This is a genomic window from Staphylococcus equorum, assembly GCF_029024965.1.
Classification (GTDB): domain Bacteria; phylum Bacillota; class Bacilli; order Staphylococcales; family Staphylococcaceae; genus Staphylococcus; species Staphylococcus equorum.
Genome location: NZ_CP118982.1, coordinates 2364529 through 2595214 on the forward strand (window position 1 = coordinate 2364529; position 230686 = coordinate 2595214).

The 230686-nt window shown below is 35.1% G+C and carries 189 protein-coding genes, 10 tRNA genes, 13 rRNA genes, 1 other RNA gene, 1 pseudogene, 2 riboswitches and 1 other annotated feature (1 of these 217 cut by a window edge); of the genes and pseudogenes, 52 read left to right on the top strand and 162 right to left on the bottom strand.

Annotated elements, in window-relative coordinates; all coding sequences use genetic code 11:
* Positions 1-34: 34 nt before the first annotated feature.
* The 6 genes from PYW44_RS11565 to PYW44_RS11590 form a co-directional block, all read right to left on the bottom strand.
* Positions 35-811, bottom strand: a complete 777-nt coding sequence (locus PYW44_RS11565) for a 3-hydroxybutyrate dehydrogenase (RefSeq protein WP_069802437.1) — start codon at positions 809-811, stop codon at positions 35-37.
* 9 nt (positions 812-820) lie between these two features.
* Positions 821-1468 carry a 3-oxoacid CoA-transferase subunit B gene (locus tag PYW44_RS11570; protein WP_069802436.1) on the bottom strand — a complete coding sequence of 216 codons (648 nt, stop codon included), beginning with the start codon at positions 1466-1468 and terminating at the stop codon, positions 821-823.
* Positions 1461-2165, bottom strand: coding sequence for a CoA transferase subunit A (locus PYW44_RS11575; protein WP_069802434.1), 705 nt, complete (start codon positions 2163-2165; stop codon positions 1461-1463). The genes PYW44_RS11570 and PYW44_RS11575 overlap by 8 nt, the downstream gene beginning before the upstream one ends.
* Positions 2166-2353: 188 nt before the next feature.
* Positions 2354-2860, bottom strand: a complete 507-nt coding sequence (locus tag PYW44_RS11580) for a GNAT family N-acetyltransferase (RefSeq protein WP_056935259.1) — start codon at positions 2858-2860, stop codon at positions 2354-2356.
* A gap of 25 nt (positions 2861-2885) precedes the next feature.
* A complete protein-coding gene (locus tag PYW44_RS11585) occupies positions 2886-3458 on the bottom strand; it encodes a GNAT family N-acetyltransferase (RefSeq protein ID WP_069802432.1) in 573 nt (190 codons plus the stop codon).
* 71 nt (positions 3459-3529) lie between these two features.
* Entirely contained in the window at positions 3530-6424 is a 2895-nt protein-coding gene (locus PYW44_RS11590; RefSeq protein WP_069813580.1) for a bifunctional glycosyltransferase/CDP-glycerol:glycerophosphate glycerophosphotransferase, read from the bottom strand.
* Positions 6425-6846: 422 nt separating this feature from the next.
* Between PYW44_RS11590 and PYW44_RS11595 the strand changes: the two genes are divergently transcribed.
* Positions 6847-7290: a hypothetical protein gene (locus tag PYW44_RS11595; protein ID WP_002508560.1), complete on the top strand. Its 444-nt coding sequence runs from the start codon at positions 6847-6849 to the stop codon at positions 7288-7290.
* Between the two features lie 219 nt (positions 7291-7509).
* Here PYW44_RS11595 and PYW44_RS11600 read toward each other — a convergent pair whose 3' ends face one another.
* Positions 7510-8700 (bottom strand): glycine C-acetyltransferase, encoded by a 1191-nt coding sequence (locus PYW44_RS11600; RefSeq protein ID WP_115076065.1) that lies wholly within the window; start codon positions 8698-8700, stop codon positions 7510-7512.
* Positions 8701-8892: 192 nt separating this feature from the next.
* Between PYW44_RS11600 and PYW44_RS11605 the strand changes: the two genes are divergently transcribed.
* Positions 8893-10074 (top strand): M20 family metallopeptidase, encoded by a 1182-nt coding sequence (locus tag PYW44_RS11605; protein ID WP_037539624.1) that lies wholly within the window; start codon positions 8893-8895, stop codon positions 10072-10074.
* Positions 10075-10598: 524 nt separating this feature from the next.
* On the opposite strand, the gene tuf is transcribed toward PYW44_RS11605, so the two are convergent.
* From tuf to PYW44_RS11745, 28 genes are all read right to left on the bottom strand, one after another.
* The gene (gene tuf, locus PYW44_RS11610) at positions 10599-11786 is read right to left on the bottom strand and encodes an elongation factor Tu (protein ID WP_002508563.1); all 1188 of its coding nucleotides are present in this window, start codon (positions 11784-11786) and stop codon (positions 10599-10601) included.
* A gap of 222 nt (positions 11787-12008) precedes the next feature.
* Positions 12009-14099, bottom strand: coding sequence for an elongation factor G (gene fusA, locus PYW44_RS11615; RefSeq protein ID WP_002511359.1), 2091 nt, complete (start codon positions 14097-14099; stop codon positions 12009-12011).
* Positions 14100-14218: 119 nt separating this feature from the next.
* On the bottom strand, positions 14219-14689 hold the full coding sequence (rpsG, locus tag PYW44_RS11620; RefSeq protein WP_002508565.1) for a 30S ribosomal protein S7: 471 nt from the start codon (positions 14687-14689) through the stop codon (positions 14219-14221).
* Between the two features lie 70 nt (positions 14690-14759).
* Positions 14760-15173: a 30S ribosomal protein S12 gene (rpsL, locus tag PYW44_RS11625; protein WP_002508566.1), complete on the bottom strand. Its 414-nt coding sequence runs from the start codon at positions 15171-15173 to the stop codon at positions 14760-14762.
* Between the two features lie 95 nt (positions 15174-15268).
* On the bottom strand, positions 15269-15523 hold the full coding sequence (locus PYW44_RS11630) for a ribosomal L7Ae/L30e/S12e/Gadd45 family protein (RefSeq protein ID WP_002508567.1): 255 nt from the start codon (positions 15521-15523) through the stop codon (positions 15269-15271).
* Positions 15524-15682: 159 nt separating this feature from the next.
* Positions 15683-19279, bottom strand: a complete 3597-nt coding sequence (rpoC, locus tag PYW44_RS11635) for a DNA-directed RNA polymerase subunit beta' (RefSeq protein WP_162129936.1) — start codon at positions 19277-19279, stop codon at positions 15683-15685.
* A 168-nt stretch (positions 19280-19447) separates the two neighbouring features.
* Positions 19448-22999: a DNA-directed RNA polymerase subunit beta gene (rpoB, locus tag PYW44_RS11640; RefSeq protein ID WP_002508569.1), complete on the bottom strand. Its 3552-nt coding sequence runs from the start codon at positions 22997-22999 to the stop codon at positions 19448-19450.
* 199 nt (positions 23000-23198) lie between these two features.
* A complete protein-coding gene (locus tag PYW44_RS11645; RefSeq protein ID WP_002511358.1) occupies positions 23199-23807 on the bottom strand; it encodes a class I SAM-dependent methyltransferase in 609 nt (202 codons plus the stop codon).
* Positions 23808-24066: 259 nt separating this feature from the next.
* Positions 24067-24435, bottom strand: a complete 369-nt coding sequence (gene rplL / locus PYW44_RS11650; protein ID WP_002508571.1) for a 50S ribosomal protein L7/L12 — start codon at positions 24433-24435, stop codon at positions 24067-24069.
* Positions 24436-24475: 40 nt separating this feature from the next.
* Positions 24476-24985 carry a 50S ribosomal protein L10 gene (rplJ, locus tag PYW44_RS11655; protein ID WP_002508572.1) on the bottom strand — a complete coding sequence of 170 codons (510 nt, stop codon included), beginning with the start codon at positions 24983-24985 and terminating at the stop codon, positions 24476-24478.
* Positions 24986-25047: 62 nt separating this feature from the next.
* Positions 25048-25195: a sequence feature (ribosomal protein L10 leader region), on the bottom strand.
* A gap of 85 nt (positions 25196-25280) precedes the next feature.
* Positions 25281-25976, bottom strand: coding sequence for a 50S ribosomal protein L1 (gene rplA, locus PYW44_RS11660; RefSeq protein WP_002508573.1), 696 nt, complete (start codon positions 25974-25976; stop codon positions 25281-25283).
* A gap of 231 nt (positions 25977-26207) precedes the next feature.
* Positions 26208-26630 carry a 50S ribosomal protein L11 gene (rplK, locus tag PYW44_RS11665; protein WP_002508574.1) on the bottom strand — a complete coding sequence of 141 codons (423 nt, stop codon included), beginning with the start codon at positions 26628-26630 and terminating at the stop codon, positions 26208-26210.
* Between the two features lie 332 nt (positions 26631-26962).
* Positions 26963-27511, bottom strand: coding sequence for a transcription termination/antitermination protein NusG (gene nusG, locus PYW44_RS11670; protein ID WP_002508575.1), 549 nt, complete (start codon positions 27509-27511; stop codon positions 26963-26965).
* 14 nt (positions 27512-27525) lie between these two features.
* A complete protein-coding gene (gene secE, locus PYW44_RS11675; RefSeq protein WP_002484168.1) occupies positions 27526-27705 on the bottom strand; it encodes a preprotein translocase subunit SecE in 180 nt (59 codons plus the stop codon).
* 130 nt (positions 27706-27835) lie between these two features.
* On the bottom strand, positions 27836-27979 hold the full coding sequence (gene rpmG, locus PYW44_RS11680; protein WP_002508576.1) for a 50S ribosomal protein L33: 144 nt from the start codon (positions 27977-27979) through the stop codon (positions 27836-27838).
* Positions 27980-28116: 137 nt separating this feature from the next.
* Positions 28117-28686 (bottom strand): sigma-70 family RNA polymerase sigma factor, encoded by a 570-nt coding sequence (locus PYW44_RS11685; protein ID WP_069802617.1) that lies wholly within the window; start codon positions 28684-28686, stop codon positions 28117-28119.
* A 71-nt stretch (positions 28687-28757) separates the two neighbouring features.
* Positions 28758-29282, bottom strand: a complete 525-nt coding sequence (locus PYW44_RS11690; RefSeq protein WP_002508578.1) for an NYN domain-containing protein — start codon at positions 29280-29282, stop codon at positions 28758-28760.
* Entirely contained in the window at positions 29279-30028 is a 750-nt protein-coding gene (rlmB, locus tag PYW44_RS11695; RefSeq protein ID WP_002508579.1) for a 23S rRNA (guanosine(2251)-2'-O)-methyltransferase RlmB, read from the bottom strand. The genes PYW44_RS11690 and rlmB overlap by 4 nt, the downstream gene beginning before the upstream one ends.
* A 7-nt stretch (positions 30029-30035) precedes the next feature.
* Positions 30036-30422: a Mini-ribonuclease 3 gene (locus PYW44_RS11700; RefSeq protein WP_002508580.1), complete on the bottom strand. Its 387-nt coding sequence runs from the start codon at positions 30420-30422 to the stop codon at positions 30036-30038.
* A gap of 1 nt (position 30423) precedes the next feature.
* The gene (cysS, locus tag PYW44_RS11705; protein ID WP_002508581.1) at positions 30424-31824 is read right to left on the bottom strand and encodes a cysteine--tRNA ligase; all 1401 of its coding nucleotides are present in this window, start codon (positions 31822-31824) and stop codon (positions 30424-30426) included.
* On the bottom strand, positions 31808-32449 hold the full coding sequence (cysE, locus tag PYW44_RS11710) for a serine O-acetyltransferase (protein ID WP_031266086.1): 642 nt from the start codon (positions 32447-32449) through the stop codon (positions 31808-31810). The genes cysS and cysE overlap by 17 nt, the downstream gene beginning before the upstream one ends.
* Before the next feature lie 346 nt (positions 32450-32795).
* The gene (gene gltX / locus PYW44_RS11715) at positions 32796-34253 is read right to left on the bottom strand and encodes a glutamate--tRNA ligase (protein WP_069802619.1); all 1458 of its coding nucleotides are present in this window, start codon (positions 34251-34253) and stop codon (positions 32796-32798) included.
* 448 nt (positions 34254-34701) lie between these two features.
* Positions 34702-35760 (bottom strand): PIN/TRAM domain-containing protein, encoded by a 1059-nt coding sequence (locus PYW44_RS11720; protein WP_021339719.1) that lies wholly within the window; start codon positions 35758-35760, stop codon positions 34702-34704.
* Positions 35761-35833: 73 nt separating this feature from the next.
* Complete coding sequence (gene radA / locus PYW44_RS11725) at positions 35834-37210, bottom strand: DNA repair protein RadA (protein WP_002508585.1); 1377 nt, start codon at positions 37208-37210, stop codon at positions 35834-35836.
* A 344-nt stretch (positions 37211-37554) separates the two neighbouring features.
* Complete coding sequence (locus PYW44_RS11730; protein WP_002511351.1) at positions 37555-40017, bottom strand: ATP-dependent Clp protease ATP-binding subunit; 2463 nt, start codon at positions 40015-40017, stop codon at positions 37555-37557.
* 11 nt (positions 40018-40028) lie between these two features.
* On the bottom strand, positions 40029-41039 hold the full coding sequence (locus PYW44_RS11735) for a protein arginine kinase (protein WP_021339720.1): 1011 nt from the start codon (positions 41037-41039) through the stop codon (positions 40029-40031).
* Positions 41032-41583, bottom strand: coding sequence for a UvrB/UvrC motif-containing protein (locus tag PYW44_RS11740; RefSeq protein ID WP_002511349.1), 552 nt, complete (start codon positions 41581-41583; stop codon positions 41032-41034). The genes PYW44_RS11735 and PYW44_RS11740 overlap by 8 nt, the downstream gene beginning before the upstream one ends.
* Before the next feature lie 16 nt (positions 41584-41599).
* Entirely contained in the window at positions 41600-42061 is a 462-nt protein-coding gene (locus PYW44_RS11745; RefSeq protein ID WP_021339721.1) for a CtsR family transcriptional regulator, read from the bottom strand.
* 155 nt (positions 42062-42216) lie between these two features.
* Here PYW44_RS11745 and PYW44_RS11750 point away from each other — a divergent pair, with 155 nt between their 5' ends.
* Positions 42217-43431, top strand: a complete 1215-nt coding sequence (locus PYW44_RS11750; protein ID WP_002508590.1) for a NupC/NupG family nucleoside CNT transporter — start codon at positions 42217-42219, stop codon at positions 43429-43431.
* A 50-nt stretch (positions 43432-43481) separates the two neighbouring features.
* On the opposite strand, the gene pdxT is transcribed toward PYW44_RS11750, so the two are convergent.
* Positions 43482-44057, bottom strand: coding sequence for a pyridoxal 5'-phosphate synthase glutaminase subunit PdxT (pdxT, locus tag PYW44_RS11755; protein ID WP_021340031.1), 576 nt, complete (start codon positions 44055-44057; stop codon positions 43482-43484).
* A gap of 1 nt (position 44058) precedes the next feature.
* The gene (pdxS, locus tag PYW44_RS11760; protein ID WP_002511346.1) at positions 44059-44946 is read right to left on the bottom strand and encodes a pyridoxal 5'-phosphate synthase lyase subunit PdxS; all 888 of its coding nucleotides are present in this window, start codon (positions 44944-44946) and stop codon (positions 44059-44061) included.
* A gap of 100 nt (positions 44947-45046) precedes the next feature.
* On the opposite strand from pdxS, the gene pdxR reads away from it, so the two are divergent.
* On the top strand, positions 45047-46432 hold the full coding sequence (pdxR, locus tag PYW44_RS11765; protein ID WP_021340032.1) for a MocR-like pyridoxine biosynthesis transcription factor PdxR: 1386 nt from the start codon (positions 45047-45049) through the stop codon (positions 46430-46432).
* A gap of 647 nt (positions 46433-47079) precedes the next feature.
* Here pdxR and rrf (PYW44_RS11770) read toward each other — a convergent pair.
* The 70 genes and pseudogenes from rrf (PYW44_RS11770) to gltB all read right to left on the bottom strand — a co-directional run bounded on the left by rrf (PYW44_RS11770) (position 47080) and on the right by gltB (position 121693).
* Positions 47080-47194 (bottom strand): 5S ribosomal RNA (gene rrf, locus PYW44_RS11770).
* A gap of 81 nt (positions 47195-47275) precedes the next feature.
* Positions 47276-50199 (bottom strand): 23S ribosomal RNA (locus tag PYW44_RS11775).
* A 192-nt stretch (positions 50200-50391) separates the two neighbouring features.
* Positions 50392-50468 (bottom strand) — tRNA-Ile (locus PYW44_RS11780).
* Positions 50469-50571: 103 nt separating this feature from the next.
* Positions 50572-52124: ribosomal RNA gene (locus PYW44_RS11785) — 16S ribosomal RNA — on the bottom strand.
* A 250-nt stretch (positions 52125-52374) separates the two neighbouring features.
* Positions 52375-52489 (bottom strand): 5S ribosomal RNA (rrf, locus tag PYW44_RS11790).
* Positions 52490-52570: 81 nt separating this feature from the next.
* Positions 52571-55494, bottom strand: a 23S ribosomal RNA gene (locus PYW44_RS11795).
* A 288-nt stretch (positions 55495-55782) separates the two neighbouring features.
* Positions 55783-57335 (bottom strand): 16S ribosomal RNA (locus tag PYW44_RS11800).
* A 139-nt stretch (positions 57336-57474) separates the two neighbouring features.
* A tRNA-Ala gene (locus PYW44_RS11805) sits at positions 57475-57550 on the bottom strand.
* Positions 57551-57567: 17 nt separating this feature from the next.
* Positions 57568-57641 (bottom strand) — tRNA-Pro (locus tag PYW44_RS11810).
* Positions 57642-57673: 32 nt separating this feature from the next.
* Positions 57674-57750 (bottom strand) — tRNA-Arg (locus tag PYW44_RS11815).
* 14 nt (positions 57751-57764) lie between these two features.
* Positions 57765-57853 (bottom strand) — tRNA-Leu (locus PYW44_RS11820).
* A gap of 8 nt (positions 57854-57861) precedes the next feature.
* Positions 57862-57936, bottom strand: a tRNA-Gly gene (locus PYW44_RS11825).
* A 13-nt stretch (positions 57937-57949) separates the two neighbouring features.
* A tRNA-Lys gene (locus tag PYW44_RS11830) sits at positions 57950-58022 on the bottom strand.
* 6 nt (positions 58023-58028) lie between these two features.
* Positions 58029-58104 (bottom strand) — tRNA-Thr (locus tag PYW44_RS11835).
* A 13-nt stretch (positions 58105-58117) separates the two neighbouring features.
* A tRNA-Val gene (locus PYW44_RS11840) sits at positions 58118-58190 on the bottom strand.
* Between the two features lie 18 nt (positions 58191-58208).
* Positions 58209-58323 (bottom strand): 5S ribosomal RNA (gene rrf, locus PYW44_RS11845).
* Together the 16S, 23S and 5S rRNA genes with 9 tRNA genes alongside form the textbook arrangement of a ribosomal RNA operon.
* A 522-nt stretch (positions 58324-58845) precedes the next feature.
* On the bottom strand, positions 58846-60333 hold the full coding sequence (lysS, locus tag PYW44_RS11850; RefSeq protein ID WP_002508760.1) for a lysine--tRNA ligase: 1488 nt from the start codon (positions 60331-60333) through the stop codon (positions 58846-58848).
* A 264-nt stretch (positions 60334-60597) separates the two neighbouring features.
* Positions 60598-61080 (bottom strand): 2-amino-4-hydroxy-6-hydroxymethyldihydropteridine diphosphokinase, encoded by a 483-nt coding sequence (folK, locus tag PYW44_RS11855; RefSeq protein ID WP_002508759.1) that lies wholly within the window; start codon positions 61078-61080, stop codon positions 60598-60600.
* A complete protein-coding gene (gene folB / locus PYW44_RS11860) occupies positions 61080-61445 on the bottom strand; it encodes a dihydroneopterin aldolase (protein ID WP_021339905.1) in 366 nt (121 codons plus the stop codon). Before folB ends, folK begins: the two co-directional genes overlap by 1 nt.
* A complete protein-coding gene (gene folP, locus PYW44_RS11865) occupies positions 61423-62292 on the bottom strand; it encodes a dihydropteroate synthase (protein WP_115076066.1) in 870 nt (289 codons plus the stop codon). Before folP ends, folB begins: the two co-directional genes overlap by 23 nt.
* A gap of 218 nt (positions 62293-62510) precedes the next feature.
* Positions 62511-63443: a cysteine synthase A gene (gene cysK, locus PYW44_RS11870; protein WP_002512523.1), complete on the bottom strand. Its 933-nt coding sequence runs from the start codon at positions 63441-63443 to the stop codon at positions 62511-62513.
* Positions 63444-63598: 155 nt separating this feature from the next.
* The gene (gene hslO, locus PYW44_RS11875; RefSeq protein WP_002512524.1) at positions 63599-64480 is read right to left on the bottom strand and encodes an Hsp33 family molecular chaperone HslO; all 882 of its coding nucleotides are present in this window, start codon (positions 64478-64480) and stop codon (positions 63599-63601) included.
* Positions 64481-64698: 218 nt separating this feature from the next.
* Complete coding sequence (gene ftsH, locus PYW44_RS11880; RefSeq protein ID WP_002508754.1) at positions 64699-66786, bottom strand: ATP-dependent zinc metalloprotease FtsH; 2088 nt, start codon at positions 66784-66786, stop codon at positions 64699-64701.
* A gap of 296 nt (positions 66787-67082) precedes the next feature.
* Positions 67083-67622 (bottom strand): annotated as a pseudogene (hpt, locus tag PYW44_RS11885) (hypoxanthine phosphoribosyltransferase).
* Between the two features lie 4 nt (positions 67623-67626).
* Positions 67627-68916: a tRNA lysidine(34) synthetase TilS gene (gene tilS / locus PYW44_RS11890; protein WP_115076067.1), complete on the bottom strand. Its 1290-nt coding sequence runs from the start codon at positions 68914-68916 to the stop codon at positions 67627-67629.
* Between the two features lie 211 nt (positions 68917-69127).
* Positions 69128-69526 carry a S1 domain-containing RNA-binding protein gene (locus tag PYW44_RS11895; RefSeq protein ID WP_002508751.1) on the bottom strand — a complete coding sequence of 133 codons (399 nt, stop codon included), beginning with the start codon at positions 69524-69526 and terminating at the stop codon, positions 69128-69130.
* 99 nt (positions 69527-69625) lie between these two features.
* Positions 69626-70024: a septum formation initiator family protein gene (locus PYW44_RS11900; protein ID WP_002508750.1), complete on the bottom strand. Its 399-nt coding sequence runs from the start codon at positions 70022-70024 to the stop codon at positions 69626-69628.
* Positions 70025-70042: 18 nt separating this feature from the next.
* Positions 70043-70306, bottom strand: coding sequence for an RNA-binding S4 domain-containing protein (locus PYW44_RS11905; RefSeq protein WP_002508749.1), 264 nt, complete (start codon positions 70304-70306; stop codon positions 70043-70045).
* Entirely contained in the window at positions 70303-71496 is a 1194-nt protein-coding gene (locus PYW44_RS11910; RefSeq protein ID WP_002512528.1) for a MazG nucleotide pyrophosphohydrolase domain-containing protein, read from the bottom strand. The genes PYW44_RS11905 and PYW44_RS11910 overlap by 4 nt, the downstream gene beginning before the upstream one ends.
* Positions 71496-73043: a polysaccharide biosynthesis protein gene (locus tag PYW44_RS11915; protein ID WP_069802560.1), complete on the bottom strand. Its 1548-nt coding sequence runs from the start codon at positions 73041-73043 to the stop codon at positions 71496-71498. The genes PYW44_RS11910 and PYW44_RS11915 overlap by 1 nt, the downstream gene beginning before the upstream one ends.
* A complete protein-coding gene (gene mfd / locus PYW44_RS11920; RefSeq protein ID WP_002512530.1) occupies positions 73033-76545 on the bottom strand; it encodes a transcription-repair coupling factor in 3513 nt (1170 codons plus the stop codon). Before mfd ends, PYW44_RS11915 begins: the two co-directional genes overlap by 11 nt.
* The gene (pth, locus tag PYW44_RS11925) at positions 76542-77114 is read right to left on the bottom strand and encodes an aminoacyl-tRNA hydrolase (protein WP_002508745.1); all 573 of its coding nucleotides are present in this window, start codon (positions 77112-77114) and stop codon (positions 76542-76544) included. The genes mfd and pth overlap by 4 nt, the downstream gene beginning before the upstream one ends.
* 207 nt (positions 77115-77321) lie before the next feature.
* Positions 77322-77969 carry a 50S ribosomal protein L25/general stress protein Ctc gene (locus tag PYW44_RS11930; protein ID WP_002508744.1) on the bottom strand — a complete coding sequence of 216 codons (648 nt, stop codon included), beginning with the start codon at positions 77967-77969 and terminating at the stop codon, positions 77322-77324.
* Between the two features lie 128 nt (positions 77970-78097).
* Entirely contained in the window at positions 78098-79063 is a 966-nt protein-coding gene (locus tag PYW44_RS11935; protein WP_002508743.1) for a ribose-phosphate diphosphokinase, read from the bottom strand.
* Between the two features lie 153 nt (positions 79064-79216).
* Positions 79217-80572 carry a bifunctional UDP-N-acetylglucosamine diphosphorylase/glucosamine-1-phosphate N-acetyltransferase GlmU gene (gene glmU / locus PYW44_RS11940; RefSeq protein WP_021339906.1) on the bottom strand — a complete coding sequence of 452 codons (1356 nt, stop codon included), beginning with the start codon at positions 80570-80572 and terminating at the stop codon, positions 79217-79219.
* Between the two features lie 481 nt (positions 80573-81053).
* The gene (gene spoVG, locus PYW44_RS11945) at positions 81054-81362 is read right to left on the bottom strand and encodes a septation regulator SpoVG (RefSeq protein WP_002508741.1); all 309 of its coding nucleotides are present in this window, start codon (positions 81360-81362) and stop codon (positions 81054-81056) included.
* Between the two features lie 65 nt (positions 81363-81427).
* Positions 81428-81802 carry a RidA family protein gene (locus tag PYW44_RS11950; RefSeq protein WP_002508740.1) on the bottom strand — a complete coding sequence of 125 codons (375 nt, stop codon included), beginning with the start codon at positions 81800-81802 and terminating at the stop codon, positions 81428-81430.
* Positions 81803-81820: 18 nt separating this feature from the next.
* Positions 81821-82645, bottom strand: a complete 825-nt coding sequence (gene purR, locus PYW44_RS11955; protein ID WP_002508739.1) for a pur operon repressor — start codon at positions 82643-82645, stop codon at positions 81821-81823.
* An 18-nt stretch (positions 82646-82663) separates the two neighbouring features.
* Complete coding sequence (ispE, locus tag PYW44_RS11960; protein ID WP_002512532.1) at positions 82664-83512, bottom strand: 4-(cytidine 5'-diphospho)-2-C-methyl-D-erythritol kinase; 849 nt, start codon at positions 83510-83512, stop codon at positions 82664-82666.
* A gap of 345 nt (positions 83513-83857) precedes the next feature.
* Positions 83858-84121: a biofilm formation stimulator Veg gene (veg, locus tag PYW44_RS11965; RefSeq protein WP_002508737.1), complete on the bottom strand. Its 264-nt coding sequence runs from the start codon at positions 84119-84121 to the stop codon at positions 83858-83860.
* A 99-nt stretch (positions 84122-84220) separates the two neighbouring features.
* Entirely contained in the window at positions 84221-85111 is an 891-nt protein-coding gene (gene rsmA / locus PYW44_RS11970) for a 16S rRNA (adenine(1518)-N(6)/adenine(1519)-N(6))-dimethyltransferase RsmA (protein ID WP_021339907.1), read from the bottom strand.
* A gap of 3 nt (positions 85112-85114) precedes the next feature.
* Positions 85115-85663 (bottom strand): ribonuclease M5, encoded by a 549-nt coding sequence (gene rnmV, locus PYW44_RS11975; protein WP_002508735.1) that lies wholly within the window; start codon positions 85661-85663, stop codon positions 85115-85117.
* Between the two features lie 138 nt (positions 85664-85801).
* A complete protein-coding gene (locus PYW44_RS11980; RefSeq protein ID WP_002508734.1) occupies positions 85802-86575 on the bottom strand; it encodes a TatD family hydrolase in 774 nt (257 codons plus the stop codon).
* Positions 86576-86600: 25 nt separating this feature from the next.
* Positions 86601-88586 carry a methionine--tRNA ligase gene (metG, locus tag PYW44_RS11985; protein WP_021339908.1) on the bottom strand — a complete coding sequence of 662 codons (1986 nt, stop codon included), beginning with the start codon at positions 88584-88586 and terminating at the stop codon, positions 86601-86603.
* Positions 88587-88915: 329 nt separating this feature from the next.
* Positions 88916-89758, bottom strand: coding sequence for a 16S rRNA (cytidine(1402)-2'-O)-methyltransferase (gene rsmI, locus PYW44_RS11990; protein WP_002508732.1), 843 nt, complete (start codon positions 89756-89758; stop codon positions 88916-88918).
* A gap of 3 nt (positions 89759-89761) precedes the next feature.
* Complete coding sequence (locus PYW44_RS11995; RefSeq protein WP_002508731.1) at positions 89762-90010, bottom strand: GIY-YIG nuclease family protein; 249 nt, start codon at positions 90008-90010, stop codon at positions 89762-89764.
* Positions 90003-90728, bottom strand: a complete 726-nt coding sequence (locus tag PYW44_RS12000) for a tRNA1(Val) (adenine(37)-N6)-methyltransferase (RefSeq protein WP_002512535.1) — start codon at positions 90726-90728, stop codon at positions 90003-90005. The genes PYW44_RS11995 and PYW44_RS12000 overlap by 8 nt, the downstream gene beginning before the upstream one ends.
* A gap of 120 nt (positions 90729-90848) precedes the next feature.
* A complete protein-coding gene (yabA, locus tag PYW44_RS12005) occupies positions 90849-91190 on the bottom strand; it encodes a DNA replication initiation control protein YabA (protein WP_002508729.1) in 342 nt (113 codons plus the stop codon).
* Positions 91191-91205: 15 nt separating this feature from the next.
* Positions 91206-92009: a PSP1 domain-containing protein gene (locus PYW44_RS12010; RefSeq protein ID WP_002512536.1), complete on the bottom strand. Its 804-nt coding sequence runs from the start codon at positions 92007-92009 to the stop codon at positions 91206-91208.
* A 2-nt stretch (positions 92010-92011) separates the two neighbouring features.
* Positions 92012-92938, bottom strand: coding sequence for a DNA polymerase III subunit delta' C-terminal domain-containing protein (locus PYW44_RS12015; RefSeq protein WP_021339910.1), 927 nt, complete (start codon positions 92936-92938; stop codon positions 92012-92014).
* Positions 92939-93074: 136 nt separating this feature from the next.
* Positions 93075-93404, bottom strand: a complete 330-nt coding sequence (locus PYW44_RS12020; protein ID WP_002508726.1) for a cyclic-di-AMP receptor — start codon at positions 93402-93404, stop codon at positions 93075-93077.
* Between the two features lie 26 nt (positions 93405-93430).
* Complete coding sequence (tmk, locus tag PYW44_RS12025) at positions 93431-94048, bottom strand: dTMP kinase (RefSeq protein ID WP_021339911.1); 618 nt, start codon at positions 94046-94048, stop codon at positions 93431-93433.
* A gap of 1 nt (position 94049) precedes the next feature.
* Complete coding sequence (locus PYW44_RS12030) at positions 94050-95393, bottom strand: Orn/Lys/Arg family decarboxylase (protein WP_115076068.1); 1344 nt, start codon at positions 95391-95393, stop codon at positions 94050-94052.
* A 446-nt stretch (positions 95394-95839) separates the two neighbouring features.
* Positions 95840-95954: ribosomal RNA gene (rrf, locus tag PYW44_RS12035) — 5S ribosomal RNA — on the bottom strand.
* A gap of 81 nt (positions 95955-96035) precedes the next feature.
* A 23S ribosomal RNA gene (locus tag PYW44_RS12040) occupies positions 96036-98959 on the bottom strand.
* Between the two features lie 288 nt (positions 98960-99247).
* Positions 99248-100800 (bottom strand): 16S ribosomal RNA (locus tag PYW44_RS12045).
* A gap of 1232 nt (positions 100801-102032) precedes the next feature.
* Positions 102033-102147 (bottom strand): 5S ribosomal RNA (gene rrf / locus PYW44_RS12050).
* Between the two features lie 81 nt (positions 102148-102228).
* A 23S ribosomal RNA gene (locus PYW44_RS12055) occupies positions 102229-105152 on the bottom strand.
* Positions 105153-105440: 288 nt separating this feature from the next.
* Positions 105441-106993 (bottom strand): 16S ribosomal RNA (locus PYW44_RS12060).
* A gap of 531 nt (positions 106994-107524) precedes the next feature.
* Positions 107525-108121, bottom strand: a complete 597-nt coding sequence (gene recR / locus PYW44_RS12065) for a recombination mediator RecR (RefSeq protein WP_002505985.1) — start codon at positions 108119-108121, stop codon at positions 107525-107527.
* A 4-nt stretch (positions 108122-108125) separates the two neighbouring features.
* Positions 108126-108443 carry a YbaB/EbfC family nucleoid-associated protein gene (locus PYW44_RS12070; protein ID WP_002484224.1) on the bottom strand — a complete coding sequence of 106 codons (318 nt, stop codon included), beginning with the start codon at positions 108441-108443 and terminating at the stop codon, positions 108126-108128.
* A gap of 86 nt (positions 108444-108529) precedes the next feature.
* A complete protein-coding gene (dnaX, locus tag PYW44_RS12075; RefSeq protein WP_002512048.1) occupies positions 108530-110248 on the bottom strand; it encodes a DNA polymerase III subunit gamma/tau in 1719 nt (572 codons plus the stop codon).
* A 59-nt stretch (positions 110249-110307) separates the two neighbouring features.
* Positions 110308-110838 (bottom strand): GNAT family N-acetyltransferase, encoded by a 531-nt coding sequence (locus tag PYW44_RS12080; RefSeq protein ID WP_002512047.1) that lies wholly within the window; start codon positions 110836-110838, stop codon positions 110308-110310.
* A 191-nt stretch (positions 110839-111029) separates the two neighbouring features.
* An RNA gene (gene ffs, locus PYW44_RS12085) (signal recognition particle sRNA large type) lies at positions 111030-111299 on the bottom strand.
* A gap of 109 nt (positions 111300-111408) precedes the next feature.
* On the bottom strand, positions 111409-112134 hold the full coding sequence (gene treR / locus PYW44_RS12090; RefSeq protein ID WP_002505988.1) for a trehalose operon repressor: 726 nt from the start codon (positions 112132-112134) through the stop codon (positions 111409-111411).
* A 28-nt stretch (positions 112135-112162) separates the two neighbouring features.
* Positions 112163-113797 carry an alpha,alpha-phosphotrehalase gene (treC, locus tag PYW44_RS12095; RefSeq protein ID WP_002512045.1) on the bottom strand — a complete coding sequence of 545 codons (1635 nt, stop codon included), beginning with the start codon at positions 113795-113797 and terminating at the stop codon, positions 112163-112165.
* 91 nt (positions 113798-113888) lie between these two features.
* Entirely contained in the window at positions 113889-115316 is a 1428-nt protein-coding gene (treP, locus tag PYW44_RS12100; RefSeq protein ID WP_002505990.1) for a PTS system trehalose-specific EIIBC component, read from the bottom strand.
* A gap of 241 nt (positions 115317-115557) precedes the next feature.
* Positions 115558-115650 (bottom strand) — tRNA-Ser (locus PYW44_RS12105).
* A gap of 60 nt (positions 115651-115710) precedes the next feature.
* Positions 115711-117174 (bottom strand): glutamate synthase subunit beta, encoded by a 1464-nt coding sequence (locus PYW44_RS12110; RefSeq protein ID WP_002505991.1) that lies wholly within the window; start codon positions 117172-117174, stop codon positions 115711-115713.
* 19 nt (positions 117175-117193) lie between these two features.
* The gene (gltB, locus tag PYW44_RS12115; RefSeq protein WP_046465648.1) at positions 117194-121693 is read right to left on the bottom strand and encodes a glutamate synthase large subunit; all 4500 of its coding nucleotides are present in this window, start codon (positions 121691-121693) and stop codon (positions 117194-117196) included.
* 137 nt (positions 121694-121830) lie between these two features.
* Here gltB and gltC point away from each other — a divergent pair, with 137 nt between their 5' ends.
* The 3 genes from gltC (at position 121831) to PYW44_RS12130 (ending at position 124707) form a co-directional block, all read left to right on the top strand.
* Positions 121831-122718 (top strand): glutamate biosynthesis transcriptional regulator GltC, encoded by an 888-nt coding sequence (gene gltC, locus PYW44_RS12120; protein ID WP_002505993.1) that lies wholly within the window; start codon positions 121831-121833, stop codon positions 122716-122718.
* A gap of 94 nt (positions 122719-122812) precedes the next feature.
* Complete coding sequence (locus PYW44_RS12125; RefSeq protein ID WP_002505994.1) at positions 122813-123925, top strand: YibE/F family protein; 1113 nt, start codon at positions 122813-122815, stop codon at positions 123923-123925.
* A complete protein-coding gene (locus tag PYW44_RS12130) occupies positions 123922-124707 on the top strand; it encodes a YibE/F family protein (protein ID WP_002512042.1) in 786 nt (261 codons plus the stop codon). The genes PYW44_RS12125 and PYW44_RS12130 overlap by 4 nt, the downstream gene beginning before the upstream one ends.
* Positions 124708-124778: 71 nt before the next feature.
* On the opposite strand, the gene PYW44_RS12135 is transcribed toward PYW44_RS12130, so the two are convergent.
* A complete protein-coding gene (locus PYW44_RS12135; RefSeq protein WP_002512041.1) occupies positions 124779-126023 on the bottom strand; it encodes an ammonium transporter in 1245 nt (414 codons plus the stop codon).
* A 109-nt stretch (positions 126024-126132) separates the two neighbouring features.
* The gene (locus PYW44_RS12140; RefSeq protein ID WP_002512040.1) at positions 126133-126984 is read right to left on the bottom strand and encodes a GNAT family N-acetyltransferase; all 852 of its coding nucleotides are present in this window, start codon (positions 126982-126984) and stop codon (positions 126133-126135) included.
* 206 nt (positions 126985-127190) lie between these two features.
* Between PYW44_RS12140 and PYW44_RS12145 the strand changes: the two genes are divergently transcribed.
* Positions 127191-127460 (top strand): hypothetical protein, encoded by a 270-nt coding sequence (locus PYW44_RS12145; protein WP_002505998.1) that lies wholly within the window; start codon positions 127191-127193, stop codon positions 127458-127460.
* 141 nt (positions 127461-127601) lie between these two features.
* Here the strand turns inward: PYW44_RS12145 and PYW44_RS12150 are convergent, their stop codons facing one another.
* Both PYW44_RS12150 and PYW44_RS12155 read right to left on the bottom strand, forming a co-directional pair.
* Positions 127602-128573 (bottom strand): LysM peptidoglycan-binding domain-containing protein, encoded by a 972-nt coding sequence (locus PYW44_RS12150; RefSeq protein WP_002512038.1) that lies wholly within the window; start codon positions 128571-128573, stop codon positions 127602-127604.
* Positions 128574-128733: 160 nt separating this feature from the next.
* Entirely contained in the window at positions 128734-129519 is a 786-nt protein-coding gene (locus PYW44_RS12155; protein WP_115075877.1) for an arylamine N-acetyltransferase family protein, read from the bottom strand.
* Positions 129520-129999: 480 nt separating this feature from the next.
* Here PYW44_RS12155 and ilvD point away from each other — a divergent pair, with 480 nt between their 5' ends.
* Positions 130000-131700 carry a dihydroxy-acid dehydratase gene (gene ilvD, locus PYW44_RS12160; RefSeq protein WP_002512036.1) on the top strand — a complete coding sequence of 567 codons (1701 nt, stop codon included), beginning with the start codon at positions 130000-130002 and terminating at the stop codon, positions 131698-131700.
* Positions 131701-132366: 666 nt separating this feature from the next.
* Here ilvD and PYW44_RS12165 read toward each other — a convergent pair.
* A complete protein-coding gene (locus tag PYW44_RS12165; protein ID WP_172457956.1) occupies positions 132367-133698 on the bottom strand; it encodes a sodium-dependent transporter in 1332 nt (443 codons plus the stop codon).
* A 297-nt stretch (positions 133699-133995) separates the two neighbouring features.
* On the opposite strand from PYW44_RS12165, the gene brnQ reads away from it, so the two are divergent.
* Both brnQ and PYW44_RS12175 read left to right on the top strand, forming a co-directional pair.
* Complete coding sequence (gene brnQ, locus PYW44_RS12170; protein ID WP_021339667.1) at positions 133996-135300, top strand: branched-chain amino acid transport system II carrier protein; 1305 nt, start codon at positions 133996-133998, stop codon at positions 135298-135300.
* A 166-nt stretch (positions 135301-135466) separates the two neighbouring features.
* Positions 135467-135838 carry an iron chaperone gene (locus PYW44_RS12175; RefSeq protein WP_002512033.1) on the top strand — a complete coding sequence of 124 codons (372 nt, stop codon included), beginning with the start codon at positions 135467-135469 and terminating at the stop codon, positions 135836-135838.
* Positions 135839-136017: 179 nt separating this feature from the next.
* Here the strand turns inward: PYW44_RS12175 and PYW44_RS12180 are convergent, their stop codons facing one another.
* Complete coding sequence (locus PYW44_RS12180) at positions 136018-136755, bottom strand: alpha/beta hydrolase (RefSeq protein WP_021339666.1); 738 nt, start codon at positions 136753-136755, stop codon at positions 136018-136020.
* Positions 136756-136939: 184 nt separating this feature from the next.
* The gene (locus PYW44_RS12185; protein WP_002506006.1) at positions 136940-137473 is read right to left on the bottom strand and encodes a hypothetical protein; all 534 of its coding nucleotides are present in this window, start codon (positions 137471-137473) and stop codon (positions 136940-136942) included.
* Positions 137474-137915: 442 nt separating this feature from the next.
* Here PYW44_RS12185 and PYW44_RS12190 point away from each other — a divergent pair, with 442 nt between their 5' ends.
* Complete coding sequence (locus PYW44_RS12190; protein WP_226957282.1) at positions 137916-138518, top strand: poly-gamma-glutamate hydrolase family protein; 603 nt, start codon at positions 137916-137918, stop codon at positions 138516-138518.
* Positions 138519-138613: 95 nt separating this feature from the next.
* On the opposite strand, the gene PYW44_RS12195 is transcribed toward PYW44_RS12190, so the two are convergent.
* On the bottom strand, positions 138614-139828 hold the full coding sequence (locus PYW44_RS12195) for a CynX/NimT family MFS transporter (RefSeq protein ID WP_021339665.1): 1215 nt from the start codon (positions 139826-139828) through the stop codon (positions 138614-138616).
* Between the two features lie 368 nt (positions 139829-140196).
* On the opposite strand from PYW44_RS12195, the gene PYW44_RS12200 reads away from it, so the two are divergent.
* Entirely contained in the window at positions 140197-140790 is a 594-nt protein-coding gene (locus tag PYW44_RS12200; RefSeq protein WP_021339664.1) for a histidine phosphatase family protein, read from the top strand.
* 365 nt (positions 140791-141155) lie between these two features.
* Positions 141156-141875 (top strand): immunodominant staphylococcal antigen IsaB family protein, encoded by a 720-nt coding sequence (isaB, locus tag PYW44_RS12205; RefSeq protein ID WP_021339663.1) that lies wholly within the window; start codon positions 141156-141158, stop codon positions 141873-141875.
* Positions 141876-142175: 300 nt separating this feature from the next.
* Here isaB and PYW44_RS12210 read toward each other — a convergent pair whose 3' ends face one another.
* The 3 genes from PYW44_RS12210 to PYW44_RS12220 all read right to left on the bottom strand — a co-directional run bounded on the left by PYW44_RS12210 (position 142176) and on the right by PYW44_RS12220 (position 145174).
* Positions 142176-143651, bottom strand: a complete 1476-nt coding sequence (locus tag PYW44_RS12210; RefSeq protein WP_021339662.1) for a Mur ligase family protein — start codon at positions 143649-143651, stop codon at positions 142176-142178.
* Positions 143652-143796: 145 nt separating this feature from the next.
* Positions 143797-144615 (bottom strand): anti-sigma factor, encoded by an 819-nt coding sequence (locus tag PYW44_RS12215; protein ID WP_002506012.1) that lies wholly within the window; start codon positions 144613-144615, stop codon positions 143797-143799.
* Positions 144605-145174 (bottom strand): RNA polymerase sigma factor, encoded by a 570-nt coding sequence (locus PYW44_RS12220; RefSeq protein WP_002506013.1) that lies wholly within the window; start codon positions 145172-145174, stop codon positions 144605-144607. The genes PYW44_RS12215 and PYW44_RS12220 overlap by 11 nt, the downstream gene beginning before the upstream one ends.
* Positions 145175-145516: 342 nt before the next feature.
* On the opposite strand from PYW44_RS12220, the gene PYW44_RS12225 reads away from it, so the two are divergent.
* Positions 145517-145765 carry a hypothetical protein gene (locus tag PYW44_RS12225; RefSeq protein ID WP_002506014.1) on the top strand — a complete coding sequence of 83 codons (249 nt, stop codon included), beginning with the start codon at positions 145517-145519 and terminating at the stop codon, positions 145763-145765.
* 315 nt (positions 145766-146080) lie between these two features.
* On the opposite strand, the gene PYW44_RS12230 is transcribed toward PYW44_RS12225, so the two are convergent.
* Positions 146081-146971, bottom strand: coding sequence for a LysR family transcriptional regulator (locus PYW44_RS12230; protein ID WP_021339661.1), 891 nt, complete (start codon positions 146969-146971; stop codon positions 146081-146083).
* Positions 146972-147086: 115 nt separating this feature from the next.
* Here PYW44_RS12230 and PYW44_RS12235 point away from each other — a divergent pair, with 115 nt between their 5' ends.
* Positions 147087-148250: an MFS transporter gene (locus tag PYW44_RS12235; protein ID WP_021339660.1), complete on the top strand. Its 1164-nt coding sequence runs from the start codon at positions 147087-147089 to the stop codon at positions 148248-148250.
* A 116-nt stretch (positions 148251-148366) separates the two neighbouring features.
* Here PYW44_RS12235 and cspD read toward each other — a convergent pair whose 3' ends face one another.
* The 5 genes from cspD to PYW44_RS12260 all read right to left on the bottom strand — a co-directional run bounded on the left by cspD (position 148367) and on the right by PYW44_RS12260 (position 150111).
* Positions 148367-148567 (bottom strand): cold-shock protein CspD, encoded by a 201-nt coding sequence (gene cspD, locus PYW44_RS12240; RefSeq protein ID WP_002506017.1) that lies wholly within the window; start codon positions 148565-148567, stop codon positions 148367-148369.
* A 369-nt stretch (positions 148568-148936) separates the two neighbouring features.
* Positions 148937-149095, bottom strand: coding sequence for an Rv0909 family putative TA system antitoxin (locus tag PYW44_RS12245; RefSeq protein WP_021339658.1), 159 nt, complete (start codon positions 149093-149095; stop codon positions 148937-148939).
* Between the two features lie 70 nt (positions 149096-149165).
* The gene (locus tag PYW44_RS12250) at positions 149166-149549 is read right to left on the bottom strand and encodes a phosphate-starvation-inducible PsiE family protein (protein WP_230456613.1); all 384 of its coding nucleotides are present in this window, start codon (positions 149547-149549) and stop codon (positions 149166-149168) included.
* 132 nt (positions 149550-149681) lie between these two features.
* Positions 149682-149882 carry a hypothetical protein gene (locus PYW44_RS12255; protein WP_002512023.1) on the bottom strand — a complete coding sequence of 67 codons (201 nt, stop codon included), beginning with the start codon at positions 149880-149882 and terminating at the stop codon, positions 149682-149684.
* 34 nt (positions 149883-149916) lie between these two features.
* A complete protein-coding gene (locus tag PYW44_RS12260; protein WP_021339657.1) occupies positions 149917-150111 on the bottom strand; it encodes a hypothetical protein in 195 nt (64 codons plus the stop codon).
* A gap of 144 nt (positions 150112-150255) precedes the next feature.
* Between PYW44_RS12260 and PYW44_RS12265 the strand changes: the two genes are divergently transcribed.
* The 5 genes from PYW44_RS12265 (at position 150256) to PYW44_RS12285 (ending at position 152479) form a co-directional block, all read left to right on the top strand.
* Positions 150256-150594, top strand: a complete 339-nt coding sequence (locus PYW44_RS12265) for a hypothetical protein (protein ID WP_021339656.1) — start codon at positions 150256-150258, stop codon at positions 150592-150594.
* A 41-nt stretch (positions 150595-150635) separates the two neighbouring features.
* Positions 150636-150806 carry a hypothetical protein gene (locus tag PYW44_RS12270; RefSeq protein WP_021339655.1) on the top strand — a complete coding sequence of 57 codons (171 nt, stop codon included), beginning with the start codon at positions 150636-150638 and terminating at the stop codon, positions 150804-150806.
* 85 nt (positions 150807-150891) lie between these two features.
* The gene (locus tag PYW44_RS12275; RefSeq protein ID WP_021339654.1) at positions 150892-151095 is read left to right on the top strand and encodes a hypothetical protein; all 204 of its coding nucleotides are present in this window, start codon (positions 150892-150894) and stop codon (positions 151093-151095) included.
* A 272-nt stretch (positions 151096-151367) separates the two neighbouring features.
* On the top strand, positions 151368-151508 hold the full coding sequence (locus PYW44_RS12280; protein ID WP_021339652.1) for a hypothetical protein: 141 nt from the start codon (positions 151368-151370) through the stop codon (positions 151506-151508).
* 242 nt (positions 151509-151750) lie between these two features.
* Positions 151751-152479: a halocin C8 precursor-like protein gene (locus PYW44_RS12285; protein WP_046465651.1), complete on the top strand. Its 729-nt coding sequence runs from the start codon at positions 151751-151753 to the stop codon at positions 152477-152479.
* 169 nt (positions 152480-152648) lie between these two features.
* Here PYW44_RS12285 and PYW44_RS12290 read toward each other — a convergent pair whose 3' ends face one another.
* The 5 genes from PYW44_RS12290 to xpt form a co-directional block, all read right to left on the bottom strand.
* Positions 152649-153209 (bottom strand): DMT family transporter, encoded by a 561-nt coding sequence (locus PYW44_RS12290; protein WP_236593596.1) that lies wholly within the window; start codon positions 153207-153209, stop codon positions 152649-152651.
* Positions 153210-153340: 131 nt separating this feature from the next.
* The gene (gene guaA / locus PYW44_RS12295) at positions 153341-154882 is read right to left on the bottom strand and encodes a glutamine-hydrolyzing GMP synthase (RefSeq protein ID WP_021339649.1); all 1542 of its coding nucleotides are present in this window, start codon (positions 154880-154882) and stop codon (positions 153341-153343) included.
* A gap of 21 nt (positions 154883-154903) precedes the next feature.
* Positions 154904-156370: an IMP dehydrogenase gene (guaB, locus tag PYW44_RS12300; protein WP_002506046.1), complete on the bottom strand. Its 1467-nt coding sequence runs from the start codon at positions 156368-156370 to the stop codon at positions 154904-154906.
* Between the two features lie 35 nt (positions 156371-156405).
* A complete protein-coding gene (gene pbuX, locus PYW44_RS12305) occupies positions 156406-157674 on the bottom strand; it encodes a xanthine permease PbuX (RefSeq protein ID WP_002506047.1) in 1269 nt (422 codons plus the stop codon).
* Positions 157671-158252: a xanthine phosphoribosyltransferase gene (gene xpt / locus PYW44_RS12310; protein WP_002506048.1), complete on the bottom strand. Its 582-nt coding sequence runs from the start codon at positions 158250-158252 to the stop codon at positions 157671-157673. The genes pbuX and xpt overlap by 4 nt, the downstream gene beginning before the upstream one ends.
* 248 nt (positions 158253-158500) lie before the next feature.
* Positions 158501-158603, bottom strand: a riboswitch (purine riboswitch).
* A gap of 227 nt (positions 158604-158830) precedes the next feature.
* Here xpt and PYW44_RS12315 point away from each other — a divergent pair.
* From PYW44_RS12315 to PYW44_RS12330, 4 genes are all read left to right on the top strand, one after another.
* The gene (locus PYW44_RS12315; protein ID WP_002506050.1) at positions 158831-159244 is read left to right on the top strand and encodes a general stress protein; all 414 of its coding nucleotides are present in this window, start codon (positions 158831-158833) and stop codon (positions 159242-159244) included.
* Between the two features lie 248 nt (positions 159245-159492).
* The gene (locus tag PYW44_RS12320; protein WP_021339647.1) at positions 159493-160155 is read left to right on the top strand and encodes a hypothetical protein; all 663 of its coding nucleotides are present in this window, start codon (positions 159493-159495) and stop codon (positions 160153-160155) included.
* A gap of 125 nt (positions 160156-160280) precedes the next feature.
* Entirely contained in the window at positions 160281-161336 is a 1056-nt protein-coding gene (locus PYW44_RS12325) for a hypothetical protein (RefSeq protein ID WP_021339646.1), read from the top strand.
* Positions 161337-161614: 278 nt separating this feature from the next.
* Positions 161615-162994 (top strand): L-cystine transporter, encoded by a 1380-nt coding sequence (locus tag PYW44_RS12330; RefSeq protein ID WP_002511994.1) that lies wholly within the window; start codon positions 161615-161617, stop codon positions 162992-162994.
* Positions 162995-163114: 120 nt separating this feature from the next.
* Here the strand turns inward: PYW44_RS12330 and PYW44_RS12335 are convergent, their stop codons facing one another.
* The gene (locus PYW44_RS12335) at positions 163115-163690 is read right to left on the bottom strand and encodes a hypothetical protein (protein WP_031266072.1); all 576 of its coding nucleotides are present in this window, start codon (positions 163688-163690) and stop codon (positions 163115-163117) included.
* Positions 163691-163765: 75 nt separating this feature from the next.
* Positions 163766-164521: an oxygen-insensitive NADPH nitroreductase gene (gene nfsA, locus PYW44_RS12340; RefSeq protein ID WP_021339643.1), complete on the bottom strand. Its 756-nt coding sequence runs from the start codon at positions 164519-164521 to the stop codon at positions 163766-163768.
* Between the two features lie 166 nt (positions 164522-164687).
* Between nfsA and PYW44_RS12345 the strand changes: the two genes are divergently transcribed.
* The 10 genes from PYW44_RS12345 (at position 164688) to PYW44_RS12390 (ending at position 175361) form a co-directional block, all read left to right on the top strand.
* Complete coding sequence (locus tag PYW44_RS12345; RefSeq protein ID WP_021339642.1) at positions 164688-165467, top strand: 2-keto-4-pentenoate hydratase; 780 nt, start codon at positions 164688-164690, stop codon at positions 165465-165467.
* Positions 165468-165823: 356 nt separating this feature from the next.
* Positions 165824-167815 (top strand): catalase, encoded by a 1992-nt coding sequence (locus PYW44_RS12350; RefSeq protein WP_021339640.1) that lies wholly within the window; start codon positions 165824-165826, stop codon positions 167813-167815.
* A gap of 417 nt (positions 167816-168232) precedes the next feature.
* Complete coding sequence (locus PYW44_RS12355) at positions 168233-168586, top strand: helix-turn-helix domain-containing protein (protein ID WP_021339639.1); 354 nt, start codon at positions 168233-168235, stop codon at positions 168584-168586.
* 152 nt (positions 168587-168738) lie between these two features.
* On the top strand, positions 168739-169671 hold the full coding sequence (locus tag PYW44_RS12360; protein ID WP_002511990.1) for a LytTR family transcriptional regulator DNA-binding domain-containing protein: 933 nt from the start codon (positions 168739-168741) through the stop codon (positions 169669-169671).
* 95 nt (positions 169672-169766) lie between these two features.
* Positions 169767-170615, top strand: a complete 849-nt coding sequence (locus PYW44_RS12365; protein ID WP_021339638.1) for an ABC transporter ATP-binding protein — start codon at positions 169767-169769, stop codon at positions 170613-170615.
* Position 170616: 1 nt separating this feature from the next.
* Positions 170617-171324, top strand: coding sequence for an ABC transporter permease (locus PYW44_RS12370; RefSeq protein ID WP_021339637.1), 708 nt, complete (start codon positions 170617-170619; stop codon positions 171322-171324).
* Between the two features lie 381 nt (positions 171325-171705).
* Positions 171706-172275, top strand: a complete 570-nt coding sequence (gene ahpC / locus PYW44_RS12375) for an alkyl hydroperoxide reductase subunit C (RefSeq protein WP_002506062.1) — start codon at positions 171706-171708, stop codon at positions 172273-172275.
* Between the two features lie 16 nt (positions 172276-172291).
* Positions 172292-173815 (top strand): alkyl hydroperoxide reductase subunit F, encoded by a 1524-nt coding sequence (gene ahpF / locus PYW44_RS12380; protein WP_002511987.1) that lies wholly within the window; start codon positions 172292-172294, stop codon positions 173813-173815.
* A gap of 347 nt (positions 173816-174162) precedes the next feature.
* Positions 174163-174780: an NDxxF motif lipoprotein gene (locus PYW44_RS12385; protein ID WP_021339636.1), complete on the top strand. Its 618-nt coding sequence runs from the start codon at positions 174163-174165 to the stop codon at positions 174778-174780.
* A gap of 365 nt (positions 174781-175145) precedes the next feature.
* The gene (locus PYW44_RS12390) at positions 175146-175361 is read left to right on the top strand and encodes a hypothetical protein (RefSeq protein WP_002511986.1); all 216 of its coding nucleotides are present in this window, start codon (positions 175146-175148) and stop codon (positions 175359-175361) included.
* 41 nt (positions 175362-175402) lie between these two features.
* Here the strand turns inward: PYW44_RS12390 and PYW44_RS12395 are convergent, their stop codons facing one another.
* On the bottom strand, positions 175403-175981 hold the full coding sequence (locus PYW44_RS12395) for a histidine phosphatase family protein (protein WP_021339635.1): 579 nt from the start codon (positions 175979-175981) through the stop codon (positions 175403-175405).
* 147 nt (positions 175982-176128) lie between these two features.
* Here PYW44_RS12395 and PYW44_RS12400 point away from each other — a divergent pair, with 147 nt between their 5' ends.
* Positions 176129-176494, top strand: coding sequence for a magnetosome magnetite crystal formation protein family (locus tag PYW44_RS12400; RefSeq protein ID WP_002511984.1), 366 nt, complete (start codon positions 176129-176131; stop codon positions 176492-176494).
* Between the two features lie 94 nt (positions 176495-176588).
* Here the strand turns inward: PYW44_RS12400 and PYW44_RS12405 are convergent, their stop codons facing one another.
* The 3 genes from PYW44_RS12405 to PYW44_RS12415 form a co-directional block, all read right to left on the bottom strand.
* A complete protein-coding gene (locus PYW44_RS12405) occupies positions 176589-177215 on the bottom strand; it encodes a LysE family translocator (RefSeq protein ID WP_002506068.1) in 627 nt (208 codons plus the stop codon).
* A gap of 123 nt (positions 177216-177338) precedes the next feature.
* Entirely contained in the window at positions 177339-177653 is a 315-nt protein-coding gene (locus PYW44_RS12410) for a DMT family transporter (RefSeq protein WP_002511983.1), read from the bottom strand.
* Positions 177653-177979: a DMT family transporter gene (locus PYW44_RS12415; protein WP_002506070.1), complete on the bottom strand. Its 327-nt coding sequence runs from the start codon at positions 177977-177979 to the stop codon at positions 177653-177655. The genes PYW44_RS12410 and PYW44_RS12415 overlap by 1 nt, the downstream gene beginning before the upstream one ends.
* 51 nt (positions 177980-178030) lie before the next feature.
* A riboswitch (guanidine-I (ykkC/yxkD leader) is annotated at positions 178031-178128 on the bottom strand.
* Positions 178129-178428: 300 nt separating this feature from the next.
* Here PYW44_RS12415 and PYW44_RS12420 point away from each other — a divergent pair.
* On the top strand, positions 178429-178653 hold the full coding sequence (locus PYW44_RS12420; protein ID WP_021339634.1) for a hypothetical protein: 225 nt from the start codon (positions 178429-178431) through the stop codon (positions 178651-178653).
* Between the two features lie 206 nt (positions 178654-178859).
* Positions 178860-179036 carry a hypothetical protein gene (locus PYW44_RS12425; RefSeq protein WP_002506072.1) on the top strand — a complete coding sequence of 59 codons (177 nt, stop codon included), beginning with the start codon at positions 178860-178862 and terminating at the stop codon, positions 179034-179036.
* Between the two features lie 70 nt (positions 179037-179106).
* Here the strand turns inward: PYW44_RS12425 and merA are convergent, their stop codons facing one another.
* Both merA and hypR read right to left on the bottom strand, forming a co-directional pair.
* Positions 179107-180429 (bottom strand): hypothiocyanous acid reductase MerA, encoded by a 1323-nt coding sequence (merA, locus tag PYW44_RS12430; protein WP_021339633.1) that lies wholly within the window; start codon positions 180427-180429, stop codon positions 179107-179109.
* The gene (gene hypR, locus PYW44_RS12435; protein WP_002511981.1) at positions 180416-180850 is read right to left on the bottom strand and encodes a redox-sensitive transcriptional regulator HypR; all 435 of its coding nucleotides are present in this window, start codon (positions 180848-180850) and stop codon (positions 180416-180418) included. The genes merA and hypR overlap by 14 nt, the downstream gene beginning before the upstream one ends.
* A 193-nt stretch (positions 180851-181043) precedes the next feature.
* Between hypR and PYW44_RS12440 the strand changes: the two genes are divergently transcribed.
* Entirely contained in the window at positions 181044-181418 is a 375-nt protein-coding gene (locus PYW44_RS12440; protein ID WP_021339632.1) for a VOC family protein, read from the top strand.
* A 229-nt stretch (positions 181419-181647) separates the two neighbouring features.
* Positions 181648-182394, top strand: a complete 747-nt coding sequence (locus tag PYW44_RS12445) for a poly-gamma-glutamate hydrolase family protein (RefSeq protein ID WP_021339631.1) — start codon at positions 181648-181650, stop codon at positions 182392-182394.
* A gap of 70 nt (positions 182395-182464) precedes the next feature.
* Here the strand turns inward: PYW44_RS12445 and PYW44_RS12450 are convergent, their stop codons facing one another.
* From PYW44_RS12450 to rpsF, 12 genes are all read right to left on the bottom strand, one after another.
* Positions 182465-183730, bottom strand: coding sequence for a BglG family transcription antiterminator (locus tag PYW44_RS12450; protein ID WP_021339630.1), 1266 nt, complete (start codon positions 183728-183730; stop codon positions 182465-182467).
* Positions 183699-184325 carry a BglG family transcription antiterminator gene (locus PYW44_RS12455; RefSeq protein WP_233640656.1) on the bottom strand — a complete coding sequence of 209 codons (627 nt, stop codon included), beginning with the start codon at positions 184323-184325 and terminating at the stop codon, positions 183699-183701. Before PYW44_RS12455 ends, PYW44_RS12450 begins: the two co-directional genes overlap by 32 nt.
* 83 nt (positions 184326-184408) lie before the next feature.
* Positions 184409-185788 carry a glycoside hydrolase family 1 protein gene (locus PYW44_RS12460; RefSeq protein ID WP_069802607.1) on the bottom strand — a complete coding sequence of 460 codons (1380 nt, stop codon included), beginning with the start codon at positions 185786-185788 and terminating at the stop codon, positions 184409-184411.
* Between the two features lie 12 nt (positions 185789-185800).
* Positions 185801-186115: a PTS sugar transporter subunit IIA gene (locus tag PYW44_RS12465; protein ID WP_002506079.1), complete on the bottom strand. Its 315-nt coding sequence runs from the start codon at positions 186113-186115 to the stop codon at positions 185801-185803.
* Positions 186116-186121: 6 nt separating this feature from the next.
* Positions 186122-187417 carry a PTS cellobiose transporter subunit IIC gene (gene celB, locus PYW44_RS12470; protein ID WP_031266071.1) on the bottom strand — a complete coding sequence of 432 codons (1296 nt, stop codon included), beginning with the start codon at positions 187415-187417 and terminating at the stop codon, positions 186122-186124.
* A gap of 9 nt (positions 187418-187426) precedes the next feature.
* Positions 187427-187741, bottom strand: coding sequence for a PTS sugar transporter subunit IIB (locus tag PYW44_RS12475; RefSeq protein ID WP_002506081.1), 315 nt, complete (start codon positions 187739-187741; stop codon positions 187427-187429).
* A 215-nt stretch (positions 187742-187956) separates the two neighbouring features.
* Entirely contained in the window at positions 187957-188196 is a 240-nt protein-coding gene (locus tag PYW44_RS12480) for a hypothetical protein (RefSeq protein WP_002506082.1), read from the bottom strand.
* Positions 188197-188711: 515 nt separating this feature from the next.
* A complete protein-coding gene (locus tag PYW44_RS12485; protein ID WP_021339625.1) occupies positions 188712-190013 on the bottom strand; it encodes a peptidoglycan recognition protein family protein in 1302 nt (433 codons plus the stop codon).
* A 216-nt stretch (positions 190014-190229) separates the two neighbouring features.
* Positions 190230-190418, bottom strand: a complete 189-nt coding sequence (locus tag PYW44_RS12490) for a hypothetical protein (protein ID WP_021339624.1) — start codon at positions 190416-190418, stop codon at positions 190230-190232.
* Positions 190419-190713: 295 nt separating this feature from the next.
* A complete protein-coding gene (gene rpsR, locus PYW44_RS12495) occupies positions 190714-190956 on the bottom strand; it encodes a 30S ribosomal protein S18 (protein ID WP_002506086.1) in 243 nt (80 codons plus the stop codon).
* 51 nt (positions 190957-191007) lie between these two features.
* Complete coding sequence (ssb, locus tag PYW44_RS12500; RefSeq protein ID WP_002506087.1) at positions 191008-191541, bottom strand: single-stranded DNA-binding protein; 534 nt, start codon at positions 191539-191541, stop codon at positions 191008-191010.
* 19 nt (positions 191542-191560) lie between these two features.
* Entirely contained in the window at positions 191561-191866 is a 306-nt protein-coding gene (gene rpsF, locus PYW44_RS12505; RefSeq protein WP_002511967.1) for a 30S ribosomal protein S6, read from the bottom strand.
* A 402-nt stretch (positions 191867-192268) separates the two neighbouring features.
* Here rpsF and PYW44_RS12510 point away from each other — a divergent pair, with 402 nt between their 5' ends.
* Positions 192269-193063 carry a GH25 family lysozyme gene (locus tag PYW44_RS12510; protein ID WP_021339623.1) on the top strand — a complete coding sequence of 265 codons (795 nt, stop codon included), beginning with the start codon at positions 192269-192271 and terminating at the stop codon, positions 193061-193063.
* 981 nt (positions 193064-194044) lie between these two features.
* On the opposite strand, the gene ychF is transcribed toward PYW44_RS12510, so the two are convergent.
* The 6 genes from ychF to PYW44_RS12540 form a co-directional block, all read right to left on the bottom strand.
* Entirely contained in the window at positions 194045-195142 is a 1098-nt protein-coding gene (ychF, locus tag PYW44_RS12515) for a redox-regulated ATPase YchF (RefSeq protein ID WP_002506090.1), read from the bottom strand.
* On the bottom strand, positions 195142-195357 hold the full coding sequence (locus PYW44_RS12520) for a DUF951 domain-containing protein (RefSeq protein WP_002506091.1): 216 nt from the start codon (positions 195355-195357) through the stop codon (positions 195142-195144). The genes ychF and PYW44_RS12520 overlap by 1 nt, the downstream gene beginning before the upstream one ends.
* Positions 195358-195378: 21 nt before the next feature.
* On the bottom strand, positions 195379-196263 hold the full coding sequence (locus tag PYW44_RS12525; RefSeq protein ID WP_021339622.1) for a mechanosensitive ion channel family protein: 885 nt from the start codon (positions 196261-196263) through the stop codon (positions 195379-195381).
* A 1303-nt stretch (positions 196264-197566) separates the two neighbouring features.
* Positions 197567-197935 (bottom strand): Na-translocating system protein MpsC family protein, encoded by a 369-nt coding sequence (locus PYW44_RS12530; RefSeq protein ID WP_002506093.1) that lies wholly within the window; start codon positions 197933-197935, stop codon positions 197567-197569.
* Positions 197936-198137: 202 nt separating this feature from the next.
* Positions 198138-200765, bottom strand: a complete 2628-nt coding sequence (locus PYW44_RS12535; protein WP_021339621.1) for a DUF2309 domain-containing protein — start codon at positions 200763-200765, stop codon at positions 198138-198140.
* A gap of 1 nt (position 200766) precedes the next feature.
* Positions 200767-202296: an NADH dehydrogenase subunit 5 gene (locus PYW44_RS12540; RefSeq protein ID WP_002506095.1), complete on the bottom strand. Its 1530-nt coding sequence runs from the start codon at positions 202294-202296 to the stop codon at positions 200767-200769.
* 541 nt (positions 202297-202837) lie between these two features.
* Here PYW44_RS12540 and PYW44_RS12545 point away from each other — a divergent pair.
* The 6 genes from PYW44_RS12545 (at position 202838) to PYW44_RS12570 (ending at position 209580) form a co-directional block, all read left to right on the top strand.
* Positions 202838-203722: an AraC family transcriptional regulator gene (locus tag PYW44_RS12545; RefSeq protein ID WP_002506096.1), complete on the top strand. Its 885-nt coding sequence runs from the start codon at positions 202838-202840 to the stop codon at positions 203720-203722.
* A gap of 160 nt (positions 203723-203882) precedes the next feature.
* Positions 203883-205181, top strand: coding sequence for an alpha-glucosidase/alpha-galactosidase (gene melA, locus PYW44_RS12550; RefSeq protein WP_002506097.1), 1299 nt, complete (start codon positions 203883-203885; stop codon positions 205179-205181).
* Positions 205182-205378: 197 nt separating this feature from the next.
* On the top strand, positions 205379-206749 hold the full coding sequence (gene melB / locus PYW44_RS12555) for a melibiose:sodium transporter MelB (RefSeq protein WP_021339620.1): 1371 nt from the start codon (positions 205379-205381) through the stop codon (positions 206747-206749).
* Positions 206750-206872: 123 nt separating this feature from the next.
* Entirely contained in the window at positions 206873-207139 is a 267-nt protein-coding gene (locus tag PYW44_RS12560; RefSeq protein WP_021339619.1) for an FmdB family zinc ribbon protein, read from the top strand.
* Positions 207140-207461: 322 nt separating this feature from the next.
* Positions 207462-208280: an oxidoreductase gene (locus PYW44_RS12565; protein ID WP_002506100.1), complete on the top strand. Its 819-nt coding sequence runs from the start codon at positions 207462-207464 to the stop codon at positions 208278-208280.
* 22 nt (positions 208281-208302) lie between these two features.
* The gene (locus tag PYW44_RS12570) at positions 208303-209580 is read left to right on the top strand and encodes a condensation domain-containing protein (protein WP_002511957.1); all 1278 of its coding nucleotides are present in this window, start codon (positions 208303-208305) and stop codon (positions 209578-209580) included.
* 572 nt (positions 209581-210152) lie between these two features.
* Here PYW44_RS12570 and PYW44_RS12575 read toward each other — a convergent pair.
* Both PYW44_RS12575 and PYW44_RS12580 read right to left on the bottom strand, forming a co-directional pair.
* Positions 210153-217601 (bottom strand): non-ribosomal peptide synthetase, encoded by a 7449-nt coding sequence (locus PYW44_RS12575; RefSeq protein WP_081288841.1) that lies wholly within the window; start codon positions 217599-217601, stop codon positions 210153-210155.
* A 198-nt stretch (positions 217602-217799) separates the two neighbouring features.
* On the bottom strand, positions 217800-218477 hold the full coding sequence (locus PYW44_RS12580) for a 4'-phosphopantetheinyl transferase family protein (RefSeq protein WP_021339914.1): 678 nt from the start codon (positions 218475-218477) through the stop codon (positions 217800-217802).
* Between the two features lie 277 nt (positions 218478-218754).
* Here PYW44_RS12580 and PYW44_RS12585 point away from each other — a divergent pair, with 277 nt between their 5' ends.
* Positions 218755-218958 (top strand): TM2 domain-containing protein, encoded by a 204-nt coding sequence (locus PYW44_RS12585; RefSeq protein ID WP_021339915.1) that lies wholly within the window; start codon positions 218755-218757, stop codon positions 218956-218958.
* A gap of 124 nt (positions 218959-219082) precedes the next feature.
* On the opposite strand, the gene PYW44_RS12590 is transcribed toward PYW44_RS12585, so the two are convergent.
* On the bottom strand, positions 219083-219787 hold the full coding sequence (locus PYW44_RS12590; protein WP_021339916.1) for a ferredoxin reductase domain-containing protein: 705 nt from the start codon (positions 219785-219787) through the stop codon (positions 219083-219085).
* Positions 219788-220152: 365 nt separating this feature from the next.
* On the opposite strand from PYW44_RS12590, the gene PYW44_RS12595 reads away from it, so the two are divergent.
* Positions 220153-222195, top strand: a complete 2043-nt coding sequence (locus PYW44_RS12595) for a heavy metal translocating P-type ATPase (RefSeq protein ID WP_002506106.1) — start codon at positions 220153-220155, stop codon at positions 222193-222195.
* Positions 222196-222213: 18 nt separating this feature from the next.
* Complete coding sequence (locus tag PYW44_RS12600; RefSeq protein ID WP_021339918.1) at positions 222214-222759, top strand: DUF1541 domain-containing protein; 546 nt, start codon at positions 222214-222216, stop codon at positions 222757-222759.
* Between the two features lie 198 nt (positions 222760-222957).
* On the opposite strand, the gene mbcS is transcribed toward PYW44_RS12600, so the two are convergent.
* Positions 222958-224535, bottom strand: coding sequence for an acyl-CoA synthetase MbcS (gene mbcS, locus PYW44_RS12605; protein WP_002506108.1), 1578 nt, complete (start codon positions 224533-224535; stop codon positions 222958-222960).
* Positions 224536-225122: 587 nt separating this feature from the next.
* Here mbcS and PYW44_RS12610 point away from each other — a divergent pair.
* Positions 225123-226544 carry an MDR family MFS transporter gene (locus PYW44_RS12610; RefSeq protein ID WP_021339919.1) on the top strand — a complete coding sequence of 474 codons (1422 nt, stop codon included), beginning with the start codon at positions 225123-225125 and terminating at the stop codon, positions 226542-226544.
* A 261-nt stretch (positions 226545-226805) separates the two neighbouring features.
* Here the strand turns inward: PYW44_RS12610 and PYW44_RS12615 are convergent, their stop codons facing one another.
* Both PYW44_RS12615 and PYW44_RS12620 read right to left on the bottom strand, forming a co-directional pair.
* Complete coding sequence (locus PYW44_RS12615) at positions 226806-228002, bottom strand: amidohydrolase (RefSeq protein ID WP_021339920.1); 1197 nt, start codon at positions 228000-228002, stop codon at positions 226806-226808.
* A gap of 157 nt (positions 228003-228159) precedes the next feature.
* Positions 228160-229341, bottom strand: coding sequence for an MFS transporter (locus PYW44_RS12620; RefSeq protein WP_021339921.1), 1182 nt, complete (start codon positions 229339-229341; stop codon positions 228160-228162).
* A 121-nt stretch (positions 229342-229462) separates the two neighbouring features.
* Here PYW44_RS12620 and PYW44_RS12625 point away from each other — a divergent pair, with 121 nt between their 5' ends.
* Positions 229463-229843, top strand: a complete 381-nt coding sequence (locus PYW44_RS12625; RefSeq protein WP_002506113.1) for a winged helix-turn-helix transcriptional regulator — start codon at positions 229463-229465, stop codon at positions 229841-229843.
* Positions 229844-230122: 279 nt separating this feature from the next.
* Here PYW44_RS12625 and PYW44_RS12630 read toward each other — a convergent pair whose 3' ends face one another.
* Positions 230123-230686 carry the 3' portion of an ABC transporter ATP-binding protein gene (locus tag PYW44_RS12630; protein ID WP_002506114.1) on the bottom strand. It continues 246 nt past the right edge of the window, so only the last 564 of its 810 coding nucleotides appear in the window; its start codon lies off the right edge, out of view; the stop codon is at positions 230123-230125.

Here is a 230686-nt window from a genome sequence, read left to right on the forward strand (position 1 = left end):
TGAATTAAGATTAAATATTTTTTATATTTTTTGTTTATTGAACAGTATAACCACCATCTATTAAAACAGCCTGCCCGGTGACACTTTTAGCGCTGTCGCTACACAAGAATAATGCATATTCTGCGATATCTTTAATATCTAATAAACGTTTTTGTGGAATCAACGGATATAATACGTCTTCTAACACTTGCTCTACCTCGACGCCTCTATCTTTAGCTAAATCTGCCATTTGATTACGTACGAGTGGGGTATCTATGTAGCCAGGACAAATCGCATTGACTGTAATGCCTTCCGACGCCGTTTCCAAAGCTGAGACTTTTGTTAAACCGATAATGCCATGTTTAGCGCTGTTATACGCTGCTTTTCCAGCAAAACCAATCACGCCATTAATTGAAGCCATATTTAAAATACGACCAAATTGTTGTTCTTTCATAATCGGCAATGCATATTTTGTACCAATAAAACTGCCAGTTAACATGATATCAATCATTTGTCTGAACTTGTCAGTTGGGAATGATTCGATACTTTCAACATGTTGTAAGCCTGCGTTATTAAATAAAATGTCTAAACGACCATACTTTGCTACAGTTACATCTATCATATTCTTAACTGCCGCTTCATCAGTGACATCCACTTGAACTGGCATGCAATCGTAACCTTGGTCTTTCAAATCATGTGTTTCCTGAGCTAATTTTTCATTGTTTAAATCAGCTAACACGACTTTAGCGCCATTTTCTAAAAATACTCTAGCAATCCCTAAACCGATGCCACTTGCTGCACCTGTAATAATGACTACTTTATCTTTGACCATTCTACCCACCTACTTCAAATGATTTTCAAATTGCGCTTCTGTATTGGCTTCAACTTCTTCCAAAGTGACACCATCTTGTAATTCAACAAGCTTCATCATTCCGTTTTCAAATTGAAATACTGCTAAATCTGTAATTAATGTGTTGACGACGCCAGCACCTGTGAGTGGTAATTCACATTGTGCTTTAATCTTCGACTCACCATGTTTATTCATGTGATCCATAATTACGACGACCTTTTGTGCGCCGACGACTAAATCCATCGCGCCACCCATACCTTTGACTAATTTACCTGGAATCATGTAATTGGCTAAATCTCCTGTTTGTGAGACTTCCATGCCCCCAAGGATTGCTAAGTCGATATGTCCGCCACGAATCATAGCGAAGGATTCCGCATTATCAAAATACGACGCACCTTTCGCAGCAGTCACCGTTTCTTTACCTGCATTGATTAAGTCTGGATCCACTTCGACGTCTGTTGGATAAGGTCCGATACCTAGCAAACCATTTTCAGATTGGAAAAAGACATTCTCTACATGGTCATTAATTTCATTGGCCACAAGTGTAGGCATACCGATACCTAAATTAATTACCATATCGCTTTTAATCTCTTGTGCAGCACGTTGAATAATCTTCTTACGTTGTAATTGTTTATCCATGATTAGACTCCTTCACTGTGCGTTTCTCAATGCGTTTTTCAAAATGCTCTCCTAAATAAATATAGTCTACGTAAACGCCTGACATATGTACTTCATCCGGATCAATTTCTCCAATTTCAACTAATTCTTCAACTTCAACGACAGTCGTTGTGGCAGCCATCGCACATAAGGGATTAAAATTACGTGCAGTTTTTTCAAAAACTAAGTTGCCAAAGGTATCTGCTTTTTGCGCTTTTACAATACCAAAATCACCTTTAATCGCACGTTCCATGACATACGTTTCACCATCAAATTCACGCGTTTCTTTACCTTCAGCGATTAACGTACCTACACCTGTTTTCGTATAAAAAGCAGGTATACCTGCGCCACCTGAGCGTAATTTCTCAGCTAATGTACCTTGTGGTGTTAATTCTACATCTAATTCACCATTAATTAATTGTTGTTCAAATATTTTATTTTCACCCACGTAGGAACTAATCATTTTATCAATTTGTTTGTTCTCTAATAAACGGCCTAAGCCAAAATCATCTACACCACAGTTATTACTTACTACTGTTAAAGCTTTTGTACCCTTCGTACGGATTGCTTCGATAGCATGTTCTGGTATGCCACATAACCCAAAGCCACCAGCAAGTACAATCATGCCATCCTCTAGTCCATCGAATGCTGTATGTATATCATTAATTACTTTCGACATAAATAAACCTCATTTCTATCTATTGTTTTAACACCTAGTACTAAAAACGATTATACTTGAAACTTCTAGTGAAGTCTTTTATTTATGTTTGCGGTTACATTAATTGTTAATTTAAAGCTTATAGTATTATAAATCAAAAAAAGTTGTCAGCACGTCGGCTGACAACTTTAAATCCCACATTTTTATTATTATGCTATCTCAATCTGGAAACGGCGTATGACTGTACCATCATCCAACGTGGATGGTTCGATTTCTTCGCCACCGTTATGCTTAATTACTGCTACAGAAACTTCATTATCTTGATCACAAGTAATTAAAGCTTCTTGAACACCAATTCTTGATAAGTAGTCTAAAGATTTCTTCAACAACTTGTTGCCAAAACCTTTGCCACGGTATTTTTTGCGAATGCCGTAGCCAACATGGCCGCCGACTTTTTTCAGTCTATCGTTTAAGTTATGACGAATATTGGCAGCACCGATGATTTCATCATCATCTATTAAAAACAATGTCGTATTATCTACAGTTTGATCGTGTGATTTGTTATCTGCTAATTCGTGAACTATTTCTTCAAAATTACTATATTTTGTAATATTTGTAATCTCGGGTACTACCTTTTCATCATGATCAATCCATTCTCTCATATAATCACAATATAATGCTTCGTCACCCATTGTTAATTCTCTAAATTCAACCATGTTGACACTCCTTCCTTTTAAGTTATTACTCATCTATGATTTCGTTGTGTGTATTTAAATAGTACACATAATGATCTGTCCATTCGCCATTCTCAAATATGAAACCTTTACGCACACATTCAAATTGAAAGCCTACTTTTTCAATCAAACCGATTGAAGGCATATTATCTATATTGATATGTGCTTCAAGTCTGTGAAAATGCAGTGTATCTCGTGCTTGCTTAACTAATTCTGTCACTGCTTCATAAGCAAAGCCTTGATTCCAATACTGATTGTGAATAAAATAACCAATTTCAGCCCACTGAAAATTGTCGCGGCTCAAGTTCTTAATATCAAGCATGCCTAAATGATTCATCTCTTTATCAAAAATCCCAAAGATATATAAATCATCTGCTTCAATAGCTTGTTGTTGCCTTACAATAAGCGCTGCAAACCACGGTTCAGTCGATTCTGACATGTCTACTTGACCTTTATCATATTTAAATTGAGACGGCTTGCGGTTTACAAAACCACGCAACCATGTTTCGTAATCATTTTCTTCCAACGGTCTAATGATAAGGCGTTGTGTAGTAAAATGCAACCCTAAATTTTTCGTCATCTAAAATCCCCTTCATACCGCCATCTGTTATCTAAACTATAACATTTTTCACCATGAAAGCGTATCTTTCACTACGCTTTATACCTTAGTGCTTGTTCCGATATTAGCTCTATAGTGCGTTGTCTATTATTTTGATCATGATATTTGAAAAACATCGCACTTCTTCTTAAGTAAAACTTGCTCATTTTGAAGTTATTTTTTCTAACTTTAACAACTTCTTTTACTAATGAAGTTACATCATAAGTTACAGGACCAAACCCATTTTGTACATAGTTGAAATAGCCAGGAGTATACACTGAATATGTATAGATTTCATCAATATCAAATTGATAATAAATGATTGGTTTTCTTAAATAAGCAATATCAAATGCGATAGACGATACATCTGTTATTAACAAGTTAGTGTTGCTAATAATATCTTTATAACTAAAGTGATTAGGGATGTTGATATATGTAATATGCTTAAAAAATTTCGAAAATCGGTCTTGCATTCTCGGATGTAAGCACAAATTAATTTTATTGTTTTTATGTTTGGCTATTTGTTGAATCTTAGGATGAGTTAAAAATGCATAAATGGATTTATAAAAATGACTTGCTACGAATTGTTTATCACTTACTTCAAGTAGATGAGGTCTCCAAGTAGGCATGACGGTTATCACTTGCTCAGTACTTTTTTTATTGTGACTTAATAAATCGAACCTAGATAATCCTGAAAGTATCACTTCTTGTTCACTAAAACCGTATTTTTCTATAATTTCTCTTTTCTCTGCTTCAGCACTTGTAATAAAATAATCTATTGGTTTGTTCCGTTTATGTAATAACGTAGATAAGTCATTTTGAATGACACCATGTTGTAAAAATATGAATTCAAAGTCTAAAAGCTCTCTGATAAATTTCCCATTGATGCCACCAAACGGATTAAACAGATATGCTTCTGAGTGTGATGTAAAAAGTTTGTTTGTTTTAAACATGAGTATATGGTGTCTTTTACTATTAAATGCAACAATCTTATCTCCATATTTTTCACGTAACTTTACAAAGTCTGGGCTAGAAGGATAAATAAGAAAATATGCTTTAACGTCAGGTTTGTTTTTTACCACAAAATCAAATAATGCTTCTGCGTTATCACCTGCCTTATCTAATCTATCGACGAATAACCATACTTTGTCATTGCTTCTTTTTTTATTAATAATGCCTATAATTTTATATATAGCTGACTTTCTCGTTTTTTTATTTTTTAGTAAGCCAAGTATATTTTTCCATATAATAAACCGCTTCTTTTTGATATGGAGAATCTTCTTATTATCTTCAATTCTTAACGTTCTATTAGCATATTGTTTAAATGGAATCCTCGTATTACTAAAATTCGTATGCCTTGTTTTACTGACTTGGTTAATCTTTTCTAAGCTGCTATGATTCACAAGATATTTTAATTCTATCTGCTTAATATCGTCATTTAAACTTATATCAAATCTGTAAAATTTATTATAACTGATGTTTTTATTCAAAAATTTTTGTGATGTTATTATCGATTCTTGAACAGGTCGAACAATTTCTTCTTTATTAATTATTGCTACTGGTATAACATCAATATTCATATTAATATTTGGTAAGCTATATCCGCATTTTAATAGTTTGTTTTTTTCATAAAGATATTCTGTCTTTAAATACATATCACTCACATTTTTAATAAAAATCTGGTTTGAATATATTTTATATTCTCCGTTTTCATGCTTTATATTTAAATTTGTCCCTTCATATTTCACTGATAAAATAGCGATTTGATACACAGCATTAATTTGCTTTAGATGCGCATTAGAGATTACGTCATCATCCATTCGTTTAAGTAACTGAATGATTTGGTTTGTATATTTTTCTAGTTGTTTACTGTTCAGGGTTGAAAGCGTAATATTTTGATAACTTAATCTATATTGTAAATCATATAAAATCATCATTTGTACGTACTTAGGAATATTATTGTCACGGTTGTCATTGATTAAGTAATTATGAAATTTTTCGATGGTTGGACTATAAAACGTTGGGTTAGATAATGCTTTATCTATAGCTGATGATTCGTCTCTTCTTTTTCTATACCAATAACAACCTTGCGTGTAACTCATTAAACCAATTTTAAAAGTTTGTTTAATGACATTGTAAACAAATTTAGCATCTTCACCATATTTTAATGAAGTATCAAAAGTTACACCTTTAATAGCTGACGTTCTAAAAAATACAGAAGCAACATTCATTTGAATATGATCATAATCTTGTTTTAAATCTACGACTTTATTTACTTTATTTTCATATTTAAAATTTAAGGGATGTTCTCCAACAATATTGTCAAAAAACCTTAACCTTGTAGAAATAACATTAAGCGTAGGATTCATCTCAAAATAATTATATACATGCTTTAAAGTTGTAAGTCCCCATTTGTCATCCGAATCCAGAAAGTTTACATATTTACCTCTTACATACTTTAACCCTGTATTTCTAGCGATAGAAACCCCTTCATTTTGTTTACTTGTATAATAAATGTTATTAGGATATCTATTTCTATATTTAGTTAATATAGCCTCTGAATTATCCGTCGATCCATCATTCACAAGAATAATCTGTATATCCTCTAAATTCATATTTTGTTTAATAATACTTTCTAATGTTTCTTCAATGTATTGCTCTGTATTATATACAGGTATTACAATACTCATTTTAAAATCATATCTTTCATATATAAGTTCATTTAAACTTATAATTTGAAAATCTTCAGTTTCAAATATAGCCAAGTCACTTAAATTTTTATATTTCAGTACGAGGTCAATACCATGACTGTTTTCAATATCAGCTTGTATCATAGATTTTATATGATAAGCTATAATAATTTTTTTATATTCATCTCTACAATGTGTTACGATTTCATCAACTTCATTCATTGATGAAAAACTACCATAAACCACTAATTTCTTCATATTTTAGCCGCTCCTGAAAATTCGACAATTGCTCCAATGTTTGATAAATGCACTTTAACAATTTATCATTAAGCAGAGCACAGTCTAATACAATATATTATAATTATATTAATAATAATATGTGTGGAGGTAAATATAAATTTATTAATATTTTTGTCTAAAAATCGACTCATTAATGCTAAAAGTATAGTTTTATTAATTATATTGAGAGTGATTCTTAAAAATTAATATTTAAAAGTACTTTCTTGTTATTAGAAAGACCATTAATCCATAGTGTAAAAATACTATTTTATGGGTATATAAGTAAGTGAAAGCATTGGATGAATTATATTGTGCTTAGCCATTTAGAATTACCTCTAGTAAAAAACACATCTCTTAACTATAAGATGACATGGGTTTGGTATCTTAAGGAGGTTGTTACTATGACTCATAATAGATCTAAAAAATTATTTTTGTTGTTTGGTGTACTGGCATGGTTATCAGTAATGATTTTATTCATTCTACCAATATTAGCGCCCTATCAAAATTTTATTGAATCTGATACTGGTTTGGCGCTCGGTTGGATTATTGTACTACTTGCCTTTATCACTCTATTTTATGTGGCTATTGTCATACTAGATATATATAGCCCTATCGCAACACAAGTATTACAATTTGTACTGTTAACAGTAGTGATTATTTGTGCAGTACCGTCTATCACTGCGTTTATTCTGGCATCATTCGTTGTAGATATTAGTATAGTTGAAATATTTATTCCAATTGTACTTGTTATATTAGCAAGTATGCTTCATATCTTATGGTTCACAATTCCATTTATCCAAAATAAACAAACACGTAAACGTTTAAAGTCTAAAGCAGGACTTTAAACAACAGTGAAAACCCTGCTCATTTTCACATAATTATGTTTAATAGCCATGTTACTAAAAAGTAGCATGGCTATTTTAGTTATTCACTATTTCTTCCCTTTTCTGGTCATAAAAAAACGGGAGTGAAAAAGAAATCAAAATTTGATTTCATCTTCCAACTCCCATAATGGTTGAGTCTGAAACAGGTGTTGATACGTCAGACTCAAGTTTAAATCCTTACTATTTAATTGTTCCTAGTTCTTTGCCTACTTTTTCATAAGCAGCTAGTGCTTGGTCTAACATTTCTTTCGTATGCGCAGCTGTTGGCATGTTACGCACACGTCCTGTACCTTTAGGAACTGTTGGGAAGACGATTGACTTCACATAGATGCCTTCGTCTTTCAAACGGCTACTGAATGCTTGTGTTTCCTTCTCATCGCCAATAATAACAGGTGTGATTGGTGTTTCTGAGTTACCAATATTAAATCCTAGATCTTTTAATCCAGCTTTTAAATAATTACCATTATCCCAAAGTTTATCGTGTAATTCTGTAGATGCCATTAATTTTTTCACTGATTCAGTGATTGCTTTCGTATCTCCAGGCGCTAATGATGTAGAGAATAAAAATGGTCTTGATTGTACTTTTAACCAATCAATTAATGATTGTGTTCCAGCTACATAACCACCTACAACACCAATCGCTTTTGATAACGTACCCATTTGGAAATCAATCTTGTCCTGTAAGCCAAAATGTTTTACTGTGCCTGCACCTTTACCCATCACGCCTGAACCATGTGCGTCATCAACATAAGTAATTAAGCCAAATTCTTCGGCGATTTCAACGATTTCTGGCAATTTCGCAACATCACCGTCCATGCTGAATACACCATCAGTAATGTACATAACTTTATTATATTGACCTGACTCCACTGCTTCTTTTGCTTTTGCGCGTAAGTCTTCCATATCTGAGTGGTTTACACGAATAATTTTCGCTTTAGATAAACGACAGCCATCTATAATAGATGCGTGATTTAATTCATCTGAAAGTATCGCATCATGTTTATTCATAACAGCAGAAATTGCTGCCATATTACAGTTGAAACCTGATTGATACGCTACTGCTGCTTCTGTCCCTTTAAATTCAGCTAATTTTGCTTCTAATTCATCATGTAAATCTAATGTACCATTAATCGAACGTACTGCACCTGCACCAACACCATGTGTATCAATTGCATCTTTCGCAGCTTGCTTTAAATCTTCATCTGTTGCTAGTCCTAAATAATTGTTCGAAGATAAGTTAACGTAATTCTTTTCCTTGATATTAATTTCAGGCCCATTCGCACCTTCAATTGTATCTATTTCATTGTATAAACCGTTATCCTTTAAATACTGAATATTTTCATCTAAAAAGCCATGTAGTGATTGTACCACTGCAAGCCCCCCTTTGGATTGTCTTTGCGTTTAAGTTAATCATAACCTATTTTTAAAATACATGAAAGTAGAATAATAATTAAAAAGAGAGCGTTTTCTAAAATTGAATTTGTCCGTTAATAATTGGTGGTACAGTTAAGTTATTTTAAATGGTATACTGGATAAAAAATGACTAAGGAAGAAGGGTTGAAGTTGTTTGATTGGTTTCAACTAGCGCAAGAAAAAGAAAGTAAAATGATACAAGTACGTCGTTACTTACATCAATATCCCGAATTATCGTTCGAAGAATACCATACTCATGATTATATTCAAAATCAATTGAGTCAATTGTCATGTGAAATACGTACACCCGTAGGTCGCAATGGTATCGTTGCGACTTTTAAAGGTCGTGGCGACGGTCCCACTGTAGCATTACGTGCAGACTTCGATGCACTACCTATAGATGAACTTACAGAAGTCGATTACAAATCTAAAAATCCTGGTGCCATGCACGCATGTGGTCATGATGGTCACACCGCAACTTTATTAGGCGTGGCTGAAATTATAGAGCATCATCTACAATTTTTAAATGGTAACGTGGTGCTCATCTTCCAATATGGCGAAGAAGTAATGCCAGGTGGCTCTCAAGAAATGATAGACGATGGTTGTTTACAAGACGTAGACAAAATATACGCTAACCATTTATGGAGCGGTTATCCTACAGGTACGATTTATTCACGTGCTGGTGCAATGATGGCTTCACCAGATGAATTCAACATTACAATTCAAGGTAAAGGCGGACATGGTGCCAAACCACACGAAACCATTGATCCTGTAGTTATCATGGCTGAATTTATTATGAGTGCACAAAAAATCGTTTCAAGAACGATTGACCCTGTCAAACAGGCAGTGATAAGTTTTGGTATGGTCCAAGCAGGATCTGCAGATAATATCATTCCTGACACTGCATTTTGTAAAGGTACTGTACGTACATTCGATACAGAAGTCCAAACTCATGTTATGACTAAAATGGATAAACTCTTACAAGGTCTTGCTGTGGCAAACGACATCACATATACAATGGATTACATTAAGGGCTATCTACCTGTCCACAACAATCCAAATAGCTATGAAGTTGTTAAAAAAGCAGCAAACGATATTAACTTAAGATTCAACGAGTCAGAATTAATGATGATTGGTGAAGACTTCTCTCATTACTTAAAAGTCCGTCCAGGTGCTTTATTCCTAACAGGATGCGGTAATCCAGAAAAAGATACAACACACCCACATCACAGTCCAAACTTCAATATTGATGAAAAAGCAATGAAATACACCGTTAGCCAATTCCTCAAAATTCTAGAACTCGAAAATGTGATTGTTAAAACCACTTCGTAATTTTATTACGTTAGTGATTTTTATGCATAAAGACTTACTTTCCAATTCATTTGGATTAGTAAGTCTTACGCATATGCTTCAGCATATGTGATCCACTACAACAGCTCAGACGTTCTATTATTACTTATATGAAATATTGACCATGTAATAACTTTTCTATCTACCTATATAAACAAGCACAATGTCGTTTTGACATTGTGCTTGTTTGTTTTCATTATTATTTTTATTTTCGTTAATTCAATTATACTATTTGCTTAAAACAGCAGTTATTTACGCAAATACCTGCGGGAAGACTACAAGATGAAGACTACAAGCTAGGGCGATGTCCGCGTAAATAATGATAAAAAAGTGCTAAAGACAATTATATTAAGAAGCCCTAATCCATTTCGGGTTTCTGTGGTTTACAATAGCTTTGCTATTGCATTAAGAAGCCCTAATCACTTGTTGTGATAAGGGCTTCTATATAAAAAAGAGCCTCCATAAAGGAGACTCCTAAAATATCTATCAAAGATAGAAATTATTTATTATTTAATAATTGAAGTTACAACGCCTGATCCAACAGTACGTCCACCTTCACGGATAGAGAAACGAGTACCATCTTCGATAGCGATTGGTGAAATCAATTCAACTTGCATTTCAACGTTATCGCCAGGCATAACCATTTCAGTACCTTCTGGTAAAGTAACAACGCCTGTTACGTCAGTAGTACGGAAATAGAATTGCGGACGGTAGTTAGTGAAGAATGGAGTATGACGTCCACCTTCTTCTTTTGATAAAACATAAACGTCTGCTTTGAAGTTAGTATGCGGTGTAATAGTACCAGGCGCAGCTAAAACTTGTCCACGAGAGATGTCATCACGTGATACACCACGTAATAAAGCACCAATGTTGTCGCCAGCTTCAGCGTAGTCTAGTAATTTACGGAACATTTCAACACCTGTAACAGTTGTCTTAGTTGATTCCTCTTGCATACCGATGATTTCAATTTCAGCACCGACTTTGATTTGACCACGTTCAACACGGCCTGTAGCAACAGTACCACGACCAGTGATTGAGAATACGTCCTCAACTGGCATCATGAATGGTTTGTCAGAATCACGTTCTGGTGTTGGGATAAATTCATCAACAGCGTCCATTAATTCTAAGATTTTGTTTTCATATTCTTCAACGCCTTCAAGCGCTTTTAATGCTGAACCAGCGATTACAGGAACGTCGTCGCCAGGGAAGTCATATTCGCTTAATAAGTCACGAACTTCCATTTCAACTAATTCTAATAATTCTTCATCGTCAACCATGTCAACTTTGTTTAAGAATACAACTAATGCTGGAACACCAACGTTACGTGATAACAAGATATGTTCACGAGTTTGAGGCATTGGACCATCAGCAGCAGATACTACTAAGATACCGCCGTCCATTTGAGCAGCACCAGTGATCATGTTTTTCACATAGTCAGCGTGACCTGGGCAGTCAACGTGAGCATAGTGACGAGAATTAGTTTGGTACTCGATATGAGAAGTATTAATTGTAATACCACGTTCTTTTTCTTCTGGAGCGTTATCAATCATGTCATATGATTGAGCTACAGTGTCACCATTTTTTGCCATTACAGTTGCAATTGCAGCTGTTAAAGTAGTTTTACCATGGTCAACGTGTCCGATAGTACCAATATTGGCATGGGTTTTTGAGCGGTCAAATTTTTCTTTAGCCATTATAAAATCTCTCCTATTCGTTAGAAAATTAATTTTTAAAATTTATCTCTCATGACAGTTACTCACTGTCACGAGAAGAATATTTGTTACTTGTAATAAAGGACTATATAGTACCTTTATAATGCATTTCAGCTAAAAAATCAATTGATAAAACTGTAAGCTACATAATTAAGCATTACATGTAATTAACAGATAGACTGTTATCTTACAAAATAAATTTAATTACTCAGCTGAATTACCACTGTTTTTCTTGATAATTGCTTCAGCAACTGATTTTGGAACTTCTGCATAGTGGTCAAAGTACATAGTATACGTACCGCGACCTTGAGTGTTAGAACGTAATGATGTTGCATAACCGAACATTTCTGAAAGTGGTACAAAAGCGTTAACAACTTGTGCATTACCACGAGGTTCCATACCATCAACACGTCCACGACGAGATGTTACGTCACCCATGATGTCACCCATGTACTCTTCAGGCATTTCGATTGTTACTTTCATCATTGGTTCTAAGATAACTGGATCACATTTTTTAGCAGCTTCTTTAAGCGCTAATGATGCAGCAATTTTGAAGGCCATTTCTGATGAATCGACATCATGGTATGAACCGTCATATAATTTAGCTTTAACATCAATTAAAGGATAACCAGCTAATACACCGTTTTCCATTGAATCTTTAAGTCCTGCTTCAACTGATGGAATGTATTCACGAGGAACTACACCACCAACGATAGCGTTTTCGAATTCAAAACCGCCACCAGTTTCGTTAGGCGCGAATTCAATCTTAACGTCACCATATTGACCACGACCACCAGATTGACGAGCGAATTTACCTTGAACTTGAGCTGATTGCTTAAATGTTTCACGGTATGAAACCATTGGAGCACCAACGTTACATTCAACGTTAAATTCTTTCTTCATACGGTCTACTAAGATATCTAAGTGAAGTTCACCCATACCACCAATGATAACTTGTCCAGTTTCATCGTCTGTGTGTGCATGGAATGTTGGATCTTCTTCTTGTAACTTAACTAAAGCTGTAGTCATCTTGTCTTGGTCAGCTTTAGATTTTGGTTCAACAGATAAGTGAATAACAGGTTCTGGGAAATCCATAGATTCCAAGATAATGTCATTCTTCTCACCACATAAAGTATCACCAGTAGCAGTATCTTTAAGACCTACCGCAGCAGCGATATCTCCTGAGTATACTGTGTTAAGCTCTTGACGAGAGTTAGCGTGCATTTGTAGTAAACGACCTACACGTTCACGTTTGCTCTTTGTAGAATTCTTAACGTATGAACCAGATGAAAGCGTTCCTGAATAAACACGGAAGAATGTTAACTTACCAACATAAGGGTCAGTCATTACTTTGAACGCTAAAGCAGCGAACTCAGCATCGTCATCAGCTTTTGCGATAACTTCTTCTTCTGGGTCATCAGCACGATGTCCAACAATTGGTTTAACGTCTAATGGTGATGGTAAGTAATCAATTACTGCGTCAAGCAATAACTGAACACCTTTGTTTTTGAACGCTGTACCAACAAGAACTGGATAAAATTCAATATCATTTGTTGCTTGACGGATAGCGTCTTTTAATTCAGCGACAGTGATTGCTTCGTCAGCTAAATATTTTTCCATTAATTCATCATTACTTTCAGCAACTGCTTCAATTAATGCTGAACGAGCTTCGTCAGCTCTTTCTTTATGATCCTCAGGAATTTCAATTTCTTCAATATCAGTTCCTTCGTTATTGTTATATTTGAAACATTTCATTTCAACTAAGTCAATGATTGCTTCAAATTGATCTTCAGCACCAATTGGTAATTGAATTGGTTGTGCATTAGCTTGTAAACGGTCATGAATAGTGCTAACTGCATATTCAAAGTTAGCGCCCATTTTGTCCATTTTGTTTACGAAGACAATACGAGGTACACTGTAATTTGTTGCTTGACGCCAAACTGTTTCAGTTTGAGGCTCAACACCTGATTGTGCATCAAGTACTGTTACTGCGCCATCAAGTACACGTAAAGAACGTTCAACTTCAACAGTGAAGTCTACGTGTCCTGGTGTATCGATGATATTTACACGGTGGTCATCCCATTGTGCTGTTGTTGCAGCAGATGTGATTGTGATACCACGATCTTGCTCCTGTTCCATCCAGTCCATTTGTGAAGCTCCTTCATGAGTTTCACCAATTTTGTGGATACGTCCAGTATAGTAAAGAATACGTTCTGTCGTAGTTGTTTTACCAGCATCGATGTGGGCCATGATACCGATATTACGAGTTCTGTCTAAACTAAAATCTCTAGCCATGTATTTTTCTCCTTCCAGTATAACTGCGAATAAATACTATAAATATGGCGATGCCCTAAGCATGCGCCTTCGATAGTAAACTATCAATGTGGAACATGCTCAGGGATAAAGCTACTATCCTACCAACGATAGTGAGCGAAGGCTTTGTTAGCTTCAGCCATTTTGTGAGTGTCTTCACGTTTCTTAACTGCGCCACCTGTATTGTTGGCTGCATCTAAGATTTCGTTAGCTAAACGCTCTTCCATAGTTTTTTCACCACGGTGACGCGAATAATTAACTAACCAACGAAGTCCTAAAGTCGTACGACGTTCTGGACGAACTTCAACTGGTACTTGATAGTTAGAACCACCTACACGGCGAGCTTTAACTTCTAATACTGGCATGATATTGTCGATAGCTTCATCGAATACTTCAACAGCTTCACGACCACTACGTTCTTGAACTAAGTCGAAAGCAGAATAAAGAATTCTTTGAGCTGTCCCACGTTTACCATCTAACATGATTTTGTTGATCAATTTTGTAACTAATTTAGAGTTGTGGATTGGATCCGGTAATACGTCTCTTTTTGGTACTGATCCTTTACGAGGCATAATGTAAATCCTCCCTTCCTATTATAGTATATTTTTAAAATTTATTGCGAAAATTTACGGAATCTTAAACTTATTTTTTAGGTTTTTTAGCTCCGTATTTTGAACGGCTCTTTCTACGTCCATCTACGCCTGAAGTATCAAGCGCACCACGTACAACGTGATAACGTACACCAGGTAAATCTTTTACACGTCCACCACGTACAAGTACAACACTGTGTTCTTGTAAGTTATGTCCGATACCAGGGATATACGCATTAATTTCGATACTGTTTGACAAACGTACACGGGCATATTTACGTAACGCGGAGTTAGGTTTTTTAGGAGCCATAGTACCTACACGAGTACAAACACCACGTTTTTGTGGAGAGTTTAAACTAGTGTATTTTTTCTTTTTGCTGTTAAAGTTTCTGTTCAAAGCTGGTGAACCGTATGTTTTCGATTTGCTTTGTCTAGGTTTACGTACCAATTGATTAATAGTTGGCATTGAATGTTTCCTCCTCTCATCATTTATAATCCCACACATCCAGGTGGTTCATTTCAAGGGCAAATAAAATTTAGTAAGAATAATTCTTACTAATCTCATTTTAATAACGCAACAATTGTTGCATTAACGTTAATACCTACATATTCTCCTAAAGCTTGCTTGCTTTTGAAAAATGAAACAGGTATTTGTTTATGATTGATTTGACTTAACACGCGAGTCAGTAAATGAACTTCAACGTCTTCAGCAATAATCAATGATGTAACTTGGTTCTTATCCAAAGCCTTAAGCGTTTGTTTAAGCCCAATAACATGATGTTGTTTGTTAAAGCGTGCAACTTTTTCATTAGACATTAAAATATCCTCCAAAGTTCTGCTTGCATCAACCTTAATAATAATAACATCTTAGCTACTGTTGAGTCAACTTTAAATACGATAAATTCTTCAAAAAACATAAAAAACAAGTGATCGAAATATAATATCTCGATCACCTTGTTTATTCAGTAAAAAGAATTATATCTTAGTTGTCTCTGATTCTTCTGAAACTGTTGCATTTGGTGCAACTGTGTCGTATTTAACGTCTCTGTAACGTCTCATACCAGTACCAGCTGGAATTAATTTACCGATGATAACATTCTCTTTAAGACCAAGTAAGTTATCGCGTTTACCTTTAATTGCAGCATCTGTAAGTACACGTGTTGTTTCTTGGAACGAAGCTGCTGATAAGAAGCTTTCTGTTTCAAGAGACGCTTTCGTAATACCTAGTAAGACTGGTTTAGCTGTTGCTGGACGTTTACGTTCTTTAAATGCGTCACGGTTTGCATCAGTAAAGCTGTGAATATCTACTAATGAACCTGGAAGTAACTTAGTATCTCCAGCTTCGATAATGCGTACTTTACGTAGCATTTGTCTAACCATAACTTCAACGTGTTTATCATCAATTTCTACACCTTGCATACGGTAAACTTTTTGAACTTCTTTTAATAGATAGCTTTCTGTTGCATTTAAACCTGATACAGATAAATAGTTCTTAGGCTCGATTGAACCTTCAGTTAGAACTTCACCACGTTCAACGCTTTGACCAACCTCAACTTTCAATCTTGAAGTACCTGAAGCTAAATATGATTTAGATTCGTTCGCACCTTTAATAACGATTTCTTGTTGACGGTCTTTCGCAATCTTGATGTCATCAACGACACCTTCGATTTCTGTAATCACGGCTTGACCTTTAGGATTACGTGCTTCGAAGATCTCTTGAATACGTGGAAGACCTTGCGTGATATCACTACCTGCTACACCACCTGTATGGAATGTACGCATTGTAAGCTGTGTACCTGGTTCACCAATTGATTGTGCAGCAATTGTACCAACTGCTTCACCAACTTCAACTTTTTCACCAGTAGCAAGGTTTTTACCGTAACATTTTTCACAAACACCGTGACGTGTATTACATGTAAATGCTGAACGTATATACATTGATTCAATACCAGCGTCTGTAATTTGTTTAGCAATGTCTGCAGTTACTAATTGATCTGGTTTTACAATTACTTCATCAGTCTCTGGATGACGGACAGTTTCTTTAGAATAACGTCCTTCGATACGTTCGATGAATGGTTCGATCATTTCTGTACCTTCTTTGATATCAGAAACAAGTAGACCACGGTCAGTGCCACAATCTTCATCACGAACAATAACATCTTGAGCAACGTCAACAAGACGACGAGTAAGGTAACCTGAATCGGCTGTTTTAAGTGCTGTATCGGCAAGACCTTTACGCGCACCATGGGTAGAGATAAAGTACTCTAACACTGTTAAACCTTCACGGAATGAAGAAGTGATTGGTAATTCAATAATCTTACCTGATGGTGCAGCCATAAGTCCACGCATACCTGCTAACTGTGTAAAGTTAGATGCGTTACCACGGGCACCAGAGTCACTCATCATAAAGATTGGGTTTGTTTTATCAAGTGAGCCCATTAATTTTTGCTGAATTTGGTCTTTAGCGTCAGTCCAAATTTCAACAACAGCGTTATAACGTTCAAATTCAGTGATTAAACCACGATTAAATTGTTTCGTAATTCTCTCAACTAATTTTTCGTGTTCATCTAAAATTTCTTGTTTATCTGGTAATACTACGATATCAGATACACCAACAGTGATACCTGCTTTAGTTGAGAATTTGAATCCTAAGTCTTTCATTCTGTCTAACATCATAGAAGTATCTGTGATGCTGAAACGATTGAAGACTTCTGCAATAATATTTCCTAAGAAATTCTTATTGAAAGGTTCAATTAATTCTTGGTTATCGAAGTATTCTTTTAATCCGCCTTCTCCTAATTCAGTAGCTGATACGAAATATCTAGCTGGTGTTTTATTTTCTAAATTAGTTTGTGTTGGTTCGTTAATATATGCAAATGAATCCGGAATGATTTCATTGAATATAACTTTACCAACTGAAGTTAACAAGATTTTTTTGTTTTGTTCTTCAGTAAATGTTGGATTATTAAATGATTTAGCATGTACACCAATACGTGAATGTAAGTGTACGTAGCCATTCGCATAAGCTTTTAACACTTCATTTGTATCATTGAAAATCGCACCAGTATTCACTGATTCTTTACGCTCTAAAGTTAAGTAATAGTTACCTAGCACCATATCTTGTGAAGGTGTTACAACTGGTTTACCATCTTTAGGGTTTAAGATATTTTGTGCTGCAAGCATTAACATACGTGCTTCTGCTTGAGCTTCTTTAGATAATGGTACGTGAACTGCCATTTGGTCACCATCAAAGTCAGCGTTGTAAGCTGTTGTAGCAAGTGGATGCAGACGAATTGCACGGCCTTCAACTAATGTAGGTTCAAATGCTTGAATACCTAATCTGTGAAGTGTTGGTGCACGGTTTAAAAGTACTGGGTGTTCTTTGATAACATCTTCCAATACGTCCCAAACTTCATCATCCATGCGTTCAATCTTACTTTTCGCATTTTTAATGTTTGTAGCAATTTCACGTTGAACTAATTCTTTCATGATGAAAGGTTTGAACAATTCTAATGCCATCTCTTTAGGTAGTCCACATTGATACATTTTCAAGCTAGGTCCAACTGCAATAACTGAACGACCTGAATAGTCAACACGCTTACCTAATAAGTTTTGACGGAAACGTCCTTGTTTACCTTTTAACATATGAGAAAGAGATTTTAATGGGCGGTTACCTGGTCCAGTAACTGGACGGCCACGACGACCATTATCGATAAGTGCATCAACAGCTTCTTGTAACATACGTTTTTCGTTTTGGACGATGATGCCTGGAGCACCTAAGTCTAATAAACGTTTCAAACGGTTGTTACGGTTGATAACACGACGATACAAATCATTAAGATCACTTGTAGCAAAACGTCCACCATCTAATTGAACCATTGGTCTGATTTCTGGTGGGATAATTGGAAGTACGTCTAACACCATCCATGCTGGATTATTACCAGAATGTCTGAATGATTCAACTACTTCTAAACGTTTAATTGCACGTGTAAGTCTTTGACCTGTTGCTGATTCTAACTCATCTCTTAGTTGTTTAAGTTCAGCGTCTAAGTCGATTTCTTGTAGTAATTCTTTGATACCTTCAGCACCCATTTTGGCGTTGAATTTACCTGGGAATTTATCATAGTACTCTCTGAATTCTGCTTCAGATAATAATGTCTTTTGCTCTAAACCAGTTGGACCTGGGTTAACAACAACATAAGAAGCGAAGTAAATAACTTCTTCTAACGCTCTTGGCGACATATCTAATAAAAGACCCATACGACTTGGAATACCTTTGAAGTACCAAATGTGTGATACAGGCGCAGCTAATTCAATATGGCCCATTCTTTCACGGCGCACTTTTGACTTAGTTACTTCTACTCCACATCTGTCACAAACCATACCTTTATAACGTACACGTTTGTATTTACCACAACTACATTCCCAGTCTTTCGAAGGTCCAAATATTCTCTCACAGAATAGACCATCTTTTTCTGGTTTTAAAGTACGATAGTTAATTGTTTCTGGCTTTTTAACCTCACCAAAAGACCATGAACGGATTTTTTCGGGTGAAGCAAGTCCTATTTTCATATAATGGAAATTATTTACATCAATCAAGGAGCCTACCTCCTTCAATTTAGATTAGCTGTGCAAATTGATTGATTGCTCTATATCAATAATGGAATAACCAAGATTAAGGCAAATACGAACATGTATTGTACCTTAACTTGGTGTATTCTTTTATAAACTTAAATGCAATTAGTCTGTAATTTCTTTCTGTGATTGTGGCGCTTCTTTTTGTTGAAGATCCACTTTACGTTCAACGACATCATCATCTTCATTGTCTTGCATGTCAATTTCATTGTCATGCTCGTCCATAATCTTAACGTCTAACCCTAAACTTTGTAATTCTTTCATCAATACTCTGAATGATTCAGGAACACCTGGTTTAGTGATGTTTTCACCTTTAACAATAGATTCATATGTTTTCACACGACCTACTGTATCATCGGATTTGTAAGTTAAGATTTCTTGAAGTGTATATGCAGCACCGTATGCTTCAAGTGCCCATACTTCCATCTCACCGAAACGTTGTCCACCAAATTGTGCTTTACCACCAAGTGGTTGTTGCGTAACAAGTGAGTAAGGTCCTGTTGAACGTGCGTGTAATTTATCGTCAACCATGTGAGCAAGTTTCAGCATGTACATTACACCAACTGAAATTCTGTTATCAAATGGTTCACCTGTACGTCCGTCATATAATACCGTCTTACCGTCACGAGCCATACCAGCTTCTTCAATTGTTGACCATACATCATCATCACTCGCACCATCAAATACTGGTGAAGCAACGTGAATACCTAAGTTTTTAGCAGCCATACCTAAGTGTAGCTCTAATACTTGTCCGATATTCATACGTGATGGAACACCAAGTGGGTTCAACATGATATCGATTGGCGTGCCGTCTGGTAAATAAGGCATATCTTCTTCAGGAACAAGTTTAGAAATTACACCCTTGTTACCATGTCGACCACACATTTTGTCACCAACGTGTATTTTACGTTTTTGAACGATATACACACGAACTAATTGGTTAACACCTGGAGATAATGTGTCGTCTCCTTCTTCACGGTTAAAGACTTTAACATCTAGAACAATACCACCTGCACCATGAGGTACGCGTAATGATGTATCGCGAACTTCACGTGCTTTTTCACCGAAGATTGCATGTAGTAAACGTTCTTCTGCAGTTAATTCTGTTACACCTTTAGGCGTTACTTTACCGACTAAGATGTCACCATCATTAACTTCAGCACCTACGTATACAATACCGCGGTCATCTAAGTTTTTAAGTGCACTATCTGAAACGTTAGGAATATCACGAGTGATTTCTTCAGGTCCTAGTTTTGTATCACGTGCTTCAGATTCATACTCTTCAATATGAATAGAAGTGTATACGTCATCTTTAACTAGACGTTCACTCATGATTACAGCATCCTCGTAGTTATAACCGTCCCAAGTCATGAAACCAACAACTAAGTTTCTACCTAATGCCATTTCACCAAGTTCCATTGAAGGACCGTCAGCTAAAATTTCGCCTTTAGTCACTACATCGCCAGTAGCAATGATAGGTCTTTGGTTATAACATGTACCAGTATTTGAACGTTTGAATTTAGCTAATGGATAGCGATCTAATTCGCCTTCATATTCTTGACCATCTTCTTCAATAAGTCGACGTACAAGAATTTCATTAGATTCAACGTGTTCAACACGGCCTTTATGTTTTGCAACAATTGCTGCACCAGAGTCACGTGCTGCCACGTGCTCCATACCAGTTCCTACGAATGGTGATTCAGGATTCATCAATGGCACTGCTTGACGTTGCATGTTTGCACCCATCAATGCACGGTTAGAGTCATCGTTTTCTAAGAAAGGAATACATGCTGTCGCAGCAGAAACAACTTGTTTAGGTGAAACATCCATGTAGTCCATTTTTTCTTTAGCCATAACTGTGTTATTACCACGGAAACGACAAACAACTTCGTCTTCTACGAAACGACCATTTTCATCTAATACAGAGTTTGCTTGAGCTACTACATAGCTGTCTTCTTCGTCAGCTGTTAAGTAGTCAATTTGGTCTGTGATTGAATGTGTTTCAAGATCTACTTTACGGTAAGGTGTTTCAATGAAACCAAATTCATTCACACGCGCATAACTAGATAGTGAGTTGATAAGTCCGATATTCGGACCCTCTGGTGTTTCGATTGGACACATACGACCATAGTGAGAATAGTGAACGTCACGTACTTCCATTTGAGCACGTTCACGTGTTAAACCGCCGGGTCCTAATGCTGATAAACGACGTTTATGTGTTAACTCGGCTAATGGGTTAGCTTGGTCCATGAATTGTGATAATTGAGAGCTACCAAAGAATTCTTTAATAGATGCAATAACAGGACGAATATTGATTAATTGTTGAGGCGTAACAGAATCAGTGTCTTGGATAGACATTCTTTCACGTACAACACGTTCCATTCTTGATAAACCAATACGGAATTGATTTTGTAATAGTTCCCCTACTGAACGTAGACGACGATTACCTAAATGGTCAATATCATCTGTAAATCCAATACCACTTAACAAGTTAAAGAAGTATGACATTGATGCAATAATATCTGCTGGTGTAATACATTTCACTTCTGAATCAGGGAAAGCATTACCAATCACTGTAGTTGTACGTCCTTCTTCATCGTTCGGAACGTATACTTTGATTGATTGAATCTCAACAGGTTCATCAATAACAGTACCTTCTAATTCAAAGACTTCACTGTTTGCATTTGCTTCTAGTACATCCATAACCTCATCTAAGTTACGACGATCTAAGACTGTACCTTCTTCAGCTACAATTTCACCTGTTTCAGTATTAACAATTGGTTCAGCTAATTTCTGATTGAATAAACGGTGTTTCAAATGAAGTTTTTTATTCGCTTTGTAACGACCTACACTAGCTAAGTCATAACGTTTCGGATCAAAGAAACGAGAATATAATAAGCTCTTAGCATTTTCAACTGTAGGCGGTTCGCCAGGGCGTAAGCGCTCATAAATTTCTAATAATGCTTGATCAGTATTTTCAGTACCATCTTTTTCTAAAGTATTACGTAAGTACTCGTTTTCACCTAAAAGATCAACAATTTCTTGATCAGTTGAGAAACCTAAAGCACGTAATAATACTGTTAATGGTAATTTTCTTGTTCTATCAATACGTACATAAACAACATCTTTCGCATCAGTTTCATATTCTAACCATGCACCACGGTTAGGAATGATTGTTGCATCGAAGTTTGTACGACCATTTTTATCTAGTTTTTCATTGAAGTATACGGATGGTGAACGAACTAATTGTGAAACGATTACACGTTCAGCACCATTTATTACGAATGTACCTGTATCTGTCATTAATGGGAAATCGCCCATAAATACTTCTTGCTCTTTCACTTCTCCAGTTTCTTTGATGATTAGACGTACTTTTACACGTAGAGGTGCAGAATACGTTGTATCACGGTTTTTTGATTCTTCTAAATCATATTTCGGTTCTCCGAGTCTATAATCTACAAACTCTAAAGAAAGATTGCCTGTGAAATCTTCAATCGGAGAAATGTCTCTAAACATTTCTAATAAACCTTCTTCTAAGAACCACTCGTAAGACTCAGTCTGAATCTCAATTAAATTCGGTAATTCTAATACCTCTGAAATTCTCGCATAGTTTCTACGTTTACGATGTCTTCCATATTGGACAAATTGACCTGCCAAACAGATTCACCCCTCAAAAATTGCGTGTTTACTTTTACTAAATGAGCCAATATAATGAGATAAAAAGAAAACGGTAGCATACCAAATGACACCATTTTCCATTTTACCTCATATACATTGTTCATTTACACGTAAAAGTACACACTTATTGAACATAAATTTTTACATTCTATTACTATATCAGATTGATACTTTTAAATCAAGCTTTCGTGCTTCTTAAAATGTAGTAACCTTTGTCTTTTGCTAAGACTTCTACATTGTTAAAAGTGTCTTGCATTTTTTGCTTTGCTGATGGCATGCCTTGTTTTTTTTGAATTACGACATACAGCGCGCCATCTTGCTTTAATACCTTATATGCGTCTTCTAAAATGCTGTGAACGACTTTTTTTCCTGCTCTAATCGGTGGATTAGTCAGCATAAAATCATAAGCGCCGACTTCTACCTGCGATAAACCATCACTTTCTTTGATTTCCACGTTTTCTATACGGTTCTTTTTTCTGTTTTTTCTTGATAATGATAGTGCACGCTGATTAACATCAACCATCGTCACTTCATGATGCGGGGAAGTTTTTGCAATCATTAAACCGATAGGGCCATAACCACAACCAACATCCAAGATGCGTTTAGTAGGGCCAGGAGGATATGCTTTCAAAAAAGTTTTTACTAATAAATCTGATCCAAAGTCAATCTTTCCTTTTGAAAAGACGCCTGAATCTGTTACTAGCTCTAATTTACAGTTATCGTAGGAGTACGTAAAAAGCAACTCATCACTTTCTACTTCAGGATTTTCATCATAATAATGACTCATGACTACACCTCTTTTAATCTAATTCTTCTTAGATTAATACTATACCCATGTTATATGTCACATTGTGGTCGAACCACAGTAACGACCATAGATATAGATCAAATAAGATAAAACCCCGTTATACTAATAACGGGGTTTTCATTTCTCAAAGATTTCAGATAAAATACATTTCACTTAAAATCAGCGTACCGAAGTAGCGATGCATTAAGCTGCTTGTATCATCTTCACTATATAATTATTAACTGTTAGACAGCAAAAATTATTTGATTTCTACTGTAGCGCCAGCTTCTTCTAAAGTTGCTTTAAGTTCTTCAGCGTCTTCTTTAGCTAGTCCTTCTTTGATTACTTTAGGAGCATCGTCAACTAAACCTTTAGCGTCTTTTAATCCAAGACCAGTTGCTTCTTTAACAGCTTTAACAACTTTGATTTTAGATGATCCAGCTGATGTTAATTCAACGTTGAATTCAGTTTGTTCAGCTTCAGCGTCTCCGCCACCTGCTGCGCCTGCTGCTGCTACTGGAGCTGCTGCAGTTACACCAAATTCTTCTTCAATTGCTTTTACTAAGTCGTTTAATTCTAAAACTGACATTTCTTTGATTGCTTCAATGATTTGTTCTTGATTAGCCATTTTAATATTCCTCCATTAATTGTTATTAGTTTATGCGCAATTATTCAGCGCTTTCTTCTTTTCCTTCTTGTTCTTCTCCAATTGCTTTAACCGCATAAGCGAAGTTGCGTACTGGAGCTTGTAATACTGATAAAAGCATAGAAACAAGACCGTCGTGTGATGGTAATGTACCAACAGTGTTAACTTGCTCTGCTGAGATAACATTGCCTTCCATAACACCTGTTTTAACTTCTAATGCTTTATGTTCTTTAGCGAATCCCGCGATTACTTTCGCTGGAGCAACTACATCTTCAGTTGAAGTTGCGATTGCTGTAGGACCTACTAAGAATTCGTTTAACCCGTCAATACCAGCTTGTTCAGCTGCACGGCGAACCATAGTGTTTTTGTAAACTTTATACTCAACACCAGCTTCACGTAATTGCGAACGTAATTCAGTTACTTCAGCAACGCTTAGACCACGATAGTCAACGATAACTGTAGATACTGAGTTTTTAAGTTGTTCTGCAATGATATCAACTTGTTGTTGTTTTGCATCGATGATAGCAGACATTTAGACACCTCCATAGATTTAGTTTGGTGCTTTTTATCTTGAGTTATTGTCCTTATAAACATTACTCAATAAAAAAAGCACTTTCTACCCGTGGCAAAAAGTGCTTGAAAGATCTAAATTCTTCACGTTCAAGTCAATTTTAGCCTCGGCAGGATATAATTTTAAGTTATCACTAACTCCTACTGTCTTAGGTAAAATAATACATTAACCAATATAACTGGTTTCATGTGTTATGTCAATATTTATTTAAGGCTGAAAGCAAGACTTTCAGCCTTAAAATATTTTATGTTAAAAATTATAGTTTAAAGCCTGATGTGTCAACTTTAACTCCAGGACCCATTGTTGTTGTTACAGCAACAGATTTGAAGTAAGTACCTTTAGCTGATGCAGGTTTTAATTTAGTTAAAACGTCTTGTAAAGTTCTGAAGTTTTCAACTAATTTTTCAGTATCAAATGATGTTTTACCAATTGATGCATGAACGATACCTGATTTTTCAGCACGGTATTCAACTTTACCAGCTTTGATTTCTTCAACTGCTTTAGTAACATCCATAGTTACTGTTCCAGTTTTAGGGTTTGGCATTAAACCTTTAGGTCCTAATACGCGACCAAGTTTACCAACTTCGCCCATCATGTCTGGTGTAGCTACTACTACGTCGAAATCAAACCAACCTTGTTGGATTTTTTCTACGTATTCACCTTCACCAACGAAATCAGCACCTGCTGCTTCTGCTTCAGCTGCTTTTTCGCCTTTTGCGAATACTAATACACTTTGTGATTTACCAGTACCGTTTGGAAGCACTACTGCTCCACGGATTTGTTGATCATTTTTACGTGTATCAATACCTAAACGGAATGCTACTTCAACTGATGCGTCAAAGTTAGCAATGCTTGTTTCTTTAGCTAATGCAATCGCTTCTTCAACACTGTAGTGTTTTTCACGATCAATTTTGCTAGCTACTTCTTGATATCTTTTGCTTTTTTTAGCCATTTCATGTTCCTCCTTCAGTGGTTTTAGCGGAATTCCCTCCCACATTTACTTGTTTTCACAAGTTAAGAGCAGATAACAGAGAGGTTTAATTGTATTTTATCGTTGGAATGAACTTCCTTAATAAATGACATTTATTCCTCATATTACGACAATATTGAATGCTGTCATCATGTTTGTCTTTTCTGTCATCTGCTTCTATCGTCAATCTATGTTTTCATTACTAATTTTTAATTATTGAACTGTAATACCCATACTACGAGCAGTACCTTCGATAATACGCATAGCTGCTTCTTCGTCTGCAGCGTTTAAATCTTGCATTTTTTGGTTTGCAATTTCACGTACTTGATCTTTAGTTACTGTTGCTACTTTGTTTTTATTAGGTTCGCCTGAACCTTTTTCAACGCCAGCAGCTTTTTTAAGTAGTACTGGAGCCGGTGGTGTTTTTGTAATAAATGTAAATGAACGATCTTCATAAACACTAATTTCTACCGGTATGATTAAACCTACGTCTTCTTGTGTACGTGCGTTGAATTCCTTACAGAATCCCATAATATTCACACCTGCTTGACCTAATGCCGGACCAACTGGTGGTGCTGGATTTGCTTTACCTGCAGGAATTTGTAATTTAACTACTTTTTCTACTTTTTTAGCCACGATGTGCACCTCCTTGATATCGTGATGTGGTCACAGGACTCAATTTTGTCCTCCCACTCTTCTACATTTCGTGACGAAATGAACGCTCTATGAGCGCGACCACAGTATTATACCATTAACCCGTTTGATAACGCAATGGTAAAGTGTAACTTTTTTAAACAATATCTTATCACTTTAGTGATTAGATATTGTTATGCATGAGCTTTAGCTCAGGTAATCCTCAAAACTTTCATCACTTTAGTGATTAGAGGTTCTTAATGCATGTAAAGTGGCTCTTCTCGCTTTAGCGAGATTAGTGCCACTTATGCAAGTGCCTTAGCACTTGTAATCATTTACAGTTTTTCAACTTGATCAAATTCTACTTCTACTGGTGTTTCTCTACCAAACATGTCTACGAGAACAGTAAGTTTGAATTTATCAGCCTCAATTTCTTGAACTTCGCCAACTTGATTAGCGAATGGACCTGATTTAACTCTCACTTGTTCACCTAAATCTAATTGAACATCAATTGTTTTCTCTTTCATGCCCATTTGTTTAAGGATGAAACGTGCTTCATCTGGAAGCAATGGGTTAGGTTTAGATCCAGAACCAGCTGAACCAACAAATCCTGTTACGCCAGGTGTATTTCTCACAATATACCATGACTCATCTGTCATCACTAATTCAACTAATACATAACCAGGAAATGTTTTTTTAGTTAATGTTTTGGCTTTACCATCTTTAACTTGTGTTTCTTCCTCTTCCGGTATAACTACTCTGAATATTTTTTCTGTCATATTCATAGATTCAACACGTTTTTCTAAATTCTTTTTAACTTTATTCTCATAACCAGAATAAGTATGCACAGCATACCAACGCTTTGCGTCAACTTCTTCAGACATGTCGTCACTCCTATCTATTTAATTAACTCTATAATTCTACCAATTCCTAAGTCTAAGGCATAGAAGAACACTAAGAAAAATACTACTGTAGCTACAACAATGACTGTGTACTTAAATAATTCTTCTTTCGTTGGCCAACTTGTCTTTTCCATTTCTGACTTTACGCCTTGGAAGAAATTTTCTTTTTTAGCCATTAACAAGACCTCCGTATTATTTCGTTATTCCTTATTTGCTTATTCCATATAACAAATCAAGCAAATACAATACTCTCAACTTAGTTGGAAAGATATATTCACTCAACTGATTACTTAATATGTCATCTTATTATTTTGATTCCTTGTGCATCGTATGTGCATTACATCTCGGACAATGTTTTTTTAATGTCATTCTAGATGTAAGGTTACTTTGTTTCGGAACATTATAATTTCTACTGCCACAGACTTCACAATTCAGTGGTACTTTTTTCATTAGACTTCACCTTACTCATTATAATACCAATCTACTATACAGAACTTCTGAGTCAATTGTCAATTGTCAGCAATCCACTCAAACATGCTATTTTCGTGATACTGGCACTACATACAACTTGGTTTCAATACATATTTTCATTTTTCCAAACAACGTCTTATCTTTATTTTACAACGATGTATGGCATTGTAAACTACTTTGGTGTTTAAATTTAAAATTTGTGCAATTTCCTGTGGTTTATAGTCTATTAAAATATAACTTATAATACGTTGTTCTAAATCGGTTAGTCTTTTCAAGCACTGCTTTAATTGCGAAGATATTTCCCGTGCAATGATGTATCTGTCTATAGGTTGTTCAGATTTTGAATTATTATAAGTAACTATAAATTCATTCACAAGCACTTCTTGACGGCGTTGTGTATACATTTTTTTGCGTATATAATCATTTTTTACATTTTTTATGACGCAATTGACATAATGTTCTAAAGGCGTCACTTCTGTAAAATCAAAACGGCTTAATACACTATACAATTCCAAAAGTACTTCTTGGCATAAATCTTCTTTGTCACTCGGGTGAACTGAAAAATGATTTAATCTTTTATTAATCAATGGTGTCATTTCATCAATAATTTGTTCCACATCAATTTCATTTTGTAATCGATTCTTCGAATAAGTTGTACATTCTTTGTTGTGAATTCTATCAAACATGTCCGTAATCCTTTCCTTAAAGTAAGCATAGGATACAGAGTTTGCTATAAAAAAATCAAGGTGCAAAATAGTTATTTGTGATTGTCTCCACGTCTTAATTTTTCAAATTCTTTAAGAATCTCATGAGAGAGCTCTATTCGTGTTCGTGGCTTTTGTTCGTTGAAGCCATCGAGCTCTTTAGATACAGATACTTCGTTCTCTCTTAAGTCTCTCCACATCTCTCTTGAAGATATACGATAAGCTCCCGCACCGAATATCGCATGTTGTTCACTCATATCACTTGTGACAACCGTAATATGTCTAGTATGTTTCTCGTATAAATCATAGACATAACGTTCTATATAACTGTCTGCCGTTTCTTTTTCTTTTGTGAATATCGTTTTAACCCCGTGGTACATATATTCTGTAGGTGGGCCGGATTGTTCATAAGCATCAAAAACGCAGACAACTTCATCAGCTATTACAGCATTGTAATTCGCTATAGCTGTAAGTAATTGATCACGTGCTTCCTCGAGATTGTCTTTTGCTATTCGACTTAAGTCCTGCGATTGCCCTATCATATTATAACCATCAATGATTAAGTAACGATCCTTCATCTCTTATCTCCAATCTGATGACGTTTGCGGTAAACCTCATACATCATCAGACTTGCTGCTACTGACGCATTTAAACTATTAACATGACCAACCATAGGAATATTGATATAGAAGTCACATTTATCTTTTACTAAACGGCTCATACCTTGTCCTTCGCTTCCAATCACAATCGCTAAAGGCATAGCTGCATCCATTTCTCTATAATCCGTTGAATTCTCCGCTTCAGTACCAACAACCCAATAACCATTGTCTTTTAAAGTATCAATCGTATTAGCTAAGTTCGTCACACGAATAACAGGTATGTGCTCTATTGCACCTGTAGAGGCTTTAGCTACCGTTTGTGTTAGTGCAACTGAACGTCTCTTTGGAATGATAACTGCATCCACACCTGAGGCATCAGCCGTTCTTAAAATCGATCCTAAATTATGCGGATCTTCTAAACCATCTAGTATAAGTACTGTAGATAATTTGTCTTGTGCTTTTTGCGTAACTAAAAATTCATCGAAATCTGCATATTCATATGGTGCAATATATGCTGCAATCCCTTGATGAGGTGACTCTGACAATCCGTCTATTTTAGATTTCGGCACTGTTTGTACAATGATTTTTTGGCTATTTGCTTTTTTTAAAATTTCATTTATTTGACCTTTTTTGATAGTATCTTGAATTAAAATCTTATTAATTGTATGTCCTGAGACAATCGCTTCTTTAACTGCATGGCGACCGACTATAACTATCTCTTCCACAGTACCACTACCTTTCATCTACATTTTTTACGATACATTCTAACAATGATGTTAAACGTTCATGTTCTTTTTCTAGATATAAAAAACCAATGACGGCTTCTAATCCTGAACTTTTACGATATGTTTGTATATCTGTATTCTTCGCTTTTGTATAACTTTTAGCATTTCTACCGCGACGCACAATATCTTGTTCACTTTCAGTAAACCAATTGTTTTCCATTAAAAACTCAAGTGTCTCTGCCTGACTCTTAGCAGACACATAGCGTTTTGCTTCTTGATGTAATCGGTTAGGTTTAGCTTTTAATTTCAACACGATATATTCTCTCACGTGTTGATCTAAAACAGCATCGCCCATATATGCCAACGTCAAAGGATTCAATAATTTGTTATCCATATTAGCCACGTTTAAATCTCACACCCTGCGCTGTATCTTCTAAAATAATATTTTGTGCTTTTAAGTCATCACGAATTTCGTCTGCACGCGCAAAGTCTTTATTTTGTCTCGCCTTGTTTCTTTCTTCTATTAACGCTTCGACTTGTTCATCTAAAAGCATGTCGCTCTCTTTACCTTTAAGTGGCACACCAAGTACGTCGCTGAAAATTTCATATACTTGTTTAAAGCGTTCAATTACTGTTGTAGAAGTTGTGTTTTCTAAGATGTATTTATTAGCTAGTTTTGCTAAATCATACCATGCAGTAATTGCGTTGGCTGTATTAAAATCATCATTCATTACTGTTTCAAATTGTTTTAAAATATCATCAATTGCTTCTACATATGCAGATTGATCTTCAATATTTGTCGCAATCGCTTCACGTTCTTCAATCGCTTGATAACTGTTACGTACACGCTCTAACCCACTCTTAGCTGCTTCAACAAGTTCAACATTATAATTAATTGGACTTCTATAATGTACACTAATCATAAAGAAACGTAATACATCAGGGTCAATTTGTTTTATAATATCGTGAACAAGCACGAAATTACCTAACGACTTACTCATTTTTTCATTGTCAATATTGATAAATCCATTATGCATCCAATAGTTAGCAAACGGTGCATGGTTATGTGCTTCTGATTGTGCAATTTCATTCTCATGGTGAGGGAATTGTAAATCTGTGCCACCCGCATGAATATCAATTGTTGCCCCTAGTTCATGATATGCCATTACAGAACATTCAATGTGCCAGCCTGGTCTACCTTTACCAAATGGACTATCCCAGCTTATTTCTTCTGGTTTTGCTTGTTTCCATAATGTGAAATCCAAAGCGTCTTCTTTTTGTTCACCTTGTTCTATACGAGCGCCTACCTTCAAATCATTCAATGATTGATGACTTAATTTACCGTAGTCTTCAAATTTACGTGTTCTGAAGTATACATCGCCACCACTTTCATAAGCATTGCCTTGATCTACTAGTTCTTTAATAAACTTAATAATATCATCCATATGGTTCATGACACGTGGATTAGATGTTGCTTTTTTAACGTTTAGTGCACCTACATCTTCGTAAAAGGCATCGATATAACGATCCGCTATCGTTTCTACAGATTCACCTAATTCTTTAGAACGCTTGATTAATTTATCGTCAACGTCAGTAAAGTTCGACACATATACCACTTCGTATCCTTGATATTCAAAATATCTTCTAACTACATCGTAATTAATTGCAGGTCTTGCATTACCAATATGAATATAATTATATACTGTTGGTCCACAAACATACATTTTAACCTTACCTGGTTCAATAGGCTCAAACGTCTCTTTTTGACGTGTTAACGTATTATATAATGTAATCATCTTGTATCTCTCCATTTCTTGTTTTCTCAAGTTGTTTTTCTAATTCTTTCAATTGTTCATAAACAGGATCTGGTAAGTTACGGTGATCGAACGTTTTACCAATGCGTCTACCATCTTGCTTAACGATATGACCCGGTATACCTACGACTGTTGAATAACTTGGTACAGAATTTAACACAACTGAGTTTGCTCCTATGTTCACATTCGAATCAATTTTAATATCACCTAGTACTTTGGCGCCCGCAGCTATTAATACATTGTCCCCTATATCAGGGTGACGTTTACCTCGTTCTTTACCAGTACCGCCTAATGTAACACCTTGATAAATCGTGACATTATTTCCTATATTACATGTTTCTCCAATAACAACACCCATACCGTGGTCAATAAATAAACGTTTGCCTATTTTAGCCCCAGGATGTATTTCAATACCTGTGAAAAAGCGTGCAACTTGCGAAATTAATCTTGCTAATATATATTTCTTCTTTTTATATAATTCATGCGCAATCAAATGACTCCACACTGCATGTATACCTGCATAAGAAGTGACAACTTCCAATGTAGTGCGCGCAGCTGGGTCTTGTTCAAACACCATGTTTACATCATCTTTTATTCTTTTCAATATCTTAAACAAGGTTGCTACCTCCTTATTAAAAAAAGCACCTCTAACTGACTTGTTAGAGGTGCTTTGCACGGTTCCACTCTTATTTTTAAATATAAGTTGATTACCTTAACCATAAGTATGGTTAAAAATATAAAACAACTTATCTTCACTCATTAAAGTTTATTTAGTTCATTAACACAAAGGTGCATTCAGCAATTTCAGTGGTGTGCTCACAGCAACCGCACACTCTCTTGACACATTTCATCGCTTACTAATCCTAAGGCCATTTCAATTTTAATAATAGGTGGTTCGATGTAATTTTTCAAGTATTTTCACCTTGAGACAATATCATCGCACGCAACCCTCTTTATTTAACGTAGTTTTTCAAACGTAGTAACACTTTTTCTTTACCTAATACTTCAATTGTATTTGGTAATTCTGGTCCATGCATTTGGCCTGTTACAGCAACACGAATTGGCATGAATAGTTGTTTACCTTTAATACCAGTTTCTTTTTGAACTTCTTTGATTGTTTTTTTAATTTCTGCCGCTTCAAATGGTTCAAGTGCTTCTAACTTTCCATATAAGTGGTTCATTAGTTCTGGTACTTGTTCACCTTCGATGATTTCTTGTTCATCGTCACCTAAAATTTGTTCGTCACGGAAGAATAGCTCAGATAAAGGAACGATTTCTCCAGCATAACTCATTTCTTTTTGATAAAGCGCAACAAGTTTACGACCCCATTCCAAATCTGCTTCGTTTGGATTTTCAGGTAGTAATTCTGCTTTGATAAGGTGTGGTAAAGCTAATTCGAATACTGTTTCAGTATCTTTTTGTTTCATATATTGGTTATTCACCCATGCTAATTTTTGCTTGTCGAAAAATGCAGGTGATTTAGATAAACGTTTTTCATCGAAGATTTTAATGAATTCTTCTTTAGAATAAACTTCTTCTTCGCCTTCTGGTGACCAGCCTAACAATGTAATAAAGTTAAATAATGCTTCCGGTAAATAACCTAAATCACGATATTGTTCGATGAATTGTAGGATTTGTCCGTCACGTTTACTTAATTTTTTACGTTCTTCATTAACGATAAGTGACATATGCGCAAATCTAGGCGCTTCCCAATCAAACGTTTCATAAATCATTAATTGTTTTGGTGTATTAGAAATATGATCATCGCCGCGAATAACATCTGAAATTTCCATGTAGTGATCATCAATAGCTACTGCAAAATTGTACGTAGGTACACCATCTTTTTTAACAATAACCCAGTCACCCATATTATCTGAATCAAATGAAATTTCACCTTTAACCATATCTTCAAAAGTGAACGTTGTGTCTTTAGGAACACGGAAACGAATGGCAGGTTGACGACCTTCTGCTTCGAATTGTTGACGCTCTTCTTCAGTTAAGTGTGCATGTTTCCCACCATAACGTGGCATTTCTCCACGTTTGATTTGTTGTTCACGCTCAGCTTCAAGTTCTTCTTCAGTCATATAACATTTATACGCTTTGTCTTCATCTAATAATTGCTGAATAAGCGGATTATAGATCTCGCCACGTTCTGATTGGCGATAAGGGCCATAACCTTTATCTTTATCGACAGATTCGTCCCAATCGATGCCTAACCATTTTAAATTATCAAATTGTGAAGATTCGCCATCAGTTAGATTACGTTTACTGTCCGTATCTTCTATACGAATTACAAAATCTCCATCATAATGTTTAGCAAATAAATAGTTGAATAATGCAGTTCTTGCATTACCGATATGCAAATAACCTGTTGGACTTGGGGCATATCTAACTCTTACACGATCACTCATTATGTTCACTCCCGTTTTTAATATTAATTAGTAATGTTTTTATAGCGCTTTATGTTTCATCACTTGTTACACTCATACACACATCAAAAAAGCTGAACGTGTATCAACTTAACTTTATGTCGTTAACAATAATAATGACGCTCAACCATTAATAAGTTTGTTATTCTACGCTTATTAATAATACCATAGCTTATAATTTTTAAAAGTATCACTATCCAAAAAACTGTGTACTTTCACACACATGCTACACACTCGTCATTCCTTTTATAGTAATACAATTTCGCTATCTATTGTAGCACTTTAAAGCTTAATATGAAATCACTGTGCTTAAATCCAAAGTGATCAGCACACAATTTTTATAAAAATTATATTCAACTATCAAAAAAAGGTTTCATGTGAAACTGTAACAATTTTAGCTACATTTCATATAAAACCTTTAGTAATTTATTTAATTAATCTTTTTTGCAAAAATAATTCTTCCTGATGACGTTTGTAATAAACTGATTACTTCTAAATCAATATACTCACCGATATGTTTCTTGGCATTATCTACAACAACCATTGTTCCATCATCTAAGTATCCAACTGCTTGTCCTGATTCTTTACCCATTTTAGTAAGTAATAAGTTAAAACGGTCACCTTGATGTACTGAAGGTTTAATCGCTTCGGATAAATCATTAACATTTAACGCTTGAATACCTTGCACATGACACACTTTATTGAGGTTGAAATCAGTAGTGATAATATGTGCTCTGTAGTGCTGTGCTAACTTAATTAACATTGCATCGATGTCACTATGAGACTTCGTCGGATGAATAATACGCGTAGGATGATTAGTATCATATAGTGAATTCAAAATATCTAACCCTCGTTGACCCTTTTCACGTTTCACACTGTCATTTGCATCAGCAACAACTTGCAATTCATTGATGACACCTTGTGGTATGAGTATTTCACCATCAATAAAACCACACTCTATAATATCTAAAATGCGACCATCTATAATAGCACTTGTATCAATAATTTTTGGCACTGCATTACGTGCGTTAATAGACATCGAGCGCGCCATATTTTCCGGGAAGAACAATAACATTTCATCACGTTTGCGTAAGCCAAATTGAAAACCGAAATAACCTAAAATAATTGTAACAATGATTGGCACAAAATGATTCAACACATTATTACCTATAATTTGAAAAATAAATGATATCATAACAGAAATAACTAAACCGATCATCAGTCCAATTGTAGCAAACAAAATTTCTACAGCACTTTGACGCATTATAGTTTGTTCTAATTCTTTCAACGATAATGTCGCTTTTTTAATAAACCAACCAAAAATTAAAAAGAAAATAACAATACCAAGTAGTCCATTGAAATAGTTATTAGTTAATAACATATAATCACTTAATCCAGTATCCACAGCAATTTCTGGAATAAGATATACGCCTAAACTAGCGCCTAAAATAACATAACACAAAATAACAATGATTCTTATCATGTTCAAGTTCTAACACCCCTTTCTCTATAAAGTTATACAGATTAAATGTTTTCTCATCTGTAGATTTTGGGAATTTACTTTATTGTTTTGTCAAAGCGTATTTTAAGGCTTCGTGAACACTTTTCACGCCAATGACCTTAATATCACTAGGGAATTGCCAGCCGCCAATATTGGATTCTGGAATAATAATACGTTTAAATCCGAGTTTCTCTGCTTCCTGTACACGTTGCTCTATACGAGATACGCGTCTCACTTCTCCAGTCAGTCCAACTTCTCCTATAAAGCAATCTAAACCATCTACTGTTAGATCTTTAAAGCTTGAAGCAGTTGCCACAATGATACCTAAATCAACAGCAGGTTCTGTTAATCTTACACCACCTGCAACTTTAATATACGCATCTTGTTGTTGCAGTAAATAATTTTCTTTTTTCTCCAAGACTGCCATCAACAGACTCAAACGATTGTGATCAATACCCGTTGCCATCCGTCTAGGATTATTAAATGTCGTTGGCGTAACAAGAGCTTGAACTTCTATGAGTAAGGGTCTCGTGCCTTCCATTGTAGAGACGATAGTCGAGCCAGGCACATTTGTCGAACGTTCTTCTAAAAACATCTCGGATGGGTTTTTAACACCTTTCAATCCGCTTTGTTTCATTTCAAAAATACCCATTTCATTTGTAGAACCAAAACGGTTTTTCACCGCTCTCAAAATACGATATGCATGGTGTTCGTCACCTTCGAAATAAAGTACTGTATCTACCATGTGTTCTAATAAACGTGGACCAGCAATTTGACCTTCTTTTGTTACATGTCCCACAATAAATGTTGCAATATTCATTTGTTTAGCAATGTTCATTAAGCTTTGTGTACTTTCTCTTACTTGAGACACTGAGCCTGGTGCTGAACTAATTTCCGGATGGAATATCGTTTGGATTGAGTCAACTACAAGTAAATCCGGTTTTAATTGTTTTACTGTTTCGTGAATGACTTCTAAATCAGTTTCTGCAAATACATTAAGTTCGCTTGAATCTTCATCCAATCTTTCAGCTCTTAGCTTAGTTTGATTTAATGATTCCTCACCTGTTATGTATAAGACGTTATGCGATTGTGATAGTGCCGCACATATTTGTAATAGTAATGTTGATTTCCCTATACCAGGGTCTCCACCAATCAATACGAGCGAACCATTAACGATACCTCCGCCGAGCACACGATTAAATTCGTCTGACTTGGTTTTAACACGTGGTGTCGTTTCTTGTTTAATTTCATTTAACTTCTGTACTTTTGAAACGTTGTCGCGATCACGACTGCGCACGCCATGTTTTGGACTTGCCGCCTTTTGCTCAACAATTTCTTCCATTTGGTTCCAGCCACCACAATTTGGACATTTGCCCATCCATTTTGCGGACTGATAACCACATGCCATACATTCAAAAACAACTTTCTTCTTGGCCACTATTGCACCTCCATCTTTCATTGAACAAATCTATTTTATACCTCAACCTGTTTAAAAACAAATTTTAATCTTATTTAACTCACTGCGGTCTTTACGATTAGTCTTTTCAATTACATTTGCTCATACCTGTCTCTAACTTCACTTACATTAAAGCTGTTTTTATAAAATACCATGCATAGATATATACTACCAATAATATTATAAATTTATCGAATGAAAATGATATCCTAGTTTTTAAAGAATGATTTAAATTTTCTATTATTAAATAAAAAGCGCCTCTCAAAGGCGAACTAACACATTTGAGAGGCGCTATAATCTAAAAAGCTCACTTTTAGTGATTAAACTTATGATTCTGTTGTTTCTTTATCTTTCTTTTTTTCTTTTCTATCTTGAATATTATATTTAAATTCTTTGCCATCATGATCAATTTCGACTTTTTTACCTTCAATTTGATTACCGTCTAAAATTAATTCACTTAGGTTATCTTCTACTGTTTTTTGAATTGCACGAATTAATGGTCTAGCACCATACTCTGGATCGTAGCCTTCTTCAGCAATTTTTTCTTTTGCGGCATCTGTAACTTCGATGTTGATATCTTGTTCAGATAGACGACCTGTTAGTTTGTTAATCATCATTGTTACAATTTCTTTCAATTCTTCTTTAGAAAGTTTGTGGAATACAATAGTATCATCAACACGGTTTAAGAATTCTGGACGGAAAGCATTTTTCAATTCTTTCATCATTGTGTTACGAATTGTTTCGTAATCTTGGCCTTCTGATGCGCCACCGAAACCTGCAAAGCGTTGATCTTGTAATTCTTGTGCACCAACGTTTGATGTCATAATAATTACTGTATTACGGAAATCTACACGACGTCCTTTTGTATCAGTAAGATGTCCATCATCAAGCACTTGTAACAAGATGTTAAATACATCTGGATGTGCTTTTTCAATTTCATCAAATAAGATAACTGAATAAGGTTTACGTCTTACTTTTTCAGTCAATTGACCACCATCATCATGTCCTACATAACCTGGAGGCGCCCCAACTAAACGACTGACTGCATGTTTCTCCATAAATTCACTCATATCCACACGAATCATTGCGTCATCTTCACCAAACATAGACTCTGCTAAAGCACGAGCTAATTCAGTTTTACCTACACCTGTAGGACCTAAGAAGATAAAGCTACCGATAGGACGTTTAGGATCTTTCAATCCAGCTCTCGCACGTCTAACTGCTTTACTGATAGACGTTACAGCAGCTTTTTGTCCAATAACTCTGTTATGAAGTGTATCTTCTAAGTTTAATAAACGATCTGATTCAGTTTCATTAATTTTCGTTAATGGAATACCAGTCCAGCCAGCGATAACTTCTCCGATATCTTCTTCTGATAAAGAAGTATTGTCGCCATTTTGTGCGTTCTTCCAATTATTATTAGCTTCTTCGTATTGTTTTTCTAATTTCGTTTGTTTATCACGAAGATTTGCTGCATTTTCAAATTCTTGTGAATGTACTGCAGCATCTTTTTCATTTTTAACTTGCTCAATTTCTTGTTCTAATTCTTTCAAGTTCGGTGGTGTAGTATGACTTCTAAGTCTAACTTTAGAACTTGCTTCATCAATTAAGTCGATTGCTTTATCAGGTAAGAAACGATCTGAAACATAACGGTGACTTAAAGTAGCTGCTGAAATTACCGCTTCATCAGAAATGTTAATACGGTGATGTGCTTCATAACGATCACGTAATCCTTTTAAGATTTCAATTGTATCTTCAACTGTTGGTTCATCGACTTGAACTGGTTGGAAACGACGTTCAAGCGCCGCATCTTTTTCAATGTTTTTACGGTATTCATCTAATGTCGTTGCGCCGATACATTGTAGTTCTCCTCGTGCAAGTGCAGGTTTCAAGATGTTTGATGCATCAATAGCCCCTTCCGCACCGCCTGCGCCAACTAATGTGTGTAATTCATCGATGAATAGTATAACGTCACCTGCTTGATGAATTTCTTCCATTACTTTTTTCAAACGCTCTTCAAATTCGCCTCGATATTTCGTGCCAGCTACAACTGTTCCCATATCAAGTGACATTACGCGTTTGCCTTTAAGTGTCTCAGGCACTTCATTTTTAATAATCGATTGAGCCAGGCCTTCTGCAATTGCAGTTTTACCTACACCTGGTTCACCAATCAGTACTGGGTTATTTTTAGTACGACGACTTAAAACTTCAATTACTCTTGTAATTTCTTTGTCTCTACCAATAACTGGATCTAGTGTGCCATCTTTTGCAATAACAGTTAAGTCACGTGCAAGGCTATCTAAGGTTGGTGTGTTATTAGATTTATTAGCTTGTGCATTTTTATTACTTAACTCTGGACTACCTAATGCTTTAACAACTTGTGCACGTGCTTTAGTTATATTTAAGTCTAAGTTTGCAAATACACGTGCTGCTACACCTTCATTTTCTCTAATTAAACCAAGTAAAATGTGTTCTGTTCCCACGAAATTATGGTGTAATTTTCTCGCTTCATCCATTGATAATTCAATGACTTTTTTCGCACGAGGTGTGTAGTGTAAAGCGCCCATTTGTTCTTGACCATGGCCGATTAATTTTTCTACTTCTTCTACTACTTTTTCTTCAGTAATTTCAAATGATTCTAATACTTTAGCTGCAATACCTTCAGGCTCTTTCATCAACCCTAAAAGTAAATGTTCTGTTCCAATATTTGAATGATTTAAGCGAATTGCTTCTTCTTGAGCATGTGCTAATACACGCTGTGCACGTTCTGTCAGTCTACCAAATAGCATAGCATGACCTCCTAATTTATATGTTCTCTTAATATATCTGCTCTTTTTTCATTTACTACTCTGTCATCTTCATCATCTAATAAGAATGGCGATTGTATTGCTACCATTAACTCATTAAATTTGAAGTTTTCTAGTTCAATATAGCCTAAATCAATACCGAGTTTCACTTCACTTAATCTCAGTGATGCTTCCTCCATAGATATCAGTCTACTATATTTTAATATTCCTAACGAACGATATACTCGGTCCAATGTTTCAATGTGATTGTGACGGTTCATACGTTCGCGAATTTGCATTTCTTCATTAATGATTTGTTGTACAACTTCAGTTAAACTTTCGATGATTTCTTCTTCCGTTTTTCCTAAAGTCAGTTGATTTGAAATTTGATAAATATGGCCATAAACTTGCGAACTTTCACCAAATATTCCTCTTATCGTAAAACCAAATCTGTTAATCGTTTGAGCGATGCGATTCATACGCTTCATAATTGTTAAACCAGGTAAATGAAGCATCACGCTCGCACGCATGCCAGTTCCAATGTTTGTCGGACAAGTTGTTAAATAACCTAATGTTTCATCAAAACTTACATCCAACTCACTATCAAGTGTATCATCTATAGTAGAAGCATTCTCGTACAATGTTTGCAGTGATAAATCATTTCCCATAGCTTGAATTCGAATATGATCTTCTTCATTCACCATGATACTCAATGATTCATCATCGTTGAGCAACACTGCTGAGGCAGGTTGTCTGATTAATTCAGGACTTATGAGATGTTTCGCAACAAGTTTATACTTGCTTTGCTGATCCATAGTATCTAAGCGTTGCATAAACAAGTCAGGAAGCGCATCCTGTACCTCATTAATCACTCTATAACCATCCTGCTCTGACGGAAACATTAATGGATGGACATGATTTTCTAAGTTTCTAGCCAATCGGATTCTTGAAGACATCACGACAGGGCTTTCTTCTTTATCGCGCATCCATTCACTCATGTATGCACTAATATCATTATCACTCATCATGTTTCACCTCGCCATCGTCTTTCAATGCTTTAATTTCATCCCGAACAATTGCAGCTTCTTCAAAATTCTGATCTTCAATAAGCTGATTTAAATATGAATTTTTTTCTTCAATTTGTTTTTTTAGTGCTAATTTTCTATGCGAAGATCGAGGTGTTTTTCCTGTATGTTCTATTTGACCACCCTGCACACGACGCACAATGTCGACAATGTCATCTTTAAAAGTTGCATAGCAGTTTGCACAACCAAATTTACCAACATGTGCAATATCTTTTAACGTCATATGACAAGTAGGACATCTTTTTTCTTCTTTAAAAGCAATTTCATCAAAATCAATACCATGTTTAGCTGCTAAGTGCTGTAAAATTTGTTTTACCACAAATGCGCCTTCAATATCATCTTGGGATTGTAACTGTTGATTTTGTGTCCAAGGATTGCCACCCTGAGCACATGTCGAACAAACCCATTTTTCATTTACACCGTCTTGTCCTTTTACTGCTAATTTAACTTCTGCTTCGTTTAAATGACAATTTTCGCATAGCACGACTAAACACCTCGCTTTAGTAATAATTTATTACAGGTAATAAACGTTTAATAATATTAGCCCGTATAATATCTCTCGATAATACATCCATTTTTAATGTTTCTCTATCAATGACAGCATAAATCATTTTTGCTTCACGTTCATTGATATATTTTTTATCTAATAAACCATCTATAATGTAATATGCTTGTTGCTGAGAAATGGATGGTCCTATTAATTGAAGTAAGTGATTAATGTAACCTGTTTCATCTTTATTTTCAATTTTGGTGATTCGGATGTACCCACCGCCACCCCTTTTACTTTCAATTTCATAACCATGTTCATTTGTAAAACGTGTTTTAATTACATAATTCAGTTGAGAAGGCACGCAGTCAAAGCGCTGTGCAATATTTGTACGTTGAAGTTCTACAACGTCTTTATTGGTGTCTTCAAATAATTTCTTAATGTACTGTTCTATGATGTCAGACATATTGTGCATGATTATCACCTCTTTTGACCTTCTTTGACTATATTATATGACCAACTTTGACCTTTTTCAACCAATATGATTAAAAAATATTAGTTTAAGGATGTAAGTGCTCTCACTTTTATTGTATTATAGGTAGTAAGAAAAAAATAAAAGGGATGAAAAATATGCATATTATCATCGGTTTAATTGGGATTGTAGTATTTCTTGGGTTAGCCTTTCTTTTCAGCTCCGACAGAAAAAATGTTCGCTGGCAATATGTTGGGTTATTACTTGTAATACAACTTATCATGGCGTTTATTTTGTTAAAAACACAATTTGGGATTACAGTCATTAGTGGTATTTCAGCAGGCTTTAATTACTTATTAGCACAAGCAGCAGAAGGTGTAAATTTCGTATTTGGTGGATTTGAATACATAGATCCAGAGAATCCTCCATTCTTCTTTAACGTATTATTACCAATTGTTTTCATATCAGCATTAATTGGTATTTTACAATATACTCGTATTTTACCTGTAATTATTAATGTCTTAGGTTTAGTTATATCTAAAATTAATGGTATGGGTCGTTTAGAATCATATAACGCTGTTGCAGCAGCAATTTTGGGACAATCAGAAGTATTTATTTCGTTGAAAAAGGAACTTGCTCATATTCCAAGTCAACGTCTTTATACTTTAACTGCTTCAGCAATGTCTACCGTGTCTGCATCTATTATCGGTGCTTACTTCGCGTTAATTGAACCACGTTTTGTTGTTACAGCAGTCGTGTTAAACCTCTTCGGTGGTTTCATTATTGCTTCTATCATCAACCCTTACAAAGTTGATCCAAAAGAAGATAAATTAATTCTTGAAGAAAGTGAAACAAATAAGCAATCCTTCTTCGAAATGTTAGGGGAATACATTTTAGATGGGTTTAAAGTAGCAGTCATCGTAGGCGCAATGTTAATTGGTTATATTGCTATTATTGCTTTACTAAATGGCTTAGTTAGTGCCATTTTCACTGGTATTTCAGGTGGTAGTATTACTTGGGACTTCCAAACACTAATCGGTTTCGTATTTGCACCATTCGCATTCTTAGTAGGTGTGCCATGGAATGAAGCTGTACAAGCTGGTTCTATTATGGCAACGAAATTATTATCAAATGAATTTGTAGCAATGCAAAGTCTAAGTGAAGTTAAAAACATGAGTGAACACGCAAAAGGTGTTATCTCAGTATTCGTAGTATCATTCGCAAACTTTAGTTCTATCGGTATTATCTCTGGCGCAATCAAATCGCTTAACAACGAAAAAGGCGATGTAGTAGCACGATTCGGTATAAAATTATTATTCGGTGCTACTTTAGTTTCATTTATTTCTGCAGCCATTGCAGGGTTCTTTATTTAAAATTTAATATAAAAAAGAGCGATAAGGTATCAACACCTTATCGCTCTTTTTTATACTTTTTCAATTACGGTCGGTTTAACAATCGCTTCAATGAAGTATTGTGTGACTCTATAATCATCCGTTAATTCAGGATGAAATGAAACTCCTAAATAACAGCCTTGTTGAACAGCTACAATTTTGTCACCCTCTGTGCTAAGTACACTAGCCTCACCATGCACACTTTCTATATGAGGAGCTCTAATAAATACACCTTCAATATCTTTGGCAATTCCTTTCACATCTAACTCACTTTCAAAGCTATCAACTTGTCGGCCAAAAGAATTCCTTTGAACAGTAATATTCAGTTTATCTAAATAACCTTCTTCGCCAACAATATTCGCTGCTAAGATAATTAAGCCAGCGCAAGTACCAAACATAGGTAATGTGGATTGTTGCAAAACATCTTTGAATCCATATAGATTCATTAAGCGTCGTAAGGTAGTAGATTCTCCGCCTGGTATAATCAATCCATCAATGTCATCCAACTGTTCGATACGCTTAACTGCTACACCTTCATGACCACTTAGTGCAATATGACGTATATGTTCTCTCACAGCGCCTTGTAAGGCTAAAACACCAATTTTCATATTACCATCCACGCTCTTGCATACGCTCTTCTAATGATAACTCATTGATATCTAAGCCTTTCATTGCTGTGCCTAATTCTTTAGCTAGACGTCCAATTAGTTCGTAGTCTTGGTAATGTGTAGTTGCTTGTACAATTGCTTTAGCAAATTTTTCTGGATCTTCTGATTTAAAAATACCAGATCCTACAAATACTCCGTCTGCACCTAATTCCATCATTAAAGCAGCATCTTGAGGCGTTGCTACACCACCAGCTGCAAAATTAACTACTGGTAATTTACCATTTTCTTTAATAGATTTTAAAATTTCGTATGGTGCACCAATATTTTTAGCCTCAGTCATAATCTCATCGTCATGCATAACTGTTAAACGACTCACTTCTGAATTGACCTGACGCATATGTCTAACTGCTTCTACGATGTTCCCAGTACCTGGCTCACCTTTAGTACGTAACATTGCAGCACCTTCACCAACACGGCGTGCAGCTTCACCTAAGTTACGGCAACCACATACAAATGGTACAGTGAATGTATCTTTACGTAAATGATACTCTTCATCAGCTGGTGTTAATACTTCAGATTCATCGATATAGTCAACACCCATAGATTCTAATACACGAGCTTCAGTTATATGACCAATACGTCCTTTAGCCATAACTGGTATAGAAACAGCATTCATAACTTCTTCTACAATTTTAGGATTAGCCATACGTGCCACGCCACCTGCAGCTCTAATGTCAGAAGGCACGCGCTCTAATGCCATTACTGCAACAGCACCTGCATCCTCAGCTATCTTAGCTTGTTCAGCATTTACAACGTCCATAATGACGCCGCCCTTTTGCATTTCCGCCATTCCTCTTTTAACTCTTTCAGATCCAATTACTTTAGACATATTTACTTAACCCCTTTACTTAGTTGATTAAATTCATTTTAAAAGATAAACTGGTATTTAAAAAGGGACAATTATAGATTAATTTAGGAGGTCAGTTGTAATGACAAAAGAGCATTTATACATCAATCTATACGAGAATCTAAAAAAACAAATCATTGAAGGCCAATATAAATCAGGAGATAAATTTCCTTCAAAACGCGCGTTAGGGCAACATTTATCTGTAAGCAATACAACAATCGAACATGCTTATCAAATCCTATCAGATGAGGGGTACATATTCGCCAAGCCACGATCAGGCTATTTTGTATCTGACGTTGAAACTTTACCAATTATTACCAGAGAAATACATGCATCAAACACACATCATGAACAAAATAACGACAATCAAACTCAACAAACATATGAATTTGCCTTTAACTTATCAGAAATAGATGCAGAATACTTTCCTATGCAACAATTCAGAAAATATGCGCGCGATGCTTTTGAAGATAGCCAATTAAACTTACTACAACATGCAAATCCCAAAGGAGAATGGACATTACGCCAAGAAATAGCGCATTATTTATTTAATAGTAGAGGCGTAGCATGTCATCCAGAACAAATCATTATTGGTTCTTCTACAGAACAACTTATTAATTTAGTGACTGATATATTGAATAAAGGCCGCTTTTTAATTGAAAATCCTAGCTATCCACCCATCAAACAAGTTTTAGACAAAAAACAAATTACTTATCTTCAAGTACCTGTGAACAATACAGGAATTGAACTAGAATATTTCAACGAATCTAATAATAATATTGCTTATGTTACACCTTCTCATCAGTTCCCTACCGGCTATGTGATGAATTTAAAAAAGCGTACTCAACTTATTCATTGGGCACAGCAATTTGAAAATAGATACATTATTGAAGATGATTATGATTCGGAATTCCGTTACTTTGGAAAGCCTATTCCTGCATTACAAAGTTTAGATACAAAAGATAAAGTCATATATATTAGTACATTCTCAAAATCTTTATTCCCAAGTTGCAGAGTTGCCTACCTAGTATTACCTAAAAAATTGTTAAAATTATATAATACACTAGAAAATAAAGAAGGTAATACAGTGCCTTCACATATACAAAAAATGGTGGCAAGCTTCATGCAGTCAGGTAGTTTTGAGAGACATTTAAATAAAATGAGAAATGTTTATAGAGACAAACTTAAATTTATATTAGATGCACTCAAACCCTATGAAGAACAATTAGAAATTGATGGTACATTAGCAGGCATGCACTTTACACTAACTGTAAAAAATGGCTTGACTATGACGCAATGTTTAAAAAATGCAGAAGAAAACAAATTGAAAATTATTCCTTTTAGTAAATATGATAAATCACAACAATCTGTAAAATTCATTTTAGGTTTTGGTGGTATACCTTTTTCACAACTAGAAGGACATACCAATGCACTAATTCGTTCTCTGACAATTTTAAAGCATGACTAATATCTAAAGCACTATTTTCTTGCCAGCAAGATTAGTAGTGCTTATGCAAGTAAAGTATCATTTTTTAATTTATAAAGAACCACTTTTTCGCTTGCGAAATTAGTAGTTCTTATACAAGAGCACCAGCTTTTGTAATCCTTAAATTAAACTCATCTCTATCGGACCATCCTCTCTTTTTTGCGCATAAAAAAAGAGACCTCTCGGTCTCGGCTCATCGCATCCTATAATGCTGCCTGTAAAGCCCCACTTCTCAATTTATTGAGTCTAGTGAGACTTACAAATGAGTTAAAACTCATTTGTCTCTTTACCTACTCTTGCGAAACGTAAGTCGGCTACCATCGACGCTAAGAAGCTTTAAAGCACTACTTTCTTGCCTGCAAGATTAGTAGTGCTTATGCAAGAGCCACAGCTCTTGTAAACACTTAATATTTCCCTTACTCACTTACCGCTTGTAAGCTCGTCTCGTCTTTCGCTCAGTTCGTCAGCTTCTAAAGAACTACTTCTCAAAATCATTGGGATTAGTAGTTCTTACACATGAGCTTCAGCTTATGTGCTCATGGCTTAAACAAGCTATTTTTGGAAGTTAAGCTCCTTTTGCGCACAAAAAAAGAGACCTCTCGGTCTCGGCTCATCGCATCCTAAATGCTGCCTGGCAACGTCCTACTCTTGCGGAACGTAAGTCCGACTACCATCGGCGCTAAGGAGCTTAACTACTGTGTTCGGCACGGGAACAGGTGTGACCTCCTTGCCATTGTCACCAGACAATGAACTGTATAAAAAATTATACATTCAAAACTAGATAGTAAGTAAAATTTGATAATGCCAAACAAAACACTTTTAAATTTGATTAAGTCTTCGATCGATTAGTATTCGTCAGCTCCACATATCGCTATGCTTCCACCTCGAACCTATTAACCTCATCATCTTTGAGGGATCTTATAACCGAAGTTGGGAAATCTCATCTTGAGGGGGGCTTCATGCTTAGATGCTTTCAGCACTTATCCCGTCCATACATAGCTACCCAGCGATGCCGTTGGCACGACAACTGGTACACCAGAGGTATGTCCATCCCGGTCCTCTCGTACTAAGGACAGCTCCTCTCAAATTTCCTGCGCCCACGACGGATAGGGACCGAACTGTCTCACGACGTTCTGAACCCAGCTCGCGTACCGCTTTAATGGGCGAACAGCCCAACCCTTGGGACCGACTACAGCCCCAGGATGCGATGAGCCGACATCGAGGTGCCAAACCTCCCCGTCGATGTGAACTCTTGGGGGAGATAAGCCTGTTATCCCCGGGGTAGCTTTTATCCGTTGAGCGATGGCCCTTCCATGCGGAACCACCGGATCACTAAGTCCGTCTTTCGACCCTGCTCGACTTGTAAGTCTCGCAGTCAAGCTTCCTTATGCCTTTACACTCTATGAATGATTTCCAACCATTCTGAGGAAACCTTTGAGCGCCTCCGTTACTCTTTAGGAGGCGACCGCCCCAGTCAAACTGTCCATCTGACACTGTCTCCCACCATGATAAATGGTGCGGGTTAGAAATCCAACACAGCAAGGGTAGTATCCCACCAACGCCTCGACGTAAGCTGGCGCTCACGTTTCAAAGGCTCCTACCTATCCTGTACAAGTTGTACCGAATTTCAATATCAGACTACAGTAAAGCTCCACGGGGTCTTTCCGTCCTGTCGCGGGTAACCTGCATCTTCACAGGTACTATGATTTCACCGAGTCTCTCGTTGAGACAGTGCCCAAATCGTTACGCCTTTCGTGCGGGTCGGAACTTACCCGACAAGGAATTTCGCTACCTTAGGACCGTTATAGTTACGGCCGCCGTTTACTGGGGCTTCGATTCGTAGCTTCGCCGAAGCTAACCACTCCTCTTAACCTTCCAGCACCGGGCAGGCGTCAGCCCCTATACATCACCTTACGGTTTAGCAGAGACCTGTGTTTTTGATAAACAGTCGCTTGGGCCTATTCACTGCGGCTCTCCTGGGCGTTAACCCTAAAGAGCACCCCTTCTCCCGAAGTTACGGGGTCATTTTGCCGAGTTCCTTAACGAGAGTTCGCTCGCTCACCTTAGAATTCTCATCTTGACTACCTGTGTCGGTTTGCGGTACGGGCACCAAAATTCTAGCTAGAGGCTTTTCTTGGCAGTGTGAAATCAACGACTCGAGGAAACAATTTCCTCTCCCCATCACAACTTGACCTTAAGAGTGCCGGATTTGCCTAACACTCAGTCTCATTGCTTGGACGTACAATCCAATAGTACGCTTCGCCTATCCTACTGCGTCCCCCCATCGCTTAAAACGAAATTTGGTGGTACAGGAATATCAACCTGTTATCCATCGCCTACGCCTATCGGCCTCAGCTTAGGACCCGACTAACCCAGAGCGGACGAGCCTTCCTCTGGAAACCTTAGTCAATCGGTGGACGGGATTCTCACCCGTCTTTCGCTACTCACACCGGCATTCTCACTTCTAAGCGCTCCACATGTCCTTGCGATCATGCTTCAACGCCCTTAGAACGCTCTCCTACCACTGTCCTTACGGACAATCCACAGCTTCGGTAATATGTTTAGCCCCGGTACATTTTCGGCGCAGTGTCACTCGACTAGTGAGCTATTACGCACTCTTTAAATGATGGCTGCTTCTAAGCCAACATACTAGTTGTCTGGGCAACGCCACATCCTTTTCCACTTAACATATATTTTGGGACCTTAGCTGGTGGTCTGGGCTGTTTCCCTTTCGAACACGGACCTTATCACCCGCGTTCTAACTCCTAAGATAAAATTGATTGGCATTCGGAGTTTGTCTGAATTCGGTAACCCGATAAGGGCCCCTCGTCCAAACAGTGCTCTACCTCCAATAATCATTACTTAAGGCTAGCCCTAAAGCTATTTCGGAGAGAACCAGCTATCTCCAGGTTCGATTGGAATTTCTCCGCTACCCACAACTCATCCGCTCACTTTTCAACGTAAGTCGGTTCGGCCCTCCATTCAGTGTTACCTGAACTTCAGCCTGGTCATGGGTAGATCACCTGGTTTCGGGTCTACGACCAAATACTCAACGCCCTATTCAGACTCGCTTTCGCTACGGCTCCACATTAACTGCTTAACCTTGCATCAAATCGTAACTCGCCGGTTCATTCTACAAAAGGCACGCCATCACCCATTAACGGGCTCTGACTACTTGTAAGCACACGGTTTCAAGTTCTATTTCACTCCCCTTCCGGGGTACTTTTCACCTTTCCCTCACGGTACTGGTTCACTATCGGTCACTAGAGAGTATTTAGCCTTGGGAGATGGTCCTCCCGGATTCCGACGGAATTTCTCGTGTTCCGTCGTACTCAGGATCCACTCAAGAGTGAACAAACTTTCGACTACAGGATTATTACCTTCTTTGATTCATCTTTCCAGATGATTCGTCTAATTTGTTCTTTTGTAACTCCGTATAGAGTGTCCTACAACCCCAACAAGCAAGCTCGTTGGTTTGGGCTCTTCCCGTTTCGCTCGCCGCTACTCAGGGAATCGATTTTTCTTTCTCTTCCTGCGGGTACTAAGATGTTTCAGTTCCCCGCGTCTGCCTTCAGATATGCTATGTATTCACATATCGATAACACGACATAACTCGTGTTGGGTTTCCCCATTCGGAAATCTCTGGATCAAAGCTTACTTACAGCTCCCCAAAGCATATCGTCGTTAGTAACGTCCTTCGTAGGCTTCTAGTGCCAAGGCATCCACCGTGCGCCCTTAATAACTTAATCTTTTCGACCTTCAACACGATAAAATCGGTTGAAAACCTAAAATGTTATTAATCTGTGAGTGTTCTTTCGAACACTAGCGATTATTTCTATTTTTTTGAATTCAAGCTTTTTAAAACTCTAATTCACTCGGTTTTGCTTGGTAAAATCATAAATTTTACTTACATATCTAGTTTTCAATGTACAAATAAAAAATGGTGGGCCTAAGTGGACTCGAACCACCGACCTCACGCTTATCAGGCGTGCGCTCTAACCAGCTGAGCTATAGGCCCATTCATTTATAGAATACTCTAATGAGCATTCAAAACTGAATACAATATGTCAATATCATTCCTCTTCATCTTCTCAAGGAAGATGTTCCGAATATATCCTTAGAAAGGAGGTGATCCAGCCGCACCTTCCGATACGGCTACCTTGTTACGACTTCACCCCAATCATTTGTCCCACCTTCGACGGCTAGCTCCATAAATGGTTACTCCACCGGCTTCGGGTGTTACAAACTCTCGTGGTGTGACGGGCGGTGTGTACAAGACCCGGGAACGTATTCACCGTAGCATGCTGATCTACGATTACTAGCGATTCCAGCTTCATGTAGTCGAGTTGCAGACTACAATCCGAACTGAGAACAACTTTATGGGATTTGCATGACCTCGCGGTTTAGCTGCCCTTTGTATTGTCCATTGTAGCACGTGTGTAGCCCAAATCATAAGGGGCATGATGATTTGACGTCATCCCCACCTTCCTCCGGTTTGTCACCGGCAGTCAACCTAGAGTGCCCAACTAAATGCTGGCAACTAAGTTTAAGGGTTGCGCTCGTTGCGGGACTTAACCCAACATCTCACGACACGAGCTGACGACAACCATGCACCACCTGTCACTTTGTCCCCCGAAGGGGAAGGCTCTATCTCTAGAGTTTTCAAAGGATGTCAAGATTTGGTAAGGTTCTTCGCGTTGCTTCGAATTAAACCACATGCTCCACCGCTTGTGCGGGTCCCCGTCAATTCCTTTGAGTTTCAACCTTGCGGTCGTACTCCCCAGGCGGAGTGCTTAATGCGTTAGCTGCAGCACTAAGGGGCGGAAACCCCCTAACACTTAGCACTCATCGTTTACGGCGTGGACTACCAGGGTATCTAATCCTGTTTGATCCCCACGCTTTCGCACATCAGCGTCAGTTACAGACCAGAAAGTCGCCTTCGCCACTGGTGTTCCTCCATATCTCTGCGCATTTCACCGCTACACATGGAATTCCACTTTCCTCTTCTGTACTCAAGTTTCCCAGTTTCCAATGACCCTCCACGGTTGAGCCGTGGGCTTTCACATCAGACTTAAGAAACCGCCTACGCGCGCTTTACGCCCAATAATTCCGGATAACGCTTGCCACCTACGTATTACCGCGGCTGCTGGCACGTAGTTAGCCGTGGCTTTCTGATTAGGTACCGTCAAGATGTGCACAGTTACTTACACATTTGTTCTTCCCTAATAACAGAGTTTTACGATCCGAAAACCTTCATCACTCACGCGGCGTTGCTCCGTCAGACTTTCGTCCATTGCGGAAGATTCCCTACTGCTGCCTCCCGTAGGAGTCTGGACCGTGTCTCAGTTCCAGTGTGGCCGATCACCCTCTCAGGTCGGCTACGTATCGTTGCCTTGGTAAGCCGTTACCTTACCAACTAGCTAATACGGCGCGGGTCCATCTATAAGTGATAGCAAAACCATCTTTTACTTTAGAACCATGCGGTTCCAAATGTTATCCGGCATTAGCTCCGGTTTCCCGAAGTTATTCCAGTCTTATAGGTAGGTTACCCACGTGTTACTCACCCGTCCGCCGCTAACTTCAAAGGAGCAAGCTCCTTATCCGTTCGCTCGACTTGCATGTATTAGGCACGCCGCCAGCGTTCATCCTGAGCCAGGATCAAACTCTCCATAAATGAATTATGATGTTTGATTAGCTCATAAAATACTAATTTGTGTGTTATCTCTAACACGTTTGAACCAACAATTTAATGTTGTGTTCGGAATTAACGTTGACATATTGCAATTCAGTTTTCAATGTTCATTTCTTAATCACAAGACTTAATTCTACAGGTTATGACTTAAAAAGTCAATAACTTTTCGAAATTAATTTTTGTTTTCTTTAATACTTCCATAAAAAAACGACCCAAAGGTCAAAATGGAATTGCCTGGCAACGTCCTACTCTTGCGGAACGTAAGTCCGACTACCATCGGCGCTAAGGAGCTTAACTACTGTGTTCGGCACGGGAACAGGTGTGACCTCCTTGCCATTGTCACCAGACAATGAACTGTATAAAAAATTATACATTCAAAACTAGATAGTAAGTAAAATTTGATAATGCCAAACAAAACACTTTTAAATTTGATTAAGTCTTCGATCGATTAGTATTCGTCAGCTCCACATATCGCTATGCTTCCACCTCGAACCTATTAACCTCATCATCTTTGAGGGATCTTATAACCGAAGTTGGGAAATCTCATCTTGAGGGGGGCTTCATGCTTAGATGCTTTCAGCACTTATCCCGTCCATACATAGCTACCCAGCGATGCCGTTGGCACGACAACTGGTACACCAGAGGTATGTCCATCCCGGTCCTCTCGTACTAAGGACAGCTCCTCTCAAATTTCCTGCGCCCACGACGGATAGGGACCGAACTGTCTCACGACGTTCTGAACCCAGCTCGCGTACCGCTTTAATGGGCGAACAGCCCAACCCTTGGGACCGACTACAGCCCCAGGATGCGATGAGCCGACATCGAGGTGCCAAACCTCCCCGTCGATGTGAACTCTTGGGGGAGATAAGCCTGTTATCCCCGGGGTAGCTTTTATCCGTTGAGCGATGGCCCTTCCATGCGGAACCACCGGATCACTAAGTCCGTCTTTCGACCCTGCTCGACTTGTAAGTCTCGCAGTCAAGCTTCCTTATGCCTTTACACTCTATGAATGATTTCCAACCATTCTGAGGAAACCTTTGAGCGCCTCCGTTACTCTTTAGGAGGCGACCGCCCCAGTCAAACTGTCCATCTGACACTGTCTCCCACCATGATAAATGGTGCGGGTTAGAAATCCAACACAGCAAGGGTAGTATCCCACCAACGCCTCGACGTAAGCTGGCGCTCACGTTTCAAAGGCTCCTACCTATCCTGTACAAGTTGTACCGAATTTCAATATCAGACTACAGTAAAGCTCCACGGGGTCTTTCCGTCCTGTCGCGGGTAACCTGCATCTTCACAGGTACTATGATTTCACCGAGTCTCTCGTTGAGACAGTGCCCAAATCGTTACGCCTTTCGTGCGGGTCGGAACTTACCCGACAAGGAATTTCGCTACCTTAGGACCGTTATAGTTACGGCCGCCGTTTACTGGGGCTTCGATTCGTAGCTTCGCCGAAGCTAACCACTCCTCTTAACCTTCCAGCACCGGGCAGGCGTCAGCCCCTATACATCACCTTACGGTTTAGCAGAGACCTGTGTTTTTGATAAACAGTCGCTTGGGCCTATTCACTGCGGCTCTCCTGGGCGTTAACCCTAAAGAGCACCCCTTCTCCCGAAGTTACGGGGTCATTTTGCCGAGTTCCTTAACGAGAGTTCGCTCGCTCACCTTAGAATTCTCATCTTGACTACCTGTGTCGGTTTGCGGTACGGGCACCAAAATTCTAGCTAGAGGCTTTTCTTGGCAGTGTGAAATCAACGACTCGAGGAAACAATTTCCTCTCCCCATCACAACTTGACCTTAAGAGTGCCGGATTTGCCTAACACTCAGTCTCATTGCTTGGACGTACAATCCAATAGTACGCTTCGCCTATCCTACTGCGTCCCCCCATCGCTTAAAACGAAATTTGGTGGTACAGGAATATCAACCTGTTATCCATCGCCTACGCCTATCGGCCTCAGCTTAGGACCCGACTAACCCAGAGCGGACGAGCCTTCCTCTGGAAACCTTAGTCAATCGGTGGACGGGATTCTCACCCGTCTTTCGCTACTCACACCGGCATTCTCACTTCTAAGCGCTCCACATGTCCTTGCGATCATGCTTCAACGCCCTTAGAACGCTCTCCTACCACTGTCCTTACGGACAATCCACAGCTTCGGTAATATGTTTAGCCCCGGTACATTTTCGGCGCAGTGTCACTCGACTAGTGAGCTATTACGCACTCTTTAAATGATGGCTGCTTCTAAGCCAACATACTAGTTGTCTGGGCAACGCCACATCCTTTTCCACTTAACATATATTTTGGGACCTTAGCTGGTGGTCTGGGCTGTTTCCCTTTCGAACACGGACCTTATCACCCGCGTTCTAACTCCTAAGATAAAATTGATTGGCATTCGGAGTTTGTCTGAATTCGGTAACCCGATAAGGGCCCCTCGTCCAAACAGTGCTCTACCTCCAATAATCATTACTTAAGGCTAGCCCTAAAGCTATTTCGGAGAGAACCAGCTATCTCCAGGTTCGATTGGAATTTCTCCGCTACCCACAACTCATCCGCTCACTTTTCAACGTAAGTCGGTTCGGCCCTCCATTCAGTGTTACCTGAACTTCAGCCTGGTCATGGGTAGATCACCTGGTTTCGGGTCTACGACCAAATACTCAACGCCCTATTCAGACTCGCTTTCGCTACGGCTCCACATTAACTGCTTAACCTTGCATCAAATCGTAACTCGCCGGTTCATTCTACAAAAGGCACGCCATCACCCATTAACGGGCTCTGACTACTTGTAAGCACACGGTTTCAAGTTCTATTTCACTCCCCTTCCGGGGTACTTTTCACCTTTCCCTCACGGTACTGGTTCACTATCGGTCACTAGAGAGTATTTAGCCTTGGGAGATGGTCCTCCCGGATTCCGACGGAATTTCTCGTGTTCCGTCGTACTCAGGATCCACTCAAGAGTGAACAAACTTTCGACTACAGGATTATTACCTTCTTTGATTCATCTTTCCAGATGATTCGTCTAATTTGTTCTTTTGTAACTCCGTATAGAGTGTCCTACAACCCCAACAAGCAAGCTCGTTGGTTTGGGCTCTTCCCGTTTCGCTCGCCGCTACTCAGGGAATCGATTTTTCTTTCTCTTCCTGCGGGTACTAAGATGTTTCAGTTCCCTGCGTCTGCCTTCAGATATGCTATGTATTCACATATCGATAACACGACATAACTCGTGCTGGGTTTCCCCATTCGGAAATCTCTGGATCAAAGCTTACTTACAGCTCCCCAAAGCATATCGTCGTTAGTAACGTCCTTCGTAGGCTTCTAGTGCCAAGGCATCCACCGTGCGCCCTTAATAACTTAATCTTTTCGACCTTCAACACGATAAAATCGGTTGAAAACCTAAAATGTTATTAATCTGTGAGTGTTCTTTCGAACACTAGCGATTATTTCTATTTTTTTGAATTCAAGCTTTTTAAAACTCTAATTCACTCGGTTTTGCTTGGTAAAATCATAAATTTTACTTACATATCTAGTTTTCAATGTACAAAATAACGCAATGAATACTCGTAATGAGCATTCAAAACTGAATGCAATATGTCAATGTCGTTCCTCTTCATCTTCTCAAGGAAGATGTTCCGAATATATCCTTAGAAAGGAGGTGATCCAGCCGCACCTTCCGATACGGCTACCTTGTTACGACTTCACCCCAATCATTTGTCCCACCTTCGACGGCTAGCTCCATAAATGGTTACTCCACCGGCTTCGGGTGTTACAAACTCTCGTGGTGTGACGGGCGGTGTGTACAAGACCCGGGAACGTATTCACCGTAGCATGCTGATCTACGATTACTAGCGATTCCAGCTTCATGTAGTCGAGTTGCAGACTACAATCCGAACTGAGAACAACTTTATGGGATTTGCATGACCTCGCGGTTTAGCTGCCCTTTGTATTGTCCATTGTAGCACGTGTGTAGCCCAAATCATAAGGGGCATGATGATTTGACGTCATCCCCACCTTCCTCCGGTTTGTCACCGGCAGTCAACCTAGAGTGCCCAACTAAATGCTGGCAACTAAGTTTAAGGGTTGCGCTCGTTGCGGGACTTAACCCAACATCTCACGACACGAGCTGACGACAACCATGCACCACCTGTCACTTTGTCCCCCGAAGGGGAAGGCTCTATCTCTAGAGTTTTCAAAGGATGTCAAGATTTGGTAAGGTTCTTCGCGTTGCTTCGAATTAAACCACATGCTCCACCGCTTGTGCGGGTCCCCGTCAATTCCTTTGAGTTTCAACCTTGCGGTCGTACTCCCCAGGCGGAGTGCTTAATGCGTTAGCTGCAGCACTAAGGGGCGGAAACCCCCTAACACTTAGCACTCATCGTTTACGGCGTGGACTACCAGGGTATCTAATCCTGTTTGATCCCCACGCTTTCGCACATCAGCGTCAGTTACAGACCAGAAAGTCGCCTTCGCCACTGGTGTTCCTCCATATCTCTGCGCATTTCACCGCTACACATGGAATTCCACTTTCCTCTTCTGTACTCAAGTTTCCCAGTTTCCAATGACCCTCCACGGTTGAGCCGTGGGCTTTCACATCAGACTTAAGAAACCGCCTACGCGCGCTTTACGCCCAATAATTCCGGATAACGCTTGCCACCTACGTATTACCGCGGCTGCTGGCACGTAGTTAGCCGTGGCTTTCTGATTAGGTACCGTCAAGATGTGCACAGTTACTTACACATTTGTTCTTCCCTAATAACAGAGTTTTACGATCCGAAAACCTTCATCACTCACGCGGCGTTGCTCCGTCAGACTTTCGTCCATTGCGGAAGATTCCCTACTGCTGCCTCCCGTAGGAGTCTGGACCGTGTCTCAGTTCCAGTGTGGCCGATCACCCTCTCAGGTCGGCTACGTATCGTTGCCTTGGTAAGCCGTTACCTTACCAACTAGCTAATACGGCGCGGGTCCATCTATAAGTGATAGCAAAACCATCTTTTACTTTAGAACCATGCGGTTCCAAATGTTATCCGGCATTAGCTCCGGTTTCCCGAAGTTATTCCAGTCTTATAGGTAGGTTACCCACGTGTTACTCACCCGTCCGCCGCTAACTTCAAAGGAGCAAGCTCCTTATCCGTTCGCTCGACTTGCATGTATTAGGCACGCCGCCAGCGTTCATCCTGAGCCAGGATCAAACTCTCCATAAATGAATTATGATGTTTGATTAGCTCATAAAATACTAATTTGTGTGTTATCTCTAACACGTTTGAACCAACAATTTAATGTTGTGTTCGGAATTAACGTTGACATATTGCAATTCAGTTTTCAATGTTCATTTAAATAATATGGTGGAGACTAGCGGGATCGAACCGCTGACCTCCTGCGTGCAAAGCAGGCGCTCTCCCATCTGAGCTAAGCCCCCATATAAATTTTAAAGAGTCGGGAAGACAGGATTCGAACCTGCGACCCCTTGGTCCCAAACCAAGTGCTCTACCAAGCTGAGCTACTTCCCGTACATAATTTAATTGATTAACACTTTTAAAGATGGTGCGCCCGACAGGGGTCGAACCTGTAACCTCTTGATTCGTAGTCAAGTACTCTATCCAGTTGAGCTACGGGCGCTATATTAAAAATGATGGTGCCGAGGACCGGAATCGAACCGGTACGGTGATCTCTCACCGCAGGATTTTAAGTCCTGTGCGTCTGCCAGTTCCGCCACCCCGGCAAAAATAATGGAGCAGAAGACGGGATTCGAACCCGCGACCCCGACCTTGGCAAGGTCGTATTCTACCGCTGAACTACTTCTGCAAATGAAACTGTATGAGCCATAGTGGGCTCGAACCACTGACCCTCTGATTAAAAGTCAGATGCTCTACCAACTGAGCTAATGGCTCATGAAATGGTGCCGGCCAGAGGACTTGAACCCCCAACCTACTGATTACAAGTCAGTTGCTCTACCAGTTGAGCTAGGCCGGCTATCATGAAGTGATGGAGAATGACGGGTTCGAACCGCCGACCCTCTGCTTGTAAGGCAGATGCTCTCCCAGCTGAGCTAATTCTCCACATAATTTTTAATAAAAGCCTGGCAACGTCCTACTCTTGCGGAACGTAAGTCCGACTACCATCGGCGCTAAAGAGCTTAACTACTGTGTTCGGCATGGGAACAGGTGTGACCTCTTTGCTATTGCCACCAGACAAATTAACTTACTCAATTAATAATACATTGTTTGTTAATCTTTTGCAATAGTCAATTTTACACTATCTTAAAGATTTGTTTACAAGACTTTTACTTGAGTTATGTATATAGTGCTTGTCGTTTTTGACGACTTTTATATATTAATTCATTTTCACTTTAATGTCAATGCTTTTCGAATATTTCTCGAAAAGAAATATTTTAAATGCTTATATATGTCTTGTTTCGTTTCCTTAACTCGACTTGAATAATCTTATCACATAGAATCTATCTTTACCATACCTTTTTTAGTATATTATTATATTTTAATAGCATTATAATACTTAATTGTATCTTATTACTAATTTAATTAATTTATTTAGTACTTAAACCCTCTATTCTCTCTTATTTTTAGTATCTCTATAGAGATACTAAAACAAAAAACAGACCATATATTACGTCTCACCAGTGTGAAATCGTAACATATGATCTAGTTTAAATGATTAAATCAATTATCTCTTAGTTTAAACCAAGCTTTAAATAATCTATTTTTGTTTCATATAAGGGAATAACAATACATCACGGATAGAAGCAGAATCAGTAAGTAACATTACTAATCTATCAATACCAATACCTAAACCACCTGTTGGAGGCATTCCGTACTCTAATGCTTCAATGAAATCTTCATCCATTTCGTGCGCTTCATCATTACCTTCTTCTTTTTCTACTAATTGCGCTTCAAATCTTGCTCTTTGATCAATAGGATCATTTAATTCTGTGAATGCATTACCGTGTTCTCTACCTACTATGAATAATTCAAAGCGATCCGTAAATCTTGGGTCCTCTGGATTTTTCTTAGCTAGTGGTGAGATTTCGATTGGGTGTCCATAAATAAACGTTGGTTGAATTAATGTTTCTTCAACTTTTTGCTCAAAGAACTCATTTAAGATATGACCATATTTCATATTATCTGTTATTTCAATGCCATGTTCTTTAGCTAATGATTTAGCTTCTTCATCAGTTTGCACCTCGAAGAAGTCCACACCTGTTTCTTCTTTAACAGCATCAGCCATATGAACTCGTTTCCAATCAGATTCTAAATCTATAATTTCTTCGCCATAGTTTACTTTAGCAGTACCAAGTACTTTTTCAGAAATATGTCTAATCATATTCTCAGTTATATCCATGATATCGTGATAGTCAGCATACGCTTCATATAATTCAATCATAGTGAATTCTGGATTATGTCTTGTTGATACGCCTTCGTTTCTAAAAACACGTCCAATTTCATAAACTTTTTCTAATCCACCTACGATTAAACGTTTCAAATGTAATTCAATTGCAATTCGCATATATAGTGTTGCGTCTAAAGCATTATGATGTGTTTCGAAAGGACGCGCAGCAGCTCCACCAGGAATTTGGTGCATCATAGGTGTTTCTACTTCTAAAAATCCTCTTTGATTTAAGTAATTACGCATTTCTTGTAATATCTTACTGCGGTTAATAAATGTTTGCGTGCTATCTTGATTTGTAATTAAGTCAAGGTAACGTTGACGATAACGCTGTTCGATATCTTGTAAACCGTGGAATTTATCAGGTAATGGACGTAATGCTTTAGTCAACAACGTGAATGTTTTAGCTTTAACAGACAATTCACCTGTATTCGTTTTGAACATTACACCTTCTATACCTACAATGTCTCCTAAGTCTGCAGAATTCCAAACTTCAAATTGTTCGTCTCCTACTTGGTCTTTTCTTACGTAAATTTGTATTTGACCAGTTAAATCTTGAACATGAGCAAATCCAGCTTTACCTTTTCCACGTTTAGTCATTAGACGACCGGCGATACTTACGTTGCTTTCATCTTCTTTGTCATGTAATTCTTCTTTTGTATATGCGTCCCAATCTTCATGCAATGGGGCAGCCGTAGAAGTACGTTCAAATTTTTGACCAAAAGGATCGATACCTAAATCGTATAATTCTTGTAATTTTTGGCGGCGGACTTGCATTTGGTCGTTCATTTCTTCTGACATTACTTTCTCTCCTTTATGCTTCTTGTTCTAATTTTTATTATTCTTTAGCTTCAATCTTCACTTGGAACGTTTGATAGTTATCTATCATTTGTTGTTCTGTTTATTTCAAAGCTTTTCTAGTCTTACCATATAGATACAGCACACATTAAACCCACACCCATTTTTAACAGTACGTTTAAATGTAACGTTATCTACATTAGCCATAGGAGCAAGAATTACTCTATTATATATCTATACGACTCCCGTTTTCCACATATTTTATAACTATAAACCTTTATACTCTTTGACTGAATCGTCTGCCGTTACTATACTTCCAATTTTTTTATTGGAATGAGGTTCTACACAATCTGATGCTATATCATTTAACGGTATAAGTACAAATGCACGCTCTAGCATACGTGGATGCGGAACGTTCAGATTTTCTTCATCAATAATATGATTACCAAACAATAAAATATCAACATCTAAAGTTCTAGGGCCCCAACGTATATCTCTTACTCGGTGTAACTGCTGTTCAGTATGGAGACACTCTTTTAATAAATCTTGTGGAGTTAAGGATGTATAAATTTCAATACATTGATTTAAAAATTGTGGTTGGTCGACATAACCTACTGGCTCTGTTTCATATATCGGGGATTTTTGCGTTACTTGAATGCCATCTGTATTATCTAATATACGGATTGCTTCATCAAGTTGTGACGCTCTTTCTCCAACATTACTTCCTAATCCTAAATAAGCATATTCCATTAGAGATTCTCCCTCACTATTTCAACGCCTACACCATCATAATGGCCAGGTATAGGTGGATTTTCTTTAGTGATTCTAACTTTCGTTTCCATTACACGATTATAGTGTGAATTTATACGTTTTGCAATACGTTCAGCTAGATGCTCTAATAAATTTACAGGCTTGCCTTCCATGATTGCTTTTACTTCTTCAAAAACTTCACCATAATGGACTGTATCTGTAACCTCATCAGATTGCCCAGCCATACTCAAATCAACTTTCATTGTGACATCGACAATAAATATTTGTCCAATTTCATTTTCAGCTGGCAGCGCACCATGATAACTATAGAATCTCATACCATTAAGAAATATTGTGTCGCTCATCGTCATTCTCCTTTAAATAGTCCATGCTTTGTCCTAATCGAACATTTAATGCGACATTATGAACTCTTACCGCTTTTACGCCTTTCATTATACCATACGCAGTAGTAGCTGCCGTACTTTCATCACGTTCGGTAGGCGTTGTTTCTGTACCTATCATTTCTTTTATGAAACTTTTTCTACTTGTTGCTAATAGCACTGGATAACCTGTAGCTACCAATTCATCTAAACGTGACATAACTTCTTTTTCTTCTTCACGTGTTTTGGCAAAGCCAATTCCTGGATCAATCCATACTTTATGTTGAGGTATACCTGCCATTTCCGCTTTATTTGCTTGTTTTAATAAATACAGCAACATCTCATCCACTACCGGTTCTGTTCTTTGACCATCTCCATTGTGCATGAGTACGATCTCACCATTGTATTTCGCTACTACATTGAAAATACGTTCATCATAGTGTCCTGCCCATTGATCATTAATCATCGTGGCACCTAATTTCATTGCAGCTTCTGCCACTTCACTTCGATAGGTATCTATAGATAGTTGTACATCTAATTCAGCCAACGCACTTACAACAGGGACAACGCGCTCCAACTCTTCCTCAACGCTTATCTCTTCAAAACCTGGACGGGTAGATATCCCACCAACATCTATAATATCTACACCTTCATCCATCATTTCTTTTGCTCTCTTACGGGTAGATATCCCACCAACATCTATAATATCTACACCTTCATCCATCATTTCTTTTGCTCTCTTAATCGCTTTTTCAACTGTATTATATTTACCACCATCAGAAAAAGAGTCAGGAGTTACATTTAATATGCCCATAATTTTTGTATGCGTCATAATTATTCTTCTTCCTTTCACTTTATAAATGATTTCTCTTATGTATTATATTTACTATTCTATAATAACGTTAATTTTCAATTTTTTCAGTAATCAAAACTTGAAATCACATATGCTAGTGTATTGTTTTTATTTTGCTTACTTATGTTTCTTTATGTATACACAAAAAAAACCGACTCACATGAATATGTGGCCGGTAATTGTTAAATATATATCATTTAGTCATCAAATGAATATAACGGTGTAGAAAGATAACGCTCACCATTACTTGGTAATACAGTAACAACTGTTTTACCTTTACCTAATGATTTTGCTTTTTCAATCGCTGCAACAATCGCAGCACCTGAAGAAATACCACCTAAGATGCCTTCTTCTTTAGCAACTCTACGTGACATATCCATAGCAACTTCATTACCTACTTTGATAATTTCATCGTATATGTTTGTATCTAAAGTATCTGGTACAAATCCTGCACCTAAACCTTGTAATTTATGTGGACCTGGTTCGCCGCCACTTAAGATAGCTGAGTCTTCTGGTTCAATCGCTACAAGATTAATGTCTGGGTATTTTTCTTTTAATACTTTACCCGCGCCACTAAGTGTTCCACCAGTACCTACACCAGCTAAGAATGAATCAATCGTTTTGCCTTCAAATTGTTCAACTAATTCTGGTCCAGTTGTTAATTCGTGTACACGAGGGTTTGCTGGGTTTTCGAATTGTTGCGGCTCATAATAACCGAATTCTTCTTTTAATTCTTTAGCTTTTTTGATCGCACCTTTCATTGCTTCTGATCCAGGTGTTAATACTAATTCTGCGCCGTATGCTTTTAACAAGTTACGACGTTCTTGACTCATTGTTTCAGGCATCGTAAATACTGCTTTATAACCTTTAGCTGCACAAACAAAAGCTAAGCCAATTCCTGTGTTACCACTTGTCGGTTCAACAATTGTATCACCTGGTTTAATTTTACCTGCTTGTTCAGCTTCTTCAATCATTGCTAATGCAATACGGTCTTTCACAGAGCCACCTGGATTTTGATATTCAAGTTTCACATATACGTCTGCAGCATCTTCCCCCACAACGTTGTTTAACTTAACAACAGGTGTATTGCCAATTGCTTTTACGATATTATCTACTGGTTTATTTGTCATTTAGTATTGCTCCTTTTCATTAAAAAGTTTAAAACCTACTTTTTCTCTCGGATATACTTTATATTTTATCAGATTTTTCAGCAAATACAACTATGAAGATTTAATATACCAACTTTTTTATTCAATAGCCTAGTTCAATACCTAGTGTAAACCTTTTAGTTACTTTTTTCTATTAATCCATGTAACTCATCTTCTGAAAAATTATATTTATTTCTACAGAAATGGCATTCAACTTCTGCACCATGGTCTTTATCAATCATATCTTGAATTTCAGCTTCGCCTAAACCTTTAATAGCAGTTAAGAATTTTTCATGCCCACAATTACAATCGAATTGTGTAGGAAGATTTTCTAATAGTTGTACGTTTTCTTCCCCTAGTATTTCGAAAAGAATTTCTTCAGGCGTTAAACCTTGGTCAATCAGTTTCGAAACTGGTGTCATTTGATTGATTGCAGCTTCGAGTTTATCAACTGTTTCATCGTCTGCACCTGGCATAACTTGTATTATAAAGCCACCTGCAGCTTTAATTGAATTGTCAGGGTTTACTAATACGCCTAAACCTACTGATGATGGTACTTGTTCACTTTTAGCAAAGTAATAAGTGAAGTCATCTCCTAATTCACCAGAAACGAGTTCACTAGAACCAGAAAAGAAATCTTTCATTCCAATATCTTTTACAACTGTCAATGCACCTTCTGAACCAACTGCACGGCTAACATCTAATTTACCAGCATCATTTAAAGGGAAATGTGTCTGAGGATTCGTAACATAGCCTCTTATATTCCCTTTAGCATCAGCGTCAGCAATTATTTTACCAATTGGGCCTTTTCCATCAACTGTAACTGTTAATTTTTGATCGCCTTTGAGCATTGCACCCATCATCACTGTTGCTGTCATCGTACGTCCAAGTGCTGCTGAAGCAGTTGGCCACGTATAATGTCTTGTTTGTGCTTCTTGAACACTTTCAGTTGTTAACGCACTATAAGCGCGAATTTGTCCTCCAAAAGCTAATGCTTTAACTATATAATCGTTCGTCATTTTGTTTATTTCTCCTTTAATATCATCTAGTTTTGAAAATGTTTTTCTATCTTTACTCTAAGATTGTTTTTACACTTTTTATCAATGCAATTTATTGTAATCGTTCGAGGTAAAAATTGCGAAACATCTGTTTATAAATTATTCTGTTATATTTTGCTATTAAAAAAGCTTCCTTCTACTATCAATATGATAGCAGAAAGAAGCTTTAAGTTCAGTTATTAATTTCTATTGCTTGGATCATTCGGATCGTTCGGATTGCTAGGTTTATCGATATTAGGTGCTTGTTCATGACCTGTTTCTTCAGTGTCATTGTTGTCTTGTTGTTCATTTTCTTTATCGTTATCCTGTGTTTCATCATCTGAATCTAGTTGTTCTCTACGAACGTCCTCGTAAGATTTACCGTATTTTCCTTCTTCAAAGTCATCATCTTTATGTTCCACAACTTTGGCACTATCATAATCTACTTCTGGTAAGACACCATCGTTAAATAATGATTGGATTTGTTCGGCAACTAATGTTTCTTCAGTTAATAATGATTCAGCTATTAAATCTAACTGTGATTTATGCTCTAACAAGATAGCCTTACAACGCTCGTATTGTTCTTTAATAATACGTTGCACTTCTTTATCAATTTCGTATGCAATTTGTCCTGAAAACTCAGTGTCGCCTTGCATTTCTTTTCCTAAGAAGACTTGGCCACCGTTGCTATTTGTGAATTGAACCGTTCCGATTTTTTCACTCATACCATATTCAGTAACCATTTGACGTGCAATTTGTGTCGCACGTTCAAAGTCATTAGATGCACCTGTAGATACTTCATTAAAGGTAATATCCTCAGATACACGTCCACCAAGTAGACCACAGATTTTATCTAATAATTCTTTTTCTGTCATTAAGAAGCGATCTTGTTTAGGTAACATCATTGCATAACCGCCGGCTTGTCCACGAGGTACGATTGTAACTTTGTGAACAACTTCAGCTTCATCAAGTACCATACCAATAATTGTATGACCAGCTTCATGGTGCGCTACAATATTACGTTCTTTTTCTGAGATTACGCGAGATTTCTTAGCTGGACCAGCGATAACACGGTCTGTCGCTTCTTCAATATCACGCATATCGATTTTTTTCTTACCTTCACGTACAGCAACTAATGATGCTTCGTTTAATAAGTTTTCTAAATCTGCACCAGAGAAACCAGGTGTTCTTTCTGAAACTGCTTTTAAGTCAACTGTTTCATCAAATGGTTTGTCTTTCGCATGAACATGAAGAATTGCTTCACGGCCTTTCACATCCGGACGACCTACTTGAATTTGTCTGTCGAAACGACCTGGACGTAATAACGCTGGGTCTAAAATGTCTGGACGGTTTGTAGCAGCTATCATAATGATACCTTCATTATCACCAAATCCATCCATTTCAACTAGTAATTGGTTCAATGTTTGCTCACGCTCATCATGGCCACCACCTACACCGGCACCACGTTGACGACCAACTGCATCGATTTCATCAATAAAGATGATACAAGGCGCGTTTTTCTTAGCATTTTCGAACAAGTCACGTACACGACTTGCACCAACACCCACAAACATCTCAACGAAGTCTGAACCACTGATTGAGAAGAACGGCGTGCCGGCTTCACCAGCAACTGCACGAGCTAATAATGTTTTACCTGTACCAGGAGGGCCAACTAAAAGAACACCTTTAGGAATTCTAGAACCCATTTGTTTGAATTGTTTATTGTCTTTTAAGAAATCGACTATTTCAATTAATTCTTGTTTCTCTTCATCTGCACCAGCTACATCAGTGAAGCGTACACGTTTTTGTTGATTATCGTACGTTTTCGCTTTGGATTTACCAAAGTTCATCATACGATTACCACCGCCACCGCCGCCACCTTGGGCTTGGCTAAGGAAGAATATAAATAAAAGTGCGATAATTAATACAGGAATTAATGTTGTTAATATACTTACAAATACACTTTGCTTTTCTTCTTCTTTAACTGTAAATTTCAATCCATCTTGACTTTGTGCTTTATCAGTTATTTTTTCTAGCTCTTTATCGTTGTTATATAAAATAGTTGAAGAATACTCTTCATCTTTATCTGTTTTACCACTTACCATATATACGTTTTGTTCAGGTTGTATTTCCAGTGATTTTAACTCACCTTTATCTAACTGCTTAACAAATTGATTATATGTAAGCTGCTTTGGCATATTCCCATTTCCGTTAAGCCACGAAAACAAGCCAAAAATAATAACGCCAATGATTGCGATAACTAGCACGTTACGAAAGGCTTTCTGCATGCGTCGTTTCCTCCTACTTCAATTATAAAACTAACAAAAATTGTAACACAACACTCGAGTTTTCGGCTACTATTTCAACTTTTGCGTTATGTTTACAATTCTTATTGTTTTACCCTTTAGTTTTATTTTTCTATTATGCTTAAAGTTAAATGAATATTATATATTGTCACGTACCCTCAAGTTTATGTATTAAATTTCAAATGATTTAAGTGTAACCCTACTTTTCACATTCACCAACTTAATTCGACTGTAACTTACAGTATATAACAACTTTTTCCGCGAATAAATTGTACTGCTTATTTTGAATAGATTTCTGGTTTCAATGTACCAATATAAGGTAAATTTCTATAATGTTCAGCGTAATCTAAACCATAGCCTACTACAAATTCGTCAGGTATCTTTTTACCTACGTATTTTGCTTCAATGTTTGCTTTACGACGGTTTGGTTTATCAAGTAGCGTAACAATTTCAAGTGAATTAACACGACGTGATTCAAGTAATTCAGTAATTGATTTTAATGTAGTACCAGTTTCTAGAATGTCTTCAATAATTAAAACATCTTTATTTTCAATAGATCCACTTAAGTCTTTCAAGATTTTTACTTCTCCTGTTTACTCGGTGCCTCCGTGATAACTAGAAACATCCATAAAGTCGATAGCTAAATGCGTATCAATGTATTTAATTAAATCTGCCATGAACATAACAGACCCTTTTAATATCCCAATACAAACAAGTGGCTTCCCTTTGTATTCCTCTGTTATTTTCTTACCTAGCTCTTCACAAATTTGATGTATATCTTCCTCTGACAATAAAATGTCTTTTAAATCATCTCGCATGTTTTCATTCCTCTCCCATATTTCGTATAAAAATTGATTGATTGTATCTATTTTTTAAATATAATGTGCCAACAGCAATAATCTCATTATATGCATTAACTATAACTGGCATTTGGTTACGTTCAGTTTGCATAACCTTTTCATCAATAAGCAGTCTACTTATCTTTTTATGCCCTTTCATACCATTCAGTTCAAATTTGTCGCCGTCTTTTCTTGTACGGATAACTATAGGATACTCGAATGTAGGAAATTCGTTAGTAATATCAATGCTATAGCGACCATAGTTGTATACACCTGGTTGATCAATCTTAGTCGGAGCTAGTTTTTCTTTACAATTTGCCATTATTATAAATTTATCATAAGCGATGTGAATTATCCATTCATGTGTCGCATATAATGTGCATTGTGTTACATTTTCAGTAAGTTGCTGAAACCATTCATCGTAAGTTTTCTCAGTAATCGACTTATCTAATGGTAATTCAGCAAAAAGTTTATCCAAGACTGCCATTTTGACACTATGTCGTAAATTTAAAAATTGTTTTCTCGAAAAAGTAACTTCATTGTCATCATTACAAAAATCAACGAATGCCGAGATAAATGTTGTAGCTTCGTTTCGCACAACTTCTAATTGTTCATCATGCCAGTCTTTTAATTTTAGCAATTGTTCTGTAGATAAGTGTTTATTACTTTCAATGTCAGGTAATATACGATTACGAATATCATTTCTGACGTAATGATTTTCTGTATTTGATTCATCTTCATAATATGGAACGTTATGTTTTGTTTGATAATTACGTATTTCTGATTTCGTGGCTTCTAAAAAGGGTTTACATAAATTATAGTGACCTCTTGAAGAAAGATATGTCATACCCAAGCTACTTCTCGTAGAGCGTCCAGTCATGAGTCGATAAAATATCGTTTCAATTTGGTCATCTTGATGGTGTGCCGTAAGTAATACATCTGCCTTTAACTCGGTCATCATATCATCAAACCAATGATAACGTTCAGCTCTCGCTGCACTTTCAATACTATTACCTTTTTCAATCACAGCAGACAAGTCTAGATGTTGTACATGCAATGCAATCTGATGCTTGTCACAATACCCTTTAATAAATTGTTCTTCTGCTGCTGCAGCAGGACGAATATTGTGATTTACATGTAGACAAGTCAACTTAGTATATGAATCAGCTAAATGCGTAATCAATTGATGCAATAGCACCATGCTATCCACACCTGTAGAAACTGCCAATACAATGTGATTACTTTTATTCCAGCCTTCAGTATTTACTCTCAACTTATCTACCTCCTTGACCATAATGTTACCTTAACGATGCAAATGCTCGTAATATTATGACTTATATACAACAAAAAAAAGAGACTGTTTCCTAAAGTAAGAAAACAGTCTTAGATTGTTACGATCAAACTTAATTTTGGAAAAATTATTGTACTTTGTTTTCAAGTCGTTAAATTAATTCCTATTTCAACAGTCTTATGATATATATTTATTAACGTTTCGCGCCTTTTCCACCACGTCTAGATTCTGTTTGACGTTTAATGGATGTTAATTTATCTTCACTATCTTTCAAGAAATCTGTTAATTTCTTTTCAAAGTCCTCACCTTTTGGTTGAGGTTTTTTATAATTGGGTTTACTTTGAGGTCTACGTGGACGATCTTTTGCTTTTTTAATTGATAAACTAATTTTACCATCATCAGCAATTGAAAGCACTTTAACTTCAACTACATCTCCAACAGATAAATGATCTTCTACGTTTTCCACGTAATTATCTGCAACTTCACTTATGTGAACTAAGCCACTCTTTCCTTCAGGAAGTTCGACGAAAGCGCCAAACTTTTTAATACCAGTGACTTTACCTTTAAGCTTGTTTCCTACTTCGATTGACATATTGTAAATAAATCCTCCCGATTTGTTTCGATTTTAACCCTATTATATGCCTGTTTGCATAAATTAACAATGGTATTGTTACTTAAATGATAAATTTCACTATTTATCCTCTTTTGATGATTTAGATTTCTCTTCAGATTTCTCACCAGGCAACTTGAAAATCACTTCTCCATCATTACTCAAATAATAATCATCTCGCGCAACTTTCTCTATATAACTTTTATCATTAAGATTGTTTAATTGTTCTTTTAATGCGAGTTCTTCATCTTGTTGCTTTTGATATTGTTGTTCTTTTTCTTGACGCTCAGCTGCGTCGTCTATATTACTTTGTTTTTGAGTGACAAGCATTACAGTTAAAATAATAATGAGGATAAGTAATATGCCACCAAATAAAGTAATACGTTTTCGTACGACTCTTCTTCTCATTTTTTGCTGTTGTTTCTTTTTATTTTCAGCAGAAGTGAACGTATTCCCTATGTTCTCAACTTTTTTACTCATTGCTTGTCACCTCCTTTTCTAGTCTCCACTAACCTTTTCTTCTTTGACTAATTCATACATACCTTTCGCATTTTCCTTAGTCGCATGTTCACTTAAACCAGTAACTTCAATTGTAATCACTTTTTGTCCAAATCGGATTACAAGTTCATCTGTTACTTTTACGTCAGTGCCTGCTTTTGCTACTGAACCATTCACAGTAATACGTCCTTGATCACTAATTTCTTTAGCTAAAGTACGACGTTTTACTAACCGTGATACTTTGAGATATTTATCTAATCTCATGATTTGTTTCCTCCTTGCTCTAAAATTTTTCTTAAAGCATCTGCGTCTAATGACATATTTTTTGTTTTATCATACAACTTCAAGAAATGCTCTGCAAATACTTTTTCAAATTTAACACGTTTCGTTTTACCTTCTTTTGCTTTTGCTTCTGACCATATCTGTTTTAAATCTTCTTCGTTTTCCGCTTCGGCGTCACCAAAAATGTGGGGATGTCTACGTATCATTTTTTCTGAAAGACTTTGAACCACTTCATTTATATCAAGGAATCCATCTTTTTTGCCAATACTTGTATGCAATAGTACTTGTAAAAGTATGTCCCCCAACTCTTCAATAATATGCCAATCGTCTTCGTTATCTATTGCTTCAAACAATTCAAATGTTTCTTCTAATAGATAACGTTTTAATGTGTGATGTGTTTGAACTTTATCCCAAGGACAGCCTGTTTCGTCATCAACAAGCTGGTCTATTATGCTCGCAGCAAAATAAAAATCACTATAATATGATTCTTCTTTTTCTACTTTCGGAATGAATACACTTGTCAAATTACTGAAAATAGATGCATGATGGTCTAATTCATAAAGCGGTGTTTCTATTACATTTGCAGCATTATTTTGTGCGCCATCGACGATAAACACTGTTTGCTCATCATGGTAACGTTCCATCAATGTCACTTTTAAATCGCCTGCAGTCATAGGACTATAGACTTGAGTAATGAGCGTATGGGTACGAATATTTAACTGCTCTTTTGTTATAGCTGTCGCATCGAGTAATGTGAACCCGTCGTTAGGATCTATCTTCACCGCTTCAAATATATCATCGATAAAGCTTTTGCCTCCCAAAACTTCAACCTGAAGATCATTATGTTCTTGCGCATGAGCTTCTAATTTCACAGTTGTCGTTTCAGCTACACGTGGATGTCCAGGCACTGTATAAATGACATCATCACTATGGGCCGCTTCAATGAGTTGCGACACGATACGTTCATAGACGCCCTCGAATGATGCTTGTGCCTCGTATTCACTATCAAAACTTTTGAATTGTATATTTTCTGCAGTTAATTCTTTAATTACAGGATGATCCAATGTACGCGTGTAAACCATTGTTTGTTTTTTAAGAAATTTGTAGATACCTAAAGGTAAATCATCAATACCGTAGTTACCTAAGCCAACAATTGTTATTTTACCTGACATTAATGTTTCCCTCTTTTCATATGATAAAGTTTATCGCCCAATGGTAAATGTTTTAATTCTCTATAACTCAATAAATGCATACGTACAATAGCGAAAATAATTACTAATACGCCAATAATTGCTGCGACGACTAATTCAATCAAACCTGTGATTCTACTTTGTGTAGGTACGAGCCACATTCCTAGTTGAACAGCCACTGATAGCATCACCATCGTAGCACCCAATTTAATCACGAATTTTTTCATCATCTGGAATTTATAGTGTTTTAGTACGTGATAATGTAGAACGAGCGTAAATATAATGAGTGAAATAACCGTACTGATACTGCCACCTAGCATTAATAATTGTGGTATTAACATCACATTGAGAATTACTTTACTGACCACACCAGTGATAAATGCAAATAGCACAGGACGCACTTGGTTTTTCACTTGTAATAAAGCAATGTCCATCATTATGAGCGAGACGCATATAACTGTAAGCATATAGAGAGATAATGTACCAGTCAGACTATCGTTTTTAAAAAACACACTATTCATGACTGGCAGTAAATTAATTAATCCAATACCAGCTGCCACACTAAACATCACTGTAATCTTGATAGAGGCATTCGCATATCTATTAATCAGAATGTTGTTGCGTGCTTTAATCGCATCGGTAAGCATCGGTATAAGCACAAAACAAAATGTCGTTGTCACAATTAAACCCATTTGTATAAATGAAGCACCACGATCAAAGATACCTTTTTGTGTGGTTGCTTCTTGAAAATTTAAGCCTGCATTCTGAAGTGCATGTATAACCGTAAAGCTATCTATCACTTGCCAAACGATGACAATAAGCTGGCTTACAGCAAAGATGATAATAGCCATTGATAACTTTTTCCACTCTACTATTGTCTTGTCATTTGGTTTCTTCGCTTGCTTGAGCTTAAAAGGCTTGCCTTGCATTAGGAATATACTAGATGCTAAAAAACCTACTGCTGAACCGATAATAGCTACTGTACCAGCAGTGTAAACAGACCGTTGTTGTGTCATAAATAATACAATAGCAATGATGATGATTACAACACGTATCACTTGCTCTATGACTTGTGATATCGCTGGAACAGTCATATGTTGATGCGCTTGGTAGTAGCCTCTATACACTCCTAATATACCAACAAACAAGAAACTAAAACTTGCTGCTCTTAACATTGGTGTGAGGTTAGTGTCACCCATTAGGAGTGCCACCCACTTAGCACCTATAAAAACAACCAAGAAAAATGCAGTACTAATGAGTTGTAACCTAAGCAATACTTTAGTGTAATGTCTTGATTCCCCATGTGTGCCAAACGTTTGAGTGACAGCACTAGGAATTGCATTCATTGTTAAAATAACACCTAAAGCAACAATCGGATATATTTGTTGATAAGCATATAATCCTTCGTCTCCAAGTATATTTTGATACGGGACACGATAAATTGCGCTTAGTATTTTAACAATAACAAGTGCAATTGTAAGAACAACTACGCCGTTGAAGGCCGTATTCTTATCGTCCTTAGATTTCATCTGATATAACCATACTTTCTTCTAGACATTTCGCTAAGAATTTCAAACTATCTAACCAGTTACTTACTTTATTTAAAGTCACTTTCATTTTACCATCTTGAACGCCAACTTTCATTGCACGGCCTAATGGTTGCGTTTGTTTAAATAACGTTTCTCCATTAATATCTGTCGTTCCCTTTTCAGACAGATAAACTTCTACCTTTTTGCCTACATCTTTAATAAGTGCCACTCCAGCGTTTAAAGCATGAACTTTTATCTCCATCATATCCAACAGTCTTTCCACTTCTATTGGGTAATCATTGAAACGATCAATTAATTCATCTTTAACATCCATGAGTTGTGCTTCAGTTTCAATCTTACGTAATTTTTTATAGATTTCTATTTTAGACTGTTCATTTGGAATATATTCAGCAGGTAAATAAGCATCAATATTGAGTTCAATTTCAATTTCAGGTGCATCTTGTTTCTCATCTTTAACACCACGTTTTTCATTCACTGCTTCTTCTAACATTTGTGAATAAAGGTCGAATCCAACAGAATCAATAAATCCGTGTTGTTGTTTACCCAAGAGATTACCTGCGCCTCGAATATTTAAATCACGCATAGCAATTTTAAAGCCTGAGCCTAACTCAGTAAATTCCTTAATTGCTTGCAAACGGTCTTCAGCTGTTTCTGACAATACTTTATTCGTAGGGTGTAAGAAATAAGCATAGCCAATACGGCTTGAACGTCCAACACGACCTCTCAATTGGTATAACTGGCTGAGTCCGAAACGATCCGCATCTTCGATAATAAGTGTGTTGGCGTTTGGAACATCAACTCCCGTTTCAATGATTGTAGTCGTTACGAGAATGTCGTATTCATGATTAATAAAACTTAGCATTGTTTCTTCTAAGTCTCCTTCTTTCATCTGTCCATGTGCAATACCAATATTCGCTTCTGGCATTAACATTTGTAATTGCTCTCGTTTTTCATAAATAGATTGCACTTTATTATATAAATAAAAGACTTGTCCTTCTCTAGATAATTCTCTTTCTAGTGCTTCTTTAATAAAATTCGTATTCTGTTCTAATACGTAAGTTTGTACTGGAAAACGATTTTCTGGTGGTGTTTCAATCACTGATAAATCACGAACGCCCAACATACTCATGTGTAATGTACGTGGGATAGGCGTTGCCGTCAGTGTTAAAACGTCCACATTTGTTTTCAATGATTTGATTCTTTCTTTATGACGCACACCAAATCGTTGTTCTTCATCCACAATTAATAAGCCTAAATCTTTATAATGAATATCTTTACTTAATAGTTTATGAGTACCTACGACGATATCAACGAAGCCTGATTTTAATTTTTCTTTTGTTTCTTTAACTTCTTTTGTACTTCTAAAGCGACTAATGAGTTGAACTTCGATTGGAAAGTCCTGCATACGCTCAATTAATGTTTCATAATGTTGTTGAGCTAAAATTGTCGTTGGAACTAAGAAGGCAACCTGCTTTCCTTCCATAACAGCTTTAAACGCTGCACGTACTGCAACTTCTGTCTTACCATAACCTACATCACCACATAGCAATCGATCCATTGGACGTTCAATTTCCATATCCTGTTTAATTTCTTCGATTGATTTACCTTGGTCAGGCGTAAGTTCGTAAGGGAAATCTATTTCAAATTCGTTTTGTTCTGCCGTATCTGGGCCATATTTATAACCTACAGACATTTCACGTTCTTTATATAGATCAATTAATTCATCAGCCATATCTTCAACGCTTTGTTGTACTTTAGCTTTTGTTTTTTTCCATTCTGTACCACCAAGTTTATTTAACCTAGGTGTCTTATCCTCTGATGCTACATATTTTTGAACTTGATCCATCTGATCAACTGGTACAAATAATTGGTCTGTCCCTTTATATTGAAGTTTAATATAATCTTTATGTACGCCACCGACTTCAAGTGTTTCAACACCTAAATATCTACCGACACCGTGGTGCACATGTACGACATAATCTCCTACTTTTAAATCTTGGTATGATTTAATTTTTTCAGCGTTTGTTAGTGTTTTTTGTTGTTTTGGTTTTTTCTTTTGTTTAGATTTGAATAGTTCGCGTTCCGTCACGACAACAAGTTGCATATAAGGTAGCTCAAATCCTTCTGACAAACTACCCTCTGTAATGATCGCATTGCCCCCATCGTTTCGTTGACTTGGCGTATCGATAAATGTTGGGATATGCATTTCATTAAGCATAGATTGAATACGTTCTTTTCTCACTTCAGTTTCAGCAAGAACAACGACAGTATAATCATTTTGGATGAAGCGCTGAAATTCTGAACGCATAATATCGTATTGACCATAAAATTGCTGTACTGGCTTACATGAAAACTTGATAATTTCATTGAGTTGAACAGGCATTGTCGCCGTGAATAATGTGAAATACGTCACTGGATAATGTTTCAATAACGCTTCAAACCCATCATATTGTAAGAAGTTTTGATCAATAAATCCTTTACCACTTTCTATCAGGTTTTGCATAAATTCATCAACTTCAGTAATAAGTGTTTGCTCAGTTTCTTTAATTCTATTATGTTCATCAACTGCAACAATAGCGTCATCTTTAAAATAATCCATAATAGTCGCTGGTTGTTCATACATAAACGACACAAGTCGACGCAATACTTGATGATCAAACATCGTTGATTCAAAAAGTTCGAAACTTTCGTAAGTTTCTTTTAAATCATTACGTGCTGATTTTTCAATTTTGGGGCGTGTATTTTCATAAGCCTCTTTTAATTTTAATTTTGTATGTTTAAGCACATCGTCGGTGATAATATAATCACTTGCTGTCGTAATATTGACTTCTTCGATGTTCTCTTTTGATCTTTGTGTCTCCACATCAAAATCACGAATCGAATCCACTTCAGTATCGAATAGTTCAATTCTTACTGGCTTCCCAATTAACGGGTAAATATCAACAATGCCCCCGCGTAATGAAAATTCACCTATATGTGACACTACACTTTCCCTACGGTAGCCCATATTTACTAATTTATTTAAAAATTCATCAATTTCAATATCGTCACCAACAGATAGTGTTAACTGATGAGATTTCCACATTTCAACTGGAGTGAGCCATTTTTTCAAACCGTTTAATGGTACGATAAATAACCCTCTCTTTTCTTGAGCAAGTGCCGTTAGTGTACGTACACGCTCGCTCATAAATTGAGGGCTTTGTGTTGAGAATTCTTCTGTCATGATATCTTGCATTGGATATTTGTAGACTTCGTCTGCATCTACAAATTGCAGCAAATCACTTTCCAATTTATCTGCTTGATATAAATTATTTGTAACAACTAATAATTGTTTAGTACTGTGCAAATATTTTTCGGCTATAATTGTTGATTTAGCTGCTCCAGATAAGCCAGTTACTAGTACATTTTCTTTACCAAATACGTCGTTTAATTCTTGGTATCTTTTGTCTTCATTTATATATTGTGTAATTATTGATTTCACTTGACTTCACCATTGTATTCATTCATCACACGATCAAAGCGAGAACTTTCTATATAAGCCTCAACTGCACGTGCAGAATGTTCTATTACTTTATTCATTATTTGCATTTCCTGTTTTGAAAATTTTTGTAACACATAATCGACAATTGACATACCATTTGACGGTCTATCTACACCGATTCTAATACGTTTGAATTGGTCTGTACCTAGTACTTGAATCATTGATTTGATACCATTATGGCCACCAGCGCTGCCTTTTTGTCTTAGACGAATCTCCCCTTGTGGTAAATCTAAATCATCATATAAAACGACTAAATCATCTATATCTATGTCATAATATTTCATTAACGGGCCTACCGCTTCGCCTGACAAATTCATCATTGTTAGTGGTTCAATAAACATGACTTTTTCTCCACCGATGCGTTCAATCGTATAGGCACCTTTAAATTTTTGTTTATCTAATGAGAATTGATTTTGATCTAACATGTAGTCTATAACTTCAAAACCAATATTATGTTTTGTTTGTTCAAAACGTTTACCTATATTGCCTAGGCCTACAATACATTTCATTATGTTACCTCCAATTGTTGTTGTCACTTAACTATATATATCATTTTCATGTATTTGAATTAATAAACAATTAAAAATTATTTTTTCATATCATTCACTATAATAACATAAAAAAGCACCTGCTTAACGTATTAAGCACGGTGCTTTTTATAAGATATTACAATGTTGGTATCATCAACTTATGTTGACAATGAAGCGTGAAGTATATTATTTTTCTTCTTCGTCTTCTTTATCTTCGCCTACAACTTCTGGCTCTTCAGTTTGTGCTTCGCCTTCCATTGCTTCGATTTCTTCTTCAGTTGGTTCTTCAGTCGGAGCTACTACTGTAACTACTGAATCAGTAGCTTCGTTTTCAATAGTAAAGTCGCCTGACACTTTAATATCTTCAACTGAAATAGTATCACCGATTGCCAATTCACTGATTTCAACTTCGATTGCTTCAGGAATATTGTCTGGAGTAGCTGTAACTTCAAGGTCGAATAATGGTTGTTCAACCACGCCACCTTCTTTAGCACCTGCTGCTTCACCAATTAAGTGAACAGGTACTTCAACAGTACGTTCTTCAGTCATATTGATTGCTAAGAAGTCAATGTGAGTGATTTGGTTTTTAAGTGGGTCGAATTGGTAGTCTGAAACCATTACTTTAATTGTTTTAGAACCTACGCCTAATTCGATAACACCGTTACGTCCAACTTCACGGATAACTTTAATAAATTCTACTTCGTCTACTTTAACAGAAGTATTTTTTGTACCATAACCGTAAACGATTGCAGGTACTTTACCAGTATTTCTTAGTGTTTTAAGGTCTGAACGTGTTTGTTTACCTTGACGAATAATTGACTTTAATGCAGTCATATTCATTTTCCACCTTTCGTTTTGCTCTAATATGAGCCCCTCACTTGCCCATCAACATAATGTTGCTTGCAAGCGTTTATTTTGCTCGTGAATTCACGAACGAAACCATTATACATTTATCTAATATTTTAGTCAAATAGCACACTAACAGATTCGCGTTCATAAACACGGATAATTGCTTGTGCTAATAAACCAGCTACAGATAACTCTTTCGTATTGCTTGGTTTACGTGTTTCATCTAATTGAATTGAATTTGTTACGATTAGTTCTTTGATTGCTGAATTTTCGATACGCTCTTTAGCTGGACCTGATAATACAGGATGTGTACAACAAGCATATACATCTTTAGCACCTTTATCTTTTAGTGCTTGTGCTGCCAATGTGATTGTTCCTGCTGTATCAATGATATCATCAATAATAATAGCCGTACGTCCTTCTATTTCACCAACAATGTTCATCACTTCTGCAACATTGGGTTTTGGACGACGTTTATCAATAATAGCAATTGGTGATTTAAGTATATCTGCAAGTTTACGCGCCCTTGTTACGCCACCGTGGTCTGGAGAGACTACAACACACTCTTCAAGATCAATACCTGACTCATTCTTGAAGTATTCTGCTAAGATTGGCACACCCATTAAGTGGTCAATTGGCATATCGAAGAAACCTTGGATTTGAGGTGCGTGTAAATCTAACGCTATCATACGATCTGCGCCTGCAGTTTCAATTAAGTTTGCTACAAGTTTAGCTGTGATTGGTTCACGACTACGTGCTTTTCTGTCTTGACGCGCATAACCATAATATGGAACAACTATATTAATATTAGCTGCTGATGCACGTCTACAAGCATCAACCATAATTAATAATTCCATTAAGTGTAAATTTACAGGATTCGACGTTGGTTGAATAATAAATACATCACAACCACGAATACTTTCCTCTATATTGATTTGAATTTCTCCATCGCTGAAACGTTTTACGGAACATTTTCCTAGTTCAATTCCAACATGATCTGCTACTTCTTGGGCTAAAGGTTCGTTACCTTTTAAAGAAAATATTTTCAAAGCAGAATTCTTATACTCATTGTTTAACATTTATAGTCCTCCAATTAATTCATTCAATTAGTTTTCATTTAAAGACAAGCGCAAACTTACATTGTTTATCAATATAAAGCATTTTGTGGCTAACAACTTACTCAATTACATTAAGTTTAACAGTTCAAGCATGCATGTCTAAACATATACCTTTTATTTTTTTAAATAACCTTCTTTGGTTGTTTGTCTAGCTCTCGCTAATGCTAAACTGTCTTCTGGTACACTATCAGTAATTGTAGAGCCAGCAGCAATTAGAGAACGCTCGCCTAACGTAATAGGTGCTACCAAATTCGTATTGCACCCTATAAACGAATCATTACCAATAATCGTCTTGAATTTGTTAATACCATCATAGTTTACTGTGATTGAACCACAGCCAAGATTCACACGTTCACCTATTTCTGCGTCACCAATATAACTCAAGTGAGGTAATTTAGCTCCTGCTTTTACGACTGATTTCTTAACTTCAACAAAGTTGCCGACTTTCACTTTTTTGCCTAAGTCTGTACCTGGACGAAGTTGCGCAAATGGTCCAATTATCGCATAATCATCAACCATTGCTTCATTGATCACTGAATGTTTAATTGTAACATTATCACCTATTTTACTATTCGTGATTTCTGTATATTGTCCTACAACTGTATCTTCTCCAATTTCACTATGTCCTGAAAGTTTAACTCCAGGTTCTATAATTGTGTCTTCTCCAATAGTTACATCTGCACCGATATAAGTATTGGATGGATCTACAATTGTCACACCATTTTTCATATGAAATTGGTTGATACGTTTTCTATATGCTTTTTCTGCTTCGCTTAACATCACTCGATCATTTACACCCATAATTTCTTCAAAATCATTCGTATGGTAAATGCCGACTGTGCCTTTATCTTCTAAAATTAATGAAAGTACATCAGGCAAGTAGTATTCGCCTTGCACATTATTGTTGTTCACTAACTCTAACTTTTCAAATAGCATTTGATTATCAAATGCGAAAATACCTGAACTAATTTCATTAATTTGTTGTTCTGCATCTGTTGCATCTTTTTGTTCGACTATTTTAACTAATTGATTGTCTGCATCACGTATAATTCTGCCATAACCATATGGGTTCGTTGCTGTAGCTGTTAATACGGTAGCTAGTGATTGGTTATTTTCGTGATGTTCAATTAAAGATTTAAGTGTTTCTGTCGTAATTAATGGTGTGTCTCCACAAACTACTAACGTTGTACCTTGTTTATCATTTAAATGTTCACTAGCCATTTTAACGGCATGAGCAGTACCTAATTGTTCTTCTTGAAAACTATAAAGAGATGCATCGCCTAACTTTTCTTTCACGCTTTCTGCGCCATGACCTACGATTGTTACAAGCTGTTCTACGCCAGATTGTTTAACGTTATCCACGACATGTTCAATCATTGATTTGCCAGCGACATCATGTAGTACTTTGTATTTCTTTGATTTCATACGTGTACCCTTACCAGCTGCGAGTACTATTGCATGTCTTTGCATGTATGTTAACCCTCCATTAAAATATACACTTCTTTATTATTATAATTTAACGCTAGTCACACTTTCAAGGCTCAAAGTGCCAATGTTTTTTATTAAAGCGTTTTTTATTACGATTGTTAAAAATAAAGTGCATAGTATTTGTCATCTATTTAGGTTTTGTAAACCGCTTCATTTCCTGAAGTAGTTTTTCTTATTATCGATAATTTTCAACATATTATTATGAACGAAACATACGCTATCACTTCTTTATGTAATTGTTTCATTCATAATAATATAGTTAAGTAAAACGATGTAAGTTTGAGTTATTTATTATAAATTTCAAAATTATAATTTTTGTCACCTTTACATTTTATAAATAATTTTAATATTTTATATTTTAGTCACGCTTACATAAATAAAGAAGATTGAATTCCCCAATTTTAGAAATTCAATCTTCTTTAAAACGATATTAAATTCACTATAATAATCTCAAATAATTAAATTAAGCTTCCTCATTAGTATCTTCTGATGATTGAGCATTTTTATCAGGGATGACCTCATCAGTTTCTTCATATACTTTCATCACAGCATCCTGTATTTCTTGTCTCATCTCTGAATTGATCGGATGCGCGATATCTCGGAATTCACCATCTGGTGTACGTTTACTTGGCATTGCGACGAATAGACCTGTGTTGCCTTCAATAACGCGTAAATCATGTACCACAAATGATTCATCTAAAGTGATTGAAACAAGCGCTTTCATTCTACCGTCTGTTTGTATTTTTCTAAGTCTTACATCTGTCACTTTCATGTAGTGAGCCCCCCATAGTATCTCTTTGTTAGAAGCTTAACAATTTTATTAAAAATTATAAATCCTTACTTCACTTGTGCAATTACTTCTATTTCTACTTTAACATCTTTAGGTAGTCTCGCTACCTCAACACAACTTCTAGCCGGTTGATGATGATTAAAATATTTGCCATAAACTTCATTTATATTTTGAAATTCATTCATATCAGCAATAAAAATAGTAGCTTTTATAACCGAATCTATATCCGATCCAGCTTGGTCTAGTACAACTTTTAAATTTTCTAAGACTTGTGTCGTCTGTTCTTTTACATCATCGCTAACAATCTCTCCATTTAAATTTAATGGGATTTGTCCAGATGTGAATACTAGACCATTTATTTCTGTTGCATGTGAGTATGGCCCTAACGCTTCCGGTGCTTTGGTTGTATTAATCGTTTTCATGATGTCGTAATCGCTCCTTTAAGAAAATTTAGTTAAACTGTTGCCTTTCTCCACTTTAAATTCCTGATTGTATTCATCTACATCAGATAATCTAACTAAGGAAGTATAATCTTCAATTAATCTTTGTTTAACTTCTTTTGATTCTACTAGTACCGATACCCCTTTCACATGTGCTTTAAACTCGTTCATTAAATTCATCACACCATTGATGGATCCGCCTGCGCGCATAAAATCATCTACTACAAGGACATTAGAATTCTCTGGTAATGTTCTCTTAGATAACACCATTGTTTCAATTTTTCGGGAAGATCCTGACACATAATTGATAGATACCGTAGAACCTTCAGTCACTTTGTTATCTTTTCGAATGACAACTACCGGTAAATTCAATACGTTCGCTACTGAATTAGCAAGAGAGATACCTTTCGTAGCAATCGTAACGATTGCATCTAATTCTTCGTCCATATAAAGTGTAGCAATCAGTTTTCCGACACGGTTAAGTAACGTCGGATCCCCCATTAAATCAGATAAGAATAAATACCCTCCTGGTAGCAAACGATTCTTCTCTTGGAGTTGTGCGATAACGTCATCGATGACTTCACTCGCTTCTTCTTTACTCATTTCTGGTTTATACGTCACACCGCCACTTGCCCCAGCTGTGGTAATCACTGTCCCTAATTTTTCTTTTTGGAATGTGGTTTTAATAATTTGAACATCTTCACTTATAGATGATTTCGCTTGTTTAAATTTTTGTACGAAATAAGTTAATGGTATCAATTTATTAGGGTTATTCATCAAGTATTGTGTCATATAAACAATTCGTTCGCTTCTTTTATAGCGCATTTAACTCATCCCTTCTCACTAGCCTAATAATCTTACTATATACACTTCATTACAACAGCCATTGACTGCATTGTAAACATGTCTTGCCTGGCGTTCTTTTTGTGTTAGTCCATAAACAGATGGGCCGCTTCCACTCATAACAGCACCATCCGCACCATTCTCTAACATATTTTCTTTTATTTTTAAAATCTCACTATGCATTTTACCCGAAACAGGTTCCAATCGGTTTGAAAGACTTTTGCAAAGTAATTCATAATCTCCTGAAATTAAAGCTGATTTACAAGCTGTTGTATCCACATGATGTGACTGATTTAAGTCTAATTTTTTGAAGATACTCGGAGAAGATATACCTAAATTTGGTTTTGCCACCACAACCCATGCTGATGGAGGTTTATTCAGAAACGTAATATGTTCACCTTTACCTCTGCATAATGCTGTTTTACCAAAAATACAAAAAGGGATATCTGTACCTATCTTAATACCAAGCTCACACAACTCGTTTAACGGTCTATTTAGCTCATACAGGCGATTCATCCCTCTCATCGTAGCTGCAGCGTCAGTAGAGCCTCCTGCAAGCCCTGCTGACACCGGTATGTTCTTATCTATAGTGATTGTAATACCTTGCTTTAGATTATAAGTTCTTTTCATCAATTCTGCAGCTTTATACGCTAAGTTTTTATTATCGGAGGGAACATAAGTTTGCTCTACATCAACAACAATTTTTTTGTCATTGCGTAGTTCAAATGACAAGCGATCATTTAAATCAATCGTCGTCATAATCATTTCAACTTCATGAAAACCATCATCTCGTTTAAAGAGTGTATCCAGCGTTAAATTAATCTTAGCCGGAGCCGTTTCATAGATCATATTCCCACCCTCTTCCAATTCGATATGGTAATAAAATGATTTTAACATATTGTTATAGTTGCATTGGCTGTTTTCAAAAACTTATTTTCGATATTTTGATAAATATTTTTATAAATATACATTTAACTATATTGGACAATAAATCATTTCTTAATTTACTATTCTACAATATAGTACGTCTCTATTAAAATTATATCCATTCCCTGCATCCTAAATTGTGACACAGAAAAAGGTATGTTGGCGAAGTTACACCAACATACCTTTTTCATTTAATGATCTTAATATTAAAGTTTAAATTAAAAAGTATGGCTCCTAAGAGACAAACTTTATTTAAATCACTTTTATTTAGTGTGCAATTGCTTCTTGCTGATTATCATCTTCAAAAGAAACTTGTACGTTTTCAGTTAAAACGTCAGCGTATGTATAAGATACACGCTCAAAGTTGTAAATTTCTTGATCTAGCTCAACAATGAAAACAGAAGGGTACGTTTCTTTTAACACACCACTACGCTCAATTGTTTTCTTACGACCACCATTCGCTTTAAGTACGATTCGGTTTCCTAATTGACAATCAAGTGAATTTTTGATGTCTCCAATAGATTTTGGCATATTGCTCCACCTCGCTACAAGTTGTATAATAACACAAATAGCGCGCTTTTGTCAAACAAAACATCAATTTTAGCAATGTAACTCAAGCTTGTCAATAATTTAAAATGCTAATTCTGTGAAATTTTTCAATTCATTGTATAATTTTGCAAATTCTTTTATTGAAAGCGTTTCTCCACGTCTTCTTGGATCTATACCACTTGTTTCTAACCATTTTTTAATAATTTCTTTGTTCGCTTTACCATCTACAAACAAACTTTGATAGTTATTGCTAATTGTTTTTCGTCTTTGGCTAAATGCAGCTTTTGTCATTTTGAAAAATTTATCTTCGTTATCTATATCTACTTCCGGTGTCTGACGCTTCATCAATTTTACAACAATTGAATCTACATTTGGCGGTGGCAAGAAGACAGTCTTCGGCACTGTTAACACTTTACTGGTTTCAGTATAATATTGGGTAACTATTGAAAGTGATCCATAAGCTTTTGTACCTACTTGTGCATTCAATCTTTCACCGACTTCTTTCTGCATCATAACTACGTAGCCATCGATAGGTAAAGTTTGTTGCATTAGATTCAATAATATCGGTGTTGTAATATAATATGGTAAGTTAGCGACCACCATGATATTGTCACAATCTGCTAAATGCTCTGTAACATAATGTGCAATATCAGCTTTTAATATATCTTCATTTATAATTTCCACGTTATCATAAGGTCCCATTGTATCTTTCAACACTGGTATCAAACGTTGATCAATTTCAAATGCAACAACTTTCTTTGCGTTTTTAGCTAATTGTTCCGTGAGCGAACCCATACCAGGCCCTATTTCTATAATACCTGTATTTTCACCTATGTCGCTGGCATCGATAATTTTTTGTATAATGTTAACGTCAATCAAGAAGTTTTGTCCTAAACTTTTTTTGAAATTAAAACCATATTGATTGAGCAATGCTTTTGTACGCGATGGTGTTGCAACATCTTTAATATCCACTTATCATTCACTTCCTTCATTATCACTTAATGCATTCCTAACATCTTCTTCAGTATAGCCAAACGCATTGAGCTTATTTATTAATTGTTTGCCGTTAGAATGTCCTATATGTAGCTTACGTCCAATTATTTCTCTTTTTTTGCGTGCATCTTTCCCAATTATTAATCCTAAATCAATTAACACTGATTTACTTATTGTTTCGTGTCCTTCTTCGAATGGTGTACTCACATTTATTAAGGCATCTTTAATATCTTCAAGTTGTGCATGTTCTACACCAATCTTGCCTCGTTTACTTTTGGCTTTTTCTCTATCGATATATGCGTGTTTAACGCCTGGTACATGTTTTTGAATTGTATTACGTATTTTATCACCCGGGAAATCAGGATCTGTTAATACAATGACACCTCTTGTTTCAAATGCTTGTGCTATAACACTTAGCGTTTGCTCGTTAATCGCACTCCCATTTGTTTCAATCGTATCACATTCTACCGCTCTTTTAACGCGTTCCGTATCGTCTCTACCTTCTACTACAATAAATTCGTTAATCTTCATTTATTGTTACACCTTTCATCTCTTTAATTCGATTTTAGATAAAAATAAAAAAGGTATCGTCGCAAATAATGGTTACTACTTAGCATTTACTCTATGAACTAAGCCCTATTTCAGACCGATACCTTTTTTGTAATGTGTCTATCCTTTTAATTTAAACAATTGTTCTGCATTTTCAGTTGTTTGCTTGCATACTTCCTCATAGCTCACACCGCGTAATTCAGCAATTTGTTCTGCAACCAATGTCACACGAACAGGTTCATTTCTTTTGCCTCTATAAGGATGTGGTGATAAGAATGGTGCATCCGTTTCAACTAATAATCGATCAAATGGAACATGCTTTGCTACTTCTTTAGGTTGTTTCGCATTTTTAAAAGTGACTGGACCACCTAAAGATACATAGAAATTCAATTTATTAATTACATCATCCGCAATTTCAGGAGAAGCGCTGAAACTGTGCATGATACCACCAATTTCTTCCGCATGTTCCTCTTTAAGAATATCTATACAATCTTGCGTTGCTTCCCTATTGTGAATAATAATTGGTAAATTGACGCGTTTAGCCAATGCGATTTGTTTTCTAAATAATGCTTGTTGTACATCTTTCGGCGACTTGTCCCAATGATAATCTAATCCCGTCTCACCTATGCCAATCACTTTAGGGTGTTCTGCAAGCTTTTCTATCCATTCTAACCGTTCTTCTGTGCAATCAACCGCATCTACAGGGTGCCATCCAATAATGCCATAGATAAATTCGTATTGGTCAATCAGTTCCATCGTACGTTCGACTGTTGGTGTATCAAATCCAACAACAAACATTCGATCTACACCGTTGTCTCTTGCACGTTCAATGACCGCTTCTAAATCTTCATCATATTGTTCTGCATTTAAATGAACATGTGTATCAATAAGCATGTTATACCGCTCCCTTAATTTGTGATTACTTAATTATTGCACCATTTGGAATTGCGCTTGGTAAACTTACAAGTGTCAGTACACCATCTTTTTCAGCAGATAAAATCATACCTTCTGATTTTCTACCCATCAATTTAGCAGGTTTTAAATTTGTTACAACTGCAACTTTTTTACCTATAATATCTTCTGGTTGATAGTATTTTGCAATACCAGAGACGATTTGACGGTGTTCACTATCTAAATCAACTTGGATTTTCAATAATTTATCAGATTTTTTAACTTGCTCAGCATCTGTAATCGTAGCAGCTTTAATTTCTACTTTATCAAAATCTTTGATATCGATTGGCGACTTACTAGGTACTTCTTCTTCAGTTTCTTCTGAAACTTCTGCCGCTTTTTCTGGCTGCATAGATTGTTTAATATAATCGATTTCTGCATCACTATCTAAACGCGGGAAGATTGGTTGTGGTTTATCACTAACAACGATTGGCGCAGTTAAGGCACCATATTGTTTCACGCTATCAAATTCATATAATTCAGGTGAATTAATATTCAACTGTTCAAAAATTTGTTTTGGTGCGTGCGTAAGGAATGGTCTTAATAACACTGCTACAATGCGAATGTTTTCTACTAAATGCGCCATTACATTACTTAGCATGTCTTTTTGATTTTCATCTTTAGCTAATACCCACGGCGATGTTTCGTCAATATATTTATTAGTACGGCTGATTAACTTCCAAACCGTTGAAAGTGCTACTGAGAATTGTAAATCGTCCATATTTTCATGGAATGTATTCACTGTGTCTATCGCCATTTGTTCCATATCTTCATCCAACTCGTGTTTTGGACCTTGATATGCTGGTAATTCGCCATCAAAATATTTATTGACCATAGAAATTGTACGATTCACTAAATTACCTAAGTCATTTGCTAAATCATAATTTGTACGTTCAACAAAACCTTCAGGCGTGAAGACACCATCTGAACCAAATGGTAATTCGCGCATTAAATAATAACGCGTAGCATCTAGACCATAACGATCTATAAGTACATTAGGATCGACCACGTTACCTTTAGATTTACTCATTTTGCCATCTTTCATAAGTATCCAGCCATGCGCAAAGACTTTCTTAGGAAGTGGAACATCTAATGCCATCAACAAGATTGGCCAGATAATTGAGTGGAAACGCACAATTTCCTTCGCCATGATATGAATATCTGCTGGCCAATATTTTTTGAATAAGCTATCATCATCTGATAAGTAACCTAGTGAAGAAATATAGTTCACAAGCGCATCAATCCACACGTAAACGACGTGTTTAGGATTTGATTTCACATGAATACCCCAATCGAATGACGTACGTGAAACTGCTAAATCTTCTAATCCTGGTTTGATGAAATTGTTAATCATTTCATTTTTACGTGAAGGTGGTTGAATAAAATCAGGGTTTTCATCGTAAAATTCTAATAAACGGTCTGTATATTTAGATAAATTGAAGAAATAACTTTCCTCTTTAACTAATTCTACTTCGTGACCAGAGTCTGGACTTTTACCGCCAACGATTTCACCATTTTCAAATACCGGATCCACTAATTGCGTCTCAGTATAATAAGTTTCATCTGGTACAGAATACCAACCTTCATATTCGCCAAGATAAATATCCTCTTGCTTTAATAAACGTTCAAATATTTGTTGCACCACTTCTTTATGTCGCGCTTCTGTTGTACGAATAAAATCATCGTTTGAGACTTCTAATTTATTCCATAAATCTTTAATTCCAGCAATCATTTCATCCAAATATTCTAATTCAGATTTCCCAGCTTTTTGTGCTTTTTCCTGTATTTTTTGACCATGTTCATCCGTACCTGTTAAATATCGAACATCATAGCCTTGCATTCTTTTATAACGTGCGATTACATCACCAGCTGTTGTTGTATATGCGTGACCGATATGTAAATTCCCACTTGGATAATATATTGGTGTAGTGATATAAAATGTTTCTTTCGCCATCAATGTTCCTCCTCGTTTCCTACGCTTTAAATATATCTAAATTCATTTTTCCCTCAATGAAACAGATGTATGTTTTATATTTCATTTTCTAATTTAGCCACTTTTATAATGATATGATTAGATTACTATTCATATCGAACTTTTCATGACTTAATTCTTCTGAAATTTTAATATGATTAATAATCTCTATCTTGTCTACATTACCATAAATCACGCGTGTTATGGGAGTTTTTCAACTCATTTTTCTTGATTAAACGTGATTTCATCCTATGAAAGTTCTTCACTTTACCTTAGAAGCTTTATCTTAAGAATTATCAATCCAACCTGGATTAATTATTGGAAACCTCATGATAAATATCATAAACTTCGCCAGTCTTCATATGACGCATTTCAGCAACTTGTTTAATTGCAGCTTTAGGTTTCATATTTTCGTTTATATAATAATCCACATGTGCTTGTATCGACATATCTTCAAACCACGACGTATCTTCTTCAGCTATTGCACCTTCGATGACTATGACAAATTCACCCTTAGTTGGAATACGATTTTCATTAAGTTGGTTTAGTAATTCTCCAACTTCTCCTGTGACAATTTGCTCAAACTTTTTAGTTAATTCTCTACCTAGTGAAACTTTTCGCGTTTCATCTACTTTTTGAATTGTTTTCAACGTCTCCTTCACACGATGTGGGGACTCATAAATAATCAGTGTACTATCTTCAAACATCCGTTGCTCTAAAATATCTAATTTTTGCTTTTCTTTTCGTGGCAAAAACCCTAAAAATGTATAAGTAAATGATGGTAACCCACTCGCCATCAGTGCCGTCAATCCAGCATTAGGGCCTGGCACCGTTTCAACTCTGATTTCACTTGCCCTCGCTGCCACGACAAGCTCGTAACCGGGATCGCTAATCAATGGCAATCCTGCATCTGATACAAGTGCGATGCTAACATCCTGCTGCAGTTGTTCTATTAGGTAATCCGTTTGTTGTTCCTTATTGTGATCATGATAGGACTTCAGGGGTGCTTGTATATCATAATGTGCACATAACTTTTTAGTCACTCTTGTATCTTCACAAGCAATCAAATCCACCGATCTTAAAATGTCTACAGCTCTATATGTAATATCTGCTAAATTTCCTATAGGTGTTCCTACTAAATATAATGTCGCCATGAGTTATCCCTCGCTTATTAATACTAATTTTTGTTGCCTAGAATAGGTTTTTATTTCGTATTCTCGTTTTAAAGCTTCTGACTTCGTATCAAACATTTCTTGATAAACTAACTCTACCGGACGTCTTATTTTAGTATATTTGGCGCCTTGTCCTTTATTATGCTTTTCTACCCTTTTTTCTATGTCTTTTGCATAACCAGTATATAAACTTCCATCTTTACACTTAACAATGTATATATAATGTTTATCCATAATATATTTCTCTCATTTCTTTAGTATACGTTCCATCATTATTATATATGTAAAATGGTGTTTGAATGTCTAACCCTTGATTACCGCCTTTTCTACCTTCAACAACAATTGTTTGCGCCACTTTACCCTGCTTACTATAGATGAAATGAAGTTTCTTGGGTTCAATCTGGTATGCTCTCATATAGGTTAAGACATCCATAAGACGTTCTGCTCGATGTACCATCACAAAACGTCCGCCTTGTTTCAGTAAATGTCTGGCTGCAAAACAACAATCCTCTAGTGTACACATGATCTCATGTCGTGCGATCTTATGTGCTTCCTTCTGATGTTGGAACGCTTGATTCGCTTTAAAATAAGGCGGATTACAAGTAATAAGGCTATATTTTGCAGGACTAAACTGTTTGTGCGCCTCTTTCAAATCCATATGATGCATCTGTATTCTATTTTCTAAATGGTTATGTACGATACTACGTTGTGCCATATCTACAAGTTGTTGCTGTATTTCGATTCCATCTATAGCTTGCTGTCCTTTATCAGAAAGTAATAAAGGTATCACACCATTACCCGAACACAAATCCATAATCGTATCTTGTTTTTTTACTTTTGTGAAATGTGCAAGTAGTAAAGCATCTGTTGAAAAAGAAAACACATCATCATTTTGAATAATTTCTAGTTTTTCTTTAATTAAAAAATCTAACCTTTCATTTTCCATATGCATATTCATTATATCCTCCAAAAAAAAGACGAGACTGCGATGCTTAATAACCAAGCCTATCGCTACATCTCATCCTCAATCACATTTCATCCATATTGTTTTATAGGCAATTTCGTTCTTTAATTATTCACTCAGCACTTCTAAACAAAATAAACAGTCGTCACCTTTTCTATGTTTTCCGAATAACTCACCATTACAAATATGAAAACCCTCTTTATAAAGCATTGCTAAATTATCTTTACTGCGAAGTGGTCGCTTATATTGTGCTTTATGACCGCTTTCTATTTTTTTAGGTTTTTCTTCTTTATCTATTAAAGTTTTCAGATTTTCATTCTCTATTTGTAAGGCTACATTTTCTTCTATGAGTTCGACAGTAAGATTTTTCAAATTAACCATATCACCGTTGATTTGATTAATATTTTCTTCTAAATGTGCTAACTTTTCAAATATCTCGCTTCGATTCAATGTTGTAACGGCCTCCTAATTAAACGTTTCTAATTCTTCCATCTTATATTCAAGTGGTTGCTCTAGGCCTTCCACTTTAATTTGCATGGAAATGTCTAAAATATTTAACCCTATCACTTTACCGTTACCTTCTGGTGTTTCAATCGGATCACCAACATCAGGTAATTGTGCACGTGCCTCTTCATAATAATCATTTTCATACTTGAGACAACACATCAAACGTCCACAGGCTCCCGAAATTTTAGTTGGATTTAAAGATAAGTTTTGATCCTTAGCCATTTTTATAGATACTGGTTCAAAATCACCTAAAAATGTTGAACAACATAAAGAACGTCCACATGGCCCAATGCCACCCAATAATTTTGCTTCGTCTCTAACACCTATCTGTCTTAATTCAATACGTGTTTTTAACTTCTGTGCCAAGACTTTTACGAGTTTTCTAAAATCAACTCGTTCATCTGAAGTAAAATTAAATATTACTTTTGATTTATCTAATGTGAATTCACAGTTAACCAAACGCATTTCTAATTGTTGTTGCTGTATTGTATCTTTACACAATTGCAAAGCTTCTTTTGCAGCTTGCTCATTTTGTTCATATCTGATTAAATCTTCTTCAGTTGAAATACGTACAATTTCTTTTAATGGTAGTGTTACATCTTGATCCGCAACATTTAAAGGTTCGTATTTTACACGACCCATCTCTAACCCTCTTTTAGACTCTACAACTACCCAGTCTCCTACAGTTAAATTAAAGTGTTGAGGCGAATAATATTCCATTTTCCCTGATTTTTGAAAATCAATACCTACTACATTTTGCATAACTAATTCACCCCTTTTATTACGATTTGCTCAAACACTAAAGTTGGATTCACATTTTGATTCAACTTTTTATGTGCTTCTGTTATTTGATCATACATCAAAATAATTTGATTATATGTTAGTTTTTCCGTATATTCTTGTACATCGACTTGTAAATCTTGATATATCATATCATCAGTCATCCCTACTTTAGCATGCATAACATCTTGAAAGAAACCATTAACTGCAGCTAATGTGACCATTTGTAGCCTTCTATTTTTAGCCTGTTTCAATAAATCGACAATAGCAATCAATGCCATAGGTCGATTTGTTAAAAGTAATTGGCACCATTTAATGACACTTTTACGTAGCGCCATTAAATCTGCTTCTTCGTTTAGCGTAACTGCCGTTTCAATTTGCGTAGTATATGTACTTAATAATTCAGCTACTGGACGAGAAATATCACGTTCTACTAATCTATTTATAAAATTAGCTTTATTAATAGGTTTAAAATAAACATGCTGACATCTCGAATGGATTGTGTCTAAAATTTGTTCAGGCTTCGTAGTTAATAAGATGGCGATAGTATTTTCAGGAGGTTCCTCTAAAAATTTCAAAATGCTATTTTCACCTTGAATGGTTAACTTTTCAAAGGATTCAATAATATATACTTTATAGTCACCTTCTATTGGTAATTGATTCATATGATGTAATAACTGTTCTATTTGATCTTTCTTTATTGTATTCTCTTCAGAGGATATATACATAAAATCAGGATGATTAAATGTTTCTACCTTTAACTGACATTGATTGTCTTGATCACATAAAATCAGCTTCGTAAAATCAATAGCGACTTGTTGCATTGTCTGACCATCATCACCCTCAAATAAATAAGCATGTGACAATTTATTTGATTGATAGGCTTTCGTCAGTCTTTCTCGTTCGTCCATTATAAAGTTACTCCTTTATATAAAAAGGCTGCTTATATATAGTTACTCTACAAAAAACATTCCAAAAGATTACCATAGGCACATCTTTTTAGCTAAAATGTAATTTGAGAGGCTACTATATTAAGCAACCATGATTTTAGAATTGATGGAAAGTTTCAACAGGCATTACAAATACCGTTGCTCCTCCAACTTCTACTTCAACCGGATACGGTATATAAGAATCTGCACTACCACCCATCGGTGTAATAGGTGATACAAGCTGCTCTCTGTTACCACAAGTATCATTGATAACTTTCAACATCTCATCCACGCGATCATCTTCAACACCAGATAAGAACGTAGTATTCCCAGCTCTTAAAAATCCACCAGTGGTTGCAAGTTTTGTTGCTCTAAAATTATGTTTAACAAGTTTGTCCGACAGTTCTTGACTATCCTGATCTTGTACAATTGCTATAATCATTTTCATACTAAACACCTCTTCCAAATATTATATCACAATTTTTCTAAGTATTTGTTGATAGATTCATACGTCGCATTTACTACTTCTTCTATACTTCGATTTGCATCAATCACAATAAAACGTTTAGACTCATTATGAATAATTTTCTTATAACCTTCAACTACTTTTTCATGAAATATTACATCTTCTTGATCTAAACGATTCTGATTTCGCTGATTTTTTTGTATACGGTCACGACCTACCTCTACGCTCACATCAAGGTAAATGGTTCTATCTGGATATAAACCATTAATAGCAAATTCATTAATAGATTTCACTTCTTCTATTCCTATACCCCGTGCATAACCTTGATAAGCTAATGAACTATCTATATAACGATCACATAATACTATCTTTCCCTCATCTAATGATGGTATAACTTTACCAACAAGATGTTCACGTCTTGAGGCCGCAAATAATAAGGCTTCTGTGCGCTCATCCATATCGTCGCCTTCAAGTAATACTTCACGTATTTGCTCTCCAGTTTTAACACCACCAGGTTCTCTAGTGAGTACAACATCATACTCTGTTTCTAACCTTTCTGCCACTTGTTGAATGACTGTAGTTTTACCTGAACCTTCTGGGCCCTCAAAAGTTATAAAAGCTGACATTTTATTCATCCTTAATTTCTATTTTATAATTTTTAATTCCTTCTACTCTTATATTATTATCATACCAATAATTCATTAATTCTATCATATTTTCTGTAATTTTTTCTCCTTTAAACATAACAGGAATGCCAGGAGGATATGGAACGATATTTGTTGCTAAAACTTTAGATCCAGCATGACTAATATCGATACTTTTTGTATCAACTATATCACCCGCTTGGTATGTACCTTCTTCAGTCCTAAACGCTGACTGATCAGGTGTTTGTGTGTGTCTCTCTTCCAACTCAATCTGTCGTATTCTTTCAATTAATAAATCAAATGGATAGGTATCCCCCTTATGCCATAAAGGCAAAACGAATAATACCTGATGTTCATCAGCAAGTTCAACGTAAATATCTTTAGTTTCAAAATACTTTTGTAATTCAAAACCAGTATAACCATTACAACGTATATTCAATTTCAGAGGATCTTCAACCTTAACGACTTCAGCGCCAATTTCTTTTAACGCTTGAATTAATTGGTCTCTTTTTTTAAAAAAGAGTTTACTATTATAATCTTTATAAAATTGATGTGCTAATTCCAAACTCATCATCAATAAATAGGACGGGCTTGAAGATTGAAAATAGGACAAATATTTAATAACCTTTTCTCTTCTCGGTGCATTCTTATGAATAAATATAATAGAACTCATTGTTAGTGATGGTAATGACTTATGATACGATTGCACCACATAATCCGCCCCCATATTTAAAGTAGAATTGGGAAAACCTTCCAAATCAAAATGGGCACCATGTGCTTCATCTATTAATACAGGTATATTGTGCTCTTTTAGATCTTTGATAGCAATAGATACATCAAAGCACTCACCATAATAATTAGGATATGTAAGAATTGCTAATTTAGTTTGTTCTATTTGAGAAAGCAATGTATCCAAATTCGGCCCTAAATATTGGTTCGTTTTTTTGCTCATTGTCATTTCCAATAGTTGACACTGTTCTGATGTTAAATCCAAAGCATGAAATACAGATTTATGTGCATTTCGAACTATAGAATAATGTCCATGTTGCCCTGAAAACCCTTGGACTACTGATAAAATACCAGATGTAGTCCCATTGACTAAATAATACGCATCATAATCAGGATGTTTCTCTATACCTTCCATACTTTCTGCTATCACTTCTTCAGGATGATGCAAATCATCTAATTCTGTAATCTCAGTCATATCCATTTTAAAATTTAGTTGCTCTAAATAACCAATTGTCATATTTTTATGTCCAGGTACATGCATCGAAATCGAATTTCTATTTAGTATATTTTTAAGTTTATTAGTTAATGGTAATGTCATATGCATCCTCGCTTTTCAAGCAGTAATTTCAACTCTCATATCTCATAGTTCATTATATTTTAACATATAGGCAGTAGGAGATGTATTTGTCCATGCCTGCCTCTATTTCCAAATGTACTGCATATAAAAGACTTTGTCTTTAAACAGGCTTCACTAATTTTCTCACGCATAAAAAAAGAGACCTTTCTAGGTCCCTAATTGCCTGTAAAGTGCTCCTTATTCTAATATTTCCCTTACTCACTTACCGCTTGTAAGCTCGTCTCGTCTTTCGCTCAGTTCGTCAGCTTCTAAAGAACTACTTCTCAAAATCATTGGGATTAGTAGTTCTTACACATGAGCTTCAGCTTATGTGCTCATGGCTTAAACCAGCTATTTTTGGAAGTTAAGCTCCTTTTGCGCACAAAAAAAGAGACCTCTCGGTCTCGGCTCATCGCATCCTAAATGCTGCCTGGCAACGTCCTACTCTTGCGGAACGTAAGTCCGACTACCATCGGCGCTAAGGAGCTTAACTACTGTGTTCGGCATGGGAACAGGTGTGACCTCCTTGCCATTGTCACCAGACAATGAACTGTATAAAAAATTATACATTCAAAACTAGATAGTAAGTAAAATTTGATAATGCCAAACAAAACACTTTTAAATTTGATTAAGTCTTCGATCGATTAGTATTCGTCAGCTCCACATATCGCTATGCTTCCACCTCGAACCTATTAACCTCATCATCTTTGAGGGATCTTATAACCGAAGTTGGGAAATCTCATCTTGAGGGGGGCTTCATGCTTAGATGCTTTCAGCACTTATCCCGTCCATACATAGCTACCCAGCGATGCCGTTGGCACGACAACTGGTACACCAGAGGTATGTCCATCCCGGTCCTCTCGTACTAAGGACAGCTCCTCTCAAATTTCCTGCGCCCACGACGGATAGGGACCGAACTGTCTCACGACGTTCTGAACCCAGCTCGCGTACCGCTTTAATGGGCGAACAGCCCAACCCTTGGGACCGACTACAGCCCCAGGATGCGATGAGCCGACATCGAGGTGCCAAACCTCCCCGTCGATGTGAACTCTTGGGGGAGATAAGCCTGTTATCCCCGGGGTAGCTTTTATCCGTTGAGCGATGGCCCTTCCATGCGGAACCACCGGATCACTAAGTCCGTCTTTCGACCCTGCTCGACTTGTAAGTCTCGCAGTCAAGCTTCCTTATGCCTTTACACTCTATGAATGATTTCCAACCATTCTGAGGAAACCTTTGAGCGCCTCCGTTACTCTTTAGGAGGCGACCGCCCCAGTCAAACTGTCCATCTGACACTGTCTCCCACCATGATAAATGGTGCGGGTTAGAAATCCAACACAGCAAGGGTAGTATCCCACCAACGCCTCGACGTAAGCTGGCGCTCACGTTTCAAAGGCTCCTACCTATCCTGTACAAGTTGTACCGAATTTCAATATCAGACTACAGTAAAGCTCCACGGGGTCTTTCCGTCCTGTCGCGGGTAACCTGCATCTTCACAGGTACTATGATTTCACCGAGTCTCTCGTTGAGACAGTGCCCAAATCGTTACGCCTTTCGTGCGGGTCGGAACTTACCCGACAAGGAATTTCGCTACCTTAGGACCGTTATAGTTACGGCCGCCGTTTACTGGGGCTTCGATTCGTAGCTTCGCCGAAGCTAACCACTCCTCTTAACCTTCCAGCACCGGGCAGGCGTCAGCCCCTATACATCACCTTACGGTTTAGCAGAGACCTGTGTTTTTGATAAACAGTCGCTTGGGCCTATTCACTGCGGCTCTCCTGGGCGTTAACCCTAAAGAGCACCCCTTCTCCCGAAGTTACGGGGTCATTTTGCCGAGTTCCTTAACGAGAGTTCGCTCGCTCACCTTAGAATTCTCATCTTGACTACCTGTGTCGGTTTGCGGTACGGGCACCAAAATTCTAGCTAGAGGCTTTTCTTGGCAGTGTGAAATCAACGACTCGAGGAAACAATTTCCTCTCCCCATCACAACTTGACCTTAAGAGTGCCGGATTTGCCTAACACTCAGTCTCATTGCTTGGACGTACAATCCAATAGTACGCTTCGCCTATCCTACTGCGTCCCCCCATCGCTTAAAACGAAATTTGGTGGTACAGGAATATCAACCTGTTATCCATCGCCTACGCCTATCGGCCTCAGCTTAGGACCCGACTAACCCAGAGCGGACGAGCCTTCCTCTGGAAACCTTAGTCAATCGGTGGACGGGATTCTCACCCGTCTTTCGCTACTCACACCGGCATTCTCACTTCTAAGCGCTCCACATGTCCTTGCGATCATGCTTCAACGCCCTTAGAACGCTCTCCTACCACTGTCCTTACGGACAATCCACAGCTTCGGTAATATGTTTAGCCCCGGTACATTTTCGGCGCAGTGTCACTCGACTAGTGAGCTATTACGCACTCTTTAAATGATGGCTGCTTCTAAGCCAACATACTAGTTGTCTGGGCAACGCCACATCCTTTTCCACTTAACATATATTTTGGGACCTTAGCTGGTGGTCTGGGCTGTTTCCCTTTCGAACACGGACCTTATCACCCGCGTTCTAACTCCTAAGATAAAATTGATTGGCATTCGGAGTTTGTCTGAATTCGGTAACCCGATAAGGGCCCCTCGTCCAAACAGTGCTCTACCTCCAATAATCATTACTTAAGGCTAGCCCTAAAGCTATTTCGGAGAGAACCAGCTATCTCCAGGTTCGATTGGAATTTCTCCGCTACCCACAACTCATCCGCTCACTTTTCAACGTAAGTCGGTTCGGCCCTCCATTCAGTGTTACCTGAACTTCAGCCTGGTCATGGGTAGATCACCTGGTTTCGGGTCTACGACCAAATACTCAACGCCCTATTCAGACTCGCTTTCGCTACGGCTCCACATTAACTGCTTAACCTTGCATCAAATCGTAACTCGCCGGTTCATTCTACAAAAGGCACGCCATCACCCATTAACGGGCTCTGACTACTTGTAAGCACACGGTTTCAAGTTCTATTTCACTCCCCTTCCGGGGTACTTTTCACCTTTCCCTCACGGTACTGGTTCACTATCGGTCACTAGAGAGTATTTAGCCTTGGGAGATGGTCCTCCCGGATTCCGACGGAATTTCTCGTGTTCCGTCGTACTCAGGATCCACTCAAGAGTGAACAAACTTTCGACTACAGGATTATTACCTTCTTTGATTCATCTTTCCAGATGATTCGTCTAATTTGTTCTTTTGTAACTCCGTATAGAGTGTCCTACAACCCCAACAAGCAAGCTCGTTGGTTTGGGCTCTTCCCGTTTCGCTCGCCGCTACTCAGGGAATCGATTTTTCTTTCTCTTCCTGCGGGTACTAAGATGTTTCAGTTCCCCGCGTCTGCCTTCAGATATGCTATGTATTCACATATCGATAACACGACATAACTCGTGTTGGGTTTCCCCATTCGGAAATCTCTGGATCAAAGCTTACTTACAGCTCCCCAAAGCATATCGTCGTTAGTAACGTCCTTCGTAGGCTTCTAGTGCCAAGGCATCCACCGTGCGCCCTTAATAACTTAATCTTTTCGACCTTCAACACGATAAAATCGGTTGAAAACCTAAAATGTTATTAATCTGTGAGTGTTCTTTCGAACACTAGCGATTATTTCTATTTTTTTGAATTCAAGCTTTTTAAAACTCTAATTCACTCGGTTTTGCTTGGTAAAATCATAAATTTTACTTACATATCTAGTTTTCAATGTACAAAATAACGCAATGAATACTCGTAATGAGCATTCAAAACTGAATGCAATATGTCAATGTCGTTCCTCTTCATCTTCTCAAGGAAGATGTTCCGAATATATCCTTAGAAAGGAGGTGATCCAGCCGCACCTTCCGATACGGCTACCTTGTTACGACTTCACCCCAATCATTTGTCCCACCTTCGACGGCTAGCTCCATAAATGGTTACTCCACCGGCTTCGGGTGTTACAAACTCTCGTGGTGTGACGGGCGGTGTGTACAAGACCCGGGAACGTATTCACCGTAGCATGCTGATCTACGATTACTAGCGATTCCAGCTTCATGTAGTCGAGTTGCAGACTACAATCCGAACTGAGAACAACTTTATGGGATTTGCATGACCTCGCGGTTTAGCTGCCCTTTGTATTGTCCATTGTAGCACGTGTGTAGCCCAAATCATAAGGGGCATGATGATTTGACGTCATCCCCACCTTCCTCCGGTTTGTCACCGGCAGTCAACCTAGAGTGCCCAACTAAATGCTGGCAACTAAGTTTAAGGGTTGCGCTCGTTGCGGGACTTAACCCAACATCTCACGACACGAGCTGACGACAACCATGCACCACCTGTCACTTTGTCCCCCGAAGGGGAAGGCTCTATCTCTAGAGTTTTCAAAGGATGTCAAGATTTGGTAAGGTTCTTCGCGTTGCTTCGAATTAAACCACATGCTCCACCGCTTGTGCGGGTCCCCGTCAATTCCTTTGAGTTTCAACCTTGCGGTCGTACTCCCCAGGCGGAGTGCTTAATGCGTTAGCTGCAGCACTAAGGGGCGGAAACCCCCTAACACTTAGCACTCATCGTTTACGGCGTGGACTACCAGGGTATCTAATCCTGTTTGATCCCCACGCTTTCGCACATCAGCGTCAGTTACAGACCAGAAAGTCGCCTTCGCCACTGGTGTTCCTCCATATCTCTGCGCATTTCACCGCTACACATGGAATTCCACTTTCCTCTTCTGTACTCAAGTTTCCCAGTTTCCAATGACCCTCCACGGTTGAGCCGTGGGCTTTCACATCAGACTTAAGAAACCGCCTACGCGCGCTTTACGCCCAATAATTCCGGATAACGCTTGCCACCTACGTATTACCGCGGCTGCTGGCACGTAGTTAGCCGTGGCTTTCTGATTAGGTACCGTCAAGATGTGCACAGTTACTTACACATTTGTTCTTCCCTAATAACAGAGTTTTACGATCCGAAAACCTTCATCACTCACGCGGCGTTGCTCCGTCAGACTTTCGTCCATTGCGGAAGATTCCCTACTGCTGCCTCCCGTAGGAGTCTGGACCGTGTCTCAGTTCCAGTGTGGCCGATCACCCTCTCAGGTCGGCTACGTATCGTTGCCTTGGTAAGCCGTTACCTTACCAACTAGCTAATACGGCGCGGGTCCATCTATAAGTGATAGCAAAACCATCTTTTACTTTAGAACCATGCGGTTCCAAATGTTATCCGGCATTAGCTCCGGTTTCCCGAAGTTATTCCAGTCTTATAGGTAGGTTACCCACGTGTTACTCACCCGTCCGCCGCTAACTTCAAAGGAGCAAGCTCCTTATCCGTTCGCTCGACTTGCATGTATTAGGCACGCCGCCAGCGTTCATCCTGAGCCAGGATCAAACTCTCCATAAATGAATTATGATGTTTGATTAGCTCATAAAATACTAATTTGTGTGTTATCTCTAACACGTTTGAACCAACAATTTAATGTTGTGTTCGGAATTAACGTTGACATATTGCAATTCAGTTTTCAATGTTCATTTCTTAATCACAAGACTTAATTCTACAGGTTATAACTTGAAAAGTCAATAACTTTTTAAAATTAATTTTCGTTGTGTTTCGTATTTCTTTTTGTGTTTGTCGTGTTGTTTCGCTCGACTAGTAATACTATACACGCATAAAAACCTTTTAACAACAGTAAAATTTACACTATCGCTACAAAACTTACATTTATTAAACAAATATAATTCATTAAGGCTATATTATAGACGAATCTCTAGTAACTACAGTTCTTTCAATGCAGAAAATCAAAATATAAGGAAGCTTAATCCCTTTCTAAAATAGCTATATATCACTCTATTCGGAAAATTATTCACTATTCTTTTATCGTTGCTCACTGTGTTTTTCAAACTAATTCTCTAATTTATAATTTATATATTCTATTTCTTCCAAATGATAAACGTAAAAATTCCAAAAATATTGGTGTAATTATTCTTCTAAAAACTATAGATCAAGTAAAAATAACCTATGTCTTTGATTTTCTGAATATCAGAACTATTAAATAAATTCATATTTGCGCATTAAAAATTCACAAAAGGAAATTCCATACAAAAAGGAATGACACCCTACTTCTTATACCAGTTGAAAAGTTGTATATTAACAGGCCATTTTGAATAATATAATCGAAAATTTTTTACTGTATGCAGTAGTAAATTAAGCAAATACTAAACATTAACTAGAACTTTTGAACACTTTATTTAACTAAACCAAAAATAAATCACGTTTAATATAATCTTCAACTCTTTTATTCCTATAAACTACCACTTTTTAATTTATAAAGAACCACTTTTTCGCTTGCGAAATTAGTAGTTCTTATACAAGAGCTGGTGCTCTTGTAATCCTTAAATTATTCTCATATCTCTTGGAACGAGATCCACACTATTTTTTGCATAAAAAAGAAACCTCTCAGTCTCGACTTCTCGTACCTTATGACGCTGACTGTAAAAACTCTACTTTTCAATTTATTGAGGTTAGTAACTCTTACACATGAGCTTCAGCTTATGTGCTCATGGCTTAAACCAGCTATTTTTGGAAGTTAAGCTCCTTTTGCGCATAAAAAAAGAGACCCTTTCGGGTCCCTAATTGCCTGGCAACGTCCTACTCTTGCGGAACGTAAGTCCGACTACCATCGGCGCTAAGGAGCTTAACTACTGTGTTCGGCATGGGAACAGGTGTGACCTCCTTGCCATTGTCACCAGACAATGAACTGTATAAAAAATTATACATTCAAAACTAGATAGTAAGTAAAATTTGATAATGCCAAACAAAACACTTTTAAATTTGATTAAGTCTTCGATCGATTAGTATTCGTCAGCTCCACATATCGCTATGCTTCCACCTCGAACCTATTAACCTCATCATCTTTGAGGGATCTTATAACCGAAGTTGGGAAATCTCATCTTGAGGGGGGCTTCATGCTTAGATGCTTTCAGCACTTATCCCGTCCATACATAGCTACCCAGCGATGCCGTTGGCACGACAACTGGTACACCAGAGGTATGTCCATCCCGGTCCTCTCGTACTAAGGACAGCTCCTCTCAAATTTCCTGCGCCCACGACGGATAGGGACCGAACTGTCTCACGACGTTCTGAACCCAGCTCGCGTACCGCTTTAATGGGCGAACAGCCCAACCCTTGGGACCGACTACAGCCCCAGGATGCGATGAGCCGACATCGAGGTGCCAAACCTCCCCGTCGATGTGAACTCTTGGGGGAGATAAGCCTGTTATCCCCGGGGTAGCTTTTATCCGTTGAGCGATGGCCCTTCCATGCGGAACCACCGGATCACTAAGTCCGTCTTTCGACCCTGCTCGACTTGTAAGTCTCGCAGTCAAGCTTCCTTATGCCTTTACACTCTATGAATGATTTCCAACCATTCTGAGGAAACCTTTGAGCGCCTCCGTTACTCTTTAGGAGGCGACCGCCCCAGTCAAACTGTCCATCTGACACTGTCTCCCACCATGATAAATGGTGCGGGTTAGAAATCCAACACAGCAAGGGTAGTATCCCACCAACGCCTCGACGTAAGCTGGCGCTCACGTTTCAAAGGCTCCTACCTATCCTGTACAAGTTGTACCGAATTTCAATATCAGACTACAGTAAAGCTCCACGGGGTCTTTCCGTCCTGTCGCGGGTAACCTGCATCTTCACAGGTACTATGATTTCACCGAGTCTCTCGTTGAGACAGTGCCCAAATCGTTACGCCTTTCGTGCGGGTCGGAACTTACCCGACAAGGAATTTCGCTACCTTAGGACCGTTATAGTTACGGCCGCCGTTTACTGGGGCTTCGATTCGTAGCTTCGCCGAAGCTAACCACTCCTCTTAACCTTCCAGCACCGGGCAGGCGTCAGCCCCTATACATCACCTTACGGTTTAGCAGAGACCTGTGTTTTTGATAAACAGTCGCTTGGGCCTATTCACTGCGGCTCTCCTGGGCGTTAACCCTAAAGAGCACCCCTTCTCCCGAAGTTACGGGGTCATTTTGCCGAGTTCCTTAACGAGAGTTCGCTCGCTCACCTTAGAATTCTCATCTTGACTACCTGTGTCGGTTTGCGGTACGGGCACCAAAATTCTAGCTAGAGGCTTTTCTTGGCAGTGTGAAATCAACGACTCGAGGAAACAATTTCCTCTCCCCATCACAACTTGACCTTAAGAGTGCCGGATTTGCCTAACACTCAGTCTCATTGCTTGGACGTACAATCCAATAGTACGCTTCGCCTATCCTACTGCGTCCCCCCATCGCTTAAAACGAAATTTGGTGGTACAGGAATATCAACCTGTTATCCATCGCCTACGCCTATCGGCCTCAGCTTAGGACCCGACTAACCCAGAGCGGACGAGCCTTCCTCTGGAAACCTTAGTCAATCGGTGGACGGGATTCTCACCCGTCTTTCGCTACTCACACCGGCATTCTCACTTCTAAGCGCTCCACATGTCCTTGCGATCATGCTTCAACGCCCTTAGAACGCTCTCCTACCACTGTCCTTACGGACAATCCACAGCTTCGGTAATATGTTTAGCCCCGGTACATTTTCGGCGCAGTGTCACTCGACTAGTGAGCTATTACGCACTCTTTAAATGATGGCTGCTTCTAAGCCAACATACTAGTTGTCTGGGCAACGCCACATCCTTTTCCACTTAACATATATTTTGGGACCTTAGCTGGTGGTCTGGGCTGTTTCCCTTTCGAACACGGACCTTATCACCCGCGTTCTAACTCCTAAGATAAAATTGATTGGCATTCGGAGTTTGTCTGAATTCGGTAACCCGATAAGGGCCCCTCGTCCAAACAGTGCTCTACCTCCAATAATCATTACTTAAGGCTAGCCCTAAAGCTATTTCGGAGAGAACCAGCTATCTCCAGGTTCGATTGGAATTTCTCCGCTACCCACAACTCATCCGCTCACTTTTCAACGTAAGTCGGTTCGGCCCTCCATTCAGTGTTACCTGAACTTCAGCCTGGTCATGGGTAGATCACCTGGTTTCGGGTCTACGACCAAATACTCAACGCCCTATTCAGACTCGCTTTCGCTACGGCTCCACATTAACTGCTTAACCTTGCATCAAATCGTAACTCGCCGGTTCATTCTACAAAAGGCACGCCATCACCCATTAACGGGCTCTGACTACTTGTAAGCACACGGTTTCAAGTTCTATTTCACTCCCCTTCCGGGGTACTTTTCACCTTTCCCTCACGGTACTGGTTCACTATCGGTCACTAGAGAGTATTTAGCCTTGGGAGATGGTCCTCCCGGATTCCGACGGAATTTCTCGTGTTCCGTCGTACTCAGGATCCACTCAAGAGTGAACAAACTTTCGACTACAGGATTATTACCTTCTTTGATTCATCTTTCCAGATGATTCGTCTAATTTGTTCTTTTGTAACTCCGTATAGAGTGTCCTACAACCCCAACAAGCAAGCTCGTTGGTTTGGGCTCTTCCCGTTTCGCTCGCCGCTACTCAGGGAATCGATTTTTCTTTCTCTTCCTGCGGGTACTAAGATGTTTCAGTTCCCTGCGTCTGCCTTCAGATATGCTATGTATTCACATATCGATAACACGACATAACTCGTGCTGGGTTTCCCCATTCGGAAATCTCTGGATCAAAGCTTACTTACAGCTCCCCAAAGCATATCGTCGTTAGTAACGTCCTTCGTAGGCTTCTAGTGCCAAGGCATCCACCGTGCGCCCTTAATAACTTAATCTTTTCGACCTTCAACACGATAAAATCGGTTGAAAACCTAAAATGTTATTAATCTGTGAGTGTTCTTTCGAACACTAGCGATTATTTCTATTTTTTTGAATTCAAGCTTTTTAAAACTCTAATTCACTCGGTTTTGCTTGGTAAAATCATAAATTTTACTTACATATCTAGTTTTCAATGTACAAAATAACGCAATGAATACTCGTAATGAGCATTCAAAACTGAATGCAATATGTCAATGTCGTTCCTCTTCATCTTCTCAAGGAAGATGTTCCGAATATATCCTTAGAAAGGAGGTGATCCAGCCGCACCTTCCGATACGGCTACCTTGTTACGACTTCACCCCAATCATTTGTCCCACCTTCGACGGCTAGCTCCATAAATGGTTACTCCACCGGCTTCGGGTGTTACAAACTCTCGTGGTGTGACGGGCGGTGTGTACAAGACCCGGGAACGTATTCACCGTAGCATGCTGATCTACGATTACTAGCGATTCCAGCTTCATGTAGTCGAGTTGCAGACTACAATCCGAACTGAGAACAACTTTATGGGATTTGCATGACCTCGCGGTTTAGCTGCCCTTTGTATTGTCCATTGTAGCACGTGTGTAGCCCAAATCATAAGGGGCATGATGATTTGACGTCATCCCCACCTTCCTCCGGTTTGTCACCGGCAGTCAACCTAGAGTGCCCAACTAAATGCTGGCAACTAAGTTTAAGGGTTGCGCTCGTTGCGGGACTTAACCCAACATCTCACGACACGAGCTGACGACAACCATGCACCACCTGTCACTTTGTCCCCCGAAGGGGAAGGCTCTATCTCTAGAGTTTTCAAAGGATGTCAAGATTTGGTAAGGTTCTTCGCGTTGCTTCGAATTAAACCACATGCTCCACCGCTTGTGCGGGTCCCCGTCAATTCCTTTGAGTTTCAACCTTGCGGTCGTACTCCCCAGGCGGAGTGCTTAATGCGTTAGCTGCAGCACTAAGGGGCGGAAACCCCCTAACACTTAGCACTCATCGTTTACGGCGTGGACTACCAGGGTATCTAATCCTGTTTGATCCCCACGCTTTCGCACATCAGCGTCAGTTACAGACCAGAAAGTCGCCTTCGCCACTGGTGTTCCTCCATATCTCTGCGCATTTCACCGCTACACATGGAATTCCACTTTCCTCTTCTGTACTCAAGTTTCCCAGTTTCCAATGACCCTCCACGGTTGAGCCGTGGGCTTTCACATCAGACTTAAGAAACCGCCTACGCGCGCTTTACGCCCAATAATTCCGGATAACGCTTGCCACCTACGTATTACCGCGGCTGCTGGCACGTAGTTAGCCGTGGCTTTCTGATTAGGTACCGTCAAGATGTGCACAGTTACTTACACATTTGTTCTTCCCTAATAACAGAGTTTTACGATCCGAAAACCTTCATCACTCACGCGGCGTTGCTCCGTCAGACTTTCGTCCATTGCGGAAGATTCCCTACTGCTGCCTCCCGTAGGAGTCTGGACCGTGTCTCAGTTCCAGTGTGGCCGATCACCCTCTCAGGTCGGCTACGTATCGTTGCCTTGGTAAGCCGTTACCTTACCAACTAGCTAATACGGCGCGGGTCCATCTATAAGTGATAGCAAAACCATCTTTTACTTTAGAACCATGCGGTTCCAAATGTTATCCGGCATTAGCTCCGGTTTCCCGAAGTTATTCCAGTCTTATAGGTAGGTTACCCACGTGTTACTCACCCGTCCGCCGCTAACTTCAAAGGAGCAAGCTCCTTATCCGTTCGCTCGACTTGCATGTATTAGGCACGCCGCCAGCGTTCATCCTGAGCCAGGATCAAACTCTCCATAAATGAATTATGATGTTTGATTAGCTCATAAAATACTAATTTGTGTGTTATCTCTAACACGTTTGAACCAACAATTTAATGTTGTGTTCGGAATTAACGTTGACATATTGCAATTCAGTTTTCAATGTTCATTTCTTAATCACAAGACTTAATTCTACAGGTTATAACTTGAAAAGTCAATAACTTTTTAAAATTAATTTTCGTTGTGTTTCGTATTTCTTTTTTTGTGTTTGTCATGTTGTTTCGCTCGACTAGTAATACTATACACGCATAAAAACCTTTTAACAACTATAAAATTTACACTCTAACCGGCTCACAACAACCTCTGAACACTAATAAGCATACTTTATTATAATAATTCATATTAAAGTTCGTTTTATAACCAGTAAACATCTGAAATCTATCTTCAAACCATTGGAACACACTTGTTACGCGTACTTTAAATTCTTTTACATATTTTTAATTTTATTTACAAATGATTAAAGCTACCTATATAGGTAGCTTTAATCATTCATATATATGTTTAATAATATACTACATCTCTGTTCGGCCCATAATCGCTTTCGACAATGTAACTTCATCAGCGTATTCTAAATCGCCACCTACAGAAAGACCTTGAGCTAATCTCGTTACAGTAACACCAATCGGTTTTACTAACCTCGAGATATACATCGCTGTAGATTCACCTTCTAGGTTTGGGTTCATCGCTAAGATAAGCTCTTTAACTTCTTCATCTTTCAAACGATTAATTAAACTCGGTATATTAATATCCTCTGGTCCAATACCATCCATTGGAGAAATAGAGCCATGTAACACGTGATATAAACCTTTATATTCACGCATCTTCTCCATAGCAATGACATCTTTATCATCTTCAACTACACAAATAATTGTGCGATCTCTCTGTTTATCTTGGCAAATGTAACATGGATCTTGTTCAGTTATATGTCCACATTCACTACAATAGGTAAGTTCTCGTTTAACATCCACTAAAGATTTAGCAAATTGGACAACATCGTCTTCTTTCATATCTAATACATGAAACGCCAGACGTTGAGCGGTCTTCGGCCCAATGCCTGGCAGTTTCATGAAACTGTCAATAAGTTTTGAAATCGGTTCAGGATAGTGCATATGATCACATTCCAGGAATGTTTAAGCCTTGAGTGTGCTTGCCTAAGCGTTCTTGTGTAAGTTCATCAGCTTTATTCATTGCTTCATTCGTTGCAGCAATCACTAAGTCTTGTAACATTTCAATATCGTCTGGATCTACCGCTTCTTCTTTTATTTCTACATCTAGTACTTCTTTATGACCTGATACCGTTACAGTAACCATGCCACCACCAGCTGTACCTTGTACTTTCTCTTCTTTTAATTTCTCTTGCTCTTCGCCCATTTTCTTTTGCATTTTTTGCATTTGTTTCATCATTTGTTGCATATTTCCGCCACCGCGCATAAATTTTTCCTCCTTGAATCTTCTATATCATTTTTATGATTATTCTTTCGTTTCATTATACATGCCTTTTTATTCATTGTCATGTATCACTCTTCATCTATTACATTTACAGTACTCTCACCAAATAAATCTTTAGCTTTTTGAACAACGTCAACTTCTTCCGTTACTTCCGGAGTAGAGGATTGGCTATTACTTTCACCTTCTGTTGCTGTGCTACTCTTTCTATTTTGTAGATATTCCGTTCTAACTTTCATCCATTGATCGGCAGGCACACCTACAACTTTGACTGTTTTATCGATGATTTTACAAACAACATTCTCAATATTCTCTCGTTTTTCATCATCTTTATTAACAATTTCACAGTGTATTTCTTCTTCAAACTTAATCAGAACGTGCGTTTCACTTGCTGCAACTGGTTCTGAATTTTGCAAGAGGCTCACTAACGATTTCATATCATTGCTTTTCGCGTGATTAATGACCTCTTCCCAATGGTCTTTCAATTGCTTAATATCATCTTTATTGGCTTTGTCTAATACTTTAGCAATTTGTTGCATAGAAAAAGTGTTCTTAGACTGCCCACCTTTGTTGGTAGTTCGTTTAGTTTGTTGAGGCGTGTTGCTCGTAGTCACACCTTGCGCTTTTATAGTCTTCAATTCACTTTCTAACTGTTCCATTCTTTGCAACAGAACGTCATTATTAGGTTCTGTTGCAATACCTGTAGTCGCTACTGTTTGAACGCTCTCGGGTTTTTCTTTTATCATTTCAGCGATTTTAACTAGTAATACTTCGAAATGTACACTTTGATTTACACTGAATCGAATCGAAACGAGTGTATCATTGATGATATCAATCATTTTATAAAGAACATCTAAATCAAAATGCATTAATGCATCATATTCAGTTTCTACATTAGAAGTCTTATTCATTATCGTATCTCTCACAAAATAAATCATATCGTTAATCAAACGATTGACTTCTTTCCCTTGTGATATGAATTGGTGGTAAGTTGAAAAAGCACTTTTCACATCTCCTTGAACTACTTCTTTCAGTAATTCATTTAAGGCACTAGCATCTACACTACCAGTTACGTTCAGTGCATCTTGTAACGTGAGGTGCTCATCTCCAAAAGCAATGGCTTGATCCATGATACTTAACGCATCACGCATACCGCCTTCTGACGCTTTCGCAATAAATTCCAATGCAGCAGTATCGTATTCAATTTCTTGCGAATTTGCTACAAACTTTAAACGTTCAACAATTTCATCTTCACTAATTGCTTTAAAATCAAACCTTTGTGATCTTGAAATAATCGTCGGGGGTATTTTGTGAGGTTCTGTCGTCGCTAATATAAATATTGCATGTGCTGGTGGCTCTTCTAACGTTTTAAGCAACGCGTTAAAAGCACCCGTTGTTAGCATGTGTACCTCATCTATAATATATACTTTGAATTTCGATTCACTAGGTGCATATTTAACTTTATCTCTAATGTTTCTTATTTCATCTACACCGTTATTACTTGCTGCATCAATTTCAATGACATCTGAATTCGTTCCACGCGTGATTCCCTTACATATTGCACATTCATTACAAGGTTCACCATCGGTACGTTCAAGACAGTTTATGGCTTTTGCGAACACTTTTGCAATACTCGTTTTACCTGTTCCTCTAGGCCCGCTAAATATATAAGCATGAGATTGTTTACTTTTAGCAATCGCATTACGTAGTGTCTTAGTTACATGCTCCTGACCCACAACATCTTCAAAGCTTTGCGGTCGGAACATTCTATATAAAGCTTGATAATTCACTTTCGCACCTCCAATAGCATTCATCAACTATTATAGCATTGTACTTTATACTTTGAATATCAATTAAAAGATTCTGGATAAACCACTTTTCCATTAGGTTGCTCCGTTAGTTGTTCCCAAAGGAATTTGACCATAAAATTTTTCGAAGGTAAATCAAACGGACTGTATATATGGTATTGTTCCGCTTCTTCATAACCTAATTTGCTGTAATACTCCGTAGCTCCTAAGACAATAATCGTTGTATAACCTTGCGCTTTTGCTCTCTCTTCTGCTGCTTGCACGAGTGCTTTTCCCAACCCCATATTTCTATATGCTGGTAAAACAGATAGTGGCGCTAATGCTAATGCAGTAAAACTTGTTTCTTCATTAACGATTTGGATTTCTGATAACAAAATATGACCGATTACTTCGCCGTCATCATTTTTCGCGACAACTTCTAATTCATAGTTATATTCTAAAGTTTTTCTCAATTTCACAACTAACGCTTGCTCATCATGCTGTGACTCAGCGATATCTTCAAACGCAGATTTTATTGTTTCTAAACTTGTATCATAATCATTTTCAGTTAAAGTACTTAAGTATATTTGCATCGACATCCCCCTTGTAACGTTTAATTTCCAAACTTTGACTCAACAACATCGGCTTTGTGAGAAGTTTTAAACGATACCAACATCCTATCAAAGTATTCCTTATATTTTAATATAAAAAAAGAGCGACTGCTATCAAAAGATACGTCGCTCAGTATTTATATAAGTTTATTTCATTCTTTAAAAAATTAAAACCGTGCACCTTCACTTCGAATGTGTATCACAAACGTAACCAAAGTCGTTAGCTAAATCTCGGCAACCCTACGGCACATACGATAATCCACTTAATGCTGCTTCCGTCAGGACCTGACATGGTTCGTGGGTTCATATTGCATAGGACCGAGATCTTCAAACACTACGTGCTTTGGGCAGACTTCACAAAAACACACCCTTAGCAAAGGAATTCAGTCTCGCGTAAAGCGGATTTCGAGTACAGGGAACCGCTACCTCCCCACTTAGCACGGCAAAATATATCATACTATAATTTAACAACTGATTGCAAGTATAACCTATCCTGGATACTATATCTTCATTATATAAATCACATTTTAGTCATTTTTACGATAAAATATATTACCTTTTGTGACGTCTAGAAAAATCATTGAATTTAAACTCTGTAGCTAAGTGTTTCGAAACATTATATTGGAATATTGTAGTATCTTTCAAATGTACAATGCCTCGAACTGTTGCCGTATATGGTGGTACCACATCGCCAAATATTTCTTGTTCTCTTTCTCCGAAGCCCTCAAACGTAATCGACTTATTAGAGTAGCTAATTTCTAAACCTAATATATCTTCTATATACTCATATAGTGATGCTTTAGCAATCTCCGTAGTAAGGTTCGGGACAATTGCTTCTATTAAGTAATCTTCATCTATAATCTTTACTCTGTCTTCTATTTTTCTAATTCGAACGATATGCCACAATACTGTTCCTTGTCGAACATTCAAGGCCTTTTGTACTTTAGGAACTTCACCCGCAGTTATCTTTTTAAACACCTTGACGTCAGTTTCATGTCGCAAGCCTAATCCTTGTTGAACTTCTCTAAAACTGGTTAAATCTGCAAAAGGAAATTCTGTTAAGCCTTGATAGATAACAACCGAACCTTTGCCGCGAATCTTCTGAATCATACCGTCTCTCACTAATAAGTTCAGTGCTTTACGTACTGTTTCACGAGAGGCACTATAGGTTTCTACTAACTCATGCTCAGATGGCAATTGAGTGCCATACGATATGCGTGACTCTATGATGTCTGTACGTATTGTTTCATATATCGTAATAAATTTTTTCTGTGTCATGCGCGCTCACTCACTGCCCTTTTCTAAATTATTGTGCAATTACAATTGCGCCAAATCCATCAATTAATTCATTTGTTACTTCACCATGTTGGATAATAATTTCTCCCTCAATAGCTAAATCTTCTGGAATCGTTACTTGTTCATTTGAAAAGTTTGCAATAACAAGCCACGTTTCATCATTGTAATGGCGTTTATAAACAAACAACTCATTATGCTCCATATATAAAGGTACTATACTCCCATACGTAATAATATCGTGTTCATGACGTAATTGAATCAAATGTCTATAAGTGTGCAATATAGATGATTCATCTTTAATAGCCGCTTCAACATTGATTTTATCAAAATTATTTGGAACATCAATCCATGGAGTACCAGTAGTAAAGCCCGCGTTCTCTGTATCAGTCCATTGAACTGGTGTTCTTGAAGTATCGCGAGATTTTTGCCCTAATATAGTAATAATTTCTTCTTCTTTATAACCTGCATCTTTCATATTTTGATAAGCATTTAAAGATTCAACATCACGATACTGGTCAATGTTTTCAAAATCTGGATTTGTCATACCGATTTCTTCACCTTGGAAAATATAAGGCGTGCCTTGTAACATATGCAGTACAGTAGCTAACATCTTAGCACTTTGTTTACGCATTTGTTCAGACGAGTCATCACCAAAACGAGAAACAACACGAGGCTGGTCATGGTTACACCAGAATATTGCGTTCCAACCGCCCCCTTCATATATACCAAGTTGCCATTCCATAAGTATATCTTTTAATTTATGGAAATCTAATTTAGCATTCGTCCATTTTTCACCATCGGCATAATCTACTTTTAAATGATGGAAATTAAAGACACTACTTAATTCTTGGCGCTTAGTATTCGTATATTTAATACAGTGATCTATTGTAGTTGAGGACATTTCACCAACCGTCATTATGTCTTTGTCTCCAAACGTACGACGATTCATCTCATGTACATATTCATGTACGCGTGGTCCATCTGTATAAAACTCTTTGCCGATTTTTTCAGAGTCTTTAAACTCACCTTTAGAAATCAAATTAAGCACATCAAATCTAAATCCATCTACACCAAAACTAATCCAATGGTTAACAATGTCATATAAAGCATCTCGCACCTCAGGATTATCCCAATTTAAATCAGCTTGAGTAACGTCGAATAGGTGCAAATAATATTCATTTGTTTTTTTATCATATTTCCATGCATTACCACCAAATTTTGACTCCCAGTTTGTTGGTGGTTGATTATCTGCTGATCGTCTAAAGAAGTAATAATCTCTATAAGGACTTTCTTTATCTGCATATGCTTGTTTAAACCATTCATGTTTTGTAGAGGTATGATTAATTACAATATCCATCATAACTTTTAAATCACGCTTATGCGCTTCACTTACTAATGTTTCAAGATCTTCTATTGTTCCAAATTTTTCATTAATTTTGTAATAGTTACTAATATCATAACCATTATCGTTCATTGGCGATTCATATACTGGTGTTAACCAAATGTAATCTACACCTAGATATTGTAAATAATCTAGTTTTTCAATAATACCTTGTAAATCACCTTCTCCATTACCTGTTGTATCATTAAATGATTTTGGATAAATTTGATAAACAACTGATTTTCTCCAATCATTATGTGCCATAACAATTACCACCTTTTCTTTTACTGTTTTCAAAAAGAAACTCGCTAATGAATTTTAGCGAGTTTAATTGTACTTATCTATATAACTTAAATTATTTTTCAACCATTTCTTTTGTTTCTTCTTTACTAAATCTTGATAGAACAACAGTTAAAATTGCTGGTACGACAATTGCTAAAAGAGTACAAATAGCATATATTAACCAGAAATCCTTTTGGATAGAAATAATAGCTGGCACGCCGCCTACGCCTACGCTACCTAGCACACGACTTGCACCTATAATACCACCTATCACACAAGATGTTGAAATCGCTGCTAGAAATGGATATTTTAGTGGTAAGTTCACCCCGAATAATGCTGGCTCTGTTACACCTAAGAAACCTGAAATACCTGAAGTCATAGCAAGACCTTGTTCTTTGCCCATTTTACGTCTTCTATAGACAAACCATGCGCCAAATGCTGCTGACCCTTGGCAAATGTTAGATATTGCAAGAATTGGCCATAGGTATGTGCCGCCAAGACTACTTCCCATTAATTGGAAATCTACCGCTAAGAACATATGATGTAAACCTGTGATAACGAGTGGTGCATAGAACAGACCATAAAGTGCGCCACCTAACCAACCAGCATGTTCAAAGACAAATGTCACGCCTTCTGTAATTCCTGTACCAAGCCATAATGCAACTGGCCCAATAACTATAAATGCTAAGAAACCTGTAATCAGTAGCGCTACCGGACCTACAACTAACATTTTAATTGAATCATGAATATATTTATTTAAGAACTTCTCAATTTGAGCTAATACATAAGCTGCAAGTAAAATCGGCAACACTTGTCCTTCATAGTTCAATTGCTTAATTTCTAAACCGAAAATATCCCAAGTAGGAATATTACCACTAGCAATATCATATTGTGAAGCTAGTTGTGGATTCATTAAAATTAAGCCTAGTACTAGACCAAGTATTTGACTCCCACCAAACACGCGCATACTACTCCAACCAATTAATGCTGGTAAGAATATGAATGCTGTACTTGCAATTACATTGATAATATTAGAGATATCTCCAAGTTGAGGAAATTGTTCTACTAACGGTTTAGGACCAAATAGCCCTTCCATCGTAAGTAAATTATTAATCCCCATAAGTAAACCAGCAGTAACAATTGCCGGTAAGATTGGAATAAATATGTCCCCCAACAATTTAATCAATCTTTGGACCGGATTACCCTTTTTAGCCGCTGCAGCTTTCGCGTCATCTTTTGACGCTTCACCTACACCTGTTTCTTCAATAAATTGTTTGTAAACTTCATCGACTGTGCCTGGACCAATGACAATTTGATACTGGTTATCAGCTTTGAATTGTCCTTTTACTAAATCATTATCACCCAATCGATCCTTATCTACTTTATCATCATCTTTCAAGACAAGTCGCAAACGCGTTACACAGTGTGTTGCTGTGTCCAAGTTGTCTTTGCCCCCAATAGCTTCGACTATATCTTGCACATCTTTCTTTTTAACTGCCATGATGATTCACTCCCTTTTTCTTTTAACATCACTGAAAGTATAACTTGTATAGACAAGTTTTGTAAAGGCTTTCATGTTAATTTGAAAAAATAATGTTATTTTCATGTTTTTGTATAATAATTTCAATAAATCCATTTAATTATTATACAATACCCTAAAACGACAAATAAAAAAGACAAGTACTCAATACACGATTGATTACTTGTCTACTCTATTTATTAGTCTTAGTTTTATAATATTATGGCGGAGGAAGAGGGATTCGAACCCCCGCGGGCCGTTAAGCCCCTGTCGGTTTTCAAGACCGATCCCTTCAGCCGGGCTTGGGTATTCCTCCAAATAAATACATTATTTATAATATTATAGCCCGTTTCAAAAGTCAATTAAAATTTCAGCACTATACCAACGCTTTTTCTTTTAAGTAAGCATCTACTGAATCTGCTACAGCTCTTCCTTCTTGAATAGCCCAAACCACAAGGCTCTGCCCCCTTCTCGCATCGCCCGCTGCAAATATATGTGGTTGATTCGTTCTGAAATCTTTATTATCAGCCACAATTTTATTACGTTTGGTTTGAATATCGAAAGCATGAGGCACGGTCGTTTCTGTACCGACAAAACCGATAGACAATAAGACTAGGTCTGCTGGCCAGTGACGTTCTGTACCATCCACCACGACCATGCCATCTTCTGTTTCTTCAAGTATTTGAGTATAAACACCTTTTACATTGCCGATACGATCAACATCGTAACGCATCGTCTGTACGCCATATGCACGTGGTTCAAAACCAAAACGCGACTCATATTCTTTATGCGCGTAGTCCATCTTGAATACAGGCATTGCTAATGGCCAGTATGTGTTCTCATCAAATGTAATCTCTTCTGGCTGCTTTGTGTATTTATTAAATTGAACGATAGACTTACAATTTTCACGCAGTGCTGTCGCTACACAGTCAGCACCTGTATCACCAGCACCAATCACAATAACATTTTTCCCTTTAGCCGAAATTTCAGGTTCGTTAATTTCTCCATTTAAAAATTGCCCTTGTTCAGTTAAATAATCCATTGCAAAGTGAATTCCAAATCCCATGCGCCCTTCCAATGGTAAATCTCTCGCATTTTGTGAACCTGTACAAAGTATAATTGCATCGTGTCGTTCATTTAATTCATCACGACTCACGTCTACACCAATTTCTGTATCTGTCATAAACTCAATACCTGATTGTTTCATCACTTCAATTCTACGACGTACGACATCTTTATCTAATTTCATATTAGGAATACCATACATTAGAAGCCCACCCGCTTCATGTGCACGTTCATATACTGTTACTTTGTATCCTAGTTTATTTAATTCATCTGCCGCTGTCAACCCAGCTGGACCACTGCCGACGATTGCTACTGTTTCAGATTGACGTTGCTTAGGCTTTGTTGGTTTAACCCAGCCATTTTCATAAGCTTCATCAATAATAGTGCGCTCAATACCTTTGATAGCCACAGATTCACGATTAATTTTCATCACACATGAATGTTCGCAAGGCGCAGGACAAACGCGCCCCGTAAATTCTGGAAAGTTATTTGTCTCGCTCAAGCGTTCATATGCTGTTTTAAAATCTTTTCTATAAACGAGATCATTCCATTCCGGAATATAATTCCCAATGGGGCAACCAATTGTTTCTTTTCCATGAGGTTCTCCCGTTTGGCAAAACGGGGTCCCACAATCCATACAACGTGCACCTTGTTCTGCTGCTTCATCTTTCGTAAACCTCTGTTGAAAGGCATCGTGATTACTTATACGTTCAACCAATGACAATTCATCTAATTGCTGTTTGTCATAATTCATAAATCCTTTGAATTCGCCCATGACAAATCCCCCTTTATGGTTAATATACCGCAGTCTGCTGTTGTTCTGATGCTAAGCTTGTACGTTTATCATTAAATGCATTCAACAAAGCTTCATCTAACTCACTCGAATCACGTTTTTGTAATTCTATTTTTTGCATCATCAATTTATAATCTTTCGGAACTACTTTGACTACTTTGTGTGCCACATTTTCAAAATCATTTAAAATAGCTTGTGCTTTTGTGCTCTGTGTATATTTAACATGAGCTTGTAGCATATCGTTCAAAATTTCACGCTCTGCTTTTACACTAATCGTATCGAAATCCAGACTATCTAATTTATGTTCTTTTTTAAAAGCTTCAACGTCTGATGGGAAAATGTAACTCACACCACCACTCATACCTTGGCCAAAGTTTTTACCTACATCTCCAAGTATAACGACACGTCCGCCAGTCATATATTCAAGCCCGTGGTCGCCAATACCTTCGACAACTGCTTGCACACCACTATTACGGATACAGAAACGTTCTCCTGCCTTACCATTAATGTACGCTTTACCATGTGATGCACCGTAAAAACAAACATTACCAATAATAATTTCATTCTCACGGTGTTTATTCGGCGCTTTCACAATAATCTTACCGCCAGATAACCCTTTACCAACGTAATCATTTGAATCACCTGTATGATGTATCGTTAATCCACTAGGCGTATATGCCGCTAAGCTTTGTCCACCATGACCCTGTGTTTGTGCATAAATCGTATCTTCAGGTAAACCTTCAGGTCCATGAATCTTAGTAATTGCACTACCAGTGATCACACCTACATCTCTTTGTTCATTTTTCAATTTATATTTACTTGTAAATGCTTCACCTTTTTCAATAGCCGTTCGTGCGTCAGGATACAATCTTGTTAAATCAAATCCTTCATCAAGATGATGATTTTGTTTTATTTTATTAAATCTGTCACCTTCATGTTGATACAACAACGCTTCAACATTCATAGTAGCTGCTTTAGAGCGACGTGTTGATAACTGGCTACTTCGTTGTAATAAATCCGTTCTCCCTACTAATTCATCGACTGATTTCAAACCGAGTTCAGCTAATATTTCTCTTACTTCTTCCGCTACAAAATGCATGAAGTTAACTACATGGTCTGCTCTGCCATTGAATAACGCGCGTAGATCTTGGTTCTGTGTAGCGATACCTACTGGACATGTGTCTTTATGACATACACGCATCATAATACATCCCATAACTACTAATGGTGCAGTGGCAAAACCAAATTCTTCAGCACCTAACGCACATGCGTAAGCGACATCTTTACCTGTAAGTAGTTTGCCATCTGTTTCCACTTTCACTCTTGATCTTAAGCCGTTCATCATTAAAGTTTGATGCGTCTCTGATAGTCCAATTTCCCATGGCACGCCTGCATGTTGAATGCTTGTTTTAGGTGATGCACCTGTACCACCATCGTAGCCACTGATTACGATTTTATCAGCGTATGCTTTCGCGACACCTGCCGCAATCGTACCGACACCTGTTTTAGAGACAAGTTTCACTGTAATATTTGCATCTTTATTGGCATTTTTTAAATCGTGGATTAATTGTGCTAAATCTTCTATTGAATAAATATCGTGATGTGGCGGTGGTGATATTAAGCCAATACCTGGTGTAGAACCCCTTACTTCCGCAATCCACGGATATACTTTCGTACCTGGTAATTGTCCGCCTTCCCCTGGTTTAGCGCCTTGCGCAACTTTAATTTGTATTTCTTTTGCATGTTGTAAGTAATCACTCGTTACTCCAAAGCGACCTGAAGCAACTTGTTTAATAGCACTTGAACGATTTCTACCTGCTTCATCTATCACAAAACGTTCAGGATTTTCGCCGCCTTCACCACTATTACTTTTACCGCCCATTTGATTCATTGCTTCTGCAAGCGTTTGATGTGCCTCTTCTGAAATCGAACCATAACTCATCGCTCCAGTATTGAAACGTTGCACAATATTACTCGCAGGTTCAACTTTATCGATATCTATGGATTTCTGCTTTTTAAATTCCATCAAATGGCGAATATGATCTGTGCGCTTGTGATTAACTTCATTTGAAAATGCTTTGAATTTTTCATAATCATTTAAGCGACATGCATGTTGTAATAAGTGTATCGAAGTTGGATTAAACGCGTGATGTTGCCCTTGTTTGCGCCATTGGAACGTACTACCTGATTCAATGTACTCACTCTCAGGTGTTTGTCTCGCTTTATTTTCTTTATCAATTAACTCCATCGTTATCCCAGATAATTTCGACTGGGTGCCAGTAAAATATTTGTCTACAATTTCATTTGAAAGTCCTACAGCTTCAAATATCTGTGCCCCTTGATAACTTTGAACTGTAGAAATACCCATCTTAGCCATTACTTTGATGACACCTTCAGACAAGGTATGTGTGTAGGTTTGAACATTTTCATAAATATCCCCTTCTAAACGTTGGCTCAAGACCAATTGTTCAATCGTACGTTGTGCTAAATAGGGTACTACCGCATTCGCACCATAACCTAATAAGCATGCAACGTGATGTACCTCTCTCGTTTCGCCCGACAAAGCAACAATACTCGTACGCATGCGTAGACCTTCTCGGATAAGCAATTGATGAATATGACTCACCGCAAGCAATATCGGCATGGCATAACCATTTTCCGTTACAAGTGTACGATCATCTAATACTAAAATTTCACTACCTTCTTTAACAGCAAGTATTGCTTTACCCCCTAAAGCGTCTAATGCTGCTTCTAAATCATCTTTATAAACAGTTGATAGATGTCTTACATTAAATCTACTCTGCTCAATTTCCTCAAGTTGCGCTTCTGTCATCACAGGACGTTTCAATTGAATTCTATTCAATACGTCCGCATCAGGGTTTAACAAATTCCCTTCACTGCCTAAATAAGCTAACTCACTTGTGACAATTTTTTCCCGATAAGCGTCAATAGGTGGATTCGTTACTTGAGCAAATAATTGCTTGAAATAATTAAAAAGTGTTTCATTTTTTTCATTTAATACCGCGATAGGTACATCATAACCCATTGCTCCGATTGGATCTTTTTTATTTTCAACCAGTTCTGTCATGTATTTATCCATTTCTTCCTTTGTATAGACAAATTGTTTTTGCAATCGATTCAATGTTGCACTATCCCACTCGGATGATTTATACGTCACATTTTCTAAATCCAAATCTACTTTAAAATCATTTAACCAACTTTCATAAGGTAGTTCGTCTGCGATGTTTGCTTTTAACTCATTATTTTCAATCACTTTATGTTGGTTAAAATCAACAAGTAATAGCTTTCCAGGATTCAACTGACCTTTAAAAGCAACATTCTTTTCGGGTACATCAACTACACCAACTTCAGATGAAAAAACAATGTAATTATCTTTTGTTATTGTGTAACGTCCTGGTCTTAAGCCATTTCTATCAGTTAAAGCACCAATCTTGTCTCCATTACAAAATGAAATCATCGTCGGTCCATCCCATGGTTCCATTAAATAACTATAAAACTCATAGAAAGCACGTACATTCGCATCATTGGCTTTGTTATATAACCAAGGCTCTGGAATCATGAGCATCGCTGCTCTTTCAGGCTCCATAGCTAACGATAAAAATTCTAAAGCGTTATCGACTATAGCCGAGTCACTGCCATCTTCATCAATAATTTCTTTCACCTTGTCCTTTTCGTCACCAAAAATAGTCGTGATCAGCTCATCTTGTCTAGCGCGCATCCAGTTTACATTACCTTTAATTGTATTAATCTCACCGTTATGCATGAGTAATCTATTAGGATGTGCACGTTTCCAACTCGGAAAAGTATTTGTACTGAAACGCGAATGAACAAGTCCTAATTTCGAAACATAAGATTCATGGTTCAAATCTTGATATAAAGCCTTGATTTGATCTGACCGCAACCATCCTTTATATACGATTGTTCTGTTTGACAGACTTGTAAAATATAAATCTAGCTGTTGCTGATTCGCATAATTTTCAATTTGTTTTCGAGCTAAAAACAATTTACGTTCTACATGTGAAACATCATTTAATGACACGAATACTTGTTGAATAAAAGGCATTGTATCGGCAACATGTGAAGCAATTGCATTGATGTCTACAGGTACATCTCTATAACCAATTACACTTAAACCTTCCGCTTCAAAGTGTGCATTAAACTGCGCCTCGTGCTGAGAACCTGCAATTTGTTCATTTGTAAAAAACATTCCAACGGCATATTGACCTTCTCCAGGCAAATCAAAGTCAGTTTGTTTTGAAAAATAATCGTATGGCACTTCGGTCATAATCCCTGCACCATCACCTGTCACACTGTCCGCACCAAGACCGCCACGGTGATCTAACCTACGTAGCATCTCCAATGATTTTTCGACTATAGCATGGTTCCTTTTATTATCCATATTGGCATAAAAGCCAATACCACATGCATCATGTTCCTCGCGACTATCATATAAGCCAATTTTCTGATTGTATTCGAGCATGATCTTCACCTCTTTTTCAAAAATTCTGAATATTAAATTAGTAAGTAAACTATATAGTAGTTGATCAATCTGTTCAATATATAAAATAGATGATATTATTCTATTTATTAGAACATTTTTGAATTTGGGGGGATACAATGGAAATCAAACAACTAAAATACTTTATAGAAGTCGCAAAAAGAGAGCATTTATCAGAAGCTGCACTTGAATTGGAAATTGCACAATCTGCAATAAGTCGTCAAATAACGCAACTCGAAAAAGAATTACAAGTTAAATTATTTAATAGAGAAGGACGTAATATTTATCTAACTGATGAAGGAAAGCAATTATTTTCAGAAGCAACTAAAATTATAGATCAATTCGACGAAACTGTCCGTTTATTTCACAAACAATCAGAGTCTAATCATTTTATAATTCGTATTGGTTATGTTGAAAGTTATATCTCACAAGTACTCACGCTATTAATACAATCTTTCGAAAACCAAAGCGATTCAATTGTCGAACCTATTCTAATGGAAGAGAGTGAAATTTTAAATGCTTTAACTACTGATCAAATCGATATTGCATTTACCGATCTATCAAATGACATCAAACAAAATCGCGAACTAAAAGTAAATGCTTTGTTCGAGGAAAACTACCACATCTATGCCCCTAAAGATGCACCAATTACTATGGCAACCCATCCGCCTCTAGTCCAGTTTTCGAACAAAACAATTTATGAGCTTTATCCATTACCCTCGCATATCAAGCAAACACTAGCCAATATTGTAATAAAACCTATACGTACCATCACCCATCCACAACTCGCACAATACATTTTAAATAAAGAGCGCGGATATATTATTGCAGCTTCCTATCACCTACTAGATAAGAATCCTGATAAATGGGTGGACATCTCCCTTGGGCACACAGAGCTAAAACGCACAATTTGTAGTGTGATGCGCCAAGATAATCGTAAAAATGACATTCGCTTAATGCTTTCAATGATCGATCAATTGTTGAGTCGCAGTACAACATATCACTAATCCAAAATTTATCCGCAAACCTATAAATCGTTGAATTCAACATATGAGACGCGTATAATCGCATTGTCTATAAAGAGAGGATTGAAATAGAGCGATGCCAATCAAAACACTACTTAAACGCCCTTTCAATTGGGTATTATTGTTGTTTTGCATCATATTTATTGGGTTGTTTATTTTCACATTTGTAAATGCTAAGTTTTACGATACACCTATTGGTCAAATTACAAATATTGAAAATAAATCTACATCTAAAACCATGGATGACCATCATAATAAAGATATAAAACATACAGAAACATTGAAACTTACAATTTTAAATGGAAAATTCGAAGGTCAAACTGCAGCGATTCCACACGAATATTATGAATCTCAAGCAGATAGTGAAAAATTTTCTGAAAACAATAAAGTTTTGCTACATATCGATAAATATCCAAATGATGCATATATATTAGAGAAAAAGCGTGATAGCCTCGTAGTAGCCATGACAGGTTTATTTTTATTAACTGTACTACTTGTAGGTAGGAAAATCGGACTTCAATCCATTTTATCTTTGGCAATTAACACAGCCGTCGTCATTCTAGCGATTTATATTTATAACCAATTTCATATTATGACTTTATTCAGTCTAATGAGTATTGGAGTTATCATATCTACTATATTAACCTTACTGCTAGTTACTGGTTGGCAATGGCGGACACTCATTACTATTGTCAGTACCTTGCTTGGTACATTTATATGCGTTGGGTTAACACAATTAGTAATTCAAATAACTGGTGGCGAAGGCTTAAAATTTGAAACGATGAGTTTCTTAACATTACCACCTAAAGAAGTCTTTCTCGCATCGGTAATGATTGGATCACTCGGTGCAGTGATGGATGTCGCCATTACAATTGCAAGTGGGATGACTGAAATCCTACGTCGCACACCCAATATTAGTATGACGCGTTGGGCACTTGCCGGACGCAATATCGGCCAAGATATTATGGGAACGATGACCAACATTTTACTTTTCTCTTATTTATCTGGAAGCTTACCGATGTTACTTATTTATTTAAAAAATGCAAATACCATTACCTACACAATTTCTATGAATTGGTCATTAGAAATTTCCCGGGCAATTACAGGTGGTATTGGTATTGTCTTAACAATTCCTATTACAATATTAATGATGCAAGTATGGTTCAAAATGCGAGGTGCTAAACAATGAGTGCAATAACAATTTTAGGTATCATACTGTTCATACTTATGCTTATTTTTGGTGGTAAAAAAGGACTCATCTCTTATCTGACATTATTCTTAAACTTTGTCATTCTATTAATAAGCTTGGTTATCATTATGTTTGGTGCGCCAATTTACCTTGTAACCTTAGTATTTTGTATCGTTATCGCAGCGTGTAATCTATTTGTACTTAATAGTTATAATACCAAGACACAAGCAGCTTTTTACGCAACAATTCTAACAACGGTAATCTTGATTGCTGCCATCTACTTGTCTGTATCTATTGGTAACCTACAAGGATTCACAACTGAGCAACAAGATGAAACGTACATTTTCTCTATGAATATCGGTATAGACATGGTTAAATTCATGGTCTTCACCATAGTACTTGCTGTCATTGCTGCAGTTATTGATTTAGCTATTACAATTAGTTCCCCCATGTACGAATTAAGTGAGACCAACCCTGATTTAACTCAAAAAGAACTATTTCATTCAGGGATGCGTGTAGGAAGAGAAATCTTAGCCACATCAGCTAATACAATTTATCTTGCTTATTTTGGAGGCCAACTCACATTATTTTTCTGGTTTTTCAAATTAAATTATTCGTTTGGTCACATTATCAACTCCAAAATATTTGCGCAAGAATTCATCTCTATTTTATTAGGAGGTATTGCAATTGCTATAAGTATCCCTATTACGGCTTGGCTATCCTCAATATTAATTAAAAAGGAACACAAAACAAATCCACCTACAACAAAAACAGTTGATTAAAATAAAAATCACTCACCTGCACTTATCAAAAGGTGAGTGATTTTTATTTTACTTTTTATATTCTTAATTCATTATAAACGCTTATTAAATTTGTTTATCTCTCCACTAAAATAAGCACTTTCTCCATGAACAACATAATCTAAGCCTTTTTCATCTTCAACTTTATCCGTACCTAAAGCACTAAACAATTTTATTGTTTTTGCAATTAAAAATGTCATTGCACCACTAAAAATAACTGTTACGAATACCGCGACAAATTGTACCCAAACTGTTTGAAGCGTCCCACTATATAGCATTCCATCAACAATCTCGTTATTCACTTTATGAGATTGAAATACACCAGTTAAAATTGCACCGACAATGCCACCAATACCATGTATACCAAATGCATCTAAAGCATCATTATATTGTAATTTTACTTTGATATAATTAATTGCAAAATAGCAACTAACACCGCCAATAAATGCAATTACTATTGCACTCATATAGTTTACAAAACCAGCAGACGGCGTAATGGCTACTAAACCAGCTAACATTCCCGATAACATTCCTATCAAACTTGTTGTTTTTTTCATAAAATATTCCATAACAGACCAACCAAGTGAACCTGCACTTGCTGCGAGCACAGTATTCACGAAGGAGGTCATCGCAATATCATTAAAAGTTAAGGCACTGCCTACGTTAAAACCATACCAACCAACCCATACCAATATGCCACCTATTAGTGTAATTATAAGATTATGTGGTGGTCGTTTTTCAAAGTTTTTTCCTGCTCCTATCATAACCGCTAGTACAAGTCCTGATATACCTGATGTAATGTGAACTACTGTACCACCTGCATAATCTATTGCACCTAATTGATCTATCCAACCACCACCCCACACCCAATGTGCAACTGGACTATAGACTATAATGACCCATAAAAACACAAAAATTAAATAAGGTATAAACTTCATTTTTTCTGCAATTGATCCTGACAAAATCGATACAGCAATTGTACAAAACATTAATTGGAATAACATGAAAAGTGCTAGAGGGATATGTGTAGCGATATCCGCTTGTGTATTGAATCCAACTTCCTTTAAACCAAAATACGTAAAGCCGCCTAAAAATATCTCTCCAGAACCAAAACTCAGGCTAAAACCTAAAATAACCCATGCAAATGTCACAACAACAATTGCAGACATACTTTGCATAATTGTATTCAACACATTTTTAGATTGTACAAGCCCACCATAAAATAAACTCAACCCCGGTGTCATTAACCAAACTAATAAGGTACACAAAAATAAAAACAAAACATCATTCATATTCATCCAAATCACTCCTTTGGTCAAAATCATACCCCAGGCCAAAATGAATAGCAAAAATGCGTCGTGTAAATTAACACTATATGTTAAGTTACATGACGCATTTTTAAATTTATTATATTTGTTGTTGTAATATATAGACAGGTCTACCTTCTAATAAGGTTTCACCTACCATATTATAATGACACTGTTGATATAAGTTTTGAGCCACTTCATTATTATCATTGACCGCTAGACAAATTTCGTCGATATCTGGAAAGTGATGGTGTATATATTCTGGCAAGGATTGAATAATTTGTTTTCCATATCCGTGCCCTCTATAGTGAACATCTACACTAAACGACCTAAAAAACACCGCATTTTCATTTAACGAATAAGGCGCTACACCAGCACCTTCATGCAGTGTAAAAAAACCTATACATTGTTGCTCATCATTATATACGAGTACAGGATGTCGCTCCGAATCATATTGTGCAAGTTCAATGTTCACTTTCGGCGTTTTAGTAAATTGACGGTCTTCTGGCGTAATAGTAATTTGTTCAATATCTGAAATTAGTTCTGCACTATATGGAATCATACTTATACCTGTTAATTGTTCATTGATCCAAGTCACGACAGCAGGTGCAATTTTATTATACTCTAACTTATGTATCCATCTTATATCCGTAATTTCTTGGTCAGTTTCAACTTTGGACCAATCTATCTGCGCTGTTGTGTAAAAGCAATTCAGTTCAGTCTGCTCATTTTTTTGTGGATAAGCATCTCCAATTACCGTATCCATATAAACAAGCGAAATTTCCGGTACATCAACTTGAAGTTCCTCTTTCAACTCCCTCTGTAATGCTTGTTTATAAGTTTCCCCATCATCTATCTTGCCGCCTGGAAAATAATATTTCTCTCTATTTCTAGCTTGTACTAGTAGCAGTTCGTCATCTTCTTCAACAACTAAGCAAACACATTTAATCATAACTACGCACTCCAAACGTACTTCTTTTATTTTTATACGGAAATAATCGTACCATTTTCATACTAACTGCGCTTATGTTATCATATTTTATTATTCAAGAACATCTCATTTAGAGCTACATCATAGTATTGAACATAATAATCAACTTATAAAATGTTATAATATTAAACAATATATGAGTTTTCAAAATGGAGGATCCAATAAGAATGGCTAAAAAACCAAGAATTAATCGTATTTCTAACACAATCAATTTTGTAGGCATTGCAGTTGAAGGTTTCAACTGGTATGCCTATCAATCAAAAAACAAAAAGTTACTTTACGCTAGCATGGCAATTACAGGCACAGGCGCCATACTCGATTTATATACAGCATTAAAATCACCGCGTAAATTCGTTAAAGTTTTTTCAACTTTTACAGCAGCTAGTACATTATTCACGACTGTTAAACGTGTACAATCTATACGTAAAGAAGCATAATTTGTCATTTTCTGTATTAAAATAGTAACACAATTCAACTGCCCACAGTAAAACATACTCTGTGGGTATTTTTCTATTCATAACAACATAAAAGTGCCTCTAATGTATTATATACTGAATACGTTAGAGGCACTTTTTAAATTAGTGAATATATTTATATGAACTTACTTGTGATGCAGGAATCGTTCTATAAGTTACAATTCCTGGTGACGCACCGTAATTCATTTCTGAAATAGTAATACTACCGTTAGAATTAACAGATTCTACAAATGCAACATGACCATAATAACCTTGATCAGATTGTAAAATAGATCCTACTGTTGCCTTATGGTCAACTGTGTAACCATCAGCTGCAGCACCAGTATCCCAACTATTAGCATTCCACCAATATGTACTAATACCTTTACCAATTTGTGCACGTTTGTTAAATACATGATATGTACATTGGCCCCAGTCATATAAATTAGAATGATTGAATATCGGCGTGTTATAGCCAGTAGAACCTGATGAGCCTGATCCACCAGTTGAAGCTGTTCCCGATACTTTCAACTTCTGTCCCGGATAAATATTAGTATTTGATAAACCATTTAAACTCATGATTTTTTGATAAGTCGTGCCATATCTTGCAGCGATTGCTGATAAAGAATCGCCTGATTTTACTGTATATGTCGTTGTACTACCGCTGCTCGTCCCACCTGATGAACTTGAACCACCAGTTGAAGCTGTTCCCGATACTTTCAACTTCTGCCCCGGGTAAATATTAGTGTTTGATAGGTTATTTAAACTCATGATTTTTTGGTAAGTCGTACCGTGTTTAGCAGCTATACCTGATAACGTATCTCCTGATTTCACAGTATATGTTGACCCTGATGATGTATTCGTTGATGTACTTGTTGAACCAGAAACTTTCAATGTTTGATTAGGAAAAATAACGTTAGACGTCAAATTATTCAACGATTTCAACTTTGAAATTGAAATATCGTATTTATTCGCTATTGACCACAGGGAATCCCCACTCTTAACTTTATAAGTTGTTGCAGCATCAGCATTTGCTGAAGTTACAGCCGCTATCGCGCTTGTCCCTATTACAGTTGCAATTATTTTTTTACGCAATTATGTAAACCTCCCAATATTTCTTTTTACATTTTATCATTCATTGCTCACTATATTATTATACAACTTAAAATTGCGCGTGAGTATATTATTTGTATGACATTCATATTACAAACAAGCACTACTCGTAATATAAACGCCTTCATGATTCCCCATTCATTTAATACTGTTCAAATGTTTGAATCCGAATATCATCTATGCCAAAGTAATCACTTAGTAATGTTTGATAATTGTTTTGTGTTACTGGAATTTTTTGAACTTCCCCATTCTTTGCTATCGTTAAATGTGCATTAGATAATGTAACTCTTCCGTATGTTTTCGCTTTACTAACCAATAATTTTTGAACAAAAATAGAGTCTGAATGATGTTGATTAAATTCAATTCCCGCTGCAAAATCCTTAAGTGTTTTAGAGATATCAATTGCTCTATATTGTGTTTCCCAATCATCTTTTTTATACTTTTGCATTTCAATTGTATATGTATCAATATGTTTAACTCGAAACTTACCATTTACATCTATTACTTCATTTTGATTTGTAATAAGTGGCATCGCTTTCTTAGGAACATCCGCATAACCAACATCGACAAGATATTTATGATGATTCAAACTTACAATCAAAGCCATATGAGAGCCTTCCATTGCCCACTCTTTACCTGTATTAATTGTTGCAGAAACCATATAAACGTCAAAACCTTTTTCCTTTAAAAAGCTGTGAAACAATCTATTTTGTTCATAACAAAAACCACCTCTATGCTCTTGAATGATTTTATGAAGCATAGTTTCATCATCTAGTGCGATGAGTTGCTTATTTAGAACATTAATATTTTCAAACGGCACATGTAGTACATATTTGTGAATATAATGGTTCAACGTTTCTAAATCTACTTTATTGTAATAATCAGAATTAATATTTAAGTACGCTTCCAATCGTTTAAAGTTTGTCATTTACTGATACTCCTTTTAACACGATATTCTATTACTTGTACCATACTATTTTAGCTGATTTAATCCGCATCAGACAAACAGACTGTTTTGACGAGCATGGCATGTTATTTATGTCCAGTCCTTAAAATATTGTTGTCTCATAAATACCTAACATTCATATTCTGCTTTCATATAATAGATGTTATGATGATTTGTATAAATCATTTTAATATTGACACGAAGGAAATATACCGATACTGTGTATATTCAATATCATTTTTTAATTTACTTAGCATATATGGTGTAATTTTCAAAAAATGTGCTTTACGAATGGCTCAACAGCCCTATCTCGCACTTTTATTTTAAATTTATAACCGTTTTATATTCCTATGCAGGTTACATTAGAAAATGTATTAAATATTTTTTAGCGAACAAAACATTTGATTATTTTAAATTTTCAGAGTATTCATACAATATAGACTTATTAATGGGGGTAATTTTTTGACTAAAGAAACAGAACATACAGAAGATAAAAAAGATTTGCGTATACGCAGCAAAGTCATTAGTGAAGGTGTAAGTCGTACACCTAACCGTTCCTATCTACGTGCACTTGGCTTTGAAGATGAAGATTTCAAAAAACCGATGATTGGTGTAGCAAGTACATGGAGTGAAGTAACACCATGTAACATGCACATTGATGGTTTAGCGCGTGCATCTAAACAAGGTATTAGTGAAGCTGGGGCCTCACCTCTTATTTTCAACACCATTACTGTCTCTGACGGTATTTCCATGGGTACAGATGGCATGCGTTTCTCACTACCGAGTCGTGAAGTTATTGCTGATTCAATCGAAACTGTAGTAAGTGCAGAGAATTTAGATGGCGTTGTGGCAATTGGCGGCTGTGATAAGAATATGCCTGGTTGTATGATTGGTATTGCACGTCTTAACTTGCCTGCTGTTTTCGTATTTGGTGGCACGATTATGCCTGGTAAATTAGACGGCAAAGATTTAGATGCCGTTTCAGCATTTGAAGGCGTAGGTCAATACAATAACGGAGAAATCGAAAAAGAAGCATTACATAAAGTAGAATGTGCAGCATGTCCTGGCGCAGGCGCTTGTGGTGGTATGTTTACTGCAAACACTATGTCTTCAGCTATAGAAGCAATGGGCATGAGTTTACCTGGAAGTGCCTCTCATCCAGCTGTATCGACAAACAAAATGAAAGATAGTAGAGCTGCCGGAAAAGCAGTTTATAACTTATTAGAACAAGATATTTATCCTAAAGACATCATGACGAAAGAAGCCTTTGAAAATGCAATCACAGTCGTTATGGCATTAGGTGGTTCTACAAATGCTATTTTACATCTATTAGCTATTGCACATACGATTGAAGTAGATCTGACACTTGATGATTTTGAAAAAATTCGTAAACGTGTGCCACACATTGCTGACTTAAGACCAAGTGGTAAATACGTTATGGCACATCTTGATGAAGCAGGTGGTATTCCTGGAGTAATGAAATTACTTTATGACAACGGCTTAATCCATGGCGATTGCCTAACAGTAACTGGTAAAACTGTTGCTGAAAACTTAGAAAATGAATCTGGCTTAACTGATAATAAAGAAATTATTAATTTTGATAAACCTAAACATGCGACTGGTCCACTTGTTATCTTAAAAGGTAACCTTGCACCAGAAGGCGCAGTTGCTAAAATTTCAGGATTAAGTGTAACTTATATTAAAGGACCAGCACGTGTATTCGATTCTGAATCTAAAGCAACAAAAGCGATTCTTAATGACGATATTAAACCTGGTGACGTCGTAGTTATCCGTTATGCTGGTCCTAAAGGCGCACCTGGCATGCCTGAAATGTTATCCGCATCATCTATTTTAGTAGGTAAAGGATTAGGCGAATCTGTTGCTTTAGTCACAGATGGCCGTTTCTCAGGTGGTTCACATGGTCTCGTAATCGGACACGCTGCACCCGAATCAATGGTAGGTGGACCAATGGCCTTACTAGAAGAAAACGACACTGTTACAATCGATGCTGAAAATCTTGAAATAAGCTTTGATGTATCAGATGAAGAACTTGAACGTCGTAGTCAACAATGGCAAGCGCCACCATCAAAAGCTACTCGAGGTACACTCGCAAAATATGCTAAACTCGTGTCTTCTGCTTCTAAAGGTGCTATCACAGACTAATATATTAAAACATTTCTACCCACTTTAACTAAAGTATTATCATAATGAACATTTATTCCGTTCTTTATGGTAATGCTTTTTATTTTTGAATATTTTAAAAAAAGAATCGTGAAAAACACTTTTGCATGCGTTGTCGTTTTATTTTGCGAATTATTCGCACTTACGAATGATTTGTTACTATATAAGAAATTTTAAACAAAATTAAGCACAATTATATTAAAGTGAAGATAATAAAACGAAGTGAGGTGAATTATATGAGCTTTATCATTGATATCATCAAAGAAATCATCGGTTTATTCACTGGAAAATAATTTCTGAAATTGCTTTAAGGGACTGATATTTAATTAAATATCAGTCCCTTATTGGTAGTGTTAACTGAGTCATATTAAATTTTTATACATAAAACACCTCATTTTAAAGTTATGTTGGTGCATCTTTAAAACGAAGTGTCTTATTTTTGTATGAATTTATATAATTGTCCATTTTTGTAAAGCGCTGACGTCTATCGGAATAGTATGGAATCGGGTGAGAAATCTAATATTCTAATAAGATTTCATCGTACGAACGTAGCCCGTCAAAGAGGACTTGAAAATAGAATACAAGAGCTAAAGCTCTTGCATAAGAACTACTTGTCTTCATAAATGCAGTAGTAGTTCTTTAAAACCTTTATATGAATTGTACTACAAAGATCAAAATAATTACTATAGGTAAAATAAATTTAATTAAGTAATACCAAGGTATAAATAATCTAAGTTTATCTTTGCCAAAATGTGCTTTCAAATCATTTTTATCTAATAATTGACCAACAACTAGTGTTGTTCCTAATGCTCCCAATGGCATTAATATATTCGATACTAAAAAGTCCATATTATCAAAGATAGTACCTGCTGCAAATTGTATATGACCTAAACTCCCAAAAGATAGTGTTGCAGGGATACTGATTACGAACACTAATATACTTACATAAAATGCAACTGGCTTACGTTTTGAATTATCATTTTTTGTGAAGTTCGAAACGTTCAATTCTAATAGTGAAATAGAAGAAGTAAGTGCTGCAAATAAGAATAATATTAAAAAGATTAGGTAAAATCCTTGGCCAAATGCCATTTGATCAAATACTTTTGGTAATACTTTAAATAGTAACCCAGGCCCTTCTGTTGGGCTGTAGCCAAATGCTGAAATCGCAGGAAATATAGCTAAACCTGCCAAAATTGAAACCAGTATATTCATCGCTACAATAGAAATTGCTGAAGTCTTAATAGTCATCTCTTTTGACGCATAGCTCGCGTATGTAATCATGCCTGTTGTCCCTAATGATAATGTGAAGAAGGATTGCCCAAGTGCAAATAAGACACCCTCCATAGAAACTTCTTCTAGGCGTGGTTGCAAAATGTATTTTAGTCCTTCAAATGATCCTTCAAGCGTTAAAGATTTAATAACAATAACAATTAAAAAGATAAACAATAGTGGCATCATAAACTTAGAGGCTTTTTCTAAACCTTTTTCAACACCCATCATCACAATAAACATCGTTAACAATATAAAGATGCCTTGCCCAGTAATCGTTAAGAAAGGATTACTAATAATAGATTCAAACTGTATACTTCCTAATTGATTACCATTAAGGGTTAATATTTGAAGTGCAACGTTAAATATATAAATGATAATCCAACCACCTATCACACTATAAAAGCCAAATAGTATGAATACAGCTAAATTACCGTTCCATCCAATAACGTTCAACCATTTTTTCTTTGTTAACTTTTCATAAATTACAGTTGTATAAGTCTTCCCCAACTTACCAACAGTAAATTCCATCATTAATAGAGGTAGTCCGACAACTATCGTAAATATTAAAAACATTAATAAAAATGCGCCTCCGCCATACATACCAGCCATATATGGAAATTTCCACATTGCTCCTAGCCCTATAGCAGATCCTGCACTTGCTAAAATGAAGCCCGTCGATGACTTCCATTGTGATTGTTTACTCATAATTTTACATCCTTTGTGTTTTACAAAACTTCATTGCGTTAAAGCGTTTTAGTAACATAGCAATTACTATAACATTTTTCAGTGATTGTCTCAATATAAATTTCCTTTGTTGGTGCGCACTATGTATCTTAAGACAAAACATGAGAGCCTTCTGTTACATTGAACATTTTATGACGTTTATAAAACACAATACTTTTAATATTGAAAATTATCTGACATCTTATTGAATTAACAAGAAATATATGTTAAAGTTGCTTACGTTTTGTGCAAGTAAATTTCCTTTAAATCGAGGTATTAGAAATGAACAGACTCATCTTAATTTCTGGTCTAATGTTATTCTCATTTTTCTTTGGAGCCGGAAATTTAATATTTCCACCTATGTTAGGTTATACAGCTCAAGAAAATATGTGGGTTTCTATGACTGGATTCGCTATAACAGGCATCTTATTGCCTTATCTTACAGTAATCGTCGTAGCTTATATGAATGGCGGCGTTGAAAGTATTGGTAACAAAGTCCACCCTATTTTTGGGACAATCTTTGCTATCTTTATTTATTTATCTATCGGTGCATTATATGGTATCCCACGTGCTGCAAATGTTGCGTACGAAATTGGAACAAATCATGTTTTACCAGTACATAATCATGTTACATTAATCGTATTTTCAATAATATTTTTCCTAATTGTTTATTTTATCGCATTATATCCAAATCGTATTATAGATAATTTAGGTAAATACCTTACACCTATTTTAATATTTATTATAGCTATTTTATGTATTCTAGTAATCATAAATCCAGAAGGTTCAATTGGCCAACCAAGTGGTGATTATGCACAAACTCCACTCGTATCAGGTATTTTAGAGGGGTATTTCACGATGGATCTTGTGGCTGCGCTAGCCTTTTCTGTTGTGATTGTGCAAAGCTTCAAAATGAACGGCATTACCGATCAAAAAACACTCGTTAAAAACGTAATTAAAGCTGGTTTGATCTCTGCTATTTTACTATTAGTCATCTATTTTGCACTGGCTTATGTAGGTGCTACAACAACTCAAGCTGGCTTTAAAGATGGCACAGGAATTTTAACTTTTAATTCGTTACGTGTATTTGGCTCATTTGGCAACCTATTATTTGGCATCATCGTTATATTGGCTTGCTTAACTACTTGTGTTGGATTAGTAAATGCATGTGCGGCCTTTGCGATGAAAAAATTACCGAAAGTATCATATAAAATTTTCGTGCTTATCTTTTCATTATTAGGCTTTTTAGTTTCAACATTAGGTTTAGAACTGATATTAGAAATTGCAGTGCCCTTGTTAACATTTATATATCCAACGTCGATTGTATTGGTACTCATTTCATTAGTAAGTATTTTTATTCCATTTGAAATGAAATTTGCGTTTATCATTCCTACTATCGTGACTTTAATTATTTCAGTGTTACAGATACTCAATGATTTCAAATTATTCCAACCACTGAATGCGTTATATCAAGTGTTACCACTCTCTGATATTCAATTAAGTTGGCTCATACCATTTATAGTCTTACTTATCGTTGGATTAATAATAGATTTTCTCTTAAAAAATAAACCAGCAAAATCGTTATAAATTCATTGTGTTTCTATACAAGCGAGCTGGAGATAATATTGGTTTCGCTGTCATAGCCTTTTCTTATTTTGCTTTATGATGGTTTGTCATAATTAGCTTTGCTAAAATGGATATTATGCAAATAAATTTATTTTAGTTATATTTTTAAAAGGGGATGGGATATTACATGGATAATTTCAATGAATTTTTACAAACTATAGATAATGATAAACACAAAAAAACAATGACTGAGATTTTCAATTGGATTTCAGAAACCTTTCCTAATCTTGAGACAACCATAAAATGGAACCAGCCTATGTTCACAGATCACGGTACTTTTATTCTCGCTTTTAGTAAAGCAAAACAACACTTTTCAATTGCACCTGAAGCGAAAGGCATGACTGAATTTAGTGAACGTATTGATGCCGCTGGTTACTCACAAACGAACAATCTATTTCGAATAAAATGGACTCAAGAGGTCGATTACAGATTATTAAAAGATATAATTCAATTCAACATTGATGATAAAGCCGATTGTTCAACATTTTGGAGAACTTAAAATTTATTCCAAGATAAGATTACGGTAAAAGAAAGCGAATATAAGCCTAAATTTAAATTCGCTTTTTGTCCCATTGTTGTAAATAGGTAAAAAAATGATGATCTCTACTATATTTCAGTAGAAATCATCATTTTTTATCTGGAGCATTAGTGTCCTAAAAGCTTTTTCGTGCTAAAAGGTTAATAATCTTCGAAAAATGCAATAACATCTTGTTCTACTTCTATATGACCTTCACCATAAGTCATTAAATGTTTGGATGGCCCATAACCTTTCACTTCTTTTTGTTCATGTGTAATACGATCATAGATATAACGCGCACTCGTTGCATAAGCGTCATCGTCTTGTTCACCGAATTTGATAGTAATGGGTGCAGTGATTTGATCTAATTTTGACATCACATCTTCAACTACGATTTGAAATTGATTAAGTCCTGGTGCATAGCGCTCAATATTCGCAATTTGTTGCACTACCTCTGATTGTTGTAAACCAACCAAGTCGCCCATACGTTGACCATAATAAGTCAATCTACCAGAGAGACCAGCATCACTTTTTCGATATGGTGTAGACATAATAGCTATCGCATCTATAGGTTGATGCTCTGCCAATTTGAGTGATAATATACCACCTAATGATATACCACAGACACCAATACTTGAATAACCTTTATCCTGTAAAAATTGATAACCCTCTAATACATCTTGCCACCAATCTTCAATATCATAGGTCATCAACGTGTCTAACATTAAACCATGACCTTTGTATGCAGGAACATAACATGTAAAACCCGCTTTATGTAATTTAGTGGCTAGTAATTTTACATCTCTCACCGTACCCGTGAATGAATGTAATAATAATATAGCCCGTTCCGCTTCATTATTTTCCAAAAATATTGGGTTTGGCGCCTTAACATTTATCATCTTTGTCACTCCAAAATTTAGTTTCATCATTTATTGTAATTCAAATTCATAATGCGTACAAAGCATATAAACTATTACTTTTTTAAAATAAATACCCCTTTCAAAATCCAACACATTTTCGTGTTACTTTTGAAGGGGGTATTTTAATGAATTATTAACATTTATGACTTCTCTTAGTTTTTAGTTATTGGTTCATGTTAAAGAATTGTAATTCATATATTGATTTTTCATCATACGCATTAAAAGTGTCAATTTTACCATTTAAATGTATTTCTTGTGTTTTTCTACTTACATTATGCTGGTAAGCTATTCTCACATTTAAATCAGATTCATAACCGTTATTCTTAATTGTACTTTCAATTTCCGAATAAACGTCTTTATTAATCGGTAACAAATAACCTTCTTTACTAGGTAAAATATTAACATATTTTGTTTGCAAGATGTCTTGATTACCAAGATAGATTTCTATTTTTATATTTTTAGCAGCACCGCCACCCAAGTTATATAATTTCAAAAAATCTTGGTCTTCATCACTATCAATAGCAGTATTTCTTAAGTTTAATTCATCATGGTCTCTAGTAATCAGTATTTGATTAAAACCGAGCGCCGGTAAAAAACTGATTTTCATTTGGTACAGTTGCACACTGACTGATATAAAGTAAAACAGTGCCATTATAAATGTACCAAGTGAGCCAATCGCCGAAATAATATTTATCATAATTGTAAACCTCCATTGTTTTATTTAAGAGGCAGGATTTGAATTGTAACATATTTTACACTCAAAAAAAATAACGAGCCGCCAAAAGGCAGCCCGTAACTAAGAGGAAGTCTGTTAACATGCCCAAGGGCATGTTACAGACCTGCCTCTAGTTATCATGCCCGAGGGCATGAACAATTATTGTACAATGAACTTTTACTTTTCACAACCTAACATATATTTTTGATTTTATAAATGTTTTATAGCATTTACAATTGTATGCTATTATTATATTTATAAAATATGATTTAATATCAATAGGAGTTGTCGTATGTATAGTTCTAATCAAAGAGTCACCTCATTTTTAAAGATCACTTCATTTTCCACTATATGCTTTTTAACATTTTGTTTTTTCCTTACTTTATCTCCTAAAGCGATTTATGCCAATGATTTATACACGTCAATGACTGAACTTATGGAAGACACCGAAGAAGGTAGCGACTGGGAAATCACTTATAACAACAACCAGAGCAACGCGCTTATTGCAGCAATACACGGAGGTAATATCGAACCTGGAACTAGTGAAGTAGCAAAACTAACTGCTACCAAGGGGGCATATAATTACTATAGCTTCCAAGGTATACGTTCCACGAACAACGCAAGTTTACATGTAACTTCAGTTAACTTTGATGAACCTATTATAGAAGATATGCAACAACAAGTATCAAATTCTGTCATGATTCATGGTGCAAACGGCGATGCACCTATCGTTTATATTGGTGGTAAAGATGATGCTTTAAAAGCGTCTATCGAAGAACAATTAGAGCTTAAAGATTTCGATGTACAAACATCCCCTAGTCATTTAGAAGGTGAAGCTGACGAAAATATTGTCAATAAAAACAATCAAAATGCAGGTGTACAGTTAGAATTAACGACTGGATTACGACAATCCTTTTTTAACAACCAAGACCTAACTATGAATTCTAGGCAAGATCAAAGTAATTGGAGCTTTGCAATGTATGACTTTGCTCAAGCAATACAAACAGCAATACATGAACATGAATAATTTCATTAAAAATTCTCTTTTAAGCTAACATAAAAACGCAGTCGCTTTTTTAACTCAAACGACCGCGTTTTTTATCATTTATTTTCCGAATTTTATTACGTTTCATCTTCAACCACTTTATTTTTAGCAGCAGGATAGCCAAAAATAAAGATTAAAATGGACATAATGATTAATGCGACAACACCTGAATTCCAACTTCCAGTTGCATCATACAGATAACCAATTAGGAATGGTCCAATTGCAGCAATTAAATAACCGACAGATTGTCCAAACCCTGAAAGTGATATACTGCCTTCACTTGTATTCGCACGAATCGAGAAGAATGTCATACATAAACTGAAACATGCCCCCATAGCTAAACCTGCAATCACAATACCAATAATCAATAGCACGAGTGATTGTGTAAAGAACAGACTAAATCCGATTAAGAATAATATTGTAATAATCACGACTAAAATACGTTGATCTTTCAACTTAGAAGCAACAATTGGAAATATAAAAGTCATAGGAACTTGAGAGAATTGATTTAACATCAATAAATAGCCTGCTGTGGTGGGTTCTAACCCTCTATCTATGAGAATTGAAGGCACCCATGCAACCATCGTATAGAACACCATCGATTGAAATCCCATCGTCAATGCGACCATCCACGCTAATTTAGACTTTACAATATTTACTTTTTTTGAAGTCTTTAGTTTCGACTGATCCACTGTCGCTTGTTCCAATTTGGCACCTGTACGTGCTTTAGGTATCCACAACAATAACGCAATTACACCAAAGATAATCCAAAAAGATAATGACAATCTAAATCCTATAGGTGATATTTCGGATAATGGAAAACTTAATCCCCCACCTAAGCCAGCTGTAAAATTCATCGTCCCACTATAAATACCTGTCGCTAATCCAATTTGCATTGGAAAATACCATTTAACATAACTTGGTAAGACGACATTCCCAAATGCAATGGCAATACCCAGCAATAATGTCCCAATAATAAACAAATTAAAGTCACCAGCGATACGTAAAAACAACGCAACAATCAATAATATCGTAGAGTAAAATATCGTGCGCGACATCGTTAAGCGTGACGTAACTTTAGAGACAAGTGGTGATACAATCGCAAAAATAATCAGTGGTATAGTAGTTAAAATACCCGCTACACTATTATCAATTTCCATCACTTGTTTAATCTCTTCGATTACAGGACCTACAGAAGTAAGTGGCGCTCTTAATGTCGAAGCTATAAAAACAATAGCTATAATAACGCCCCAACGCTCATTAATTCTGTGTGTACGATAAAGTTCCGACATCTTACCCCACCTTTCTACAATAACTTAATTTTAACTCACCATATTTTAAAATCTTATATACTCTATATCATTCAATGTTACTATATTCATTTTAAAATAGCTTCTTTTATTAAAATAATCGCAGTCAATTTACCAACCAGTAAAAAGTATTATAGCGACCTATTTATACTATTGCTAATTACGTTACTACAATACTAAATATATTTAAAGATGATAAATTTTTAATTATAGAACTACTTTTGTAAAATGAATAGATACATGAGAAACTAAGCTATAAGATACATGACACATTTATACATATCTATATATGAGTAAATGGTAATAATATAATTTTGAATTAAAAAAAACTATGATAAAGGTTGATATCAATGACGGAAATTTGTTTTATTAGACACGGGGAAACAGACTGGAATACAGCAGGGAAATTACAAGGTCGCACAGACGTACCATTAAATAACACAGGCGTTAAACAAGCCGAAGCATGCAGCAAATTTCTAAATCATTCAGAATGGGATATTATCATCACGAGCCCATTAGCGAGAGCGAAAAAGACAGCAGAAATTATTCAGCAACAACTCACTATACCTTTGATAGAAATGGAGGCCTTTATTGAAATTTCATTCGGCGATGCTGAGGGATTATCAACAGAAGAACGTACAGCGTTATATCCCGATCGACTTTACCCAAACAAAGAACAAGCACACGTCGTAACAGATCGCTTTCTTAATGGGATAAACTCAGTTATAGAACAGTACAAAGATCAAAAAATTCTAATTGTCTCTCATGGCGCATTTATTAAAGCAGTATTTTCTTACTATTCTAATGGAGAAATCAGTACTGATTCACCAAGGTTGTCTAATGGCAGTCTAAGTACCCTTAAACTAACGAATAAACAAGCTACAATTTTAAATTATAATGAAGCGGCACATTTACCATCGCATTCTTCACTAGGAAAAAAGTAGCAGTCATTTTATAATTATTATGAATAATATATCTTGTAAATGAACTACTTTAGTTAAATGAATTTTATATCTTTAACGGTTAATTATAACTTTTTGTTATGATTAACCGTTTTTTTATAAAGTCCATGACAATATTTGAGAGCAGTAAGTAGATTGAATGAATATAGCGTTTTAAAAATAATTCAAAGAAAATTTCTAAAATGTGAACTCTATCTAAAAAGAAAACGTATATTTATTGAGTCAAATTAAAAAGGGGGCTAGTTGTGTAAGCTTATTTTGGATTTAATTTGGTAGTTAAAATCTAATGAGAATTAAGGTTAGACAACATGAATTACTTTAAAAACTAAAAATAGGGGTGAAGCTTTATGAATAAAAAATTATTAGTATTATCATCAACAGTCGCAGCTACAGGTTTTTTATTAGGAGCAGGAAATGGCGTAATTGGAAATAACACTGCACATGCGGACACAATGAATTCTCAAGAAAATAACATGAACAACAATATGCAACAACAAGCCATACCAATGGAACAAGACATGAATGATATGCAAGGTAATATGAATCACAGTGATATGCCAATGGAACAAGACATGAATGATATGCAAGGTAATATGAATCACAGTGATATGCCAATGGAACAAGGCATGAATGATATGCAAGGCAATATGATGAACAGCAATATGGAAGAAACTATGATGCCATATTATAATTACACTGGCTACACAACATATGATGGTCATTTCACTCAAGATTATGATTTTGTAAGAGCGTTAAAATACGATAACGTAATGATTGATGGGTACAAAGTTAACACTGCAACAAATGATAAAGACGTGTCTACAAGTAAAAAAGTGAATGACACAATGGTTGATATGAATAAAGATGGCCAAGTCGTTAATATCACTTTTGATACTAAAGCCGATACGGTAAGCAAAGCAATGTTCAAAGAAGCACATATGTCTAACCATATGTCTGACGAAGGACAAACAGAAAACGGCTCATATATGACTTATGAAACAAATAATGGCATGTATACAGCACACTTCGACGAACAAGGATATTTAATGAAAGTAATGATAAGTTAATAAATAGTAACAAAAAAGGACCTGATTATAGGTCCTTTTACTATGCCAACAAAGTCAGCGACTTTGTTGGCACATTTTTATGTTTTATATGATAAATGATTGTTAGGGAGCAAGATAGAAATCTAATTTTTCTAATAATATTTCGACGTATGAGCCCACCTCGGCAAAGCCGACTATAAAATGGAACTCAAGCGTTGAAGATTTTGTATAATAATTACTTGTCTTCATAAATGCAATAGTAGTTTTTTTAAAGACTTGGTATAAGCGCATTTTCAATTCATTCAGCCACTGCCAATTAAGTTAAATTATATCCATTTGTAGTATTTCTTCTATATATGATTGATCATCATGGTCATACTTACTACCTTTAAAGTTTTGCGGTTCATTAATACCAGTAAGCAAGATGACCTCATTATTGCTATCTGTAGCATATAATAGCTCTCGTATACCTTCCTTTCTCGAGCATCCATTTAAAACCACACTCTTTTTATAACTATCAGGTAAATGCTGATTCATAAATTTGATAATAAGTTTAGGATCTACATACCCTACTTGCTCTGCAGCCAGCATCAACTTATGAACACCATCAGGAAGATCATCGACAGTCAAAGCGATTTTATCAAAACCTCTTAAGCCTATACCAGTAATCATCGTATTTAATTTTTTTCCAATACTGTCCGTATAGTTTAAAGCATTGTTTACTGATTCTCTAACTGCTAAAGCTGTATGTGCAAAATCTAAAATAATCGTATATGCACCTATGTCAATAATTTGAAAACGATGTAAAGGTGACTCAATCACATGAGCTGCTTGAATAATAACTTCGATATCGAAATCCATTTTATGCAATGCAAACATACTCGTCGCTAGGTTAATGTAATTATGCCCACCCTCAAAAGTAGGATGAACACAATACTTCGCTCCATCGATAATGATATCAATATGACTATTTTCCGCATGATATTGGTAATATGTTTCTTCTTGATTTGAAAAATATAAATCATCTTTTGCTATAGATCTATATTCAGTCATGTCCCAATTCACTAAATTCGATTTACTTAGATTATCCAACTTTAACTTAGCATTTAAATAATTTTCCATTGTGCCATGATATTCAAGATGTTCCGGACTAAAGTTAGTAAATACTGCTAACTCATTTTGAATGAAGTCAATGCGTCTTTGTTCTAAAGCAATAGAAGTTGCTTCATAAATTACATAATCATAATTTTCACGATAAAAATAATCTATGATTTCTCCCATTTCAAAATACATCGGCGTCGTTTGCGTCGTATGGTTAAATTTCATTTTGTTATAATGACTATCAAACACGCCCATCGTACCGATGATAGCTACTTTTTCACCTAACTGTGTTAATAAATTTCCAATCATATGACAGGTTGTTGTTTTTCCGTTTGTACCCGTCACTGCAATAAAATTTAAAGCGTCAATGGCATCTCCATAGTATAACTTCACTAATTGATTAGCCACATTAGGAAAATCATTGATATAAATTATGGGCATATTAAATTCGAAATCTTTAAAAGTAGACGGACTCGCATCTGTAATCATAATCAATGGTTTCATTTCATTTGCACGTTCCGCATAATAAACCGTATTATCCGAACACTTCAACATAAATATTGTGTCTTGCTGAATATCTTGATACATTGACGTAATTTTTTCACAAATCTTATCTGTCTTCACTTTTACGCTTAATGAACTCTTAACTATGTTTTCTCCAATTGTTAATAATATATCTTCAACAGTTATTTTCATTATATTCACCCAACATTTATCGTTTATTTTATAATACTTAAATATGCATATTAAAAAAGTAATTATAAAGTATACGTATAAATCAAAGAAAAGGATCACATTAATCTGTGATCCTTTCAAAATAATTTTTTAAATCAAAACCAAGTTAAATTTCATTACTAGACATAATCATTTGTCCTTTAGGTTGTTTATTATTAGGTGATGGTTCTAGTGTAATTGCTATTTTATCTTCTTTATCAACATCTACATTACTTAAGTCAAAAACAACCATGCCTTTATCATTCGCACTCGCAAATGTTCCTGCAGGGTGTGCTTGCTCGCCTTTTAATATCCATACTTGATAAACTTCATTACCTTCTGTTGGCTCAATATCATTGGCTTCAACCATTAATTTTCTATCTTTCGTACCATTAGATTTAGACAGATAGGCTTGCCCTTGCACTTCATCTCTGGCCATAGAATTTAAATTTATTGGTTTCGCATCATTCGTATTAATCATGGAAGATGATTGATTTTGAGATTCCTTATATCCAAAGTATTGCACGCCATTACCTATAATAGATAAGAACAATAGCGCTACTATAACGCCTATCGATACGCGTTTGGTAATAACACTTTTAGATTTTTTCTTCTTATGTTTCGAAATATGCGCTATTTGTTGATTTTCATGATTGTTATTTGCACTTGTTGTATCAATTTCATCTTCTTGCTGTTCTTTTTCTGCTTCTTCGTTTGAATTGTTGTCTTCATCTAGCACCGACGTTAAAATTCTTTTCTTCATACCTGTTGGCGGTTCAATTTCTTGATTACTATAAGGAAGTGAATCGTGAAGAACGTTTAAGTCGTCTAAAGTCTCATGGCTTTCAGATGACAAATCTAATTCTTTTTCAACTTGCTCTTTTTCACTTTCGCTCAGATTGCCATTAAAATAATCATATAGCTTATCAACTCTATTATCTTTCATCTTCTCCACGCTCCCTTCTTAAATGTTTTTTGGAATAATCGTTCAAATGCTTAATTGACAGTCTCATTCTACTCTTAACAGTTCCCAATGGAGTTTGTAATTTATCAGCAATTTCTTGCTGACTCAAACCTTTATAATAAAACAAATAAATGATCTTTTGTTGATCTTTATTTAAAAGTGAAATCATTTTTTTAATTTCTTCAGAGACTTCCTTATCCAATAAGTCATATTCTGGTAGACTATTGTTTTGTATTCCTTGGAAATCCTCATCAAACTCATTTTCAATATGCTTATTTTTTCTTAACATATCTATAGATTTATTACGGCATAACGTAATGAGCCAAGTCGACATTTTTCCTTTGTTTGGTTTGAAAATTGCTTTTTGATTCCAAATTTTCATGAAAACATCTTGCAAAACTTCTTCACTAGATTGAACATCTTTTGTGATTTTGTAAGCCAAATTAAATAACAATGACTCATATCGATCATATAGGATTTCTAAGCTCTCACTGTCCTTTTTATCGATTATTGATCTATAAAGATCATTTTCATCTATCATGCCGTCCCCTCCTTAGTTTAAATTCAGTATCTAGAAATACTTATCCTATATGTATATTTACATATGTATACAATAAACATACGAAAGTTATATGTTAAAAGTTTAACTTTCAAGAAAATTTTTATAATATCGCTAAATAATTAAAGCTATTTCCTTTTCCCCTTTTTAGCTTTAACCTATTAATCACATTACCACTAATGGCTCAAGCATTTCATTACAAAAGCGGTTGTACAATTGTTTTATCTAACTAACAAATGCAGTAATATTACAAGTCTTCATACTAGATTGTCTATAAATAAGTGTTACACTGGACGTAAATCATAACCTACTGGAGGGATTTTGATGAGTATCATTCTTACACTAATCGTAGGTGCTATTGTAGGCATCAGTTTATCGCTTTGGTTAACGAGCAACTCAATTCCCACTGTCATTGTCAGTCTGATTTCAGGTGTTTTAGGTGCATTTATAGGCACATCTTTATTAATACCATCAGGTATGTATTTCTTAATCACAGCATTTATAGGCGCATTTACGCTTACATTGCTTGTTCTATTCATCATCAATACAAGCATTGATGTTGTAAGAAACTAGGTTAATTTCCAACTACAAGTCGATATTAAACTTCAAAAAACATTCCTTGTAATATAAATTTTTAAAAGGAATGTTTACATATAACGCATCTTAAGTTATTCGTGATAGTAAGTGCTTTTCTGTTTTTGAAATGACTTACATCTTCTAATATCAAACAAGTGCATCTTGTTTTAATTGTTTTTCAAAACCATCCTTATCCCCGTTTTTTCTGTATATGAATTTCAATTTTCTTCATATAATTTCCTTTAAAATCGTATTCACTTTACATATATGCACCAATTAAACGAAAAATAATTTGGTTCTAATTCTTATAAATTACTGGCAAATTTCCGTCGCTTTTTCTAAAAAAAGTTGTGCTGCTTTAGAAAAAGTATGGTCTTTGCGCCATACGATATTATGTTTTGCTATTAATTTCGGTTTTAGCGGTACAAAACTAAGTTTGTTTTCAATAGAAGTATTGATAATACTATCCAAAGTGATGACATACCCTATGCCAGCTTTGACCATTAATCCAGCGTTATATGCTAAATTGAAAGTACCTACAATATTCAGTGCTTCAAAACTACTACCAAACCAATCTGCAAATTCATTTTTAGAAATCGTTGTATCTAAAACTTGTCTGGAACAAATTAACGGTTTCGTTAATAAATCCTCCTTAGTTACAAAAGTTTGCTGTGCTAAGGTACTATCACTTTTAGCTACTACCCCCCAATGATCTAATGACGGTAAATTTAATGCTTTATACTTATTTAAGTTTGCTGGTTGAATAAATATCCCAAAATCCAACAATCCTTTATCTAACCGACTCTCAATATCTTCTGCATTACCACTATATATATGAAAATGAATACTAGGATACACTGATTGAATATTTTTAAAAACATTAGCTATTACTTGCATCCCTTTAGTTTCACCACAACCTATATAGACATTACCTTCAATGTTTTTATCAATAAATTTAAATTCATCCTGTATTTGGTGAGACATTTCTAATAATTCTTCAGCTCTCTTTTTTAGTAATAGCCCTTCATCTGTAATATAGATACTGTGGTTGCTTCTTTTAAAAAGTTTTACACCTAGTTCACTTTCCAAATCTTTAATTTGTCTAGATAAAGTTGGTTGCGTAATGTGCAATGTGTTAGCAGCACGTGTTATACTCTCTTCTTTTGCAATCGTTACAAAATAATATAGGGTTTTTAATTCCATTACATTTCTCCTCATTATGCGTTTTAAGCATATCTAATAATTACAATTAAGTATTTGTTATAACTATTTATACCCTTTACACTTTTATTATAAAAGTTCTGTAGGGGGGTACATAGTGAAAAACAATAACTTAATTATACTCATTTTAACTATTGGTGTTTTTGGTATCTTAAATACTGAGATGGGTTTCATCGGATTAATACCTCAAATTGCTGAACGTTTTGGTGTTAGCACTTCAACTGCAGGTTGGCTCGTTTCCATTTTTGCTATTGGCATAGCAATATCAGGTCCAATTATGCCTTTATTATTATCTAAATTGGAAAGAAAAAAAGTGATGATTATTGTGCTTTTAATTTTTATTATTAGTAATATCATTTCAGTATTCACTACAAGTTTTACTGTTTTATTAATCGCTAGAGTAATTCCAGCCATTTTCCACCCAGTATATATCGCCTTAGCTTTTTCAGTCGCGTCTGATTCGGTCAATTCTAAAGATGCACCTAAGGCTGTAGCTCGTGTATTTATTGGTGTTTCTTCAGGCATGGTTGTAGGTGTACCTATCGTTAATTTCTTAGCAACTCAATTCAACTTGTCTATTGCTTTATCATTTTTTGCACTGGTTAATATAATCGTTTTGATTTTAACATTAATCTTTATACCTAAAATGCCAACAAAAAAATCTGTGACTTACGGCACACAACTTAGTGTATTAAAACGTCCTTTAACATGGATATCTATCCTCGTTTCTATACTATTTAATGCTGCTATATTTGGTGTTTACAGTTACTTAACCGATTACTTAAATATTGTGACAGAAGCGCCTAGTCACTATGTATCCATAATTTTATTCCTATATGGTATATCCAACATTTTAGGAAATATTATTGCGGGAAAACTATTAACTTCTATTCCACAAACAGCAATTTTTCTATTACCGTTTGCGTTAATTATTATATATGTATCAATGTTTGGCTTAGGATCTTTCCTTATACCAATGGCTATCATTTCAATCTTTTGGGGTACACTAGCCGGAATTTCCGCAAATATCACACAATATGTAATTACTTCATCTGCTCCTGATGCACCAGATCTTTCCAATGGTATATTTTTATCAGCTGTAAATTCAGGAACAACGATTGGTACATTTATTGGTGGTATATTTATCACTACACTAGGATCAAATTATGTCATTATGGTTGGTATCTTAGCCTGTGTCATTAATATCTTGTTCATCTTAATTAGAAATAAAAGTTTTAAAAAACAAGATAATATTGCATAATAAAATCCCTTAATCTAGATAGATTAAGGGATTTCGCGTTGATACTTTCATTAATCATTTTGAAATTTAAATTTAGGCATAAAAAAAGACGAGTTATACTCGTCTTTTAGCCGTTATTATAATTTAACAACGTTAGCTGCTTGAGGACCGCGGTCGCCTTCAACGATTTCGAATTCAACAGCTTGGCCTTCTTCTAATGATTTGTAGCCTTCTTGAGTGATTGCTGAGAAGTGTACGAATACGTCGTTTCCACCTTCAACCTCGATGAAACCAAAACCTTTTTCTGCATTAAACCATTTAACTGTACCGTTATTCATATTAAATTCCTCCATGTGCTTTTGCACTAATATTTGTAATCTGTCTTAAAAAATCAAAAGGAGTAAATTCAAAAGAATAAAACTACAAATCAATTTCACGAACTAAATTACTTAATACCTATTATAACGAGTTATACTCATTTTGTACACCCCTATTTCTAATTTAATTTTAATTTTTAATCTTTGATACGAATATATTGTGTTGCTCTACTCATTTTATTTACAGTTAAACCTGTGTGCACTACGTCTTTCATTAATATAATCATTAATTACATCACCGTTTAGAACATAAATTCACTACAAAAAAACAATGAAGACACTCTATTAGGTGTGCTCCATTGTTTCAAATGACTCTAGTTCCAGGCTATATTATACTCTTTTACGTAATTGATCCATTATTTTACTAACATATTTTGAATAATCTTTGCCAGTTTTCTTTTTAAGTGTATCGCTTATTTTATACAAGCCTTGCTCTAATTTACCGTTTTTTACATATTTACTTAATGTGCTTTTTACCTTATTTATCAATTATAAATCTCCTTTTTTTACATTCTAAATGCTTATTAGTATTTCAGTCACAAAATCTGTGTCTTAATTTTTAATCTAATGAATAGCGTTTCAATAAGTGTAAGCAAAATATTAATACACCAATTGTCACTGCAAGAAGCAATGTTTCAATTGCATTATAATGCTCTACAATAATAAATCGAATCACTGCCGTAATTCCTACGTAAATAAAAAATTGTAATGAGAAATGATAATTCTTTCTGAAATATTGTATGATTAAAAGTATGAATTCGATATGCATGAAAGCAATCAACATTTTCTCTACGACATAATTATACTTCACATTTTTATTTTCTATAAAGGTATAAATCATACCCCAACATTCTTGAAATAAAAATACGACTAAAATAACTCCTAATATTGCAATACAGAGGTTTAAACAAAAATAAAGTGCTTTAGTGAAATAATCTATCACTTTGTTCAATATTAATAAATCTCCTTAGCTTGAGAATGTCCTTATACAAACACTTGTATAAGGACATCCATTTTAACATTTATATCATAAATTACATCATATAGAACCTTATAAATAAAATTTATAATTCAGCTAACCAACTAGAAATGTGCCCACTAACAATATTACCGAAATAATCATTGTCCAACTCAATATGGGTGCCACTTTATCAATCATTTTTTTGTATTCTTTATCTGGCGCATTATTTTTCTTTAAATGCCAGCACTTTGTTAATAAATACAATGCTTCTAGAAAATTAACGAGCAAGACTATAATGAAGATTGTGATGATCATAAATATATCTCCTTTTTTATAATGATATGTAAGCTTAATTATTGTGTTTTTTTCTTATGTTCATAGCTTTATAAACGAGGTAACCTGCATTTAGCATGGTAATTATTACTAATATAATTAATAATGGCATACTTAATGAAGATGAACCGAAAGCTATGATTAATACAAGAAAGATATTTATAAAACTAGAAATCATAAAACCCGTGTCTAAATCCTCTTCTTTCTTCATCAATACATCTCCTTAGTTTTTAATTCTTCAAACACTACACTAACATAATTTTTTTGCCATAAATATTTCATTGATAATATATTTAAAAGCAATACAAAATGGATTATACTTATATTGTTGATTAATTAATAAGGAGATACCATTTTGAAATTACTTTTATTCTTCATTGCTATTTTGATATTTTCATCAATTTGGACAGTGATAACAAGCAAGTATTTACCAAGTGAAGCTGTGGATAATAACAAGAACAATAGCCGATATAATAAAAGACAAAAGAAAATATTCATTGAAATTTTAGCCAGAACCTGTGTTTGGCTAGTTTATATTTTAGTACTCATACTTATATTTCGACTTTTTGGTTTTTGGGATACCAAAGGCAGCCTTTTCATGAACTATCCTGAAATTATATTTTTAGCTGCAACTTTTATATTAATTGTCGTAAATTATTTAGTTGTTAAGAAAAAATATTCTACTAGCGAGTAATAAAATAAGAATACATAATATAAAAAAGGATTGATGCAATTATGAAATTCATAAATTTTACTTCAATGACAGAAAAAGGATTAAATAAAAAAGTGAATGAATTTTTAACAGAAAATCCATATATCGAGATTATTAAATTCGATTATCAAATGGGTTATAGCGGCTGTGGCGTCGGCATACTTTATAGTGACACGAAAGTTTCTAATTTATAATAATCACCAGAAATTAAACTAGTAAGTGAACATCTAATAGTCTTTAAAATTTTTTAGAAACCAATTCACTTAAGGGGAAATTAAAATGAGCAAGTCTCTGTTTATACACAGCACAATTAACATTGCGCTTATGATCATCCTATTTATATTGAATTTCACCAATATAGGTGGATCAACAGCTTTAATCGTATTAGCAATTATATTTGTTTGTAATACGATATTATTACTAAGAGCAAACAGTAAACAAGTTAAGAAAGATGGCACTACTATGGATAATTATGAGAAATAATAGTACCAATTACATAGGAGGGATTTCATGAAATATAACGATTCTCAATCAAATACTAAAGATGTTAGAAAGATATTTTTAAAACCTTTTCCGATACCTTTAATGTTTATTGTATTTGCAATATACACCATAATAACTAAAGATAATACAGCTTATATAGTTACATCTATAATCGCATTAATATTTTTCACATCATTGCTAACGTTAGATATTAATGCCTACATAAATTGTAAAAGACGAAACAAGCAGAATAAACGGAATGGAAGATATGTATGAATTTTGGTAAATATAAATATGATTATAACTATTTACTTATGTCTACACCACTTTTAGTAGTATCATTATTTGTACCATCAGTATTTGTTGCCTTTCTTGTATGTATATTTTGTGGATTTGAGAATAAGAATGATTAATGATGGTATTTTCGTTGATGAAGACAAATCGGGTACTATGATTAATACAAGAAGACTGTTTATAAAACTAGAATGCAATGAATTTTTTAAATCTTTGTTGCCACTTACTAATAGTCACACATTGTAAAAAATGAACAATATGAAGTCAAATAATTTATATAAAAAAATGATACAATAAATAATTTCTATGATAATTTCATGATATAATATAATGAAGGAAGAGCGTAAAGTAGTTAATTATTTTGAGAAAATTTTTATTTTCATTTTTATCGCTAGTATTAGTAATTTCTTTTAGCATTATTCCATTTTTTCAACAAGCACACGCAGCCAGCGAAGGAGTCCATAAGCCTAAAAGTAATGTCAGCACTAAAACTAAGAAAAAAATAATTAATATAATTAAAACTTCCAAAGAGTATAAAGAGTATGCCACTTCAACTTCTATTGACTCTATAAATGATGAAAATGTAATCGTTCACCTAAACAAAGGCGAGAACACAAATGTGTACTCTATCAATTATATCTTTGGTAAAAACCTTGCTAAACAAAATAATAACTTAGCGATGGTTGAACTGAAATATAATGAAGCCAACGGAAAAGTTTTCTATGCCCACTCAATGTACACAAAATTTGTAAAACATAATGGTAACCAGTTTGTTAATTTACAAGGAGTTTTAAATAACAAACCATATTATAATTTTAATCTCGGCAAAGACGGTAAATTGTATAATGAAAATTTCAAAGTTTCTTCTAAGAAAGAAATTGAAGCTGACTCTTATAAAAATTTACCTCACAAAGAACGAGGTTGGTGTGAATGGGCAGTAGGATCACTTTGTGGAACTGGTGGTGCTGGAGGTTGTTGGGCAGTTGCTTTAGGTATTACCACAGGTTTGGGTGGCTTCGGTATAGCAACAATATGTGGCTTAATTACTTCATTAGGTTGTATAGGCGCGACAAACTATATTTGTAGTTGAACGAAATGAGGTTTTAGTATGGCGATGTTTATCATAATATTCCTATTTGTATACTCTATAGTCATAACGTTAATGTATTTTAAAAATCAAAAATAAATTAAAACACTCTTCCTTTGAAAGGGCGACTCTAATAACAGTCACCCTTTTGTTGCTTTTGGAATTATCTAAATCAGACAATCTCTTTTTTCTTTAATGCTAAATATGCACCAAGACAAGCTAGAACTATGCCCACAATTAGGTTTAAACTGATTTGAGTCTCTCCCATAAGGATACTTCTGCCTCTTCCTATTGCTGGAAACATCGCAACCATATCCCCACTTTCAGAGGCCCCAATATTACTGATCAATTTTAAATAGAATAGCCACGCTAAAAATGAAGATAATATAGCTAAGTATAGTAATCCGAACCAAAAATTCGGCTCTTGTGGCAACGTATATGAATAGCTTTTAAACCCAGTATAAATAACTAAAAATAGAACTGCCGATAACATACCTATAGTATTTGCTAAAACAGGATTAGTATTATTATTGTATAAAGATAATACATCTCCAATAGATGTGATTATAGTACCTATTAAAGCCATTACTATGCCTATTATAAACTCACTTGTAAGTTGGTTTAAGTCTGGGAATAGAATTACCACCACACTTATTAAACCTATAACCCCACCTAAATATATTCTGTTAGCTATTTTACTTTTAAATACTAGACTTATAAATATAGGCGTCAATTTAAAATATATATACATAAACATTTCTAGTATTTTTGTTTCATCCCTGTTTATTAAAATTATCTATCTCGGAAAATTACAAAAACACCCCCTTAAGCCTATGGCCTAAGAGGGTGTTTCATTTTACAATATTATTCCCACTCGATTGTGCTTGGTGGCTTAGATGTAATGTCATAGACGACGCGGTTAACGTGGTCTACTTCGTTTACAATACGACTTGAAATCTTTTGTAAGACTTCCCAGTCAATGCGTGCGAAGTCACTTGTCATGCCATCAATAGAAGTTACAGCACGAATACCTACTGTGTGATCATACGTGCGGTAGTCTCCCATAACACCTACAGATTGGATGCCTGGTAATACCGTGAAGTATTGCCAAATCTCACGTTCAAGACCTTCTTCACGTACAACTTGTCTTAAAATCGCATCAGACTCACGTACAATTTCTAGTTTATCTTCTGTGATTTCTCCAAGTACACGAATACCAAGTCCAGGACCTGGGAATGGTTGTCTCCATACTAAATGTTCTGGAATTCCTAATTCGATACCTAATTCCCGTACTTCGTCTTTAAACAATGTATTGATTGGTTCGATTAATTGGAATTCCATATCTTCTGGTAATCCACCAACGTTATGGTGTGATTTAATTGTTTGTGCAGTTTTCGTACCTGATTCAATAACATCCGTATACAATGTACCTTGAGCTAGGAAGTCTACGCCTTCTAGCTTAGACGATTCGTCATCAAATACATAGATAAATTCATTACCAATGATTTTACGTTTTTGTTCTGGGTCAGATACACCTTTTAGTTTACTCATGAAACGTTCTTGTGCGTCCACACGAATAATGTTCATATTGAAACCTTCACCAAATTGTTCCATTACCATGTCGCCTTCACCTTTACGTAAAAGACCATGGTCTACGAAGATACATGTTAATTGGTCACCGATTGCTTTGTGTAGTAATACTGAAACTACTGATGAATCTACCCCACCGCTCATTGCAGAAAGGACTTTACGATCGCCAACGAGGTTGCGGATTTTTTCAATTTCAATATCGATAAAGTTTTCCATTGACCATTGGCCTGTACAATCACAGACGCGACGTACAAAGTTACGTAATAAATCATTACCGAATTCTGTATGACGTACTTCTGGGTGGAATTGTACGCCATAGATACGGCGCTCTTTATCTTCGATAGCTGCATAGCTTGTACTTGGGCTATCTGCAATAACTTCAAAACCTTCAGGAATTTCAATTACTTTGTCCGAATGACTCATCCAAACATTTTGTTCTTCTGGTAAACCAAAGAATAATTCATCAGTTTTAGCATTAATAACTGCTTTACCATATTCGCGTTCATTAGCGCGCTCAACTTTTCCACCTAATAATTTAGTTGTAAGTTGCATACCATAGCAAATACCTAAAATAGGAATACCTAAATTATATATTTCTGGATCAATAGTAAATGAATCTTCTTCGTAAACTGAATTTGGTCCACCAGAAAGGATAATACCTTTAGGGTTCAAACTTTTAATTTCATCTATACTCATTTCATGATCGTGTAATTCACTGTACACTCCCATTTCACGAATACGACGCGTAATTAATTGGTTGTATTGGCTACCAAAGTCTAAAACAAGTATGAGCTCTTGCTCTTTCGCCATTTCCATAACTTTTAAATCTCCTTTGACTTAGAATGAATAATTTGGTGATTCTTTTGTAATTTGAACATCATGTGGGTGACTTTCTGCTAGTCCAGCAGGCCCCATACGTGTAAACTGTGCTTCTTCTCTTAGTGCTTCTAAGTTTCTTGAACCAGTATAACCCATACCAGATCTTACGCCGCCCATAAGTTGATAAATTGTATCTTGTAATGAACCTTTATAAGCAATACGGCCTTCAATACCTTCTGGAACGAATTTCTTAGGTGTTTTGTCCTCTTGGAAATAACGGTCATTGGAACCACTTTCCATAGCACCTAATGAACCCATACCTCTGTATACTTTATATTGTCTACCTTGGAATACTTCTGTTGCGCCAGGACTTTCTTCAGTACCAGCGAGTAAGCTTCCTAACATTACCGCATGTCCACCAGCAGCTAATGCTTTGATGATGTCACCAGAGAATTTAATACCGCCATCAGCAATAATTGATTTGCCTTGTCTACGTGCTTCTGTAGCACAATCATAGATAGCTGTAATTTGAGGTACACCAACACCTGCTACAACACGTGTTGTACAAATTGAACCTGGACCAATACCTACTTTAACTACATCTGCACCTGCATCATATAACGCTTTTGTACCTGCAGTAGTAGCTACATTACCAGCGATTAATGTTACTTGTGGGAATTGCTCTTTAATATGCGCAACTTGGTCTAACACGCCTTTAGAATGGCCATGTGCTGTGTCGATTACTAACGCATCTACGCCAGCTTCAACTAATTTTTTAGCACGGATGTCTGTGTCTTTAGCGATACCAATTGCCGCACCAACTAATAATCTACCGTGTGCATCTTTAGCTGAATATGGGAATTCAAGTACTTTTTCAATATCTTTAATTGTGATTAAACCTTCTAAACGTCCTTCTTTTACTAGAGGTAGTTTTTCGATTTTATGTTTTTGTAATAATTTTTCAGCTTCATCTAATGTTGTGCCAACAGGTGCTGTAACTAGTCCATCTTTAGTCATCACATCAGAAATTTTAATTGAAAAATCTTCAATAAAACGTAAATCACGGTTTGTAATAATACCTACAAATTGTCTATCTTCTTTACTATTAACAATTGGTACGCCTGAGATACGATATTTACCCATCAATGCTTCCGCTTCAAAAACACTTTCTTCAGGTGTTAAGAAAAATGGATTTGAAATAACACCATTTTCAGAGCGTTTTACTTTTTGAACTTCGTCTGCTTGATCTTCAATGTTCATGTTTTTATGAATTACGCCAAGTCCGCCTTGTCTCGCCATTGAAATCGCCATTTTCGATTCAGTTACTGTGTCCATACCCGCTGAAATCACAGGAATATTCAATTTAATGCCTTCTGATAATTGAACACTTAAATCTACTTCTTTCGGTAAAACATCTGATTCTGCTGGTAACAACAACACATCGTCAAAAGTTAAAGATTCTTTTTCAAACTTATTTTCCCACATACTGGTATAGCCTCCTATTATTTGTTTTATAGTTATTATTTCATAACTTCCGTATTTTGTTGACTCTTTATTCCATTAAAAAAGAAATTCAAAATAATTGCTGAAATCGCGCCAAGTACAATACCATTTTGAGTTAACCATGCAAACTGCTCACCCAATGCTTCAAATGCTTGAGGTACTGCACTTATACCCGTTCCTAGCCCAACTGATACAGCAATTACTAACAAATTGTTTTGATTCTTAAAATTAATATTACCTAATATACTAACACCATATGCCATAACCATGCCAAACATAGCTATCATGGCACCACCTAATACTGGAAGTGGGATCATATTCGCCAATGCACCTAATTTAGGAATACATCCGCAAATGATCAATAATATCACCATGCCATATATCACATTGTTCTTTTTAGCACCTGATAACGATACTAACCCAACATTTTGCGAATATGCTGTATATGGGAAGGCGTTAAAAATTGACCCTAATATAATCGCAATGCCTTCTGCAGTATAGCCTTTACGGAAATCTTTACGTTCTAGTTTCTTACCTGTAATCTCACTTAATGCATGATACACACCTGTTGATTCTATCAAGCTGACTAATGCAACGATGAAAAATACAAGCGTCGCACCTAAGTCAAAGCTGAAAGTTGAAAACCTAAATGGCTGCGGTAACGCAAACCAATGCGCTGTTCCAACTTGCTTCACATCTACAATACCAAATATCGAAGCTAAAATCGTCCCTGCAACCAATCCTATTAAAATAGCAATAGATTTTAGAAAACCTGATGTAAATCGTTGAACGATCAAAATAATAATTAACGTCGCTGCACCAAGCATAATATTCGTAGCATCACCATAATCTTTTGCGTCTTCTCCACCAGCTAAATAATTCATTGCAACTGGCATAAGGTTAATCCCTATTATCGTAACTACACTACCTGTTACAACAGGTGGGAATAACTTCACTAAATGCGAAAAGAATGGTGCAATAACAACAACTAGGATACCTGATAAAAATAGTGAACCATATAAGTCACCAATACCTTTTGTCTGACCAATCAAAATCATTGGTGCAACTGCAGTGAATGTACACCCCAATACAATAGGTAATCCTGTACCAGTACCTTTCCAAACTTGTAAAAATGTAGCCACACCACACATAAAAATATCTACTGTAACTAAGAATGCAATCTCTTCTGGAGAGAAGTCTAAACTTGTTCCAACAATAATAGGAACTAAGATGGCTCCTGCATACATTGCTAATAAATGTTGTAAACTTAAGAAAAAGGTCTTCATGCTTCGTCCCCTAGAAACGTTACTTTGTTTCCACTTAAAGAAGCAACTTTACATAGTGATGAAACCGTAAGACCCGCTTGTTCTAATCGCTCTCTACCGGGTTGGAAGCTTTTCTCTACTACAATGCCAACACCGACCGTAGTCGCGTGCGCTTTTTCTACAATTTCGTTTAAACCAAGTGATGCATCGCCGTTCGCTAAAAAGTCATCTATAATTAATACGCGATCATGCTCACCTAAAAACTCATTTGAAACAATGACCGTACTTGTCGTGTTTTTTGTGAATGAATGGATATCTGCTTGATATACATCTTTCTTTAATGTACTCGGCACTGCTTTTTTCGCAAATAGACACGGTACATCAAAGTGCATTGCAGCCATGATAGCTGGTGCAATACCTGAAGCCTCTATTGTTAATATCTTAGTAATACCTTCGTCCTTAAACTGCTCATAAAACGTTTGTCCTACATCGTACATTAACCTTGCATCGATTTGATGATTTAAAAATCCGTCCACTTTCAAAATCTTCTCATCAATAACGACACCATCTGCTTCTACTTTCTGTTTCAACAAATCCACTCGAAAACCTCCTCATTTTGTGTACAAAAAAAGTCCTAAACTAACTTAGTTTCAGGATCTATGAGTGAACTTGCAATACGAGAAGAAGCCCTTCTTCAACTTTTAACTAATGTTGCCCAAATTGGTTGTTTCACATTCATTTCCCAAATTACATGTAAAAAGGTTAGATTTGTGACAACAGTAGCGATAAGTGTTCTAAAACGTGTATGTCTTCCTACGATTTAAAACATATGAATTCGAATTACTTATGTATTGTATTGGTTACCCATAGTCATATCGTTAATGGCGACATGGTAGAAACTTCTAAAGCCTTATCCTTTAGATTATATGAGTTAGATAAATTATTAACTGATGATAGCAAATTTTAGCTTTATTTTCAATACTCATATTACAAGTAAGCGCTTTATGACGACCTTTTTATTACTTTTTTCTCGAAAATATAAACGTTTTCTATAGCGAGAAAATGATGTTTGTCAGAGTTGTCTTTCCGTTATATAATAAAGTTGTATTCGTTTTATCTATATGTGAACTGGGTAAATACTTAATAATCATTAAAACAATGGCTGGAGGGATTTTACATGACAGATTTTACAATTGTACAAAATGAAGAAGAATTATTACAAAAAGTTAAAGAAAAAGTTTCTGAAGGATATGATGAATCAGAGTTATCCGTTTTATCTAGAACAAAACTCCATATTGATGAATTACATAATTCCGAAGTGAGTTTAATAGCAACAAGCGGATCATTTAGTGATAAAATCGCTAAGATTATGACTGGTGAAGACGGTGAAGAAGTTGTCTTATCTCACTACGATATTACAGATGATGAAAAAGAACATTATAAAAAGGAAATACTGAACGATAAATACATTATCGTAGCTGCGAGAGATACTTCTTCACATGAAGAAGTAGAAAAAACAAATGCTGCTTATGAAAGTGAATCAGTTGTAGGGCATCATTATGCCGAAGAATCAAATGGGCCAAAATCGTAGAGATACACTTATTACAATAATTTTGAGTCTGAAACATAATTGTATTTTTAATTTAGAAACTGCATAGTAGTTCACTAGATATTTAGTTATCCTAGTGGGGGGCGGGAATACGAAATCAAAATTTGATTTCTGTCCCGCTCTTTTTCTATTACATAATAATTATTAACAAGATTTGAATCATGCGTTAATAAATTACAAATATAACTATTATGTTATAATGAACGCAATAATTTTGGGGGGGGGTGTCTATGGAATTTAAAGCCGTAACATCAATTGATGATCCATTGTTCAAATCAGCTTTAAAGATATATGACGAAAAGTTTGATATCGGATTAACAGAGGACGAACAAATATTTAAACAATCGTTAAAAAATGAGCGTACTAAAGATGATTATTTATTTTTAGTAGGCATCGAGTCAGAAAAACCAGTGAGTTTAGCTACTGCTCACTATGAAGCAACGACGAACTCAGCTTTTTTAATATATTTAATAGCCCTTGATCAACCTAACCATGATGAATTAATCAATTTAACACTGAAGCGTATGGAAAAAGAAATTAATAAATTATCTAATCAACTACATGCTCATGATGTTAACTTCATCATGTTGGAAGTGCCAAAAGAACCTGAAGAAGTGTCTGAAGATGAGATAACTATTATGGATAACAGACGTCAGTTTTTATTCGAAAATGGTTTCGAAAGACAATATGATATCGATTATTTAGCACCCAGTCTGAAAAGTTTTTCTGAAGGACGACCTATGGATTTATTTATTAAAGCTAATATCGAATTAACTAAAGATATTTATGGTCCAAGTATTAAATCGAATTATATATTAAAGTATGTATTTGCTAACAGAATATCTAGAAGTGTTATTTATCCTTTACTTACAGAAATGGATTTGCGCAAATGATAGCAGGCACTACTTGAAATCACTGTTAAAACAGTTTAGACTAACATAGAGGTAAGACTGACGTTTCACTAACCGAAGACAAACGTCCGTATACATAAATCACTTATATGAAAGGACTTATTACTATGTTAACTAAAGAATTTGCACTACGTGTAGAGCTAAGTGAAAAACAAGTCCGTAAAATCGTTCAACATTTAGAAGAACGCGGGTACCAACTTAGCAAAACCGAATACCGTGGCCGTGAAGCTACAGATTTCAAAGAAGAGGATATTGAGCTTTTCCAAGAAATTGCCGAAAAAGTTAAACAAACCAATAGTTATGATTTAGCTTTCGAGGAATTAGAAAAAGAAAAAGACTTCCTACAAGTGCTTGTTAAAGACAATGACAGTAATCTACCTACTGATCAAAACGTATCTAAACTTGTGGATGACTTACGCTCTGAAATCCAAAAAATGCGTGACGAACGTCAAATGCTCGGGCAAATGATTAACCAAGTACACCAACAGCAGCATGAATTACATGAAATGCAAAATCAAATCACATCAAAATTAGATGCTAACACTGAATCATTAAAGGCTATCCAAACATCAACGGATGAAATTAAGACAACTCAAAGTGTGATTCAAGATTCTCAAAAAGAACAATCAGAACTTGTGAAATCTAATGTTGAGACAGACAATATCACTGCTTCTACCGGTACAACTGCTAGTAAGGGAGATAAGTTGACTGATAATACTACTGAACAAACTTCAGCTGCTACTACACATCCAGCTAAAGACAGTAAAGTAAGTACTGAAAACACTTCAAACCCAGCTCAAGTTGAAGATAGTGAGATTACGCAAGTTGGTGCTCAACCATCTACTGTAGCTAAACCAACAACTGATGATAGCAAAGTTGCTTCAGCTACTGCTGCTTCAACTTCTTCTACAAGCGAGACAGCTAAAGAAACTGATACAGCGCGTGCTACAGCTTCAACAGAAGAAAAAGATACAACTTCCGTTGATAAAGCTAAAGATGACTCAATCCAAAAAACACCAGACAATGATCATGCTACTGACATAGCATCATCTAGTGAGCAAGAAACAGCTTCAGAGCAAACACACGCTTATGAATCACCACTTGCTAAAGAAGAACCAAAAGATGAACGCAAAGGATTTTTTGCTCGTTTATTCAACCTATAAAGAAACGCTAATTTATTTAAACCATCCCCAACAATCAAGGGATGGTTTTTTTATATAATTATCCAGTATATCAATCTTCTCTCCTCACCCCTTGCTCCACCGATAAAAACGCCTTCATAGCAGTGCCTCAACGCATTTCACTATTGTCAGAATATAAAGTCATTTTTATTTTTAAATTTTCTTGCAAAATAGACTTGAATATTATCAACTTTTCTAATATCCTTAGTATGCTTATCGTAATTAAAAATATTAAATTATGAAAGTGTAGGTCCTGCTTTATGTTATTAACAATTCTTAACATCGTCATTTTTGTGGCCTTCCTCATCGGATTATATGTAATGGCTAAACGACACGTGTCATTTCCAAAACGTGTTTTTAGTGCTTTAGGCGTAGGTATCATTTATGGTATTTTCATTCATCTAATTTATGGTGTGGATTCTACGATTACTAAACAAACAACAGATTGGTTTAGTATTGTCGGTGATGGCTATATCGCATTATTACAAATGATAGTAATGCCCTTAATCTTTATTTCAATCGTTTCAGCTTTCACTAAAATTCAAATTGGAGAAAAATTTGCTAAAATCGGCATTTATATTTTCATGTTCTTAATCGGTACAGTAGCTATCGCAGCTATTGTCGGTATTGTATCTGCCCTAATTTTTGGTTTAGATGCTTCTTCTATCGATTTAGGAAGTGCTGAAAGCTCAAGAGGTAATGAACTTGCAAGTCAGGCTAAAGGCATGACTGCCAATACATTGCCACAGCAAATCTTAGAGTTACTACCAAGTAATCCATTCTTAGATTTCACAGGTCAACGTACAACTTCTACTATTGCAGTTGTTATATTTGCTGCATTTATTGGTTTTGCATTTTTACGTGTAATGCGCAAACAACCTGAAAGCGGAAATATCTTAAAACGTGGTATCGATGCATTGTACAACCTAGTAATGGCCATTGTAACGTTCGTATTACGCTTAACACCTTATGGTATTTTAGCAATTATGACATCAACGATTGCAACAAGTGACTTTGGTGCTATATGGACATTAGGTAAATTTGTGCTCGCATCTTATGCAGCACTTATCGTAATGTATATCATTCACTTAATTATTGTTACAGGATTAGGTTTAAACCCTGTTACTTTCGTTAAGAAAACAGGTGAAGTACTACTATTTGCCTTTACGTCTCGTTCAAGTGCAGGCTCATTACCACTTAACGTACAAACTCAAAAAAATCGTTTAGGTGTACCAGATGGCATCGCTAATTTCTCTGCCTCATTTGGTTTATCTATCGGACAGAATGGTTGTGCGGGTATTTATCCAGCTATGCTAGCTGTCATGGTAGCACCTGCTGCCGGTGTGGAAGTTAACTTACAATTTATATTGGCAGTTATCGGTGTTGTCATTATTAGTTCATTTGGTGTAGCTGGTGTTGGTGGCGGCGCAACGTTTGCTTCAATCATCGTATTGTCTACACTGAACTTACCTGTTGCACTTGCTGGTGTGTTAATTTCTGTAGAGCCATTAATTGATATGGGTCGTACTGCATTGAACGTCAATGACTCTTTACTTGCAGGTACAGGTACAGCTAAACTGACAGACAACTTAGATAAAGACGCATATAATGCAGAAGAATATGGTGAAATTACTGGCTAATCAGCCTTTAACAAGAACAATACTGCTCATTAATTGTTCTAACTATAACTAAAATTAAAAATGTTAAAAACCTTCCCAAACCGTGTCATTTCACGTCGTTTAGGAAGGTTTTTATTTTATCTAGTATTCTGGTTTAAATGGTCCCCAAGTGATTCTTTCTTTACCGTCTAGCGGAATCGCATCAATTTCTTTCGATACATCATCAAACCATTTTAAAAAAGCAGGTTCTTTTTCCAAATATGCCTCAACGCTTTCTTGCGTAACATCATGTAAATACCACGCTTTACTTTCAAATTCATATTGAATTTGAGCATATGCTAACCTAACTTTGTCTACGCTATCGTATAAACAATTCACCTGTTTCACTAAATTCGGTGCTTGAGAAACGATACTACCTGAAATAACCTTTTTATGTGTTTCGTTATCCAAGTCATTCCACATTCTGAGTTGGCCATCCATTTGAAAAAACAAATCGATTGTTGAATCTTTCTCATCAAAGGTTATTAAAATAAATATGCGCTCAGCTGTATGATCTACTGAATTGATTGCAGTGACAAGCACTTTTTGTGCCATTTTCGCCCAATACTTTTGCGCTTCTTCCGGGGTTAGTTTGTTCTCAGATGAATAAATATATTGATTATTTATGTCACGTCCATCAGTCTCATCTGTTTTTTTTCTAAAAAATCTATTAAACATGCTCAACTTAACCAACCCCTTCCTTAATGTAATGAGTTTTTGAAAATGAAACACTTTAGCTATCTTGTTATCCTATTATTTTCTAATAAAACCTGCTCTATTCAATTGATCTAACATATCCAATCTTTGTTTTGCGCTCATAAAATTCGCGATTTGATTAGACCATGTTTCACTACGTTCACCGTTTGTACGCGATTTATAATAATCACTTACGGTTTGATCATATCTTTGTAATTCTTCTTTTTGCTCGTCCTTATCGCTATTATATCTATCACGATGAAAAACATGTTCAAACGGTAAACGTGGTTTCGGGCTACCATCTTCCTCATCTTTAGGTATGCCAAGTGCCATACCGAATAGAGGGAAAGTATGCTCAGGTAGGTCTAATACTTCTTTAACTCGTTCAACATCATTTCTTAATGAGCCTAGATAAACAATTCCATATCCCATATCCTCTGCTGTAGCAGCGATATTTTGTGCTACTAACGTTGCATCTATTGTACCAACGAGCAAGCCTTCCGCAGATTCAAATGATGTCTCCATTTGATGCTTGGAATCTTCATTCACTATTGAGTGTCTATAATAATCCATTACAAAAACAAACAAATAGCCATTTTCTACGACATAAGGCTGTCCAGATACTTCTTTTAAATCTTCTTTTATCTCAGGATCTTCTATACCTATAATGGAATAAGTTTGTAAATAACTAGAAGTCGAAGCGCTTTGCCCTGCCTCAACAAGTTGTTTAATATGCTCTTCTGGAATAGGTTCTTTCTTAAAATTTCTTACTGAATGGTGTTTTTTCAATAAGTTGTACACGTGATCAGACATGCTATCGCTCCTCTTTATGAAATATATCCATATCTTACCAAAAGCATATTTTGATTGCTTATATTATGTTTACCCGTTTTTCACCTTTCTTAAAAGATTTGAAAGTAATTAAGTTTATGGTTAGTATAATAGTAACAATATTCTGAAAAAGGAGTGCTAATATTTCATGACACAAGCCAATACAACTGTCGTAGATGCATTGTTTGAAGCCTTTAAACAGCACGAACCCATAAATTTTGTTAGTCAAACACACAATATCAGTGAACGAGAAGCGTACCAAACACAAGATTTACTTATCGATAAACTTCAAGACGTTGATCAATCCAATATCGTCGGCTATAAAGTAAGTATGACGAGTGCAGCAACACAAAGTATCGCTAATACTGATGAGCCAGCTTATGGCACAATACTTTCCTCTAAAATTGTAGAAAGCAATGGCTCTGTATCACTTTCAAGTCTATTTTCACCTTTAATTGAACCAGAAATTATGTTTATTCTAACGAAAGATTTATCTTCTAATCCAACAAATGAAGAAGTCCTATCTAGCGTTAAAATTGCACCAGGTATTGAAATACCCGATGCACGTTACAAAAATTGGTTCCCTAATTTCACTTTAGGTGATTTACTAGCAGACAACACTGCGACAGGATTAATTGTTGTTGGTGAAACAATTGATCCTTTGTCATATGAAGATTTTGCAAATATCCATATGAAACTATCGTATAACGGCATAGTAGAACATGAAGGTGATTCTACAGAAGTGCTTGGCAACCCAGTTGAGTCTGTTAAATGGCTTGCACAAAAACTCGCAACGCACGATAAAAAATTACACCAAGGTCATATCATTTCTTCAGGTACGTTTATATCCCCTATCCCTGTAGAATTAGGATCTTATAAAGCCGAATATAGCGATGTAGGACAAGTGGATGTCACATTTGTAGACTAGTCCCTCTTTCGCTCACAGCACAGGTTATTTCTGTGCCAAAGAATATAGACAAATCAAATGCTTTTCAGCATTTGATTTGTTTTTTCGTATTTTTCTTTAAAAATGATAGTGCTTAGGTCGACTCCTACGAAAAAGTAAGTAGCCGAAGACCACAGTCTAAGCCTGTAATCGTGGAAAACGTGTACACAACTGCCAACAATCTCGGAATCTTGTCTATAATCAATCATATATAATCTTCCCCCTATACATACTATAATTTATAAATCATTTAAAATAATTCATTTAACTCATAGATATGTTTCTCTTTATCGTAACGTGGAAAATATTAAATGTACGTAAAGATAGGGGGTATTTTAATGAGCAACAAAAAGAAAGATCAATTAAATGAAGTAGAAAAAAACAATGACGATAAAGCAATGACGACTAATAATGGTGTCAAAGTAAGTGAAGATGAAAACACGTTAACTGTTGGTGAACGTGGTCCTAGCTTATTAGAAGATTTCCATTTCAGAGAAAAAATCATGCACTTCGATCATGAACGCATTCCAGAACGTGTTGTCCATGCCCGTGGCTTTGGTGCACATGGCGAATTTCAAGTTTATGAAGATTTATCGAAATATACTTCAGCCGACTTTTTAACTCACCCCGAGAAAACAACGCCCGTATTTGTTAGATTTTCCACAGTTCAAGGTTCTAAAGGCTCTCCTGATACAGTTAGAGATGTCCGTGGCTTTGCGACAAAATTTTATACAGATGAAGGTATTTTCGACCTAGTAGGTAACGATATACCAGTATTTTTCATACAAGATGCAATCAAATTCCCAGATTTAATTCACGCAGTTAAACCTGAACCACATAACGAAATGCCTCAAGGTGGTACAGCACATGATACATTTTGGGATTTCTTTGCTCAAAACCCAGAATCTACACATACCGCTGTATGGGCTATGAGTGATCGCGGTATACCTAAAGATTTTAGACAAGTCGAAGGTTTCGGTGTGCATACGTTCCGCCTTGTTAATAACGAGGGACAGTCTTATTTTGTTAAATTCCATTGGAAACCACTTCAAGGGCTAGAGTCTCTCGTATGGGATGAAGCACAAATGCTACATGGTAAAGACGTCGACTTTCATCGTAAAGATCTTTATGAATCTATCGAAAAAGGCGATTATCCTGAGTGGGAATTAGGCCTACAAATTATTCGTCCTGAACAAGAATTTGACTTTGATTTTGATATTTTAGACCCTACGAAGATTTGGCCTGAAGATGATGTTCCAGTACAAAGAGTTGGTAAAATGACACTAAATCAAAATGTTACGAATGTGTTTGATGAAACAGAGCAAGCCGCATTCCATCCAGGACATATCGTACCAGGTATAGACTTTTCTAATGATCCATTATTACAAGGACGTTTATTCTCCTATACAGATACACAAATCACGAGATTGGGCGGTCCAAACTTCAATCAAATTCCAATTAATCGTCCTGTAAATGAAGTACACAACAACCAAAGAGAAGGCATGCATCAAACAAGTGTAAACAAGGGACAAGTTGCGTATCATAAAAATGCATTGAATAATAATAATCCTCATACAACACCGAAAGAAGAAGGTGGTTATGAGCACTACCAAGAAAAAGTTGAAGGCCGCAAGATTCAAAAACGCAGTGAAAGTTTCAAAGATTATTATAGCCAAGCCAAACTTTATTTAAACAGTTTGACTCAGCCTGAATTTGATCATACAGTAGATGGCTTTTCATTTGAAATCGGTATGTGTAAATCGGTTATGGTTAAACAAAATGCTGTTAATCAATTGAACAAAGTTGACCGTACATTAGCCGAACGTGTAGCTAAAAATGTAGGTGTGGAAGTACCCACAGAAAATGAAGAAGTCCAATCAGATGCAAAAGATAGTAAACTAACAATGGAAAAATTCGGTATCCCATTAGCTGGACATTCTGTAGCTGTTGCAGTAAATGGCGATATTAGTGCTGACACGCTAAAATCATATGCTAAAACGTTCACTGAAAACAAATTGAACTACGCATTTGTGGGACAACATCCTAAAGATATCTCAGAAGACTACGGTATCACTGAAACATTTGATACTGCTCATCCAACTTTATTTGATAGCTTAATTGTACTTTCAGATGGTAGCGATATACTCCCACCTGTCGAGGAGTTTGCAGAACTCACTTATAAACACAATAAACCATTAATCGTTAACCAAACAGCTGCGACAAATTTAGCAGATGCCAAATTGAATCTAGCAGCACCTGGTGTTTTCGTATCGGATGACCCTAATACAATTGTGCAAGCTTTTGATAGAGCAAGATACTGGGACAGATAAAAAATTCACAAATAATCATTGAACACCAACACTGTTTAATTTAAATATATTATATTATTTTTGTTTAAAAAATAGCAGTAATTTGTGCCGACTCCTGCGGGAAAAGCACTAGCTGAAGACTACAGGCTGAGGCTGTGCCCGCGGAAAGCGTGCACAAAAAAAGTACCAACACTCTAGCTGCCTAAGTTATAACTTAGGCAGTTTTTTATTATAATGGAAGATAATGGGTATTATTACATTAAAGAGGTATTCACAAATACATTTCAACATAGTTCAACATGTTACATATTTAATTTTTTAAAAACTGCTTAAGATGATAAGCACGCGATTGCAACCTGCCGTTGCGGCAGACAATAACATTAGGTTCGTGACGCTGAACATGTAATATATTACCTTTAAACAAAGGATGTGGTTGTTATGGAAATTGGAAAAAAGATTAAAGAGCAAAGAGAGCAAAAAAATTGGTCGCAGGATGATTTAGCTGAAATACTTAACATTTCACGCCAAAGTATTTCAAAATGGGAATTAAATAAAGTCTATCCAAGCATTGATATGTTAATTAAAATGAGTGATCTGTTCGACATTTCATTAGACGAACTCATTAAAGGGGACAAGCAACTGAAACATACAATTATTGAAACATATCAGCAACCTGTTTCAGATGATAAAGAGAAACATCCTATGAATGGTTGGGAATTCCTAGCAGGATACTGGTGGTTGTTCTTCCCTGTTGCTGCAATGATTTGGTGGATAATACAATCATTCATGTAATCAAGTACTAACACCTTCTTTAGTAACTTTATACTTTTAAAAAATACGAGACCTATTTCAAACTGTAAATAGGTCTTTTTTCATGAAAATCTCACACATTATTACTATAGCTTGTTATACTGTTTTATAAATACACTATAGGAGTATTATTTATGGTTAAACATATAGAATTATTTGTAAAAGATAATAGATTGGTTGAACTTCAAAACGATTTAGCTACTATTGTCACAGAAGATGAGTTTCAAAATTCAATTATAGAACTCAATCAAGATACGAGCGGATTCAAGACATACACGCTTAAAGCACCACTACCAGAGCGACTATCAGTAAAAGAAATCATTAAATTTTGGTGTAAGTGGTACGATTCAAAATTATCCTTAGATACAGTCCTTTATGAATGTAAGTTATTCTCCTTCAATCACAAGAAAATTAAAAAGCTCACAACTTCTGAACTTAAACTCGTCCATTTAGCAAAATTATTCCTTGTACCTGAAACGAAATTTATTATTAAAGAACCTTTACAAAATGTCTCTATTGAAACAAAACACACCGTACTCAACTTACTCAATGAACTCAGCAAATACAATTCGATTATTACGTTAACAAATCACACAGAAGAAGCGTTACTTATCAGCAACAATTGTTATCGCCTTACTGAAAAAACATTTAAACCTATAGAAATATCACAATATGAACCAAATCATCAGCAAGATATAAACGACAGCAACCAATTAGAGCGTCAACAAATCAAACGTTTAACAGTTAAAACCAATGAAAAAACGTTATTTTTAGATCCTATCGACATTGATTACTTAGAAGGTCAAGATGGCAAAGTTGTTATACATGTAGGTAATGAACAATATACCCATGATACGACTTTACAATCTATTGAAAAAATTATTGTTCCTTACGGTTTTTATCGATGTCATCGTTCTTATATCGTAAACTTACAAAAAGTTAGTGAAATTATTTCTTGGTCTAAAAACAACTATTCGATACGACTCAATAATACTAAAGAAATACTAATTCCTTTATCTAGGCAAAAAGCAAAAGAAATAGAACGATTTTTCAATATTAATGAGTAACAATTCAACACTTATACGTTACATTTCACCTTCTTTTGAACGTCAGATCCGCGTGAACACGCTATGCTGAAGTTAATTCAAAAGGAGGTAATTTAATGGAACACATAATTGAAATGAATCATGTAACAAAATCATTTAAAAACAAAATAGCAATTAAAGATATGAATTTCACTGTAAAAAAAGGAGAAATTTTTGGTTTCCTTGGACCTAGTGGTTCTGGCAAGACAACAACAATTAAAATGTTAACTGGCACATACGATCCGTCTAAAGGTAGTCTAAATGTACTTGGACACAATGGTTCTGAAATAGGTGCAAGCAACTTCATGTCAAAAATTGGTATCCTTACAGATCACAGCACTGCTTATGAACGCCAAAGCATTTGGGATAACTTAAAGTTATTTGCCAAACTTAATCAACTACCATTACAAAAAGTTGACGAAGCTTTAGAATTTGTCGGTCTAACACAGGATAAAAAATCATTATTTAAAAACTTGTCTGCTGGTATGAAGCAACGTGTACTACTTGCTAAAGCAATCTTACATCAACCTGAGTTATTATTTTTAGATGAACCAACAGCATCTTTAGACCCTATGACAATTCAACACGTGCATAAAGGACTTAAAGCACTAAACCACCGTGGCACAACGATATTTTTAACAACGCATAATATGGAAGAAGCAAACGCATTATGCGATCGCGTGGCTTTTATAGAGTCAGGTGTACTCAAAGAACTTGATACACCTGAGAACTTTCGTTTTAATCATGCAAATCATACAATTAAAGTCATTCATAATAATAATCGAGAAAAAACCTTACCCATGACTACCGAATCCGCACAGTATATTACAGATATGCTCGAAGCAAATGATTTAAAATACATTTCATCTGATTTACCTACGCTTGGCGATGTTTTCTTGAAAATCACTGGAAAGGAGCTTGTTTAATATGAATATCACACGCTTATCAGCACTGTTAGAGAAAGACTTTAAAGAATCTATACGAAATCCTTCTATTATTTTCATGCCGTTAATGATCATATTAATCAGTATATTTTACAGTATCATTCCAACTACAAATGCAGTTCAAAGCGCACCGGCTGTAATGCAGTTCATCATAATTAACATGGCATTTGTTTTTGTTGCCACATCACCGCTTATCACAATGATCTCTGAGGAAAATGAAAAAGGTACATTGAAAGGCTTAGTAGAGTCGCCAGCATCTAATATTGAAATATTGTTATCTAAAGTCATTATCACGTTTATAATCACTATTATTACGACTATTATAAGCTTAATGATTGTGAACAGTAACGTGAATTTCGATTTCCAAACTTATTTAGGCCTTGCAGTCATGCTATGCTTTTACCTTGTACTTGGTTTAGTCTTTGGTTTGTTGTCTAATACTGTTGGTACTGCCACAACATTAATGATGGTGCCCTTCATTCTCTTTGGTATGACACCAATATTTAATACCTTAGAAGGTGTTATAAAATTAGGCTTTTTCGACAAAGTACTAGAAATATTACCTTTTGGCTTAATTTTAGAATTAGAAATCAATAACGCTAGCTTGAATCTACTATATCTTGTGATTTGGTTTATTCTTATTATGGTTTCCTTGTTCATTACTTATAAGTATAAATTCCGTAAACGTTAGTCGTTCACAAAATTGTAAAAAACACTCTAAAAAGCTGTGTAATTCATGTTTTCAAGCCATTTTAATAAATAATAAGCCTTTCTTCTCATTTTCATATGTTTAGTTGAGAATTGAAAGGCTATTTAATATCTAGAAAGATTATATCAATTATGTAAACGCTCTCTTTTTTATGCATATTTTCACTTACCACTAATGGTTCAAAAGCACACATAGAGCGTTATTTTACACTTTTGTATATAACCTTTCATCGTTGACTAGAATATATGAGCGTGCAATAATAGTAAGTGAAAGATTAGAATTATTACAATTAACAAACTATAATAATCTACTTAACTAATATTCTAATCAAAATTAGTTAATAAATCAGGAGGATGTTTTTTTATGTCTTTAATTAACAAAGAAATTTTACCATTCACAGCTAATGCTTATGATCCAAAGCAAGATGAATTTTTCGAAGTTTCAGATGAAAACTTAAAAGGTTCATGGAGTGTTGTTTGCTTCTATCCAGCAGACTTCTCATTCGTATGTCCAACTGAATTAGAAGATTTACAAGGACAATATGATAAATTACAAGAATTAGGCGTAAACGTGTATTCAGTATCAACTGATACGCACTTCGTACACAAAGCTTGGCATGACCATTCAGAAGCAATTAACAAAATCCAATACACTATGATTGGTGACCCTTCTCAAACAATCACTCGTAGCTTTGACGTATTAGACGAAGATTTAGGTTTAGCTCAGCGTGGTACTTTCATCGTAGACCCTGACGGTATTGTACAAGCAGCTGAAGTGAATGCTGACGGTATCGGTCGTGACGCAAGTACATTGGTACACAAAATCAAAGCAGCACAATATGTACGTCAACACCCAGGCGAAGTTTGCCCAGCTAAATGGGAAGAAGGTTCAGAAACATTACAACCTGGTCTTGACTTAGTAGGTAAAATCTAAGGAGGCATTGATTTAAATGCTTAATGATCAGCTAAAATCACAATTACAACAATTACTTCAATTAATGGAAGGTGACGTTGTACTAAGTGCAAGTTTTGGTACAGATGAAAAGTCTAAAGAATTAAAAGAATTGTTAGACGAAGTAGCAGAGATGTCATCTCGCATTACTATAGAAGAAGTTGACCTTAAACGTACACCAAGCTTTTCTGTTAATAGACCTGGTGAAGAAACAGGTATTACATTCGCTGGTTTACCAATGGGTCATGAGTTCAACTCTCTTGTTCTCGCTTTGTTACAAGTAAGCGGTCGTGCACCAAAAGAAGAACAAGCAGTTATAGATCAAATCAAAGCTTTAGACCGTCCGTTACATTTCGAGACTTTTATTAGTCTAACTTGTCAAAAATGTCCCGACGTTGTTCAAGCTTTAAACTTAATGAGTTTGGTAAATCCAAATATCACACATTCTATGGTAGATGGATCTATCTTTAGAGAAGAGTCTGAAGACATTATGGCCGTTCCTGCAATTTTCCTAGATGGAGAAGAATTTGGTAATGGACGTATGACAGTTCAAGATATATTAGCAAACTTAGGCAGTCAAGCAGATCCAGCTGAATTTAATGACAAAGATCCATATGATGTATTAATTGTCGGAGGCGGACCTGCAAGTGGTAGTGCAGCAATTTATACTGCACGTAAAGGTTTACGTACAGGTATTGTTGCAGATCGCATCGGTGGTCAGGTCAACGATACCGCTACTATCGAAAACTTTGTCACTGTTAAAGAAACAGATGGACCTAAATTTACTTCAGCACTCGAAGATCATATTAAACAATACAATATCGATGTAATGACTGGTATTCGTGCCAGCGATATTGAAAAAACAGACGATGGTATCATTGTCACTTTAGATAATGGCGCACAATTAACAAGTAAAACTGTTATTATTTCAACAGGTGCACGATGGCGCAAGCTAGAAGTGCCTGGCGAAGAAGAATTAATCAATAAAGGCGTTGCATTCTGCCCGCATTGTGATGGCCCATTATTTGAAAATAAAAATGTTGCTGTTGTAGGCGGCGGTAATTCTGGAGTCGAAGCTGCAATCGATCTTGCAGGTATCGTTAAACACGTAACGTTACTTGAACGTAACGCTACGCTGAAAGCAGACAACGTATTACAAGAACGTTTGGCTTCTTTACCAAACGTAACTATAATAAAAAATGCTCAAACAACAGAAGTTTTAGGTGACAGTGCAGTAACTGGTATTAAATATCAAGATAAATCACTTGGCGAAGACCATACTTTAGAACTCGAAGGTATTTTTGTTCAAATTGGTTTATTACCAAACACTGAATGGCTTGATAATTATGTTGAATTAAACCAAGCTAAAGAAATTGTAATTGATCGTAAGAATGCTACAAGCATCCCTGGTATTTTTGCAGCTGGTGATGTTACAGACGATCGCAACAAACAAATTATTATTTCTATGGGTGCTGGTGCAAATGCAGCATTAAACGCTTTTGATTATATTATCAGACATTAATCTCAAGCTCTAGATTAAATAGAACCCTTTTGTGGTTCTATTTTTTTATGCCCTTTTCCCTGAATATGAGTATTACCTTTGCGTTCTTATTCTTGTATCTATGTAATTAATTATTCATATTAGCTAACATTTTAAAATGAAAATCTAATGAATTTTTAAATTTATATGGCAACTATCCTCTTTTATTATTAATTTGTTCAATAGATTGTGCGTTTATTATTTAATTCATCATACAAATAGATAGCACTACATGATACGCTTAAGTTATAATTTTCTAAGAACATATGTAAACATACAATGGGACTGTTAAAATAGAATGACTTATTATTAAAGGAGCAATATTATTTATGAAGAAAAGTATACTTTTATCGTTAGTTTTGGTGCTAGCTGTCATACTCGCAGCATGTTCAAATGGTAATTCAGAAGATGAGGAACATAATGAACGCAATGCCCCTAAAAACGTGAGCAAATTAGCTGAGAAAGATATCTTCCATTCAGATAAAAAGGGTGAAGATATTAGTGAAGATGAAATGAATAAAGCGATTAAAAAATATTTAGATGTTAACTCACTTATTATTGATAATAAATACCTCATGCAATATAAGTTAGATAAACAAATAGGTACAGATACAAAAATCACTGATGCGCAAGAAAAACGTTTATCAAATTTATCGAATAATGCAATTAAAAATGATCTTCACTTTAAAGACTTCGTAGAAGATAACAACATGCCGAGCGGTTATAAAGATAATCTAGATGAAATTATCGCTTACTTTACATCCTTAAACAGTACAATTAAAAACGTTGATAAAGAAATTGAAGAAATAGATTACCAACCTGACAACAACCTCAACGTTGTTGACGTTCCTGCTAAAGTTGCCGGAAATGTTAATCATAAAAAGCAAAAATCAATTAAGAAATTCCTTGATGACAAAGGAATTGAAAGTGACGCAGTAGATAAATAGATGACAAATGGGAGTGAGACAACGAAATCTAATGTTTCTAACAAGATTTCTATTCCAGCTGCATTTGTGTCAAAAGATTGTTGTTTTAGCGCCATACTTTTCATTTATGTTTCATAATATTAGCTAAGGTTACAAAATGATGACATGTCACCTTTCCGTGGTGGCAAAGGCGTTAAGACTATTTTTTACTCAACCATTTATATACTCTGACTTATTCTCGTAAAAAACCTTACATGATTGTAAGGTTTTTTAATATGATTATCCTGTTTTTCTCAAAGCTTAATTTGTTAAGATATATACAAGTTAAGAAATACGTTATTAGAAGCACAGCCACTCATTAATAATTTTAAGGAGGCCACACTGTTATGATATTAACTATTTTAATAGGTGCCATGGCTGCTATTTTCATAGCTTTTAATCTCTTTGAGAAGAAAGAAAAATATGGCGTCGTTTCTTTTAGAACAATCGCGCTAAGTGTAACTTACGTCATACTGGCTGTTATTGTCGGAAGCTTTTTAGACAATATCAATACATTATTCCAAGGATTTCATGATAGCTTGACAGCAGCTAAAAAATATTAAACCTGAACCGACAATGTCGCAGTTCAGGTTTTTTGTTTGTCTTATATTTCAAGTTCATAGGGTACACAGTTTTCTATTTTTCTATCAATTACAGTTTCTTTTGTTTCATAGCGTAAATAAACAAGAAAACATCTGATTACGACCTGATGCGCAACGATTGCGATAGACTCTAAAGACGGATCAAGTTCTTGTTCAAAAAATTGTTCAACACGCTGTAATACATCCGAATAGCTTTCTCCTTCAGGGGCTTTTTGCGTAAAACTATGGCGAAAAGCAAGTAAATTATCATCATTAAAATAAGCATGATATTCGGGGTTTTGTTCAATTTCATTTACCATTTTGCCTTCAAAGATACCTAAAGAACGCTCTCTTAATAAAGGCGTTACACTTGCTGATATGTGCTTATCAAATATGGCATTATATGTTTGTCTCGTGCGAGTCAAATCAGATATATATACGTGCTCGATGTTCTTTTTTTCAAAGTAGCTTTGTAGTAATTGAGCAGAATGTACACCACTTTCTGTTAAAGGCACATCTAACTGACCACAAAAGTATTTTTTTCCTTGTTTTTTATCATAATTAGACTGTGATTCTCCATGACGAACTAAATAAATTTTCATAACGATTACCTCTTCTCTATTTCTATTTATAATCCAATATTTCATTATTCTTTTTCACGAAGCTCATATCTTACAATACTGTTAGATGAAGTAATATACCTATATTTCAATACTTATTCTTGTTATTATCCAATTGAGGTGATACAAATGAGCGAAAAAATGTTACATCATGACACACAAAGTGGTCGCGTATTAGCAGCAGTCAGTTATTTCAGTATATTCTTTGCACCAATTATATTACCTATTATCCTATGGATTTTTGCTGATAAACCTGCTTCAACTCATGCAGCAAAATCGTTATTTTACCATATTATAACGTATATTGGACCAATACTATTAGTTTTAAGCGCAGCGTTCGGAACTGCAATTATCGATCAACAGAACACTACAATTGCAATAATAGCAATTGTAGTAGCAATCCTCCTATTAGTTGTAACAATTTGGTACACTATCAAAAATATATATCGTGGTATCAAGATATTGATTTCTGAAGATGCTTATTTCCGTCCATAAAGCATTGCAATTTTCTAGAAATTCTATTTAGAAAGTGAATGAGGCTGAGACATGTATTTGTCCCAGCCTTCTTTCGTTATACTTTTAAGTTAAATCAGCTGCTTTTACTAAATAATAAACTGATAGATAAACCAATAAGGATGGCACCTACTGCATAATCAAACACCGCTTTTATTTTTCTATTTCCAAAAAGTAATTTGATATATTGGAATATGTATACGCAAAAAATAAACCAGATGAGAATAACTGTTGTTACTATTGCCGATAATATTGCAATTTGAGATGACACACCTTCGCCAGCAGTTATAAATTGCGGTAATATACTTATGTAATAAAGTAATGCTTTAGGGTTTAATATTGTGCTGATAAAACCTTGTCGATAAGAACTTAAATAACTAATCTGTTGTGCCTGCATTTGAGATGTTGAAAAATTCATGCTTTGACGTGCACAGATGATACTTTTAATTCCTAAATAAATCAGATAACATGCGCCTAAAATTTTAATCATTAGAAAGACATAATACATATTTGCCAAGATAAATATAATGCCAAATACTGCTAATAATGAATAGATAACGTGTGCTGACGTAATACCTAATGCGGCCATTGCGCCATTACCTTTACCTGAAGTAATTGAATTTTTCATTACTACAAAAAAATCTGGACCAGGAACAATAATAATCATTAATGTAATCGTAATAAATGCTGCAAGTCCTTCCATCACATGCACCTCCATCTTAACTACATCGTATCAATTCCGCTATGTCACCGCAATACACCTAGCCCATATTTCTTTTTACCAGCTGATTAGAACCCCCCTTTATTACTTCTTATTACTTCCACGTTAACTCAATAATTTCAAACCAACCGTACTAGCTAATATGACTGCAATACAAATTATTCTTTTGATATCGGTAGACTCTTTATAAAAAACCATACCCAATATCGCTCCGCCCACTGCACCAATACCTGTCCAAACTGCATACGCTGTACTCATAGGTAATTGAGTCATTGCCATAGATAAAGCTAAGAAGCTCAAACTAAAGAAACCTATCAATCCTATGACAGCAGATGTTTTTCGTGTATGCGTATAAGCATTTAAAAAGTTAATGCCTAACATTTCAAAAACACCTGCAATGATTAATAATATCCAAGCCATTATGCTTCTCCCCCTTTATCTGGTGTGACTAATTTCAAACAAATCACACCTAAAAGTAATGTTAAAATTAATATAATTTTTCCATAATTAACTTCCTGGCCAAAGAAAGCAAAATCAAATATAGTGACACCTGTTGTACCCAGACCAACAAATACTGCATAAGATGTACCCACTGGTAACATTTTGGATGCATCTATAAGCAAATAAAAACTTAAAAATATAGCTATAATTGTTAACATCCATTCTAGACCTGTCGTTGCATGTGTTAACCCAATGACCCAACCAACTTCAAATATTGATGCGATAATAATTTTTATCCAATTCATTCATATTCCTCCTATTAAAATAAAAAAGCCCGAGAGATAGTTATCACTACTATCTCCCAGGCTTTTATCCTTCCGTGTCACATTCAACATGTGGCTTCCTCTCGGACCAGTCCAACATTGAGTGTTGCGGAACCCTAGAAAGCTTTTATTTAATTCTCTGTATCATATCAATTTATCTTATAGACATCAAGCATAGCATTTCATTCTTACTCAATTTAAAATTATTATCATTTAAAAACGCTTACAAGAAACACTTAGGTGTCTTTTTACATTTTTATTTTAAAAAGTTTTAATTATTTAAGTCATTACCCTCTACATTTTATGAATTTTCATGTATACTATATATCAGATTAGAACTATTATAATCTAAATGCTTAATCAATGAAATGAATTCTCAATTAAAACAATCCGATTATTGGATTGAAATATAAAAAAAGTGAGGGATTACTATGCAATTATTAAATTACAAAATGCACAATGATGAACTCATCGCTACAGTGTTATCCGATAAGAAGCAAGTATTCAAATACACGTTTGATGTAAACACGCCGGAATATGAAATCTTAGATGTACTTGAAGAAATTAACGAATATGTAGACAATGGTCACCATCCATTAGGTTGTTCATTACTAAAAAATTATACACACGCGGATGTGAGTCAAAATAGTTTATAATATTGATCACACAGCAAAAAGATGAGTATTACTGTTCACTTAGAAACAGTAATTACTCATCTTTTATTTTTGCTTGTTAATCTTCATGAAAAATACTACCTTTAATTGAACTGTGCATGGTATATTGAGTTAGTTAACATCATATACCGGGTAAATACATAATAAAGATATTCAAACGTGATAAATATAATTGGGGGGGACGCAAAATGTTCTATGGTTCAATATTACTCATTATTCTTGGTATTGTACTATTAATTTTAAATAAACGCCTTTCAAAAAAAGGTGATACAAGTAAAAAACAAAGTTTTATTAGTTTCGGCGTGATGTCATTAGTTTTTGGTCTTTTTGGCCTTATAGGTGTTATTATTATGGCATTGACTTAATATTTATTGCATGTAAAAAGGTGATAGAGCCCCTCAAGGGGAATCTATCACCTTTTAACTTTCCACACTATTACATATCAAATAAATCATTAAATGATTCAACCATCGTTGGATGTGTATAAATATTATCTTTCAATACCTTATAATTTAACTTTTGATCTATTGCTAATTTTAATACATTAATGATTTCTTCTGATTCTAAGCCATATAATGTTGCTCCAAGTATTGTTTCCGTATCTTTATTCACTACTACTTTAAACAAGCCTCTTGGATCATTATTCACTTTATGTCTAGGGATAGCGTTAACTGGAAGTGCGTTTTCTATTACATTGTAGCCTTGATTTTTAGCTTCTTGACCAGTCAAACCTACACGTGCCATTGGCGGATCAATAAATACTGTATAAGGCACAGCGCCTCTATTTTCAGTAGAACGCACACCCGTTCCAAAGAGTTGATCTTTAACAATTCTAAAGTCATCTAAAGAGATATATGTGAATTGCATACCACCTTTAACATCACCGATTGCATAAACATGTTGCGCATCCGTTTGGAGATATTCATTCACTTTAATTTCTCCATGCTCACCAAGCGTTACATCCGTATTGTCTAAATCTAAATCCACATTAGGCTTACGACCAGTCGCTAACAGGACTGCATCCGCTTCATAATCTCCATTAGACGTATGCACAATAGTTCCAGATTCAGTATCTTCAAAGCGCTCTGTGTTCACATTGTATATGATATTTACACCTTTGTTAGCTAAATCTTTTTTAACTTCTGTAACTATATCATGATCTTCTTTAGGCATAATATCGTTGCCACGTTCAAGTACGGTCACTTGTGTATCGAAGTTAGCAAACATTGACGCAAATTCTAAAGCAATATATCCAGCACCAATGATGACTAATTGCTTAGGCTGAAAATCCAAACTCATAATCCCAGCAGAATCGTATAAATGCTGAGAACTTTCGACGCCTGTAATTGGTGGTATGACTGACATTGCGCCCGTATTAATAACGACATCTTCTGCATGCAATGTTTCCACTACATCCTCATTGTCATTTAATAACTTCACTTCATTGTTAGATTTGAACTTCGCAGTATAATCCAAGACTTCAATATTATTATCATCTGCAAGATTATGATAATTTTTATTATTCAACGCATCTACCACATCTTTTTTTCTAGAAAATGCTTTGTTAAAATCATTATGAGTTAGACCTTCGTGAACAAGCGTTTTTGAAGGAATACAACCAACATTGATACAAGTGCCACCATACATCTTTTTAGACTTCTCAATGACTGCTACTTTTTTACCTTGTGCTGAAGCAAATTTCGCTAATGTTTTACCACCTTTACCAAATCCTATAATCACTAAATCAAATTGTCTCATGAATATCCTCCTTCATTACATCATTTAATACATCTGTAATTGTTATAGTTTTATAATAATTTATTAATATATCATTTTCTTTTTGCTGAAACTTAGACATTGTAGTCCCTATTTCCCTGGAAATCTCACAATCACTACCTTCGTCACCTGTAAAAATACGTCCATCTGATCTTTCCTCATTAAATAATTCAAATAAGTCTGCCAGATTAACATCAGCGGTTACTTCATTAGCTTGATAACCACCATACTTCCCCCTACTAGCATCTAGGTAATGTTGATCATTTAACTTTCTTGTCACCCTGCGTAATTGCACAGGATTAATACATATCCGCTCTGATAATGAACCACTACTATAACGTGCATCTGAATGCTTAACTAGAAATGTTAGCAGATGGACTGCTATATTAAACTCTAAATTCATTCGCATCACCTTTAATTGTAACTTTTATAATTACATTAAAACATGTCTTGAAATTACTCGAAAGTTTTTTGCTTATACTATCTATATTCCCAATTACAGTAATATATATCTAACAATGTTATTGTTTTGCATTACTGACTACATTTAATATACTTATGTGCAAGGTGGTATTAACAATAAAGGAGATGGAGAAATGATTAAAAAATTAGATGAAGTTATGATATACGTATATGATCACGATAAAGCAATTGAATTTTGGACAAAAAACTTAAACTTTGTAGTAGTAGCCGATGACGAAGAAATGGGTATGCGCGTAGTAAAACTGCTTCCAGAAGACGATGCTCAAACTGCTATTGTATTGCAGGACAAAGCGAAAGTTGACGAAATGGACATGGGTGTCAGTACAACTACACCATCACTGATTTTCGCAACAACACAATTCGACCACTTATATGATCGTTTGAAATCTAATCAAAATGCAGTTGGAGACATTATGGATTTACCTATGGGTAGAGTCTTTAATTTTGCAGATGCCGAAAACAATTATTTCGCAGTTAAAGAAATATAATTCTACGATACTTTAAATGAACTTTGCTCATGATCTAGGACATAAATATATCCCTCCGCCTCAATTATGAAAACATACAACTTACCTTAATCTAGCATGTTCTTCCCATAATAATTGTAAATAACTGTTAAGTCGTAAGTAATGTAATTGTAATCAACACATAACCTGTATAACCCATTAAGTTTGTTATACTTTTATAGCCACTAAATATGTATTACAGGAGACAATTATGAAAAGAATCTTCCACTTGTATTTATATTATTTAATTATGTTAGCTATCGTTGCCGCTATTTTACTTTCTTTATATTTTTTATATGTGTGGAAAAACAATCAGCCGCAAAATCAAGACTATTATAAGAATTTCGAAGAACTGAAAGCTGACACAAAAGAAGATCGTGATTGGCAAATCAATTCAAAAACGACAAATAACAAAGATATATTAGTTACTGCTATTCATGGTGGCGGTATTGAGCCTGGCACTTCTGAATTGGCAAAAATCATTTCTAAAAAAGGTAACTTTAATCTATATAGTTTTGAAGGTTTATTAAAATCGAATAATGCTAAATTGCATATTACTTCGACTCGTTTCGATGATCCCAAATTAAAAGACATGACGAGCAAATCTGATGAAACGGTGTCTATTCACGGCATTCGAGAAGATAAAAAAGTTGTCTACATTGGTGGTAAAGATAAAGATATGGCCAAATCTATACGTAAGGAATTAGAAAATGAAGATTTTAATGTTGAAAATAGCCCTGATTATGTAAATGGCGATTCCAGCCAAAATATCATTAATAAAAATGATACAGGCTCAGGTGTTCAACTTGAGATTTCAACAGAATATCGTAAGTCATTTTTTGAGGACGATGAGCTTGGTCGCTCCACGAGAGAAAATCCAAATGATTACAGACAATCCATCTACGACTTTGCTGAAGCTGTTACAAAGGGCGTAAAAGAGCAAACAACAAAAGATTAGCAATAAAAAATCCAGGAAGTCTACCTTAATTAGAGTAGTTTTCTGGATTTTTATTGTTTTAAATTCATTATTAATAAATATCAAAGTACGTTTCTTTTAAATCTTTTTCATTTGACTGATTTAATAATTCTACTACTAAACTAAAATCATTAATAATATGACTAATCCTTTTGAAAATAGGTTCCATATCAACTGTTGTTTGTGATTTTAAACCTAAACAAAAGACAAGTTGAACATCTTTGTCCCCCCATTGAATAGGTTTGTCTAATTTAACTATATAAATAAAAGATTGTTTAGCAGACGGTGTAACAGGATGAGGAACAGCGATAAGGTTACCATAAGCCGTAGTAGCTACTTCTTCTCGTTCATTAACTTTTTCAAAAAAGTCTGATTTTATATAATGCAATGCTTTTAAATCAGACTCAATTTCTGATAATAATTCATCTTTGCTTTCAACATTACTTTTAATCGCAAAAAGTTCAATTAACTTTTCTTTTTGTCCTACATTGTAGTTATCTATAAATTTTTTCAAGTTTAAAATATCTACATCAGTTAAAATTGTATTTACATAAATGACAGGTACAGAGAAATCTTTTTCCAGAGGAATTGTTGATATTATTAAATCTGTTCCTTGCAATTTATGTTCACTTAACTCATACAATTGTAATGAATTGGTTGTCGTGATTTCGTTACTAAAGTTTTCAATCAATTTATATTTTATTAGCTGTGAACTAGCCAAACCAGATGCACAAACAATAGTTGTATTGATTTTGTTATCCAGATTGTTCGGTTTTTTCAAAGCCAATTCAAAATGCAAAGCAAGGTAACCAATTTCACTTTCAGAAATTCTTATTTTGTATACTTCTTCAATTACTTTACTTCCTACTAAAGCGATATCAAATGAAAATGGATAGTTCTTTTTAATTTCTGCTAATAATGGATTTCTGATATTCATTTTATATTTATATCTCGTAATAGAAGTAGATAAATGTAAGCTTAGATTATTTCTCAATTCTTCTTCATCTGTTAAATCTAAGTGAAACACTTGTTTTATTCTTCTTAAAATATGCTCTATCAACATATTTAATTCTTTATTTTCATGAATATTAGCGTTTTCTGAAGTAAGACCTGACGTTAATATATGTGCCCAAATATATTGTTTTTCTTTAGTAGGTAATTGGATATTAAAATTGCATTCTATCATTTCTACTAACTGCTTAAAAAATTGATTAACATCTTCACTCGTTTTCGTATAGCCATTAAATATATTACCTTCATCTTTAATAATGAGTTTATGTTCAACCCTAAACAGTGCTATATATATATATATGAACAACCAAATTTTCTAATTTCACATCAGGTATTGTAATGTTAAATCGATTGATTATTCCGATAATTTTATTTTTAAGTACATTTATTTCTTCGCTATCAAAAAGCTCATCCATAGATAACGGATCTAATAAAAACTCTGCAATCGCATATCTTTTCTGAAATTCATGTCCATCTATTTTCAACCCATGATATGGGCTTGTTATCAGATTCAAATCATGTTTTTCTAACTGTTCTCGTATCATTTTCAAGTCTTTCTTTATAGTCGTATCACTTACAAACATTCGTTCACTTAAATCGTCAATCTTTACATAGTTATCCAGTACAAGTAATTGACTAAATATATATCTAACTCTACTATCTTGATTATTAAAATTGAGAAGCTCATCTTTTAAATATTGATCATTTAGGAATAAATTGAATTTTTCTTTATTTTTTATTATCAATTTATATCCCACTGATTTCTTAGAAAAAATATAAAATCCAAATTCTTTTTCTGATTCATTTAATTCTTTCAAATCATTTCTAACTGTTCTAGGAGAAACACTCAAACTTTTACCTATAAACTCCCCAGAAATATAGGTGCTTGAATAATTATACATAAGCCGTATAATTTTTAAAGTTCTTTTGTTCTTTTGTTCATTCCCTCACTCCAATTACCTTACACTTTAGTATTGATTATATATTATAATTCAAACATGTTTTCCTCTGATAATTTTTTAAACCAATACCCACTCTTTTTAATTGTACGTGCTTGCGTATTAATGTCCACAGAAATAAATCCATATCTATTTTTATAGGCATTCATCCAAGACCAATTATCCATAAATGTCCACATATGGTAACCTTTACAATTTGCACCTTCTTTAATAGCTTTATTAAGCCAATACAAATGATCTTTCAAAAATTCGATTCTATAATCATCTTGTATTTGATTGTTTTCTATAAACCTTGCTTCATTTTCTACGCCCATTCCATTTTCAGAAATAAATGAAGTAATATTGCCATAGTTATTTTGTAAGTTTTTCATGATATCATAGATACCTTCTGGATAAATTTCCCAACCTCTATAAGGGTTCATTTTTCTGCCTGGCATTTCATAATTATCAAAATAAAATTCTGGGGTGAATGGCGAATTAGGGTTAGGTATATTTTCTTTAGCTTTAACACGTCTAGGTAAATAATAATTTACGCCTAATAAATCTACTGTATTATGTTTTATGATTTCCAAGTCTTCACTCTTATAAAAAGGCATTAAATCCTGTGCTTTGATCATTTCTACTAATTGTTCTGGAAAAGTACCTTTTGTAGCAGGATCTAGAAAACTCTTATTAAAAAATAAATCTGCTATTAATGCAGCTTTTTTATCTTCTTCATTTTCACTTCTTGGATAAGAAGGTGTTAAGTTCAACACTATGCCTATTTCTCCGTTATAGTTCTGTTCTTTAAATAACTTGATTGTTTTAGCATTTGCTAATATCGTATTAAAAGCATATTGAAAACCTCTTTTGGCATCATTGATATCAGGATAACGGAAATTATATAAATAGCCTCCTTCAACTGGCACAATCGGCTCGTTAAACGTAAACCATTTTTTCACTCTATCACCATATAAATCAAAGCATTTTTGTGCATAAGCAACATAATTATCGACAACTTCTCTCGATTCAAACCCTCCTTTATTTTGTTGTTTCATAGGCATATCAAAGTGATATAAATTAACAAAAGGCTCAATGCCATTAGCTATTAATTCATTAATGACATTATTATAAAATTCAACTGCGTTTTCGTTTATATTTCCTGTATCTTGATTTATCATCCTTGTCCAAGAAATGGACAAACGAAACGAATTATGGCCTGTTTCTTTCATCAGTTTAATATCTTCTTTATATGTGTTATAAAAATTCGATGTGACATCTGGTCCAACATTATCATAAAATCGATTTGGTTCTTTTTCATACCAGTAATCCCATATGGATTGTTCAGTCATAGATTTCGTTCCTTCAGTTTGTGTCGCACTTGCCGCACTGCCCCACCAAAAATCTTTCGGAAAAGTAATTTTCATAAAAGTTCTCTCCTATCTGTTTGCTTTTATTTCTTGATAAATATCGATGATTTCGTTTGCCATATCTTTTATTGTTAGTGCATTCATTAAATGATCTTGTGAATGTATAAGTATTAAATTTAATTGATAATCTTTTCCTTGTGCTTCTTCTTGCAATAAACTTGTTTGAAAATTATGCGCCTTATTTATTTCTTGCTCTGCTTCTTTCATTTTTTCCTTAGCAGTCTCGAAATCATTTTCTTTCACATATTGAATTGCTTCCATTGCACTTGACCTACCATTTCCAGCTAGCAAGATAATTTGGAATGCTATTTCTGTATTATCCATGATATATTACTCCTCACTCTTTGATTTTTCTTGTTCTTTTCTAAAATAACCATTGTCCAATACTTTAAAGAATGGTAACCAAATTAAGAACGTAACAATTAAATTAAATAGCTGTAATACTGCACCTTGCCAAGCGTTTCCTGTAGCTAAATATCCACTTATGAAAATAGGAGTTGTCCAAGGAACAATGACGCCAGAAGGTTTAGGTACCAATCCTAATCCCATAGAAAAATAAGTTATTATAGTTACTACGACTGGAGCAATAATCCATGGTACAAGTATAATTGGATTCATTATTACTGGTAATCCAAATAATATCGGTTCGTTTACATTGAAAATAGAAGCTGGGGCGCCTAACTTCCCAATTTCTTTGTTTTGCTGACTTCTGGAAACAATAAATATCAATATAATGACTACCATTGTGCCACCAGTACCGCCCATACCTACTAAGAATGTGTCTATAAATTGTTTGGTTATAATATTAGGCAACTCTTGATTTGCTTTAAATGCCTCTAAATTTTCGTTATTCAAAGAATACCAAATTGGATCAAATACAGTATTTACAATGATTTGGCCATGTAATCCGAAAAACCAAAATATTTGTATTAGAAGTACTGCAATAATTGTAGCCGTCAATCCGCTACCTAATTCTGTTAATGGTTGTTGCAAAATTGTATAAATAAAGTTTTGTAATGTATCGAAAGGTGTAAAAGAAATTAATATTCTAACGATTAATATCACCGAAAGTGTTACCGAAATAGGAATTAAAGCACTGAATGATTTGGCCACTTGAGTTAGTACACCATTAGGCATTTTAATTGCTATCTCTTTCCGACATAGATAACTGTAAATTTCACACGAAATAATAGACACAAAAATACCTAAGAACATACCTTTTGCCCCTAAAATCTCGACCGGTATGACGCCTTCCGTTTTTTCAAAAACTTGAGGTGTTAAAATCAAAACACTACTTAATGCTGTTACAGCGCCATAAATACCTTCAAATCCATTTTTCTCTGTCAGCTTATAACCAATACCTATAATTACATATAGCCCCATTATAGAGAGCGTGGACTCTGAATCTGGTCCAACCATAGCTTGCCAAGCCGAAAATTGTGATTCAGATAATATTTTGTCTAAAAATGGAAAATTGGCTATTACAATAAAAATTGAACCAAAAATAATTAAAGGTAAAGCAACCATAAATCCATCTCTTAAACTCGAAAGATACTTATTGTTATTCAAGTTATCTGCAATTGGTAATAATATATCTTCTAGTTTTTCCATAAATTTATTTTCCATATGGTTTCACTACTTTCCTATTAAATTTAGTGATTGCTTTAATACACCATCACCATCAATACGCCCATATGCAACAGTATCAATAATATCAATAGGAATTTCGATATTGTTTTCTTTAGCGTATTTTTCAAATTTTCGCTTCATGAATCTCATTTGCGGACCAATTAATAACACGTCATAGTTATCTAATTTTGAAAAAGCATTATCACTTGATACTGCTTCAATGTTAACTTCAATATCAGCACTTTCTGCTGCCTCTTTCATCTTGGTAACTAATAAACTTGTAGACATCCCTGCGGAACATGATAATAAAATATTTTTGATATAAATCATCCCTTCTGTTTGTTTATCAAACTATACTATGTATGCGCTTACACATTAATGGACAATTTTTTCTTTACTATAGGAAAATGAGTTTAATAATCTAGAAAGATTATATTATCTTGGTGTTTTGTTTATATAACTTTAAAGAGTAAAATTATTATAAAAACCGTTTTACTATTAGAAATAGCAAAACGGTTAAGGGTTTAAACTTTTCATTATTTTATTTTTTTCAAAAGAAAGGATGCTAAAGCACAGATAATTGTCACCCAAAGTAGGATACTAAATACGATAGCATTGCTCCCACTTATTGTGATACCCGTATTAAAATTTCCGTTAGGGTCACTTTCTATATAGAAATTTGCGCCAAATACAAATAGTAAGGCAATAAAAGATACAATGCCAACTACATCAAACAATAATTTAATATAAGGATATTTAATATTTTTAGCTATCATGTGACCATTCCTTACTTTAGTTTTATTCACTGCCCTAGATTAAAAAGCTACTATACTTTTATTTAATTTTAATATATCATAAAAATTTTAATTGTGATATTATATTACTCAATTGTTTTTTTATTTTTTTAGGAGGCTTTTACTATGGAGTTAATAGTTGCCATCATAGTTGGTTTACTTATAGGGTTTTATTATCATAAAAAAAGAAGTATTTGACTGTAAAAGATTGGTTTTTTGGCTTATTCGTTATACTAATAGCTGTAATTATAACTAGCGGCTTTATGCACATAGACGCTTTAGTGGAAGGGTTTCAAGATGGTATAAAAGAAGACGTAGACCTAAAATAAGTTTGTAGCTAAAATATTGCATATAAAACTACAAAAGGAAACAACACGATCCGAAGACTATAGGTTGAGTCCGTTTCCTACTCAAGTGAGTCTAAGAATATAAAATAGCTGTTAGATATCACAAAGATATCTAACAGCTATTTTTAACATTCATTAAACATTATAAGGCTATTTTATTTTTAAAATTTGTCCTGTTTTAATGCTATTTGAATCTAGATTATTATCGGATTTTATTTTACTCACTGTTGTATCTTGTTCTTTAGCGATACTATACAAGGTATCATCTTTTTCAACGGTATATGTTTTAACTAAGTAGAGTGTTTGCCCTTTACTGATATTATTCGTTTCAAGATTATTCCATTTTTTGAGATCTTCAATACTCACTTTGCTTCTTTTAGAAATATTGTATAAAGTGTCACCTTCGACTACTTTATGTGTATCACCTGAAATACTATCGTCATTACTATCAGGGTCCGTCAATTTCAATGTTTGACCGACGGATAATGTATTATCGTTTAAGTCATTCCATTTTTTAATATTATCAATTGTTACGCCACTTCTCTTAGATATACTATACAATGTATCGCCTTTAACTACTTTATAAGTAGAACCTGTAATGGCATCGTCATCTTCGCCACCTAATTCTTTATAGTGTTTCTGAACTAAACTATAAAATTGATTCATGTTATAGCCCCATTGGTTAAAATAACCTACAGGGTCAGTATGGTTTGTCCCACCCCAGTATTGACTAACTGCATTATGACTAATAATTGTTCCAGTTCCTTGATTATTATCTGCAAGTGAAGGTTGTAGTCCGTTTTGTTTTAACATTTTAGCAGTCAAATAAGCTTGGTTGTTCACAGACTTAGAAAAACCATCAAATGTGTTAGATCTTGTTAATTCTATTTGATAAAAATATGGGTTAGCATTCGCTCCGGCGCCCCATGCTAAATAGTCGCTTGGCGCTGTTTGTATAATTTTGTCGCTACCTGCATATGCGTGAACAAAGGCATTATTGTAGTTATTATACATGTAATTTACTTCACCATCGATTGTACTATTAGGGTTTGCAGTTTCATGAATAACGACACCGATGAATTTCCCTGATTTATAATTATATTTTGGTAAATTATTCATACGAGAATCTTGCACTATTTTTGCAGGTTCTATGTTGTTATTGTCTATGTATGTATTAACGTCTTGGTACGCTCTATTTGCAAATGTACTCATTTCTACTGAATTATGTTCTGCAACTTTATCATGTAGCTTCAAATCCCCTGCCGTTAACTGTTCTTTCAAAGCTTGCGGACTCATTTTTTGTGCTTTTTCAAAATCTATTGCCTTACTTGTATTTTCATTTTTAGTTTCTTCTGCACTCTTATTAGAATTATCTTCTTGTGCGGTTGCAACTGTACTACTTAACAATAAACTTGTGGCTAACATTAATGACAAACTTACCCTATACTTCATAACACCATCTCCTATTTCAAAAATTTAAAAACACGACACTATATAAATATCTATTCCTTGCACAACACCTTATTGTCTCATCTTATAATATTATAAGATTATTTACAAAACATAGTTTTATTTTATGCTATTATTTCAAATATTTTTATATAGTCATAATCATTATTTTGATTTTCGCACAAAAAAGCTACTACCTTAAAAGGCAGCAGCTTATATTCAAATGTCCATAAACACACTAGATAAAATAGCAACCAATGCGACTACGAGTACCAATACTAAAAGTGAATCAATTCGTTTTTGGTTACGTTCATTCATAGGTTTTCTAAATTCTTTTAATGCGAAAAATCCTGTAATTAATACAATAACTAAACACAATAAATGAAATACCAACGCTAATACTTCCATTATCATCACTCCAAACTTGAAATAATTAAGTTTGTTGCTTTAAATCTTCTTATATTATTTAGACTTTTCATGTACAAAGCCTTCCCGATTCGATATGTTACGATTTATATTTCACAGTTACAAAAAACAAAGATTAATTTATATTCTTTTTATTCAATTACCCCTTTTTCGACGATTAGAAACAAATATCACTCGTTCATCTAGCATATGTAATAATAAAATTCTCCACTATAATTAACACTACAAAAATAACCCCGTAAGCCTAAGCTTACGGGGTTTTCAGATACAATATCTATTATTGTTCTTCTTTAACATATGGTAATAATGCCATATGACGAGAACGTTTAATAGCTAATGTCAACATACGTTGATATTTAGCTGAAGTACCTGTTACACGACGTGGTAAAATTTTACCGCGTTCTGAGATAAAACGTTTTAATAAGTCTGTGTCTTTATAGTCGATGTGTGTAATTCCGTTTGCTGTGAAATAACAAACTTTTTTACGACGACGTCCGCCTCTTCTTGGTCCACCTGCCATGGTAACTGCCTCCCTTTTTATGATATTTTCTTATTTATATACGCTATATAATTAGAATGGTAAGTCATCATCACTAATATCAATTGGTCCGTTTGCATTTGCAAATGGATTATCCGATTGATTATTTTTGTTTGATGAATTGTTGTTATAATTATTGTTGTTGTTTTGGTTATTGTTTTGATAAGATGACGTATTTTGACCTGATTGTTGTCCGCCAAAGTTTTGGAAATTGTTATTTCCTTCTTGGGCATGACGTTGGTTTTGGTTTTTAGGTTCAAGGAATTGAACACTATCACAAACCACTTCAGTTACAAATATACGACGACCTTCTTGGTTTTCGTAGCTACGTGATTGAATGCGACCGTCAACGCCAGCTAAACTACCTTTGAATAAGTAGTTATTAACATTATCTGCTTGTTTTCTAAAAACGACACAGTTAATGAAATCTGCTTCGCGTTCCCCTTGCGCATTTGTAAACGTACGGTTTACTGCTAGAGTAAAAGTCGCAACACTCACGCCTGAGGGTGTTGTTCTATATTCTGGATCTTTCGTTAAACGACCGACTAAAACAACTCTATTTATCATTTAAACGAACCCCCAATTATTATTTTTTAGTCTTATCTTCGTCTGCACGAATTACGATATAACGGATGATATCATCGTTGATTTTAGCTAAACGTTGGAATTCATCAGTAGCTTCATTGTCTTCAGCTTGGATACGTACTAAGTTGTAATAACCTTCACTGAAATCATTAATTTCATAAGCTAAACGACGTTTACCCCAATCTTTAACTTCTAAAGCCTCTGATCCGTTAGAAGATAAAATACCGTTGAAACGTTCAACGACAGCTTTTTTAGCATCTTCTTCAATGTTCGGACGAACGATGTACATAACTTCATATGTTCTCATTTATAATTGCACCTCCTTGTGGTCTATGCGGCTCATCATCATATGTGATAAGCAAGGAATAATTTTCATTACTCACAATCAAGAATTATAGCACAGCGCATCACATTTTACAATGGTTATTGTACTGCTATAATCTAAAAAATATCAAAATGTTTCATATGAAACATGCTGTACAGTCACAATAAAATGCCTTTCAAATTTCTTGTAAAACGCTTTATGCTGATATTTAATATTTAAATTCTAAATAAAATTAATCTTAATAAAAAATTGATCATATAAGATATAAGGTTGATAAATCTTTTTAATTCTAATAGCATACAATTTGAGTTCGTTTTTTATAATTATAAACTTATTTAGCACCTAGCATTTTCAAAATATTAATTACATATAAAGGAGAATATTATGGTTTCAGTAATCAAAAAAGGTTTAGTCACTGCAAGTGTATTATTTGCATCAACGTTAGCAATGAACGCAGCACACGCCGCTGGAGATACATCAAACCAAAAAGGAACGATGGGGTATGGCTATCAACAATACATTGAAAAACACCCTGAAAAATCATCCAAACAAAGTTCAAGTGAAGTACAATCTGAAGCAAGCACAACACAATCTGGCGAACGTGTTCTAGACATTTCAGAATGGCAAGGCGACTTAACTGAACAAGAAGTTATAGACCTTAAAGCTAATTATGACTTCATCATCATTCGTGCTCAATACGGCTCTGAAAAAGTGGATGCTTCATTGGAACACAATTCAGCTTTATTAGACAAACACGGCTTGGACTTTGGCGTATATTCTTATAGTATGTATGAAAATCCTGAAGATGCACGCTACGAAGCTCAAACATTATACAACCGTGCACCTAAAGCTAGCTTTTACATCAATGATTTTGAACAAGATACAGTCACTTCAGGTACTTCAGAAGAAAGTACATCTGCATGGTATGATGAAATGAAAAGTTTAGCTGGTAACAAGAAAGTACTATTCTATTCTTATGAAAATTTCATGAAGGAACATGCTTCAGAATCAGTAGGTGAATATGACGGTTATTGGATCGCTAACTACAATCCTGATCAACCTGCTAGTGAACATGTCTTATGGCAATATACTGATAGTTACGCATCACCTGAACTAGACCAAAATGTCGATGCAAACTACACTGGTCCAGGTGTCGATACATCATGGTTCACATCTTAAATTTATATACTTTAAAATATATTAGCTCATACATCACAACTGTTCAAGTTGGTTGTATGAGGTTCATTTAAATAACGACAACGATTTAGCCAACTCCAGACTCGTTAATAAAGCATTAGTCGAAGATTACAGGCTGACGTGCACAAACTAATGCCAATGTCGACACTCTGAGACAATCTCTATAATAGAGATTGTCTTTTTTTAAAGCGTTAATTGAATATACTCTAATTTTATTGTAAGAAAAAAGACCAAACAACACGATGGGTTGTCCGGCCTCTTATATATTTGAATTCAACGTTATAAGTCGTTAAATTAAAATGTATTTTGATTGGGTGTTAAAGAATCATAACCTTTAATTAGGGTACTTCTAAGTAACTTTTATACTGGTAAGATGCTTGATACTAAGTCTAAAACTGTTTGTAATAATCCGCCTAACATAGTAACGCCTCCTTATTCTAAACATTGAATGTTGTTATTCTAATTGTTTAATCTAAGTGACACTTAAAATATAAATGTTACACAAAATATCTCGTATTATTTAAGTAATGCTTTAAAAATTAGTTCGATAATATTTTCTATCATAATCGAGCCCCTCCCATCACATAAACCTACTCACTATTTTTTTAACTATTCTACTTGATCAAGGATTAATCCAAGAATTTGTTCTACTAGATTTGCTAACATATGATGCACCCCCTTGAAGTGTCTAAATACAGACTAACATAAAACAAATTCCAATAAAATCATTTTGTGACCAAAAACAATATATTTACTAAAAGTTAACTTTAGTTTTACATAAATTAATTATTTAATGTACAATTCAATTGATTGTGCTTTTATTCACTAAATATTCTATCGCACTGTTCCCTATTTTAGCTTTATATAATTGTGTAAAATTCCACAAAATACACATTGTAGTTTTAGACAAAATAAAAAAGCCTTCTCATCACTATTTTATAATGAGAAGACTTCATGCTTATCTTACACGTTAAATCTAAAGTGTACGACGTCGCCATCTTTCATAATATATTCTTTACCTTCTAAGCGCTGTTTCCCAGCATCTTTGGCACCATTTTCGCCATTGAATTCAACGTAATCATCGTAGCTTGTTACTTCGGCACGGATAAAACCACGCTCAAAGTCTGTATGAATAATACCCGCACACTGTGGCGCTGTCATACCTGAGATGAACGTCCATGCACGTACTTCTTGAACACCCGCAGTAAAGTACGTTGCTAAACCAAGTAAGTCGTATGTTGTACGAATTAAACGATCTAAACCAGGTTCTTCAATACCTAAGTCTTCTAAGAACATTTCTCTATCTTCATCTTCAAGCGTTGCAATTTCTTCTTCAATCTTAGCGCTAATTACGATAACTTCTGAATCTTCTTTGCTTGCATACTCACGAATTAATTTAACTTTTTCGTTATCTTCATCGCCAATTTCATCTTCGCCTACATTAGCAATATATAACATTTCTTTAGAAGTTAATAACTGTGCTTGATTTACAAATTTTTGATCTTCATCATTAAATTCAAGGCTACGAACAGGATTTCCTTCTTCTAATGCTTCTTTAATTCTTGCTAAAATGCGAGCTTCATTCACTGCATCTTTATCTTTTTGTTTCGCCATTTTTTCTGCTTTTGGCAAACGTTTTTCAACAGATTCTAAATCTGCCAATACTAATTCCATATTGATTACTTCGATATCATCAACTGGGTCTACGCGTCCTGAAACATGTGTCACATTATCATCGTCAAATGCACGTACTACTTGGCAAATTGCATCTACTTCTCGAATATGTGATAAGAATTTATTACCAAGTCCTTCACCTTTAGAAGCCCCTTTAACGATTCCAGCGATATCTGTGAATTCAAATGTTGTTGGGATGGTTTTCTTTGGTTGTACCATTTCTGTTAATTTATTTAATCTGCTGTCTGGCACTTCTACGATACCTACGTTAGGATCGATTGTCGCGAACGGATAATTCGCTGCCAGTGCACCTGCTTTTGTGATTGCATTGAAAAGTGTAGACTTACCTACGTTGGGCAAACCAACTATACCTGCTGTTAAAGCCATTATTCATTCTCCTTATTTTCAGTATCTTGATGAGACACTAATATTTTTTTTAGTTTTTTATTAAAAGTTTGTCTTGGGATCATAATACTTCTTTGACAGTTTTCACATTTTATCCGGATGTCTGCACCTACACGAATGATTTTAAAACAATTCGTGCCACACGCATGTTGTTTTTTCATCTCTACAATATCATTTAAACCGTAATTTGATGTCATTCTGTCACACCTCCGAACATCTTATGCATTATTTTGTTGATTCGCGTCGTATTGTACCATCATAGGTTTCGGTATTTGAATCTCATGCTTTTTAAATAATTTTAAAATCTCTTTTCTTAAAATACGTGCACCTGAAAAACCTTCTCCAGGTATCGTTTCAGCAGAAATCCACAGTGTAATTTCATCTCTTGTAATGGAATTAATACCAATCACTTCTGGATTTGATATAAATAAATAATATTTAGAACGCATTGTTTCAAAATGTTCGACTAATATCTCTTCTACTTTATCTATATCTTCTTCTACGGAAACCGGTATTTCTACCATTGACTCACCATTCGTTACTGAGTAGTTTGTAATTTCACCCACACTACCATTAGGTAATGTTGTTAGCTCGCCCGTAATCGTATTAATTCGCATCGAACGTAAACCAATTGACTGTACTGTACCTTCCGCAACGGTAGTACCACTACTATTGATTTTAACATAATCTCCTACATCAAATTGATTTTCAAAAATAATGAAGAAACCAGTGATAATATCTTTAACAATTGTTTGTGCGCCGAAACCAACTGCTAAACCAACAACACCAGCACTAGCAATAATGCCTCCAACGCTTATACCAAACTTACTTAAGATTGTAGTCAATACGATAAACCATACCACATATGCTACTACGTTTTGAACTAATGCTATTAAAGTTTTAGAACGTTTTTTATTCGCTTTTTTACCTCTATTTTGTATTTTAAAGAATTGTGCTATTCCTTTATTTATAAAATGTAAGACAACCCAAGCCACAATGATATAAACAATAATCATGATGATATTCGATATCAATGTTTGATATGTCTCTGGCTTGGTTAATGGTTCAATTAATGAATAAAGGATGCTTTTAATTTGATCCAACTACACTTCCTCCTTAGCCATAACTCTATACCATTCTATTATAATCAATTTTTCTATGAAATAAATCCAACTTCAGCTTTAACTTCATAGAAAATTTTATAATTAAGAACAGTCGAAATATATTCTACAGAGACATAATTATTTTCTCTCACTAAAATAATTATAGACTTATATAGTTTATTAAAAATGTATCTGAAAGGATAGTTTTAAACCTTATATTGTACTTAAGCTTTAAAGGGGTTCTTTAATGAAGCTTTATATCAATAATCATTAAATTAATCGGATATTTCTAGTAATAGACTAATGATGCAATGATTAAAATTTGAAATTTCATTATAATATAACTTTTATGTATATCTTTATTTTTATTCCTAGTCATAAGATTGCCTACAGAACTTAAAAAATGGCAAAAGAAAAAGAACCATAATTAAAAATTATGATTCTTTAACACCCAATTTAGAATTATACTATAATGCATACACAAAATTCAAGTGTTTTACATTTTATTTGTTAAATTTTCAAACAAACAAAATTCACTACCTCCCAAATGTCTATAACTCTATTTAAATATATATAAATTTCATCAATCTCTTTTTACAATATTTAAAATACAACTAAATAAATATAAAATTACAATAAATTTAATATAATAACACTTGCGCATTAAATATAAACACTTAGGGATTTTTTACCAATTTTTTATGTATTTATTATAATATTCAGATAAAGGGGGTGTATACAATGTTAGCAACTCTAGTAGAACAAATCCTTAACTTAGTATTAGACCAAGTAGAATAGCAATTACAAGATAGTATTTATGAAGGAGGGAATTGAAATGATCGAAAACATCGTTGAACTCATCTTCAAATCACTTTTAAAATAATCCTCGTAAATTTAGATTGAGACAATATTGCACTTTGTATAGCGTCTTGAACTATTAGGTTACATAACTTTTATAAGGAGGGGTATTATGCTAGGAGATATCGTACAAACAATTTTAGATTTAGTATCAAGTATTTTACCATTATAAGAACAAAACGTTAACGCTTAAGAACTCTAATTAAAGATTATGATTCTTTAACACCCAAATATATATATGATGATAGTCATTTTTTAAGTAAACGGTTCTTCTGAATTCCTATAATTAACAAGCACTTACTGAGCCTTACATCGGTAAGTGCTTGTTTTTGCCAAAAATGCTTTAATTATAATATTAAAAAGCCTAATCAACTTCTATTTGGAAATTGATTAGGCTTTTTAAATACTAGCGTTTAATTTTCATTAATAAATGTGGTGAATTGTTCTATTCAGCAATTTGTTTTTCAAGGTCATTATGAAGTTTAAAAATCATCACACGTTCACCTGTACGAGAACTTAAATCAGTATGAAAACCTTTGACTTCTTCGCCAGTAATGGATAATACAATGTCATCGAGTGCTTCAATACCTGATTCCACGAGTTTTGAGCGTGTTCTTTTAATTGTTACTAGTCCTTCGTTCGTTTCACAAACTTTATACTCTGCTTGTGTTAATACACCTTGTAAACTCACAATAATCATATCGCGCAATATATCTGTTTTTACAGAAAGAGAGCCACGGCCAAGGAAGTCCTTTTCCCATTGAGTAATTGCTTTGCTGATTTCAGACTCATAAGTGCCTTTGGTTGTTTTCATTTAGTATGCATCTCCTGTAGAACCAAAATGAGGTTAAGTTAGATAATTATTTGAATAAAGATAACATTATCATTTTTTCATACTTTTCTCCATAGTTCTACAATATCACCTGGGAAATCATTTATATTATATTTAATAAATTAAGTACGATAAGATATCAATATTCTCATAGATTTTCAATGACATGATATTCAAATATAGCTTAATAATCCGTTGACCAGTCATGCCACTGGCCATCTTCATCAATCGTTGCTAATCTCACCCAACCGTTTTGTACTTTTTGTTGGAATGCTTTGTCCGCTTCCAGTCGTTCTTTCACAAAGTCTTCAGGCGCTTGAATCACTACAAGTAAACGTATAGGTGAATGATACATTTTATCATCTGACGACATCACGGATTGCCAAGGTAAACCTGTTAACAAATCACTCGCATTCCCTTGCATAACTCCAATGCCAGCTGTCACCGTTTGTGTTGTTTTACTACCACTACCATAATAATGGGGCGCAACTGTAGAAGCGTAATATTGTAAGTTAATCCATTGTGCTACAACTGCAGGTCCACCGATAATATTTGCTAATATACTACCATCAAGGTCGTTTTTCCAATCATAATTATGTAAAAACGCTCTACCTTGTAAGTTACCGTGCTTTGTTAGCTCACGTTGTCCAATAATAAAGGAGGCATTTTTAGCTAAGCCCCACTCTGGTCTTATCTCGCTCCAATCATTTGATAAGCGATGCGCTTCATTAACAGGGTTTTTCTTCGTTACGTTATTATTTGGTAATTGTTCTAAGCGTTGTTCGTTAGCATAATAACTGACGTTAGGCATTGCTGCTTCGATAGCATCATAAGCTTTTTGTGCCTCTTCTGGTAATTCTGGTACATAAACCCATTCTAATACGTCCACAGAAGTCTGATGTTCTGCAGCTGCGAATACGGTCGTTTCCGGAATTTCAATACCCTCACGTGCTAGCCCCTGTCTCACTTCTGGCAAGTTACATAACTTCGCTAATACTTTGCCATTAAAACCACTTGCTGCACCACCACATGCACCACAATCTAACGAGGCAGCATACGGGTTATTCGCACTTTGACTACCATGACCACACATAACAACTAAGGGTGAAAAATCTGTCGTTAAATCCATTAAGCGTAGTGCTTGGCGTGTATAATTTAACTGCTCATCTTTTGTAAACCCTACAGGCAAACCATCTTCTTTACGATGATGGTGATCAAGTGTCAGTGCTGTATCTTCTGGTTTTTGTAACCAACCTGCATAGAACCTGCGAATCCCATTTCCTACACGATTAGGTATGAAACTACGCGTAAATGTTTGTAGCGTTAACCATGGACCACTGAGTTCTGGTAAGAGTAAACTTGGTAACACATTCTGCTTCATTTTTTTAAAAGTATATGTGACCGATTCAAGTACATGCTTACGTTGTCGGAAAATAGTTGGTTCTTTTTCCTGTGTATACTCTTTAATTTTATGCTGTGGCTTACTCATTACAGGTAAAGATGGATGACTATGTTGATTCCCAAGTTCATTTTTAGCAATCGGCAAACCAAAGAACCCTGCAATACCTATCGTTTCAAAGGGGCCTGCTGCTTCAATTTGTTTACGAAATGGCTCAGAACGCACATCTATACAAAATGCCATTTGTGCGAGTGGCGTGTCATTCTCTAACAACGCTTGCTTCTCAGGCGCAACAATCTTTCTTAATTGCTGATTATATGTTGCTTCCCACGCCTCTAACAATAATTTACGACGTAATTGATCATTAAACTGAGCGGCAAACAATACATGTTGTTGTTGTTCTTGCGTTGTTAATTTGTCCCATTGTTCTGCCGTAAAACCACCCCATTGCATCCATGACAAAATGCAATCCGTTAATGAAATAGATTGATTCGCTGACGTGTCATTTGTCGATATGTCTGATAAATATGGTTCCATGATTACCCACTCTATCCCTAAGCGAATCGCAATGTAATCTAATAACAATGACTCCATTTTACTATTATTGTCGTGTTGCCATAGCATCATACCTGCCCAACCTGGTAATGATAATAAATGATTCTCTAAATAATTTTGTGTATCTTCCTCAGCAATACCTAATTTTAACAATGTTGTTCTAATTAATGATTCAGCATCATCAGGTAAAGTCTTCAATCGAGCACGTTGGTGTTTCGTTAACGCTAGATCATATTGGACTAAACGTCTCCATGAATAGAATAATCCTTTGTCACGATGAGGCATTGTCCACCCTGATTGTGCATCATCAACAAATAACTTACACCATTTAATAACGTGATAATCCACTGTATCGATTAATTTTTTATTATTTTCATCCATTACATATGTAGACAATAACGACGTTGAGCTTTTGACATCACTTGATAAATCTACATCCTCTAACTGTTGAGCCAATGCATCAACTTGCTCTTGTACATGCTGATTAGATTTTAAAGGATGTAATTTTAAAGCATTACGTCCATATTTCACTGCACTTTCTCTTGGGATTGCTAACGACGCTTGCTCCAACCACTTTTGGAATCGTTCCTCTATCTTACAGTCGTCTATTTCGCCCTGTTTCTTAGCTTCTAATATACTTGCTATCGCAGGGTAAATATCTACTTCTCGCACTTGTTTAAGCCAATGTGCAACTTCATCAAACGTTTTATCCTCTAACCCAGACCACGGACTTCTTGCCGCAAACACTGAAATGGGTGATAACGGGACAATAACCTTACTTGCAGCATCAATTAATTTTCGAATATCATTATGATTGTTTTGTGAAACATAATCTGTCTCTCTATTTGTTTCCCCCACTTTAGTGTCCTCCTTTTGTTAAATATGTTTTAAGGTAGTTTGGATGACGTTCTACAGTCTCAGCTTTTGCATCCCCGATACGTACAAGCCACATATATAATATTGAAAATGCAACCGATGAACGATTACGCGCGACCCACGTACTCATTAAACTACCAAGCAAGAGCACTAAAGCTACAATTACAACGACAAGCATAGGTGGTTGAACACTATTGAAAGTCATCGTATGTAAGGCGCTAGCGAAGAAGTGATGAACGATAAAGTATACTGCACCAACGACGATGAGTATCAATAAGCCCATGATACGTCCGAATTTCCCTTCTCCAAATGCCACAAGTTGTGTCCATGATACAGATAATGACCAAGCTAAGATGAGTCCACTCACTAAGCGGTAGCCTTCTCCTGGTGATGTAAGCCAAAAACCTAAACCAATCGCCAAAGCTAATATACGTCCTGACACAATCCATAAGTATGACATTCTCTCACTTGCACGACTTGGTACATTAAAGTGACGCACTGCTGAACCAGAACGTAAGAAGAGCGTTGCTTTAAATAGACCATGTAAAATCAAATGGATAATCGCAGGAATGTATGCACCCATTGCACACTGGATTAACATAAAGCCCATTTGTCCAATTGTTGATCCTACTAAAAGTCGTTTATAGTCTACATGCACTAAACTTATACCTGCACCAATCAGTACAGAAATACTCGCAAACAATAACAACACAAATGTTGCAATGTCACCATTAAATATCGGTGAAAATCTTGCTAATATGACGCCACCCGCATTAACGATACCTGCATGCATAATAGCCGACACTGGTGTTGGCGCTGCAACTGATTCTATCAACCATCTTTGAAATGGAAATTGTGCAGCTGGTACCATAACCGCTAATATAATGAGCATATTAATACCAAAACTTTCCCACGCATTAATTTGAGCTAAATTTGAAGCTGTGAAAATTGAGGTGTATCGCCATTCACCAGTTAGTAATGTCATCCACACTACTGCCAACAATAATGCTATCCAACTTAACAAAAACAATTTACCAGTTACTTTTGCAGCAGCTCTCGTCACTTTCCAAGCGCTTGTTAAGCTGATTAATAGCGTTAAACCAAGTAACGTTATGCCCCAACTGACAACCATAATACGCAAATCACCTGTTAACCAAGCCATGGCGGCAAAACTAGTCGTAATTGTAAATAAAGTGAAGTACTTTCTATAACTTCGATCGCCCATTAGATACTGTACACAATAACGTTGAATGATTAAGCCTATGACTAAAACGAAAAAGGCCATTAACCACGCTAGAAAATCTGAATACCAAAACCCTACTTCTATATTTTTCGGTGCGCCTATAAGTCCGATAAATGCTACAAGCGGCGGTAATGCCACTAAGAATATATGTATACGCACATACGCCAATGGTATGCGTGAATTTAAAAACATTATGCCACTCAATACAGAAACAATGACAGTGATAAAAAATATAATTAACAGTATTGATACATTAAGCGATGTGAGCATATTAGATTCTCCTTTCTTTTTACATTACTTTTAGCGTTACAAGATTAAACTACTTTCATTTATAACTTGTTATGTCCAGTTATTTTTCCATTAAAAAAAGCCGACAATATACAATAAACCACGTATGATTTATTACAATTGTCGGCTTCATTACAACGCACTTTTTAAAGAAGTGATTTGCTTTGCTACCTTATATGTATGAATGTTTATGAATTTTATACTCTAAAATATTACATTTAATCTTATATGACGGATGATTTTAACTTTTCAACACTATTCGTACACTTTTTCAATTTGCCAATAATATTATTAACAACTTGCTAAAGCTTTAACATCGTGAAAAAAGCAGTATTCAACGACTATTTTTATTTAATATTACAAACATATACTTATTATTCGTGATTGTCAAGAAACACAAACTTCATTCAAATCTGTACCTCCTATTGTAAAAGTGCAAAATATAACAACTAGTTGTTCGAGAAATGAGTGAAATGTAAATGAAGCATGTTAAAATGAGTAACAAAAGTTGGGAGGCGTAGATTTGGAAAATAGGTTAAATTATAATTCTTATGGTTTTAGATTTAAAGGAGATTATCAAGATAAAGTTGCTGGATTAAATGCAATGGGTTTTGAACTTCAACAAAGCCAAGAATACAAATGGCATGGTTTAAATCGTGGAGAAAATGATGTATTTATCTTTCAGTATACGACAAATGGCTATGGCATTATTCAAATAGAAGATAAAACTTTTAATTTAGAAAAAGGAGAAGCTTTTTTTGTCAAAGTTCCAAGTAACCATTGCTATTATCTACCTCATAATTCAAATGAATGGGAATTTCTCTATTTCACAATTTATGGCGATGAAGTCAGTAGATTATTTAATATAATTGTAAATACATACGGAAATATATTCAAATTACCTTTACACTCAAAACCAATTAAACATATTATAGAAACTTTAGAAAAAGTGGATACTATCGGAATCAACCATGGTTACGACGCTTCTTCTTGCGCCTACGCCTTTATTATGAAGTGCTTAGAGTATTTTGAATACGGCTATCAACACTCTGATGATTTCCCTCTATCTATTACAAAAGCGATTAACTTCATTGAAAAACATTATCAAGAAGACATAAGTCTAGATGATATTGTTAAAGTGTCTAATTTATCTAAATATCATTTCACCCGCCAATTTAAAAAGTCTATAAAAGAAACCCCCATTAATTTTTTAGCAAAAACTAGAATAAACAAATCACTTATTTTATTAACCTCAGATGATAAGAACATTGAATACATCGCACAAGAAGTGGGCTACACTTCTAGTAATTATTTTAGTAAAGTATTTAAAAAGTTTATCGGGACAACTCCAAATAATTACAGAAAAACCATCAATATAATGCCTGTAGATAAAGTTTTCACCGATTGACAAAGAGCAATATATTACTCTTTTTAAAAATATTTACGCTTGTTTATCCTCTAGTTAATGACTAACCTAAAAGTAAGCTATAGCGATTCAAGTATTTTATTTCCATAAAATAAATTCAGTTGTTTAAGTTTTATTTTCCAACTGTCAGGAGGAGTAAATATTGAAAAAGATTACATTTTTAGGTGCAGGAAGTACTGTTTTTGCAAAGAATGTACTAGGCGATTGTATGACTGTGGATGCTTTGCAAGATTTTGAATTCGCATTATTTGATATAGATAAAGAGCGTTTAAAAGATTCAGAAATGATGTTGAATAACTTGAAACAAAACATGAATTCTACCATTACAATTAAAGCATATCAAAATCGTAAAGCAGCATTGAGTAGAGCAAAATATGTCATAAATGCAATACAGGTTGGTGGCTATGATCCGGCTACAATTACTGATTTTGAAGTACCAAAAAATTATGGATTACGACAAACAATTGCCGACACACTTGGCATTGGTGGCATTTTTCGTAATTTGAGAACTATTCCCGTAATGCAAGATTTTGCCAACGATATAAAAGAAGTTTGTCCCGAAGCTTGGTTTTTAAATTATACAAACCCCATGGCTGTTTTAACAAATATTATGTTGAAAGAAGGCATTAAGACAGTGGGCCTATGTCATAGTGTGCAAGTATGTGCTAGTGAATTACTTGAGTCTTTGGAATTACCAAAAGATAACATACAGTGGAAAATCGCTGGAATCAATCATATGGCTTGGCTATTAGAAATTAAACGTAACGAAAAAGATCTTTATCCAGAAATTAAAAAGCGAGCTAAAGAAAAACAAAAAACAACTCACGACGACATGATTCGGTTTGAATTACTGGATAAATTTGGCTATTACGTCACAGAATCGTCTGAACATAATGCCGAATACCATCCATACTTTATCAAAAGCCAGTATCCGGAATTAATAGCTAATTACAATATTCCATTAGATGAATATCCACGACGTTGTGTTAAACAAATAGATGATTGGAAACAAATGCGCGATGATATTGTTAATGATCAAAACCTTTCACATGAACGATCTCATGAATACGGTTCTTATATTATTGAAGCTATGGAAACAAATAAGCCATTTAAAATTGGTGGCAACGTTTTAAATACAGGTGGGTTAATCAATAATTTACCTGAAAATGCAGTTGTTGAAGTTCCTTGCTTAGTTGATGCAAATGGTGTTTCACCTACTTATGTTGGGGATTTACCAGAACAACTTGCAGCCCTCAATAGAACCAATATAAATACACAATTATTAACAATTGAAGCTGCTTTAACTAAAAGTAAAAGTAAAATTTACCAAGCTGCTATGTTAGATCCACATACCGCAGCTGAGTTATCTATTAACGACATTATTTCCTTATGCGACGATTTAATTGAAGCACATGGCAATTGGTTACCAGAATATAATTAAAATAAAAACCAGGCTTTTACTATTTATCTTAGAAAAGTCTGGTTTTTCTAAGATTATTAAATTCCATTAATGATTACACAATGTAGAAATATAGCTTAACACTCTATTTCACAAGCATATTAACTATGCGTATTTTGTTAACGCAATGATTTAAAGCGCTTTCATTATTGATTAGATACTATAGAGAGGTGATATAATTGAAGAGACAAATAACCCGTAAAGAAAAATATTCATTTGGAATTGGTGCATTTGGTAAAGATTTGGTTGTTAACTTAATAGGTATATATCTTATGTATTATCTTACCGACATCTTAGGTGTTGCGGCCGGTTTTGTGGGCTCCTTATATTTTGTTGCTCGTATTTGGGATGCGATTAACGATCCAGTCATGGGAATGATTGTGGATAAAACTAAAACTAAATGGGGGAAATTCAGACCCTGGTTAGTCATAGGCACACTTATAAATTCTATTGTAACAATTATTTTATTTACAAATTTTGATTTAACAGGAACAAGTTTATATATATTTATTTCAATTATGTATATTCTTTGGGGCATGACTTATACAATGATGGATGTTCCTTATTGGTCATGGTTACCTAATCTAACCAATAATCCCACCGAACGTGAAGAAGTATCTGTCATCCCTCGTATTTTTGCGAGTTTAGCAAACTTAATTCTTGGAGCTATAGGTTTAAGTGCTGTAATATATTTAGATACAATTTTCGGCACTGGAGATCAATCTACTGGTTTCTTAATTTTAACGGGAATTATCATTCTTTTTTTCATAACTACAATGGGCATTACCGTATGTAATGTAAAAGAGGCTCCTACAAATATTGATACTGGTATTACACTACGCTTTAAAGATATTTGGCGAATACTATTTACCAATAAAGAATTACTAGCCTATATCGGTATCCTAATTACGTTTTTCTTATGTACTCAAATCATTGGCAATGTACTCATTTATTATTTTAGTTATGTGGCAGAATCAAAATTCTTATTTGCCCTATATAACGGTATGGGATTTGTAGAAATTATAGCATTAATTCTTTTCCCTAGAATTGCCAAATTACTTACAAGAGAACGTATATTTCCGATTGCAACATGTAGTATCATTATAGGCCTACTCATTTTATTACTAGCTAGTTATTTTTCACCAAGTGCTATATTACCAGTTGTTATAGGTACTACTTTTATAAAAATTGGCACTGGATTTATCATGGGTATTATAACAGTTTCTATTGCCGATGTAATAGACTATAGTGAAATGAAATTTGGTCAAAGAAACGAAAGTGTCATTACTTCTACTCAAACATTTTTAATGAAAACAGCTATGGCAGTTTCTGGTTTGATTACTGGTTGGAGTTTAACTTTTTTAGGTTATCAACCTGGTGTAGAACAAAGTGAATTCACCAAGAATGGATTGCGTTTTATCATGACTATTCTACCTATTATTTGTATAATAGCAAGTTACCTCATTTATAAATGGAGCTATAATTTAAAAGGTACATACATTAAAGATGTAGTACATGTATTGAATCAAAGAAAAAGTAAAAAAGGTTGATATTAAAAACAAACGAAAGTATTAGATACTCTCATTTATTCCTTGATTTTAAAATTCTACACTTTCAATTCCCCGGGAAATATTCAAAGGTGATATTTTGCCCAAATTGGAGCCTGATGAATAATGCCAAACTACACATACACATGTCCGAATTGTGATGAATTTACAATTCGTCAATCCATGAACGACATACACAATAACGTTTCGTGCCCTGAATGTGGACATTTATCTAAACGTGTATATACTGCTTTTCAAACCTATGGAATGGACTCAAAGTTAAAAAATCGTATTGAACAAGGACAACAACCCAAACCCGTTACCAAAGATAAATTACCTCAACAAAATCGTGCAACTACAAATGCTGTCAGACCTTGGATGGCCGGACATTAATATATTTAATAGCATTACAAATACTCAGATCCACCATTGCTTAGAATTAAGTAGTAATGGTGGATCTTTTATATTCATTACTTCTAAATAATAATTTCATCGGTACATTCACACCCTCACACTGAGTACATTTAATTTAAAAACATTAATTTTACTTTCAGTAGATAGAATTAACATTTCGTTAATAATTTTAATAAAACTAAAAAGAGTTATTTTTTTAATAAAAGTATAATTTGTGATATATTTATAAAATAATCATCATATATATATTCATTTTACTTAATATTTTTATTTATTTTCAAAAACAAAGGGGATGGTTTTAATGAAAGTTGCTATAGTCACAGGAGCAAGTAGTGGAATTGGTTTTGATACAGCTAAAATGTTAGCCAAAAAAGACTACCGTGTTTATGCTCTTGCAAGAAACACAAAGAAAATGCAAGGTTTATTAGCATATAATGTCAAAATAATGAAACTAGACATAACAGATTATAATGCAATCAAAGAAGTAGTTAACCATATTTTAAATAAAGAAGGCCATATAAATATTTTAATAAATAATGCTGGCTATGGATCATATGGTGCTATTGAAGATGTATCAATTGAAGAAGCGAAAAGACAGTTCGAAGTAAATCTATTTGGTCTATCTGAAATAACAAGAGCCGTTATACCTTCCATGCGTGAACAAAAAGCAGGAAAAATTGTAAATATATCGTCAATCGGTGGACGTATACCTAATTATCTAGGAACTTGGTATCATGCTTCTAAACATGCTTTAGAGGGATACAGCGAAAGCTTACGTTTAGAACTTTCCGAATTTGGTATAGACGTTATCGTTATTCGACCGGGTGGTATAAAAACAGAATGGTCTTCTATTACAGCTCAAAATCTTAAATCATCTGCTAAAGGAGGAATCTATGAAGAAAAAGCTTTAACACTGGCAAATTCAATGATTAAATTAAATTCACTTAATTTATTTTACCCTCCTTCCGCTGTAGCTAAAGTTATAACTAATTCAATAGAAAGACGCTTTGTAAAACCGCAATATATTGTCGGTTTTCTTGCTAAAACCTCTATTTTTTTACATGCATTACTACCAGTTAAGCTATATAATTTTATTATCAAAAAACCGGTATCTAAATAATTTATGACAGGAGCGAATTTAAATGTCCACTGCAAATCTAACTTTGGCTCAAAATCATTATGCAATGTTGGAGTTATCACAACCTAATACAAGCATTTCTAATCTTTCTAATTTATTATATATCGAAAACACTTATTCTTATGATGCAATAAACAATGCATTAAATAAGCTTGTTGAAAATTTTGATGCATATAGAATTCATATAATTAATGAATCAGGTGAACTAAAACAATCTTTACAACCTTTTAATTTCGAATACTTCCCATTAGTTGAATTTACAGACGAAGCTCAATATAACGCTTGGATTGATCAACAAAAAAGCAAATGCTTATTTGATTTAAATAGCGATTTATACGACTTTACAATTGTAAAAAAACCCGATGGAAAACATTGCGTTTTCTTCACACATCATCATATTATTACTGATGCATGGAGCATAACGCATTCCGTTAACTATGTCGCAAAAACTCTGATTGGCCACAATATGGAACCCAATCCTTATTCTTATTTAGATATCACTAATGATGACAAAAAATACTTAAATTCTAACCGTTATGAAATCGATAAAAATTATTGGTTTAATAAAGTATTGAATTTTGAAATTACTGATTTTTTACCAAAGTTACAAAATGAAAATTATAAATCAGTAAGAAAATCTTATTCTCTTACTGAAGATGAATTTAAGTTCCTTCATAAAATGTGCAGTGATTATTCTATTAGTATTAGTACAATGTTTATGTCTTTAATGCATTTATATGTTAGTAAATTATCGAATAAGAAGCAAAATTCAATTGGTTTAATGGTACATAATAGAAGTAGTAACATCGAAAAAGAAACTTGTGGTCTTTTTACAAAAGCGCTACCATTAATTGTTGAAATAAACCCTGAGCAAACTGTTGAAAGTTTTATCAACTTAGTTAAAAAAGAGAACTTCACTTTACTAAAACATAGAAAAATACCTACTACATTATTAATAGAACAAAATAAGGAAAAAGATGTAACGGCCTTAGCTGATTTTGCTATTTCATATCATAATATGCAATATGATAATGAAATTACAAAAGAAGGTTTTAAAGAGGAATGGTTATTAAATGAAGCAAATCTTTACAACAAATTAAATATGAATATTAGTAATAGAAATAATGAGAATACATTGCATATCGATTATGACTTCAGCACATTCTATCTAAGCGAGACTTATATTGAACAAATGCATTATAGTTTAATGGATATTTTAGTTCAATTTCATAATAATCCGCACACATGCTTAAACGACATAGACGTTGTTCCTTTTAAATGAGGTCGATAATTCATGGTAAATATTACTTTGTTTTGTATTCCACATGCAGGGGCAATAAATTTATATTTCACCCCTAAAATATAAACTTCAAAAATGATATTGCTTTAAAACCATTAGAACTTCCAGGTCATGGAGAAAGATTAAGGCTCTTTGTTAAAGAGGATTGATACAATTTTTTGAGATTAGGCAACCTTATGTTGCTTAATCTCTTTTTTGCTTGAAGAAGCATAAAGTATTGAAGTTAGTAAAATACGGCTCATACATATCAAGTGTATGAGTCAAAACTTTGTACCTTTCTGTTAAGTGAAACGGTAAATATTTTTCATGAGTGTAATTTTCTATCTTTTACGATATCCATGACTTTATATGTTGTTGCGTCGCAAAAGATGAAACTATTAACACTTGTCCACATGTTTAACGCATTTAAATTCATCCATCTTATTTTCAATGATAGATATTTTTTGCGCTTTTTTATACCAAAAAACAGGACTGATTTTTAAGTCTGTCCTGTTTAGTATAGATCCTAAAAAATAAAAACGAGGTAGCAAAATAAAATTTGCTACCTCATTTTGTTAGAAATTATTTTTTGTATGATTAATCATTATATTTAATGTATTTTCACTTGTTGGTTCCCACTGGAAATTCAATTTTTCTAGTATGAAATTAGTTTTATAATCCAAAATTTCAAAATGTGCTTTATTAAATAATGTATTGTCTAAGATACCTGTATGCAGTAGAAATGCATTGACTTCATCACTCATTACACCAAGATTTATACATTCCATTAAGTGATCCAAAAAAGCATCCCAATAAACAGCTTCTATATAATGGTTGTTCTCATTATATACTGCCATTAATTTCTGGAGTGATAAGCGCTTGTTGTTATAAATGTGATGGATTTCATTGCTTAATTGATCATTCAATATTAATTTATTACATGCTTTTGCAGCTTGGTCCACATGAGTAAATTCTAAGTCATCTTCTTCGAGCCTTGGAAACTTTTGAAGCATCTTGAATGATTTTATAACACTATAAAAAGCATTGTTTTCTTCATTTTTTTGAAAAATTCCTGTTCTAGAGTCACATTGTAAGTTACCTAGTCTATAAATGTTCGTCTCAATGCCTTCTTCACGATAAGCAATAAGTAATTTTTCAGCTTCTATTTTACTATCAATATAAATATTATTTGGTTTTTGAGAAATATCCACGTCATATTCAGAAAAAGTACTACTATCTTTATCCTCTATACTGCCTGAAGCTATACTAATTGTAGACATATGGTGAATTTCTTTTTTATTTTTATCTTTTGCAAACGATATTAAGTTGTGGATTGATTTAACATTTGTGTTATAAGAAGACTCTTCTGTCGCAAAATGATTTACATTTGCTGCTGCATTTATAATAATATCTATATTATTTACTAAATAATCATAATTGCTATTAGAAAAACCTAAATATTTTGATTCAATATCGCCCTCTACAAAATGAATACGACTCAAATCCTCTGTTTTTAATTGAGAATTAAAGTAATAGAACCAATTGTTATTTAATTTGTTCTCACCACTTATTTTTTCACTATTTCTCACTAAGACATAAATAATTAAATCTTTACGTTCTAGTAGATCTTTTAATATATGGATACCTAAATAACCTGTAGCTCCTGTCAATAATATTTGTTTATCTGATTTAACTACATCTTTATCAATAAATTTATAATTTTCATTACTTTTCACTTTGTAATCATTGATTTCAGATATAAAGTCACTATTAAAATGATGTTCATTCTTAACATTCGGAATTTTTAATGCGTCTAATTTTGTCATTACATTCATTTCTTCACGTTCAACCAACGCTTTACTTATAGATGCAATGGTCTGTAACTCAAAGATGTCTTTAATTGATATATTATATGATTTAGATATTAAAGATGTTAACTTTATAGCCTTAAGTGAATCTCCTCCCATTTCGAAGAAATTATCATGAATACTAATTTGATCCACATGTAATACTGCTTCAAACGTTTTTGCTACAGCACTTTCCATATCATTTGTCGGCGCTACATATACTTTACTTTCAACTTTAATTTCTGGTAAAGCTTTTTTATTCAGCTTTCCATTTGAAGTTACTGGCAGTTCATCAAGTTGCGTCATATATGCAGGTATCATATAATCTGGTAACTTTTGACCTAAAGATGTTTTTAAAGATCCAAAATCAAGTGAGTCATCTGATACTAAATACGCACAAATAGATAGTTCATTATCAACCATCGGTCTCGCTACAATCGCTACATCATTGATATGAGTATGTTGTCTTAAAATACTTTCTATTTCACCCAATTCAATACGATAACCGCGTATTTTAACTTGTTCATCTATACGGCCTATATAAATAATATTGCCGTCGCCATTCCATTTCGCTAAATCTCCCGTACGATATAATTTACCTTTCCCAAATGGATTATCAATAAATTTCTCTTGTGTTAATTCAGGACGATTTAAATAACCTGCTGTGACACCGACACCTGCAATACAAAGTTCACCAGGCACTCCGATACCCATTATATTATTATCTTCATTTAAAATATAAGCTTGAATATTGGAGATTGGTTTGCCGATTGGAATCGAATCATATGTTTTATGATTTTCACAGTCAAAACTTGTTACGTCAACGGTTGTTTCAGTAGGGCCATATAGGTTGAGTAAGGCAGTATTGTTTTTATTTCCAATAAAATGATTAAAGTCATTAACTTGTTCCGGTTTTAATGCTTCTCCACTAGCTAAAACATATTTTAGTTTCGAAATGGCTTGTGCGTTGTTTGTAGATTTAATAAAATTAACAAACATATTTAACATCGACGGCACGAAGTGAACCATCGCTACTGAGTAACCTTCTAATAATTCAGTTATTTTTTCAGGGTTCCCTTCTTCTCCAGAAGGTAGTAGAACAATTTGACTACCAAGCATTGCCCAGCCAAAGATTTCCCATACTGAAACATCGAATGTATAAGGCGTTTTAAATAATATTGTATCTTCACCATCGACATTATATTTATTTATCACCCAGTTTAAACGGTTCATAACGCCTTCACTATGCGCCATAACGCCCTTCGGTTTTCCAGTTGTACCTGAAGTATAAATAACATACATTAAGTTAGACTCATCTGAAATTTGTTTTAAATTAGAAGTTGGGAATGCTTCTAACCTTGTTGTTTCAGTTAAATCAATGACTTTATTTCCATAATTTATAGCTTCATCTAATTCTCGATCTGTTAATAAAACCTTCGGTTGACTATCTTCTAAAATATAATTAATGCGGTCAATTGGGTACTTAGGATCGATTGGAACATAAGCACCACCTGCTTTTAAAATCCCATAAATACCAATAATCGTTTCAAGTTGTCGATCCATAATTAAGGCAATTAAACTGTTAGCTCCAACACCTTCAGCTCTTAATTGATAGGCAAGCTGATTCGCACGTGCGTTTAACTCATCATAATTTAAACTTTCACCTTCATACGTAATGGCTGTTTGATAAGGCGTTGCTTTCACTTGTTTTTCAAAACGCTCTACAAATGTTTCCTTATTATTTAAACTAGCCTCTGTATCATTAAATTTATCAAAAATAACTGCTTTTTCTTCTTTAGTTATCATCTCAATCTCAGTCATTTTTTGAGAAGGATCCTTTGTAATTTCAACTAAAATTTCCATAAAGTGTTTCAACATACGCTCTATCGTCGCTTTACTAAATAATTCACTTGCATATTCTAATGAAACTTTATACCCTTCATTTTCTTCAATTGTCATACTCAAATCAAATTTCGCATTTGTATGTGATGCTTCTTTAATTTCAACAGACCAATCATTAATTTCAAATGCTTGATTATCATTATTTTGTAAGGCGAATAATACATCGAATAAAGGATTACGACTTAAATCGCTTCTTTCTACTACTTCTTCTACTAAATCTTCGAGTGGATACTCTTGATTATCAAAAGCTTTTATAGAAAGGTTTTTCACTTCTGACAATAGTTGCTCGAACGATTTATCCCGTTCTGGATAGCTTCTCATTGCCAACGTGTTAACAAACATACCTAATATATCTTCGGTATCTTTATGTGTTCTTCCGGAGACAGGGCTACCAATGACTATATCTTCTTGCCTACTATATTTATGAAGTAATACCATAAATGATGCCGATAAAATCATGTAATCTGTACTACCTGTTGTTTGCGCAAGCTGATGAATCGCTTTCTTAGTTTCATTAGGCATGTGCATTGACATTGTTCTACCTTTAAAACTTTGCTGTTTAAGTCTAGGGTAATCATAAGGTAAATCTAAAACAGGTGCTTCCTTTTCAAATTGTGATAACCAAAATGAACGTTGTTGACTTAAATCACGTTCACGCATCCATTCACTATAGTCTCTATAACGTATTTTCAATTCTTCTAATGCTTGGTTTTGATACAATCTCGAAAAATCTTTGATAATAATATTAATAGATAGACCATCTGAAATGATATGGTGCATATCAAATAATAAGAGATATTTTTGTTCGTCACTTTTCACTACTTTTACTCTTAATAGCGGCGCCTGTGCTAAGTCAAATGGACTTACAAATTCACTTAACAGAGTATCATCGTTAACTTCCATTTCCTCTTCATAATCTATATTTATAGATACACTATCCTCAATAATTTGAACAGGTTCTCCTTCAAACACTTCAAAACGTGTCCTTAAAATTTCATGATGGTTAATTAAACTCTGAAAAGCAAAACGTACACGTTCAATATCTACTTCACCTTTAATTTCAAATATTCCAGGCATATTGTAAGCCGTTTGTCCCTCTGTCATTTCATTTAAAACATATAATCTCTTCTGTTGTGAAGACACGTAATAAGCGGATTTATCTTCAGCTTGTGGAATATCTTGAATATTCGTATGGTCTTCACTATTTTTTATAAACTCAGCTAATTGGGCAACCGTTGGTTTCTCAAAGATAATTTTTAATGGTAATCTGATTCCAATATAATGTTCAATTTCATTGATTACACTAATGGCTTTAAGTGAATGTCCTCCCATTTCGAAGAAATTATCATGAATACTAACTTGATCCACATGTAATACTGCTTCAAACGTTTCTGCTACAGCGCTTTCCATATCATTTGTCGGCGCTACATATACTTTACTTTCAACTTTAATTTCTGGTAAAGCTTTTTTATTCAGCTTTCCATTTGAAGTTACTGGCAGTTCATCAAGTTGCGTCATATATGCAGGTATCATATAATCTGGTAACTTTTGACCTAAAGATGTTTTTAAAGATCCAAAATCAAGTGAGTCATCTGATACTAAATACGCACAAATAGATAGTTCATTATCAACCATCGGTCTCGCTACAATCGCTACATCATTGATATGAGTATGTTGTCTTAAAATACTTTCTATTTCACCCAATTCAATACGATAACCGCGTATTTTAACTTGTTCATCTATACGGCCTATATAAATAATATTGCCGTCGCCATTCCATTTCGCTAAATCTCCCGTACGATATAATTTACCTTTCCCAAATGGATTATCAATAAATTTCTCTTGTGTTAATTCAGGACGATTTAAATAACCTGCTGTGACACCGACACCTGCAATACAAAGTTCACCAGGCACTCCGATACCCATTATATTATTATCTTCATTTAAAATATAAGCTTGAATATTGGAGATTGGTTTGCCGATTGGAATCGAATCATATGTTTTATGATTTTCACAGTCAAAACTTGTTACGTCAACGGTTGTTTCAGTAGGGCCATATAGGTTGAGTAAGGCAGTATTGTTTTTATTTCCAATAAAATGATTAAAGTCATTAACTTGTTCCGGTTTTAATGCTTCTCCACTAGCTAAAACATATTTTAGTTTCGAAATGGCTTGTGCGTTGTTTGTAGATTTAATAAAATTAACAAACATATTTAACATCGACGGCACGAAGTGAACCATCGCTACTGAGTAACCTTCTAATAATTCAGTTATTTTTTCAGGGTTCCCTTCTTCTCCAGAAGGTAGTAGAACAATTTGACTACCAAGCATTGCCCAGCCAAAGATTTCCCATACTGAAACATCGAATGTATAAGGCGTTTTAAATAATATTGTATCTTCACCATCGACATTATATTTATTTATCACCCAGTTTAAACGGTTCATAACGCCTTCACTATGCGCCATAACGCCCTTCGGTTTTCCAGTTGTACCTGAAGTATAAATAACATACATTAAGTTAGACTCATCTGAAATTTGTTTTAAATTAGAAGTTGGGAATGCTTCTAACCTTGTTGTTTCAGTTAAATCAATGACTTTATTTCCATAATTTATAGCTTCATCTAATTCTCGATCTGTTAATAAAACCTTCGGTTGACTATCTTCTAAAATATAATTAATGCGGTCAATTGGGTACTTAGGATCGATTGGAACATAAGCACCACCTGCTTTTAAAATCCCATAAATACCAATAATCGTTTCAAGTTGTCGATCCATAATTAAGGCAATTAAACTGTTAGCTCCAACACCTTCAGCTCTTAATTGATAGGCAAGCTGATTCGCACGTGCGTTTAACTCATCATAATTTAAACTTTCACCTTCATACGTAATGGCTGTTTGATAAGGCGTTGCTTTCACTTGTTTTTCAAAACGCTCTACAAATGTTTCCTTATTATTTAAACTAGCCTCTGTATCATTAAATTCATTTAAAATTGTATATTTCTCATTTTCATCCAATATCTCTATATTTTTGATTTTTGTATTTGGATTTTCTATTGCCTTATCCATGATTTTTAAAATAATATTATGTAAATCTATAATTTCTTTCTCATTCACAATAGCTGTTTGATAATCATAATCTACAGTTAAAGTGTTCTTTCGATTTCTATTACTAATATTCACAGTTAATGGCGCGTTATTTGAGCCATTTTCTATCCATTCATCTGAATAAACATTTTTTAAAACTTCATGACTGTATTGAGTATTTTGGTAAGAGATCAGACAGTCTAATAGTCCTTTTTGCCCACCACTATCTTCTACTATATTTCTATAAGGGTATTTTCTATGCTTTAATATATTGAAGGTTTCATATTTTGTTTGAGTTAATAAATCAGATATAGAATAATCACTAGAGACATCAATTATAATTGGCAACGCCCTTGAAAATACTCCTGTAACTCCTTTTTCTGCTTTTTTATTTCTATTATGCATTATCGACCCAACTGAAATTTTTTTCGATGCCGTTTTTTTATATTTTATAATAATCATCATAGCAGAGAATAAATTATTAATACTTATATTATTTTTTTCACAAAATTCGTGTATTCTATGGGTTTCAATATCAGACAAACTATAACTTTTTCTATTACTATGACCATTATTATCACTATTTTTCTCGAATAATTCATTGTCTTCTAAATTTTCAGTCTTTTTCAACCAGAAAGATTTATCTTTTTCAAATCTTTTAGTATTTTTATATTCTATTTCTTCTTCGATGTAATCAAAATATGTAGATTCTATTTCCTTGCTATTCGGTCCATCATTTAAATATTTACTTATTGTATTTGCAGCTACTGTTATACTCCATGCATCTGAAATGACATGATGTTCCATCAAAAATATTCCGATTTTTCCAGTAGGTAATTTCACTATTTTAAAGTCAAATAAGTCACTATCTGTTGAAAATAAATTTTTGCGTGCTTGTTCATTAATCCATTTGGTATACCCTACTTGATTATTCTTAAAGTCAACAAAATCAAATTTTTTGTCTTTATGTTCACTAATATATTGTTTATATTCACTCTTCACTTTTTTCAATTTAATTCTATAAGTTTCATGTGTTTTTATTAGATTATTTAATGCTTTTTCTATTTCTTCTATTTTAATACCAGGTTTAATATAAATAATAACTGATATATTATTAATACTATTATTTTCATAATATTCTTGTAGTTGAATAATCTCAGTTTGTGCATCTGATAAATTAATTGTTTCCATAATTAAACCCCCTTTTTTTATATCTTAAGATTAACATATTTTTTTAAAAAAATAACCTTTTATAACTTTTATTATTATTAAAATAAAGGTTATAAAAAGTTATAGATTGTAAATATTTTGTAAATATTTTATTGAAATCAAAAAATAATATTAATTAAAACAAACGTAGTGTAAAAACAGCCTATAGGAGCAGCTGGTTTACAACACTTTAATAAGTGATTTTTTTATATTTTGATAAGTAACCAATTCAATATCAGGTTCGGTGATATTTTTGCAACAAACAGCTACTTTGTAATTTGCGATAATATCTAACAATAGAAAATGATTTGTAATAACTTGATTATTGAACGACAGTTTAATGTTTTGTTTCCTATTAAGATCAAAAGATAAATCTTGAATATTCAAATATAAACCCTGTCCTACAAATTTAATATAGCTCTCTTTTAAGCACCAAATCGAAAAGAAATTTTCTTTATTATTGCTCAGCTTAGCGCGTTCACTATCATGTGTTATATCATTAAACAGCTTCTTATTTATGTCTTCTATTTGTTCTATATCGACCCCTACTGACGAATTGGAGATATAACAAGCCGCCCATTCATTTGAATGAGATAAATTAAAATGTACATTCTGTGCTTTTGCTAAAAAAGGTTTGCCATACTCATTTTCCTCAAAAATGAGTTCTTCAGGAGAAAATCCATAATCTTGTATCAGCGCATAATACAATAACAGTTCACTAACCAAAGCAAGCATTTTATCATTTTCAACATGTAACTTATGGATTCTGCTCCGCTTGTCGCCTTTTATACGATTTAAAAAACGTTTTTGTATAGCATCATAGTTTAAGTCACTAACATTTATTAAATATAACTTCATCTATTTGCTCCATTCTAACTAGGTTTAATACATATCGATTTACAAAAATATACAATGATATAAAAAGTTATTAAAAATATTATATTATCATTTACATAATAACACGTGGAAATAATTTTGATATTAAATATTTTTTAAGATTTTGTTATTGTAATAATAATTTATATCATACAGATATATTGGTTTTAGAAGAAACAAATTGATGGAAATAACAAAATATTATGTATACCCCCTTTTATATTGTATAGTGCGTATAAAAGAGTTAGGAGATGCTTGAATGAAAGTTAACAAAATAATTTATATGCTATTAGCCTTCTTTCTAGGTGGATTGGGCGTCCATAAATTTTACTCAAACAAAAGAAAAATAGGGATATTATATTTTGTGTTTTGTTGGACTGGTATTCCTGAAATCATTGGTATCGTAGAGGCGATTTTAACTGTTTTTAAAAAGGCAGATAGTAATGGTGATATAACAGTATAAAGAAATTTAAAATTCCAGTTCCCAAAGAATCTATTAATATAAAAAATAGCAGTGAAGTCCTCTATCATTATAGATTTCTTCACTGCTATCTTCTTATGTTTTAATTTTATAACAATTCAAACATTTATATTGTTAAGAATTCTGAGCGTTGTTTCTCACGCTTATCAATTACAATTTGTGACGTTTTAACATCTAATTCTAATAATTTTTCGATATTTTGAGTTACGAATTCATCGCTTCCTACTATATAGAATAAGGCGTTTTTATCCATTGCAATATTTTCTAATTCTTCATAATATGATGCTCTACTATCCACAAATTGTGATGTGAATTTTTTATCTGGTACAGACTTAAATATATCTGTAAATAAGAATTCTCTAGACGAATCAACATTTATAGAATGTATTTTATTAACATCCTCAGCGTTCTCTAAATATTTAAGTACTATTGGTCTATATGTTGCCAAACCAACGCCAGAAGATAGTAAATACACATTTTTACTTTCTCTTTTTAGTGGAATATTTGAATGTGTTTTAAAAATTGCTACTTCCTGTCCAACTTCTAAATTATTTAAAATATTTTTAAACTCAGAACATTGTTTTCTTATTCTTGTAGTAATTCCAATTATATTCTCATTAGGAACGGTAGAAATCGACATATGGCGCACCAAGCTTTTATTTGGTTTTTCGCCTTCATTAAAGCCTTTTAAGCCCATGTGTGTATGAGATCCTTCTTCCCAAGTAAATCCCTCTGGGCAATCAAGTAAATACGTTTTAATTTCAGACGTTTCATTAATAATCTTATTTATTTTAGTCCAATATATCTGCATTTATATATTCTCCTCATCATTTACGATTAAATCTATTTATATAATATACTCCAAATGATAATAATTATCAATTAAAGCATATTACTGTTTATCGAAAATAATTTTACAGAAGTGATTTTCGCTATATTTAAAGCGTGAGTAGAAAAAAGGGCAGCTAACTCTCCTGTTGAATATATAGACATATTTTTCACCTCCTATTTTATTTAATAAACTATTACCCTGAGTAACAGTCAATATAAATAAACACTCTCATTATGTTTTCTACCAAATTATTTATGAAAAGTCGAAATATTTATACCCCTATACGGTATGTGTTATACTAAAATCATCTTATTACCAATTCTATAAATATAGGGGGTTTTATTATGGAACATAATGATCAACACCATAATCATGATGCTCATAGTCATCACGAACATGAGCATCATGACAGCCATAATGGTCATGCGCATCATCACGGCAATTTTAAAAATAAATTTTTTATTTCTTTAATTTTTGCAATACCTATTATTATTCTATCACCAATGATGGGTGTTACATTGCCATTCCAATTTTCATTTCCAGGTTCTGATTGGATTGTTTTAATCCTTGCTACAATTTTATTCTTTTACGGTGGCAAACCATTTTTAACAGGTGCTAAGGATGAGATTTCAACTAAAAAACCTGGCATGATGACGCTAGTTGCTTTAGGCATTTCAGTGGCTTATTTTTATAGTTTATATGCTTTTTACATGAATAATTTCACCGATTCCTCAACGCATACAATGGATTTTTTCTGGGAATTAGCGACTTTAATTTTAATTATGTTGTTAGGTCATTGGATTGAAATGAATGCTGTAGGTAAAGCAGGCAATGCATTGAAAAAAATGGCAGAACTGTTACCGAATATTGCAATTAAAGTGACAGAAGATGACCAACGTCATGAAGTTAAAATTGATAACATCAATATTGATGATATTGTTGAAGTTAAAGCTGGGGAAAGCATACCTACAGATGGCACAATCACTCAGGGCGAGACATCAATTGATGAATCATTAGTTACTGGTGAATCAAAAAAAGTTGCCAAAAAGTATAATGATGACGTTATTGGCGGCTCTATCAATGGTTCAGGCACAATACAAGTTAAAGTTACAGCCACTGGTGAAAATGGCTACCTATCTCAAGTTATGGGATTAGTTAATCAGGCGCAAAATGATAAGTCAAAAGCCGAGCTTCTCTCAGATCAAGTAGCAGGTTATTTATTTTATTTTGCAGTGAGCGTAGGGTTAATTTCATTTATTGTATGGATGCTTATTCAAAATGATATCGACTTCGCACTTGAAAGACTTGTTACTGTATTAGTTATTGCTTGTCCACACGCATTAGGACTGGCCATTCCATTAGTTACAGCACGCTCCACTTCTATAGGTGCACATAATGGCTTAATCATAAAAAACAGAGAATCTGTAGAAATTGCCCAACATATTGATTACGTTATGATGGATAAAACAGGAACACTTACTGAAGGTGATTTTACAGTAAATCACTATGAAAGTTTTACTGATGAATTCCATGAGGAGATAATATTGAGTCTATTTGCTTCATTAGAAAGTAGTTCTAATCATCCACTTGCTACTGGAATCGTTGATTTTACTAAAGGTAAAAATATCTCGTATGCTAATCCTAAAGAAGTTAATAATTTACCAGGCGTAGGATTAGAAGGCACAGTTGATAATAAAATACTCAAAATAACGAATGCTTCTTATCTCGATAATAACAATCTTAAGTATAATAAAGAACAATTCACTCATCTTGCTCAACAAGGTAATTCTATTAGTTATTTAATTCATAACCAACAAGTTATTGGCATGATTGCACAAGGCGATAAAATCAAAGAAAGCTCACAACAAATGATTTCAGACTTATTATCAAGAAACATTACACCAGTGATGCTTACTGGTGATAATAAAGAAGTTGCAGAAACAGTTGCTAAACAATTAGGAATTAACGATGTCCATGCACAATTAATGCCCGAAGATAAAGAAAGTATTATTAAAGCATATCAAAGCAGAGGTAGTAAAATTATGATGGTTGGCGATGGAATCAATGATGCTCCCAGTCTTATAAGAGCAGATATTGGAATGGCGATAGGCGCTGGAACAGATGTAGCAGTCGAATCAGGCGATGTCATACTTGTTAAAAGCAATCCCTCCGATATTATCAATTTCTTTACACTTTCTAAAAACACTATGAGAAAAACAATTCAAAATTTATGGTGGGGTGCTGGATATAACGTTGTAGCCGTTCCTCTTGCAGCCGGTATATTAGCTTTTATAGGTTTAATATTATCTCCTGCTGTAGGTGCAATACTCATGTCCTTAAGTACAGTTATCGTAGCAATTAACGCTTTTACTTTAAAATTAAAATAAATGATAGGGGTTAAAATTATGATTAAAAAATTAAGCTTTATTATATTAGCATCAGGCCTCGTATTATCAGCTTGCTCAAATGGCAGTGGAGAGGAAAAAGATTCTAAAGATCAAAAACACGAGGAACATATGGAACATAAAAGTGAAAATAAAGTTCCAGAGGATATGGAGAGCACAGAAGAAAGTAAATTTAAAAAAGATGATGAAGTTACTATTACAGCAGGACACATGCCAGGTATGAAAAATGCGGAAGCTACTGTAAAAGGTGCTTATGAGACTTATGCTTATGTCGTAAGCTATACACCCACAAATGGGGATGAAAAGGTAAGTAATCATAAATGGGTTGTTAATGAAGAAGTTGCCGATGCCCCTGAAAATGGCTTTAAGAAAGGTGATACAGTTAAATTAGAAGCTGACCATATGCCAGGTATGAAGGGGGCAGAAGCAAAAATAGATGATGTAAATAAGACAATTGTTTATGTAGTTGATTATAGATCAACTGAAAATGACAAAATGGTTAAAAATCATAAATGGATGACAAGTAACGAACTAAAATCGAGATAAATTAAATTATCCTTTTAGACTTTTTAAAATCTAACCGCATTTAGCATTCCCATTACTTTCGATATTATAATACAGATGATATGACGTAATAAAAAGAGCAAACACTTTTCAATAAAAAAATAAACCTGGCACTATCATTAAAATTACTCAATGATATTGCCAGGTTTTTGTGTACTAAGCATTTTTAAGTTTAATCAATTACGATTGTTTCTTTTTCTCAGCGTCTCTTAATTCGATACGTCTAATTTTACCTGAGTTGGTCTTAGGTAAGTCTTCGACAAACTCGATGGCTCTTGGATATTTATATGGCGCAACGTCATGTTTGACGTAGTTTTGTAATTCTTTGATTGTGTCTTCATTACCAGTTACATCATCTTGTAAAATAATAAATGCTTTAACGATGTTCCCTCTAATTTCATGTGGGCTTGCAACAACAGCACATTCTTTTACGTAAGGATGTTTCGTAAGTGAATCTTCAACCTCGAATGGTCCTATTGTATAGCCAGAACTAATAATGATGTCATCTTTACGACCTTCAAACCAGAAATAACCATCTTCGTCTATTTTAGCTAAATCACCCGTCATAAAATAGTCACCATTTTGTGGTTCTGCTGTGCGTTCTGGGTCTTTATAATAACCTTTGAATAATGCAGGTAAGTCTAACGGCACTGCGATATTACCTACTTCGCCTACTTTAGAAAGTTCACCATCATCATTAATAACTGTTACATGACTACCAGGGATTGCTTTACCCATTGAACCGGGACGGCTCTCTGTATCTTTTAAAAATCCAATCAACAGTGTACTTTCTGTTTGGCCGTATCCATCTCTTACCGTAAGATCAAAGTTTTCTTGGAATTTTTCAACGACTTCTCTATTTAATGGTTCGCCTGCAGACACTGCACTATGCAAATGTTCTAAATTATAATCTGTTAAATTAGACAGTTTTGCCATCAAGCGATACTCAGTCGGTGTACAACAAAGCGCATTAATTTTATTATCTTGTAATAACTGTAAATATTTTTCAGCATCAAATCTTCCATTATATACAAAGGCAGTTGCACCTGATCCCATAATTGATAACAATGGGCTCCATACCCATTTTTGCCACCCTGGTGCAGCAGTTGCCCAAACAATATCGTCTTCTTTAATACTCAACCAATGTTTTGGCGCCATCTGCATATGTGCATAGCCCCAACCGTGTGAATGGACAACAGCTTTAGGATTACCAGTTGTACCAGACGTATAAGATAATAAAGCAATATCTTCACGAGAAGTTTCAACAATCTCTAATTGATCCGTTGAATTTGCTTTTTCATCTTCAACTGACATCCATCCATCTTCTTGACCGCCAACAATAAATTTAGTTAAAGTGTCGTATTCTTTGACTGCTTTAAACTCATCAAGCGCATCTGAAATAACTACAATTCCTTTTACTTCACCATGTGTAATTCTGTATTGTAAATCTTTCGTACGTAACATTTCAGAACTAGGGATAATAATGATACCTAATTTTAAGGCAGCAAGATAAACCTCATATGTCTCAATACAACGTGGCATCATGACGAGCACTTTGTCACCTTTTTTAAAACCATATTTTAAAAACATATTACCAACTTTATTCGCATTTTTGATAAGGTTGGTATATGTAATTTCTCTATTTTCTCCTGTTTCATTTTCAAATATTACAGCTTTTTTAGATTGATCTACTGTAAATTTTTCGATTTCGCTCACTATGTTATAAGTTTCTGGAGCGATTAAATCTTGTTTATTCATTATTTACTCTCCTTTTATTTGAATATCTATAATCTGTACAATTGTACTTTAAATGTATAGATTACTGATTACTTATCCAAATACTTTCCAATAATTTAATGATAATTTTAAACTTATTACATGTAAATAGATACGATTATGACTTAAATGATTTATTTACTTATTTATTATAGCAAAAGTGACCCATAGATAGATATATTTTAAATTCAGAATAATTAAAATATTTTTGCAAAATCATTTTTTTATACACTTATTAATTCCACAAAAAGCTCTAGCAATCACTTTATAGAGTTCTGAAATTAATCTAAATAATTTATGTTAACTCCTGATTTTTCAACTTCATTTATATTTCCCTTCATATAAATAGAGTTTATTTTGACATTAGCTATAATAAAAGTGTAGTATTTCATACGTAGCATTATAAATGTGTAAATCACTACGAAAATTATACGCACCATTTCAAAATTATTAAAATAGATTGAGAAATGGTCCCTGTTCATCAATTATCGGATGTATTATTTATTTTTAAGCTCAATCACTAGATTGAAAATGAGCTTAGTGTTAATCTGTTTAAATGTGCAATTTTTATGAAAGAAGTGAGTCTATTGACTGAAACAGGAGCATTCCATGTAGAAAAAAGAATCCCCTTATTTATCGTATTATTATCAGGGGCCTTTATTACAATTTTAAACCAAACATTACTTGGTACAGCTTTACCCCCTATTATGAAAGACCTACAAGTATCTGAAAGTACGGTACAGTGGTTACAATCTATATTTATGTTAGTAAACGGTATAATGATACCTGTTACTGCATTTTTAATTCAACGTTATACATCGAGGCAGTTATTCTTAACCGCCATGAGCATTTTTGCATTAGGTACTTTAATCTGTGCTGTCGGACTAGATTTTTCAATGCTATTAATTGGACGTGTCTTACAAGCAGCAGGCGCTGGTATTATGATGCCATTAATGCAAACAATCTTATTCTTACTTTTCCCTGTAGAAAAACGTGGTACCGCAATGGGCTTATTCGGCTTAGTCATTGCATTCGCGCCAGCGATTGGACCTACGCTATCAGGTATTTTAGTAGAGCATCTCTCATGGAGAAGTGTCTTCTACGTCGTATTCCCAATTGCAGTTGTTATCATCGTTGCTTCAATTTTCCTATTGAAAAACGTTACAGAAACTTCAAACCCAAAACTAGATATCGCATCAGTAATTCTATCTACACTAGGTTTTGGTGGACTCTTATACAGTTTCAGTTCTGTTGGAGAAGCAGGATGGGGCAGTGTACAATTTATCTTACCACTTATCGTTGGTATCATTGCATTAGTTATATTTATTCGTCGCCAGTTAAACCTCAAAGAACCTATGCTTGAATTTAGAGTGTTTAGCTACAGCATTTATACGTTAGGTACAGTATTAAGCATGTTCGTATTTGGTGTATTAATCGCATCAAACATTATTTTACCATTATATATGCAAAATATGATTGGATTCTCTGCATTAGAATCTGGTTTAGTATTATTACCAGGCGCTGTTGTTATGGGAATAATGAACCCAATTACAGGTTATTTATTTGATAAATTTGGCGGTAAATGGCTCGCTCGTATTGGCTTGCTCGTATTAGTTGCTTCAACAATACCATTTACAATGCTCACAGCTGATACAACCTTTACTTATCTTGCCACGGCTAACGCAGTACGTATGGTATCACTAGCAATGGTTATGATGCCTATGACAACGCTAGCGATTAATCAATTACCGAATAGTCTCATTGCTCATGGTACTGCTATGAACAACACATTTAGACAAATGGCCGGTGCAATCGGTACAGCGTTATTCATTACGTTAATGTCTGTTTCAGCTATTCCTAGTGAAGGTCTAGAAGGTATGATTCATGGTGTGAATGTAACATTCATGGTCGCTACTGGTATATCAGTCATCGCATTATTATTATCAGCTAAACTTAAAGATGACAGTAAACCATCACGCAGAACAATTTAATTAGACAATCGATCAAAAAGCTTCATTATAATAGATAATAAAAAAACACTTTCGTTACATTCATATAAATAGAATGTTTTCGAAAGTGTTTTTTATATTTTAATATATTAACTTTGGTTGATAAAAATGCTTTATTAACTGTTCGATTTGTTAGCGTGCAGTGTTTTCATTGCAAATCTCGCTATTGGTTGAGCTATGAGTAGTTCAATCCAAAATGCAATAAAAAGTTACGAGGCCAATTATAAAAGAATATTTCAAAGATTAGTCTGTAGCAGAAAGTCTGTTAATTGCAATTTCACCCACTGCTTTCGCTGCAACTAATAATGCATCTTCATTCACTTCAAACTTAGGATGATGATTCATATATGGCGCTTCAATGTCTTCTGGTTTACAGCCAACGATGAAAAAGGCACCTGGTATTTCTTTTAAATAATACGCAAAATCTTCAGAACCTGAAACTGACGGTATTTCTACAAGATGTTCAAAATAATCACCCTTACTTGCTGTTAAAATATCTACCACTTGTTCTGTTTGTGCGGGATGATTGTATAGCACAGGATAACCAAATTGGTAATCTAAATCATACGTAACATCAAAACCGACCGCTACGCTTTTTGCGACTTTCTCAATCTCTTCATACATAAATTGCTCTAAGTCATCATTAAGATAACGTGCTGTTCCTTTGATTGTAACTTTGTCTTGTATAACATTGGCTCCACCAGGTGCATCAAACGCACCAACAGTAATCACACCCATTTCTGAAGGATCGATACGTCTAGACACTATTGTTTGGAGGGTGTTTACAAAATTGGTACCTGCAATCAAAGCATCGTGTGTTTTATGAGGACTCGCAGCATGACCACCTAAACCATTAATCGTTAAAGTAAATGTAGAACTACCAGCGAAAGCATTGCCTTTATTATATCCAATCACGTCTGTACCAGCGACGGGTACTACATGAATACCATATATTTCATCTAAATCATTTAATGCACCTGATTGCATCACTTGTTGTGCACCACCTGGAGGCATTTCTTCAGCATGTTGATGAATAATTTTAACTGTACCTGAAAGTTCATCTTTTATTTCAATTAATGCGTCTGCTAATCCTAACAAATACGCGGTATGTGCATCATGGCCACACGCATGCATCACCCCTTCATTTGTTGACTTAAAGGGCACATCTATCTCTTCTTGTATTGGCAACGCATCAAAATCAGCGCGTAATCCTATTGTTTTGCCAGGTTGTCCCCCTTTGATTTCTACAATAATTGCGTTACTACCTAGAACAGGTTGCGTAACTGTAACTTCTTTCGATTTGTAAAAATCTTTAATATATTGCGCCGTAGCATCCTCTTGGAATGACAACTCCGGATGTTGATGTAAATAACGACGATGCTGAATCATCTCAGATTCCTTCTCTTCCAACTTTTCAAATAATATCTCTTTTGTATTCATAACTGTTCACTTCTTTCGATTTGTTTATAAATAATTTAACTACTTTAAAATTTTAAATCTAAAAGAATATTAATACAAAAATAAATTACTGTTTTATGGAATTTTACATTTTTAAATATTTAATGAAGTAATGTTAATCTCTCTTATTATGAAATTTTTATAGTATATCTACTTGTACTTCTGTCTCATTTTTATAAACGATATACATCATAATGCTAGCAATCACCACCATAATAAAGCCAAAATATGGTGTCATTGAAAGAGAAAAATGATTGAGCACATATCCTCCGATGACCGCTCCCAATGTGATGCCGATATTGAAGGCAGCAATGTTTAAACTAGAAGCAAAGTTAGTCGTTGCCTTATTTTTACGTTCTGCAAAAAGCACCACAATCAATTGCAGACCCGGAACGTTCATAAATGCGAACAACCCCATAATAAGTATGGCTATCGTACCTAAGAAATAATGTGTCACAGATAAGCCTAGAAGTAATAAAACAATAGCTTGAATTAAAAATATCCATATAAGTACTTTTGTTGGCTTATTGTTTGTTAATTTCCCACCAAGTGTATTGCCAATAGCAACCATTACACCATATATCACAAGTAGTAGTACCACCGCTTCGTCACTATAATTCAAAATATCTGTAAGTATACTAGTCAGGTATGTGTAGACTACAAAAGTGCCACCGTAACCGAGTGCAGTAATCAAATAAACCATCATTAATGACTTGTTTTTAAACACTTCTAATTGTTCCTTTATCGATGCCTGAGCATATTCTTTCAAATTACTTGGCACTGCAAATATATTAATGATTAAACTGATCAATCCAATCATAGCAATCGTAATAAACGACGCTTCCCAACCAAAGTGCTGACCAATCCACGTTCCTAATGGTACGCCTGTAATTGTAGCAACGGTTAAACCTGTAAACATCATTGCAATCGCGCTTGCACGCTTATCAGGCGTTATCAAATCACTTGCGATTGCTGTGGCTATAGACATAAACACTCCGTGCATTAATGCCGATAATACACGCATTGCTAGCAACATACTAAACGTGGTAGCAAAGGCAGCAAGTGTATTCGCAACAATGAAAATAAGCATAATCATTAATAGTAAATGCTTCCGTTTCATTTTATTTGTCAGTGGTGTTAGTACAGGTGCTCCTATTGTTACCCCCACAGCATACAAAGATACAGTTAATCCTGCTAATGAAATCGTAGTATTAAAAGCATTTTTAATGAGCGGTAAGAGACCTACACTAATAAATTCAGTCATTCCAATTGCAAAGGCAGACATTGCTAACGCTAATATAGCGAATTTGTTTTTTCTCATAATGTTTTTTGACTCCTTCTTGTTTTGTGTATGTGTTAATATAAACTACACGTATCAAAAGCGGAAGTACGCACTTTAAAGTACTATAGGCACCTTTGAGTACCTATAAGGAGGTAATTAAATGAGCAAATCTTATAATATTGGCGTCGAAGCAACCATTGATGTCATCGGTGGAAAATGGAAACCTGTCATCTTATGTCATTTACAAAACAACGGGTTGATGCGTACATCTGCATTAAAACGTGCTATTCCAACGATCACTCAAAAAATGTTAACACAGCAATTACGTGAACTAGAGAATGACGGTATCATCAACCGTATCGTATATGATCAAATCCCGCCTAAAGTTGAATACGAATTATCAACTTATGGTCAAACACTAGGAGAATTACTTTCTTCACTTTGTTATTGGGGAGAGTTCCATATTGAAAAAATGCACCAACAAGGTGAAACGGTCTCATTAGCACAACAAGATTTTGTCGATATACCCAAACCGAGTTAAAAAAATGCCCCTTTCTATAACTTTAGAAAGGGGCATTTTTGTATACCAAATTATTATGATTTTTATCTATATTTAATAGATAGATGAGTATATTCCATACAGAAGTATCGTTCTTCTATAAAATTGTGCCGATTTTTTAAAGAGATGACGCCTAGGGTAATAGTATGAGTGAGAGACTACAGGCTCGAGCCATACCCCAGGCAAGCATGCACTTTCAAAATCGGGGATTTTTATATTCTAAAATCTTTTGTATACCAAATTATTATAATTATTTTGTTCTTAAGTCTTGTTTTTGGGGATTCCTAAATCTTTAGGAACCATCGTTTCAAGTTGTAGTTCTTCATCTTCATAGTACAGTTTCTTTAAATCAACATCGAAGAATTGTTTCATTCTTTGTTCAGTCATTACTTCAGTTGTTTCACCAAAGACAATACCTTTTTCTTTTCCAGTAATAATTACATTATCTGATAGATAAAACGCATGGTTTGGATAATGCGTATTAATAATGCACGATATCCCCTGTTCTTTTGATAGCTTACGTATCGTTTGTAAAATCGTAATTTGTTTTTGAATATCTAAATGAGATTCTGGCTCATCCAGTATTAATAATTCAGGGCCCGACACAAGTGTTCTTGCGATAAGTGCTAATTGTAATTCTCCGCCACTGACTTCGTTACATGATTGATTGGCTAAATGGCTAATACCTACTGTTTCCAGCGCTTCAATTGCAGCCGCTTCATCTTTTTTTGAAGGTTGTGCTAAAGTACTTATAAATGGTGCTCTCCCCATAATCACAAGTTCTAAGAGCGTATAACCAAAAGTCATTTTTTGAGCTTGTGGCAC

What these genes read in the sequence shown, in the direction of transcription:
- mbcS (WP_002506108.1), bottom strand. Translation starts at nt 224,535, where the DNA reads ATGAATAAACAAGATTTAATCGCTCCAGAAACTTATAACATAGTGAGC.
- rpsF (WP_002511967.1), bottom strand. Translation starts at nt 191,866, where the DNA reads ATGAGAACATATGAAGTTATGTACATCGTTCGTCCGAACATTGAAGAA.
- gltB (WP_046465648.1), bottom strand. Translation starts at nt 121,693, where the DNA reads ATGCTCGAATACAATCAGAAAATTGGCTTATATGATAGTCGCGAGGAA.
- ahpF (WP_002511987.1), top strand. Translation starts at nt 172,292, where the DNA reads ATGCTTAATGATCAGCTAAAATCACAATTACAACAATTACTTCAATTA.
- PYW44_RS12215 (WP_002506012.1), bottom strand. Translation starts at nt 144,615, where the DNA reads ATGAAAGATAATAGAGTTGATAAGCTATATGATTATTTTAATGGCAAT.
- isaB (WP_021339663.1), top strand. Translation starts at nt 141,156, where the DNA reads ATGAATAAAAAATTATTAGTATTATCATCAACAGTCGCAGCTACAGGT.
- rplA (WP_002508573.1), bottom strand. Translation starts at nt 25,976, where the DNA reads ATGGCTAAAAAAAGCAAAAGATATCAAGAAGTAGCTAGCAAAATTGAT.
- PYW44_RS12280 (WP_021339652.1), top strand. Translation starts at nt 151,368, where the DNA reads ATGAATTTTGGTAAATATAAATATGATTATAACTATTTACTTATGTCT.
- rplL (WP_002508571.1), bottom strand. Translation starts at nt 24,435, where the DNA reads ATGGCTAATCAAGAACAAATCATTGAAGCAATCAAAGAAATGTCAGTT.
- PYW44_RS12485 (WP_021339625.1), bottom strand. Translation starts at nt 190,013, where the DNA reads ATGAAGTATAGGGTAAGTTTGTCATTAATGTTAGCCACAAGTTTATTG.
- PYW44_RS12360 (WP_002511990.1), top strand. Translation starts at nt 168,739, where the DNA reads ATGGTTAAACATATAGAATTATTTGTAAAAGATAATAGATTGGTTGAA.
- PYW44_RS12135 (WP_002512041.1), bottom strand. Translation starts at nt 126,023, where the DNA reads ATGAATATGAATGATGTTTTGTTTTTATTTTTGTGTACCTTATTAGTT.
- PYW44_RS12520 (WP_002506091.1), bottom strand. Translation starts at nt 195,357, where the DNA reads ATGACATCAAATTACGGTTTAAATGATATTGTAGAGATGAAAAAACAA.
- recR (WP_002505985.1), bottom strand. Translation starts at nt 108,121, where the DNA reads ATGCACTATCCTGAACCGATTTCAAAACTTATTGACAGTTTCATGAAA.
- PYW44_RS11895 (WP_002508751.1), bottom strand. Translation starts at nt 69,526, where the DNA reads ATGTCAATCGAAGTAGGAAACAAGCTTAAAGGTAAAGTCACTGGTATT.
- PYW44_RS12615 (WP_021339920.1), bottom strand. Translation starts at nt 228,002, where the DNA reads ATGAATACAAAAGAGATATTATTTGAAAAGTTGGAAGAGAAGGAATCT.
- PYW44_RS12565 (WP_002506100.1), top strand. Translation starts at nt 207,462, where the DNA reads ATGAAAGTTGCTATAGTCACAGGAGCAAGTAGTGGAATTGGTTTTGAT.
- PYW44_RS11630 (WP_002508567.1), bottom strand. Translation starts at nt 15,523, where the DNA reads ATGTCTAATGAAAAAGTTGCACGCTTTAACAAACAACATCATGTTATT.
- gltC (WP_002505993.1), top strand. Translation starts at nt 121,831, where the DNA reads ATGGAAATCAAACAACTAAAATACTTTATAGAAGTCGCAAAAAGAGAG.
- PYW44_RS12080 (WP_002512047.1), bottom strand. Translation starts at nt 110,838, where the DNA reads ATGCAAATATACTTAAGTACTTTAACTGAAAATGATTATGATACAAGT.
- PYW44_RS12180 (WP_021339666.1), bottom strand. Translation starts at nt 136,755, where the DNA reads ATGATAAATGTTAAGGCGCCAAACCCAATATTTTTGGAAAATAATGAA.
- PYW44_RS12365 (WP_021339638.1), top strand. Translation starts at nt 169,767, where the DNA reads ATGGAACACATAATTGAAATGAATCATGTAACAAAATCATTTAAAAAC.
- PYW44_RS12405 (WP_002506068.1), bottom strand. Translation starts at nt 177,215, where the DNA reads ATGGAAGGACTTGCAGCATTTATTACGATTACATTAATGATTATTATT.
- PYW44_RS12335 (WP_031266072.1), bottom strand. Translation starts at nt 163,690, where the DNA reads ATGTTTAATAGATTTTTTAGAAAAAAAACAGATGAGACTGATGGACGT.
- PYW44_RS11565 (WP_069802437.1), bottom strand. Translation starts at nt 811, where the DNA reads ATGGTCAAAGATAAAGTAGTCATTATTACAGGTGCAGCAAGTGGCATC.
- PYW44_RS12395 (WP_021339635.1), bottom strand. Translation starts at nt 175,981, where the DNA reads ATGAAAATTTATTTAGTTCGTCATGGAGAATCACAGTCTAATTATGAT.
- PYW44_RS12070 (WP_002484224.1), bottom strand. Translation starts at nt 108,443, where the DNA reads ATGCGCGGTGGCGGAAATATGCAACAAATGATGAAACAAATGCAAAAA.
- folP (WP_115076066.1), bottom strand. Translation starts at nt 62,292, where the DNA reads ATGACGCATACAAAAATTATGGGCATATTAAATGTAACTCCTGACTCT.
- gltX (WP_069802619.1), bottom strand. Translation starts at nt 34,253, where the DNA reads ATGAGTGATCGTGTAAGAGTTAGATATGCCCCAAGTCCAACAGGTTAT.
- PYW44_RS12270 (WP_021339655.1), top strand. Translation starts at nt 150,636, where the DNA reads ATGAAATTCATAAATTTTACTTCAATGACAGAAAAAGGATTAAATAAA.
- PYW44_RS11915 (WP_069802560.1), bottom strand. Translation starts at nt 73,043, where the DNA reads ATGAAATCTAAGGACGATAAGAATACGGCCTTCAACGGCGTAGTTGTT.
- PYW44_RS11585 (WP_069802432.1), bottom strand. Translation starts at nt 3,458, where the DNA reads ATGACGAAAAATTTAGGGTTGCATTTTACTACACAACGCCTTATCATT.
- rnmV (WP_002508735.1), bottom strand. Translation starts at nt 85,663, where the DNA reads ATGAAGATTAACGAATTTATTGTAGTAGAAGGTAGAGACGATACGGAA.
- purR (WP_002508739.1), bottom strand. Translation starts at nt 82,645, where the DNA reads ATGCGCTATAAAAGAAGCGAACGAATTGTTTATATGACACAATACTTG.
- PYW44_RS12010 (WP_002512536.1), bottom strand. Translation starts at nt 92,009, where the DNA reads ATGCAAAATGTAGTAGGTATTGATTTTCAAAAATCAGGGAAAATGGAA.
- PYW44_RS11750 (WP_002508590.1), top strand. Translation starts at nt 42,217, where the DNA reads ATGCATATTATCATCGGTTTAATTGGGATTGTAGTATTTCTTGGGTTA.
- PYW44_RS12140 (WP_002512040.1), bottom strand. Translation starts at nt 126,984, where the DNA reads ATGATTAAATGTGTTTGCTTAGTTGTTGAAGAAGATGACGAACTGCTA.
- PYW44_RS11590 (WP_069813580.1), bottom strand. Translation starts at nt 6,424, where the DNA reads ATGAAGAAATTAGTGGTTTATGGTAGTTTTTCATCAATGAATGAAGTT.
- PYW44_RS12260 (WP_021339657.1), bottom strand. Translation starts at nt 150,111, where the DNA reads ATGAAGAAAGAAGAGGATTTAGACACGGGTTTTATGATTTCTAGTTTT.
- PYW44_RS12445 (WP_021339631.1), top strand. Translation starts at nt 181,648, where the DNA reads ATGAAAAGAATCTTCCACTTGTATTTATATTATTTAATTATGTTAGCT.
- metG (WP_021339908.1), bottom strand. Translation starts at nt 88,586, where the DNA reads ATGGCGAAAGAAACATTTTATATCACTACACCAATATATTATCCAAGT.
- ftsH (WP_002508754.1), bottom strand. Translation starts at nt 66,786, where the DNA reads ATGCAGAAAGCCTTTCGTAACGTGCTAGTTATCGCAATCATTGGCGTT.
- PYW44_RS11735 (WP_021339720.1), bottom strand. Translation starts at nt 41,039, where the DNA reads ATGAGTGATAATGATATTAGTGCATACATGAGTGAATGGATGCGCGAT.
- hypR (WP_002511981.1), bottom strand. Translation starts at nt 180,850, where the DNA reads ATGAATTTAGAGTTTAATATAGCAGTCCATCTGCTAACATTTCTAGTT.
- PYW44_RS12225 (WP_002506014.1), top strand. Translation starts at nt 145,517, where the DNA reads ATGAGTATCATTCTTACACTAATCGTAGGTGCTATTGTAGGCATCAGT.
- PYW44_RS11685 (WP_069802617.1), bottom strand. Translation starts at nt 28,686, where the DNA reads ATGTTTGATAGAATTCACAACAAAGAATGTACAACTTATTCGAAGAAT.
- glmU (WP_021339906.1), bottom strand. Translation starts at nt 80,572, where the DNA reads ATGCAAAGACATGCAATAGTACTCGCAGCTGGTAAGGGTACACGTATG.
- PYW44_RS12315 (WP_002506050.1), top strand. Translation starts at nt 158,831, where the DNA reads ATGACAGATTTTACAATTGTACAAAATGAAGAAGAATTATTACAAAAA.
- PYW44_RS12020 (WP_002508726.1), bottom strand. Translation starts at nt 93,404, where the DNA reads ATGAAAATGATTATAGCAATTGTACAAGATCAGGATAGTCAAGAACTG.
- brnQ (WP_021339667.1), top strand. Translation starts at nt 133,996, where the DNA reads ATGAACAGACTCATCTTAATTTCTGGTCTAATGTTATTCTCATTTTTC.
- tmk (WP_021339911.1), bottom strand. Translation starts at nt 94,048, where the DNA reads ATGTCAGCTTTTATAACTTTTGAGGGCCCAGAAGGTTCAGGTAAAACT.
- PYW44_RS12110 (WP_002505991.1), bottom strand. Translation starts at nt 117,174, where the DNA reads ATGGGCGAATTCAAAGGATTTATGAATTATGACAAACAGCAATTAGAT.
- PYW44_RS12600 (WP_021339918.1), top strand. Translation starts at nt 222,214, where the DNA reads ATGATTAAAAAATTAAGCTTTATTATATTAGCATCAGGCCTCGTATTA.
- PYW44_RS12030 (WP_115076068.1), bottom strand. Translation starts at nt 95,393, where the DNA reads ATGACATTACCATTAACTAATAAACTTAAAAATATACTAAATAGAAAT.
- guaB (WP_002506046.1), bottom strand. Translation starts at nt 156,370, where the DNA reads ATGTGGGAAAATAAGTTTGAAAAAGAATCTTTAACTTTTGACGATGTG.
- PYW44_RS12540 (WP_002506095.1), bottom strand. Translation starts at nt 202,296, where the DNA reads ATGCTCACATCGCTTAATGTATCAATACTGTTAATTATATTTTTTATC.
- ychF (WP_002506090.1), bottom strand. Translation starts at nt 195,142, where the DNA reads ATGGCTTTAACAGCAGGTATAGTTGGTTTGCCCAACGTAGGTAAGTCT.
- rpsL (WP_002508566.1), bottom strand. Translation starts at nt 15,173, where the DNA reads ATGCCAACTATTAATCAATTGGTACGTAAACCTAGACAAAGCAAATCG.
- PYW44_RS12175 (WP_002512033.1), top strand. Translation starts at nt 135,467, where the DNA reads ATGGATAATTTCAATGAATTTTTACAAACTATAGATAATGATAAACAC.
- PYW44_RS12255 (WP_002512023.1), bottom strand. Translation starts at nt 149,882, where the DNA reads ATGATCATCACAATCTTCATTATAGTCTTGCTCGTTAATTTTCTAGAA.
- cysK (WP_002512523.1), bottom strand. Translation starts at nt 63,443, where the DNA reads ATGACAAATAAACCAGTAGATAATATCGTAAAAGCAATTGGCAATACA.
- spoVG (WP_002508741.1), bottom strand. Translation starts at nt 81,362, where the DNA reads ATGAAAGTGACAGATGTAAGACTTAGAAAAATACAAACAGACGGTAGA.
- PYW44_RS12015 (WP_021339910.1), bottom strand. Translation starts at nt 92,938, where the DNA reads ATGGACGAACGAGAAAGACTGACGAAAGCCTATCAATCAAATAAATTG.
- PYW44_RS11930 (WP_002508744.1), bottom strand. Translation starts at nt 77,969, where the DNA reads ATGACTGCATTAAAGTCAATTATTCGTCAAGGTAAACAAACACGTTCA.
- pdxR (WP_021340032.1), top strand. Translation starts at nt 45,047, where the DNA reads ATGACAAAAGAGCATTTATACATCAATCTATACGAGAATCTAAAAAAA.
- pth (WP_002508745.1), bottom strand. Translation starts at nt 77,114, where the DNA reads ATGAAATGTATTGTAGGCCTAGGCAATATAGGTAAACGTTTTGAACAA.
- PYW44_RS12465 (WP_002506079.1), bottom strand. Translation starts at nt 186,115, where the DNA reads ATGGATAATACAGAAATAGCATTCCAAATTATCTTGCTAGCTGGAAAT.
- PYW44_RS12390 (WP_002511986.1), top strand. Translation starts at nt 175,146, where the DNA reads ATGATATTAACTATTTTAATAGGTGCCATGGCTGCTATTTTCATAGCT.
- PYW44_RS12000 (WP_002512535.1), bottom strand. Translation starts at nt 90,728, where the DNA reads ATGCATATGGAAAATGAAAGGTTAGATTTTTTAATTAAAGAAAAACTA.
- PYW44_RS11570 (WP_069802436.1), bottom strand. Translation starts at nt 1,468, where the DNA reads ATGGATAAACAATTACAACGTAAGAAGATTATTCAACGTGCTGCACAA.
- PYW44_RS12275 (WP_021339654.1), top strand. Translation starts at nt 150,892, where the DNA reads ATGAGCAAGTCTCTGTTTATACACAGCACAATTAACATTGCGCTTATG.
- PYW44_RS12530 (WP_002506093.1), bottom strand. Translation starts at nt 197,935, where the DNA reads ATGAAAACAACCAAAGGCACTTATGAGTCTGAAATCAGCAAAGCAATT.
- PYW44_RS12125 (WP_002505994.1), top strand. Translation starts at nt 122,813, where the DNA reads ATGCCAATCAAAACACTACTTAAACGCCCTTTCAATTGGGTATTATTG.
- PYW44_RS12355 (WP_021339639.1), top strand. Translation starts at nt 168,233, where the DNA reads ATGGAAATTGGAAAAAAGATTAAAGAGCAAAGAGAGCAAAAAAATTGG.
- PYW44_RS12210 (WP_021339662.1), bottom strand. Translation starts at nt 143,651, where the DNA reads ATGAAAATAACTGTTGAAGATATATTATTAACAATTGGAGAAAACATA.
- PYW44_RS11935 (WP_002508743.1), bottom strand. Translation starts at nt 79,063, where the DNA reads ATGTTAAACAATGAGTATAAGAATTCTGCTTTGAAAATATTTTCTTTA.
- PYW44_RS11595 (WP_002508560.1), top strand. Translation starts at nt 6,847, where the DNA reads ATGACTCATAATAGATCTAAAAAATTATTTTTGTTGTTTGGTGTACTG.
- PYW44_RS11645 (WP_002511358.1), bottom strand. Translation starts at nt 23,807, where the DNA reads ATGAGTCATTATTATGATGAAAATCCTGAAGTAGAAAGTGATGAGTTG.
- PYW44_RS11980 (WP_002508734.1), bottom strand. Translation starts at nt 86,575, where the DNA reads ATGCTTATTGATACACATGTTCATTTAAATGCAGAACAATATGATGAA.
- PYW44_RS12590 (WP_021339916.1), bottom strand. Translation starts at nt 219,787, where the DNA reads ATGCAGATATATTGGACTAAAATAAATAAGATTATTAATGAAACGTCT.
- PYW44_RS12385 (WP_021339636.1), top strand. Translation starts at nt 174,163, where the DNA reads ATGAAGAAAAGTATACTTTTATCGTTAGTTTTGGTGCTAGCTGTCATA.
- cspD (WP_002506017.1), bottom strand. Translation starts at nt 148,567, where the DNA reads ATGAATAACGGTACAGTTAAATGGTTTAATGCAGAAAAAGGTTTTGGT.
- PYW44_RS12145 (WP_002505998.1), top strand. Translation starts at nt 127,191, where the DNA reads ATGGCTAAAAAACCAAGAATTAATCGTATTTCTAACACAATCAATTTT.
- rpmG (WP_002508576.1), bottom strand. Translation starts at nt 27,979, where the DNA reads ATGAAAAAAGTACCACTGAATTGTGAAGTCTGTGGCAGTAGAAATTAT.
- PYW44_RS12130 (WP_002512042.1), top strand. Translation starts at nt 123,922, where the DNA reads ATGAGTGCAATAACAATTTTAGGTATCATACTGTTCATACTTATGCTT.
- PYW44_RS12185 (WP_002506006.1), bottom strand. Translation starts at nt 137,473, where the DNA reads ATGATAAATATTATTTCGGCGATTGGCTCACTTGGTACATTTATAATG.
- PYW44_RS12320 (WP_021339647.1), top strand. Translation starts at nt 159,493, where the DNA reads ATGGAATTTAAAGCCGTAACATCAATTGATGATCCATTGTTCAAATCA.
- PYW44_RS12455 (WP_233640656.1), bottom strand. Translation starts at nt 184,325, where the DNA reads ATGTATAATTATTCAAGCACCTATATTTCTGGGGAGTTTATAGGTAAA.
- cysS (WP_002508581.1), bottom strand. Translation starts at nt 31,824, where the DNA reads ATGATTACATTATATAATACGTTAACACGTCAAAAAGAGACGTTTGAG.
- rpsR (WP_002506086.1), bottom strand. Translation starts at nt 190,956, where the DNA reads ATGGCAGGTGGACCAAGAAGAGGCGGACGTCGTCGTAAAAAAGTTTGT.
- PYW44_RS12570 (WP_002511957.1), top strand. Translation starts at nt 208,303, where the DNA reads ATGTCCACTGCAAATCTAACTTTGGCTCAAAATCATTATGCAATGTTG.
- PYW44_RS12560 (WP_021339619.1), top strand. Translation starts at nt 206,873, where the DNA reads ATGCCAAACTACACATACACATGTCCGAATTGTGATGAATTTACAATT.
- folB (WP_021339905.1), bottom strand. Translation starts at nt 61,445, where the DNA reads ATGAGCGACACAATATTTCTTAATGGTATGAGATTCTATAGTTATCAT.
- pdxT (WP_021340031.1), bottom strand. Translation starts at nt 44,057, where the DNA reads ATGAAAATTGGTGTTTTAGCCTTACAAGGCGCTGTGAGAGAACATATA.
- pdxS (WP_002511346.1), bottom strand. Translation starts at nt 44,946, where the DNA reads ATGTCTAAAGTAATTGGATCTGAAAGAGTTAAAAGAGGAATGGCGGAA.
- PYW44_RS12325 (WP_021339646.1), top strand. Translation starts at nt 160,281, where the DNA reads ATGTTAACTAAAGAATTTGCACTACGTGTAGAGCTAAGTGAAAAACAA.
- PYW44_RS12195 (WP_021339665.1), bottom strand. Translation starts at nt 139,828, where the DNA reads ATGTCGGAACTTTATCGTACACACAGAATTAATGAGCGTTGGGGCGTT.
- tuf (WP_002508563.1), bottom strand. Translation starts at nt 11,786, where the DNA reads ATGGCTAAAGAAAAATTTGACCGCTCAAAAACCCATGCCAATATTGGT.
- PYW44_RS12200 (WP_021339664.1), top strand. Translation starts at nt 140,197, where the DNA reads ATGACGGAAATTTGTTTTATTAGACACGGGGAAACAGACTGGAATACA.
- merA (WP_021339633.1), bottom strand. Translation starts at nt 180,429, where the DNA reads ATGAGACAATTTGATTTAGTGATTATAGGATTTGGTAAAGGTGGTAAA.
- PYW44_RS12460 (WP_069802607.1), bottom strand. Translation starts at nt 185,788, where the DNA reads ATGAAAATTACTTTTCCGAAAGATTTTTGGTGGGGCAGTGCGGCAAGT.
- PYW44_RS12345 (WP_021339642.1), top strand. Translation starts at nt 164,688, where the DNA reads ATGACACAAGCCAATACAACTGTCGTAGATGCATTGTTTGAAGCCTTT.
- ispE (WP_002512532.1), bottom strand. Translation starts at nt 83,512, where the DNA reads ATGATCTATGAAACGGCTCCGGCTAAGATTAATTTAACGCTGGATACA.
- treP (WP_002505990.1), bottom strand. Translation starts at nt 115,316, where the DNA reads ATGGCAGTTAAAAAGAAAGATGTGCAAGATATAGTCGAAGCTATTGGG.
- rpoC (WP_162129936.1), bottom strand. Translation starts at nt 19,279, where the DNA reads ATGAAAATAGGACTTGCTTCACCCGAAAAAATCCGTTCATGGTCTTTT.
- PYW44_RS11700 (WP_002508580.1), bottom strand. Translation starts at nt 30,422, where the DNA reads ATGGATAACAAATTATTGAATCCTTTGACGTTGGCATATATGGGCGAT.
- ssb (WP_002506087.1), bottom strand. Translation starts at nt 191,541, where the DNA reads ATGATAAATAGAGTTGTTTTAGTCGGTCGTTTAACGAAAGATCCAGAA.
- PYW44_RS11575 (WP_069802434.1), bottom strand. Translation starts at nt 2,165, where the DNA reads ATGTCGAAAGTAATTAATGATATACATACAGCATTCGATGGACTAGAG.
- PYW44_RS12230 (WP_021339661.1), bottom strand. Translation starts at nt 146,971, where the DNA reads ATGGAATTAAAAACCCTATATTATTTTGTAACGATTGCAAAAGAAGAG.
- lysS (WP_002508760.1), bottom strand. Translation starts at nt 60,333, where the DNA reads ATGTCAGAAGAAATGAACGACCAAATGCAAGTCCGCCGCCAAAAATTA.
- nusG (WP_002508575.1), bottom strand. Translation starts at nt 27,511, where the DNA reads ATGTCTGAAGAAGTTGACGCAAAGCGTTGGTATGCTGTGCATACTTAT.
- PYW44_RS11730 (WP_002511351.1), bottom strand. Translation starts at nt 40,017, where the DNA reads ATGCTATTTGGTAGACTGACAGAACGTGCACAGCGTGTATTAGCACAT.
- folK (WP_002508759.1), bottom strand. Translation starts at nt 61,080, where the DNA reads ATGGAATATGCTTATTTAGGATTAGGAAGTAATGTTGGAGAAAGAGCG.
- PYW44_RS12370 (WP_021339637.1), top strand. Translation starts at nt 170,617, where the DNA reads ATGAATATCACACGCTTATCAGCACTGTTAGAGAAAGACTTTAAAGAA.
- rpsG (WP_002508565.1), bottom strand. Translation starts at nt 14,689, where the DNA reads ATGCCTCGTAAAGGATCAGTACCAAAAAGAGACGTATTACCGGATCCA.
- PYW44_RS12480 (WP_002506082.1), bottom strand. Translation starts at nt 188,196, where the DNA reads ATGATAGCTAAAAATATTAAATATCCTTATATTAAATTATTGTTTGAT.
- treR (WP_002505988.1), bottom strand. Translation starts at nt 112,134, where the DNA reads ATGACACAGAAAAAATTTATTACGATATATGAAACAATACGTACAGAC.
- PYW44_RS11900 (WP_002508750.1), bottom strand. Translation starts at nt 70,024, where the DNA reads ATGAGTAAAAAAGTTGAGAACATAGGGAATACGTTCACTTCTGCTGAA.
- PYW44_RS11905 (WP_002508749.1), bottom strand. Translation starts at nt 70,306, where the DNA reads ATGAGATTAGATAAATATCTCAAAGTATCACGGTTAGTAAAACGTCGT.
- PYW44_RS12440 (WP_021339632.1), top strand. Translation starts at nt 181,044, where the DNA reads ATGATTAAAAAATTAGATGAAGTTATGATATACGTATATGATCACGAT.
- PYW44_RS12420 (WP_021339634.1), top strand. Translation starts at nt 178,429, where the DNA reads ATGCAATTATTAAATTACAAAATGCACAATGATGAACTCATCGCTACA.
- PYW44_RS12425 (WP_002506072.1), top strand. Translation starts at nt 178,860, where the DNA reads ATGTTCTATGGTTCAATATTACTCATTATTCTTGGTATTGTACTATTA.
- PYW44_RS12575 (WP_081288841.1), bottom strand. Translation starts at nt 217,601, where the DNA reads ATGGAAACAATTAATTTATCAGATGCACAAACTGAGATTATTCAACTA.
- guaA (WP_021339649.1), bottom strand. Translation starts at nt 154,882, where the DNA reads ATGGAAATGGCGAAAGAGCAAGAGCTCATACTTGTTTTAGACTTTGGT.
- PYW44_RS12155 (WP_115075877.1), bottom strand. Translation starts at nt 129,519, where the DNA reads ATGACAAACTTTAAACGATTGGAAGCGTACTTAAATATTAATTCTGAT.
- PYW44_RS12490 (WP_021339624.1), bottom strand. Translation starts at nt 190,418, where the DNA reads ATGGAAGTATTAGCGTTGGTATTTCATTTATTGTGTTTAGTTATTGTA.
- veg (WP_002508737.1), bottom strand. Translation starts at nt 84,121, where the DNA reads ATGCCAAAATCTATTGGAGACATCAAAAATTCACTTGATTGTCAATTA.
- PYW44_RS12595 (WP_002506106.1), top strand. Translation starts at nt 220,153, where the DNA reads ATGGAACATAATGATCAACACCATAATCATGATGCTCATAGTCATCAC.
- PYW44_RS12400 (WP_002511984.1), top strand. Translation starts at nt 176,129, where the DNA reads ATGAGCGAAAAAATGTTACATCATGACACACAAAGTGGTCGCGTATTA.
- PYW44_RS11995 (WP_002508731.1), bottom strand. Translation starts at nt 90,010, where the DNA reads ATGGATAAACATTATATATACATTGTTAAGTGTAAAGATGGAAGTTTA.
- PYW44_RS12625 (WP_002506113.1), top strand. Translation starts at nt 229,463, where the DNA reads ATGAGCAAATCTTATAATATTGGCGTCGAAGCAACCATTGATGTCATC.
- PYW44_RS11910 (WP_002512528.1), bottom strand. Translation starts at nt 71,496, where the DNA reads ATGTCAGGTAAAATAACAATTGTTGGCTTAGGTAACTACGGTATTGAT.
- nfsA (WP_021339643.1), bottom strand. Translation starts at nt 164,521, where the DNA reads ATGTCTGATCACGTGTACAACTTATTGAAAAAACACCATTCAGTAAGA.
- treC (WP_002512045.1), bottom strand. Translation starts at nt 113,797, where the DNA reads ATGGCACATAATGATTGGAGAAAATCAGTTGTTTATCAAATTTATCCA.
- PYW44_RS12350 (WP_021339640.1), top strand. Translation starts at nt 165,824, where the DNA reads ATGAGCAACAAAAAGAAAGATCAATTAAATGAAGTAGAAAAAAACAAT.
- PYW44_RS12220 (WP_002506013.1), bottom strand. Translation starts at nt 145,174, where the DNA reads ATGATAGATGAAAATGATCTTTATAGATCAATAATCGATAAAAAGGAC.
- PYW44_RS11745 (WP_021339721.1), bottom strand. Translation starts at nt 42,061, where the DNA reads ATGCACAATATGTCTGACATCATAGAACAGTACATTAAGAAATTATTT.
- PYW44_RS11690 (WP_002508578.1), bottom strand. Translation starts at nt 29,282, where the DNA reads ATGAAGGATCGTTACTTAATCATTGATGGTTATAATATGATAGGGCAA.
- fusA (WP_002511359.1), bottom strand. Translation starts at nt 14,099, where the DNA reads ATGGCTAGAGATTTTAGTTTAGACAGAACTCGTAATATCGGTATCATG.
- PYW44_RS12190 (WP_226957282.1), top strand. Translation starts at nt 137,916, where the DNA reads ATGACTGAACTTATGGAAGACACCGAAGAAGGTAGCGACTGGGAAATC.
- PYW44_RS12580 (WP_021339914.1), bottom strand. Translation starts at nt 218,477, where the DNA reads ATGAAGTTATATTTAATAAATGTTAGTGACTTAAACTATGATGCTATA.
- PYW44_RS12620 (WP_021339921.1), bottom strand. Translation starts at nt 229,341, where the DNA reads ATGAGAAAAAACAAATTCGCTATATTAGCGTTAGCAATGTCTGCCTTT.
- hslO (WP_002512524.1), bottom strand. Translation starts at nt 64,480, where the DNA reads ATGACGAACGATTATATAGTTAAAGCATTAGCTTTTGGAGGACAAATT.
- celB (WP_031266071.1), bottom strand. Translation starts at nt 187,417, where the DNA reads ATGGAAAATAAATTTATGGAAAAACTAGAAGATATATTATTACCAATT.
- PYW44_RS11950 (WP_002508740.1), bottom strand. Translation starts at nt 81,802, where the DNA reads ATGAAAACGATTAATACAACCAAAGCACCGGAAGCGTTAGGGCCATAC.
- rplJ (WP_002508572.1), bottom strand. Translation starts at nt 24,985, where the DNA reads ATGTCTGCTATCATCGATGCAAAACAACAACAAGTTGATATCATTGCA.
- PYW44_RS12585 (WP_021339915.1), top strand. Translation starts at nt 218,755, where the DNA reads ATGAAAGTTAACAAAATAATTTATATGCTATTAGCCTTCTTTCTAGGT.
- PYW44_RS12410 (WP_002511983.1), bottom strand. Translation starts at nt 177,653, where the DNA reads ATGGCTTGGATATTATTAATCATTGCAGGTGTTTTTGAAATGTTAGGC.
- PYW44_RS11580 (WP_056935259.1), bottom strand. Translation starts at nt 2,860, where the DNA reads ATGGTTGAATTTAGAGAATTAACAATGGGTGACGAAGCATTATATTGT.
- PYW44_RS12610 (WP_021339919.1), top strand. Translation starts at nt 225,123, where the DNA reads ATGAAAGAAGTGAGTCTATTGACTGAAACAGGAGCATTCCATGTAGAA.
- ahpC (WP_002506062.1), top strand. Translation starts at nt 171,706, where the DNA reads ATGTCTTTAATTAACAAAGAAATTTTACCATTCACAGCTAATGCTTAT.
- PYW44_RS12510 (WP_021339623.1), top strand. Translation starts at nt 192,269, where the DNA reads ATGGTTTCAGTAATCAAAAAAGGTTTAGTCACTGCAAGTGTATTATTT.
- PYW44_RS12330 (WP_002511994.1), top strand. Translation starts at nt 161,615, where the DNA reads ATGTTATTAACAATTCTTAACATCGTCATTTTTGTGGCCTTCCTCATC.
- PYW44_RS12415 (WP_002506070.1), bottom strand. Translation starts at nt 177,979, where the DNA reads ATGAATTGGATAAAAATTATTATCGCATCAATATTTGAAGTTGGTTGG.
- rsmI (WP_002508732.1), bottom strand. Translation starts at nt 89,758, where the DNA reads ATGGCGACATTATATTTAGTAGGAACACCTATAGGAAATTTAGCAGAT.
- pbuX (WP_002506047.1), bottom strand. Translation starts at nt 157,674, where the DNA reads ATGAAGACCTTTTTCTTAAGTTTACAACATTTATTAGCAATGTATGCA.
- secE (WP_002484168.1), bottom strand. Translation starts at nt 27,705, where the DNA reads ATGGCTAAAAAAGAAAATTTCTTCCAAGGCGTAAAGTCAGAAATGGAA.